221 protein-coding genes, 4 tRNA genes and 8 pseudogenes (1 of these 233 running past the window's edge) are annotated in these 225,410 nt (G+C 70.8%); 157 read left to right on the top strand and 76 right to left on the bottom strand.

The features are described 5' to 3' along the window. On the bottom strand, positions 1-159 hold the start of the coding sequence (afsR, locus tag AC3CH1_RS10335; RefSeq protein WP_488462616.1) for an SARP-family global regulator AfsR. It extends 2,799 nt beyond the left edge of the window; only the first 159 of its 2,958 coding nucleotides appear in the window; its start codon is at positions 157-159; its stop codon lies off the left edge, out of view. A gap of 312 nt (positions 160-471) precedes the next feature. Between afsR and AC3CH1_RS10330 the strand changes: the two are divergent. Then, positions 472-672 (top strand): annotated as a pseudogene (locus AC3CH1_RS10330) (amidohydrolase family protein); the annotation flags it as partial. A 137-nt stretch (positions 673-809) separates the two neighbouring features. On the opposite strand, the gene AC3CH1_RS10325 reads toward AC3CH1_RS10330, so the two are convergent. Beyond that, positions 810-1,637: a MerR family transcriptional regulator gene (locus AC3CH1_RS10325; RefSeq protein WP_488462615.1), complete on the bottom strand. Its 828-nt coding sequence runs from the start codon at positions 1,635-1,637 to the stop codon at positions 810-812. Between the two features lie 59 nt (positions 1,638-1,696). On the opposite strand from AC3CH1_RS10325, the pseudogene AC3CH1_RS10320 reads away from it, so the two are divergent. Beyond that, a pseudogene (locus AC3CH1_RS10320) lies at positions 1,697-2,007 on the top strand (ATP-binding cassette domain-containing protein); the annotation flags it as partial. 133 nt (positions 2,008-2,140) lie between these two features. On the opposite strand, the gene AC3CH1_RS10315 reads toward AC3CH1_RS10320, so the two are convergent. Next, positions 2,141-2,344 carry a cold-shock protein gene (locus AC3CH1_RS10315; protein ID WP_003984261.1) on the bottom strand — a complete coding sequence of 68 codons (204 nt, stop codon included), beginning with the start codon at positions 2,342-2,344 and terminating at the stop codon, positions 2,141-2,143. Between the two features lie 355 nt (positions 2,345-2,699). On the opposite strand from AC3CH1_RS10315, the gene AC3CH1_RS10310 reads away from it, so the two are divergent. The 8 genes from AC3CH1_RS10310 to AC3CH1_RS10275 all read left to right on the top strand — a co-directional run bounded on the left by AC3CH1_RS10310 (position 2,700) and on the right by AC3CH1_RS10275 (position 9,646). Then, a complete protein-coding gene (locus tag AC3CH1_RS10310) occupies positions 2,700-3,581 on the top strand; it encodes a menaquinone biosynthetic enzyme MqnA/MqnD family protein (protein WP_488462614.1) in 882 nt (293 codons plus the stop codon). Between the two features lie 303 nt (positions 3,582-3,884). Further along, positions 3,885-5,903: a serine/threonine-protein kinase gene (locus AC3CH1_RS10305; protein WP_488462613.1), complete on the top strand. Its 2,019-nt coding sequence runs from the start codon at positions 3,885-3,887 to the stop codon at positions 5,901-5,903. Between the two features lie 72 nt (positions 5,904-5,975). Next, positions 5,976-7,175 (top strand): cyclic dehypoxanthinyl futalosine synthase, encoded by a 1,200-nt coding sequence (gene mqnC, locus AC3CH1_RS10300; protein WP_488462612.1) that lies wholly within the window; start codon positions 5,976-5,978, stop codon positions 7,173-7,175. A 14-nt stretch (positions 7,176-7,189) separates the two neighbouring features. After that, positions 7,190-7,840 carry an imidazolonepropionase-like domain-containing protein gene (locus AC3CH1_RS10295; RefSeq protein WP_488462611.1) on the top strand — a complete coding sequence of 217 codons (651 nt, stop codon included), beginning with the start codon at positions 7,190-7,192 and terminating at the stop codon, positions 7,838-7,840. A gap of 25 nt (positions 7,841-7,865) precedes the next feature. Then, positions 7,866-8,258, top strand: coding sequence for a divalent cation tolerance protein CutA (gene cutA / locus AC3CH1_RS10290; protein WP_488462610.1), 393 nt, complete (start codon positions 7,866-7,868; stop codon positions 8,256-8,258). Between the two features lie 48 nt (positions 8,259-8,306). Continuing rightward, complete coding sequence (locus AC3CH1_RS10285; RefSeq protein WP_488462609.1) at positions 8,307-8,498, top strand: hypothetical protein; 192 nt, start codon at positions 8,307-8,309, stop codon at positions 8,496-8,498. Between the two features lie 155 nt (positions 8,499-8,653). After that, the gene (locus AC3CH1_RS10280; RefSeq protein ID WP_488462608.1) at positions 8,654-9,025 is read left to right on the top strand and encodes a hypothetical protein; all 372 of its coding nucleotides are present in this window, start codon (positions 8,654-8,656) and stop codon (positions 9,023-9,025) included. 234 nt (positions 9,026-9,259) lie between these two features. Next, positions 9,260-9,646, top strand: coding sequence for an SdpI family protein (locus AC3CH1_RS10275; RefSeq protein ID WP_488462607.1), 387 nt, complete (start codon positions 9,260-9,262; stop codon positions 9,644-9,646). Between the two features lie 194 nt (positions 9,647-9,840). Here the strand turns inward: AC3CH1_RS10275 and AC3CH1_RS10270 are convergent, their stop codons facing one another. Genes AC3CH1_RS10270 through AC3CH1_RS10260 form a run of 3 tightly spaced genes read right to left on the bottom strand, consistent with a single transcriptional unit; the run spans position 9,841 to position 12,266 of the window. Next, complete coding sequence (locus AC3CH1_RS10270; RefSeq protein ID WP_488462606.1) at positions 9,841-10,827, bottom strand: DUF3152 domain-containing protein; 987 nt, start codon at positions 10,825-10,827, stop codon at positions 9,841-9,843. Next, positions 10,824-11,747, bottom strand: coding sequence for a hypothetical protein (locus AC3CH1_RS10265; RefSeq protein ID WP_488462605.1), 924 nt, complete (start codon positions 11,745-11,747; stop codon positions 10,824-10,826). The genes AC3CH1_RS10270 and AC3CH1_RS10265 overlap by 4 nt, the downstream gene beginning before the upstream one ends. Before the next feature lie 9 nt (positions 11,748-11,756). Continuing rightward, positions 11,757-12,266, bottom strand: coding sequence for a SigE family RNA polymerase sigma factor (locus AC3CH1_RS10260; RefSeq protein WP_018960430.1), 510 nt, complete (start codon positions 12,264-12,266; stop codon positions 11,757-11,759). A gap of 207 nt (positions 12,267-12,473) precedes the next feature. Between AC3CH1_RS10260 and AC3CH1_RS10255 the strand changes: the two genes are divergently transcribed. Beyond that, a complete protein-coding gene (locus AC3CH1_RS10255) occupies positions 12,474-13,166 on the top strand; it encodes a demethylmenaquinone methyltransferase (protein WP_361878569.1) in 693 nt (230 codons plus the stop codon). A gap of 152 nt (positions 13,167-13,318) precedes the next feature. On the opposite strand, the gene AC3CH1_RS10250 is transcribed toward AC3CH1_RS10255, so the two are convergent. Further along, positions 13,319-13,846: a GNAT family N-acetyltransferase gene (locus tag AC3CH1_RS10250; RefSeq protein ID WP_488462604.1), complete on the bottom strand. Its 528-nt coding sequence runs from the start codon at positions 13,844-13,846 to the stop codon at positions 13,319-13,321. 97 nt (positions 13,847-13,943) lie between these two features. On the opposite strand from AC3CH1_RS10250, the gene AC3CH1_RS10245 reads away from it, so the two are divergent. Continuing rightward, the gene (locus AC3CH1_RS10245; RefSeq protein WP_488462603.1) at positions 13,944-15,227 is read left to right on the top strand and encodes a geranylgeranyl reductase family protein; all 1,284 of its coding nucleotides are present in this window, start codon (positions 13,944-13,946) and stop codon (positions 15,225-15,227) included. Positions 15,228-15,233: 6 nt separating this feature from the next. On the opposite strand, the gene AC3CH1_RS10240 is transcribed toward AC3CH1_RS10245, so the two are convergent. Then, complete coding sequence (locus AC3CH1_RS10240) at positions 15,234-15,818, bottom strand: CGNR zinc finger domain-containing protein (protein WP_488463462.1); 585 nt, start codon at positions 15,816-15,818, stop codon at positions 15,234-15,236. Positions 15,819-15,939: 121 nt separating this feature from the next. Between AC3CH1_RS10240 and AC3CH1_RS10235 the strand changes: the two genes are divergently transcribed. The 3 genes from AC3CH1_RS10235 (at position 15,940) to AC3CH1_RS10225 (ending at position 18,743) form a co-directional block, all read left to right on the top strand. Beyond that, on the top strand, positions 15,940-16,677 hold the full coding sequence (locus AC3CH1_RS10235; protein ID WP_488462602.1) for a metallophosphoesterase: 738 nt from the start codon (positions 15,940-15,942) through the stop codon (positions 16,675-16,677). Between the two features lie 246 nt (positions 16,678-16,923). Further along, complete coding sequence (locus AC3CH1_RS10230; protein WP_274344021.1) at positions 16,924-17,100, top strand: hypothetical protein; 177 nt, start codon at positions 16,924-16,926, stop codon at positions 17,098-17,100. A gap of 431 nt (positions 17,101-17,531) precedes the next feature. Further along, positions 17,532-18,743: a Cmx/CmrA family chloramphenicol efflux MFS transporter gene (locus AC3CH1_RS10225; protein WP_488462601.1), complete on the top strand. Its 1,212-nt coding sequence runs from the start codon at positions 17,532-17,534 to the stop codon at positions 18,741-18,743. Between the two features lies 1 nt (position 18,744). On the opposite strand, the gene AC3CH1_RS10220 is transcribed toward AC3CH1_RS10225, so the two are convergent. Then, positions 18,745-19,617: a C40 family peptidase gene (locus tag AC3CH1_RS10220; protein ID WP_488462600.1), complete on the bottom strand. Its 873-nt coding sequence runs from the start codon at positions 19,615-19,617 to the stop codon at positions 18,745-18,747. An 890-nt stretch (positions 19,618-20,507) separates the two neighbouring features. On the opposite strand from AC3CH1_RS10220, the gene AC3CH1_RS10215 reads away from it, so the two are divergent. The 15 genes from AC3CH1_RS10215 to recQ all read left to right on the top strand — a co-directional run bounded on the left by AC3CH1_RS10215 (position 20,508) and on the right by recQ (position 38,897). Continuing rightward, the gene (locus tag AC3CH1_RS10215; RefSeq protein ID WP_003967084.1) at positions 20,508-20,867 is read left to right on the top strand and encodes an NADH-quinone oxidoreductase subunit A; all 360 of its coding nucleotides are present in this window, start codon (positions 20,508-20,510) and stop codon (positions 20,865-20,867) included. An 18-nt stretch (positions 20,868-20,885) separates the two neighbouring features. After that, positions 20,886-21,440, top strand: coding sequence for a NuoB/complex I 20 kDa subunit family protein (locus AC3CH1_RS10210; protein WP_018960437.1), 555 nt, complete (start codon positions 20,886-20,888; stop codon positions 21,438-21,440). Then, positions 21,437-22,165, top strand: a complete 729-nt coding sequence (locus tag AC3CH1_RS10205; RefSeq protein WP_488462599.1) for an NADH-quinone oxidoreductase subunit C — start codon at positions 21,437-21,439, stop codon at positions 22,163-22,165. Before AC3CH1_RS10210 ends, AC3CH1_RS10205 begins: the two co-directional genes overlap by 4 nt. After that, positions 22,165-23,487 (top strand): NADH-quinone oxidoreductase subunit D, encoded by a 1,323-nt coding sequence (locus AC3CH1_RS10200; protein WP_488462598.1) that lies wholly within the window; start codon positions 22,165-22,167, stop codon positions 23,485-23,487. Before AC3CH1_RS10205 ends, AC3CH1_RS10200 begins: the two co-directional genes overlap by 1 nt. 29 nt (positions 23,488-23,516) lie before the next feature. Then, the gene (nuoE, locus tag AC3CH1_RS10195) at positions 23,517-24,371 is read left to right on the top strand and encodes an NADH-quinone oxidoreductase subunit NuoE (protein WP_488462597.1); all 855 of its coding nucleotides are present in this window, start codon (positions 23,517-23,519) and stop codon (positions 24,369-24,371) included. Continuing rightward, complete coding sequence (nuoF, locus tag AC3CH1_RS10190) at positions 24,368-25,750, top strand: NADH-quinone oxidoreductase subunit NuoF (RefSeq protein WP_199787844.1); 1,383 nt, start codon at positions 24,368-24,370, stop codon at positions 25,748-25,750. The genes nuoE and nuoF overlap by 4 nt, the downstream gene beginning before the upstream one ends. Continuing rightward, the gene (locus AC3CH1_RS10185) at positions 25,747-28,257 is read left to right on the top strand and encodes an NADH-quinone oxidoreductase subunit G (RefSeq protein ID WP_488462596.1); all 2,511 of its coding nucleotides are present in this window, start codon (positions 25,747-25,749) and stop codon (positions 28,255-28,257) included. Before nuoF ends, AC3CH1_RS10185 begins: the two co-directional genes overlap by 4 nt. Beyond that, positions 28,254-29,657 (top strand): NADH-quinone oxidoreductase subunit NuoH, encoded by a 1,404-nt coding sequence (gene nuoH, locus AC3CH1_RS10180; protein ID WP_488462595.1) that lies wholly within the window; start codon positions 28,254-28,256, stop codon positions 29,655-29,657. The genes AC3CH1_RS10185 and nuoH overlap by 4 nt, the downstream gene beginning before the upstream one ends. Beyond that, entirely contained in the window at positions 29,650-30,357 is a 708-nt protein-coding gene (nuoI, locus tag AC3CH1_RS10175; protein WP_488462594.1) for an NADH-quinone oxidoreductase subunit NuoI, read from the top strand. The genes nuoH and nuoI overlap by 8 nt, the downstream gene beginning before the upstream one ends. Continuing rightward, a complete protein-coding gene (locus tag AC3CH1_RS10170; RefSeq protein WP_488462593.1) occupies positions 30,354-31,220 on the top strand; it encodes an NADH-quinone oxidoreductase subunit J in 867 nt (288 codons plus the stop codon). Before nuoI ends, AC3CH1_RS10170 begins: the two co-directional genes overlap by 4 nt. Continuing rightward, positions 31,217-31,516: an NADH-quinone oxidoreductase subunit NuoK gene (gene nuoK / locus AC3CH1_RS10165; protein ID WP_018960446.1), complete on the top strand. Its 300-nt coding sequence runs from the start codon at positions 31,217-31,219 to the stop codon at positions 31,514-31,516. Before AC3CH1_RS10170 ends, nuoK (AC3CH1_RS10165) begins: the two co-directional genes overlap by 4 nt. A 12-nt stretch (positions 31,517-31,528) precedes the next feature. Then, on the top strand, positions 31,529-33,424 hold the full coding sequence (gene nuoL / locus AC3CH1_RS10160; RefSeq protein ID WP_215105874.1) for an NADH-quinone oxidoreductase subunit L: 1,896 nt from the start codon (positions 31,529-31,531) through the stop codon (positions 33,422-33,424). 4 nt (positions 33,425-33,428) lie between these two features. Then, entirely contained in the window at positions 33,429-35,000 is a 1,572-nt protein-coding gene (locus AC3CH1_RS10155; RefSeq protein WP_488462592.1) for an NADH-quinone oxidoreductase subunit M, read from the top strand. Then, positions 34,997-36,661, top strand: a complete 1,665-nt coding sequence (nuoN, locus tag AC3CH1_RS10150) for an NADH-quinone oxidoreductase subunit NuoN (RefSeq protein ID WP_488462591.1) — start codon at positions 34,997-34,999, stop codon at positions 36,659-36,661. Before AC3CH1_RS10155 ends, nuoN begins: the two co-directional genes overlap by 4 nt. Before the next feature lie 154 nt (positions 36,662-36,815). After that, entirely contained in the window at positions 36,816-38,897 is a 2,082-nt protein-coding gene (gene recQ, locus AC3CH1_RS10145; protein ID WP_488462590.1) for a DNA helicase RecQ, read from the top strand. Between the two features lie 38 nt (positions 38,898-38,935). Here the strand turns inward: recQ and AC3CH1_RS10140 are convergent, their stop codons facing one another. The 5 genes from AC3CH1_RS10140 to AC3CH1_RS10120 all read right to left on the bottom strand — a co-directional run bounded on the left by AC3CH1_RS10140 (position 38,936) and on the right by AC3CH1_RS10120 (position 45,453). Continuing rightward, complete coding sequence (locus AC3CH1_RS10140) at positions 38,936-39,544, bottom strand: Uma2 family endonuclease (protein WP_381902559.1); 609 nt, start codon at positions 39,542-39,544, stop codon at positions 38,936-38,938. Positions 39,545-39,837: 293 nt separating this feature from the next. Further along, positions 39,838-40,533 (bottom strand): GOLPH3/VPS74 family protein, encoded by a 696-nt coding sequence (locus AC3CH1_RS10135; RefSeq protein ID WP_488462589.1) that lies wholly within the window; start codon positions 40,531-40,533, stop codon positions 39,838-39,840. Next, positions 40,530-41,759, bottom strand: a complete 1,230-nt coding sequence (gene fahA, locus AC3CH1_RS10130) for a fumarylacetoacetase (RefSeq protein WP_488462588.1) — start codon at positions 41,757-41,759, stop codon at positions 40,530-40,532. Before fahA ends, AC3CH1_RS10135 begins: the two co-directional genes overlap by 4 nt. A gap of 160 nt (positions 41,760-41,919) precedes the next feature. Continuing rightward, positions 41,920-43,914 carry a CocE/NonD family hydrolase gene (locus AC3CH1_RS10125; protein ID WP_488462587.1) on the bottom strand — a complete coding sequence of 665 codons (1,995 nt, stop codon included), beginning with the start codon at positions 43,912-43,914 and terminating at the stop codon, positions 41,920-41,922. A gap of 39 nt (positions 43,915-43,953) precedes the next feature. After that, positions 43,954-45,453, bottom strand: a complete 1,500-nt coding sequence (locus AC3CH1_RS10120) for a peptide MFS transporter (RefSeq protein WP_488462586.1) — start codon at positions 45,451-45,453, stop codon at positions 43,954-43,956. 159 nt (positions 45,454-45,612) lie between these two features. Here AC3CH1_RS10120 and AC3CH1_RS10115 point away from each other — a divergent pair, with 159 nt between their 5' ends. The 7 genes from AC3CH1_RS10115 (at position 45,613) to AC3CH1_RS10085 (ending at position 54,440) form a co-directional block, all read left to right on the top strand. Beyond that, positions 45,613-46,623 carry a polyprenyl synthetase family protein gene (locus tag AC3CH1_RS10115; protein ID WP_361878506.1) on the top strand — a complete coding sequence of 337 codons (1,011 nt, stop codon included), beginning with the start codon at positions 45,613-45,615 and terminating at the stop codon, positions 46,621-46,623. A gap of 190 nt (positions 46,624-46,813) precedes the next feature. Beyond that, entirely contained in the window at positions 46,814-48,058 is a 1,245-nt protein-coding gene (locus tag AC3CH1_RS10110; RefSeq protein ID WP_488462585.1) for a LolA family protein, read from the top strand. Between the two features lie 126 nt (positions 48,059-48,184). After that, complete coding sequence (locus AC3CH1_RS10105) at positions 48,185-49,321, top strand: ABC transporter ATP-binding protein (protein ID WP_488462584.1); 1,137 nt, start codon at positions 48,185-48,187, stop codon at positions 49,319-49,321. After that, positions 49,308-50,327 (top strand): ABC transporter permease, encoded by a 1,020-nt coding sequence (locus tag AC3CH1_RS10100; RefSeq protein WP_488462583.1) that lies wholly within the window; start codon positions 49,308-49,310, stop codon positions 50,325-50,327. The genes AC3CH1_RS10105 and AC3CH1_RS10100 overlap by 14 nt, the downstream gene beginning before the upstream one ends. Before the next feature lie 213 nt (positions 50,328-50,540). Continuing rightward, positions 50,541-51,131, top strand: a complete 591-nt coding sequence (locus AC3CH1_RS10095) for a TetR/AcrR family transcriptional regulator (RefSeq protein WP_488462582.1) — start codon at positions 50,541-50,543, stop codon at positions 51,129-51,131. 208 nt (positions 51,132-51,339) lie between these two features. Next, positions 51,340-53,640, top strand: a complete 2,301-nt coding sequence (locus tag AC3CH1_RS10090; protein ID WP_488462581.1) for a SpoIIE family protein phosphatase — start codon at positions 51,340-51,342, stop codon at positions 53,638-53,640. Between the two features lie 50 nt (positions 53,641-53,690). Further along, a complete protein-coding gene (locus tag AC3CH1_RS10085) occupies positions 53,691-54,440 on the top strand; it encodes a DUF1838 family protein (protein WP_488462580.1) in 750 nt (249 codons plus the stop codon). A gap of 64 nt (positions 54,441-54,504) precedes the next feature. Here the strand turns inward: AC3CH1_RS10085 and AC3CH1_RS10080 are convergent, their stop codons facing one another. The 11 genes from AC3CH1_RS10080 to AC3CH1_RS10030 all read right to left on the bottom strand — a co-directional run bounded on the left by AC3CH1_RS10080 (position 54,505) and on the right by AC3CH1_RS10030 (position 61,502). Next, positions 54,505-55,278, bottom strand: coding sequence for a calcium-binding protein (locus AC3CH1_RS10080; protein ID WP_488462579.1), 774 nt, complete (start codon positions 55,276-55,278; stop codon positions 54,505-54,507). A 250-nt stretch (positions 55,279-55,528) separates the two neighbouring features. Further along, the gene (locus tag AC3CH1_RS10075; protein WP_488462578.1) at positions 55,529-56,044 is read right to left on the bottom strand and encodes a lytic polysaccharide monooxygenase auxiliary activity family 9 protein; all 516 of its coding nucleotides are present in this window, start codon (positions 56,042-56,044) and stop codon (positions 55,529-55,531) included. A gap of 124 nt (positions 56,045-56,168) precedes the next feature. Then, positions 56,169-57,059: an HAD family hydrolase gene (locus AC3CH1_RS10070; protein WP_488462577.1), complete on the bottom strand. Its 891-nt coding sequence runs from the start codon at positions 57,057-57,059 to the stop codon at positions 56,169-56,171. 69 nt (positions 57,060-57,128) lie between these two features. Then, positions 57,129-57,596: a MarR family transcriptional regulator gene (locus tag AC3CH1_RS10065; protein WP_488462576.1), complete on the bottom strand. Its 468-nt coding sequence runs from the start codon at positions 57,594-57,596 to the stop codon at positions 57,129-57,131. Positions 57,597-57,843: 247 nt separating this feature from the next. Next, positions 57,844-58,344 (bottom strand): hypothetical protein, encoded by a 501-nt coding sequence (locus tag AC3CH1_RS10060; protein ID WP_488462575.1) that lies wholly within the window; start codon positions 58,342-58,344, stop codon positions 57,844-57,846. Positions 58,345-58,420: 76 nt separating this feature from the next. After that, positions 58,421-58,645, bottom strand: coding sequence for a DUF397 domain-containing protein (locus AC3CH1_RS10055; RefSeq protein ID WP_488462574.1), 225 nt, complete (start codon positions 58,643-58,645; stop codon positions 58,421-58,423). 98 nt (positions 58,646-58,743) lie between these two features. Continuing rightward, entirely contained in the window at positions 58,744-59,577 is an 834-nt protein-coding gene (locus AC3CH1_RS10050) for a helix-turn-helix domain-containing protein (RefSeq protein ID WP_488462573.1), read from the bottom strand. Next, on the bottom strand, positions 59,574-60,089 hold the full coding sequence (locus AC3CH1_RS10045) for a DUF6879 family protein (protein WP_488462572.1): 516 nt from the start codon (positions 60,087-60,089) through the stop codon (positions 59,574-59,576). The genes AC3CH1_RS10050 and AC3CH1_RS10045 overlap by 4 nt, the downstream gene beginning before the upstream one ends. After that, a complete protein-coding gene (locus AC3CH1_RS10040) occupies positions 60,082-60,276 on the bottom strand; it encodes a hypothetical protein (RefSeq protein ID WP_488462571.1) in 195 nt (64 codons plus the stop codon). Before AC3CH1_RS10040 ends, AC3CH1_RS10045 begins: the two co-directional genes overlap by 8 nt. 183 nt (positions 60,277-60,459) lie before the next feature. Then, entirely contained in the window at positions 60,460-60,669 is a 210-nt protein-coding gene (locus AC3CH1_RS10035; protein ID WP_488462570.1) for a DUF397 domain-containing protein, read from the bottom strand. Next, positions 60,666-61,502, bottom strand: a complete 837-nt coding sequence (locus AC3CH1_RS10030) for a helix-turn-helix domain-containing protein (protein ID WP_488462569.1) — start codon at positions 61,500-61,502, stop codon at positions 60,666-60,668. The genes AC3CH1_RS10035 and AC3CH1_RS10030 overlap by 4 nt, the downstream gene beginning before the upstream one ends. 107 nt (positions 61,503-61,609) lie before the next feature. On the opposite strand from AC3CH1_RS10030, the gene AC3CH1_RS10025 reads away from it, so the two are divergent. The 3 genes from AC3CH1_RS10025 to AC3CH1_RS10015 are packed head-to-tail and all read left to right on the top strand — an operon-like array spanning position 61,610 to position 62,732. Then, positions 61,610-61,870, top strand: coding sequence for a hypothetical protein (locus tag AC3CH1_RS10025; protein ID WP_488462568.1), 261 nt, complete (start codon positions 61,610-61,612; stop codon positions 61,868-61,870). Between the two features lie 56 nt (positions 61,871-61,926). Continuing rightward, positions 61,927-62,286 carry a hypothetical protein gene (locus AC3CH1_RS10020; RefSeq protein WP_488462567.1) on the top strand — a complete coding sequence of 120 codons (360 nt, stop codon included), beginning with the start codon at positions 61,927-61,929 and terminating at the stop codon, positions 62,284-62,286. Positions 62,287-62,291: 5 nt separating this feature from the next. Further along, positions 62,292-62,732 carry a hypothetical protein gene (locus AC3CH1_RS10015; RefSeq protein ID WP_488462566.1) on the top strand — a complete coding sequence of 147 codons (441 nt, stop codon included), beginning with the start codon at positions 62,292-62,294 and terminating at the stop codon, positions 62,730-62,732. A 140-nt stretch (positions 62,733-62,872) separates the two neighbouring features. On the opposite strand, the gene AC3CH1_RS10010 is transcribed toward AC3CH1_RS10015, so the two are convergent. After that, on the bottom strand, positions 62,873-63,328 hold the full coding sequence (locus AC3CH1_RS10010) for a VOC family protein (RefSeq protein WP_488462565.1): 456 nt from the start codon (positions 63,326-63,328) through the stop codon (positions 62,873-62,875). Between the two features lie 172 nt (positions 63,329-63,500). On the opposite strand from AC3CH1_RS10010, the gene AC3CH1_RS10005 reads away from it, so the two are divergent. After that, positions 63,501-64,127: a CGNR zinc finger domain-containing protein gene (locus AC3CH1_RS10005; protein ID WP_488463461.1), complete on the top strand. Its 627-nt coding sequence runs from the start codon at positions 63,501-63,503 to the stop codon at positions 64,125-64,127. Positions 64,128-64,755: 628 nt separating this feature from the next. Beyond that, positions 64,756-65,094: a MerR family transcriptional regulator gene (locus tag AC3CH1_RS10000; protein ID WP_488462564.1), complete on the top strand. Its 339-nt coding sequence runs from the start codon at positions 64,756-64,758 to the stop codon at positions 65,092-65,094. Between the two features lie 405 nt (positions 65,095-65,499). Here AC3CH1_RS10000 and AC3CH1_RS09995 read toward each other — a convergent pair whose 3' ends face one another. The 5 genes from AC3CH1_RS09995 to AC3CH1_RS09975 form a co-directional block, all read right to left on the bottom strand. Further along, positions 65,500-65,859, bottom strand: coding sequence for a hypothetical protein (locus AC3CH1_RS09995; protein WP_488462563.1), 360 nt, complete (start codon positions 65,857-65,859; stop codon positions 65,500-65,502). A gap of 71 nt (positions 65,860-65,930) precedes the next feature. Then, the gene (locus tag AC3CH1_RS09990; RefSeq protein ID WP_488462562.1) at positions 65,931-66,479 is read right to left on the bottom strand and encodes a hypothetical protein; all 549 of its coding nucleotides are present in this window, start codon (positions 66,477-66,479) and stop codon (positions 65,931-65,933) included. Between the two features lie 19 nt (positions 66,480-66,498). Continuing rightward, positions 66,499-68,223 (bottom strand): FAD-dependent monooxygenase, encoded by a 1,725-nt coding sequence (locus AC3CH1_RS09985; RefSeq protein WP_488462561.1) that lies wholly within the window; start codon positions 68,221-68,223, stop codon positions 66,499-66,501. 78 nt (positions 68,224-68,301) lie between these two features. Next, the gene (gene rarD / locus AC3CH1_RS09980; protein ID WP_488462560.1) at positions 68,302-69,327 is read right to left on the bottom strand and encodes an EamA family transporter RarD; all 1,026 of its coding nucleotides are present in this window, start codon (positions 69,325-69,327) and stop codon (positions 68,302-68,304) included. Positions 69,328-69,532: 205 nt separating this feature from the next. Continuing rightward, positions 69,533-70,393 carry an NmrA family NAD(P)-binding protein gene (locus AC3CH1_RS09975; protein ID WP_488462559.1) on the bottom strand — a complete coding sequence of 287 codons (861 nt, stop codon included), beginning with the start codon at positions 70,391-70,393 and terminating at the stop codon, positions 69,533-69,535. Positions 70,394-70,519: 126 nt separating this feature from the next. Between AC3CH1_RS09975 and AC3CH1_RS09970 the strand changes: the two genes are divergently transcribed. Further along, positions 70,520-70,951 (top strand): winged helix-turn-helix transcriptional regulator, encoded by a 432-nt coding sequence (locus AC3CH1_RS09970; protein ID WP_488462558.1) that lies wholly within the window; start codon positions 70,520-70,522, stop codon positions 70,949-70,951. A gap of 57 nt (positions 70,952-71,008) precedes the next feature. Here AC3CH1_RS09970 and AC3CH1_RS09965 read toward each other — a convergent pair whose 3' ends face one another. The 6 genes and pseudogenes from AC3CH1_RS09965 to AC3CH1_RS09940 form a co-directional block, all read right to left on the bottom strand. Continuing rightward, positions 71,009-72,082 (bottom strand): 2-oxoacid:ferredoxin oxidoreductase subunit beta, encoded by a 1,074-nt coding sequence (locus AC3CH1_RS09965; protein ID WP_488462557.1) that lies wholly within the window; start codon positions 72,080-72,082, stop codon positions 71,009-71,011. Beyond that, positions 72,075-74,039: a 2-oxoacid:acceptor oxidoreductase subunit alpha gene (locus AC3CH1_RS09960; RefSeq protein WP_488462556.1), complete on the bottom strand. Its 1,965-nt coding sequence runs from the start codon at positions 74,037-74,039 to the stop codon at positions 72,075-72,077. Before AC3CH1_RS09960 ends, AC3CH1_RS09965 begins: the two co-directional genes overlap by 8 nt. 472 nt (positions 74,040-74,511) lie before the next feature. Continuing rightward, entirely contained in the window at positions 74,512-75,171 is a 660-nt protein-coding gene (locus AC3CH1_RS09955; protein WP_488463460.1) for a LuxR C-terminal-related transcriptional regulator, read from the bottom strand. 567 nt (positions 75,172-75,738) lie between these two features. Further along, a complete protein-coding gene (locus AC3CH1_RS09950; protein WP_488463459.1) occupies positions 75,739-76,194 on the bottom strand; it encodes a sensor histidine kinase in 456 nt (151 codons plus the stop codon). Continuing rightward, positions 76,171-76,901 (bottom strand): annotated as a pseudogene (locus AC3CH1_RS09945) (sensor histidine kinase); the annotation flags it as partial. The gene AC3CH1_RS09950 and the pseudogene AC3CH1_RS09945, both read right to left, overlap by 24 nt. Positions 76,902-77,323: 422 nt before the next feature. After that, entirely contained in the window at positions 77,324-78,511 is a 1,188-nt protein-coding gene (locus AC3CH1_RS09940; protein WP_488462555.1) for a sensor histidine kinase, read from the bottom strand. A gap of 252 nt (positions 78,512-78,763) precedes the next feature. Between AC3CH1_RS09940 and AC3CH1_RS09935 the strand changes: the two genes are divergently transcribed. From AC3CH1_RS09935 to AC3CH1_RS09870, 14 genes and pseudogenes are all read left to right on the top strand, one after another. After that, positions 78,764-79,234, top strand: a complete 471-nt coding sequence (locus tag AC3CH1_RS09935; protein ID WP_488463458.1) for an NADH-quinone oxidoreductase subunit A — start codon at positions 78,764-78,766, stop codon at positions 79,232-79,234. Then, entirely contained in the window at positions 79,225-79,938 is a 714-nt protein-coding gene (locus AC3CH1_RS09930) for an NADH-quinone oxidoreductase subunit B (RefSeq protein ID WP_488462554.1), read from the top strand. Before AC3CH1_RS09935 ends, AC3CH1_RS09930 begins: the two co-directional genes overlap by 10 nt. Next, positions 79,935-81,305, top strand: a complete 1,371-nt coding sequence (locus AC3CH1_RS09925) for an NADH-quinone oxidoreductase subunit C (RefSeq protein ID WP_488462553.1) — start codon at positions 79,935-79,937, stop codon at positions 81,303-81,305. The genes AC3CH1_RS09930 and AC3CH1_RS09925 overlap by 4 nt, the downstream gene beginning before the upstream one ends. Continuing rightward, positions 81,302-82,270, top strand: a complete 969-nt coding sequence (locus AC3CH1_RS09920; RefSeq protein WP_488462552.1) for a complex I subunit 1/NuoH family protein — start codon at positions 81,302-81,304, stop codon at positions 82,268-82,270. Before AC3CH1_RS09925 ends, AC3CH1_RS09920 begins: the two co-directional genes overlap by 4 nt. Further along, a pseudogene (locus AC3CH1_RS09915) lies at positions 82,270-82,886 on the top strand (NuoI/complex I 23 kDa subunit family protein). Before AC3CH1_RS09920 ends, AC3CH1_RS09915 begins: the two are co-directional and overlap by 1 nt. Continuing rightward, a complete protein-coding gene (locus AC3CH1_RS09910) occupies positions 82,886-83,617 on the top strand; it encodes an NADH-quinone oxidoreductase subunit J family protein (protein ID WP_488462551.1) in 732 nt (243 codons plus the stop codon). Before AC3CH1_RS09915 ends, AC3CH1_RS09910 begins: the two are co-directional and overlap by 1 nt. Further along, positions 83,617-84,072: an NADH-quinone oxidoreductase subunit NuoK gene (gene nuoK, locus AC3CH1_RS09905; protein WP_488462550.1), complete on the top strand. Its 456-nt coding sequence runs from the start codon at positions 83,617-83,619 to the stop codon at positions 84,070-84,072. The genes AC3CH1_RS09910 and nuoK (AC3CH1_RS09905) overlap by 1 nt, the downstream gene beginning before the upstream one ends. Beyond that, the gene (locus AC3CH1_RS09900; protein ID WP_488462549.1) at positions 84,069-86,069 is read left to right on the top strand and encodes an NADH-quinone oxidoreductase subunit 5 family protein; all 2,001 of its coding nucleotides are present in this window, start codon (positions 84,069-84,071) and stop codon (positions 86,067-86,069) included. Before nuoK (AC3CH1_RS09905) ends, AC3CH1_RS09900 begins: the two co-directional genes overlap by 4 nt. Further along, positions 86,066-87,817, top strand: coding sequence for a complex I subunit 4 family protein (locus tag AC3CH1_RS09895; protein ID WP_488462548.1), 1,752 nt, complete (start codon positions 86,066-86,068; stop codon positions 87,815-87,817). Before AC3CH1_RS09900 ends, AC3CH1_RS09895 begins: the two co-directional genes overlap by 4 nt. Further along, positions 87,814-89,418 carry an NADH-quinone oxidoreductase subunit N gene (locus tag AC3CH1_RS09890; RefSeq protein WP_488462547.1) on the top strand — a complete coding sequence of 535 codons (1,605 nt, stop codon included), beginning with the start codon at positions 87,814-87,816 and terminating at the stop codon, positions 89,416-89,418. Before AC3CH1_RS09895 ends, AC3CH1_RS09890 begins: the two co-directional genes overlap by 4 nt. 117 nt (positions 89,419-89,535) lie before the next feature. Next, entirely contained in the window at positions 89,536-90,003 is a 468-nt protein-coding gene (gene mscL / locus AC3CH1_RS09885) for a large conductance mechanosensitive channel protein MscL (protein ID WP_488462546.1), read from the top strand. 374 nt (positions 90,004-90,377) lie between these two features. Beyond that, on the top strand, positions 90,378-91,241 hold the full coding sequence (gene htpX, locus AC3CH1_RS09880) for a zinc metalloprotease HtpX (protein WP_488462545.1): 864 nt from the start codon (positions 90,378-90,380) through the stop codon (positions 91,239-91,241). Next, positions 91,238-91,630 (top strand): YccF domain-containing protein, encoded by a 393-nt coding sequence (locus AC3CH1_RS09875; RefSeq protein WP_488462544.1) that lies wholly within the window; start codon positions 91,238-91,240, stop codon positions 91,628-91,630. The genes htpX and AC3CH1_RS09875 overlap by 4 nt, the downstream gene beginning before the upstream one ends. A 121-nt stretch (positions 91,631-91,751) precedes the next feature. Continuing rightward, positions 91,752-92,024 carry a GlsB/YeaQ/YmgE family stress response membrane protein gene (locus tag AC3CH1_RS09870; RefSeq protein WP_488462543.1) on the top strand — a complete coding sequence of 91 codons (273 nt, stop codon included), beginning with the start codon at positions 91,752-91,754 and terminating at the stop codon, positions 92,022-92,024. Positions 92,025-92,141: 117 nt separating this feature from the next. On the opposite strand, the gene AC3CH1_RS09865 is transcribed toward AC3CH1_RS09870, so the two are convergent. The 3 genes from AC3CH1_RS09865 to AC3CH1_RS09855 form a co-directional block, all read right to left on the bottom strand. After that, complete coding sequence (locus AC3CH1_RS09865) at positions 92,142-92,783, bottom strand: alpha-ketoglutarate-dependent dioxygenase AlkB family protein (protein WP_488462542.1); 642 nt, start codon at positions 92,781-92,783, stop codon at positions 92,142-92,144. A 57-nt stretch (positions 92,784-92,840) separates the two neighbouring features. Continuing rightward, positions 92,841-93,428 carry a methylated-DNA--[protein]-cysteine S-methyltransferase gene (locus tag AC3CH1_RS09860; protein ID WP_488462541.1) on the bottom strand — a complete coding sequence of 196 codons (588 nt, stop codon included), beginning with the start codon at positions 93,426-93,428 and terminating at the stop codon, positions 92,841-92,843. A 230-nt stretch (positions 93,429-93,658) separates the two neighbouring features. After that, the gene (locus AC3CH1_RS09855) at positions 93,659-94,147 is read right to left on the bottom strand and encodes a YajQ family cyclic di-GMP-binding protein (RefSeq protein ID WP_006126857.1); all 489 of its coding nucleotides are present in this window, start codon (positions 94,145-94,147) and stop codon (positions 93,659-93,661) included. A gap of 162 nt (positions 94,148-94,309) precedes the next feature. Between AC3CH1_RS09855 and AC3CH1_RS09850 the strand changes: the two genes are divergently transcribed. Further along, a tRNA-Tyr gene (locus tag AC3CH1_RS09850) sits at positions 94,310-94,391 on the top strand. Between the two features lie 87 nt (positions 94,392-94,478). On the opposite strand, the gene AC3CH1_RS09845 is transcribed toward AC3CH1_RS09850, so the two are convergent. Together AC3CH1_RS09845 and AC3CH1_RS09840 are read right to left on the bottom strand one after the other, a co-directional pair. Beyond that, positions 94,479-95,135 (bottom strand): SDR family oxidoreductase, encoded by a 657-nt coding sequence (locus tag AC3CH1_RS09845; protein WP_488462540.1) that lies wholly within the window; start codon positions 95,133-95,135, stop codon positions 94,479-94,481. 34 nt (positions 95,136-95,169) lie between these two features. Continuing rightward, a complete protein-coding gene (locus tag AC3CH1_RS09840; RefSeq protein WP_488462539.1) occupies positions 95,170-96,465 on the bottom strand; it encodes an amidohydrolase family protein in 1,296 nt (431 codons plus the stop codon). Positions 96,466-96,720: 255 nt separating this feature from the next. Here AC3CH1_RS09840 and AC3CH1_RS09835 point away from each other — a divergent pair. The 6 genes from AC3CH1_RS09835 to AC3CH1_RS09810 all read left to right on the top strand — a co-directional run bounded on the left by AC3CH1_RS09835 (position 96,721) and on the right by AC3CH1_RS09810 (position 99,461). Beyond that, positions 96,721-96,793: transfer RNA gene (locus AC3CH1_RS09835), tRNA-Thr, on the top strand. Positions 96,794-96,838: 45 nt separating this feature from the next. Continuing rightward, positions 96,839-96,911, top strand: a tRNA-Met gene (locus AC3CH1_RS09830). Between the two features lie 88 nt (positions 96,912-96,999). After that, on the top strand, positions 97,000-97,164 hold the full coding sequence (gene rpmG / locus AC3CH1_RS09825) for a 50S ribosomal protein L33 (protein ID WP_003956487.1): 165 nt from the start codon (positions 97,000-97,002) through the stop codon (positions 97,162-97,164). A 123-nt stretch (positions 97,165-97,287) separates the two neighbouring features. Continuing rightward, a complete protein-coding gene (locus AC3CH1_RS09820; RefSeq protein WP_488462538.1) occupies positions 97,288-97,740 on the top strand; it encodes an FAS1-like dehydratase domain-containing protein in 453 nt (150 codons plus the stop codon). Further along, a complete protein-coding gene (locus AC3CH1_RS09815; protein ID WP_488462537.1) occupies positions 97,740-98,168 on the top strand; it encodes a MaoC family dehydratase in 429 nt (142 codons plus the stop codon). The genes AC3CH1_RS09820 and AC3CH1_RS09815 overlap by 1 nt, the downstream gene beginning before the upstream one ends. A 237-nt stretch (positions 98,169-98,405) precedes the next feature. After that, positions 98,406-99,461, top strand: coding sequence for a UDP-N-acetylmuramate dehydrogenase (locus AC3CH1_RS09810; protein ID WP_488462536.1), 1,056 nt, complete (start codon positions 98,406-98,408; stop codon positions 99,459-99,461). A gap of 13 nt (positions 99,462-99,474) precedes the next feature. Here the strand turns inward: AC3CH1_RS09810 and AC3CH1_RS09805 are convergent, their stop codons facing one another. Further along, entirely contained in the window at positions 99,475-100,110 is a 636-nt protein-coding gene (locus AC3CH1_RS09805; RefSeq protein ID WP_488462535.1) for an NAD(P)-dependent oxidoreductase, read from the bottom strand. A gap of 97 nt (positions 100,111-100,207) precedes the next feature. On the opposite strand from AC3CH1_RS09805, the gene AC3CH1_RS09800 reads away from it, so the two are divergent. After that, positions 100,208-100,822, top strand: coding sequence for a TetR/AcrR family transcriptional regulator (locus AC3CH1_RS09800; protein ID WP_488462534.1), 615 nt, complete (start codon positions 100,208-100,210; stop codon positions 100,820-100,822). On the opposite strand, the gene AC3CH1_RS09795 is transcribed toward AC3CH1_RS09800, so the two are convergent. Both AC3CH1_RS09795 and AC3CH1_RS09790 read right to left on the bottom strand, forming a co-directional pair. Further along, positions 100,815-101,828 carry an adenosine deaminase gene (locus tag AC3CH1_RS09795; RefSeq protein ID WP_007445930.1) on the bottom strand — a complete coding sequence of 338 codons (1,014 nt, stop codon included), beginning with the start codon at positions 101,826-101,828 and terminating at the stop codon, positions 100,815-100,817. The genes AC3CH1_RS09800 and AC3CH1_RS09795 overlap by 8 nt on opposite strands. A 140-nt stretch (positions 101,829-101,968) precedes the next feature. Next, positions 101,969-103,195, bottom strand: coding sequence for a pyridoxal phosphate-dependent aminotransferase (locus AC3CH1_RS09790; RefSeq protein ID WP_050360966.1), 1,227 nt, complete (start codon positions 103,193-103,195; stop codon positions 101,969-101,971). A 212-nt stretch (positions 103,196-103,407) separates the two neighbouring features. On the opposite strand from AC3CH1_RS09790, the gene AC3CH1_RS09785 reads away from it, so the two are divergent. The 14 genes from AC3CH1_RS09785 (at position 103,408) to tuf (ending at position 121,588) form a co-directional block, all read left to right on the top strand. Next, positions 103,408-103,480 (top strand) — tRNA-Trp (locus AC3CH1_RS09785). A 106-nt stretch (positions 103,481-103,586) separates the two neighbouring features. Next, positions 103,587-103,874: a preprotein translocase subunit SecE gene (gene secE / locus AC3CH1_RS09780; protein WP_018960177.1), complete on the top strand. Its 288-nt coding sequence runs from the start codon at positions 103,587-103,589 to the stop codon at positions 103,872-103,874. Positions 103,875-103,947: 73 nt separating this feature from the next. Beyond that, a complete protein-coding gene (nusG, locus tag AC3CH1_RS09775) occupies positions 103,948-104,844 on the top strand; it encodes a transcription termination/antitermination protein NusG (RefSeq protein ID WP_488462533.1) in 897 nt (298 codons plus the stop codon). A 176-nt stretch (positions 104,845-105,020) separates the two neighbouring features. Continuing rightward, positions 105,021-105,455 (top strand): 50S ribosomal protein L11, encoded by a 435-nt coding sequence (rplK, locus tag AC3CH1_RS09770; RefSeq protein WP_073740413.1) that lies wholly within the window; start codon positions 105,021-105,023, stop codon positions 105,453-105,455. Between the two features lie 80 nt (positions 105,456-105,535). Further along, complete coding sequence (rplA, locus tag AC3CH1_RS09765; RefSeq protein WP_007445923.1) at positions 105,536-106,258, top strand: 50S ribosomal protein L1; 723 nt, start codon at positions 105,536-105,538, stop codon at positions 106,256-106,258. Between the two features lie 171 nt (positions 106,259-106,429). Next, positions 106,430-107,347, top strand: coding sequence for an SCO4651 family lipoprotein (locus AC3CH1_RS09760; RefSeq protein WP_488462532.1), 918 nt, complete (start codon positions 106,430-106,432; stop codon positions 107,345-107,347). A 273-nt stretch (positions 107,348-107,620) separates the two neighbouring features. Beyond that, entirely contained in the window at positions 107,621-108,178 is a 558-nt protein-coding gene (gene rplJ, locus AC3CH1_RS09755; RefSeq protein WP_007445921.1) for a 50S ribosomal protein L10, read from the top strand. Positions 108,179-108,262: 84 nt separating this feature from the next. Beyond that, positions 108,263-108,646, top strand: a complete 384-nt coding sequence (gene rplL, locus AC3CH1_RS09750) for a 50S ribosomal protein L7/L12 (protein WP_265599883.1) — start codon at positions 108,263-108,265, stop codon at positions 108,644-108,646. A gap of 624 nt (positions 108,647-109,270) precedes the next feature. Beyond that, on the top strand, positions 109,271-112,756 hold the full coding sequence (gene rpoB / locus AC3CH1_RS09745; protein ID WP_488462531.1) for a DNA-directed RNA polymerase subunit beta: 3,486 nt from the start codon (positions 109,271-109,273) through the stop codon (positions 112,754-112,756). Between the two features lie 97 nt (positions 112,757-112,853). Then, positions 112,854-116,753: a DNA-directed RNA polymerase subunit beta' gene (locus AC3CH1_RS09740; RefSeq protein ID WP_007445918.1), complete on the top strand. Its 3,900-nt coding sequence runs from the start codon at positions 112,854-112,856 to the stop codon at positions 116,751-116,753. Between the two features lie 472 nt (positions 116,754-117,225). Beyond that, positions 117,226-117,597: a 30S ribosomal protein S12 gene (gene rpsL / locus AC3CH1_RS09735; protein ID WP_003948652.1), complete on the top strand. Its 372-nt coding sequence runs from the start codon at positions 117,226-117,228 to the stop codon at positions 117,595-117,597. Positions 117,598-117,599: 2 nt separating this feature from the next. Then, positions 117,600-118,070 carry a 30S ribosomal protein S7 gene (gene rpsG, locus AC3CH1_RS09730; RefSeq protein ID WP_007445917.1) on the top strand — a complete coding sequence of 157 codons (471 nt, stop codon included), beginning with the start codon at positions 117,600-117,602 and terminating at the stop codon, positions 118,068-118,070. Between the two features lie 38 nt (positions 118,071-118,108). Further along, on the top strand, positions 118,109-120,238 hold the full coding sequence (fusA, locus tag AC3CH1_RS09725; RefSeq protein WP_215105403.1) for an elongation factor G: 2,130 nt from the start codon (positions 118,109-118,111) through the stop codon (positions 120,236-120,238). 156 nt (positions 120,239-120,394) lie between these two features. Further along, the gene (gene tuf / locus AC3CH1_RS09720; protein ID WP_007445914.1) at positions 120,395-121,588 is read left to right on the top strand and encodes an elongation factor Tu; all 1,194 of its coding nucleotides are present in this window, start codon (positions 120,395-120,397) and stop codon (positions 121,586-121,588) included. A 102-nt stretch (positions 121,589-121,690) separates the two neighbouring features. On the opposite strand, the gene AC3CH1_RS09715 is transcribed toward tuf, so the two are convergent. From AC3CH1_RS09715 to AC3CH1_RS09705, 3 genes are all read right to left on the bottom strand, one after another. Continuing rightward, positions 121,691-122,005 carry a hypothetical protein gene (locus AC3CH1_RS09715; protein ID WP_488462530.1) on the bottom strand — a complete coding sequence of 105 codons (315 nt, stop codon included), beginning with the start codon at positions 122,003-122,005 and terminating at the stop codon, positions 121,691-121,693. Positions 122,006-122,278: 273 nt separating this feature from the next. Next, the gene (locus AC3CH1_RS09710) at positions 122,279-123,004 is read right to left on the bottom strand and encodes a S1 family peptidase (RefSeq protein WP_488462529.1); all 726 of its coding nucleotides are present in this window, start codon (positions 123,002-123,004) and stop codon (positions 122,279-122,281) included. Between the two features lie 148 nt (positions 123,005-123,152). Then, complete coding sequence (locus AC3CH1_RS09705) at positions 123,153-125,174, bottom strand: PIG-L family deacetylase (RefSeq protein ID WP_488463457.1); 2,022 nt, start codon at positions 125,172-125,174, stop codon at positions 123,153-123,155. A 424-nt stretch (positions 125,175-125,598) separates the two neighbouring features. Between AC3CH1_RS09705 and AC3CH1_RS09700 the strand changes: the two genes are divergently transcribed. Next, positions 125,599-126,054 carry a hypothetical protein gene (locus AC3CH1_RS09700; protein ID WP_488462528.1) on the top strand — a complete coding sequence of 152 codons (456 nt, stop codon included), beginning with the start codon at positions 125,599-125,601 and terminating at the stop codon, positions 126,052-126,054. 173 nt (positions 126,055-126,227) lie between these two features. Here AC3CH1_RS09700 and AC3CH1_RS09695 read toward each other — a convergent pair whose 3' ends face one another. Then, positions 126,228-126,464 (bottom strand): DUF6221 family protein, encoded by a 237-nt coding sequence (locus tag AC3CH1_RS09695; protein ID WP_488462527.1) that lies wholly within the window; start codon positions 126,462-126,464, stop codon positions 126,228-126,230. On the opposite strand from AC3CH1_RS09695, the gene AC3CH1_RS09690 reads away from it, so the two are divergent. The 33 genes and pseudogenes from AC3CH1_RS09690 (at position 126,398) to truA (ending at position 144,750) form a co-directional block, all read left to right on the top strand. Then, positions 126,398-126,583: a hypothetical protein gene (locus AC3CH1_RS09690; RefSeq protein ID WP_488463519.1), complete on the top strand. Its 186-nt coding sequence runs from the start codon at positions 126,398-126,400 to the stop codon at positions 126,581-126,583. The genes AC3CH1_RS09695 and AC3CH1_RS09690 overlap by 67 nt on opposite strands. A 45-nt stretch (positions 126,584-126,628) precedes the next feature. Continuing rightward, positions 126,629-126,765: pseudogene (locus tag AC3CH1_RS09685) on the top strand (IS5/IS1182 family transposase); the annotation flags it as partial. Between the two features lie 398 nt (positions 126,766-127,163). Continuing rightward, a complete protein-coding gene (gene rpsJ / locus AC3CH1_RS09680; RefSeq protein ID WP_003948644.1) occupies positions 127,164-127,472 on the top strand; it encodes a 30S ribosomal protein S10 in 309 nt (102 codons plus the stop codon). A gap of 14 nt (positions 127,473-127,486) precedes the next feature. After that, the gene (gene rplC, locus AC3CH1_RS09675) at positions 127,487-128,131 is read left to right on the top strand and encodes a 50S ribosomal protein L3 (RefSeq protein WP_015610723.1); all 645 of its coding nucleotides are present in this window, start codon (positions 127,487-127,489) and stop codon (positions 128,129-128,131) included. Positions 128,132-128,135: 4 nt separating this feature from the next. After that, entirely contained in the window at positions 128,136-128,786 is a 651-nt protein-coding gene (gene rplD / locus AC3CH1_RS09670) for a 50S ribosomal protein L4 (protein WP_003966959.1), read from the top strand. Continuing rightward, positions 128,786-129,109: a 50S ribosomal protein L23 gene (rplW, locus tag AC3CH1_RS09665; RefSeq protein ID WP_007446738.1), complete on the top strand. Its 324-nt coding sequence runs from the start codon at positions 128,786-128,788 to the stop codon at positions 129,107-129,109. Before rplD ends, rplW begins: the two co-directional genes overlap by 1 nt. A 39-nt stretch (positions 129,110-129,148) precedes the next feature. Then, complete coding sequence (gene rplB / locus AC3CH1_RS09660) at positions 129,149-129,985, top strand: 50S ribosomal protein L2 (RefSeq protein WP_015610725.1); 837 nt, start codon at positions 129,149-129,151, stop codon at positions 129,983-129,985. A gap of 12 nt (positions 129,986-129,997) precedes the next feature. Next, positions 129,998-130,279: a 30S ribosomal protein S19 gene (gene rpsS / locus AC3CH1_RS09655; RefSeq protein ID WP_015610726.1), complete on the top strand. Its 282-nt coding sequence runs from the start codon at positions 129,998-130,000 to the stop codon at positions 130,277-130,279. A gap of 42 nt (positions 130,280-130,321) precedes the next feature. Beyond that, a complete protein-coding gene (rplV, locus tag AC3CH1_RS09650) occupies positions 130,322-130,669 on the top strand; it encodes a 50S ribosomal protein L22 (RefSeq protein ID WP_026290933.1) in 348 nt (115 codons plus the stop codon). Further along, positions 130,669-131,508 (top strand): 30S ribosomal protein S3, encoded by an 840-nt coding sequence (gene rpsC / locus AC3CH1_RS09645; RefSeq protein ID WP_018510593.1) that lies wholly within the window; start codon positions 130,669-130,671, stop codon positions 131,506-131,508. Before rplV ends, rpsC begins: the two co-directional genes overlap by 1 nt. 5 nt (positions 131,509-131,513) lie before the next feature. Further along, positions 131,514-131,933 (top strand): 50S ribosomal protein L16, encoded by a 420-nt coding sequence (gene rplP, locus AC3CH1_RS09640; protein ID WP_488462526.1) that lies wholly within the window; start codon positions 131,514-131,516, stop codon positions 131,931-131,933. Next, the gene (gene rpmC, locus AC3CH1_RS09635; RefSeq protein WP_003966952.1) at positions 131,933-132,157 is read left to right on the top strand and encodes a 50S ribosomal protein L29; all 225 of its coding nucleotides are present in this window, start codon (positions 131,933-131,935) and stop codon (positions 132,155-132,157) included. The genes rplP and rpmC overlap by 1 nt, the downstream gene beginning before the upstream one ends. Beyond that, positions 132,157-132,441 carry a 30S ribosomal protein S17 gene (rpsQ, locus tag AC3CH1_RS09630; protein WP_018960204.1) on the top strand — a complete coding sequence of 95 codons (285 nt, stop codon included), beginning with the start codon at positions 132,157-132,159 and terminating at the stop codon, positions 132,439-132,441. The genes rpmC and rpsQ overlap by 1 nt, the downstream gene beginning before the upstream one ends. A gap of 107 nt (positions 132,442-132,548) precedes the next feature. Further along, the gene (rplN, locus tag AC3CH1_RS09625) at positions 132,549-132,917 is read left to right on the top strand and encodes a 50S ribosomal protein L14 (RefSeq protein ID WP_003966950.1); all 369 of its coding nucleotides are present in this window, start codon (positions 132,549-132,551) and stop codon (positions 132,915-132,917) included. 2 nt (positions 132,918-132,919) lie between these two features. Next, positions 132,920-133,243 (top strand): 50S ribosomal protein L24, encoded by a 324-nt coding sequence (gene rplX, locus AC3CH1_RS09620; protein WP_018960205.1) that lies wholly within the window; start codon positions 132,920-132,922, stop codon positions 133,241-133,243. Next, positions 133,243-133,800, top strand: coding sequence for a 50S ribosomal protein L5 (gene rplE / locus AC3CH1_RS09615; RefSeq protein ID WP_003966948.1), 558 nt, complete (start codon positions 133,243-133,245; stop codon positions 133,798-133,800). Before rplX ends, rplE begins: the two co-directional genes overlap by 1 nt. Positions 133,801-133,802: 2 nt before the next feature. Then, positions 133,803-133,988, top strand: coding sequence for a type Z 30S ribosomal protein S14 (locus tag AC3CH1_RS09610; RefSeq protein ID WP_003948630.1), 186 nt, complete (start codon positions 133,803-133,805; stop codon positions 133,986-133,988). Between the two features lie 224 nt (positions 133,989-134,212). Next, the gene (gene rpsH, locus AC3CH1_RS09605) at positions 134,213-134,611 is read left to right on the top strand and encodes a 30S ribosomal protein S8 (protein ID WP_007446728.1); all 399 of its coding nucleotides are present in this window, start codon (positions 134,213-134,215) and stop codon (positions 134,609-134,611) included. Positions 134,612-134,632: 21 nt separating this feature from the next. Further along, positions 134,633-135,172, top strand: a complete 540-nt coding sequence (rplF, locus tag AC3CH1_RS09600; RefSeq protein WP_018960206.1) for a 50S ribosomal protein L6 — start codon at positions 134,633-134,635, stop codon at positions 135,170-135,172. A gap of 2 nt (positions 135,173-135,174) precedes the next feature. After that, positions 135,175-135,558, top strand: coding sequence for a 50S ribosomal protein L18 (rplR, locus tag AC3CH1_RS09595; protein WP_015610732.1), 384 nt, complete (start codon positions 135,175-135,177; stop codon positions 135,556-135,558). A gap of 47 nt (positions 135,559-135,605) precedes the next feature. Next, complete coding sequence (gene rpsE / locus AC3CH1_RS09590) at positions 135,606-136,211, top strand: 30S ribosomal protein S5 (RefSeq protein WP_003966944.1); 606 nt, start codon at positions 135,606-135,608, stop codon at positions 136,209-136,211. Beyond that, on the top strand, positions 136,211-136,393 hold the full coding sequence (gene rpmD / locus AC3CH1_RS09585; protein ID WP_003966943.1) for a 50S ribosomal protein L30: 183 nt from the start codon (positions 136,211-136,213) through the stop codon (positions 136,391-136,393). Before rpsE ends, rpmD begins: the two co-directional genes overlap by 1 nt. Position 136,394: 1 nt before the next feature. Continuing rightward, the gene (gene rplO, locus AC3CH1_RS09580) at positions 136,395-136,850 is read left to right on the top strand and encodes a 50S ribosomal protein L15 (protein WP_003966942.1); all 456 of its coding nucleotides are present in this window, start codon (positions 136,395-136,397) and stop codon (positions 136,848-136,850) included. Between the two features lie 380 nt (positions 136,851-137,230). Then, positions 137,231-138,544, top strand: a complete 1,314-nt coding sequence (gene secY, locus AC3CH1_RS09575) for a preprotein translocase subunit SecY (protein ID WP_361873354.1) — start codon at positions 137,231-137,233, stop codon at positions 138,542-138,544. Beyond that, a complete protein-coding gene (locus tag AC3CH1_RS09570) occupies positions 138,544-139,203 on the top strand; it encodes an adenylate kinase (protein WP_488462525.1) in 660 nt (219 codons plus the stop codon). Before secY ends, AC3CH1_RS09570 begins: the two co-directional genes overlap by 1 nt. Positions 139,204-139,336: 133 nt before the next feature. Then, the gene (gene map / locus AC3CH1_RS09565; RefSeq protein WP_488462524.1) at positions 139,337-140,173 is read left to right on the top strand and encodes a type I methionyl aminopeptidase; all 837 of its coding nucleotides are present in this window, start codon (positions 139,337-139,339) and stop codon (positions 140,171-140,173) included. Between the two features lie 173 nt (positions 140,174-140,346). Then, positions 140,347-140,568, top strand: a complete 222-nt coding sequence (gene infA, locus AC3CH1_RS09560; RefSeq protein ID WP_003956442.1) for a translation initiation factor IF-1 — start codon at positions 140,347-140,349, stop codon at positions 140,566-140,568. Positions 140,569-140,627: 59 nt separating this feature from the next. Beyond that, a complete protein-coding gene (gene rpmJ, locus AC3CH1_RS09555) occupies positions 140,628-140,741 on the top strand; it encodes a 50S ribosomal protein L36 (RefSeq protein WP_003956441.1) in 114 nt (37 codons plus the stop codon). Between the two features lie 194 nt (positions 140,742-140,935). Beyond that, on the top strand, positions 140,936-141,316 hold the full coding sequence (gene rpsM / locus AC3CH1_RS09550) for a 30S ribosomal protein S13 (protein WP_007446719.1): 381 nt from the start codon (positions 140,936-140,938) through the stop codon (positions 141,314-141,316). 104 nt (positions 141,317-141,420) lie between these two features. Then, entirely contained in the window at positions 141,421-141,825 is a 405-nt protein-coding gene (gene rpsK, locus AC3CH1_RS09545; protein WP_003956432.1) for a 30S ribosomal protein S11, read from the top strand. A 137-nt stretch (positions 141,826-141,962) separates the two neighbouring features. Continuing rightward, positions 141,963-142,985 (top strand): DNA-directed RNA polymerase subunit alpha, encoded by a 1,023-nt coding sequence (locus AC3CH1_RS09540; RefSeq protein ID WP_003966937.1) that lies wholly within the window; start codon positions 141,963-141,965, stop codon positions 142,983-142,985. A gap of 313 nt (positions 142,986-143,298) precedes the next feature. Then, entirely contained in the window at positions 143,299-143,802 is a 504-nt protein-coding gene (gene rplQ / locus AC3CH1_RS09535) for a 50S ribosomal protein L17 (RefSeq protein WP_018960210.1), read from the top strand. A gap of 93 nt (positions 143,803-143,895) precedes the next feature. Continuing rightward, on the top strand, positions 143,896-144,750 hold the full coding sequence (gene truA, locus AC3CH1_RS09530; protein ID WP_398068620.1) for a tRNA pseudouridine(38-40) synthase TruA: 855 nt from the start codon (positions 143,896-143,898) through the stop codon (positions 144,748-144,750). Between the two features lie 63 nt (positions 144,751-144,813). Here the strand turns inward: truA and AC3CH1_RS09525 are convergent, their stop codons facing one another. After that, positions 144,814-145,665, bottom strand: coding sequence for a hypothetical protein (locus tag AC3CH1_RS09525; RefSeq protein WP_488462523.1), 852 nt, complete (start codon positions 145,663-145,665; stop codon positions 144,814-144,816). 67 nt (positions 145,666-145,732) lie between these two features. Here AC3CH1_RS09525 and AC3CH1_RS09520 point away from each other — a divergent pair, with 67 nt between their 5' ends. The 4 genes from AC3CH1_RS09520 to glmM all read left to right on the top strand — a co-directional run bounded on the left by AC3CH1_RS09520 (position 145,733) and on the right by glmM (position 150,735). Continuing rightward, positions 145,733-147,352, top strand: coding sequence for an ABC-F family ATP-binding cassette domain-containing protein (locus AC3CH1_RS09520; RefSeq protein WP_018960213.1), 1,620 nt, complete (start codon positions 145,733-145,735; stop codon positions 147,350-147,352). Positions 147,353-148,070: 718 nt separating this feature from the next. Next, on the top strand, positions 148,071-148,514 hold the full coding sequence (rplM, locus tag AC3CH1_RS09515) for a 50S ribosomal protein L13 (protein ID WP_007453147.1): 444 nt from the start codon (positions 148,071-148,073) through the stop codon (positions 148,512-148,514). 44 nt (positions 148,515-148,558) lie between these two features. Then, positions 148,559-149,095: a 30S ribosomal protein S9 gene (gene rpsI / locus AC3CH1_RS09510; RefSeq protein ID WP_397919916.1), complete on the top strand. Its 537-nt coding sequence runs from the start codon at positions 148,559-148,561 to the stop codon at positions 149,093-149,095. Between the two features lie 281 nt (positions 149,096-149,376). Further along, positions 149,377-150,735: a phosphoglucosamine mutase gene (glmM, locus tag AC3CH1_RS09505; protein ID WP_488462522.1), complete on the top strand. Its 1,359-nt coding sequence runs from the start codon at positions 149,377-149,379 to the stop codon at positions 150,733-150,735. Positions 150,736-150,780: 45 nt separating this feature from the next. Here glmM and AC3CH1_RS09500 read toward each other — a convergent pair whose 3' ends face one another. The 10 genes from AC3CH1_RS09500 to AC3CH1_RS09455 form a co-directional block, all read right to left on the bottom strand. Then, a complete protein-coding gene (locus tag AC3CH1_RS09500; RefSeq protein ID WP_488462521.1) occupies positions 150,781-151,749 on the bottom strand; it encodes a DUF389 domain-containing protein in 969 nt (322 codons plus the stop codon). Positions 151,750-151,796: 47 nt separating this feature from the next. Further along, complete coding sequence (coaA, locus tag AC3CH1_RS09495) at positions 151,797-152,792, bottom strand: type I pantothenate kinase (RefSeq protein WP_007453141.1); 996 nt, start codon at positions 152,790-152,792, stop codon at positions 151,797-151,799. A 157-nt stretch (positions 152,793-152,949) separates the two neighbouring features. Next, entirely contained in the window at positions 152,950-153,951 is a 1,002-nt protein-coding gene (locus AC3CH1_RS09490) for a CU044_5270 family protein (protein ID WP_488462520.1), read from the bottom strand. Next, positions 153,939-154,571, bottom strand: coding sequence for an RNA polymerase sigma factor (locus tag AC3CH1_RS09485; RefSeq protein WP_488462519.1), 633 nt, complete (start codon positions 154,569-154,571; stop codon positions 153,939-153,941). The genes AC3CH1_RS09490 and AC3CH1_RS09485 overlap by 13 nt, the downstream gene beginning before the upstream one ends. Before the next feature lie 217 nt (positions 154,572-154,788). Continuing rightward, a complete protein-coding gene (locus tag AC3CH1_RS09480; RefSeq protein ID WP_488462518.1) occupies positions 154,789-156,390 on the bottom strand; it encodes a M16 family metallopeptidase in 1,602 nt (533 codons plus the stop codon). A gap of 6 nt (positions 156,391-156,396) precedes the next feature. Further along, a complete protein-coding gene (locus AC3CH1_RS09475; protein ID WP_488462517.1) occupies positions 156,397-157,347 on the bottom strand; it encodes a hypothetical protein in 951 nt (316 codons plus the stop codon). 411 nt (positions 157,348-157,758) lie between these two features. After that, the gene (locus AC3CH1_RS09470; protein ID WP_488462516.1) at positions 157,759-158,157 is read right to left on the bottom strand and encodes a VOC family protein; all 399 of its coding nucleotides are present in this window, start codon (positions 158,155-158,157) and stop codon (positions 157,759-157,761) included. Positions 158,158-158,160: 3 nt separating this feature from the next. Next, complete coding sequence (locus AC3CH1_RS09465; protein ID WP_488462515.1) at positions 158,161-158,352, bottom strand: DUF397 domain-containing protein; 192 nt, start codon at positions 158,350-158,352, stop codon at positions 158,161-158,163. 16 nt (positions 158,353-158,368) lie between these two features. Beyond that, complete coding sequence (locus AC3CH1_RS09460; protein WP_488462514.1) at positions 158,369-158,560, bottom strand: DUF397 domain-containing protein; 192 nt, start codon at positions 158,558-158,560, stop codon at positions 158,369-158,371. Continuing rightward, the gene (locus tag AC3CH1_RS09455; protein ID WP_488462513.1) at positions 158,557-159,438 is read right to left on the bottom strand and encodes a helix-turn-helix domain-containing protein; all 882 of its coding nucleotides are present in this window, start codon (positions 159,436-159,438) and stop codon (positions 158,557-158,559) included. Before AC3CH1_RS09455 ends, AC3CH1_RS09460 begins: the two co-directional genes overlap by 4 nt. A 135-nt stretch (positions 159,439-159,573) precedes the next feature. Here AC3CH1_RS09455 and AC3CH1_RS09450 point away from each other — a divergent pair, with 135 nt between their 5' ends. Together AC3CH1_RS09450 and AC3CH1_RS09445 are read left to right on the top strand one after the other, a co-directional pair. Then, the gene (locus AC3CH1_RS09450) at positions 159,574-159,993 is read left to right on the top strand and encodes an ATP-binding protein (RefSeq protein ID WP_403903300.1); all 420 of its coding nucleotides are present in this window, start codon (positions 159,574-159,576) and stop codon (positions 159,991-159,993) included. A 359-nt stretch (positions 159,994-160,352) separates the two neighbouring features. After that, entirely contained in the window at positions 160,353-161,408 is a 1,056-nt protein-coding gene (locus AC3CH1_RS09445; RefSeq protein WP_488462512.1) for a hypothetical protein, read from the top strand. Between the two features lie 8 nt (positions 161,409-161,416). Here the strand turns inward: AC3CH1_RS09445 and AC3CH1_RS09440 are convergent, their stop codons facing one another. Further along, positions 161,417-161,941 carry a hypothetical protein gene (locus AC3CH1_RS09440; RefSeq protein ID WP_488462511.1) on the bottom strand — a complete coding sequence of 175 codons (525 nt, stop codon included), beginning with the start codon at positions 161,939-161,941 and terminating at the stop codon, positions 161,417-161,419. A gap of 163 nt (positions 161,942-162,104) precedes the next feature. After that, positions 162,105-162,559 (bottom strand): annotated as a pseudogene (locus AC3CH1_RS09435) (MarR family winged helix-turn-helix transcriptional regulator). 96 nt (positions 162,560-162,655) lie between these two features. On the opposite strand from AC3CH1_RS09435, the gene AC3CH1_RS09430 reads away from it, so the two are divergent. From AC3CH1_RS09430 to AC3CH1_RS09410, 5 genes are all read left to right on the top strand, one after another. After that, positions 162,656-163,738: an epoxide hydrolase family protein gene (locus AC3CH1_RS09430; protein WP_488462510.1), complete on the top strand. Its 1,083-nt coding sequence runs from the start codon at positions 162,656-162,658 to the stop codon at positions 163,736-163,738. 96 nt (positions 163,739-163,834) lie between these two features. After that, positions 163,835-165,193, top strand: coding sequence for a BTAD domain-containing putative transcriptional regulator (locus AC3CH1_RS09425; RefSeq protein ID WP_488462509.1), 1,359 nt, complete (start codon positions 163,835-163,837; stop codon positions 165,191-165,193). Positions 165,194-165,310: 117 nt separating this feature from the next. Further along, on the top strand, positions 165,311-165,661 hold the full coding sequence (locus AC3CH1_RS09420) for a YciI family protein (RefSeq protein WP_030084361.1): 351 nt from the start codon (positions 165,311-165,313) through the stop codon (positions 165,659-165,661). A gap of 137 nt (positions 165,662-165,798) precedes the next feature. Beyond that, complete coding sequence (locus AC3CH1_RS09415) at positions 165,799-167,034, top strand: RNA polymerase sigma factor (RefSeq protein WP_488463456.1); 1,236 nt, start codon at positions 165,799-165,801, stop codon at positions 167,032-167,034. Between the two features lie 187 nt (positions 167,035-167,221). Next, positions 167,222-168,577 carry a M14 family metallopeptidase gene (locus AC3CH1_RS09410; RefSeq protein WP_488462508.1) on the top strand — a complete coding sequence of 452 codons (1,356 nt, stop codon included), beginning with the start codon at positions 167,222-167,224 and terminating at the stop codon, positions 168,575-168,577. Positions 168,578-168,633: 56 nt separating this feature from the next. On the opposite strand, the gene AC3CH1_RS09405 is transcribed toward AC3CH1_RS09410, so the two are convergent. After that, positions 168,634-169,044 (bottom strand): PIN domain-containing protein, encoded by a 411-nt coding sequence (locus tag AC3CH1_RS09405; protein ID WP_488462507.1) that lies wholly within the window; start codon positions 169,042-169,044, stop codon positions 168,634-168,636. Beyond that, positions 169,041-169,262, bottom strand: a complete 222-nt coding sequence (locus AC3CH1_RS09400; RefSeq protein WP_403903326.1) for a type II toxin-antitoxin system VapB family antitoxin — start codon at positions 169,260-169,262, stop codon at positions 169,041-169,043. The genes AC3CH1_RS09405 and AC3CH1_RS09400 overlap by 4 nt, the downstream gene beginning before the upstream one ends. 90 nt (positions 169,263-169,352) lie before the next feature. Between AC3CH1_RS09400 and glmS the strand changes: the two genes are divergently transcribed. The 8 genes from glmS (at position 169,353) to AC3CH1_RS09360 (ending at position 177,093) form a co-directional block, all read left to right on the top strand. Further along, positions 169,353-171,200 carry a glutamine--fructose-6-phosphate transaminase (isomerizing) gene (gene glmS, locus AC3CH1_RS09395; protein ID WP_488462506.1) on the top strand — a complete coding sequence of 616 codons (1,848 nt, stop codon included), beginning with the start codon at positions 169,353-169,355 and terminating at the stop codon, positions 171,198-171,200. A 41-nt stretch (positions 171,201-171,241) separates the two neighbouring features. Then, positions 171,242-171,610 (top strand): holo-ACP synthase, encoded by a 369-nt coding sequence (locus AC3CH1_RS09390; protein ID WP_093693534.1) that lies wholly within the window; start codon positions 171,242-171,244, stop codon positions 171,608-171,610. A 179-nt stretch (positions 171,611-171,789) separates the two neighbouring features. Next, on the top strand, positions 171,790-173,238 hold the full coding sequence (locus AC3CH1_RS09385) for an NAD(P)H-hydrate dehydratase (protein ID WP_488462505.1): 1,449 nt from the start codon (positions 171,790-171,792) through the stop codon (positions 173,236-173,238). 39 nt (positions 173,239-173,277) lie between these two features. Then, positions 173,278-173,664 (top strand): DUF488 domain-containing protein, encoded by a 387-nt coding sequence (locus AC3CH1_RS09380; protein WP_488463455.1) that lies wholly within the window; start codon positions 173,278-173,280, stop codon positions 173,662-173,664. Positions 173,665-173,733: 69 nt separating this feature from the next. Then, positions 173,734-174,906: an alanine racemase gene (alr, locus tag AC3CH1_RS09375; RefSeq protein WP_488462504.1), complete on the top strand. Its 1,173-nt coding sequence runs from the start codon at positions 173,734-173,736 to the stop codon at positions 174,904-174,906. Further along, positions 174,903-176,144, top strand: coding sequence for an alpha/beta fold hydrolase (locus AC3CH1_RS09370; RefSeq protein ID WP_488462503.1), 1,242 nt, complete (start codon positions 174,903-174,905; stop codon positions 176,142-176,144). The genes alr and AC3CH1_RS09370 overlap by 4 nt, the downstream gene beginning before the upstream one ends. Continuing rightward, positions 176,113-176,682 carry a tRNA (adenosine(37)-N6)-threonylcarbamoyltransferase complex ATPase subunit type 1 TsaE gene (gene tsaE / locus AC3CH1_RS09365; protein ID WP_488462502.1) on the top strand — a complete coding sequence of 190 codons (570 nt, stop codon included), beginning with the start codon at positions 176,113-176,115 and terminating at the stop codon, positions 176,680-176,682. Before AC3CH1_RS09370 ends, tsaE begins: the two co-directional genes overlap by 32 nt. 207 nt (positions 176,683-176,889) lie before the next feature. Next, complete coding sequence (locus AC3CH1_RS09360; RefSeq protein ID WP_488462501.1) at positions 176,890-177,093, top strand: hypothetical protein; 204 nt, start codon at positions 176,890-176,892, stop codon at positions 177,091-177,093. A 15-nt stretch (positions 177,094-177,108) separates the two neighbouring features. Here AC3CH1_RS09360 and AC3CH1_RS09355 read toward each other — a convergent pair whose 3' ends face one another. Then, positions 177,109-177,711 (bottom strand): hypothetical protein, encoded by a 603-nt coding sequence (locus AC3CH1_RS09355; protein WP_488462500.1) that lies wholly within the window; start codon positions 177,709-177,711, stop codon positions 177,109-177,111. A 134-nt stretch (positions 177,712-177,845) separates the two neighbouring features. Here AC3CH1_RS09355 and tsaB point away from each other — a divergent pair, with 134 nt between their 5' ends. Genes tsaB through AC3CH1_RS09335 form a run of 4 tightly spaced genes read left to right on the top strand, consistent with a single transcriptional unit; the run spans position 177,846 to position 180,407 of the window. Further along, a complete protein-coding gene (tsaB, locus tag AC3CH1_RS09350) occupies positions 177,846-178,493 on the top strand; it encodes a tRNA (adenosine(37)-N6)-threonylcarbamoyltransferase complex dimerization subunit type 1 TsaB (protein ID WP_488463454.1) in 648 nt (215 codons plus the stop codon). A 29-nt stretch (positions 178,494-178,522) separates the two neighbouring features. Continuing rightward, complete coding sequence (rimI, locus tag AC3CH1_RS09345) at positions 178,523-179,011, top strand: ribosomal protein S18-alanine N-acetyltransferase (RefSeq protein ID WP_488463453.1); 489 nt, start codon at positions 178,523-178,525, stop codon at positions 179,009-179,011. Continuing rightward, the gene (gene tsaD / locus AC3CH1_RS09340; protein WP_488462499.1) at positions 179,011-180,141 is read left to right on the top strand and encodes a tRNA (adenosine(37)-N6)-threonylcarbamoyltransferase complex transferase subunit TsaD; all 1,131 of its coding nucleotides are present in this window, start codon (positions 179,011-179,013) and stop codon (positions 180,139-180,141) included. The genes rimI and tsaD overlap by 1 nt, the downstream gene beginning before the upstream one ends. Continuing rightward, positions 180,138-180,407, top strand: a complete 270-nt coding sequence (locus AC3CH1_RS09335; protein ID WP_488462498.1) for a hypothetical protein — start codon at positions 180,138-180,140, stop codon at positions 180,405-180,407. The genes tsaD and AC3CH1_RS09335 overlap by 4 nt, the downstream gene beginning before the upstream one ends. A gap of 236 nt (positions 180,408-180,643) precedes the next feature. On the opposite strand, the gene AC3CH1_RS09330 is transcribed toward AC3CH1_RS09335, so the two are convergent. After that, positions 180,644-181,393 (bottom strand): TetR/AcrR family transcriptional regulator, encoded by a 750-nt coding sequence (locus AC3CH1_RS09330; protein ID WP_488462497.1) that lies wholly within the window; start codon positions 181,391-181,393, stop codon positions 180,644-180,646. Between the two features lie 127 nt (positions 181,394-181,520). On the opposite strand from AC3CH1_RS09330, the gene AC3CH1_RS09325 reads away from it, so the two are divergent. Both AC3CH1_RS09325 and AC3CH1_RS09320 read left to right on the top strand, forming a co-directional pair. Further along, positions 181,521-183,065 (top strand): MFS transporter, encoded by a 1,545-nt coding sequence (locus AC3CH1_RS09325; protein WP_488462496.1) that lies wholly within the window; start codon positions 181,521-181,523, stop codon positions 183,063-183,065. A 153-nt stretch (positions 183,066-183,218) separates the two neighbouring features. Next, positions 183,219-183,683, top strand: a complete 465-nt coding sequence (locus AC3CH1_RS09320; protein WP_488462495.1) for a VOC family protein — start codon at positions 183,219-183,221, stop codon at positions 183,681-183,683. 782 nt (positions 183,684-184,465) lie between these two features. On the opposite strand, the gene AC3CH1_RS09315 is transcribed toward AC3CH1_RS09320, so the two are convergent. Next, positions 184,466-185,689 carry a THUMP-like domain-containing protein gene (locus tag AC3CH1_RS09315; protein WP_488462494.1) on the bottom strand — a complete coding sequence of 408 codons (1,224 nt, stop codon included), beginning with the start codon at positions 185,687-185,689 and terminating at the stop codon, positions 184,466-184,468. Between the two features lie 161 nt (positions 185,690-185,850). On the opposite strand from AC3CH1_RS09315, the gene AC3CH1_RS09310 reads away from it, so the two are divergent. The 3 genes from AC3CH1_RS09310 to groL all read left to right on the top strand — a co-directional run bounded on the left by AC3CH1_RS09310 (position 185,851) and on the right by groL (position 189,323). Beyond that, positions 185,851-186,774, top strand: coding sequence for a polysaccharide deacetylase family protein (locus AC3CH1_RS09310; RefSeq protein WP_488462493.1), 924 nt, complete (start codon positions 185,851-185,853; stop codon positions 186,772-186,774). 516 nt (positions 186,775-187,290) lie between these two features. Continuing rightward, positions 187,291-187,599 (top strand): co-chaperone GroES, encoded by a 309-nt coding sequence (gene groES, locus AC3CH1_RS09305; protein WP_003966899.1) that lies wholly within the window; start codon positions 187,291-187,293, stop codon positions 187,597-187,599. A gap of 98 nt (positions 187,600-187,697) precedes the next feature. Further along, complete coding sequence (gene groL / locus AC3CH1_RS09300; RefSeq protein ID WP_488462492.1) at positions 187,698-189,323, top strand: chaperonin GroEL; 1,626 nt, start codon at positions 187,698-187,700, stop codon at positions 189,321-189,323. A 258-nt stretch (positions 189,324-189,581) separates the two neighbouring features. On the opposite strand, the gene AC3CH1_RS09295 is transcribed toward groL, so the two are convergent. Together AC3CH1_RS09295 and AC3CH1_RS09290 are read right to left on the bottom strand one after the other, a co-directional pair. Beyond that, complete coding sequence (locus tag AC3CH1_RS09295) at positions 189,582-190,430, bottom strand: EamA family transporter (RefSeq protein ID WP_488462491.1); 849 nt, start codon at positions 190,428-190,430, stop codon at positions 189,582-189,584. 75 nt (positions 190,431-190,505) lie between these two features. Beyond that, the gene (locus AC3CH1_RS09290) at positions 190,506-191,345 is read right to left on the bottom strand and encodes an endonuclease/exonuclease/phosphatase family protein (protein WP_488462490.1); all 840 of its coding nucleotides are present in this window, start codon (positions 191,343-191,345) and stop codon (positions 190,506-190,508) included. 228 nt (positions 191,346-191,573) lie between these two features. On the opposite strand from AC3CH1_RS09290, the gene AC3CH1_RS09285 reads away from it, so the two are divergent. The 3 genes from AC3CH1_RS09285 (at position 191,574) to AC3CH1_RS09275 (ending at position 194,461) form a co-directional block, all read left to right on the top strand. After that, the gene (locus AC3CH1_RS09285; RefSeq protein WP_488462489.1) at positions 191,574-192,407 is read left to right on the top strand and encodes a class I SAM-dependent methyltransferase; all 834 of its coding nucleotides are present in this window, start codon (positions 191,574-191,576) and stop codon (positions 192,405-192,407) included. 157 nt (positions 192,408-192,564) lie between these two features. After that, complete coding sequence (locus AC3CH1_RS09280) at positions 192,565-193,254, top strand: tRNA-dependent cyclodipeptide synthase (RefSeq protein ID WP_488462488.1); 690 nt, start codon at positions 192,565-192,567, stop codon at positions 193,252-193,254. Further along, the gene (locus AC3CH1_RS09275; protein WP_488462487.1) at positions 193,232-194,461 is read left to right on the top strand and encodes a cytochrome P450; all 1,230 of its coding nucleotides are present in this window, start codon (positions 193,232-193,234) and stop codon (positions 194,459-194,461) included. The genes AC3CH1_RS09280 and AC3CH1_RS09275 overlap by 23 nt, the downstream gene beginning before the upstream one ends. Before the next feature lie 72 nt (positions 194,462-194,533). Here AC3CH1_RS09275 and AC3CH1_RS09270 read toward each other — a convergent pair whose 3' ends face one another. From AC3CH1_RS09270 to AC3CH1_RS09255, 4 genes are all read right to left on the bottom strand, one after another. Next, positions 194,534-195,826 (bottom strand): NsdA family TPR-like regulatory protein, encoded by a 1,293-nt coding sequence (locus tag AC3CH1_RS09270; protein ID WP_488462486.1) that lies wholly within the window; start codon positions 195,824-195,826, stop codon positions 194,534-194,536. Positions 195,827-196,481: 655 nt separating this feature from the next. After that, positions 196,482-197,255: an SDR family NAD(P)-dependent oxidoreductase gene (locus AC3CH1_RS09265; RefSeq protein ID WP_488462485.1), complete on the bottom strand. Its 774-nt coding sequence runs from the start codon at positions 197,253-197,255 to the stop codon at positions 196,482-196,484. Between the two features lie 227 nt (positions 197,256-197,482). Beyond that, positions 197,483-199,069, bottom strand: a complete 1,587-nt coding sequence (locus AC3CH1_RS09260) for an outer membrane protein assembly factor BamB family protein (protein WP_488462484.1) — start codon at positions 199,067-199,069, stop codon at positions 197,483-197,485. Between the two features lie 268 nt (positions 199,070-199,337). After that, on the bottom strand, positions 199,338-200,006 hold the full coding sequence (locus AC3CH1_RS09255) for an MOSC domain-containing protein (RefSeq protein WP_488462483.1): 669 nt from the start codon (positions 200,004-200,006) through the stop codon (positions 199,338-199,340). 80 nt (positions 200,007-200,086) lie between these two features. On the opposite strand from AC3CH1_RS09255, the gene AC3CH1_RS09250 reads away from it, so the two are divergent. Continuing rightward, a complete protein-coding gene (locus tag AC3CH1_RS09250; protein ID WP_488462482.1) occupies positions 200,087-200,977 on the top strand; it encodes a LysR family transcriptional regulator in 891 nt (296 codons plus the stop codon). Between the two features lie 139 nt (positions 200,978-201,116). On the opposite strand, the gene AC3CH1_RS09245 is transcribed toward AC3CH1_RS09250, so the two are convergent. Next, positions 201,117-201,446, bottom strand: coding sequence for a WhiB family transcriptional regulator (locus tag AC3CH1_RS09245; protein ID WP_488462481.1), 330 nt, complete (start codon positions 201,444-201,446; stop codon positions 201,117-201,119). Positions 201,447-201,899: 453 nt separating this feature from the next. On the opposite strand from AC3CH1_RS09245, the gene AC3CH1_RS09240 reads away from it, so the two are divergent. The 4 genes from AC3CH1_RS09240 (at position 201,900) to AC3CH1_RS09225 (ending at position 206,236) form a co-directional block, all read left to right on the top strand. Then, complete coding sequence (locus AC3CH1_RS09240; RefSeq protein WP_003948568.1) at positions 201,900-202,511, top strand: response regulator transcription factor; 612 nt, start codon at positions 201,900-201,902, stop codon at positions 202,509-202,511. A 280-nt stretch (positions 202,512-202,791) separates the two neighbouring features. Beyond that, positions 202,792-203,367 carry a sigma-70 family RNA polymerase sigma factor gene (locus AC3CH1_RS09235; protein ID WP_030084428.1) on the top strand — a complete coding sequence of 192 codons (576 nt, stop codon included), beginning with the start codon at positions 202,792-202,794 and terminating at the stop codon, positions 203,365-203,367. A gap of 137 nt (positions 203,368-203,504) precedes the next feature. After that, positions 203,505-205,007: an IMP dehydrogenase gene (gene guaB / locus AC3CH1_RS09230; RefSeq protein ID WP_488462480.1), complete on the top strand. Its 1,503-nt coding sequence runs from the start codon at positions 203,505-203,507 to the stop codon at positions 205,005-205,007. A 104-nt stretch (positions 205,008-205,111) separates the two neighbouring features. Further along, the gene (locus AC3CH1_RS09225; protein WP_007453079.1) at positions 205,112-206,236 is read left to right on the top strand and encodes a GuaB3 family IMP dehydrogenase-related protein; all 1,125 of its coding nucleotides are present in this window, start codon (positions 205,112-205,114) and stop codon (positions 206,234-206,236) included. Positions 206,237-206,310: 74 nt separating this feature from the next. Here AC3CH1_RS09225 and AC3CH1_RS09220 read toward each other — a convergent pair whose 3' ends face one another. Further along, positions 206,311-206,979 carry a hypothetical protein gene (locus AC3CH1_RS09220; RefSeq protein WP_488462479.1) on the bottom strand — a complete coding sequence of 223 codons (669 nt, stop codon included), beginning with the start codon at positions 206,977-206,979 and terminating at the stop codon, positions 206,311-206,313. A 129-nt stretch (positions 206,980-207,108) separates the two neighbouring features. Beyond that, positions 207,109-208,371: a nucleotide sugar dehydrogenase gene (locus AC3CH1_RS09215; RefSeq protein WP_488462478.1), complete on the bottom strand. Its 1,263-nt coding sequence runs from the start codon at positions 208,369-208,371 to the stop codon at positions 207,109-207,111. A 242-nt stretch (positions 208,372-208,613) separates the two neighbouring features. Between AC3CH1_RS09215 and AC3CH1_RS09210 the strand changes: the two genes are divergently transcribed. The 8 genes and pseudogenes from AC3CH1_RS09210 to AC3CH1_RS09175 form a co-directional block, all read left to right on the top strand. Beyond that, positions 208,614-210,320, top strand: a complete 1,707-nt coding sequence (locus tag AC3CH1_RS09210) for a glycerol-3-phosphate dehydrogenase/oxidase (protein WP_488462477.1) — start codon at positions 208,614-208,616, stop codon at positions 210,318-210,320. Between the two features lie 260 nt (positions 210,321-210,580). Then, positions 210,581-212,714: pseudogene (locus tag AC3CH1_RS09205) on the top strand (serine/threonine-protein kinase). A 301-nt stretch (positions 212,715-213,015) separates the two neighbouring features. Continuing rightward, on the top strand, positions 213,016-216,192 hold the full coding sequence (locus AC3CH1_RS09200) for a protein kinase (RefSeq protein ID WP_488462476.1): 3,177 nt from the start codon (positions 213,016-213,018) through the stop codon (positions 216,190-216,192). A gap of 195 nt (positions 216,193-216,387) precedes the next feature. Next, positions 216,388-218,142 carry a serine/threonine-protein kinase gene (locus tag AC3CH1_RS09195; RefSeq protein ID WP_488462475.1) on the top strand — a complete coding sequence of 585 codons (1,755 nt, stop codon included), beginning with the start codon at positions 216,388-216,390 and terminating at the stop codon, positions 218,140-218,142. A gap of 116 nt (positions 218,143-218,258) precedes the next feature. Beyond that, on the top strand, positions 218,259-219,917 hold the full coding sequence (locus AC3CH1_RS09190; RefSeq protein WP_488462474.1) for a serine/threonine-protein kinase: 1,659 nt from the start codon (positions 218,259-218,261) through the stop codon (positions 219,915-219,917). Between the two features lie 173 nt (positions 219,918-220,090). After that, entirely contained in the window at positions 220,091-221,707 is a 1,617-nt protein-coding gene (locus tag AC3CH1_RS09185) for a succinic semialdehyde dehydrogenase (RefSeq protein WP_488462473.1), read from the top strand. A 61-nt stretch (positions 221,708-221,768) separates the two neighbouring features. Continuing rightward, the gene (locus tag AC3CH1_RS09180) at positions 221,769-223,694 is read left to right on the top strand and encodes a GMC family oxidoreductase N-terminal domain-containing protein (protein WP_488462472.1); all 1,926 of its coding nucleotides are present in this window, start codon (positions 221,769-221,771) and stop codon (positions 223,692-223,694) included. A 101-nt stretch (positions 223,695-223,795) separates the two neighbouring features. Next, positions 223,796-225,303 (top strand): annotated as a pseudogene (locus AC3CH1_RS09175) (peptidase); the annotation flags it as partial. Between the last annotated feature and the right edge of the window lie 107 nt (positions 225,304-225,410).

The raw sequence follows: 225,410 nt of genomic DNA, 5'->3' as shown, positions 1-225,410 counted from the left end.
CAGGGCGCGCTGCTGGGGCGAGCCGGAGGAGAGCAGCTCCGAGCCCCGCCAGGCCCGTACGGGGCCGAGCACGGTGAACCTGAGGGCGTCCGCCGTAACCGGTCTCTCCGGAGCTCGCTGCTCCGGTACGCGCACGCGTGGCCCGTTGTCACGGTCCATTGATGCCCCCTGTCCTGCTCGCCTGCCGGTCCCGCTCGGCTGCGGATCCCGCCGGTGCTGCCCGCGTCCGTATGTCCGCCCGTGCGTCGAAGTGCGGTAGGCATCCGGATGGCGCGGTACCGCTGGTATCGCGCTCAACAGTCTGCCTTGTCCCGGGCGGACTCGTCAGCAGTGGGTGATGCTCTGCACAAGCCCTCGACAACGATTCGGGAACCGTGCCACGAGCCGTAGACCCGCCATGGCTCATGTCAATGCGCGCGCGATAGCTGACGACTCGTCAGATCGACGCTTCCGCGGAACGCATGGAGACCTGGCTACGACAGGGGCGAGATCAAGCTGGAGCTCATCACCTACGAGCAGATGCGGCCGGGCTCCTTCTCGGTGCCGGACCGGCTCGCCGACATGGACGTCAACCACGTGGAGTCCGCCCTCTGCTTCCCGACCTTCCCCCGCTTCTGCGGGCAGACGTTCACCGAAGCCAAGGACCGCCAACGGGGACTGCTCGGCGTGCGGACGCCGTCGACCGGATCGTGCGCGGCAACGCGATCGAGCTACTGGGGCTCACCGAGGACGGGCTCCGGGCGGGAGCGTGGGCGCGTGGCCGTAGGGGGAGGGGCGGCGCCGCCCCTCCCCCTACGCACCGGATCGGATCAGGCCTTCGCCACCGGCTCCTGGAGCTCCGTCACCCAACTTTCGCGGTCCGGTGGGCACTCCAGATTGACCTCGCGGGTGTAGCCGGTGGAGCGGTAGCCGTTGGCGTCCAGCCAGCGGGCCAGGGTGTGGGTCGTCGACAGGACGTCGTCCATCGCGCCCCGGTGCACGATCGTGGCCGCCTCGAACGGCGGCAGCTCCACCACCCGCACCTCCGTGTCCCCGACCGCGCCCACCGGGGCCGACACCGTCACCCCGGCGTGCACCGTGATCGCGCCGCCGCCCTCGGGGGCATCCTCGTAACGCGCGATCCCGGGACCGGCGGGCCGGAGGCCGGCGCCCTCCAGGAGCGGGAGGAGCCGCTCGTACAGTGGGCCGATCACCGGCCCGATGTCCTGCGGCTGGTAACTCGCGGCCGTCCCGGTCAGCTCGGCCACCCGGACCGCCGGAACGGCTTTGACCACAACGTCGTCGGCAGGCATGTGTCCCTCGCTCTCGATCGACCGGAGCCTCGCCTCGACCCGGGCCAGCCGCGCCGACGCGGCCGCCACCGCCTCCGCCAGCTCGGCCTGGCGCAGCCGCAGCATGCCGCGCAGCTCCTCCGGGCCCACCCGCTCGTCCAGGACCGCCCCCACCTGCTGGAGCGTGAAGCCGAGGTCTTTGAGCGCGAGGATCCGGTTGAGCTCGGCGAGCTGGGCCGCGCCGTAGAGGCGGTAGCCGGTGGCGGGGTCGGTGCGGTCCGGGCGCAGCAGTCCGATGGCGTCGTAATGACGCAGCATCCGGGGCGACACCCGTCCGTACCTGGCGAAGTCTCCGATGGTGAACATGATGGCTCCACTGCATGCCCTCACACGGGGTCAAGGTCAAGCGCCACAGGGCGGGAATTTCGAAACGCGCCCTGGCCGTGCCGCTTCGGGTCCAGCCGCTGTTCGCGCAGGACGGTCAGCTGCTGCGAGGAGCCGACGGCCCGGGGCCCTGCCGCACGGACCCTGCCGCCCGGGTCCTGCCGCACCGGCTCTCCGGCGGGCAACGGCAGCGCCCGGCCATCGCCCGAGCGCTCGCCGTCGACCCGAAGGTGCTGGTCCTGGACGAGGCGGTGGCGGCGCTCGACGTGCCGATCCGGGCCCGGATCCTGCACCTGCACCTGCACCTGCACCTGCTCGACGGGATCCGTCGGACACCGGGGTCGCTCTGGTCTTGGCCTGACCGGTCCGGTCGTCCACGGGTGATCCGGTCGTGCACAGGCAGGAGCCCCGTTCCTCCGCCGAAGCGGGGGAGCGGGGCTCCTTGGGCACTGCTATGTACGGCCGCGATCGACCGACCCGGGCAACTAGACCGGGGTGACGTTCTCAGCCTGCGGACCCTTGGGTCCCTGAGTGACGTCGAAGTTCACCTGCTGGTTCTCCTCGAGGGAGCGGAACCCGGAGGCATTGATCGCGGAGTAGTGAACGAAGACATCCGGGCCGCCGCCGTCCTGGGCGATGAAGCCGAAGCCCTTTTCAGCGTTGAACCACTTGACGGTTCCGGTAGCCATAAGCCCTCCTTGGGCCAAAGGGTTGCCCTGCTCCAGAACCTGCAAACAAGTCTGAAAACTACAAAAGCCTGCGGGTTACATGCTCCGCAGGCTCTGTACTGCAAGGGAAACCAAACTGCAACTTGCGGGCGAGCCTAGCACGCAGTCTCCGGCGAGCGGTAGAGGGAAAGATCACTTCACCCGAAGGTTTGACGGCCCTCGTCGGGCTCCGGCGGGAGGCCCCGGAAAGGGGGCGCGGAACGGGGTGCGGACAGGGCGTGGAACAGGGCGTGGGAGGGGGCGTGGGGCGGGGCGTGGGAAGGGGCGCGCGGGCCCCGGTGATGCTCGCGGACGGCCGCGGGTCTAGCCTCGCGATGTGGACAATTCAACCGTCTCCCCCCGTGAAGGCGACGACGACCGTCGCAGTCGGCCCCGCGTCGGCCACATCCAGTTCCTGAACTGCCTCCCGCTGTACTGGGGTCTGGCGCGGACGGGAACCCTGCTCGACCTGGAGCTCTCCAAGGACACCCCGGAGCGCCTCAGCGAGCAGCTGATCAGGGGGGACCTGGACATCGGCCCGGTCACCCTCGTGGAGTACCTGCGCAACGCGGACGACCTGGTGGCCTTCCCCGACATCGCGGTCGGCTGCGACGGGCCCGTCATGTCCTGCGTGATCGTCTCCCAGCTCCCGCTGGAGCAGCTCGACCGGGCCCGGGTGGCGCTCGGCTCGACCTCCCGCACCTCGGTGCGCCTGGCGCAACTGCTGCTGGCCGAGCGCTACGGCGTGCGCCCCGACTACTACACCTGCCCGCCCGACCTGGGCCTGATGATGCAGGAGGCGGACGCAGCCGTGCTGATCGGCGACGCCGCGCTGCGCGCCAACCTGCACGACGCCCCCCGTCTCGGGCTCCAGGTCCACGACCTGGGCCAGATGTGGAAGGAGTGGACGGGGCTGCCGTTCGTCTTCGCCGTCTGGGCGGCCCGCAAGGACTTCCTCGCCGCCCACCCCGAACAGACGGCGCAGGTCCACGAGGCGTTCCTGGCCTCCCGGGACCTCTCCCTGGAGGAAGTCGCCAAGGTCGCGGAGCAGGCGGCCCGCTGGGAGGCCTTCGACGCGGAGGTGCTGGAGCGGTACTTCACGACGCTCGACTTCCGCTTCGGCCCGGACCAGCTGGCCGGCGTCCGCGAGTTCGCCCGCCGCACGGGGCGGGACACCGGCTACCCGGCCGACGTCCACGTGGAGCTGCTCGGCGGCTGAGCGACTGGGCGACCCAGTGACTGGGCGGCCGGGCGGATGAACCGGAGAATGAAGGGAATTCCCTTTCCGTAGCCGCAAAGCGTCCGTACCCCCAAAGGGGAATGGGAGAGGCCGTGCAACAACACATTCGCGCCTTTCCCCGGGGCGAAAAGATCCCCTCCTGACCGGAGAAGGGGGAATGGTCCGGCCGTTTCCCGGTGACCGCGCCCTTGGCGCCCCCTAGGCTTCGGTCCGGGTCCGGACCGTCCACCGGGTTTACCGTCCACGGGTTCACCGTCCGCAGGGTTCACAGGGGGAGTCCATATGCAGCCGCTGGAAGCGGGCGAACCGCACACCATCGGTTCCTACCGGCTGCTCGGCAGGCTCGGTGCGGGCGGTATGGGCCGGGTCTATCTCGGCCGCAGCGCCGGCGGGCGTACGGTCGCGGTCAAGGTCGTCCACCCCCACTTCGCCCTCGACGAGCAGTTCCGCGCCCGATTCCGGCGCGAGGTGGAGTCCGCCCGGCGCATCGGCGCCCAGTGGACCGCCCCGGTCCTGGACGCCGACCCGGACGCCCCGGTGCCGTGGGTGGCCACCGGGTATGTCGCCGGGCCGCCGCTCTCGCAGGCGATCACCGAGCACGGCCCGCTGCCCGAGCACGCGGTGCGCACCCTGGGCGCGGGGCTCGCCGAGGCCCTCGCCGTCGTCCACGGGCAGGGCATCGTCCACCGTGACGTGAAGCCGTCCAACGTGCTGCTCGCCCTCGACGGGCCCCGCCTCATCGACTTCGGCATCGCACGAGCCCTCGGCGCGACCGTCTCGCTCACCTCCACCGGGGTCTCCGTCGGCTCGCCCGGCTACATGGCGCCCGAGCAGATCCGGGGCCGGGACGTCTCCGGCGCGGCCGACGTCTTCTCGCTGGGCGCGGTCCTCGCGTACGCGGCGACGGGCGCGGCTCCCTTCCCGGGCGACTCCTCCGCCGTACTCCTCTACAAGGTGGTCCACGAGGAACCCGAACTGGGCGACCTGGAGGGCGAACTGCTCGAAGTGGTCGCGGGCTGCCTCGCCAAGGACCCGGCGGCCCGCCCCGCCCCGGCCGATCTCGCCCGGGTGCTCGCTCCCGGCGGGGCGGCGGCGATGGTGGCGGGCGGCTGGCTGCCGGGCGGGCTGGTGCGCGAGGTGAGCCGGTCCGCGGTGGCGCTGCTCGACCTGGAACCGCAGGACGCGCCGGTCCAGTCGGGGCCGGTGCCGTTCAGCAGCGCCTCACTGGGGGCGCTGCCGGGAACGGCCGCACCGGGCAGGGGCGGGCAGTTCGGCCCGCCGGCCCAGGGCTCGCAGGAAGCGCCGTACGGGACACCCCGCCCGCAGGAAGCGGCGCAGCGGGAGGCCCCGTACGGGACACCGCGCCCGCAGGAAGCGCCGCAGCAGGAAGCCCCGTACGGCACACCGCGCCCCCAGGAAGCGACGCAGGACGCGCCGTACAGAACCCCGCATCCGCAGGACGACGCCTACGGCACGCCGCATCCGCAGGACGACACGTACGGCACGCCGCCCCCGCCTCCGCCCCCGACGCCTCCGCGCGCGAAACCCGCCTCCACCGTGCCCCCGCCCCCCAGGCACGCCGGGACCTACCGCCAGGGCGGCGACGGCGCGCACGGTGCGCACGGGCTGCCGGGCCGGCACGCCGGCGACCCCCGTCTCTCCCTCACCGTCAGCGCCGAGAACCGGCAGACCCCCGGGGAGCGCCGGAGCCGCCGCGTCAGCTGCACGATCGCCCTGGCGGTGGCGGGCGCGCTCGCGGCCGTCACCCTCGGCACGGGCCTGCTCGACGGCTTCTTCCCGGGCGGCGACGCCGACCGGGACCGGGGCAACGACGCCGCGGCCACCCCGTCGGACTCCGCCTCTCCGCCCGACTCCGGGAAGCCGACGCCCGCCGAGTCCGCCGACGCGAGCGGGGCCCCGGTCGGCGAGCTGCCGAAGGCGTACCTGGGCACCTGGAAGGGGCCGGTCACCGAGAAGACGACCGGCCAGCCGCACGGCACCCTCACCGCCGTCTTCACCGCGGGGAAACGCGGCGAGCAGGTCGTCCGGATGAGCACGACGATCTCCCAGCTCGGCCTCACCGTCACCTGCAACAGCGTCGGAACCCTCGCCTCCGGCACCGCGAAGGAGCTGAACATCCGCGAGCGCACCGACCCGGACCGCCCCAGCACCCCCGGCCTGTGCACCAGCACCGAGGCGGACGTGGTCTTCCGCCTCGCCGACGACGGCACCCTGGACTACCGCTCGAAGGAACGCGCCGCAGGTCTCCCGTACGGCGAGCTCACCCGGTCCGGCGGCTGACGGCGTCAAGGGCTGGCGTACGCTGGATCGGTCCGAGGAACGTCAATAAAACCGCCGAAAGGTGACAGCCCGGTGACCGAGAAGGCCGACCTCCAGCCCGTCCTCGACCGAGCCGCCGAAGGCGGTCGGATCACCCCGGAGGAGGCGCTCGACCTCTACCGGTCCGCGCCCCTGCACGCGCTGGGCGCCGCCGCCGACGCTGTACGCCGACGCCGCTACGCCGGTACGGAGCACATCGCGACGTACATCATCGAGCGCAACATCAACTACACCAACGTGTGCGTGACGGCCTGCAAGTTCTGCGCCTTCTACGCCCCGCCCAAGGACACCGCCAAGGGCTGGACCCGCGACCTCGACGACATCCTGCGCCGCTGCGCGGAGACCGTGGAGCTGGGCGGCACCCAGATCATGTTCCAGGGCGGGCACCACCCGGACTTCGGCGTCGAGTACTACGAGGAGCACTTCTCCGCGATCAAGAAGGCCTACCCGCAGCTGGTCATCCACTCGCTGGGCGCCTCCGAGATCGATCACATGGCCCGGATCTCGAAGGTCTCCGCCGAGGAGGCCATCAGCCGGATCCACGCCGCCGGGCTCGACTCCTTCGCCGGCGCCGGCGCCGAACTGCTGCCCGCCCGGCCGCGGACCGCCATCGCCCCTCTCAAGGAGTCCGGCGAGCGGTGGCTGGAGATCATGGAGATCGCGCACGGCCTCGGCGTCGAGTCCACCTCCACCATGCTGATGGGCACCGGCGAGACCAACGCCGAGCGCATCGAGCACCTGAGGATGATCCGGGACGTCCAGGACCGTACGGGCGGCTTCCGCGCCTTCATCCCGTACACCTACCAGCCGGAGAACAACAAGCTGAAGGGCCAGACGCAGGCCACGCTCTTCGAGTACCTGCGGATGATCGCCATCGCCCGGCTCTTCCTCGACAACGTCGCCCACATCCAGGGCTCCTGGCTGACCACCGGCAAGGAGGTCGGGCAGTTGTCGCTGCACTACGGCGCGGACGACCTCGGCTCGATCATGCTGGAGGAGAACGTCGTCTCCTCGGCCGGAGCCAGGCACCGCTCCAACCGGCTGGAGATCATCGACCTGATCCGCAAGGCGGACCGGGTCCCCGCGCAGCGCGCCACGACGTACGAGCACCTCGTCGTGCACGACGACCCGGCGATGGACCCGGTCGACGAGCGCGTCGTCTCGCACATCTCCTCCACGGCGATCGAGGGCGGCACGGCCCACCCGGAGCTGAAGCTCCTCAACGCCAACTAGGGCCTCGGCCTCCCGTGCTGACGATCCACGCCGCGCCCCTGGTCCTCCCGGCGGGCGCGGCGGCCGTCGTGGACGGCGCGGTCGCGGTGGACGGTGAGCGGATCGCGGCCCTCGGCCCGTACGAGGAGGTCGTCGCCGCGCACCCGACGGCCCGGGTCCGTCGCTGGCCCGGCCTCCTCACGCCCGGACTGCGCCAGGACCGGGCCCGGGAACTGCTCACCCGCTGCTACCACCCCGACCCCCGCGAGGCCGACGAGCTGGGTGAACTCCCGCTGTGGGGCGAGGAGTTCGAGCGACTGGCGGCGACGATGGACACGGCCAGGCGGGCCGGGTCCGTCCGTCGCGGGCTTCAGCGGATGCTGCGCCACGGCACGACGCACCTGGCGGGCCTCCTCGCCACGGAGGACCCCGCGCTGCGCACGGCCGTCGCCCGGTCGGGCCTGGTCCGGGTCCCGCCCTCACCCGCGCACTCGGGCCCGCCGGACCTGGACCCCTTCGCGACGGGCGGCGACCTGGCCCGCACGGCGGGCGCCCCGCTGACCGTGGGCGGCCGGGCGGACCTCGCGGCCTTCGACGTACCCGACGAGGCGGCCCTGCGCGTGGGCGGCGCGCGCGCCTGCGTGGCGACGGTCCTCGGGGGTCGACTCGTGCACCGCGCCCGCTGAGGCGCAGGCTCACGACCATGACTGGATGCGTAGATGCGTACAGGTGTCGACCGCGACAGCGCCCCGGGAGCAGGCGATCGCCCTGGCGGGCGGGGCCGTTCAGCAACGCCTGGCGGCGTGCGCCCGGATCGTGGGGCCTGTAGTCAGCGTCTTCTGGCATCTGAGCCATCCGCCTCGCCGGACGAGCCGGCATCGCCCACGCCCGCCGCGACCTACTCCACCACGGGACGCTTGCGCCGTTTACGACGTCTCATCAACCTTCATGAAACCGGGCAGAGCGGAACTACGGCGGGGCCGTTCCTGGAGAACGATGACGGCTTCGAAACCGGACTCTTCGAAATCAAGCCATCACAACGAGACTGAGATCAATCGGTTCACAGCTCTCGACGACTACTTTCGGCCCGTGATCAAGCAATGAGTACGCTTACTCATGCGCCCCATGTGAGCGTGTGGCAAAGATTCATCCATGCCATCAATTCGCTTCACTGCGTCCGTCGTCATAGCGGCTGCGGGCTCCCTCGCCCTGACCGCCTGCGGCACTCAGACAGCCTCATCCACATCCACCGCCCCGGTCGGCTCCCAGGTCTCCGCCTCACCCGCCCGGCAGCCCACCGAGAAGCAGTCCCTCGACATCCTCAACAAGTTCGCGCGCCAATGATCCCCCGACGCCCCCAGCGGCAGTGGCGCCGCACCAGATCCCAGGACACTGCCCGGTGGCATCCCCAGCGGTGTCGCCCCCCCCGCACCGAAAAGCCCGCCGGGACACCTGACGCGAACGGCGACATACCCATCCCCGTCGATGAGTCAGGTGAGATGCCCGACAAGCCCATGCGGTCCGGCCCACCACAGGAAGTCGAACTCGGCGAAATCGAAAAGTGCGCCGCCGCCAAGCACGCCGAGCGCCTGACCACCAAAGCAGCCGGAGAGCCGCACACCACCTACAGCACACTTCAGCAGACCATTACCGCGGCCGGATACCGTACCGACCGCATCCACAAGATGCCCGACCTCGGCGGCGACCCGCGCGCCCGAGTGGACCTTCGCTTCATGGGCTCCGGCTTGGCAGTGGAAGTCATCGGGACCGGAACAGGCGTGATCGCTGAACCCTTCGGCGCCCCCGAGGACGAGAGCGTGTCCGTGACTGAGGTGAGGCGGAAGCCGAATGTGGACGCACCGTCCTCCTGAACTGCGAGTGAACCGTTCCGGGTTCGGTGGAGACTCGATTCCGTGGAGGGGTTGAGCCATCGGCGCAGGATGCGGATCACGTTACTTCGCAACGCTGCAATGCCCCGATCGAGGTTCGGGCACATGCGGGGGTGGGGGGAGAATTTGACGTGTTGGCAGGTGATCTGATCCCTGCCGGTCGGGGGAGGCCTCTCCGGACGGGGAGCGCCGATCTACGCTCTTGGAGGAAAAGCAATGGATCCGGTCGCAGGATTCAGTTTCGGCGCGGGATTGATGGCGCTGGGCGCGGTGATTCATTACCTGAAGAGCCAGGTTGCGAGCGGCAGCATCCAACGCAATTCCGCGATGGGAATTCGCACCAAGGCGACGATGTCTTCCGACCGTGCATGGCAAGCAGGGCACGCCTCCGCGGCTCCGATGCTGACGGCAACTTTCCTGACCGCCTATGTCACAGGTGTCGTTTCGTTGGCCCTCGGCCTGGCGTTCGCGCTGGGCGATACCGTGAACGCGACTGTCATCATCGTTCCATCGGCCGGGCTAGTAGGGGTTCTCGTACTTCTCACCGCAGCAGCGATCAAGGCGAATTCGGCTGCACATGCAGTCGGCCATTCAGATCCCTGATTGCGTTCCTTCTCCTGCGGCGCGGATCCCGACAGGCGATTGCTGCGGCTATCAGTACGCGCCCCCGCCTCCTGATCATCCTGAAGCTCGGGATCGTCTCCTGAAGAGCAAGCCGAGAGCCTGTCAGAGGTCGCCCGACAGGCTCTCGGGCCGGAGTCGAGGCCGGAGCCGGCTCCGTACGGGGGCACCGCAGGTCACGGCACCTTCGGGCCGCCCAGATAGCGGCCCTTCGTGTCGTACGGCCAGGCGTTGGCGACGCAGCCCTTCAGCCCGTCGATCTGCTGCATCATCGCGGGAGCGGGGAGCCCCTTCCCCGGGCAGGTCTCGTGGCCGCGCCCCAGCCAGTGGCCGACCTCGTGGTTGACGATCAGCGCCCGGTACTCCGCGACGGGCCCGTCGAACTGCGGTGAACCGAGCTGCCAGCGCTTCAGGTTGACCATCACCTTCTCGCCGCCCCGGCAGTTGACCTCGCCGCGCGTCCGCAGGCCGTACTCGCCGCAGATCCGGTCCGTGGTCGCCGGGGTGGCGATCTTGATCACCAGGCCGGCCGGTCCGTCGGCGACCTGGCGGAACGTGTGCTCGCCGCCGTGGCCCCAACCGCGCGGGTGGGCGAGAACGGCGGCTATCTCCTCGGCCGCCCGGTCGGGGTCGACGCCGCTGCCGTTCTCCACCTCGACCCGGTAGGCGCTGCCCCCGCCCTTCGCGTCGACCCCCGCACGGGCCACGGTGAACGTGCCGGGGCCCGAGGCGGGGATGTCCTCGGCCCGGACATCGTCGTCCTTCTTGTCCATGTCCGAGGCCGAGGCGGAGGGCTTCGGGGACGGCGGGGGAGTGGACGGCGGAGGGTCCTCCAGCGGCTCCGACGCGTTGTCCGGTCCGCCCGCCGGGGCCGTACGGGACGAGCCCGGCGCCGCGTCCGCCGGGCCGCCCCCGTCCTGCCAGGGGCGGCCGACCAGCAGGGCCGCGCCCGCCACGACCACGAGGGCCAGCACGGCGAGCGAGGCCGCCCGGCGACGGTTGCGGCGTCTGCGGCGCACCAGGGAGCGGGCCGTCGACCGCGAGCGGCCCGGCGCGCGCCCCGGGGCCCGGGGCGGTGGCACGCGCAGCCGGAACGTGTCCTCGTCGCGGTCCGGTTCCCCGTACGCGCGCGGCAGGGTGCCCGTGGGGCGGCGGCGCGTCACGAGGCGGCCCCGCTCCGCGGCACCGGGTTCTCGTCGGCGTACGCGATCAGCTCCCGGAACCGCGGGCTCTGGACGACCCGGACCAGGTCCCCGGCCGTGACGGGAGCGCCGCCCGCCCCGGAGGGCGCGGGCGAGACGGAGAGGGCCACCGTGCTGCGGCCGGAGCGGTACTGGAGGGAGACCTCCGTACCCGTCCGCCCATCGGCGGGCTGCCGGTACACCCGGGCGGGCGTGCCGTCCTCCAGGGTGAGGCCCTCGCAGGTCAGCCCCGTCTCCGGGATGTCGCGACAGGCGGGCGCCGGGGCGCCCGGCTCCGGGCGCACCGACAGGCGGACGGCGTGCACGAGGGAGCCGCGCCGCCCCTGGTAGCTCTCCGGGCCCTCGCCGACCGGCAGGACCGTCCCGATCGACGGGGGCAGCAGGGCGTCCAGCGCCCCGGCCGCCCACTGCCGGAAGTCCGCCAGCCGCTGGGCCTTTTCGGGGCCGAGGCCGGGCGGGACCGACGGGGAGGGCGTGGCGAAGGGGGGCGCCGGGGGCACGGGCGCGGTGCCCGTCGGCACGGGGGTGGACGTGGGGCTCGGCATCTCGGGGCGTGGCTCCGTACGTTGGGGGGACGGGGTGGGAGTGGGAGCGGGCAGGGAGAGGGACGGGCCGGCGGGCGCGGCGGGCCCCGTGTCCGGCCCCGCCAGCAGCCAGGGGCCGAGCACGGCGAGGCCCAGGGTCACGGCGGTGACCGCGACGAAGGTGCCCGCGACCGCGAACGCCCGGGTCCTGGCCCGCCGCCGGCGCCCTTCCCGGACGGCGTCGGGGACGAGGTCGGGCTGGAGGGACAGCGGGCCGACGGTTTGGTGCAGGGCGTCCCGGAACAGCTCTTCGTCGTAGGTGCGGGGCGGCAGGTGCTCGTGCGGTTCAGGAATCATGGCCGGCCCTCAGCTTCCGGAGGAGTAGAGCTGGACGTCGCCCATCCGGGCGCGCAGTCGGACGAGCGAACGCGAGCACTGGCTCTTCACCGTGGACTCGCTGCACCGCAGCAGCGAGGCCACGGTCTCCACGCTCAGGTCGTCCCAGTAGCGCAGGACGACCATCGCCCGTGCCCGGGGCGGGAGTTCGGCGAGCAGGGCGAGCAGCGTGACCCGGAGGTCGGCGCCCGGTGCGGGGTTGGGCTGCGGGCGGGGCGCGTTGCGGTTGTGGGCGAGGAGATCGCGGACGGTGCGGCGGCGTTCGGCCACGAAGGTGCGGACGAGCACGGTCTTGGCGTAGGCGTCGAGGTTGTCCGCCCGGCTCGCCTTCCGCCAGTGCTGGAACAGCTTGGCGAGCGTCGTCTGCGTCAGGTCCTGCGCGCCCTCGACGTCTCCGCACAGCAGGTAGGCCGTCCGGTACAGCCGGCGCTGCCCGGTCCGGGCGTACGCCTCGAACGCGGCGCCCTCGCCGGCGGCCATGGCGGGCTCAGCCGCTGCCGGCATCCGCCCTCCCCTCTCCTCGCGCTTCCGTGCTCCCCCGAACTCCGCCCCGGGCGGAGTCCCACCCCTTACAGAGCACCGGTGTGCCGAAAAGGTTGAAGAGAAGTGAAGATCAGTTCGAGGGGGGCGCGGGACCCGGGCGACCGCCCCCGCTGATCCGTGACGCCGGGCTGCTTGAATGGCGGGGTGACCCGAGCCTCCCTGGAAAAGCAGCCGCACGAAGTCGCCTCGATGTTCGACGGTGTGGCGGCCAACTACGACCTGACCAACGACGTGATCTCGCTCGGCCAGGCCCGGCTGTGGCGCAAGGCGGTCGCCCGGGCGGTCGACGCCCGCCCCGCGCAGAAGATCCTCGACCTGGCGGCCGGCACGGCGACCTCCTCGCAGCCCTTCGTGAAGGCGGGCGCCTACGTCGTACCGTGCGACTTCTCGCTCGGCATGCTCAAGGTCGGCAAGGAGCGCCACCCCTGGATGCCGTTCACCGCGGGCGACGGGATGAAGCTGCCGTTCAAGGACGAGACGTTCGACACCGTCACGATCTCCTTCGGGCTGCGCAACATCCAGGACACCGAGGTCGCGCTGCGCGAGCTGTACCGGGTGACGAAGCCCGGCGGCCGCGTCGTGATCTGCGAGTTCTCCCAGCCGGTCTGGACCCCGTTCCGCACGGTCTACACGGAGTACCTCATGCGGGCGATCCCGCCGGCCGCCCGCGCGGTGTCCTCCAACCCGGACGCGTACGTCTACCTCGCCGAGTCCATCCGCGACTGGCCCGACCAGCCCGCCCTCGCCGCACTGCTCCAGAAGGCCGGCTGGTCGAAGGTCGCCTGGCGCAACCTGACCGGCGGCGTGGTGGCCCTGCACCGGGCCACCCGCGCCTGACGTTCCCGTAACGGTCCAGGGGCGGTCACTGCCCGGGATCGGTCACTGCCCGGGATCGGTCACGGTCCGGGGCCGGTCACGGCCCCGGACTACGGCTCCCGTGACGTGGCCCCGGAGCGCGACCGTCCACGGGCCCGGTTACGGTCCCGGGCTCACAGCTCCAGCCGGAAGCAGACGGCCTCCTGGCCGCGCGGGGTGGCGTACGACTCGGCCCGCCGCATCCCGAGCCGTTCCGCGACCGCCATCGACCGGGCGTTGCGCGAGTGGACCATCGCGACGACCTCGCCCACCCCCGCCGCCCGCACCCGCTCCAGCGTCGTGCGCGCGGCGGCGGTAGCGTACCCCCGCCCCCACGCCGGGCGCCCCAGCCGCCAGCCGATCTCGATCGCGCCGACCGGCCCGTAATGCGTGTGCGGCCACGGCTGCGCCCCGGTGAAGCCGAGGACGGTGTCCTCCTCGTCCGTGACGGTCCACAGGCAGTAGCCCAGCTCCGCGTCGTGCCGCCGCTGGCGGGCGGTGAGCTCCTCGTACGCGGACAGCTCAGCGCTCCGCCCGTCGAAGAACTCCATCACCTGCGGGTCGTCGAAGACCCGATGCCAGGCCAGGGCGTCCTCGTCGGTCGGAACACGGAGGCGTACGGCGGGGGCCGAAGCATGAGGTATGACAGGTGCTGTCGACATGAGGGAGCCCTTCGGAGGGTTGGTTCGCAGGCCCCCATAGACTGCACGGGACATGTGCCGCGCGGCACGCGAATTCGAGTCTTCGGGAGATCCGACCGTGACCGAGCCCCTCTCCGAGCACAGCGCGGACGTGATCGTCGTCGGAGCGGGCCCAGCCGGCTCCACGACCGCCTACTACCTCGCCAAGGCCGGACTCGACGTCCTGCTCCTGGAGAAGACCGCCTTCCCCCGCGAGAAGGTCTGCGGCGACGGGCTCACGCCCCGCGCCACGAAACAGCTCGTCTCCATGGGGATCGACATCTCCGAGGAGGCGGGCTGGCTGCGCAACAAGGGCCTGCGCATCATCGGCGGCGGTGTACGGCTCCAGCTGGACTGGCCCGACCTCGCCTCCTACCCGGACTACGGTCTGGTCCGCAAGCGCGACGACTTCGACGAGCAGCTGGCCCGGCAGGCGCAGAAGGCCGGCGCCCGGCTGTACGAGCGCTGCAACGTGGGCGCGCCCATCAGGGACGAGCGCACCGGCCGCATCACCGGCGTCGAGGCGAGGATCGGCGAGGAGAAGACCCCGGTCACCTTCCACGCCCCGCTCGTCGTCGCCGCCGACGGCAACTCCACCCGGCTCTCCCTGGCGATGGGCCTGCACCGCCGCGAGGACCGGCCCATGGGCGTCGCCGTGCGGACCTACTTCACCTCGCCCCGCCACGACGACGACTACCTGGAGTCCTGGCTCGAGCTGTGGGACAAGCGCGGCTCCGAGGACCGGCTGCTGCCCGGCTACGGCTGGATCTTCGGCATGGGCGACGGCACCTCCAACGTGGGCCTCGGCATCCTCAACTCCTCCTCCGCCTTCAAGGAGCTGGACTGGCGCGAGGTCCTCAAGGCCTGGTGCGCCTCGATGCCGGAGGACTGGGGCTACACCCCGGACAACATGACGATGCCGATCCGCGGCGCGGCCCTCCCGATGGCCTTCAACCGCCAGCCGCACTACACCAAGGGTCTCCTCCTCGTCGGCGACGCGGGCGGCATGGTCAACCCGTTCAACGGCGAAGGCATCGCGTACGCCATGGAGTCGGGCCAGATCGCGGCCGACGTCATCGTCCAGGCCCACGCCCGCGCCACCCCCGCCCAGCGCGAACTGGCCCTGAACAACTACCCGAAGGTGCTCAAGGAGACCTACGGCGGCTACTACACGATGGGCCGCGCCTTCGTGAAGCTGATCGGCAACCCGAAGATCATGAAGGTCGCCACCCAGCGCGGTCTGACCCACCCGCTGCTGATGAAGTTCACCCTCAAGATGCTGGCCAACCTGACCGACCCGCAGGGCGGCGACGCGATGGACCGCATCATCAACGGCCTGTCGAAGGTGGCCCCGAAGGCCTGAGGCCGCTCAGGAGGGGTCCGCCGCGCGTGTGCGCTCGTAGTGGCGGGCCACCCGGGCCCGGTTGCCGCAGGAGGGCTTGCACCACTCCTGCCGACCGTGGCTCCTGATGAAGTACCGCACGCAGCGCGGCGCGTGGCAGGCCCGTAGCCGCTCGCACTCCGGGCCGCTCAGGAAGTCGACGGCATCGCGCGCCAGCGCCGCGACCAGCCGTACGCGTGGGTCGGCCTCGGCCGACGACAGGCGGGTCGCAGGGGCCCCTCCGTCCGGCCAGTGCAGCTGGGGGGTGACGGGCTCCCGGGCCGCGGCCGCGTTGAGGTGGACCAGGGCCTCGTCGGCGGGCATCAGACGGCGGGCGTCGGCCGGGCTGGGCGGGGCCGGGCTGACCACCCGCGCGAACAGGGCCCGGACGGCCCGCCGTACACCGACGACCGCGGCCCGGAGATCCTCGTCGACGACCAGGACCCCGGCGCCGGTCGCGCCCCCCGGCAGGTCGGGCTGCCGCTGGAGCCAGCGATTCGCCCCCCGGACCGTGTCCAGGTCGTCCAGCACCCCGCCGTCCCCGTCGTGACGGATGGTGCTCACCAGCTCCATCACGGGCCGCTGCGCCACTGCCTGCTCCTCTTCGCCGCCCACCTCTTGAACGTCCGCGCCGTCCACTCTAGAGTCCTAACGGAAGAATAGAAATAAACGTTAGAACGGGGGAGTGCGGCTCATGTTGCTTGCTCAGATCAGCGATCTGCACCTGGACGGCAGCGAACGCGCGACCCGGCGGACCGCCCGCGTCATGGACCATCTGCGGGCCCTGCCACGCCCGGTCGACGCGCTGCTGGTCACCGGGGACATCGCCGATCACGCGGCCGAGGCCGAGTACGAGGAGGCGGTACGCCTTCTGGACGCACCGTTTCCCGTGTTCGCCTGCCCGGGCAACCACGACGCTCGCCCCGTCTACCGCAAGGCGTTCCTCGGGGAGCCCCCCGGCACCGCGCCCGTCAACCGGGTCCACCGCATCGCCGGGTGCGCCATCCTGATGTGCGACTCCACGATCCCCGGCCGCGACGAGGGACGCCTCGACCCGGAGACGCTGGCCTGGATCGACGCCACGCTCGCCGGGCTGCCCGACGGCGTCCCCGCGCTGATCGCCTTCCACCAGCCGCCCGTCGAACTCCACCACCCGCTGCCGGACGCCGGGATGCTCCAGGAGCCCGAGCGGCTCGCCGCCCTGCTCGCCGCCCACCCGCGGGTCGTCGCCGTCCTCACCGGACACGCCCACACGGCCGCCGCCTCGGTCTTCGGCGGCCGCCCCCTGATCGTCGGCCCCGCCGTCACCTGGACCCTGCGCCTGCCCTGGGAGGGGGACCGCCCGGCGGACCGGGACCAGCCGCCCGGCCTGGCGTTCCACGTCCTGGGCGAGGACCGACGGCTGACCACGCACTTCCGCGTCGTCCCCTGAGCACCCCGAACCCGGCGCTCCGGCCGCCCCCGGCGTTAATCCTCATCCCCCCGGGGGATCGTGTGCGATGATTTGCGCGCCCCCGGTCGTCGGCAGTACCGGACCGGACGGCGCCCGCCCGCCCCCGCCCGCAGTGGCGGCACGCGGTGCGTGCCACTCTTCTTGACGCACGCTCACATCGAACGCAGGCCAGCGGGGTACGGAACAAGCCGATACAGCGCTGCTCGACCCCAAGGACAGACAGCCATGACCACCGCCTCCCTGCCCCAGCACCACGGGCTCTTCCTGGAGCCCCGCTTCGCCGTGGACCCCACCGCGACGGACGAGGACGAGGACTTCGACGCCGCGTACGACGCGCTGCCCGCGCCCACCACCTCGGCCAAGGAGCCGGAGCGGACGACCCGCCGCCCGCGCCGCCGCTGACCCGGGGCGGCGGCGCCCTCCGGCCCGGAAAACCGCTGGAGGCCCCGCCGCCCGCACGGTAGCCTCTGCGCCATGGCCAGCCCCGAGTCCGACAGACTCCGGCCACCGGTGCGCCGGTGGCCGTGTCCGTGCTGAGCGTCGCCGGCTGACCCACGGGTCACCGGCCCCCTTCATCACGGTTCCACGCCCCCCGCGCACCGCGGGTACGGGCCGTTCCCCCTCGCGTACGCGCTGAAGCACCGCCGTACGCGGGGTCCGTGCCACCGGCCCATCGTCACCGCAGGGCACTTCTCCCTGCCACGGCCGATCGCCGCAGGGCACTTCTCCCGCACCGTCCCGCCGGACCACCGGCGGGCGTCTTCGGCGGCCCGTATCCCCGCACTCCGGTCTGTCTGTCCACCCGACGGTTCCGTCCAAGGGGCTACTCACCCATGCCATTCGCCGTCTACGTCCTGGGGCTCGCGGTCTTCGCCCAGGGCACCTCCGAGTTCATGCTGTCCGGGCTCGTCTCCGGCATCGCCGCCGACCTCGACGTCTCCCTCTCCGCCGCCGGCCTCCTCACCTCCGCCTTCGCCATCGGGATGGTCGTCGGCGCGCCCCTGATGGCGCTCGCCGGCCGCGCCTGGCCCCGCCGCCGCGCCCTGCTTCTCTTCCTCGCGGTGTTCGTCGCCGTCCATGTCGTCGGCGCACTCACCCCGAGCTACGAGGTGCTCCTGGTGACCCGCTTCGCCGGGGCGCTGGCCAACGCGGGCTTCTGGGCGGTCGCGCTGACCACGGCCATCGCGATGGTCCCGGACCAACTGAAGGGCCGGGCCACCGCCGTGGTGGTCGGCGGCGTGACGATCGCCTGCGTCGTGGGCGTACCGGCCGGCGCGGTGCTGGGGGAGCGGTGGGGGTGGCGGTCGGCCTTCTGGGCGGTCGCGATCGTCTCGCTGCCCGCCTTCCTCGCGGTCCTGCGCTCCATCCCAGGCGGCCGGGGTACGGGCACGGGCGCCGCTCCCGTGCCCGTACGGGACGAACTGCGCGCGCTGACCGGCCCCGGGCCGCGGCCGGTCCTGCTCACGATGGCCCTGGTGCAGGGGGCGACCTTCTGCGCCTTCTCCTACCTGGAACCGCTCCTCACCCGGGAGACGGGGCTGGGCGCCGGATGGGTGCCGGTGTCCCTGGCGCTGTTCGGGGCGGGTTCGTTCGCCGGGGTCACGGTGGCGGGCCGGTTCGCCGACGCCCGCCCGGTCGCCGTCATCGCCACGGGCATGACCGCCCTCACCCTCGGCTGGGCGGCCCTCGCCCTGACGGCGGGCCGCCCGGTGCTCGCCCTGGCGCTGATCCCGCTCCTCGGCATGCTCGCCTTCGGCACGGGCACCGCCCTGATCACCCGGGTCCTGGACCTCGCCTCCGGGGCCCCGACGCTGGCCGGCGCCTTCTCGACGACCGCGTTCAACCTCGGTGCGGCGGTGGGCCCGTGGGCGGGCGGCCTGGCCCTGGACGCCGGGTTCGGCTACCGGGCCCCGGTCTGGGTGAGCGCCCTGCTGATGGTTCTGGCCCTGCTCGTCGCCGCGACGACGGCGAAGGGCCGCCGCTCCCGAGCGGGGGAGCGGCGGCCCTCAGAGGCTGTCGACCTGAGCGCCGACGGGCGCTTGTGAATCAGAGAACGCGGACCGCGCCGGTCGGCCGGTCGTAGTCCATGGAGCGCTGCACCGTGCCGGTGTTGGAGTTCTGCGCACCGACGAACTCGCCGCCGCCGATGTAGATCGCGACGTGGTACGCGCTGCCCGCGCCACCCCAGTAGAGGATGTCGCCGGGCTGGAGGTTGTCCAGGGAGACCTGGGTGCCGAACGTCGACTGGGACTGCGAGACGCGCGGCAGGTCGATGCCCGCCGTGCGGTACGCGGCCTGGACCAGGCCGGAGCAGTCCCAGGAGTTGGGGCCGGTGCCGCCGGGCACGTACGCGTCGCCGACCTGGGCCTTGGCGAACGCCACGATGGAGGCGGCGGAGCCGCTCACGTTCGAGGAAGAGGAAGAGGAAGAGGAGGGTGCGGAGGCGGAGGCGGAGCTGCCGGCGTCCGAGGAACTCGACGAGCCGGAGGAGGCGCTGAGCACCGTGCGCTCGGAGGTCCGGGAGGCGCGCTCGGCGCGCTCCTCGGCCTCCGCCTCGGCCTTGGCCTTCGCGGCGGCTTCGGCCTTCTTCTCGGCCTCGGCCTTGCGGACGGCCTCGGCGTGCGCCTTCTTGGCCGTCTTGGCGGCCTTCTCGGCCGCGGCGTCCTCGTCGGCCTGCGTCTCCAGGTCGAGGGCGACCTGCTGCGTGGCCTGGGCGGAGGCGGCCACAGCGGTGGAGAAGCCGGACGTGATCGTGGGCATCTCGATCGTCTGGGTCACCGGCTCGGCCTGGGCCGGACCGGCGGCACCCGCGACCGCGATGGTGCTGAGGACGCCACCGGCAACTCCGGCTCGCAGTGCCGACTTCGAGGCGCGCTGACGGGGCTTCCGGTGGCTGGGTATGTGAGCGGTGTGGGACATGGGTACTAGCGCTATCAGGGCTGTAGGGGTCCCATCAAGAAACGTGTGTTGCGACACAGTTACGTTCGGAATCTGTGAATCCGCTTTCCGGGCACCTTTATTGACGCCGTAACGGGCAAATCGGGCGGCGGCCAACAGGCCCGTGATCATTGCCTTTCGGTAATACGCCCGAATTGCCCGTCGCCTACCACCCGTTCGCACGGATGGCCAAGCCCGGCTTTCCGGGGTGCGGGGCCGAGTGGCGCAGGTCACAGCGCGGGTCCGCCGGAACGGTCAACCCTCGCGGCCGTGATCCGCGTGGACGTCCCGGGGTGGTCCGGGGTCACCCGCGTGGACGTCCCGCGGCGGTCCGCGGTCACCCGCGGGGCCCCATGATCGCCTCGCGGTCGTCCCGCGCCGGCGGAGGCGGCGACTCCACTCGGGCGCCGGGCCGGCGCGGAGGCGCTCCCCGTGTGCTCGATCCGGAAGTTCGTGAATGCGTGCACATGTCCGCATCGATCCCCACCACCCCTCGTGCGGGCGGTCGTCGATCTCGGCCGACGCCCTTATCACCCCGAGGTATTCCACCGCCAATTTGCTTGTACGGGCCTTCGATTGATAGCGCGGCACGCCTTTGACCAGCGGTAACGCCGCCGAATGTCACGTCTCGTGATCACTCGGCCGCTTCGCGTACGAAGATCACCGCTCATAGGACTTCATGATCCTTCGTCAGGTGGTGGAGATCACAAAGACGTTGTCGTACCCCGTGTCGCAGATCACAGGGGGCCGGGCATAGGATGCGGGGCAGTCGGGCTTGTGAACTGCCTCACATGTGCACGATCTTGGTGAGGTGGCGAGCCGGTCGCCCGATGCGGTCCACAGGTCAAGGACGACTGGAAGGAGCGAGGAGCGTGAATGCCTACGCGCCCATCCTCGTGCTCGGCGCCCTCGGGGCAGGGTTTGCGATCTTCTCCGTGGTCATGGCCACGCTTATCGGCCCCAAGCGGTACAACCGGGCAAAGCTCGAAGCGTACGAGTGCGGTATCGAACCCACCCCGACTCCCGCCGGAGGCGGCCGCTTTCCGATCAAGTACTACCTGACGGCGATGCTTTTCATCGTCTTCGACATCGAGATCGTCTTCCTCTATCCCTGGGCGGTCTCCTTCGACGCCCTGGGGATCTTCGGGCTCGTGGAGATGCTGCTCTTCGTGCTCACCGTCTTCGTCGCCTATGCGTATGTATGGCGTCGGGGCGGCCTGGAATGGGACTGAGGGGCTGAGGGGCACACCATGGGACTCGAAGAGAAACTGCCGAGCGGCTTCGTTCTGACCACGGTCGAGCAGGCCGCGGGCTGGGTGCGGAAGTCGTCCGTCTTCCCGGCCACGTTCGGACTGGCCTGCTGCGCCATCGAGATGATGACGACCGGCGCGGGCCGCTACGACCTGGCCCGGTTCGGGATGGAGGTCTTCCGCGGATCGCCGCGACAGGCGGACCTGATGATCGTCGCGGGACGGGTGAGCCAGAAGATGGCCCCCGTCCTGCGGCAGGTCTACGACCAGATGCCGAATCCCAAGTGGGTCATCTCCATGGGGGTTTGTGCGTCATCGGGTGGCATGTTCAACAATTACGCCATTGTGCAGGGTGTTGATCACATTGTCCCGGTCGACATCTATTTGCCGGGTTGTCCGCCTCGCCCCGAGATGCTGCTGGACGCCATCCTCAAGCTCCACCAGAAGATCCAGAACGGCAAGCTCGGGGTCAACGCGGAGGAGGCCGCCCGCGAGGCGGAGGAAGCGGCCCTCAAGGCACTGCCCCTGATCGAGATGAAGGGGCTGCTGCGGTGACCGAGAACTCCGACGCGAACGGCGAGCGGAACGGCAACGCCGTACCCGCCCCGCGCGACACCGGCGGCGAGGTCATCCGCGTCCGCAAGGGCATGTTCGGCGCGAACAACGGCGGCGACACCTCCGGCTACGGCGGCCTCGTCCGCACCATCACCCTGCCGGGGGCCGCCTCCCGGCCGTACGGCGGCTGGTTCGACGAGGTGGCCGACGAGCTGGAAGGGGCCCTGGAGGAACAGGACCTGCTCCCCTCCAACGCCATCGAGAAGACGGTCGTCGACCGCGACGAGCTGACCTTCCACATCGCCCGCGAGCACCTGGTCCAGGTCGCCCGCACCCTGCGCGACGACCCCGCCCTGCGCTTCGAACTCTGTACGGGCGTGAGCGGCGTCCACTTCCTGGGCGACAAGGGCCGCGAACTGCACGCCGTCTACCACCTGCGGTCCCTCACCCACGGTCGGCTGATCCGGCTGGAGGTCTCCACCCCGGACAGCGACCCGCACGTCCCGTCGCTCGTCGAGATCTACCCGACCAACGACTGGCACGAGCGCGAGGCGTACGACTTCTTCGGGCTCGTCTTCGACGGCCACCCAGCCCTGACCCGGATCATGATGCCGGACGACTGGCAGGGCTTCCCGCAGCGCAAGGACTATCCGCTCGGCGGCATCGCCGTCGAGTACAAGGGCGCCCAGATCCCGGCTCCGGACCAGCGGAGGTCGTACTCCTGATGACCACTCCCCACTCGACACCCCGTGCCACGACCGAGGGGACTGTATATACAGTCACCGGCGGCGACTGGGACGAGGTCGTGGAATCCGCGGTGAAGTCCGACGACGAGCGCATCATCGTCAACATGGGTCCCCAGCACCCGTCCACGCACGGCGTGCTGCGCCTCATCCTGGAGATCGACGGCGAGACCGTCACCGAGGCCCGCTGCGGCATCGGCTACCTCCACACCGGCATCGAGAAGAACCTCGAATTCCGCAACTGGACGCAGGGCACCACCTTCGTCACGCGGATGGACTACCTGACGCCGTTCTTCAACGAGACGGCGTACTGCCTGGGCGTCGAGAAGCTCCTCGGCATCGAGGACCAGATCCCCGACCGGGCCACCGTCCTGCGCGTCCTGCTGATGGAGCTCAACCGGCTCGCCTCGCACCTGGTGTGCATCGCCACCGGCGGCATGGAGCTCGGCGCGACCACGATCATGATCTACGGCTTCCGCGATCGTGAACTGGTTCTCGACCTCTTCGAGCTCTTCACCGGCCTGCGGATGAACCACGCGTTCGTCCGCCCCGGCGGCCTCGCCCAGGACCTGCCCCCGGGCGCGGTCGACCAGCTGCGCGAGTTCATCAAGACCATGAAGAAGAACCTGCCGGAGTACGACAAGCTCGCCACCGGCAACCCGATCTTCAAGGCCCGGATGAAGGACGTCGGCTACCTCGACCTCACCGGCTGCATGGCGCTCGGCGCCACCGGCCCGGTGCTGCGCTCCGCCGGACTCCCGCACGACCTGCGCAAGAGCGACCCGTACTGCGGCTACGAGACCTACGAATTCGACGTCCCGACCGCCGACACCTGCGACTCCTACGGACGCTTCCTGATCCGCCTGGAGGAGATGCGCCAGTCGCTGCGCATCATCGAGCAGTGCATCGACCGCCTGGAGCCCGGGCCGGTCATGGTCGCCGACAAGAAGATCGCCTGGCCCGCCCAGCTCGCCCTCGGCCCGGACGGACTCGGCAACTCGCTCGACCACATCCGGAACATCATGGGCACCTCCATGGAAGCCCTGATCCACCACTTCAAGCTGGTGACCGAGGGCTTCCGGGTCCCGGCCGGTCAGGTGTACACCGCCGTCGAGTCCCCCAAGGGCGAACTCGGCGTGCACGTCGTCTCCGACGGCGGCACCCGTCCCTACCGGGTCCACTTCCGCGACCCGTCCTTCACCAACCTGCAGGCCATGGCGGCGATGTGCGAAGGCGGCCAGGTCGCCGACGTCATCGTCGCCGTCGCGTCCATCGACCCCGTGATGGGAGGCGTCGACCGGTGACCACATCACGCCAAGACGTCAGTCTGGGGATGCCGCAGCTCCCCGCCACCCCCTACCCGGCCGAGGTGCGCGCCCGGCTCGACGCGGACGCGAAGGAGGTGCTCGCCCGCTACCCCGGCAGCCGCTCCGCCCTCCTGCCGCTGCTGCACCTCGTGCAGTCCGAGGAGGGATACGTCTCCCGTACGGGCATGGCCTTCTGCGCCGAGACGCTCGACCTCACCACCGCCGAGGTCACCGCCGTCGCGACCTTCTACTCCATGTACCGGCGCAGGCCCAGCGGCGACTACCAGGTCGGCGTCTGCACCAACACCCTGTGCGCGGTCATGGGCGGCGACGCCATCTTCGACACGCTCAAGGAGCACCTCGGCGTCGGCAACAACGAGACCACCGACGACGGCAAGGTCACCCTCGAACACATCGAGTGCAACGCCGCCTGCGACTTCGCGCCCGTCGTGATGGTCAACTGGGAGTTCTTCGACAACCAGACGCCCCAGAGCGCCACGCGACTCGTCGACGACCTGATCGCCGGCCGGACCGTCGAGCCCACCCGCGGCGCGCCGATCTGCTCGTACAAGGAGACGGCCCGCATCCTGGCCGGCTTCCCCGACGAGCGGCCCGGCGCCGTCGAGGCGACCGGCGGCGCCGGCCCCGCCTCCCTCGTCGGGCTGAAGCTCGCCAAGGGCGAAGCGCTCCCGCAGGCGCGCGTGGTCTCCCCGCGCGCCGGACAGCCCCAGGACGCGCGACCGCAGGACGCGGAGCCCCAGGACGGGCAACCGCACGACCCTTCGCCGTCCGAGCACCTCAGCTCGCACGACGCACCGCAGCAGACCTCGGCCTCCGACCCGGAGCACCCGGCCGGGCCCGCAGCCGAGGAGGGGGAGTGATGACCTTGGCCGCCGAGATCGACCACAACGGGACGAGCCCCGAGAAGCTGCTCGCACCGGTCCTCTCCGCCTTCTGGGACCAGCCCGACTCCTGGACCCTGGACACCTACCGCCGCCACGAGGGCTACGAAGGGCTGCGCAAGGCACTCGCCATGGCGCCCGACGACCTCATCGCGTACGTCAAGGACTCCGGTCTGCGCGGACGCGGCGGCGCGGGCTTCCCCACCGGGATGAAGTGGCAGTTCATCCCGCAGGGCGACGGCAAACCGCACTATCTGGTGGTCAACGCCGACGAGTCGGAGCCGGGGACCTGCAAGGACATCCCGCTCCTCTTCGCGAACCCGCACAGCCTCATCGAGGGCATCGTGATCGCCTGTTACGCGATCCGTTCGTCTCACGCGTTCATCTATCTGCGCGGTGAGGTCGTCCCCGTGCTGCGACGACTGCACGAGGCCGTACGAGAGGCGTACGAGGCGGGTTATCTGGGGACGAACATCCTGGGTTCAGGACTCGATCTGGAACTCACGGTGCACGCGGGCGCCGGTGCGTACATCTGTGGTGAGGAAACCGCGCTGCTCGACTCTCTCGAAGGACGGCGTGGCCAGCCCCGGCTGCGGCCCCCCTTCCCTGCGGTCGCCGGTCTGTACGCCTGCCCCACTGTCGTGAACAACGTCGAGTCCATCGCCTCGGTTCCCGCGATCCTGAACAAGGGCAAGGACTGGTTCAAGTCGATGGGCAGCGAGAAGTCCCCGGGCTTCACGCTCTACTCGCTCAGCGGCCATGTCACCAGCCCCGGCCAGTACGAGGCCCCGCTCGGCATCACGCTGCGCCAGCTCCTCGACATGAGCGGCGGCATCCGGTCCGGCCACCGCCTGAAGTTCTGGACCCCGGGCGGCTCCTCCACCCCGATGTTCACCGAGGAGCACCTCGACGTCCCCCTCGACTACGAGGGCGTCGGCGCCGCCGGGTCCATGCTCGGCACCAAGGCGCTCCAGTGCTTCGACGAGACGACCTGCGTCGTGCGGGCCGTCACCCGCTGGACCGAGTTCTACGCCCACGAGTCCTGCGGCAAGTGCACACCCTGCCGCGAAGGGACGTACTGGCTGGTCCAGTTGCTCCGCGACATCGAGGCGGGCAAGGGCGAGATGGCCGACCTCGACAAGCTCAACGACATCGCCGACAACATCAACGGCAAGTCGTTCTGCGCGCTCGGCGACGGTGCCGCCTCGCCGATCTTCTCCTCCCTCAAGTACTTCCGCGAGGAGTACGAGCAGCACATCACCGGCAAGGGCTGCCCCTTCGACCCCGCCCGGTCCACGGCCTGGGCCGACGACAAGAACACCGACGGCAAGAACGCTCACCGGGGGGTGAACGCATGACAGTCACCACGAGTGCGCCCTCCGGGGGCGGCGAGGCGGCGATCCCGCCCGAGGACCTGGTCACGCTGACCATCGACGGCATCGAGATCAGCGTCCCCAAGGGGACCCTGGTCATCCGCGCCGCCGAGCTCCTCGGCATCGAGATCCCGCGCTTCTGCGACCACCCGCTTCTCGACCCCGCCGGCGCCTGCCGCCAGTGCATCGTCGAGGTCGAGGGCCAGCGCAAGCCGATGGCCTCCTGCACCATCACCTGCACCGACGGCATGGTCGTCAAGTCGCAGATCACCTCTCCTGTCGCCGAGAAGGCGCAGAAGGGCGTGATGGAGCTGCTGCTGATCAACCATCCGCTGGACTGCCCCGTCTGCGACAAGGGCGGCGAGTGCCCGCTCCAGAACCAGGCGATGTCGCACGGCGGCGCCGACTCCCGCTTCGAGGGCAAGAAGCGGACCTTCGAGAAGCCCGTCCCGATCTCCACCCAGGTGCTGCTGGACCGCGAGCGGTGCGTGCTCTGCGCGCGCTGCACCCGGTTCTCCAACCAGGTGGCGGGCGACCCGATGATCGAGCTGATCGAGCGCGGCGCCCTCCAGCAGGTCGGCACCGGAGAGGGCGACCCCTTCGAGTCGTACTTCTCCGGCAACACCATCCAGATCTGCCCGGTCGGCGCACTGACCTCGGCGGCGTACCGATTCCGCTCCCGCCCCTTCGACCTGGTCTCCACCCCCTCGGTGTGCGAGCAGTGCGCGGGCGGCTGCTCGACCCGGACCGACCACCGGCGCGGCAAGGTCATGCGTCGCCTCGCGGCCAACGAGCCCGAGGTCAACGAGGAGTGGCTCTGCGACAAGGGGCGGTTCGGCTTCCGTTACGCCCAGCAGCGCGACCGGCTCACCACCCCCCTGGTACGCAACGCCGAGGGCGAGCTGGAACCGGCGAGCTGGCCCGAGGCCCTGGAAGCCGCGGCGGCCGGACTCCTCGCCGCCCGAGGCCGTACCGGTGTCCTGACCGGCGGCCGGCTGACCGTCGAGGACGCCTACGCGTACAGCAAGTTCGCCCGGGTCGCCCTCGACACCAACGACGTCGACTTCCGCTCCCGGGTGCACAGCGCCGAGGAGGCCGACTTCCTGGCAGCCCGGGTCGCCGGACGCGGCCTGGACCTGGACGGCGAGGGGGTCACGTACACCGCGCTGGAGAAGGCCCCCGCGGTCCTGCTCGTCGGGTTCGAGTCCGAGGAGGAGGCGCCCGGCGTCTTCCTGCGGCTGCGCAAGGCCCACCGCAAGGGCGGCCAGAAGACCTTCGCGCTCGCCTCGCACGCCACCCGGGGCCTCGTGAAGGCGGGCGGCACGCTGCTGCCCGCCGCCCCCGGCACCGAGACCGAGTGGCTGGACGCGCTCGCGGGCGGTGTCGGCCTCGAGACCGAAGGGGCCGCCGCGGCCGAGGCGCTCCGCGCCGAGCACTCCCTGATCATCGTCGGTGAACGGCTCGCCGGAGTGCCCGGTGCGCTGTCCGCCGCCGTCCGCACCGCCACCGCCACCGGCGCACGCCTGGTGTGGATTCCGCGCCGGGCGGGCGACCGGGGCGCGGTGGAGGCGGGCGCGCTCCCCACCCTGCTGCCCGGCGGCCGCCCGGCCACCGACCCGCGGGCCCGCGAGGAGGTCGCCGAGCTGTGGCGCGTGGCCGCACTGCCCACCCGCCACGGCCGCGACACCGGCCAGATCGTCGAGGCAGCGGCCACCGGCGAACTGCGCGCGCTCCTTGTCGCCGGGGTCGGCGTCGAGGACCTGCCCGACCCGAACCGCGCCATCCAGGCGCTCAACGAGGTCGGCTTCCTGGTCTCCCTGGAACTGCGGCCGAGCGCGGTGTCCGCCCGGGCGGACGTGGTCTTCCCGGTCGCCGCCGTCGCGGAGAAGTCCGGCACCTTCCTCAACTGGGAGGGCCGGGTCCGGATGTTCCAGGCGGCGCTGAAGCCGGAGCAGCTGCCCCGGACGCTCGCGCCCACGGACTCCCGGGTGCTGCACATGCTGGCCGACGCCATGGACGTGCACTTCGCCCTGCCGGACCTGACCGCCGCCCGCCGCGAGCTGGACCGGCTCGGCGGCTGGGAGGGCGGCCACGCCCAGGACCCGCGCGAGAGCGCGCAGCCCCTGCCCCGGCCCGGCGACGGCGAGGCGGTCCTCGCGGGCCACCGCATGCTGCTCGACCTCGGCCGGCTCCAGGAGGGCGACACGGCGCTCGCCGGGACCCGGCACGCGGCCGTCGCTCGGCTCTCGGCGGTCACCGCCGCCGAGTCCGGGGTCAAGGACGGCGACCTGCTCGCCGTCACCGGCCCCGCGGGCACCGTCGAACTGCCCCTCGCGGTCACCGACATGCCGGACCGGGTGGTCTGGGTGCCGCTGAACTCGGTGGGGCGCGGCATCCCCGCCGACACCGGCGCGAACCCCGGCGGCCTGGTGCGGATCGGCCCCGCCGCCGCACCGGGTGCTCCCGTCGAACCATCGGAGGTACGAGCGTGACTGGCCTCGCCGCATTCACGAGGGCGCCCGAGAGCGTCGTCCTCGCCGCCGAGGATCTCTCGATGTTCGGCACCGACCCCTGGTGGCTCGTCGTCATCAAGGCGGTCTTCTGCTTCGCGTTCCTGATGCTGATCGTGCTGTTCTCCATCGTGTGGGAGCGCAAGGTCGTCGCCTGGATGCAGCTGCGCGTCGGCCCCAACCGGCACGGCCCCTGGGGGCTGCTCCAGTCGCTCGCCGACGGCATCAAGCTGATGCTGAAGGAAGACGTGATCGTCAAGCGCGCGGACAAGGCGGTCTACGTCCTCGCGCCGATCCTCGCCGCGATCCCGGCCTTCATGGCGATCGCGGTGATCCCCTTCGGCCCGGCGGGCAACGAGGTCTCGATCTTCGGGCAGCGCACCACGATGCAGCTCACCGACCTCCCGATCGCCGCGCTCTACATCCTCGCCGTCGGCGCGGTCGGGGTGTACGGCTTCGTCCTCGGCGGCTGGTCCTCGGGCTCGACGTACCCCCTGCTCGGCGGAATCCGGTCGTCCGCCCAGATGATCTCGTACGAGATCGCCATGGGCGCGGCCTTCGCCTCGGTCTTCCTCTACTCCGGGTCGATGTCCACGTCGACGATCGTGGAGGCGCAGGCGGACCGCTGGTACATCATGCTGCTGCCGGTCTCGTTCATCATCTACATGGTGACCATGGTCGGCGAGGCCAGTCGGGCGCCGTTCGACATGCCGGAGTCCGAGGGCGACCTGGTCGGCGGGTTCAACACCGAGTACAGCTCCATCAAGTTCGCGATGTTCATGCTCGCCGAGTACATCCACATGGTGACCGTGTCGATGATCGCGGTGACGCTGTTCCTCGGCGGCTGGAGGGCCCCGTACCCGATCTCCGCCTTCTGGGAGGGAGCGAACCACGGCTGGTGGCCGATGCTCTGGTTCTTCCTGAAGCTCCAGGTGCTGATCTTCTTCTTCATCTGGCTGCGCGGCACGCTTCCCCGCGTCCGCTACGACCAGTTGATGAAGCTGGGCTGGAAGGTCCTCATCCCGGTCTCGGTCGTCTGGCTGATGCTCGTCGCCACCGTCCGCGCCCTGCGCAACGAAGGCTACGACTTCTCCCGGATCGTGCTGTACGTCGGTGCGGCCGTGATCGCGATCCTGCTGATCTCGTTCGTCGTCGACATGTTCCGCGACCGCAGGAACCGTGCCGAGGAGGAAGCGGCCGGACCGGAGCCCGCCTTCGACCCGATGGCGGGCGGGTTCCCGGTGCCTCCGCTGCCCGGACAGACCCTGCCGCCGGTGCCCAGGCGCACCCCACGACGGGAGCGGGAGCTCGTTGTCAGTGGTGGAGCGGATACTCAGAGTGACGCAAGCGCGAGTGACGGAAAGGAGGCCGGCGGTGTCTGAGAAACCAGAGCTCACGGGCTCATCGGGATCCGCTGGGTCCTCGGGCCAGGCGGGCCAGGCAGGGGGGTCGGGGGAGAAGTTCCAGAACCCCGTGGCCGGCTTCGGCGTGACCTTCAAGGCCATGTTCAAGAAGCGGCTCACCGAGCAGTATCCGGAGACGCCGAAGGTGACGGCGCCCCGCTTCCACGGCCGCCACCAGCTCAACCGCCACCCGGACGGCCTGGAGAAGTGCGTCGGCTGCGAGCTGTGCGCCTGGGCCTGCCCGGCGGACGCGATCTACGTGGAGGGCGCGGACAACACCGAGGAGGAGCGCTACTCCCCGGGAGAGCGCTACGGCCGCGTCTACCAGATCAACTACGCGCGCTGCATCCTGTGCGGACTCTGCATCGAGGCCTGCCCCACCCGGGCACTGACGATGACGAACGAGTTCGAGCTGGCCAACACCACCCGCGAGAGCCTCATCTACACCAAGGACGAGCTGCTCGCGGGCCTGGAGGAGGGCATGGTCGACAGCCCGCACGCGATCTTCCCCGGCATGGACGAGCAGGACTACTACCGGGGCGTGGTCACCGAGGCCGCCGCCGGCACGGTCCGTCAGACGGCCGTGTCCAAGGGCGAGGGCGACAAGGCCGACGAGGACCCCATCGAGTCCACCCGGGCCGCCGACGCCACCCGGCCGGACAAGGGGGTGGGGGCGTGAACGCGCTGGCCGCAGCCACCACCACCTCGACCGGCGAGGCCGTCCAGTTCTGGATCCTGGGCACCGTCGCCGTGATCGGCGCGCTCTCCACGGTGCTGATGAAGAAGTCCGTGCACAGCGCCCTCTCGCTCGCCGGGACCATGATCGTCCTCGCGGTCTTCTACCTCGCCAACGGCGCGTATTTCCTCGGCATCGTCCAGATCGTCGTCTACACCGGCGCGATCATGATGCTGTTCCTCTTCGTCGTCATGCTCGTCGGCGTCACCGCCGCCGACTCCCTCCAGGAGACCCTCAAGGGGCAGCGCTGGCTGGCCCTCGGGTGCGCTCTCGGGTTCGCCGTGCTGCTGATCGCGGGCATCGGCAACGCCTCCCTGAGCACCTTCAACGGGCTGGGCGCGGCCAACGCGCAACACGGCGGCAACGTCGAGGGAATCGCCAACCTCATCTTCACCAAGTACGTCTTCGCCTTCGAGATCACCGGCGCCCTGCTGATCACCGCGACGGTCGGCGCGATGGTGCTCACGCACCGCGAACGCACCGAACGGGCCAAGACCCAGCGGGAGATGTCCGAGGAGCGCGTACGCGGCAAGCACCTCCCGCCGCTGCCCGCCCCCGGCGTCTACGCCCGGCACAACGCGGTGGACATCCCCGGCCTGCTCCCCGACGGCACGCCGTCCGAGCTCACGGTCATGCAGACGCTGCGGCAGCGCGGTCAGATCCGTGACGTCTCGCGGCAGTCCCTCGCCGATCTCAAGGCCCTGGAGCAGCGCTCCGGGGAGCGGCTCGGACGTGAGGACGCGGACGCCGTGGCGCGCGGCGCCAATCCCCCGTCCGCGGCGGAGAATTCGGAGGCCGCCAAGTGAACCCGGTCAACTACCTCTACCTCGCGGCCCTGCTGTTCGCGATCGGCGCCTCCGGGGTGCTGATCAGGCGGAACACGATCGTGCTGTTCATGTGCGTCGAGCTGATGCTCAACGCCTGCAATCTGGCGCTCGTCACGTTCTCCCGGATGCACGGCAACCTCGACGGGCAGATCGTCGCGTTCTTCACGATGGTCGTCGCCGCCGCGGAAGTCGTCGTCGGACTCGCGATCATCGTGTCGCTGTTCCGCTCCCGCCACTCGGCCTCGGTCGACGACGCCAGCCTGATGAAGCTGTAAGGGGTCGGAAACGTGGAGAACCTGATTGCGCTGCTCGTCGCGGCGCCCCTGCTCGGAGCGGCGGTCCTGCTCTGCGGCGGACGCCGCCTGGACAAGACCGGCCACTGGCTCGGCACCGTCCTGGCCGGCGCCTCGTTCGTCGTCGGACTGATCCTGTTCACCGACATGCTGGGGAAGGACGCCGAGGACCGGGCCCTGCACCAGCACCTGTTCAGCTGGATTCCGGTGGAGGGCTTCCAGGCCGACATCGCCTTCCAGCTCGACCAGCTGTCGATGACGTTCGTCCTGCTCATCACCGGTGTGGGCACGCTGATCCACATCTACTCCATCGGTTACATGGAGCACGACGAGCGCAGGCGCCGCTTCTTCGGCTATCTCAACCTGTTCCTCGCGGCGATGCTCATCCTGGTCATCGCCGACAACTACCTGCTGCTGTACGTCGGATGGGAGGGCGTCGGTCTGGCGTCGTTCCTGCTCATCGGCTTCTGGCAGCACAAGCCCACCGCGGCCACCGCCGCGAAGAAGGCCTTCCTGGTCAACCGGGTCGGCGACATGGGCCTGTCGATCGCCATCATGCTGATGTTCACCACCTTCGGCACCTTCGCCTTCGGGCCGGTGCTGGAGTCGGCGGGCGAGACGAGCCAGGGCAAGCTGACCGCCATCGGGCTGATGCTGCTGCTGGCCGCCTGTGGCAAGTCGGCCCAGGTGCCGCTGCAGTCCTGGCTCGGCGACGCGATGGAGGGCCCGACCCCGGTCTCCGCCCTCATCCACGCCGCGACCATGGTCACCGCCGGCGTCTATCTGATCGTCCGCTCCGGCGCGATCTTCAACGCCGCCCCGGACGCCCAGATGGTCGTCGTCATCGTCGGCGCGGTCACGCTGATCTTCGGTGCGATCGTCGGTTGCGCGAAGGACGACATCAAGAAGGCCCTCGCCGGCTCCACGATGTCGCAGATCGGCTACATGATCCTGGCCGCGGGCCTCGGCCCCATCGGCTACATCTTCGCGATCATGCACCTGGTGACGCACGGCTTCTTCAAGGCCGGACTCTTCCTCGGCGCGGGATCCGTCATGCACGGCATGAACGACGAGGTCGACATGCGCAAGTACGGCGGCCTGCGGAAGTACATGCCGGTCACCTTCGTCACCTTCGGCCTCGGCTATCTGGCCATCATCGGCTTCCCCGGCCTGTCCGGCTTCTTCTCCAAGGACAAGATCATCGAGGCGGCCTTCGCCAAGGGCGGCACCGAGGGCTGGATCCTCGGCTCCGTGGCCCTGCTGGGCGCCGCGATCACCGCGTTCTACATGACGCGCGTGATGCTGATGACCTTCTTCGGCGAGAAGCGCTGGCAGCCGGACGCGGAGGGCCACGAGCCGCACCCGCACGAGTCCCCGAAGTCCATGACGATCCCGATGATCGTGCTGGCCTTCGGCTCGGTCTTCGCCGGCGGGTTCTTCGCCATCGGTGACCGGTTCATCAACTGGCTGGAGCCCGTGACCGGTTACGACCACGGGCACGCCCCGCTGAGCGCGGCCACGGTCACCGGAGCCACCGTGGTGGCCCTGGTCATCGGCGTCGGGATCGCCTGGGCGATGTACGGGCGCAAGCCCGTGCCCGTCGTCGCCCCGCGCGGTTCGGTCCTCACCCGGGCCGCCCGCCGCGATCTCCTCCAGGACGACTTCAACCACGTGGTCCTGGTCCGCGGCGGCGAGCACCTCACCCGCTCGCTGGTCTACGTGGACCACTCCCTGGTCGACGGCGTCGTCAACGGCACGGCCGCCTCGGTCGGCGGGCTCTCCGGCCGGCTGCGCAAGCTGCAGAACGGCTACGCCCGCACCTACGCGGTCTCGATGTTCGGCGGTACGGCGGTCGTCATCGCCGCGACCCTGCTGATGAGGGCGGTCTGATCACATGTCCTTTCCCCTCCTGACCGCGACGGCGGCGCTCCCGGCGATCGGCGCCATCGCCACCGCCGCGGTCCCCGCCGCGCGGCGCACCGCGGCCAAATGGCTCGCGCTGCTCTTCTCGCTCGGCACGCTCGTCCTGGCGGCCGTCGTCTTCCTCCGCTTCGAACCGGGCGGCGACCGCTACCAGCTCACCGAGTCCCGGTCCTGGATCGCCGACTTCGGCGTCCGCTACGAACTGGGCGTGGACGGCATCGGGGTGGCGCTCCTCGGCCTCACCGCGCTGCTGATCCCCTTCGTCATCGCCGCCGGCTGGAACGACGCCGACCCCCTGGAGACGAAGTCCTCGCGCTGGCGTCCGACGCAGGGCTTCTTCGCCCTGATCCTCATGGTCGAGGCCATGGTGATCCTGTCGTTCGTCGCCACCGACGTCTTCCTCTTCTACATCCTGTTCGAAGCCATGCTCATCCCGATGTACTTCCTCATCGGCGGCTTCGGCGACCGGGCCCACGCGGGCACCGACGAGAACGCCGCGACCCAGCGGTCGTACGCGGCGGTCAAGTTCCTCCTCTACAACCTGGCCGGCGGCCTGATCATGCTGGCCGCCGTCATCGGGCTGTACGTGGTCGCGGGCAGCTTCTCGCTCTCCGAGATCACCGAGGCCCGGGCCAACGGCTCCCTGGAGATGGCGACCAGCACCGAGCGGTGGCTCTTCCTCGGCTTCTTCCTCGCCTTCGCGATCAAGGCGCCGCTCTGGCCCCTGCACACCTGGCTGCCCAACGCGATGGGCGAGGCCACCGCCCCGGTCGCCGTGCTGATCACCGCGATCGTCGACAAGGTCGGCACCTTCGCGATGCTCCGCTTCTGCCTCGGACTCTTCCCGGAAGCCAGCAAGTGGGCGACGCCGGTGGTCATCACCCTGGCGCTCGTCTCCATCGTGTACGGGGCGCTGCTCGCGGTCGGCCAGCGCGACATCAAGCGGCTCATCGCCTACGCCTCGATCTCGCACTTCGGCTTCATCATCCTGGGCATCTTCGCGATGACGAGCCAGGGCCAGTCGGGCGCCACCCTCTACATGGTCAACCACGGGATCTCGACGGCCGCGCTGCTGCTGGTCGCCGGATTCCTCATCACCCGGCGCGGGTCACGGCTCATCGCCGACTACGGCGGGGTCCAGAAGGTCGCCCCGGTTCTGGCCGGGACGTTCCTCATCGGCGGGCTCGCCACCCTGTCGCTGCCCGGACTCGCCCCGTTCGTCAGTGAGTTCCTGGTCCTCGTCGGCACGTTCAGCGCGTATCCGGTGGCCGGCGTCATCGCCACCTCCGGCATCGTGCTCGCCGCGCTCTACGTCCTGGTCCTCTACCAGCGCACGATGACCGGCCCGGTGAAGGAATCGGTCCGGTCCATGCCGGACCTCAGGGCCCGGGAGCTGGCGGTCGCGCTTCCGCTGATCGCCGTGCTGATCTTCCTCGGCGTCTTCCCGAAGCCGCTCACCGAGGTCGTCAACCCGGCGGTGGAGCACACCATGTCCGACGTACAGAAGAAGGACCCCCAGCCCGAGGTGGAGGCCGCCAAGTGAGCGCAACAGCTGTCCACAGTCTGTGGACGACGGCGAGCGGGGTGACATCGGCGGCACCGGGCAGCACGTTCACGGCGCCGAAGATCGAGTACACCCAGCTGATGCCGGTCCTGATCATCGTGGTCGCCGCCGTCCTGGGCATCCTGGTGGAGGCCTTCGTGCCGCGCCGGGCCCGCTACCACGCGCAGCTCTTCCTGACCGTGGTGGCGGTCGCCGGCTCGTTCGCCGCGATCGTCGGCCTCGCGGCCGGCGGATACGGCACCACGGACGCCGGGATCGTGGCCATGGGCGCCATCGCGATCGACGGCCCCACCCTGTTCCTCCAGGGCACCATTCTCCTGGTCGCCATGGTGGCGGTGTTCACCTTCGCCGAGCGCCGACTGGACCCCACCGCCCACGGAAACCGGGTCGACTCCTTCGCCGCCCAGGCCGGGGCCGTACCCGGCGGTGAAGGCGAGAAGGCCGCCGTCCGGGCCGGCTTCGCCACCACCGAGGTCTTCCCGCTCCTCCTCTTCTCGGTGGCGGGGCTGCTGGTCTTCCCGGCCGCCAACGACCTGCTGACCCTGTTCATCGCGCTGGAGGTCTTCTCCCTCCCGCTCTACCTCCTGTGCGCCGTGGCCCGCCGCAAGCGGCTGCTGTCGCAGGAGGCCGCCGTGAAGTACTTCCTGCTCGGCGCGTTCTCCTCGGCGTTCTTCCTCTTCGGGATCGCCCTCCTCTACGGCTACGCGGGCTCCCTCTCGTACGCCGACATCGCCAATGTCGTCGACGGGTCGGTCCTGGAGATCGACCCGGCCCTCGCCGACACCATGGGCAACGACGCACTGCTGCTCATCGGCGGCGCGATGGTCCTGGTCGGCCTGCTCTTCAAGGTCGGTGCGATCCCGTTCCACATGTGGACCCCGGACGTCTACCAGGGCGCCCCCACCCCGGTGACCGGCTTCATGGCCGCCGCCACGAAGGTCGCGGCGTTCGGCGCGATGCTGCGCCTGCTGTACGTGGCCCTGCCGGGCCTCGCCTGGGACCTGCGGCCGGTCATGTGGGCGGTGGCCATCATCACGATGCTGGGCGGCGCGATCGTCGCGATCACCCAGACCGACATCAAGCGGCTGCTGGCCTACTCCTCGATCGCGCACGCGGGCTTCATCCTCGCGGGCGTCATCGCGGCCAGCCCGGAGGGCATCTCCTCGGTCCTCTTCTACCTGCTGGCCTACTCCTTCGTGACGGTCGGCGCGTTCGCCGTCGTCACCCTGGTGCGGGACGCGGGCGGCGAGGCCACCCACCTGTCGAAGTGGGCCGGGCTCGGCCGACGCTCGCCGCTGGTCGCCGCGGTCTTCGCGGTGTTCCTGCTGGCCTTCGCGGGCATCCCGCTGACCTCCGGGTTCTCCGGGAAGTTCGCGGTGTTCAAGGCGGCCGCCGAGGGCGGGGCCGGCGGGCTGGTCGTCGTCGGTGTGCTCTCCTCGGCCGTCGCCGCGTTCTTCTACATCCGCGTGATCGTCCTGATGTTCTTCAGCGAGCCGAAGGCGGACGGCCCCACGGTCGCCGTCCCGTCCCCGCTGACCATGACGACGATCGCGGTCGGCGTCGCCGTCACCCTGGTGCTGGGCCTGGCCCCGCAGTACTTCCTGGACCTGGCGAGCCAGGCGGGAGTGTTCGTGCGGTAGCCCGCGCGGTAGGCAGGAGAGCAGCGCCGGACGGTCGGTTATCCACAGACCGTCCGGCGTTGTCGTCGCCGCCGCCTATCGTGGACGGGGACGAGAGCAGGACGGACAGGGCCGGGCGTGCGGACCCTCGGGGGACAGAGCATTGGGTGTGACCATGGATGTGACCGGGACGGTGACCGACACCGACACGGGCGGCGAGAGCGGCACGGGCGGTGAGAGCGGCACGGGCGGTGAGAGCGAGGCGCGGCGGACGCTGCACCGCGTCTTCGGGTACGAGTCGTTCCGCGGCGAGCAGGGCGCGGTCATCGAGCATGTGGTGGCGGGCGGCGACGCGGTCGTGCTCATGCCCACCGGCGGTGGAAAGTCCCTCTGCTACCAGATCCCGTCCCTGGTCAGGCGGGGCACCGGCGTCGTCGTCTCCCCGCTGATCGCCCTCATGCAGGACCAGGTCGACGCCCTGCGGGCGCTCGGCGTCCGGGCCGGCTTCATGAACTCCACGCAGGACTTCGACGAGCGCCGCTCGATGGAGGCGCAGTTCCTCGCGGGCGAGCTGGACGTGCTCTACCTCGCGCCGGAGCGGCTGCGGCTGGACTCCACCCTCTCCTTGCTGGCCCGGGGCGAGATCTCCGTCTTCGCGATCGACGAGGCGCACTGCGTCGCCCAGTGGGGCCACGACTTCCGCCCCGACTACCTGGCCCTGTCCGTGCTCGGCGAGCGCTGGCCGGACGTTCCGCGCATCGCCCTGACGGCGACCGCGACCCACGCCACGCACGAGGAGATCACCCGCCGCCTCGGCATGCCGGACGCGAAGCACTTCGTCGCGAGCTTCGACCGGCCGAACATCCAGTACCGGATCGTGCCGAAGTCCGAGCCCAAGAAGCAGCTCCTCACCTTCCTGAAGGAGGAGCACGCCGGGGACGCGGGCATCGTCTACTGCCTCTCGCGCAACTCCACCGAGAAGATCGCGGAGTACCTCTGCCGCAACGGCGTGGAGGCCGTGCCCTACCACGCGGGCCTGGACGCCGGGACGCGCGCCACCCACCAGGCGCGCTTCCTCCGCGAGGAGGGGCTCGTCGTCGTCGCGACGATCGCGTTCGGCATGGGCATCGACAAGCCGGACGTCCGCTTCGTCGCCCACGTCGACCTCCCCAAGTCCGTCGAGGGGTATTACCAGGAGACCGGTCGCGCGGGCCGTGACGGGGAGCCGTCGACGGCCTGGATGGCGTACGGACTCCAGGACGTCGTCCAGCAGCGCAAGCTCATCCAGGGTGGCGAGGGCGACGAGGCGTTCCGCCGCCGGGCCGCCTCCCATCTGGACTCGATGCTGGCCCTGTGCGAGACGGTCCAGTGCCGCCGGGCCCAGCTGCTGACCTACTTCGGCCAGGAACCCACGGCCCCCGCCTGCGGCAACTGCGACACCTGCCTCGCCCCGCCCGAGACCTGGGACGGCACGGTCGTCTCGCAGAAGCTGCTCTCGACGGTCGTGCGGCTGAAGCGCGAACGGAACCAGAAGTTCGGCGCCGGCCAGATCATCGACATCCTGCTGGGCCGCAAGACCGCCAAGGTCATCCAGTTCGACCACGACCAGCTCTCCGTCTTCGGCATCGGCGAGGAGCTGGCGGAGGCGGAGTGGCGCGGTGTGGTGCGCCAGCTGCTGGCCCAGGGGCTGCTCGCGGTCGAGGGGGAGTACGGCACGCTGGTCCTGACCGACGAGAGCGCGACGGTCCTGGGGCGGGAGCGGGACGTGCTGCTCCGCAAGGAGCCGAAGAAGCCGACGTCCCGGTCGTCGTCCTCCGCCGGCGGCGCCAAGGGCAAGGCGGCCCCCGCCGATCTCCCGGAGTCCGCGGTCCCGGTCTTCGAGGCGCTGCGCGCCTGGCGCGGGGCGACGGCGAAGGAGCAGGGCGTCCCGGCGTACGTCATCTTCCACGACGCCACGCTGCGCGAGATCGCGACGCTGCACCCGAGCTCCCTGGCGGAGCTGGGTGGCGTCAGCGGTCTGGGCGAGAAGAAGCTCGCGACGTACGGGGAGGGCGTGCTGGAGGTCCTGGCGCAGACGCCCCCGGGTGCGGCGACGGAAGCTCCCGCCCCGGCGGCCGCGGCTCCCGCAGCGGCTCCCGTGCCCGCGTCGCGCCCGTCGGCGGCTCCGGCCCGTACACAGTCCCCGGCCGCGGTCCAGGCCCCGCAGCACGGCGACCCCGAGTTCGGCTGGGACGAGGAACCGCCCGAGTACGAGTGATGCGTACCGGGCGGCGGGGGAGGGAGGGGCGGCGGGACCTATCCCAGGTCCGCCGCCCGGCGGCGGGGCGTGATCGCCGTGAGGTCGAGGTCGACGGTGAAGGGCACCGACACCTTCATCCGGTCGTGGAAGATCCCCGTCGAGGTGTACGCACCGGTGGCCGGCTCCCGCTCGAATACGTACACCACGGCACGCCCGTCGTGGTTCTCCACCCGCCAGTAGTGGGGGATCGCCGCCCGGGCGTACTTCACGGGCTTGGTCTCCCGGTCGCGGGACCGGGACTCGGGCGAGACGACCTCGATGGCCAGGCGCACCGACTCGGCGGGGAACCGGGTCTGGTTCGGGTCCTGGATGATGTCACCGTCGATGACGATCACATCGGGCTCGGGCCGGTTGTAGCGGTCGATGTCGATGGTGAATTCGCGCACGACCTCCAGCTCGGGCGGAGCCAAAGACTGCAACTGCCACTCGAAGAAGCTGACCGCTCGCGAATGGAAAAGGGTCTGCGGACTCACGAAAACGAGGCTCCCGTCGATCAGCTCCGTGTGCGGAGGCAGATTCGGGAGTGTGTCCAGGTCATCGGCGGTCCAGCCGCCCTCGGGCGGGACCGCCCACCGCGGCTCGGAGGCCTCGGGTTCGATGCTCATCATTGCTCCCATGGGAGGAGTCTCGCGGGCCTGACCAGCGTATCCGCCGGGAACAGGATGAGGCTCCCCCGAATGTGTGAACGCCTCGCGCACCGATGACCGGGCCCGCCCTCACGGCCTAGGCCCTGTCGTCGAACTCCCGTCGTCGCCCGGAGGGCGGCCCTACGGGGTCAGGTGCGTGCTCTCGGCGTGCCGGGCTCACGTCCTCGTACTGGACGTACTCGGGCGTGGGCCCGGTGCGGCGAGAGTGCGTGCATGGCGCCGCGGGGCAGACGGGAGTTTGACGACAGGGCCTAGTCCCCGCCGCCCCCTCCGCAGCCGCCGCTCTCTCCGCCCCCGCTGCCGCCGCTCCAGCCGTTGCCGGAATCGTTCTGCTTCACGTTGTAGTGGACCGCTGCGGCGGTCCACTCGGAGCGGCGCATGACCTTCATGACCGTCCGGCCCGTGCGGCCGAGGCGGGTCAGGTCGCCGGCCAGGCCGATGGCGGAGGCCAGGGCGGCCAGCACCCGGTCGCGGTGGTCGGGATATCCCGCCGCCTCGGCGGCCGCGAACCGGTCGAGGACGCCCGGGGCGAGGTCCGGCACGCCCGGGTAGTGGCGGTGGTAGGGGAAGACGCCGAGAAAGCGGTGGGTCTTCCGGGACAGGACGGAGCGCTCGACCAGGGAGTCCAGGTACTTCTCCTGCACGTACCGGTCGTACTCGCCCACCCAGCGCCGGGCGCGGATCCCCCGGCGGCGGCCCTTGGCCGGCGGATCCAGGGTCCGGAGCAGGGCGGCGAGGAGCGGGTCGGCCGGGTCCAGCGGGTTCACCACCTGGATCCGGCCGCCCTCCTCCCGTATCCGGCCCTGGATCTCCAGCTCCGCGAGGGCCGCCCCGGCGGTCCCGTAAGCCAGGTCGCGGGCCCCGCACGTCGGCTTGCCCCGGTCCGGGTCCAGGGCGAGCAGGATCAGCTCCTCGGGCAGCGTCAGCGCGGGGGCGTCGTGCGTCATGGCGCGGTGACGACCCTTCCGGTCACGTCGCCGAGGCCCACCCGGGTGCCGTGCGGGCCGGGGGCCCAGGCGGTCAGCGTGACCGTGTCGCCGTCCTCCAGGAACGTCCGCTTGCCCTCGGGGAGTTCGAGCGCGTCGCGGCCGTTCCAGGTCAGCTCCAGGAGCGAGCCGCGCTGGGCGGGCTCGGGGCCGCTGACGGTTCCGGAGCCGTACAGGTCGCCGGTGCGCAGCGACGCGCCGTTCACCGTCATGTGGGCGAGCTGCTGGGCGGCCGTCCAGTACATCGAGGCGAACGGAGGCTCGGCGACCACCTGCCCGTTGATCTCGACGCTGATGCGGATGTCGAAGCCGCCCGGATCCTCGTCCGTCGCGTCGTCGAGGTAGGGGAGCAGGGGGACGTCGCGGGCCGGGGGCGCGGTGCGGGCGGCGTCCAGGGCCTCCAGCGGGGTGACCCAGGCGGAGACGGAGGTGGCGAAGGACTTGCCGAGGAACGGGCCGAGCGGCACGTACTCCCAGGCCTGGAGGTCGCGGGCGGACCAGTCGTTGAGGAGCGAGAGGCCGAAGACGTGCTCGCGGAAGTCGACCAACGGCACCGGGGCGCCGTGCGCGGAGGGGACGCCGACGACGAAGCCGACCTCGGCCTCGATGTCGAGCTTCACCGAGGGCCCGAAGACGGGGGCCGGGTCGGCGGGGGCCTTGCGCTGGCCGCTGGGGCGCACCACGTCGGTGCCGGAGACCACGACGGTGCCGGAGCGGCCGTGGTAACCGATCGGCAGGTGCTTCCAGTTGGGGGTGAGCGCGTCGCCGTCCGGCCGGAAGATCCGTCCGACGTTGGTGGCGTGGTGCTCGCTGGCGTAGAAGTCGACGTAGTCCGCGACCTCGTACGGCAGGTGCAGGGTCACCGCGTCCACCGGGTGCAGCAGCGGCTCGATGTCCGCGCGGTGGGCGGGGACCGTCAGCCAGGCGGTGAGCGCGCGGCGCACGTCCCGCCAGGCGGTGCGGCCCGCCGCGAGCAGCGGTGTCAGGCTCGGCTGCGCGAGCAGCCCCGCGTAGGGGGAGCCGAGCGCGTGGGCGGCGGCCCCGGCGTCCAGGACGTGGTTGCCGATGCGGACGCCGACCCGGCGGTCGTCGGGGTGGTCGGGGGTGGAGAACACACCGTACGGAAGGTTGTGCGGGCCGAAGGGGTCGCCCTCGGCCAGATCGAGCGGGCTGCTCTGCTCGGGCATGTGGTGCTGCCTCGCTTTCCAGGTCGCGTTGGGGACACGTTACGTCGGTGCTCCTACCCAGCGGCAGTGCCCCGACTATCCCCAACTGTGCGCATTGCCCGGAAAGTTCATCGGGTCCCCCGGAAAACCGGGGGACCCGAACAGGAGAACCGCGCGCCGCTCAGCCCGCCGTGCGCGGGACGCGCTTCTCCCAGGTGCGGTGGAAGACGACCTCCTCGCCGTCCTTGCAGATCACCTCGTTGGAGGTGATGAAGTCCCGGTCGTCCGCGGCGATCTCGGAGCGGGTCTCGATCTCCACGTCCCAGGCCGTCTCCGGGCGGTGCAGCCGGATCCGCCAGTCGGAGCGTGTCCGCGCGGAGAGCGGGTCGTCCTGCTGGATCGTGTACGTCTCCAGGGCGTCCTCGGTGAATTCGAGGCCGTCGGGGTAGACGCGCGTACCGCCGTAGCGGGGGTCGACCTCCAGGCGCCATTCGCCCTTGGCGACATCCCGGACGACGAGGCGTTCGGGGCGTGGCTCCTCCAGGGTGACCGGGTGGACCACGCCGAGCGGTTCGGACTGCTCGGGCTCCCCGAAGGTGATCGCCGGGTCCTCGGTGTGGCGGCGCACCGGCAGTTCGACGAAGCTGCCGTCCGCGTCCAGGGTGAAGCCCGCCGAGCCGGCCTGCGGCCAGATCCAGGGCCAGTAGGAGGAGGAGACGGCGAGCCGGATGCGGTGGCCGGGCGGGAAGGTGTGCCCGATGCCGTTGAGGTCGAAGACCACGTCCTCGGTCTCGCCCGGGGTCCAGTCGTCGGTGCGGTCGCGGCCGTGCCGGGCCGCGAGGTTGAGCACGCCCCGGGTGACCAGGGTGGAGGAGCCGTCGGGCGCGACGTCGCAGAGGCGGGCGATGGCCTGGCCGCGTGGGACGTCCATCCGGAGGCGGAGCTTCACCCGGGGGCGGCCGAGGATCTCGATCGGCGCGTCCGCGACGGGGAATTCGAAGGACACCGACTTCGCGTCCTCGTCCCGCTGGTCCGGCGGCAGGTCCGCGTCGTTGCCGAACGGGAAGAAGCGGCCCGCGTCCAGGCCGGTCTGCTGCGGCGAGGCGACGATCCGCTCGCCGCCCTGGAGGGCGTACGCCACCGGGGAGACGTTCTCCGAGGGCCAGCTCGCGTCCCCGACCCAGCGGCCCGGCAGCGTCTCGTACACCGTGGCGGGCGGGTGCGAGCCGCTGATCCAGGACCGCAGCAGCGGCTCCCGCATCACGCCCGTCTCCTGGCCCTTGAGGTGCTGGTCCCACCAGCGCAGCGTCTCCTGGAGGAAGCCGATCGCGGGCCCCGGCGGCAGCCCCCGGTCGGGGTACTGGTGCGACCAGGGGCCGATCACCCCGCGCACCTGCTCGGGGTCCAGGTGCTCCACGAGCCGCAGGACGGTGTCCCGGTACGGGTCGTGCCAGCCGCCGACCGCGAGGACCTTCGCCTTGATCGCGCCGTAGTCCTCGCAGACGCTGCCGTGCTTCCAGTAGTCGTCGCGGCTCTGGTGGGCCAGCCAGGTGTGGATGAAGGGGTCGACGGCCTCCAGCCGCTTCAGCCACATCTCCTTCCACTCGTCGCCGACCTGCGCCGGGTCCGGCGGGCGGCAGACGAAGGCGAGCATGGTGGCGGCCCAGGCGTGCATGTCCACGGCGAGGACGGAGCCGCCCATGTAGTGGACGTCGTTGTCGTAGCGGTCGTCGGCCGAGCAGACGGTGACGATCGCCTTCAGCGGCTCGGGGGCGAGCGCGGCGATCTGGAGCGAGTTGAAGCCGCCCCAGGAGATGCCGAACATCCCGACCCGGCCGGAGCACCACTCCTGCTGGGCCAGCCAGTGGATGACGGCGACCCCGTCCTCCAGCTCCCGCGCGTCGTACTCGTCGCCCGGCAGCCCCTCGCTGTTGCCGTGGCCGCGGACGTCGACCCGTACGGAGGCGTAGCCGTGGCCCGCGTACCAGGGGTGGCGCTGCCAGTCGCGGGGCGCGGTCCAGTCGCCGAGCCGGTAGGGCAGGTACTCCAGCAGGGCCGGGACCGGTTCGTCGGTCAGCGGCCGCCAGATCCGGGCGTAGAGCCGGGCGCCGTCGGGGAGCGGGATGTACACGTCCTCGCGGGTGGTCTCGTACGGGAACTCGGTCGTGATGTTCATGGGTCACCTCGATGTACGACGACGGGTGCGAAGGCGCGCTCAGTGGACGGGGTGCATGGTGCGTTTCAGCCACGGGGCCGCGGCGATCATCGCCACGCCCGCGGCCACGGCGATCGCGCCGTTGACGCCGAAGTAGGCGGGGTTGGAGACCTCGCCGTACAACTTCACGACCTGGGCCTGGATGCCGTTGGCCAGGGCGAGCGAGAGGAACCACAGGGCCATCGTCTGGCTCGCGAACGCCTTGGGGGCGAGTTTGGTGGTGGCGGACATGCCGGAGGTCTCCAGCAGGATGTCGCCGAGCCCGAGCAGCAGGTACGAGCCGACGATCCACCAGGCCGCCATGCGGTAGGTGTCGTCGGCGTGCCCGGAGGTGGGCAGGACCATCAGCAGGAAGGAGAGCCCGCCGAGGATCACCCCGAAGGCGATCTTGTTGGAGGCGTGCGGCTGGCGGGGGCCCATCCTCGCCCAGACCGCGGCGACGACCGGGGCGAGCGCGACCTCGAAGGCGCCGAGCGCGGAGGCGTACCAGCTGGCCGGGAAGGTGAAGCCGAGGATCTCGGTCCGGGCGTTCGTCGACGCGAGCAGCATCATCGTGGAGTACGCCTGGAAGAGGATGAAGTTGAAGACGACGGACCCGAGGAAGAGGACGATGTACGGGCGGAGCCTGCCGCGTTCCTCGGCGGTGACCCGGGGGGACCGGAACATCACCACGAAGTAGACGATCGGCGCGATCACCGAGATGACGGTGAGGACGTCGACGAACCGGTCCATCGTCAGCCGGCCCGCCAGGGCCAGCGCGGTGGCCACCGCGGCGACGACGACGGCCCCGCCGATGATCAGCCGGACCGCGCGGCGCATGGCGTCGGGGGCCAGCGCGAACTCGGCGGCGTGCTTACGCCCGGCCAGGTGACGGCGGCCCGCCACGTACTGGATCAGACCGAAGGTCATGCCGACCGCGGCGGCCGAGAAGCCCCAGTGCCAGCTGACGTGGTCGCCGAGCCAGCCGGTGATCAGCGGTCCGGCGAACGCGCCGATGTTGATGCCCATGTAGTAGAGGGCGAAGCCGGCGTCGCGCCGCTCGTCGTCGGTGCGGTAGAGCTTGCCGACCATGGAGGCCACATTGGGCTTGAGCAGGCCGGTTCCGGCGCTGATCAGGCCGAGGCCCACCCAGGTCATGGCGTCGGTGGGGACGGCCATGCTGTAGTGGCCGCACGCGATGAGGATGCCGCCGTAGAGCACGGCCCGGTACGAGCCGAGGATCCGGTCGGCCAGCCAGCCGCCCGCCACGGAGACCAGGTAGACCAGCGTCCCGTAGGCGGCGGAGACGGAGGCGGCGGTTCCGGGGTCCATGTCCATGCCGCCGTTAGCCACCGTGTCGGCGAAGAACAGCACCAGGATGGCCTGCATGCCCAGGAACGAGAACCGCTCCCAGACCTCCAGGCCGGACAGGGTCATCAGACCCCGTGGCTGCCCGAAGAAGGCGTGGTCGTCCTCGGGAGGGGGCTTGGCCGGCTCGGTGCCGGAGGTGCTGTGCGACAAAACGGGGACTCCTGATCGTATGAGCTGATCCCGAACATACCGGCGGTCATGGGAAGCCGCCCACGGTGATCCATTGCGGACCGGATACGCTGAAGTTGCTAAGAGAGACAGCGACACATCGACATTGCGTGTGATCGTCAGCAGACAGGAGATGCCCTCGTGACCGTCGTCGGGCCGTTCGGACTGCACGTGCGGGACCAGGCTCTTGAGGCCGATGTCCAGTCGGGCCTGGCCGCTGTCGAGGCGGGGCTGCTCGAAGCCACCAAGAGCGATGTCCCCTTCATCACGGATGCCGCCCAGCATCTGGTGCGGGCCGGGGGCAAGCGGTTCCGCCCCTTGCTGGTCATGCTCGCGTCACAATTCGGTGATCCGGGCGCGCCGGGCGTCGTCCCCGCCGCCGTCGTCGTCGAACTGACCCACCTGGCCACGCTGTACCACGACGACGTGATGGACGAGGCCGACGTGCGGCGCGGGGTGCCCAGCGCCAACACCCGCTGGGGCAACTCCGTCGCCGTCCTCACCGGCGACTTCCTCTTCGCCCGCGCCTCCCACATCCTGGCCGACCTCGGCCCCGAGGCCGTCCGCATCCAGGCGGAGGCCTTCGAGCGGCTCGTCACCGGCCAGATCCTGGAGACCGCGGGCCCGCGCGACGGCCGCGACCCGGTCGACCACTACCTGGACGTCCTCAGCGGCAAGACCGGCTCGCTGGTCGCCGTGTCCGGCCGCTTCGGCGCGATGATGTCCGGCGCCGACGAGCGGACCGTGGACGTCCTCACCCAGTACGGGGAACGGCTCGGCATCGCCTTCCAGCTCGCCGACGACGTCCTCGACATCGCCTCCGACTCCCACGAGTCCGGCAAGACCCCGGGCACCGACCTGCGCGAGGGCATCCCGACCCTCCCGGTCCTGCGGCTGCGCGCCCAGGCGGCGGCCGACGGCAAGCCCGACGACCTGGAGCTCGTCGAGCTGCTCGACGGCGACCTCGGCGACGACGCCGCCCTGGACGAGGTGCTGCGCCGGCTGCGCGCCCACCCGGCGCTGGAGCAGGCCCGCCAGGACACCGTGCGCTACGCCCAGGCGGCGCGCGCCACGCTCGCACCGCTGCCCGAGGGGTACGCGAAGTCCGCGCTGGAAGAGCTGTGCGACGCCGTGGTGCACCGCGCGGGCTGAGCCCGCGCCGCCGCCGCGGTTGACGCGGCGTCACCGGGCCCCCTACCCCTACTGGATGGCGCACACGCCCCGCCCCGGTGTCATACCGGAGCAGTAGGCGGAGTTGATCCCCGGGTCTGACGCTTCAGGCCGTCCGATTTGGTCAGATGGATACCAACGGAAGCCGCCGACCACGGAGGTAGGGCACACCATGGCACCGAACGACAGCGCAGAGACCACCGGCGAGGCCACGAGCACTGTCGTGGGCCGCCGGAAGACGGCGCGCTACATCGTCCCCGTCGCGGTCGCGGGGGTGGCGGCCGCGACCATCGGGCTCGTCCCGGCGCTCGCCAGCACCGGCGACCCGGACCTGCCGAAGATCACCGCACAGCAGCTCATCGAGAAGATCGCCGCTTCCGACGAGGAGCAGCTCTCCGGCACGTTCAAGATCAGCACCGACCTGGGCCTCCCCCTCGACGGCCTCGCGGGCTCGCTCGTACCGGGCGGCGCGGGCGGGGACGAGGACGGCGGCGCGGCGGCCCCGCAGGACAAGCTCATGGAGCTGACGTCCGGCACGCACACGCTGCGCGTGGCCGCCGACGGCCCGGAGCGGCAGAAGCTCTCCATCCTCGGGGACGCGTCCGAGTACAGCCTCATCCACAACCAGGGCGAGGTCTGGGCGTACGACAGCGAGTCCGACGAGGTCTACCACGCCGAGGCTCCCGAGGGCCGGGACGGCGGCAAGCACGCGGAGAAGGCGCCGAAGGCCCCCAAGGGCGCTCCGGCCACCCCGAAGGACTTCGCCGAGAAGGCGCTCGCGGCGGCCGGGGACACCACCTCGGTCACCGTGGACGGCACGGCGCAGGTCGCCGGGCGGGACGCGTACCAGCTGCTGATCAAGCCGAAGCAGTCCGGTTCGACGATCGGCTCGGTCCGTATCGCCGTGGACGCCGAGAACGGCGTACCGCTGAAGTTCACCCTGTCGGCGGCGAGCGGCGGCAAGGCCGTGGTCGACGCCGGGTTCACCAAGGTCGACTTCTCCGAGCCCGCCGCGTCCACCTTCGACTTCACCCCGCCCAAGGGGGCCGAGGTGACCGAGGCCGACGAGCTGGAGACCGGCAAGGACGAGCGCGGCGCGGCGCAGCAGGCGCTCCCCGGGCAGCTGGCCGAGCTGGACGGCTTCGAGGGCCTCAACGTCATCGGCAAGGGCTGGACCTCGATCGCCGAGATCAGGACCCCCGGCGGCACGGGCCTCCCCGCGGCCGGCTCGGGCGACGTCCCGGCCGAGGCCCAGGGCTTCCTCGACGCGCTCGGCGACAAGGTCACCGGAAAGTTCGGTTCGGGCACGGTCTTCAAGACGCGCCTGGTCAACGCCCTGCTGACGGACGACGGCAGGGTGTACGTCGGAGCGGTGACGAAGGACGCGCTGGTCCGCGCCGCCGACGCCGCCAAGTAGGACACCCCGGCGCCCGCCCTGCCGGACGACCGGCGCCGGACACCCCGCCCCGTCGCACACCGTGCGGCGGGGCGGCAGTGCCGCGGGGGCGCTGCCAGCCGCGCGGACGGGAGAGGTGCGACCGGGATGACGAGGACGGGGACCGCCGGAGCGACCGGAGCGACCGGATCGGCCCGATCGCCCGGGTCTGCCGAGGCGGGCGCGCGAGCCGCGTCGGGCGGTGCGGGCGTGTCGGGCGGTGCGGGCGGTGCGGATACGGCGGGTGCGGTGCGCGCGTCGGACACGGTGAGCGCCGGCGCTGCGGGTACGGCGGGTGCGGAGGAGACCGGTCCGGTCATCCGCACCCGTGGTCTGACCAAGCGCTACCGCGGTGGGCAGCTCGCCGTGGACGGCCTCGACCTGACCGTGCCCGGCGGCAGCGTCTTCGGCTTCCTCGGCCCCAACGGGTCGGGGAAGACCACCACGATCCGGATGCTGATGGGCCTCATCGACCCGACGTCCGGCACCGCCGAGGTGCTCGGCCGCCCGATGCCCGGCGCCGCCCGCACGGTGCTGCCGGAGGTCGGCGCGCTGATCGAGGGGCCCGCGCTGTACGGCTTCCTGAGCGGCCGGGACAACCTCCTGCGCTACGACCGGGCCGATCCCACCGCCGACCCGCGTACCCGCCGGACCCGCGTCGACGAGGCCCTGGCGCGGGTCGGGCTCGCCGCCGCCTCCGGGAAGAAGGCCAAGGCGTACTCCCTCGGCATGAAGCAGCGCCTCGGGCTCGCCGCCGCCCTGCTCCGGCCGCGTCGGCTGTTGGTCCTGGACGAGCCGACCAACGGCCTCGACCCGCAGGGCATGCGCGAGATCCGTTCCCTGGTCCGGGAGCTGGCCGCCGAGGGCACCACGGTGTTCCTCTCCTCCCATCTGCTGGACGAGATCGAGCAGATCTGCACGCACGCCGCGGTGATGGCCCGCGGCCGGCTGATCGTCCAGGGCCCGGTCGCCGACCTCGCCGCGGGCGCCCGGGGCCGGCTCGCCGTCACCACCCCGGACCCCGGGGACGCGGCCCGCATACTCGAGGAGCACGGGCTCACCGGCCTGAGCGCCGACGGCGACCGGCTGTCCGCCGACGCCCCGCCCGCCGCCGTGGATCTCGCCGACCTCAACGCGGCGCTGGTGTCCGGCGGGGTGCGGGTGCGGTTCTTCGGCGTCGAGCGGGGCTCGCTGGAGGACGCCTTCGTCGCACTCACGGGAGAGGGATTCGATGTCGCAGGCTGAGACGCCGCCGGAGGCCGGGACGCCGTCGCGGGCTGAGACGCCGCCGCAGGTCGGGACAGCACCCCAGGCCGGGGCGGAGGGAGTCGGCGATCCGGCGGGCCCCCGTGATCCGGCGGGCCCCCGTGATCCGGCGGGTTCCCGTGCTCCGGTGCGTTCCCGCAACCCGTTGTGGACGCTGGGTCTCCTCCGGTCCGAGATCATCACGCTGCTCCGCCGCCACCGGACCTTCGCCCTGCTCGGCGTGCTCGCCGCCGTACCCGTACTCATCGGGATCGCGGTCCGGATCGAGACGGGCGGCGGCGGTGGCGGGGCGGGGGGCCCGGACGGCGGGGCGGGCCCGGCGTTCCTCGCCCAGGTCACCAACAACGGTCTGTTCCTCGTCTTCGCCGCCCTCGCCGCGACCCTGCCGGTCTTCCTGCCGATGGCCGTCGGCGTCGTCGCGGGCGACGCGATCGCGGGCGAGGCGAGCAGCGGCACCCTGCGCTATCTGCTGGTCGCGCCGGCCGGCCGGACCAGGCTGCTGCTGGTGAAGTACGCCTCCGTCCTCGCCTTCTGCCTGGTCGCGACCCTGGTCGTGGCGGCCTCGGCGCTGGCGGTGGGTGCGCTGCTGTTCCCGGTGGGCGAGGTCACCACGATCTCCGGGACCCGGATCAGTTTCGGCGAGGGGCTGGTGCGGGCGGCATTGACGGCGCTCGTCGTCGCGGTCTCCCTGACCGGGTTCGCCGCGCTCGGGCTGTTCGTCTCGACGCTGACCGGCAGCGGGATCGGGGCGATGGCGGCCACGGTCGGGCTGCTGATCACGGTGCAGATCCTCGACAGCATTCCGCAGCTGAGCGGCGTGCACCCGTACCTGTTCGCGCACCACTGGATGTCCTTCGTGGACGTCCTGCGCGAACCCGTCCACTGGGACGACCTGATCAAGAACTTCCAACTGCAGGGGCTGTACGTCGCGGTGTTCGGCTCGGCGGCCTGGGCACGCTTCACGGCCAAGGACATCACGGCCTGAGGAACCTGGCTGGATCGGATCGTCGGGAGGCCGTCCGCGCCGTCGGCCGGGCGAGCCGTCCCCCGATCGGCTCGTCGCGGCACGAACGGCACGAACGGTGCGGACACCGGGAACGAAGCGACACGGTACGTTCCGTTTCCGCCTGGGTATGGTGCGGTCTTTGGCGACGAGATGTCAACAAGAGATTGGCCGGAACCCCCCTAAGCTCACCGAATGATCACATCGCCGAGCAGTGTGCGCCGCAGCGAACGGTCACGCCGCGCGATCCTGCGGTCCGCTCTCGATCTCTGTACGGAGCGGGGGTACGGGCACGTCACGATAGAGGCCATCGCCGCCGGTGCCGGGGTCAGCAAGAAGACGATCTACCGCTGGTGGCCCTCGAAGGGCGCGGTGCTGCTGGAGGCGTTCGCGGACGCCCTGATCGACGCCACGCCGTTCGTGGACACCGGCGACATCGGCGCCGACCTGCGCGCCCACGTCGCCGGCGCGGTGAGACTGCTCTCGGTCCCGCCGTTCGGCCCCGCCTACGCGGGCATCCTCTCCGAGCTGCACCACGACGACCTGCTGGCCCAGCGGCTGCGGGAGGAGCTGGTCGACCCGCGCGTCGAGGAAGCGATCGGCCGGCTGCGCAGCGCCCAGGAACAGGGCCAGATCCCGCCAGGTGCGGACCTCCCGCTCGCCGTGGAGATGCTGTACGGCCCGGTCTACTACCGCCATGTGCTGCGCAAGCCCGTCCAGGACGAGGAGACGATCGCCACCCTGGTGAACCACGTACTGCGCTCGCTGCGCGCGCCGGGGTACTGAGGCCGGTGGGGCATCGGGCCGCGCCCCCGGAAGCGTGGATGTCACCTTCATCACGAGAGGGACCGGCCGGACCCGGACCCGCCGCCGTCCCCGTCGTTCACGCCTCTGCCCGCCACCGGTGGCCGGACCCGGTGCGGCGGGTGATGCTGGTCCGGCGCGTACCGGCTCCGGTGCACCGGTGCGCCGGAGCCGGAGGGCAGGTGGAGCCGTGGCGGACGCCGAGACCCCGGCCGGGCGCGGAACGCCCCGGGGCGTTCCGGACCAGCTGGACGAGGCACTGCTGGCGACCCTGTTCACCCAGTCCGCCGTCGGCCTGGTCGTGCTCGACCCGCAGCTCCGTCTCGTACGGGCCAACTCACTCGTCGACGGTGTGGAGACCGAGGAGTACATCGGCCACCGGTTCACCGAGGCCTTCCGGCTCGACGACCCGGGCGGCGCCGAGCAGATCATGAAGCGGGTGCTCGCCGGCGAAGGCCCGGTACGCGACCGTCTCGTGCGCGGCCGGCTGCGCGAGGTCCCCGGCGACCGGGAGTTCCTGGTCTCCTCCTACCGCCTCGACGGCCCCGGCGGCCCCGACGCACCCGCCCTCGGCCTGCTGACCGCGATCGTCGACGTCACCGAGCGCCAACGGGCCCGCGCCCGGGACGCCGCGCTCGCCGCCGTGCGGGACGCCGTCGGCGGCTCCCTCGACGTCGCCGCCACCTGCCGCGCCTTCGCCGACGCCCTGGTGTCCGGATTCGCCGACCTCGCCGTCGTCGAGGTGGTGGACGACGTCCTGCGCGGCGCCGACCCGCCGGCGGGCCCGCTGCCGCCCGGCACCCCGCTGCGCCGCGCCGCGAGCGGCCGGTGCGACGCGGTCCGGGACACGGCGGAGGGCGAGGGGGAGGTCGGGGACCGGGAGCGCTCGACGGGGGTGACCCGCCGCCTCCCCGCCCGTACGCCGTACGCGCTCGCCACCACCGACCTGCGGGCCCGGCTCGTCCCGCTCGGGTCCGGCACCCCGTGGCCGGACACCGACCCGGACGGGGCGCGCACCGTCGCGGAGACCGGCGCGAACTCCCTGATCGTGGTGCCCCTGACCCTGCGGGGAGCGGTCCTCGGGCTGGTCAGCCTCTACCGCTGCGGAGCGGCCGAGCCCTTCGACGACGACGACCTCTCCCTCGCCGTCGCGGCGGCCACCCGGGCGGCCCTCGGCATCGACAACGCCCGCCGCTACGAGCGCGAGCACGTCATCGCCGCGACCGTCCAGCGGCGGCTGCTCCCGCAGGCCGAACGGCAGCAGGCAGCCGTCGACACCGCGCACGTCCTGCTGCCCGGCCGGGACAGCGGCTGCTGGTTCGACACCATCGCCCTCTCCGGCGCCCGCACCGCGCTCGTCGTGGGCGGCGTCGCGGGCGAGGGCCTCCAGTCGGCCATCGCCATGGGCCAGTTGCGTACGGTCATCCAGGCGCTGGCGGGTCTCGACCTGGAGCCGGAGGAGGTCCTCGCCCGGCTCAAGGACACCGCCGACCGCCTCGCCCACGAACGCGCCACCCTGCCCCCGGCCGACGCCCTCCGGAGCGAACCCCTGAGCGCGGGCTGCGTGTACGGGGTCTACGACCCGTTCACCCGCACCTGCACCGTCGCGCGCGCCGGGCACCCCGCGCCGTTGATCGTCGGCCCCGACGGACGGGCGGTTGCCCTCGACGTGCCGGAGGGACCCGGGCTCTTCTCCACCGACAGCGCTCTCTTCGCCCCCGCCACCGTCCCCCTGGAGGAGGGCAGCCTCCTCGCGTTCTGCACCGCCGACCTGCTCTCCGGCGACCACGCCGCCGAACGCATCACAAAGACCCTCGCCCGGCCGGGCCGGAGCCTCCAGCAACTGGGCGACGACATCGTGTACGCGCTGCCGGACGGCACCCGCTCCACCGGTGCGGCCCTGCTCCTGGCCCGTACGGGTACGGTCTCCGACCATTTGGTCGCCACCTGGGACCTGGCCCAGGACCCCACGACGCCCGCCACCGCCCGGGGGCTCGTACACGACCGGCTCCAGGGCTGGGGGCTGGACGAGGACACCGTCGAGGCGACGGAGCTGATCGTCAGCGAACTGGTCACCAACGCCGTCCGCTACGGCACCCCGCCCCTGCGGCTGCGGCTCCTGCTGGACTCCACGCTGACCTGCGAGGTCCACGACGGCTCCACGGCCTCCCCGCACCTGCGGCACGCCCGGACCGTCGACGAGGGCGGCCGGGGCCTGTTCATCGTCTCCCGGCTCGCCTCCCACTGGGGAGCCCGCCACGGGCCGGACGGCAAGGTGCTGTGGACCGAGCAGGATCTGCCGAGCGGCGATTCGGATTCGGATCCCGATCCCGATCCCGATCCCGATCCCGATCCCGAATCCGATCCTGATCCCGAATCCGATCCCGATCCCGAATCCGATCCCGAATCCGAATCCGAAGCCGCTTCGGGACCGCTCCCGCTCCCGCCCTCGTCCTCGCCCTCGTCCTCGTCCTCGCTCCCGCCGAGCTGAATCCGCCCGGAGACGCACGGTGTTCGCGCCGATCGCGCAGAGTGGTCCGTATGACGAATCCCGCGGAGCTGCTGCGCTCCTTCGCCCGTACCCGTGCTTCCCTCGACGGCGAGGAGGTCACGTACTGGTGGTCCGGAGACGTGTACGCCTGGGCCCCCGACGAGCCCTACCGCCGGATCTTCGGTTTCGAGGGCCTCAACGTCTCGCGGCTGGTCCAGGACCCGGAGGCCGGGCCGGACACGTACCAACTGCTCACCCGGGAGGCCGCGTTCTATCTGGATCCCGTCAGCCGCGAGATCCTGGAGACCTGGCAGGACCTGCCGGTGGTGCACGTCTGGAACGACCCGGCGAACCAGAAGTGGCGTCCCTTTCCGATCCCGACGACCGACCTCGGGGACCAGGTCTGCTTCAGCCTGGAGATCCCGCTCGCCTACCCGTCGCCGCTGCCGGTGGCCGAGTACCCGGTGCACTCGGCGGGGGACACGTACAAGGCGCTGGAGCTCTTCCAGTTCTTCGCCGACCGGGCCGACCTGGCGGGCCCGTCGCCCAGTGTCCCGGCCACCATGTCGTGGAGCCGGATGTCCCCGTGGCTCCCGTGGATGGCCCGGGGGCAGCGGCCCGGCGGCCTCACCTTCCACTGCCGGGGCCGCAAGCTCGGCGGGTATGCCGAGGTCCCCGAGCGCACCCGCGCGTACATCGCCGCCCACCATCCGGAGTTCGCCCACGCACCGGAGGAGTGGAGCGAGCCGAACGAGACCAGCTGGACCTACTTCCGCAAGCTCAACCCGCCCCAGGGCTGAGGGCCACGGGGGCCGGGCCCCGGCCGACACGGTTGGCAGCAGGCGCCCCGGCTCCCCGTCTCGCCTACCGGAGGACGATGTTCCGGCCGGGACCGCCGTCGACGCTGTCCTTGCCGGAGCCGCCGACGACCAGGTCGTCGCCGTCCTCGCCGTGCACCATGTCGTCGCCGGAGCCGCCGAACAGGAGGTCGTCGCCCTCCCCGCCCATGACGTGGTCGTCGCCCGGGCCCGCGTACACGAGGTCCTTGCCGTCGTACGCCTCGATCATGTCGTCACCCCGGCCGCCCCACAGCCGCTGGTCGCCGTCGACGGCCATCAGGTGGTCCATGCCGTCCCCGCCGTCCAGGACCACCCGGCCCATGACCATGTCGTTACCCGCGTCGCCCCGCACCGTGTGCGCGGTGTGGGCGTGCAGCATGTCGTCGCCGGAGCCGCCGCTGACGGTGGCGACCCCGGGGTCGCTGGTGGCGATCTCGTCGTCGCCGTCGCCGAGGAAGACGTCGATCCGGTCCGGCCGGGAGCTGTCGGTGGGCAGTTCGCAGACGACGTAGGTCTCGTCCCCGGGGGTGAGGTAGGTGCAGTGGTCGCCGGGTACGAGCGGGACCGCGTCGCGGAAGCCGATCCGCCGGACTCCGTCGCCCCGGTCCATGGGAACCACGTGCAGGTCGTTCACCTGTCCCGCGCCTGCGGTGAAGGTGATCGACTGCTTCGCCCAGTCGGCGCCCACGCGGGCCTTCGCCCCGGTGCCGGTGGGGGCGGCGAGCGCCGGGGAAGCGGCGAGGCCGGTGGCGAGCAGGGCCACGACGGCCGCGCGGGCGGTGAGTCGGTGTCGGTTCATGGGACCTCATCTCGATGGGGCGGCCGGTGGGCCGGCCGGTCGGCGGGGGCCTGCCCGGGGTACCGGCGACCGGGTCGCGAGGGCGGCGTCCTCACGACCGCGACCGGCGCGCTCCGGTGCCCCGGACAGGCTCTGTTCGACCCGGCGGAGGCCGGGCGGGTGCGGTACCGCGTCAGCTCACGTTCACGCGGTACCGCGTGAACTCACGTACACGCGGCACCGCTTCAGTTCACGTACACGCGGTGCCGCGTCAGCTCACGTTCACGTCCACGCAGGCGTAGAACGCGTTGGTGGTGTCGGCGATGTTCCACACGGCCAGCACCTTCTGCTTGCCGGACAGGCTGCCGAAGCTGACCTGGTGGGTGACGGTCTCGCCGGGTCGGGCCCCGCCGTCGTTGAACTCGGCGATCTTGCGGCCGCCCGCGTAGTACTGCCAGGTGCTGGTGGCGTGCCGTGCCGTCAGCCGCCAGTTGAAGCTGGTCGTCCGGCCGACCGGGGTGACCTTCCAGCCCTTGTTGTCGTTGTTGAGCTCGGCGAAGCCGGCGTTGCCTCCGCTGCAGCTCATCAGGCCCTTGGGGCCCTCGACGCTCTGCGGCTCGTACTGGATGGCGCCGCAGGGGATCGTGCGCGCCGCGCACTGTGCCTGCCGACTGGGGGGCGATGAGATGTAGCCGTGCGCGCTCGCGCTGCTCGCCGGCAGGCTGACGGCCAGGAGCGGGGCGATTCCCGCGCCGATGGCGACGGCTAAGAGCCTCTTGCTTTTCATGACAACTCCTCTGTGGGGGTCCGTGCCCGCCTGCGCGACAGCAGATCGGGCATGAGCATGTCAAGCAGCCATGCCGTGACGGTGGGGCTGTCACGGGTAGCGACGGAAGCGTACCGCGCTTGGTCTAGACCAAGCTAGTGCCAGGGGTGGCCCCTGTGCCCGGCTGCCGGGCTTCGGCCGCGCCGAACAGGCGCTCCAGGACCACCGCGACCCCGTCCTCCGCGTTCGACAGGGTCACCTCGTCGGCCGCCGCGCGCAGCTCCGGATGTGCGTTGCCCATGGCGACCCGGTGGCCCGAACCGGCGAACAACGGCAGGTCGTTGGGCATGTCCCCGAACGCGACGATCCGCTCCGCCCCGACCCCCAGCAGCTCGGCGGCCACCGCGAGACCCGTGCCCTTGTCCACCCCGCGCGGGGCCAGCTCCACCGTGCCGGGGCCCGCCATGGTCACCGACGCCAGATCACCCACCGCCCCGCGCGCGGCAGCGGCCAGCGCGTCGTCGCCCAGGTCGGGGTGGCGCACCAGCACCTTGATCACGGGTCGCTCCCACAACGCGGCCCGGGAGCCGACCCGTTGGGCGGGAAGCGTCGGGTTCGGCATCCGGTACCCGGCCTCGATCAGGGTCACCCCGTCCACGCCGTCCTGGTCCACGGCGGCGAACACGGCCCCCACCTCCGCCTCGATCTTGCCGAGCGCGGTGTCGGCGGCCTCCCGGTCCAGGGCGACGGACCGCAGCAGCCGCCCGCCGCCCGCCTCGGCCTCGTAGAGCTGGGTGCCCTGCCCGCAGACGACGAGCCCGGTGTACGCCAGGTCCGCGAGCAACGCCCGAATTCCGGGCACGGGTCGCCCGGTGACGACCAGGTGCCGGGCGCCGGCGGAGGCGGCGAGGGCGAGCGCGGCCCGGGACCGGGCGCTCACGGTGTCGTCCGGACGCAGCAGGGTGCCGTCCAGATCCGTGGCGACGAGGGCGTATGCGGGGGTGATGCCGGGGGCGTATGCGGATGGCGTGGGCATGGGCCCCAGCCTAGAAGGGCCCGAACGGCCGCTTGCGCGCCAGGGGCGGATCGGGTAGGCGAGCCGCCGTCAGGCGGCTGCGCCGGTGGCGTTGCGGATGAGCTGCCGGAGCACCTTCACCGTGGTGACGTAATCCGCGTCGGAAATGCCCTCGTGAAGCGCGGCGCGGATCGCGGGAGCATTGCGCCCGAGGTCGAGACGCGCCTGTTCCCCCGCCTCCGTGATCCACAACCGGCCACCCGCGTCCCGCGCGAGCCATCCGCGCTCTACGAGCTCCTCGGCCGCGACCGCCAGGTCGTCCTCGGGCCGGATGTACGAGGCCATGGCCTGCTGAAGCTCCGGCAGGGTCATTCCCGCGCCGTCGGGCGAGATGTCGTCGGCCGACAGATTGCGCAGGAGCCAGAACTGGGGCTGGGTGTAACCCTTCTCGGCCTGCCGTTCCCGGGTGTACGCGATCAGGGCCTCGTAGGCGACGCCGGTCCAGTAGGCGGCGGGCTGTCCGGCGAGTTCGGTGTCGCTGAGCTGCTGATCAGGCATGACGCGTGCTCCCTGGGTGCTTGCGGTCGGGGGCCCGTACGGTGGTGCGGGCGGCGAAGCCCTTGCGGGCGTTGCGGCGACCGTAGGACCTCAAGTTCAGTGAAGGTCAAGGGGGTTGGGTGGCGGTACGCGGCCGTTCCCCACTGAAGGCCGACCGACCGATCTCCACTGCCTCTGCATCCGGGGCGGGTGGCGGCCCGGCAGCCTATGAGGCTCCGGTCATGACGCCTCGATCATGACTCCTCGGTCATGACTCAACCGTCAAGGCAGGTGGGCAGGTGGGCAGGTGGGCAGGACAGGGCAGCCCGGGGGCGGATCGGTTCGGTGAGCAGGTGACGAGGGCGACCGAGTGGAAGACCGTGCCGCGCAGGTAGTGACCGAGGGACACGTCGTCGCCCTCCGCGAGTCGCTCGACGGCTGCCTTCACGAGCAGCAGCAGCCTGGTGGCTTCACGTTCCTGCGGCGAGGCGAACCGCGTGGCGCATTCCGCGAGTTGCCGGCCCAGCCACGCTCCGGCCTCCTTGGGCTCCTCCCACGTCCCTCGAATCGTCGAAGAAGGCTTCATGAGCCAGTGGGCTGTCTGGATCGGCGGTACGTCGGAGGACGGGAACGCGGCTACGGCTTCCCGGTACCGGTGGTGCACCTCCTGCTCGCTGGTCACCGTCGGGGCCTCGCCGGGCGGCCTGCGGATGCTCTCCTTGTCGAACATCGCCTTCTCACCGACCCAGGCGTAACCGTGGTGGTGCACGTTTCTCCGTTCACGGGTGCGGGGCTGTGCGGCCCCGCACCGGTGCGGGGCCGCACAGGGCCAGGGCGGTGCCGAGTCAGGCGGAGAGATCGAAGCGGGCGGGATCGATGCCCGCCGCGTCCAGTTCGGCGGTCGTGAACCGCAACGGCTCGGCCTCGGGTCGCTTGCTGTCGCCCACGGCCCAGGCGTCCGGCCCGATCCGCGCGAGGGTCACGCAGGACTCGCCGTCGGGGTGGGTGTTGCCGCCGCATGCCTTGGAGAACGCGACTCCGTCGATGGGGAGCCTGTACAGGTCGGTCATTTCCTGTTCCCTTTCCGGTCCATGGCGGGCCCTGGACGGGCCGCTCCCGCCCCTGTGGGGCGTCCGATGGAAATGATGTCCGGTGAGGGAAATGGTTTCTAGCAGCTTTCCTGTTTCCGCAAGAACTCGTCCCGAATCTCTGCGAGGAGAGTCCTCATGTCGTCGCCGGAAATAGCGGAACTGCTGAAGCCTTCGAATTTTTCGATGTACTGGGCGACGTCCTGAGGGTCGGTCACAATGATCTCCGCGTGCACGGTCTCGACCGTTACGGCGCGGTCGTCCCGGATGACGAAAGAATGGTTCGGGATATCGTGCTTCTGTCCGCTGAGCGGCACGACGCGCATGTCTACGTTCGGCAGGCGAGAGGCTGACGCCAGCCGGTCGAGCTGGCTGGCCATGAGTGCAGGGGGAACAATCAACCAGCGCAATACAGGTTCGGTGATAGTGAACTGGAGCGTCTTGGTCTCGTCGTACAGCACCTCTTGTCGATCGATGCGGATACTCGCTGTGCGGCGGACTGTCTCCTCGCTCAGATCCCTGTAGCGGGACAGGACGGCCTTGATGTACTCCGGCGTCTGAAGCAATCCGGGTACGAGAGCGGGCTGGAACAGACGCAGCAGACTCATTCGAGCCTCCACGTCCCGGAGATGCTGCTGGGCCTTATGAAGGCCGGCGCGCTGGATCAGTCGCCACGCCGTGGCTTCTGTCGCTGCGGCCCGGGCGGCATCCATGTACTCCGCTTTGACGTCCGCTGAGACACCGATCGCTGTCATGATGCGATCGACGTCTCCCGCGCTCGGAGAGATCTTTCCCGTTTCGATCCTGCTGAGCTTGCTCGGCGACATGACGGCGCTGCGGGCAACTACTTTGGCCTCCATACCGGAGGCGTTCCGCAGCAGCCGCAGCGCGACGCCAAGCTCAGACCTGTTCACTGGCCGTGTTCAGCCCACCAGTCGGAGAACGGCACGGCGTGGGCGAGCGCCGTGTCCCTGATGGCGACGTACTTGCCGGCTTGCTCCGGGGGAAGCACGTCGGCTCCGGCGAATTTCCCGTCCTCGGTGTAGTGCATAGGTGCGGCAGTGACGGAGTCGAACAGCCAGAAATCTCCCGCATCACCGAGAGGGCTCGGTCGCTCGGTCACGTCCAGGATGAAGAACTCCTCGCCGGCCGCGCTGTTCGTGGTGTAGCCCCAGCCCAGTTCGTACTGGAGGTAGGGCGTGAGCGGGCGCGATACCACGTGCACGCGGTACATCCTCTGCCCGGCGTCGACGTGCTTGCGTACTTCGTCGCCCCAGTCAGAGTTATAGCCTTCCGGCTTCGGTTGCCCATCGAGGAACAGCCGGTAGGCATCCGTGTTGCCCGAGCGGCCGTAGTCGTCGAGGGTTTCCAGTCGGAACGCCTCGTGCGTGAAGTCGTCGAACAGATCACCCAAAGTCTTAGACACTGAGCTGCTCTCCGAACGCCTCGCGGACCAGTTCGAGAGGAATCTCGACGAGGGTTTCATGGGCCGGAATGGTGAGTCCATGACCTGTCGGAGTCTCGCCCTGAACGAGGATGGTGCCCCGATCCGTCTTGTAGATCGTCGGACAGTTCGTCTTCTCGCACGTTGTTGCCAGCACGCTCACCTTCACGGACGTTCCTCTCGACCTGTGGTGATGTTCCTCCTGATGATTCCGGTCTGTGGTGCCCTGATCAAGGCCTCTTGGTTTCGAGAACGGGAAACCGGAGTGCTGCTCTTCCGGGCGACGACGGCAAGCCCCACCGTGCGGGAACGGTGGGGCTGTTGCTCTGCCGGCTCGGGTGGCTCGGGTGGTTCAGACGGTGCCGAGGTCTCCGGCCCGGACGCCCGTGACGAAGGCGGTGAACGCGGTCGCGGGGATGTCGAGGACCGGGCCGCTCACGTTCTTGGAGTCGCGGACGGGGACGATGCCGTGCGGAGTGGCGAGGTTGGTGGCGACCTCGACGCACTGGCCGCCGTTTTCGCTGTACGAGGACGTGAACCAACGGGGAGTCTCGGTTGTCACGGGGTGCCCTTTCGCAACTGCCTGAACATGTCTACGGACGCCGCCTGGGAGGGCGCTACCGCCTGCATCTGATGGTAGGCCGTCAGATGCGGGACCACCGAGCCACTTTCGCGCTCCAAATAGCCCTGCTGCGCGGACTCCGCGTACGACATGAGCGAGCGGTCGGGCATCGTCAGGATGGTGATCGGCAGACTGAACGGGCGGTGCTCTCCCATGGTGAATGGCACCACCTGAAGCACCGTATTGGGCTGTTCGGCGAACTCGATGAGCCGGTCCATCTGTGCCTTCATGACCTCCGGCCTGCCGACCGGCCTGCGGAGACAGCTCTCGTCCAACATCGCGAAGACCAGTGGCGGCTTCTCCCGGACCAGGGCCGCCTGACGCTCCGCGACCAGCGCGACGCGCTCCTGTGCCTGGTCAGCGGTGATCCCTTGTCGCCTGACGACACTGTCCGCCAGAACCGTCGCGTACTCCGGCGTCTGAAGCAGGCCCGGGATAACCCCGACCTCGTACAGCCGGATCTCCGCCGCCCGGCGCTCGTAACCGAGGAACTCCGGGAAGCCCTCCAGCAGGCTGCCGTGCTTGATCTGGCCCAGTTCGCGCTCGAACGAAGCCTCGGTCCCGGTGAGCCCCAGCACCCGGTCCGTACTGCGCGAAAAGCGCAAGGTCGCGAGTTTACGGCCAGTTTCCACCGACGAGATGTGCGTGCTGGAGTAGCCGTTGTGGTTTCCCAGCACCTCCTGTGTCCAGCACCGCTGCTCCCGTAACCCGCGCAGACGTGCACCGTACGCCGCCTGCGCGGAGCTTTCCGGGTTCAACTCCTTGATGTTCACGGACCCCGCCCCGATCTTCCATGCCGAATAGGCAAGTTGAATGCCCCCTCACGGTAGGTCACGCTGAATCGCCCCGGTAGTCATTCGGCTACAGAGAGGAGCGATAGGTGTATGGCGAGAACGTTTGCCCGAATGCGCAGCAGCCTCCTGACCCTCCGGTCCCCGGCACGCTCGTGGTGGACACCGGTCGTGGTGACCGGGTGGGGGAGTTCCGTGGGGTCGCAGGCCCCTACTGGTCGCTGCGGCCGGTGGGCGGCGGGGTCGAGTGGGAGGCGGAGCCGCACCGGGTCCGGCCCGCGCTCCTCATGGAGCAGCTCCGGGCCAGGACCGCACGGCTGAACGCCCGCAGCCGGGGCGAGGTGCTGTGAACGGGGCCCGGGCGCAGGGGTGTTGGTACGTTGCCGAGAGCCGTGGCGGTGACGCGGTGCGGTCCGTCCGGCTCGGCGGGATTCTCGCGCCGACGCGGCGGCTGGCCCTGCGCTGGCTGCTGAGGCAGGCCCGGCGTTTCGCGGACGCGCTCGATCCGGACCCGTACGTTCCTTGGGTTCCGGCTCGTGCGCTGTATCCGATGTCCGTGTCCGCGGGAGGCCGGCGTGACGCGCCGGCCGAACTCCGGTCCTGGACGAAGAGTTTCCGTGAGCACGACTACGCGCTGGGGCGGCTCGCGGAGGGGTTGCCGTACGAGTTCGTCGCCCGGGACGCCGCTGCCTGGTACGGGCTGGTCATGCGCCCCCTGGCCCCCGCCCGTGGCTCTGTCCCTCTCTCCTCTCACTGGCAAGGATGAGCGTCATGTTGCAGTGCACCGCCTTCACCGAACTCCCCGAGATGGGTGCGCGGGTCGCGCTCATGGGCCTGGCGGACGGGCCGAAGCAGGCATTGGAAGCGCCCGATCTGGACGAGTTCCTGCTCTGCGAACTCGGCGAGCACGAGGAGGGGGGCGAGCACGCGGCCCAGCTCTGGTCGGCCTCGGCCCCGGCCGGGCGGGATCTGTGGATGTTCTGGAGCGATGGTGGTGGGCGGCGGAAGTTCCGTTTCGCGGAACTGCTGCCGTGCCCGGCCGTCATCCACCGGTTGTCCGTCAAGGACGGGGACGCCTGTGTGCTGTACGACCGGCACCCGGCCGCGCACTCCTGGGACGTGACGGATCCGCTCGCCGATCTGATGGCGGAGCGGATCCGGGAGGACGTACGACGCGACCGCGAAGGAGGCGGCAGGCCGGACGTGACCTAGCGGTGCTTGCGGCCGACGGCGTTCCGCAGACCGCCGGTCAGCGTGCCGACGCCGGTGCGCAGGGCGATGGGGTCAAGGGCGCTGCCCGCACCGCGTCACGGGTGGGCGTCAGCCTGCCCGCCCGCAATGCCCGCCGCAGGTCAGTTGAGGCAGAACTCGTTGTCCTCGGGGTCCGTCATGAGGACCCAGCTCCCGCCCTGCTCGTCGTACGTGCGCAGCACCCGCGCACCCAGCCCCACCAGCCGTTCCTCCTCCGCGTCCCGCTGCCCCGGCGCGGAGTGCACATCGATGTGGAGTCGGTTCTTCACCGTCTTCGGCTCCGGTACCCGCTGGAAGAGCAGCCGCCGCCCCTGCCCCGTACCGCTGACCTCGTCGTACGGGTCGTCCGGATGCCGGGCCGCCGCGAGGTCGAGCCAGGCGCGGCGGCCGTGGGTGTGGGTCGTGATGGCCTCCGGTACGGCTCCGGCGGCGAGCAGTCGCTCGACCAGCGGGCTGTTGTCCTCGACGAGATAGCCCAGGGCCGCCGCCCAGAATCCGGCCTGTGCGTGCGGGTCGGCGCTGTCGATCACGAGCTTCCAGGACAGTGTCTGTGTCATGGAAACCGTTTATAGTGGTTACATGAGTGAAAGGGCAATGGACGCGCCGGAGTGGACTCAGCAGACCCAGCAGACTCAGCGGCCCGAGCAGTCTGAGCAGTCCGAACTGCCCGAGCGGCCCGAAGGGCCTCACCAGTCCGTACGGTCTGGGCGGCAGGAGCCGTCCGGGCTGTTGCTGCGGCATCCGGACGGCACTTCGTTCCGGTTCGATCCGGGCGCGCTCTGTCTGGAGCTCCTGCCGACCGGGGGGCCAGGCGCTCTGGCGTACTTCGAGGTGCTGCACGAGCCGGCCGACCTGGTGCGCTGGGCGGAGGAGAGCCGACTGCCGGGCGGGCTCGGTCCGGGCGTGGGGCTCGGTCCGGGTCCCGGTCTCGGTCCGGGCCCGTCGCTCGTCGTGAGCGCGGGGGAGGTGGCAGACGCGCGTGTTCTGCGCGATGCGCTGTGGCGGCTGGCGGAGGGCCATGTGGACGGAGGGTCGCCCGACCCGGACGACCTCGCCACCCTCAACGGCGCGGCGGCGCACCCGCCCCTGGCGGCCCGGCTCACCCCGGGCGGGGGCCGGGAGTGGGCTCCCGGGGGCACCGGGGCCGGGCTGCTGTCCACCGTCGCCCGCGATGCGGTCGAGCTGTTCACCGGGGCGTTCGCCCACCGGATCCGTACGTGCGGCGCGCACGACTGCCGCCTGCTCTTCGTCGATACCTCCCGGCCCGGCAGGCGTCGCTGGTGCTCCATGGAGCGCTGCGGCAACCGTCACAAGGTCAGGGCCCACCGCGCCCGGCTCACCGCCGCCGACGAGTGAAGAGCGCTCTGCGTCCGCCCCGTGGTCGCAGCTGACTGTCTCTGCGCTGCCGACTGTCTCGGTGCATGGGTCACGAAAATCTGTGTTCGTCAGAGTAGACATTGGGCCGTGTCGTGGTTATGGTTTCTCTTGTAGCCCACAGAGACAGCAGGGCCCGGCAGAGACGAACTGCCGGGCAGCAGTACAGCAGTTGCCGTTCGAAGGACGGTGCGGTGGCGGAGTTCCGAAGCCAGGGTTGTCGCAGGACGGCGACGGGGCTGGCGACCGCACCGGGTGGCCCGCGGTGATCAGGGGCCCCCGCTAGCAGTACCGCGATTCACGCAGGAGCAGTACCAGCAGTAGGCAAGTGATTCACCCAGAGGAAGACCAGAGGAAGAACGGAGGAGCGAGGCGCCATCGGGATCGCCCGGGCGGAGTGATGAGCCCGGGTACCGCAGGACATCGATAGTGAGGTGGTCTCCGGTCAAGCAACCGCGATCCCCGCGACCCCGGCGACGTTCAGGCCGGGTCAGCGGAAACAGAAGGCCGGCGCAGTGACCAGGGCCGGCAGATGGTGTTAGCAGTTCCTTCGGGGCCCGAGTGCCGTACGGCACTCGGGCCCCTCCACGCGTTCCACGGAGAGGTGCAAATGACAGCAGGCGACTCGTTCGGCCGTCTCGACGACGACGACTATCCCGCCTACACGATGGGCCGGGCCGCCGAGATGCTCGGTACCACGCAGGGCTTTCTCCGGGCTATCGGAGAAGCCCGTCTCATCACCCCGCTGCGTTCCGAGGGCGGGCACCGCCGCTACTCGCGCTACCAGCTGCGCATGGCCGCACGTGCTCGGGAACTCGTCGACCAGGGCACCCCCATCGAGGCCGCCTGCCGCATCGTCATCCTCGAGGACCAGCTCGAAGAAGCCCAGCGCATCAACGCCGAATACCGCAAGACCGCCGCATCGGAGAACCCGCCGACCGCAGGCTGAGGCGGCGCCGCCCCCCTGCCCGGCCCTGATCCGTGTAGGGGCGGGCCGCGGTGGGCGTGGACCGGTACCGGCCTGCCGCCCGAGCGATACCGGCGGGCCGGCTCCCTCATGAACTCGGCCCGCCGGGCCCCGGACCGCACCGTGTCGCCCGCAACGACGAGCAGGGCGCCGGTCGAGCCCTCACCGCCGGCAGAGCTCCCTCGACCCGCAGCGGTGTGTTCCGACAGGGCCTAGGCCCTGTCGTCGAACTCCCGTCTGCCCCGCGGCGCCATGCACGCACTCTCGCCGCACCGGGCCCACGCCCGAGTACGTCCAGTACGAGGACGTGAGCCCGGCACGCCGAGAGCACGCACCTGACCCCGCAGGGCCGCCCTCCGGGCGACGACGGGAGTTCGACGACAGGGCCTAGTGGTCGGAGTAGCTGAAGTCGCCCATGGTCCAGGCGCTGACGTCCTCGATCGCCACGCGGTACATCCCGCCCGTGTCCGGGATCCCCACCGTTCCCTGCAGAATCCGTGCCACATGGAAGTGCAGATGCGTGGGCGCTTTCTCCACGGGCGTCGGGGCGGTGAAGACGGCGGAGAATTCGCTCAGGCGGGCCGAGTCGGCCAGGACCTCCGACACCCGCTGCCTCCAGACCGCTTCGGGAGCCAGTCGCCCCGTGATGACAGCACCGCCGGCGACCACGGTAAGAGTCATCTGATTGCTGTGCCCGGACTCCACCAGGGCAGCGATACCAACAAGCAGTTCGTCAGGCTTCGACATGGGGCCAACTCTATGCACCGCCGTCCGGCCGGTTCGAGCGGTGTGCCATTACTGGCTTCGAAAGTGCCGGATCAGTGCACCCGGGCCTCGCGCGCGGGGAGACCGGCGCAGGCGGGGCAGGTGTGCCGGTCGATCGCGGTCAGCAGGCGGGCGGCAGCCGTGCGCACGGCCCGCGTCGGGGAAGAGCCCTCGGCCTCGGGCACGCCGGGCACGCCGGGCGGGCCGGGGGCGGCGGGCACGCCGGGCGGGCCGGGGGCGGCGTCCAGCCGGGCGGCCGTGGAGCGGCCCGCCGCCACCGCGTCGTGCGCGGCGCGGGTCCAGGCGGGATGCTCGGGGTTCCCGGCAGCCAGGATCGTGGCGAGCAGGTCCAGGACGCCCGCCCTGTCCCTGACCGTGTCCGTCGCCGCCAGCTCCCAGAGGAACGGCACCGCCGCCGCCGTCGAGTCGAAGACGGGCGGGGTGCCGATCCAGCGCTCCAGATCGCTCAGCGCCTCGTCCGAGGTCGGCGCGTCACCCCAGGCGATCCGCGACAGCACCCCGGGAACCTGGGACGCGGAGCCGTACGCGTGTTGCAGCTCGTGCCACCGCACGTTCCTCATGGCCCCCAGGACAGTCCCCATCCGGGCACTCAATCAGCCTTTACCGCACGGCGTCCACCATGCCGGGGGACCGTTCCGCGGACCGGCCCGTTCCGTGGAGCCGACGCAGATACTCCCGTACGGAGCGGGCGTCGTCCGCCGGGGCGACCAGGCCCACGTGGTGGTCGGGGCGGACGACCACGACGGTGCCCGTGCCGGTACGACCGGAGGCTTCCGTTCCGTACGCGGCGACCGCATGGCCCCCGTCGTCGACCACCGCTCCCGGCCCCGCCCCTGCCCGGTCCTCGTGCGCCGCGTACACCCGGCAGACTTGCACCCCGGCGTCGCCGTACGCGTCCGCCGTCCCGCGCAGGACCGTCGCGCTCCCCGCGCCGAAACCGAGGACCGTGGTGCGGGGGCCCGCGAAGACGCGGTGCAGCCGGGTCCGTACCCCGGTCGTGGCGTCGGCACAGGGGGCGTCCGGGGCGCGGTCCCCGGCACGCGGGCCGGGCCGGTTGGCCTCCGCCTCCGCCTCCGGGCCGGGCCGGTCGGTCTGCGCCTCCCGGCCCCCGGCGGCCAGGGAACTCCAGCGGTAACCGACACCCAGGCCGGTGGTGTCGGCGGTGAACGCCGCGTCCAGGCCGCCGCCGGGGCGACGGATGGCCTCTAGGGTGGCCCGCAGCCGCTCCGACGTGAGGTCCAGGGTCCGGGCGGCCACCGGAAGCCGCTCCTCCTCATAGGTGTCCAGCAGCCGCGCGTCCGCGTGACCGGCGAGCACCAGCCCCAGCTTCCAGCCCAGGTTGAACGCGTCCTGGATGCCGGTGTTCATCCCGAGGCCGCCCGCGATGGCGTGCACGTGCGCCGCGTCGCCCGCGAGGAGGACCCGCCCGGCGCGGAACCGGTCCGCCATCCGCACGTTGACCCGGTACGTCGACAGCAGCTCCGCCCGCGTCAGGGCCGGGCCGGGCAGGGCGGTGTGGTGGGCGAGCAGCCGCCGGAACCCGTCGGCGGTGGGCGCGAGCGGCCGTCCCCGACCGTCCCGCTCCGGCCCGGCCTGGAACCACCAGCCCGTCCGCGTGCCGGGAATCGGGCAGAGCATCACCGCGCCGTCCTCGTCGAACCACTGGTGCCAGCGTGTCCGGTCAAGGGCGCCCTCGGTCAGGTCGACATCGCCGCAGACCATCACCTGGTCCTCGTCGGTGGTCCCCTCGAACCCGATCCCGAGCAGCTTCCGTACGGAGCTGTGGGCGCCGTCGCAGCCGACGACGTACCGGGCCCGCCCGGCCGGCCCATCGGCGTACGTGACGTCGACATGGCCCCCGCCGCCCCTGTCGTCCCCGCCGCCCTCGTCCCCACCGTCGTCGTCGTGACGTGCCTGCGTCAGCCCCACGACCTCGCGGCCCGGCTCGACGCGGACGCCGTACCCGGCCAGCCGGTCGCGGAGGATGCCCTCCAACCGCCACTGGGCGATCAGCCACCCCCGGTCGTAGGGCGCGTCGGGCGACGGCGCGGAGTCCGCCCACGGATCGGCCTCCGCCACCGGGAGACGGTCGCGGTACTTGAGCATCGGCAGCGGGGCCGAACCGGGGGCGAGCACCTCCTCGACCACTCCCAGATCGTCCAGGATCTCCAGCGACCGGGGGTTGGGGCCCTTGGCACGCGAGGTGCGCGGCGGGGCGGCGGACCGGTCCACGATCCGTACGACCGCGCCGCGCCGGGCCAGGTCGCAGGCCAGCACCAGCCCGGTGGGCCCCGCTCCCACGATGAGTACGTCGGTCATGCCCATGCTTCTCCTTCGGTCACGCGCCCGGTCCATCCAGGACAGGGAAACGTAACCGAGTAAGAAAAGCAACTAAGTAACGTTTTACTGGGTGGGGCTGCCCTGCGGTGTGGGCGCGGGGTTTGGGTTCGTGGCTGCGGGGTCCTGGGTCGGGGGCGCGGGGTCCGGGGGCATGGTCGCGGGTGCGGCGGCCGCCGTCGCCAACAGCTTCAGGGCGAGCGCCCGGTTGCGTCGGGCGGTCCGCAGCGCGTCCCAGGTCAGCAGCGACAGTGCCAGCCAGACCAGGGCGAACCCGGCCCACCGCTCGGGCGGCATCGACTCGTTGAAGTACAGGACGCCCAGCCCGAACTGGAAGACCGGGGCCAGGTACTGGAGCAGCCCCAGCGTGGACAGCGGCACCCGGACCGCCGCCGCCCCGAAGCAGATCAGCGGCACCGCCGTGACGATGCCCGTCGCGGCGAGCAGGAACCCGTGCCCCGCGCCCCCGGTCGTGAACGTCGACCCGCCGGTGGCGGCGAGCCAGAGCAGGAAGCCGAGTGCGGGCACGAAGAGTACGGCGGTCTCGGCGGCCAGCGACTCCAGGCCACCCATGTTGACCTTCTTCTTCACCAGGCCGTACGTGGCGAACGAGAACGCCAGCACCAGCGAGACCCAGGGCGGCTTGCCGTAGCCGATCGCCAGGACGAGGACGGCTACCAGCCCTGTGGCGACCGCGGCCCACTGGACCGGCCGCAGCCGTTCGCCCAGCAGCAGGACGCCCATGGCGATGGTGACCAGCGGATTGATGAAGTAGCCGAGCGAGGCCTCGACCACCTGGCCGTTGTTCACGGCCCAGATGTAGAGACCCCAGTTGACGGTGATGGTCGCCGCGGCGACCGATATCAGGCCCAGCTTGCGCCGGTCGCGGACCAGTTCGCCGATCCAGGCCCAGCGGCGTACGACCAGCAGGGCGACGGCGACGACGCCGAGCGACCAGACCATCCGGTGTGCGAGGATCTCGATCGCCCCGGACGGCTTGAGCAGCGGCCAGAACAGCGGGACCAGGCCCCACATCCCGTACGCGCCGACTCCGTACAGCAGGCCTGCCCGCTGTTCGTTCTTCCCCTCCACGTGCCCTCCCGGCCCTGCCCCGACGGCGGATCCGCCGACGGCACGACGGTAGCGCCGGAAGGGCTTCGTGTCATAGCCGTCTCACGGAAACACTCATGACACGCAGGGTGCATGGCAGGGGACAGGGCGCAGGGCGCGGGGTCGCGCTCGGCACGGCCGGCCGGGGACGTCGAGAGTCGGACGGTGCGCAGGGGCGCGGGGAGGGTCAGGCGGCGGGCAGGGCGGCGCGCACGGTTTCGGCGAGGGGCGTCGTCGGGCGGCCGATGAGCCGCGCCAGGTCGCCGCTCGTCCCCGCGAGCCGCCCCCGTCCGATCGCCTCGTCCACGTCGACGAGGATCGCGGCGAAGGCCTCGGGCAGTCCCGCGCCGATCAGGACCTCCTGGTGCGCGGCGGCCGGCACGTTCTGGTACGTGATCTCCTCGCCGGTCAGCTCGGACAGCAGCGCGGCGTACGAGGCGAGCGACCAGGCGGTGTCGCCGCTCAGCTCGTAGGCGGTGTTCAGGTGGCCGTCGCCGGTCAGTACGGCGGCCGCCGCGGCGGCGTAGTCGGCCCGGGAGGCGGAGGCGACGCGGCCCTCGCCCGCGTTGGCGAGCACCGTGCGGTGCTCCAGGACCGGGGCCAGGTTGGCGGTGTAGTTCTCGGTGTACCAGCCGTTGCGCAGGAACGTGTACGGCAACCCGGAGTCGAGGATCAGCTGCTCGGTGGCCCTGTGCTCGTCGGCCAGTGTGAAGTCCGCGTCCGGCCCGCCGAGCACACCGGTGTACGCGAGCTGGGCGACGCCCGCCGCCTTCGCCGCGTCGACGACCGCGGCGTGCTGCGGCACCCGCTTGCCCACCTCGCTGCCGGAGATCAGCAGGACCCGGTCGCCGGACCGGAAGACTCCGGCGAGGGACTCGGGGCGGTCGTAGTCCGCTATACGCAGCTCCACGCCCCGGGCGGCGAGCGCGGCGGCCTTGTCCTTGTCGCGCACGACCGCGACGACCTCGCCGGCCGGGACCTCGGCCAGCAGGGCGTCGACGACGAGGCGGCCGAGCGCGCCAGTGGCTCCGGTGACAACGATGCTCATGAGGGTCTCCGATTCGGTGGTTCAGTGATGCGGTTTCGGTGGTTCGGTCCGTTTCTGTGCTTCGGTTACGACCTTACGGGTTGCGCTAACTGTGGGAAAGTACCCACTTTGAAGTAAGGTACTGGCATGGCGGAGAGTGCGGAGATTTCACGACCGAACGGTCCGGACGCAGGCCGTAGTGCGGCCCTGTCCTCTTTCCTGGCCTGGGACGTCAACCAGCCCATGTGCCCGTCCCGGCTGATCCTGGAACACGTGACGAGCCGTTGGGGCGTCCTCGTACTGGCGGCGCTGCTGGAGCGTTCGTACCGCTTCAGCGAACTGCGCCGCGCGGTCGGCGGGGTCAGCGAGAAGATGCTGGCCCAGACGCTCCGGACGCTGGAGCGCGACGGCTTCGTCCACCGGGACGCGAAGCCGGTGATCCCGCCGCGGGTCGACTACACGCTCACCCCGCTCGGCATCGAGGCCGCCGAGCAGGTCTGGGCGCTCGCCCGCTGGACCGAACGCCAGGTGGGCGCGGTGGAGGCGGCACGCGAGGCATACGACGGGGCCCGGGCCTGACCCCTTGGGGGATCGGGCCCGGGCCCCGGGTGGTGCGCGAACGGTCCTCGCCCGGCCTCAGCCGACGACGGTCCAGGTGTCGTTGCCGGCGAGGAGCGAGCCGAGGTCGCCCTTGCCGTTCTGCTCGACGGCGGCGTCGAGCTGGTCGGACATCAGCGTGTCGTAGACGGGCCGTTCGACGCTGCGCAGCACCCCGATGGGGGTGTGGTGCAGGGTGTCCGCGTCGGCGATCCGGGACAGCGCGAACGCTGTCGTCGGCGACTCCGCGTGGGCGTCGTGGACGAGGACCTGGGAGCGGTTCTCCTCCGTGACGGCCACGACCAACAGGTCGCCGGTGGCCGGATCGCGCACGATGCCCTTGGGCTCCTGGGAGCCGAACAGGATCGGCTGACCGTGTTCGAGGCGGATGACGGCCTCGGCGGCCTGTTCCTTGTCCTTGAGGACCTCGAACGCGCCGTCGTTGAAGATGTTGCAGTTCTGGTAGATCTCCACCAGCGCCGTGCCCGAGTGCTCGGCGGCCGCGCGCAGCACGCTGGTGAGGTGCTTGCGGTCGGAGTCGACCGTGCGCGCCACGAACGTCGCCTCCGCGCCGATGGCGAGGGACACCGGATTGAACGGCGCGTCGAGCGACCCCATCGGTGTCGACTTGGTGATCTTGCCCAGCTCGGACGTGGGGCTGTACTGGCCCTTCGTCAGCCCGTAGATCCGGTTGTTGAAGAGCAGGATCTTGAGGTTGACGTTGCGGCGCAGGGCGTGGATGAGGTGGTTGCCGCCGATGGAGAGTGCGTCGCCGTCGCCGGTGACGACCCAGACCGACAGGTCACGCCGCGAGGTGGCGAGCCCGGTCGCGATGGAGGGGGCGCGGCCGTGGATGGAGTGCATCCCGTAGGTGTTCATGTAGTACGGGAAGCGGGAGGAGCAGCCGATTCCGGAGACGAAGGTGATGTTCTCCTTCGCGAGGCCCAGCTCCGGCATGAACCCCTGGACGGCGGCGAGCACCGCGTAGTCGCCGCAGCCGGGGCACCAGCGGACCTCCTGGTCGGACTTGAAGTCCTTCATGGACTGCTTCGCCTCGGCCTTGGGCACCAGCTGCAGCAGGTCGTTGTGGTGCAGTTCCTCGGTCTCAGGCATCGATGGCCTCCTTGAGGGCCGTGGCGAGCTGCTCGGCCTTGAACGGCATTCCGTTGACCTGGTTGAAACTGTGGGCGTCCACCAGGTACTTCGCCCTGAGCAGCATGGCGAGCTGACCGAGGTTCATCTCCGGGACGACGACCTTGTCGTAGCCCTTCAGCACCTCGCCGAGGTTCTTCGGGAAGGGGTTGAGATGGCGGAGGTGGGCCTGGGCGATGGATTCCCCCGCGGCCCGCAGCCGTCGCACCGCCGCGGTGATCGGCCCGTACGTCGACCCCCAGCCGAGCACCAGGGTGCGGGCCCCGGCGGGGTCGTCGACCTGGAGGTCGGGGACCTCGATGCCGTCGATCTTGGCCTGGCGGGTGCGGACCATGAAGTCGTGGTTGGCCGGGTCGTAGGAGATGTTGCCCGTGCCGTCCTGCTTCTCGATCCCGCCGATACGGTGCTCCAGGCCGGCCGTCCCGGGAACCGCCCACGGACGGGCCAGGGTCCCCGGGTCGCGCTTGTAGGGCCAGAAGACCTCCGTCCCGTCCGCCAGCGTGTGGTTCGGTCCGGTGGCGAAGGGGGTCTTCAGATCGGGCAGGGTCGACGTCTCCGGGATCCGCCACGGCTCGGAACCGTTGGCGAGGTAACCGTCGGAGAGCAGGAAGACCGGGGTGCGGTAGGCCAGGGCGATCCGGGCCGCTTCGATCGCGGCGTCGAAGCAGTCGGCCGGAGTCCGGGGAGCCACGATCGGAACCGGGGCCTCACCGTTCCTGCCGAACATCGCCTGCAACAGATCGGCCTGCTCGGTCTTGGTCGGCAGCCCGGTCGACGGCCCGCCCCGCTGGATGTCGATGATCAGCAACGGCAGCTCCAGGGAGACCGCGAGACCGATCGTCTCGGACTTCAGCGCCACCCCCGGGCCGGACGTCGTCGTGACGCCCAGCGCCCCGCCGAAGGCCGCGCCCAGCGCCGCACCGATTCCGGCGATCTCGTCCTCCGCCTGGAACGTCCGCACGCCGAAGTTCTTGTGCCGCGACAGCTCGTGCAGGATGTCCGAGGCCGGAGTGATCGGATACGACCCCAGATACAACGGCAGCTCCGCCAGCTGCCCGGCCGCGATCAGCCCGTAGGACAAGGCGAGGTTCCCCGAAATGTTGCGGTAGGTGCCGGTGGGGAAGGCATGCGAGGCCGGGGCCACCTCGTAGGAGACCGCGAAGTCCTCGGTCGTCTCACCGAAATTCCACCCCGCCCGGAAGGCCGCCACGTTCGCCTCGGCGATCTGCGGCTTCTTCGCGAACTTCTGCCGCAGGAACTTTTCCGTCCCCTCGGTCGGCCGGTGATACATCCACGACAGCAGGCCCAGCGCGAACATGTTCTTCGACCGCTCCGCCTCCTTGCGAGGCAGCCCGAACTCCTTCAACGCCTCCAGCGTCAACGTCGTCAACGGCACCGGATGGACGTTGTAGGCCTCCAGCGAACCGTCCTCCAGCGGACTGGTCGCGTACCCCACCTTCGCCATCGGCCGCTTCGTGAACTCGTCGGTGTTCACAATGATCTCCGCGCCGCGCGGAACGTCGTCGATGTTCGCCTTCAACGCGGCCGGGTTCATCGCGACCAGGACGTTGGGAGCGTCGCCCGGGGTCAGAATGTCATGATCGGCAAAGTGCAGCTGGAAGGAAGAAACCCCCGGCAGGGTGCCTGCGGGGGCGCGGATCTCGGCCGGGAAGTTCGGCAACGTGGAGAGATCGTTGCCGAAGGAAGCGGTCTCCGAGGTGAACCGGTCACCCGTGAGCTGCATACCGTCACCCGAGTCGCCCGCGAAACGGATGATCACCCGGTCCAGGCGACGGATCTCCTTCCCGTCGCCGCCCGTGGTTCCCGTCGTACCTGACAGGGGGGCTCGCTGACCCCCGAGGACGGCGTCGTTGGCCTCTTCGGCCTTCTCTGCCGCGCTACTGACCTGGCTCGTCACTGAACTGGACCTCCCTTGGGCGGCGGTTCGGAACCGTCCGGCCAGCCGGCGATCCCAGAGGCCACCCTACGTCCGCGTAGGTGACCTCCCAGGGACCGATCATATGGTGGACGCTGTTTTGAGACACCCTTTGAGTAAGGTTTGTCACGTTTTGCAAGCCCCCTGATCGCGAGAAGAAGACGACCGCTCCCTGAGTCTTTTGTCTTAAGCCTCCTTGGGTTCCCCCTGGGCCGCTTGGGCTTCGGTCGACTCCTTCTTGGTCAGAGGTGCCCGTCCGGCGCCCGCCGGACACCCTCGGACCCGTGCGATGCCCGCAATGCGCCCGGGGCGCTCCCGGGGTGCTCCGGGAGCGCCCCGGGTGTGGCCTCGGAATACCAGTCGGCACAAGGCCGCCTGCGGCTCTCGGTCCGCCCCCCCGTAAAAACCTGACGAGGCGTCAGGCATCCGGAGTGTGCACAAGGGTGTCAGATCTCTAGGAATTCAGGTAGGTCAGCACGGCGAGGACGCGCCGGTGGTCGCCGTCGCTGGGCGAGAGCCCCAGCTTCTGGAAGATGTTGCTGACGTGCTTCTCGACTGCCCCGTCGCTCACCACGAGCTGGCGGGCGACCGCGGAGTTCGTCCGGCCCTCGGCCATCAGCCCCAGGACCTCCCGCTCGCGCGGTGTCAGCCCGGCCAGGACGTCCTGCTTGCGGCTGCGGCCCAGCAGCTGCGCCACCACTTCCGGGTCCAGTGCCGTCCCGCCCTGCGCCACCCGGACGACGGCGTCCACGAACTCCCGGACCTCGGCCACCCGGTCCTTCAGCAGATACCCCACCCCGCGGCTGCTTCCCGCCAGCAGCTCGGTGGCGTACTGCTCCTCCACGTACTGGGAGAGGACCAGCACCCCGATGTTCGGGTAGTCCTTCCGCAGCCGCACCGCCGCGCGCACGCCCTCGTCGGTGTGCGTCGGCGGCATCCGCACATCGGCGACCACCACATCGGGGAGCGACTGCTGGGCGTCGAGGTCCGCCACGGTCTTGAGCAGCGCCTCCGCATCCCCGACCCCTGCCACCACGTCGTGCCCGAGATCGGTGAGCAGACGGGTGAGCCCCTCCCGGAGCAGGACCGAATCCTCGGCGATGACCACGCGCACCCTGTTCTCCACGTTCTCCACGACTGCGAGTCCCCCACTGTTCCGAATATGCCGCGTTCCCCGCGACCCCGCACGCACCACGCCCGACCACCACGCACCGCGCCCCGACCGCACAAGCATCCCAGGACCCGGACACGGATGGGGCCCCTGTGGATAACCCACGCGGACCGGCAGCACGGCCGGAAGGACCCCGCACGCTCCGGGCACGGACGGCCGCATGCCCCGGGCACGGACAGCTGAATGTCCCGGGCACGGACAGCTGAATGTCCCGGGCGATCACTGCTGCGCGTGCCTGACGATCACGGTCCTAGCCCTGACCGTCGCGGTCGTATGCCCCGTCACCGGACCGGGAGGCCGGGCGAAGGGGCGTACGACCGCAGGGAGGGGGCGAGGGGGAGTGAGGGGGCCGGGTGGCAGGGGAGCAAGGAGGAACAGGGAGGTGGCGGAGCAAGCAGGAGCAGGGAGGCGGCGGAGCAAGCAGGAGCAGGGAGGAGCAAGTGAGAGGTGCGGGAGACCGGAGGCGCGGAGACCGGGGGGAGGAGGAGGCGCGAGACGCCGTGCTCGGGGTCAGCCGCGCCAGGGCAGCTCGGCCGTGACCGTCGTCGGACCGCCGGCCGGGGAGTCGACCACGAGGACCCCGTCCACGGCGTCCAACCGCTCCGTCAGCCCCGCCAGACCGCCGCCCGAGGCCGGTGACGCCCCGCCCCGGCCGTTGTCGGTGACCTGGAGCATCAGCCGGTCCGCCGTCCGCCACACGTCGACCGTGGCCCGGGTCGCACGGGCGTGCTTGCTGATGTTCTGGAGCAGCTCGGAGACGGTGAAGTACGCGATGCCCTCGATCGCCTGCGCGGGCCGCGAGTCCAGGTCCACCTCGACCGTCACGGGCACGGTGCAGCGCGAGGCTATCGCGGAGAGCGCGGCGTCCAGGCCCCGGTCGGTGAGGACGGCGGGGTGGATCCCCCGGGCCAGATCGCGCAGTTCCTGAAGGGCCACCTTCACCTCGCCGTGGGCCTCGTCGACCATGCGGGCCGCGGCCTCGGGGTCGTCGGTGAGCTTCTCCTTCGCCAGACCCAGATCCATGGCGAGGGCGACCAGGCGGGCCTGGGCGCCGTCGTGCAGGTCTCGCTCGATGCGGCGGAGGTCGGCGGCGGCGGTGTCGACGACCACGCCCCGGTCCGACTCCAGCTCGGACACCCGGGTGGCCAGCCGGGACGGCCCCAGCAGGCCGGTGACCATCAGCCGGTCCACCGACAGCAGCCCCCGCACGATCCACGGCGCGGCCAGCACGAGCGCCAGGCCCACCGCCCCGGTCACCGCCAGCTCGCCCGGCGAGTCCAGATACTCCTGGTGGGTGCGGTCCCCGTACAGCTGGAGACCGTCCTGCCCCCCGAACACCGGGAAGAGCCAGAACCACAGCGGGTACGTCAGCGCCGCCAGGCCGTACGTCCAGAACGTGATCGCGACGACGAACGTGAACGTCGCCCACGGGAAGTGGAGCAGCGTGTACAGCAGGTGCCGCCAGGACACCCCGCTCTTGAGGACCGCGCCCATCCAGGACAACGGGCCGCCGGTCTCCCCCGCACCCGCTCCGGATCCGCGACCTCCACCCGCAGCAGCCCGCGCGCCCGGTGCCGCTCCAGTGCACCGAAGCCCCGGCAGACGGCGAGACCGGCGGCGAGGACCGGTATCCCGATGAAGGTGACCAGCAGGCCCGCGCTCAGCGACGTCATGGTGACCGCGAAGACGAACGCGGTCGTGGCGAGAGGGAAGCTCAGCAGCGCGTAGAGCAGCTCGCGCCAGGCACGGGCCTCCAGCGGCGCACGCAGCGGAGCCGGGAGGAAATGCTTCGCCTCGGACTTCGCTGGGGTCTTCGCCCCGAAGCCGGGGCCGGAACCCTGATGCTGCCGGTCCCGCGTGTCCGGTCCGTATGCCGTGGCCATGAGTCCCGTCCGTTCCGTCTCTGTCTGAAGTCTCTCAGTGGGCTGTGCGTGGGGCAGTGGGCTTGTGCGTGGGGCCTGCGCCGTGATGGCGCCGGAGGCGGCCCGCCACCCCGGACCGTTCTCCCTCAAGGGTCCTGGCCGGCGGCCTTCCCCGCCATGAGGTCCCTCTCCGTATTCACCCGGGGGTTTTCCCCACCCCGGGCGCCGGGCTGTCAGGCGGCCGGCCGCGCTGCGGCCCGGTCGCGCCAGGGCAGCTCGGCGGTGACGGTCGTCGGCCCGCCCTCCGGGGAGTCCAGGACGAAGACCCCGTCGACGGCGTCGAGCCGCTCGGCGAGCCCCGCGAGACCCGTACCGCCGCCCATCCGGGCCCCGCCCCCGCCGTCGTCCGTGACCTGGAGCGTCAGCCGGTCCGCCGAACGCCACACGTCGACGGTGGCCGACCGCGCACCGCTGTGCTTGCTGACGTTCTGCAGCAGCTCCGAGACGGTGAAATACGCGATGCCCTCGATGGCCTCCGCCGGCCGCCCCCGCAGCCCCACCGACACCTTGACCGGAACCGTGCACCGGGAAGCGATGGCGGAGAGCGCGGCGTCCAGGCCCCGGTCGGTGAGGACGGCGGGGTGGATCCCGCGAGCAAGGTCGCGCAGCTCCTGGAGGGCGACCTTGATCTCGCCGTGGGCCTCGTCGACCATGCGGGCCGCGGCCTCGGGGTCGTCGGTGAGCTTCTCCTTCGCCAGGCCGAGCCCCATGGCGAGGGCGACCAGGCGGGCCTGGGCGCCGTCGTGGAGGTCACGCTCGATGCGGCGGAGGTCGGCGGCGGCGGTGTCGACGACCACGCCCCGGTCCGACTCCAGCTCGGCGATGCGCCGCTCCAACTCGTCCGAGGGCGACAGCAGCCCGCGTGCCATCGCCCGGTCCACCGTCGTCAACCCCCGCGTGATGAAAGGCAGCACCGGCCATAGGACGAACAGGCTCGCCAGCGTCACCGCGAAGGTCAGCACCCCCCACGGCAGTCGAATGAACCCGTACAACAACGCCCGCCAGCCCACCGGGTCCTTGAGTCCCGCCCACAGCCGGACGAAGAACCCCTGCCCCTGGTGCCCGCGCGCCAGCGGACTCGGCTCCTCGACCCGCACGCCGAGCATCCGCCGCGCCCGCCACCGCTCCATCCGGCCCAGCAGCCGCGCCCCCTGGAGCCCGCCGACCAGCAGCGGCAGCCCGATCACGGTGACGGAGAGCCCGGCGCCGACAGCGATCACGACCACCGTGTAGACGAAACCGACGACGGCCAGCGGCAGATTGGCGAGCAGATACGCGACCTCCCGCCAGGTCCACCGGTCGAGGGCGAAGCGGGCGGGCGGCAGCCGGTCGGGATCCGGCACGGGAGGGCTCATGGTCATACACACAGCCTGCCGGGCCCCACCCGCGCACACCATGGGGCTCATGGGTGGGGGTGAAGTAGGGATAACCCCACCTGATGCCCGACGCGGCTGCTTACGCTCCATTTATCAGGCCCTAGACTCCCGTGCGTACAGAACGGAAACAGGTACACGGGACAGATGCGGACGACGAGGGAGCGAGGGGCGGACGTGACCGACGTTACGGACGTGACCGGCGTGGCGGACGTGACCGGTGTGGCGGACGCGGTGGGCATGACCGGGGTATCCGGCGCGTCCGGGGTATCCGGGGTATCCGGAGTTTCGGTGGACGGGCCCCCCGGCCCTACCGGACCCATCGGATCCACCGCACTCGCCTCGGAGTACTTCCAGAGCTATTCGGTCATCGGCCTGCTCGCCCTGGTCGGCGTCCTCTTCGTGGTCGTGGCCTTCGGCGCCGGACGACTGCTGCGCCCGGTGGTCCCCACCCCGGAGAAACTCCTCACCTACGAATGCGGCGTCGACCCCGTAGGCGAGGGCTGGGCGCACACCCAGGTCCGCTACTACGTCTACGCGTTTTTGTACGTGATCTTCGCCGTCGACTCCATCTTCCTGTTCCCGTGGGCCACGGTGTTCGCGGCGCCCGGATACGGCGCGACGACCCTGGTCGAAATGTTCATCTTCCTCGGCTTCCTCGCCGTGGGACTGCTCTACGCATGGAAGAAGGACGTCCTCGCATGGGCCTGACGAGCCGGCCGACCCCCGCGTCGCAGCAGCCCGCGCCCCCGCCCCCGACCTCGTCCCACCCGGTTCTCCTCCCCGAGCCGAAGCGCCTCGGCGTGCTCTCCCGGCTCGCACCGGAGCCGATGAAGGTCGTCCTCAACTGGGGCCGCCGCTACAGCCTCTGGGTCTTCAACTTCGGACTCGCCTGCTGCGCCATCGAGTTCATCGCCGCGTCCATGGCGCGCCACGACTTCATCCGGCTCGGCGTGATCCCGTTCGCCCCCGGCCCCCGCCAGGCCGACCTCATGATCGTGTCCGGCACGGTGACGGACAAGATGGCCCCGGCCGTGAAGCGGCTCTACGAGCAGATGCCCGAACCGAAGTACGTCATCTCCTTCGGCGCCTGCTCCAACTGCGGCGGCCCCTACTGGGACTCGTACTCCGTGACCAAGGGCGTCGACCAGATCATCCCCGTCGATGTGTACGTACCCGGCTGCCCGCCCCGGCCAGAGGCGCTGCTCCAGGGCATTCTCAAGCTCCAGGAGAAGATCGCGCGCGAATCCCTCGCCGAGCGGTACGCCACCGGGACCACGGGCGGGGGCCCGTCCACCGATGCCCTGCGCAGCGGCCTGGTGGCCGCGCCGACGGCACCGGCCCCGACGACACCGGCCTCGACGGCACCGGCCCCGACGACACCGGCCTCGACACGGGACGAGGAGCGGCGATGAGCGACAGCGACCAGCACACGGGCTCCGCGGCCGACGCCTACGACCGGCTGCCGGACGGGGTCACCGACCTGTTCGGCGACGAGGCCACGGCGGAGTCCGCGTACGACCTGCTGACCGTCGACGTCCCCGCCGCCGCCTGGCTCACCGCGCTGCGGACGGCCCGCGACGAACTCGGGTGCAGCTACTTCGACTGGCTCAGCGCCGTGGACGAACCGGGCACGGGCTTCCGTGTCTGCGCCCATGTCGCGGCCCTGGGCACGGGTACGGTGCGGCGGCTGATGGTCCGCACGACCGTGCCGCACGACGCGGCGGTCCTGCCCAGCGCCATCGACGTCTACGCGGGCGCCGCGTGGCACGAGCGCGAGACGCACGAGATGTTCGGCGTCGCGTTCGACGGTCACCCCCACCTCGTACCGCTCCTCCTGCCGGAAGGCTTCGAGGGTCATCCGCTGCGCAAGGACTTCGTCCTGGCCGCGCGCGTCGCCAAGGCCTGGCCCGGGGCGAAGGAACCGGGGGAGCCGGCGGAGGGCCACACCGGACCCAAGCGTCGCGCGATGCTCCCGCCCGGAGTGCCCGACCCGAATGAATGGGGCCCCCTGAAGGGCCAGCTCCCCCCGGCCGCCGCCCGCCCGGGCCGAGCGGCCCGCCCCGCGACCGACCGCCCGCCCCGCCGCACCCGCACCGCGGGCGAGGGCTCGGCGGCACAACGCCCCGCGGCGAGCGCGACGCAGACACCTGCGGTGACCGGCGCGGAGGCCACCCCTGCAGCAACCGACGCGGAGAGCCCTGCAGCCACCGGCGCGGAGAGCCCTGCAGCCACCGGCGCGGAGAGCCCTGCGGCGACTGGCGCGGAGGCTCCCGTAACGCCGGAGGCGTCCGCACCCCCGCAGGCGCCGTCGACCCGCCCGCGCCGCTCCCGGTCGGCTTCGGAAGGTTCGGCCAGTCAGAGTTCGGAGCAGGGCGCGCCGACGACGCCACCGGCCCGGCCCGCACGTCGCGCCCGGTCCGCCTCGGACGGCTCGGCCGGCCAGCGTCCGGCGTCGGACGCGCCCGGGGACGCCCCGGAGCCGCCACCCCGGGTACGCAGCACAGACGCACCGTGGCACGACGCCCAGCCGGCCTTCGCCGACGAGCCCTCCACCACCGGCGCGACCGCCGAGTCCGAGTCCGAGGGCGAGCCCGCACCCCCGGACGAGCCCACGCACACTCCCGACAGAGCCACCCCCGACAGAGCCACCCCCGACAAGCCGGCCCGCGCCCCGGAGCGCCCCGCCCCAGACCACCCCGCCCCGGAGCGCCCCGCCCCGGAGCGCCCCGCCCCGGAGCGGCCCGCCCCAGACCACCCCGCCGGAGGCGATCCCGAGTGAACGACGCGTTCGACGTCGCCCTCCGTCTGGCCATCGTCTTCGTCGTCTTCCTGGTCGCCCCCCTCCTCGTGGGCCAGGCGGAACACAAGGTGATGGCCCACATGCAGGGCCGCCTGGGCCCCATGTACGCAGGCGGCTTCCACGGCTGGGCCCAGCTCGTCGCGGACGGCGTGAAGTTCGCGCAGAAGGAGGACGTGGTCCCGGCCGCCGCCGACCGCCGCGTCTTCCAGCTCGCCCCCGCCGTCGCCCTCCTCCCGTACCTCCTCGTCCTCGTGGTCATCCCCGTCGGCCCCGGCGACGGCGCGGTCGGCCAGGCCGTCGACGCGGGCATCTTCTTCGTGCTCGCCGTCATGGGCATCGGCGTCCTCGGCTCGCTCATGGCGGGCTGGGCCTCCGCCAACAAGTTCTCCCTCCTCGGCGGCCTCCGTACCGCCGCGCAGCTCCTCTCCTACGAGCTGCCGATGCTCCTGACCGCCGCCTCCGTGGCCATGGCGGCGGGGACGGTCTCGCTCACCGGCATCCTCGACGCCTTCGAGTGGTGGTGGCTGCCCTGGCAGATCGTCGGCGCGCTGGTCTTCTTCGTGGCCGGTCTCGCCGAACTCCAGCGCCCGCCGTTCGACATGCCGGTGGCCGACTCCGAGATCATCTTCGGCGCGTACACCGAGTACACCGGTCTGCGCTTCGCGCTGTTCCTCCTCGCCGAGTACGCGGGCATCGTCGTCCTGTGCGCGCTGACCACCGTCCTGTTCCTCGGCGGCTGGCACGGCCCGTTCGGCGCCGACGAACTCGGCTGGATCTGGACCATCCTCAAGACCGCCCTTCTCGCGTTCGTCGTCATCTGGCTGCGCGTCAGCTACCCGCGTATGCGTGAGGACCAGTTGCAGAAGCTCGCCTGGACCACCCTCGTCCCGCTCGCCCTCGCGCAGATCGCGCTCACCGGCATCGTGAAGGTGGCGATCAACTGATGCCCCCGATCCCCGGATCCGGCCTGGCCAAGGGCCTTGCCGTCACCCTGCGCACGATGACGAGGAAGACCGTCACCGCGCAGTACCCGGACACCCAGCCCGAACTCCCTCCCGCTCCCGCGGCGTCATCGGGCTGTTCGAGGAGAACTGCACGGTCTGCATGCTCTGCGCCCGTGAGTGCCCCGACTGGTGCATCTACATCGACTCCCACAAGGAGACGTCGCCGCCCGCAGCCCCCGGCGGGCGTGAGCGCAGCCGGAACGTCCTCGACCGCTTCGCCATCGACTTCTCCCTCTGCATGTACTGCGGTATCTGCATCGAGGTGTGCCCCTTCGACGCACTGTTCTGGTCGCCCGAGTTCGAGTACGCGGAGACGGACATCCACGAACTCACCCACGAGCGCGACAAGCTCCGCGAGTGGATGTGGACCGTGCCGGAGCCGCCCGCCCTCGACCCCGGGGCCGAGGAACCGAAGGAGATCGCCGCAGCCCGCAAGGCAGCGGACAAGCTCGCCGCACAACGCGCACAGGAGCAGCGAGAGCAGCAGGAGCAGCTGAACCAGCAGGAGCAGCCGAACCAGCAGGAACAGACAGACGAGAAGGGAGGAACCCCGTGATGCTGCTCAACGCCACGGCCACCACGACCGTGGGCGCCACCGCCACCACTGCGGGCGTCCACCCCGGCTTCCTCTCCCCGTCCGGCGTCGAGATCGCGTTCCTCCTCGTCGGCCTCGCCACCCTCGGCGCCGCCGTCATCACCGTCACGACCAAGCAACTGGTGCATGCCGCGCTCTGGCTCGTCGTGGCGCTCGGCGGACTGGCCGTCGAGTACCTCCTGCTCACCGCGGAGTTCATCGCCTGGGTCCAGGTGCTGATCTACGTCGGTTCCGTCGTCGTCCTCCTCCTCTTCGGCCTGATGCTCACCCGGGCCCCCATCGGCCGCTCCCCGGACGCCGATTCGGGCAATCGGTGGGTCGCCCTCGGGGTGGCCGCCACGGCGGCGGCGGCCCTCGTCTGGGTCGTGGTCGACGCCTTCCGCACCACCTGGATCGACCTCGACGGGCCGGCCCAGGGCTCCACCGAGGTCACCGGCGCCTTCCTGTTCCGGAACTGGGTGCTGCCCTTCGAGGCGCTCTCCGTCCTGCTGCTCGCCGCCCTCGTCGGCGCGATCGTCCTGTCCCGCAAACGCGACACGGACACCACCGTCCGCCCCGGCACCAACAGGACGGCCAAGCCCAGGACCGTGCGGCCGGGCCCGTCAGCCTCGCCCGGCACCCAGGCCTCCTCGCCCGGCACACCTGGCACCCCCGCCTCGCCCGGCACACCCGGCCACGAGGAGCAGAGCTGATGCACCTCGCCTATCCAGCCGTTCTCGCCGCCCTCCTCTTCTGCATCGGCCTCTACGGCGTCCTCGCCCGCCGCAACGCGATCCTGGTCCTGATGTCCGTCGAGCTGATGCTCAACGCGGTCAACCTCAACCTCGTCGCCTTCGACGTCTGGCTCCGCGACACCCTCCACTCCGGCCAGGCGCTCACGCTCTTCACCATCGCCATCGCCGCCGCCGAGATCGGCATCGGCCTCGCGATCGTCCTGGCCGTCTACCGCAACCGGGGCACCTCCGACATCGACCGGCTCCGCGACACCGCCGAGACCGACGCCGCCGAGACGCTCCCCGACACCGCTGAGACCGACAGCGCCGAAACCACCGGCACCGGCACCGGCACCGACGACGGCGGCGAGCCGACCTCCGGCCGGGCCGACGGGGGAACAGGGAAGACGAAGAAGGCAGAGGCCACCACGTGACCACCACGACCCTCGCCGCCCTCGTTCCCCTCCTCCCCTTCCTCGGGGCCGTCGCAGGGCTGGCCGTCGGCCGCACCGCCCCCGGATTCGTCCGCCCGCTGGCGATCCTCCCGACCCTCACCGCCGCCGTGCTCGCCGTGATCGTCGCCGTCCGCCAGGGCGGCGGCCGGGCCATCGACGCCGCGACCCAGCTCACGCCCACCGGCTCGGTCCCGATTGACCTGGCACTGCACCTCGACGGCTTCGCCGTTCTGGTCGCCGTTCTCGTCACCGTCGTCGCCACCTGCGTACAGCTCTACTCCACGGCCTACCTCCGCGACGACGCCCGCTACCCCTCCTACGCGGCCCTCGTCTCCCTCTTCACCGCCGCGATGCTCCTGGTCGTCTACTCCGGCGACCTGATGGTGCTCCTGGTCGGCTGGGAGATCATGGGCATCTGCTCGTACTTCCTCGTCGGCCACTACTGGGAGACCCCCGAGGCCCGGGCCGCCTCCCTCAAGGCCTTCCTGGTCACCAAGCTCGGCGACGTCCCGTTCCTGATCGGTCTGTTCGCGCTCGCCGCCGACACCGGCAGCTTCCGCATCACCAAGATCCTCGCCGCCGTCGGCAACGGTGGGCTCGATCACCCCACCGTCATCGCCCTGCTGCTCCTCGCGGGCGTCGCCGGCAAGTCGGCCCAATTCCCCCTCCACACCTGGCTGCCCGACGCGATGGCCGGCCCCACCCCCGTCTCCGCGCTCATCCACGCCGCGACGATGGTCGCCGCCGGCATCTACTTCGTGGCCCGTCTGCTGCCCGTCTTCGCGGCGTCCGGCGCGGCGCTCGTCGTGCTCGCCGTGATGGCCGCCGTCACGATGATCGGGTCCGGGCTCGCCGCCCTCGCCCAGGACGACATCAAACGCGTCCTCGCCTACTCGACCATCGGTCAGCTCGGCTACATGTCGGGCGCCCTGGCCGTAGGCGACCGGGGCGCGGCCGTCTTCCACCTGATCTCGCACGGTGCGTTCAAAGCGGTCCTCTTCCTCGCCGCGGGCGTCGTCATCCACGCCGCGGGCACCAACTCGCTCGCCGCCATGTCCCGGATGGGAGGCCTCGCCCGCCGCATCCCGGACGCCTTCTGGACGATGACCGTCGCGCTCCTCGCGCTGGCCGCCATCCCGCCGTTCGCCGGCTTCTTCTCCAAGGAAGCCGTCCTCGTCGCCGCCGAGCACACCGCCCTCGGGGACCGGAGCGTCGCCCCGGCCGCGGCCGGCTGGACGATCCTGGTCGCCGGGCTCCTCGCCGCCGTACTCACCGCCGCCTACGCCGTACGCCTCTGGCTCCTCGCCTTCCGCGGGCGCGGGGCGGAACTCCCCGACCACGGCAAGCAGCCCGCCGCCATGACCTCCGTCCTGTGGATCCTGGCCGTCCCCACCATCGCCTTCGGCCTCACCGTCGGCATGATCGGCGACTGGTTCGACGGGCACGGCCTCACGCCGTCCCTCACCACCGCCGTCCTCTCCACCGGCGTCACGCTCGTCGGCGGTCTTGTGACCTACGGCGCGTGGCGGCACACCGCCGCCCTCGCCGCCCGCACCCCCATCGGCGCCGTCGCCGCCCACCCCGGTGTCGAACCCGCCCTCGTCGAAGCCGAGGCCATGACGTCCCACACCGCCGTCTACGGCACCATCGCGGACGCCCCCGACCCGGCCGACCCCGGCAGGCTCCTCCTCGGGCGGCTGCACCGCCACGCGGTCACCGGCTTCCACCTCGACGCCCTGTACACGGTGCTGTTCGTCCGGCCCGTCCAGGGAGCCGCCCGCCTCGTCCGCTTCCTGGACCGCGAGGTCGTCGACACCTACGTCAACGGATCGGGCGCCGTCACCCGCCTCCTCGGCACCGCCGTCCGTCGGACCCAGACCGGCAACGTGCAGACCTACGCCGGCGCCCTGCTCGCCGGGTCCCTCGTCCTGGCGATCGCCGCCGTCGTCTTCGCCAACGTCAACGCGGGGTCGTGACCGTGATCGATATGAGTGCGTCCGTGATGCAGTTCCTTCTGGCGTTCGTCGTCGTCGCCCCGCTCCTCGGCGCCGTCGCGGCCCTGCTCCCGGCTCCGCCCGGACTCAAGGGGAAGAACCCTGACCAGGCCGTGCTCCGCCACGGCGTGACCATCACCGGTGCCGTCCTCATCGCCGCGATCGTCCTGGCCGTCGGCTTCGACCATGACCACGCCGCCACGATGCAGGCGACCACCGACATCAGCTGGATCCCGGCGCTCGACGTCCGCATCCACCTCGGCATCGACGGCATCTCGCTCCCCCTCCTGCTCCTGACCGCGCTGTTGACCTTCCTCTGCGCGCTGTACAGCTACTTCAAGCTGCCCGCGGGCCCCTCACCGAAGGCCTTCGTCGCCCTCGTCCTCGTCCTGGAGTCCGGCACCCTCGCCACCTTCGCCGTCCTCGACCTGTTGCTCTTCTTCCTCGCCTTCGAGATGGTCCTCATCCCGATGTACTTCCTCATCGCCCGCTGGGGCGGCGGCCAACGGCAGGCGGCCGCCTGGAAGTTCATCCTCTACACCCTGCTCGGCTCGGTCGTCATGCTGCTCGGCATCCTCCTCATCGGGCTGAAGAGCGGCACCTTCGACATGGTGGCACTCGCCACTGACAACGGCCGGGGCCTCACCACATCAGTGCAGGTCATCGCCGTACTCGCGATCGGCCTCGGCCTCGCCGTGAAGACCCCGATGTGGCCACTGCACAGCTGGCTCCCCGACGCCCACACCGCCGCCCCCACCGTCGGGTCGGTGCTCCTCGCCGGCGTGATGCTGAAGATGGGAACGTACGGATTCGTCCGGATCCTGCTCCCCATCGCGCCCGACGGCATGCGGACCTTCGCGCCCTACCTCGCCGCGTTCGCCGTCGTCGGCATCGTCTACGGCTCCCTCGCCTGCCTGGCCCTGGCCCGTACCGGCGCCAAGGGCGACCTCAAGCGGCTCATCGCGTACTCGTCCGTCGGCCACATGGGCTTCGTCCTGCTCGGCATCGCCACCATGACCCCCACCGGAGTCAATGGCGCACTCTTCGCCAACATCGCGCACGGCCTCATCACCGGCCTGCTGTTCTTCCTGGTCGGAGCCGTCAAGGACCGCTACGGCACCGCCGACCTCGACACCCTCGCCGGAGCGACCGGGGCCGCCCTCTACGGGCGGGCGCCCCGCCTCGGCGCCCTGCTCGCCTTCGCCGCCATCGCCTCGCTCGGCCTCCCCGGACTGGCCGGATTCTGGGGCGAGATGCTCACCCTGTTCGGCGCGTACAGCCCCGCCGAAGGCCTCAGCCGCCCCGCGTTCCGCACCTTCATGGCTATCGGGGCGTTCGGGACCCTGCTCACCGCCGCGTACATGCTCATCGTCGTCCGCCGCGTCTGCATGGGCGAACACCCGCCCCACTCTCGACTGTCACCCGACGGCCGGGCCCCGCAGGCGGCGGACGGCCCGCAGACGGCGGACAGCCCGCAAGCAGCGTCTCGCCCCCAGCCGTCCGGCTCCCAGCCGTCAGGCCCCAAGCCGTCCGGCCCCCAGCCGTCCGAGCCCTCCGGCACCCGGCCCGCGGCATCGACCACCCCGCAGCTCGCCGACATCCAGACGTACGAAGCCGCCACCTGGACCCCGCTCGCCGCGCTCACCGTCCTCGCCGGCCTCTGGCCCGCCGTCCTCCTCGGCCTCACCGACCCGGCCGTGCAGCAGCTCCTCGCAGGAGGCAAGTCGTGACCGCGGCCCTCAGCACCACCCCCCGCCCGACCCCCGGCACCGGCGACGCCGCCGGCATCCTCGTCGCGGCCGACGCCCCCAGCCTCGTCCAGTCCATCGACTGGCTCGCCATCGCACCCCCCACCCTCACCGCGCTGGCCGCCCTGGTCGTCCTGGTCGCCGACCTGTTCCTGCCCGCGCACCGCAAGCGGCTCCTCGGCTACGGCGCCCTCACCGCCCTCGCCGCCGCCCTGGCGCTCCTGATCCCCCTGCGCGCCGGGGACCGGGCCACCTTCTGCGTCACCACCGGCACCCAGGCCTGCAGCTACACCGCCGACCACTTCACCCTCGTCATCCAGGCCCTCGTCCTCGGCGGCGCGTTCCTCACCGTCCTGCTCTCGCTCGACGACACCCGGAAGCTGCCGGCGGGGGAGTACTGGTTCCTGCTCCTGGCCTCCGCCGCCGGGGCCGCCCTGCTGCCCGCCTCGCGCGACCTCGCCACGCTCGTCGTCGCCCTCGAAGTCGCCTCGCTGCCCGCGTTCGCCCTCGTCGGCATCGTGCGCGGAGACCGGCGCTCCTCCGAGGCGGCCTGGAAGTTCTTCCTCTCCTCCGTCGTCGCCACCGCCGTCATGCTGCTCGGCGTCAGTTTCGTGTACGCGACCACCGGCACCCTGCACCTCACCGAGATCGCCACCCGCCTCGACGACGTGCCTCCGGTGCTCGACACCCTCGCCAAGACCGGCGTCGCCCTCACCCTCGTCGGCTTCGCCTTCAAGACCGCCGCCGCGCCCTTCCACTTCTGGGTCCCCGACACCTACGTCGGCGCGCCCCTCCCGATCGCCGCGTATCTCTCCGTCGTGGGGAAGGCCGTCGGGTTCTCGGGGCTCATTCTGGTCACCGTCGTCGCGTTCCCCTCCTACGCCGACGTCTGGGGCCCCGCACTCGCCGTCCTCGCCGCCCTCACCATGACCGTCGGCAACGTCGCGGCCCTCCGCCAGAACGCCGCCCGCGCCCGCAGCGCCGTCCGCCTCCTCGCCTGGTCCTCGGTCGCCCAGGCCGGCTACCTCCTGGTCCCGATCGCCGCCGCCGCGTACTCCAGCGACGACCAGATCGGCTCCACCGTGGCGTACGCCCTCATGTACGCCGTCGTGAACCTGGGCGCGTTCGCGGTCGCCGCCCTCGTCGCCCGTACCCACCCCGGCAACCGGCTCTCCGACTACCGGGGCCTGTACGCCACCCGTCCGCTCGCGGCCCTGGCCCTCGGGTTCTTCCTGCTCTGCCTGGCCGGACTGCCGCCCGGCATCATCGGGCTCTTCGCGAAGGTCACCGTCTTCTCCGCGGCCGTCGACGCGGGCCTCGGCTGGCTCGCCGTCGTCATGGCCGTCAACGTGGTGATCGCTCTCTTCTACTACCTTCAGTGGACCGCGATTCTCTTCCGGGAGCCCGAGGGCGCCCCGGAAACCACCGGGACCGCCACCGGATCCACGGCCTCCGTCCCGCCACGCCGCCACCGGGCCCCCACCCCGCTCACCACGGCGATCGTGCTCACCGCCACCGCCGGAATCCTGCTCTCCGGGGCCCCGCAGGCCGTCCTGCGCTTCGCCTCCGTCAGCCTCTTCTGAGCCCTCCCGACCCCGAAAGATCGGTTTGCCCGGGGCCCTCGCCGCAGGGCATGGTCTTGGCTGCATACGTCACGTAATCGGCGTGGACGTATCGGGAGCAAAAGGAAAGAGAGAGCAGTGCTGAACGGGTTCAAGGACTTCATCCTGCGCGGGAACGTCATCTCGATGGCGATCGGTCTCGCTGTCGGGGCGGCCTTCACCGCCGTCGTCACGGGCTTCAGCAATGCCTTCATCACGCCGCTGATCGGCCTCGCCACGCGCGGCACGGGAGACTTCAGCAAGGCCACCTACGAAGTCGACGGCGTCGTGTTCCCGTACGGCCTCTTCATCGCCGCCGCGATCGCCTTCCTGATCACCGCCGCGGTGCTGTACTTCTGCGTCGTGGTCCCCATGGCCAAGGTGCAGAACCGCTTCACCAAGGAAGAAGAGGAGGAGGCCGTCAACATCAAGGCCGCCCTCCGCGACTGCCCGCGCTGCTTCAGCGAGATCCCCGCCGTCGCCTCCCGCTGCGGCCACTGCACCAGCGAGGTCGAGCCCGACCCCGAGGCGCTCTCCCTCGCCAAGCTCCCCGCGCAGCAGCACTGACCCGCACAGCAGCACTGACCCGCACACTGGCACCGGCCACACGGCGGCTACCGAACGCACGAAGGCACCGACCGCCGCACAGCAACACCGGAACACCGGCCGCACGGCGGCGGCCGCTGACCGCACAGCGGCGCACGAACACGTCTAGGACCGTCGCCCTCCGAGGACCCCGCCACCCGTACGGCCCAGCGCCACTCCGTACGGGACCGGGCGCCCCACCGGCGCGAACACGCGGTACAGCCCCCGCCCTCCGGCCGCACGCACAAGGGAACTAGCTCCTCTCGCCTGGCGTTGACCAGTACAGGAGGCTCCACTGGGGAGTGGAGCACCACCATGCAAAGGGTTCCCCTGCTGCACCACTTGGAGGGCGTACCGTGCACCGCCGGCACAACGGGCTGAAGACCGCCGTACTCCTCGGGGGACTGTCCGCACTCATCATCGCCATCGGCAGTTTCTTCGGACGTACGGGCCTCGTCGTCGCGCTCCTGGTAGCCGTCGGCACCAACGCCTACGCCTACTGGAACAGCGACAAGCTCGCCCTGCGGGCCATGCGCGCCCGACCCGTCAGCGAGTTCGAGGCGCCGCAGCTCTACCGCATCGTCCGCGAGCTGTCCACGGCGGCCCGTCAGCCCATGCCGCGCCTCTACATCTCCCCGACGCAGGCGCCCAACGCGTTCGCCACCGGCCGGAACCCGCGCAACGCCGCCGTCTGCTGCACCGAGGGCATCCTCCAGATCCTCGACGAGCGCGAGCTGCGCGGCGTCCTCGGCCACGAGCTGAGCCATGTCTACAACCGGGACATCCTCATCTCGTCCGTCGCCGGGGCCCTCGCCTCCGTCGTGATGTTCCTGGTCAACTTCGCCTGGCTCATCCCGGTGGGCCGCTCCAACGACGACGAGGGGCCCGGTCTCCTCGGCATGCTCCTGATCATGATCCTGGGACCGCTCGCCGCCTCCGTCATCCAGCTCGCCGTCAGCCGCTCCCGGGAGTACGAGGCCGACGCCTCCGGAGCCCAGCTCACGGGCGACCCCCTGGCTCTCGCCAGTGCCCTGCGCAAGCTCGACGCGGGGACGAAGCAGCTCCCGCTGCCGCCCGAGCCCAGGCTCGAGACCGCGAGCCACATGATGATCGCGAACCCGTTCCGTCCCGGCCAGGGGATGGCGAAGATGTTCTCCACCCACCCGCCGATGGCGGAGCGAATCGCCCGACTAGAACAGATGGCAGGTCATCGCCCGTGAAAACCATCCTGAACGTCATCTGGCTGATCCTCTGCGGATTCTGGATGTTCCTCGGCTACCTGCTCGCGGGACTCCTGCTCTGCATCAGCATCATCGGCATCCCCTTCGGGCTCGCCGCCTTCAGGATCGGCGTCTACGCCCTCTGGCCGTTCGGCTACACCGTCGTCGACCGCCGGGACGCGGGCTCGCCCTCCTGCGTGGGGAACGTCCTCTGGCTGATCCTCGCCGGATGGTGGCTCGCCCTCGGCCACATCGCCACCGGCATCGCGCTGTGCATCACGATCATCGGCATTCCCCTGGGCATCGCCAACTTCAAGCTGATCCCCGTCTCTCTCATGCCCTTCGGCAAGGAGATCGTCCGCACGGACCAGCCCTTCGCCGCCCGGTAGCCCGGCGAGACCCTTGCTCGACGGCCCGGTCCGACTCCGTCCCGGTCCGACCCCGGGGCAACCGAACACCTGTCCGCGACGTCTTGGATTCCAGGACGAAGCAAGGGGTAGGTGCGGCGACATGGGCATTATCAGTTGGATCATTCTCGGGCTGCTCGCCGGAGTCATAGCGAAAATCCTCCTCCCGGGACGCGACCCGGGCGGCATCATCGGCACCACCCTGATCGGCGTCGCCGGGGCCTTCGTCGGAGGCTGGCTCTCCAGCAAATTCCTCGACCGCCCCATCAGCAACGACTTCTACGACACCGCGACCTGGATCGCCGCCGTCGCCGGTTCACTGGTCCTGCTCATCGCCTACCGGCTGCTGTTCGGCAACTCCCGCGAACGCCGCTGACCCGGGGCGTACGCAGGGACCCGTGAACGCCGCTGACCCGGGGCGAACGCAGGGACCCGCGAACGCCGCTGACCCAGGGCGAACGCAGGGACCCGCGAACGGCAGGCGCACCGCGCCCTACCGCACGTCCCGTGATGCCATCCCGGTCTCCCGCAACGTCAGGTTCAACCGGCCGGACCGCAGCCCCGCTGCCGGGTCGGCCGGCCCCGCGTACACCTTCGGCACCCCGTGGAACGCGAAACGCGACGGCCCGCCGAAGACGAACAGATCCCCGGACGCCAACTCCACATCCGTGTACGGCTGCCCGCGCCCCTCCGTGTTCCCGAAGCGGAACACACACCTCGCCCCGATGCTCAACGACACCACAGGAGCGCTCGACCGCTCCTCCTTGTCCTGATGCATCCCCATCCGCGCGGTGTCGTCGTAGAAGTTGATCAGCGCGGTATCCGGTGCGAACGCCTCCGCCGCATCCTCGTCCCCGTACGCCTCGGCCACCGCCGCCCGCCCCAGGTCGCCCAGCCAGTCCGGGAAGGCGGCCACCCGGGCGCCGTTCACGTCGTCAGCCGTACGGGCGTACCGGTACGGCTGCCAGTGCCATCCCAGGCACACCGTCCGCACCGACATCACCCCACCGCCCGGCAGCACCGTGTGCCGCAACGGGACCGGCCCCGACGCCCACTGACGGCACGCCGCGACCAACTCCGCCCGCCGCTCCACCGACAGCCACTCCGGAACATGGACGGCACCCGGCGCGACCACCCTCCGGTCCCGCCGGAACAGGCCGTCCGAGGACGGCGGAAGCCCTGGCACCACGGCTCAGCCCGCCCCGCCTTCGATGCCCAGCAGCAGCTTCTTCCGCTCCAGCCCGCCCGCGTACCCCCGCAGCGCCCCGTCCGCCCCGATCACGCGGTGACACGGCCGCACGACCAGCAACGGATTGCGCCCGATCGCCGTGCCCACCGCCCGCACCCCCGCACCCGATGCCCCGACCAGCGCCGCGACCTCCCCGTACGACACCGTGTTCCCGTACGGGATCGACTCCAGCGCCGACCAGACCCGCCGCTGGAACTCCGTGCCCGCACTCTCCGCCAACGGCACGTCGAACCGCGTCGAGCGCCCCGCGAAGTACGCCTCCAACTGCCGGGCGACCTCCGTGAACGCCTCGGGAGTGTGCAGCCAGCCGTCCTGGACGACCGCGGCGCCCTTCTGACCGGGCATCGACACCGATCGCAGCCGGACACCGGCCACACCGGCCGCCACGGCCACACCGGCCGCCACGGCCACACCGGCCGCGACGGCCACCTCGGCCGTCCCGGCCGCATCCGGCCCGTCCGCCGCCGTCTCGCCGACCAGCAGCAGCTCGCCCAGCGGGCTCTCCACCCGCGTGTACACCGTCGTCGTCATGCCTTCTCACTTCCCCGGTCGATACGGCCAGTCTGCGCCCGCTCGCCGTGCCCCACTGGCGGTATTCGGACATCACGCCCGCCCTCCCGGTGCCGACACACGAAGAGGCACGCCGTCGAGGTCGGCCTCGGCGGTGTGCCCCCGTTGTGATCAGCTCAGCTCAGCTCAACTCGGTTCGGCTCAAGCGATGCAAGCGATCCGGCCACGCCCGTACGGATCGAAGCGATTGATCACCGGTAGTTCACGAACTGCACCGCGAAGTCGAAGTCCTGCCCCTTCAGCAGCGCCTGCACGGCCTGCAGGTCGTCCCGGCTCTTCGAGCTGACCCGCAGCTCGTCACCCTGGACCTGCGCCTTGACGCCCTTGGGCCCCTCGTCGCGGATGATCTTCGCCACCTTCTTGGCGTTGTCCTGGGAGATGCCCTCCTCGATCGTGGCGAAGATCTTGTACTCCTTGCCGGAGAGCTGCGGCTCACCGGCGTCCAGCGACTTCAGCGAGATACCGCGCTTGATCAGCTTGGACTGGAAGATGTCGAGGATGGCCTTGACGCGCTCCTCGCCGTTCGCCTCCATCAGGATCTTCTCGCCCGACCACGAGATCGAGGCGCCCGTGCCCTTGAAGTCGTAACGCTGGGAGATCTCCTTGGCGGCCTGGTTGAGGGCGTTGTCGACCTCCTGCCGCTCGACCTTCGAGACGATGTCGAAACTGGAGTCGGCCATGACGTGTGGCTCCTTGCGTCGAATGCTGTGGATACAGCGCAAGCCTAGCCACCGCCGTCCCCTCCGGCCGCTGATCAATCAGGTGGCGGAGCACCCCTGACCATCAGGTATCGTTTACGTCGTCGCCAAGGAACTCACCACGAGATCCAACGCGTCGTTCGAGGCGGTGTGCCCGAGTGGCCAAAGGGAGCAGACTGTAAATCTGCCGGCTCAGCCTACCCAGGTTCGAACCCTGGCGCCGCCACGCGAACGAAGCCCCCGACCGGTTCTTCCGGTCGGGGGCTTCCTCGTTGTCCGGGCGGGGAGTTCCCGCTCGGAGTCCCTCCGCTGATCAGTTGCCCGCGACGTCCTTCACGGCCACCGTCACCGGCACGTTCCCGGAGATCGCCTCAAGGGTGAGGCCCGCCGTCGCCGGGGTGTCCAGCAGCTCCAGCAGCGTGGCCGCCACGTCGTCGCGAGGGATCGGGCCGCGGCCCGTCGAGGCGGCCAGGACGACCTGCCCGGTGCCCACGTCGTTGGTCAGCATGCCGGGGCGCAGAATCGTCCAGTCCAGCGCGGTGCGGGAGCGTACGTCGGCGTCGGCGGCGCCCTTGGCCCGCAGATACACGTCGAAGACCTCGTCGCCGGGGTGGTCCGGGTCGGCGCCCATCGAGGAGACGACGAGATAGCGGCGGACGCCCGCCGCCTCGGCCGCGTCGGCGAACAGCACGGCCGCGTCGCGGTCGACGGTGTCCTTCCGGGCGACACCGCTGTTCGGCCCCGCGCCCGCGGCGAAGACGGCCGCGTCCGCGCCGCGCAGCACCTTGGCGGTCTCTTCCACGGTGGCCGATTCGAGGTCCAGCACGGCGGGTTGCGCGCCGGCTTCGGTCAGGTCCTGACTCTGTTGGGGGTCACGGATGATTCCTACGGCCTCATCCCCGCGTGCGGCCAGGAGCCGCTCCAGCCGCAGTGCGATCTGTCCGTGTCCACCTGCGATGACAATGCGCATACCACCGACCGTACGCCCGCGAACCTGGTCGCGCTCAGTTCCTCGGGCCGGCGCCGGAGTCGGGCCGCCCCTGCCGCGGGAGTCCGCCGAGCCCCGTGGCGGCGTCCCCATCGGAGTCGCAGTACTCGCGCACGGCGCTCGTGCGGGCGACAACCCGGCCGCCGTGGACGACGATGCGGCTGTAGGCGAGGGAGAGCACCGCGGAGAGCCGTTCCCCGCGTACGGCGAGGAGTTCGGCGGGGAAGCCCGCCTCGACGCGCACGTCGGGCAGGCCGAGGGCCGCGCGGGCGGCCGTGGAGACCAGCGCGTACGCCTGTTCGGCGCGGAGCCCCGCCTGTGAGGCGAGGAGGTAGGCGGCTTCGAGCGGATCGCCGCGACCGACCGGGTTGGCCGTGTCCCGCAGCGCACCGCTGCCCGCCGCGACGCGCACGCCTGCGGAGCGCAGCAGGCGTACGGGGGCGGTCGTACGGCGCTCCGTGCCGGCGCAGCCGCCCTGGGGCAGGCAGACCACGGTGATCCCGGCGGCGGCGAGCTGGTCGGCGGCCCGGGAAGCGGCTTCCAGGGGCAGGTGGGCCAGGCCGCCGCAGGGGCCGAGGGTGACGCCGGGACGCAGGCCGGCGGCCATCGCGGCGAGCCGGGCCAGACGGGCGGGGTCGTCGCCGTCGGTGTGCAGGTCCACGGGACAGCCGTGCTCGGCCGCGATCTCCAGGACGGCCTCGGTGTAGCCCGTGGGGTCCGGGTCGAGGTCGGGGCAGCCGCCGACGACGGCCGCGCCCATTTTCACCGCGTCCCGGAGCATCGCCAGGCTGTCCGCCCCGGCGACGCCGGTGAGGAGCCGGGGGACCGCGACGGGCATGACGTCGGCGAGGCCGCGCAGGGCGCGCCGGGTCCCCAGGACGGCTTCGAGCGGGGCGAGGCCCTGGACGTCGCCGACGCGGACGTGGGTGCGCAGGGCGGTGGCGCCGTGGCCGAGCTGGAGGAGGGCGGCCTCGGTGGCGCGGCGCTGGATGTCCTCGGCGCGGTGGGAGGCCGGGCCGGGGCTGTCGGGGCCCGCGCCGGGGGCGGTGAGGGCGGTGTCGCTGTGGGTGTGGGGTTCGGCAGGGGCGGGGAGCAGGAGATATCCGCGGAGGTCGATGCGGGGGCCGCGGGCGGTGAGGCTGCCCGCGGTGCCGACGGCCTCGATCCGGCTGCCGCTCAGGCGTACGTCGACGAGTCGGCCGTCGGCGAGACGAGCGCCGCCGAGGACGAGGGCGGGGCTGTCTGCGGTGGTGGCCGCGTCGGCGCTGTCGGGCGCGTTGTCGTCGGGCCGCCGTGGCTGGCTGTCAGGCATCGCGCTCCTGGGAGGGGTGCAAGATCACACGGAGTGACCACACCCTAGGGGCGTGCGGGGGCGGCGTCCGGGAGGAGCGGAATAGTCGTACCGGTGCGCCTGCGCCGGCTGTCGGCCTGGCCCGTTCCCGAGGTGGACGCGGCCTGGATCAAGGCCTGATCAGGGGGTGTGGGCGGCCCCGGACGGAGGGCCGGAGAGGGCGGCACAAACGGATTTGGGCAACCGGCGGGGGACCGTGTAATGTCTTCATCGCTCGCCCCAATAGCTCAGTCGGTAGAGCGTCTCCATGGTAAGGAGAAGGTCTGCGGTTCGATTCCGCATTGGGGCTCTGGTGATCGGGAACCCCCGCTTCGGCGGGGGGACTCATCATCAAAGCGGTGTAGCTCAGTCGGTAGAGCAAGCGGCTCATAATCGCTGTGTCACCGGTTCAAGTCCGGTCACCGCTACTAACGGTAGCCGATTGCTGGGTCGGTCCTTCGATCGGCTACCCTTTTATGCGTTCATCCGTCCACCGTCCGTCCAAGGAGCACTCACGTGGCTGCCACCGACGTCCGCCCGAAGATCACGCTGGCCTGCGTGGAGTGCAAGGAGCGGAACTACATCACCAAGAAGAACCGGCGTAACAACCCGGACCGTCTTGAGATGAAGAAGCACTGCCCGCGCTGCAACTCGCACACCGCGCACCGCGAAACGCGCTGAATCAGGCTCGTACACGAGGCCGTCCCCTCTGGGGGCGGCCTCGTGTCGTTGTAGGGGGTCGTTCCCGCGCGGGGGCGTGCCCTTATTCGTCTTTCACCAGGTTTCTCAGGAGGTAGCGAGCTCATGGCGCTCGACCAGTCCTTCGTGGGGCGGACCTATCCGCCCACCCCGGCGTACGAGGTCGGCCGGGAGAAGATCCGCGAGTTCGCCGAGGCGGTGGGTGACACCCATCCGGCGTACGTCGACGCGGAGGCCGCTCGTGCGCTCGGTCACGCCGATGTGATCGCGCCGCCCACGTTCGCCTTCTCGATCACCTACCGGGCCGCCGGAGAGGTGGTGCGGGACCCGCAGCTGGGCCTGGACTACAGCCGGGTCGTCCACGGCGACCAGAAGTTCCGTTACGTGCGTCCGGTACGGGCCGGGGACCGGCTGACGGTCACGTCCACGATCGAGGCCATCAAGTCCCTCGCCGGCAACGACGTCCTGGACGTCCGCGGGGATGTGCACGACGAGGCCGGTGAACTGGTGGTCACGACGGTGATGAAGCTGGTGGCACGCGCCGCCGAGGAGGCGTGATGACGGCGAAGGTCTCTTACGGATCGGTCGAGGTCGGTACGGAGCTGCCGGCGCGGTCGTTCCCGGTGACGCGGGCCACGCTCGTGCAGTACGCGGGCGCCTCGGGCGACTTCAACCCGATCCACTGGAACGAGAAGTTCGCGCGCGAGGTCGGGCTGCCGGACGTGATCGCGCACGGCATGTTCACGATGGCCGAGGCGATCCGGGTGGTCACGGACTGGGTCGGCGACCCGGGCGCGGTCGTCGAGTACGGGGTGCGTTTCACGAAGCCGGTCGTCGTGCCCAACGACGACAAGGGAGCGCTGATCGAGGTCAGCGGCAAGGTCGCGGCGAAGCTGGACGACAACCTGGTCCGGGTGGACCTGGTCGCCCTGTGCGACGGCAAGAAGGTGCTGGGGATGTCCCGGGCCGTGGTCCGGCTCGCCTGAGACGTACCGGCGCGGTGGCCGGAGGCGAGGGGCGTCCCTCCTGCGGAGGGACGCCCCTCGCTCGTGCTCGTCGAGCCGGTGGCCGCCCGGCTGCGCCCGGCTGCGCCCGGCCCCGCCCGGCCGTGTCCGGCGGATCCTGACCGGATCCTCACCGGCTCCTGCGGAGGCGCCCCGACCCCCGGGTACGGTCCGTGGCCCCGCACGAGCGGCGGGGGCGCGGACCGTACTCTTGTCCCCGTGCAGGAACTCCACGACGCCCCCCTCGCCCCCCTGACCACCTTCCGGCTCGGCGGCCCCGCCGCCCGGCTGCTGACCGCCACGACCGACGCGGAGGTGATCGCCGCCGTGCGCGAGGCCGACGCGAGCGGCACGCCGCTGCTGGTGATCGGCGGCGGCTCCAACCTGGTCATCGGGGACAAGGGCTTCGACGGCACCGCCCTGCGGATCGCCACGGCGGGCTTCGCGCTCTCGGGTACGTCCCTGGAGCTGGCGGCCGGCGAGGTGTGGACCGACGCGGTCGCCCGGACCGTCGAGGCGGGCCTCGCGGGCATCGAGTGCCTGGCCGGCATCCCCGGATCCGCGGGCGCGACGCCCATCCAGAACGTCGGCGCGTACGGACAGGAGGTGTCCACCACCATCACGGAGGTCGTCGCCTACGACCGGCGCACCGAGGAGACGGTGACGATTCCGAACGCCGAGTGCGCGTTCTCGTACCGTCACAGCCGCTTCAAGGCCGAACCCGACCGCTTCGTGGTGCTGCGTGTCCGATTCGAGCTGGAAGAGGCGGCCGGGCTCTCCGCACCCCTGAAGTACCCCGAAACGGCCAGGGCCATGGGCGTCGAGCAGGGCGAACGCGTCCCGCTGACGGCCGCTCGCGAGACCGTGCTGCGACTGCGCGCCGGCAAGGGCATGGTGCTGGACCCGGAGGACCACGACACCTGGTCGGCGGGGTCCTTCTTCACCAACCCGATCCTCGAACCGGCCGCGTTCCAGGACTTCCTCGCCCGGGTCGGCGAGCGCCTCGGCCCGGACGTGACACCTCCGGCCTTCTCCGCCGAGGACGGACGCACCAAGACCTCGGCGGCCTGGCTGATCGACCGGGCCGGATTCACCAAGGGCTACGGCAGCGGCCCCGCCCGGATCTCCACCAAGCACACCCTCGCCCTCACCAACCGGGGCGCGGCCACCACCGAGGACCTGCTCGCCCTGGCCCGCGAGGTCGTCGCCGGGGTGCACGCGGCCTTCGGCGTCACCCTGGTCAACGAGCCGGTGACCGTCGGCGTCAGCCTGTAGGAGGCGTACGGGGTCAGTACGCGACGCCCACGCCCTGCCGCACGGCCGCCGGATCCTTGGCCAACGCGAGCATCGCGTGGGCCACATCGGCCCGGGAGAGGGACCGGCTGCCGCGCGGCGTACCGCCCACGACCTGCCGGTAGACGCCCGTGAGCGGCCCGTCCGTCAGCCTCGGCGGCCGTACCGCGGTCCAGTCCGTCGCACTGCGGGCCAACGCCGCCTCCATCCGGGCGAGATCGGCGTACAGCTCCGCCAGGACCGCGCCGACCGCCTTGCGCATCAGCCGGTCCACCAGCGGGTCGCCCGCCGGCTCCGGACCCACGGGCACCGCGCTCACCACCAGCAGCCGCCGGGCGCCCTCGGCCTCCATCGCCGTCAGGATCTGCCCGGTCAGCCGTTCGGCGACGCCGTTCGCCTTCCGGCCGCGCGAGCCCAGCCCCGACAGGACCGCGTCCCGCCCCGCCACCGCCGCCCGCACCGCCGCCGGATCGTCCAGCCGGACGACAGCGTGCGGCGCCGCGCGGTCCAGCCGCTCCGGGATCCGGTCCGGGTCGCGGACCACGGCCGTCACCTCGTGGCCCGCCGCGCGTGCCTGCCCGACGATCTCCTGACCGACGCCGCCGGTCGCTCCGAACACGGTGATTCTCATAGCGCCCCCTGGGTGGGTGAGTGTTCACTAACCTCTAGGGTGGGTGGCTCCCCACCCGGACGTCAAGATCTCCGGGTCACGGCCTGTTGGAGCACGTATGGACCAGAAGCCCGCCCGCGTCCGGATCGTCGACGCGGCGCACGAGCTGATGCTCTCCATCGGCCTCGCCCGGACCACCACCAAGGAGATCGCCCGGGCGGCCGGCTGCTCGGAGGCGGCGCTCTACAAGTACTTCTCCAGCAAGGAGGAGCTGTTCGTCACCGTGCTCGCGGAGCGGCTGCCCCGGCTCGGGAACCTCCTCGGAGACCTGCGCGCGGGCGAGGGCAGCGTCGAGGACAACCTCACCGAGATCGCCCGGGTGGCCGCGCTGTTCTACGAGCAGACCTTCCCCATGGCCGCGTCCCTGTACGCCGAACCTCAGCTCAAGCGCCGTCACGAGGAGGGCGTGGGAGGGCTCGAAGCCGGGCCCCACCTGCCGATCCGGCAGCTCGACGCCTATCTGCGCGCCGAACAGGGCGCGGGCCGGGTCCGGGCCGAAGCGGACACCTACGCCGCCGCCTCGCTGCTGCTGGGCGCCTGCGCGCAGCGGGCCTTCGCCTACGCCGCGCTCCCCGGCGGCAGGCCCCCGCAGCCCCTGGATGAGTTCGCCGCCTCCCTGGCCCGCACGCTGCTGGGCGGGATCGGCCCCCAGGGCCTGTCCGGGATCAGCTAGCCAGCCAGTCGTCGATCCCGGAGAGCAGCTTCTCCCGTACGTCCACGGGGGCCGCCGATCCGCGCACCGACTGGCGGGCCAGCTCGGCCAGCTCCTCGTCGGTGAAGCCGTGGTGGCGGCGCACCAGCTCGTACTGGGCGGCCAGCCGGGAGCCGAACAGCAGCGGGTCGTCCGCACCCAGCGCCATCGGCACGCCCGCGTCGAACAGAGTGCGCAGGGGGACGTCGGCGGGCTTCTCGTAGACGCCGAGCGCCACATTCGACGACGGGCAGACCTCGCAGGTGACCCCGCGCTCGGCGAGCTTGCGCAGCAGCCGGGGGTCCTCGGCGGCCCGGACCCCGTGCCCGATGCGCGAGGCGTCCAGATCGTCGAGGCAGTCGCGCACGCTGGAGGGCCCGGCGAGCTCCCCGCCGTGCGGAGCCGCCAGCAGGCCGCCCTCGCGGGCGATCGCGAAGGCCCGGTCGAAATCGCGGGCCATTCCGCGCCGCTCGTCGTTGGAGAGCCCGAAGCCGACGACACCCCGGTCCGCGTAACGGACGGCGAGCCGGGCCAGGGTACGGGCGTCCAGCGGGTGCTTCATCCGGTTGGCGGCGATCACCACGCGCATGCCCAGACCGGTGTCCCGGGCGGCGCTGTCCACGGCGTCGAGGATGATCTCGATGGCCGGGATCAGCCCGCCGAGCAGCGGGGCGTACGACGTGGGGTCGACCTGGATCTCCAGCCAGCCGGATCCGTCCGCGACATCCTCCTGGGCGCTCTCGCGCACCAGGCGGTGAATGTCCTCGGGGGACCGCAGACACGACCGGGCGATGTCGTAGAGCCGCTGGAAACGGAACCAGCCGCGCTCGTCGGTCGCCCGCAGCTTGGGCGGTTCGCCGCCGGTCAGGGCGTCGGGGAGATGGACCCCGTACTTGTCGGCGAGTTCGAGCAGGGTGGTTGGCCGCATCGACCCGGTGAAGTGCAGGTGCAGGTGGGCCTTGGGCAACAGACGTACATCACGCTCCATTGGAAGATCCTGCCGCACGGGCGGGCCGGAGCGGTAGCCGCTTTCCTTTTTAGGGGGGCCGCTCGAACAAAAAGCGCCCCCGGCCGGTGGAGGATTCCAGCGGCCGGGGGCGCCTTCTGTTCGAGCGGTTACGGGACCGGTCAGGCCTTGGCCTCGCCCAGCAGCTTCTGGATCCGCGAGACGCCCTCGATCAGGTCCTCGTCGCCCAGGGCGTAGGACAGGCGCAGGTAACCCGGGGTTCCGAAGGCCTCGCCGGGCACGACGGCGACCTCGGCCTCGTCCAGGATGAGCGCGGCCAGCTCGACGGTGGTGGCCGGACGCTTGCCGCGGATCTCCTTGCCGAGCAGGTCCTTCACCGCCGGGTAGGCGTAGAAGGCGCCCTCGGGCTCCGGGCAGAACACGCCGTCGATCTCGTTGAGCATCCGTACGACGATCCCCCGGCGGCGGTCGAAGGCGGTGCGCATCTCGGCGACGGCGTCCAGCGGGCCGGAGACGGCCGCGAGCGCGGCGATCTGGGCGACGTTGGAGACGTTGGAGGTGGCGTGCGACTGAAGGTTGGTGGCGGCCTTGACAACATCCTTCGGGCCGATGATCCAGCCCACGCGCCAGCCGGTCATCGCGTACGTCTTGGCGACGCCGTTGACGACGATGCACTTGTCGCGCAGCTCGGGGACGATCGCCGGGAGCGAGGTGAAGGTGGCGTCGCCGTAGACGAGGTGCTCGTAGATCTCGTCGGTCATGACCCACAGGCCGTGCTCGACGGCCCAGCGGCCGATGGCCTCGGCGTCGGCCTCGCTGTAGACGGCGCCGGTGGGGTTGGACGGCGAGACGAACAGGACGACCTTGGTCTTCTCGGTGCGCGCGGCCTCCAGCTGCTCGACGGAGACCCGGTAGCCGGTGGTCTCGTCGGCGACGACCTCGACCGGCACACCGCCGGCGAGCCGGATCGACTCGGGGTAGGTGGTCCAGTACGGGGCGGGGACGATGACCTCGTCGCCCGGGTCGAGGATCGCGGCGAAGGCCTCGTAGATGGCCTGCTTGCCGCCGTTGGTCACCAGGATCTGGCTGGCGTCGACCTCGTAGCCGGAGTCGCGCAGGGTCTTCTCCGCGATGGCGGCCTTGAGCTCGGGGAGCCCGCCGGCCGGGGTGTAGCGGTGGTACTTCGGGTTGCGACAGGCCTCGACCGCGGCGTCGACGATGTAGTCGGGCGTCGGGAAGTCGGGCTCGCCGGCCCCGAAGCCGATCACCGGACGCCCGGCGGCCTTGAGGGCCTTGGCCTTGGCGTCGACGGCGAGGGTCGCGGACTCGGAGATCGCGCCGATGCGGGCCGAAACCCGGCGCTCGGACGGTGAAGTTGCAGCGCTCATGGCCCCATGCTCCCAGACCGCGAAAGCCGTCGGCACAGGGGTTTCAGGGACCGGACAGGACCCGGACGCCCTGCGGACAGGACCGGTCGGTTGCTCTCTGTTCGACGCGGCGGCCCTGAACACGTACACTCACCTGTCGTTGGCCTTCACCAGCCGCACCGTTCCTGCACCCGGTCACCGGGAAAGATGCGGTAGGTTGGTGGAAACCACCAAGGGTCGTAGCTCAATTGGTAGAGCACTGGTCTCCAAAACCAGCGGTTGGGGGTTCAAGTCCCTCCGGCCCTGCTACACACTCCTTCGCCAGGATGTGTGCGCATGTACGTACTTCATTGCACAGCCGTGCGGCTCCACCGGGCGCGGCACGGCCACGACCCGGAATCAGGTGAGTAGCGTGACGGACGCCGTGGGCTCCATCGACATGCCTGATGCTGAGGATGAAGCTCCCGAGTCGAAGAAGAAGACTCGGAAGGGCGGCAAGCGCGGCAAGAAGGGCCCTCTGGGTCGGCTCGCGCTGTTCTACCGCCAGATCGTCGCGGAACTCCGTAAGGTTGTCTGGCCGACCCGTAGCCAGCTGACGACGTACACCTCCGTGGTGATCGTGTTCGTCGTCGTCATGATCGGTCTTGTTACCGTTCTCGACATGGGCTTCGCCCGGGTCATCAAGTACGTCTTCGGCTGATCTCGCGGAAGGCGTCCGACCCGGCGCCCCTTTCGCACGTTCCACCCTTTGTATCCAGGAAGAAGCAGCCATCGTGTCTGACCCGAACCTGAACGACGCCGTCGAGCCCGAGGCTGGCGCCTTCGAGTCCGCCAAGGACGAGCTCGACATCGTTGAGGCTGCTGACTCCGTGGACCCGGACCAGGCCGAGGCCGCCGACCTCGCCGCGGGCGAGGCCGCCGAGAACGTGGAAGAGCCGGAGTCCGACGAGGACGACGCCGCCGAGGCGGTCGAGTCCGTCGAGGACGAGGCCGCTGAGGACGAGGCCGACGACGAGAGCGCCGACGAGGAAGAGGCCGAGCCGGCCGCCCCCGTCGACCCCGTCGCCGCCCTGCGTGAAGAGCTCCGCACGCTCCCCGGCGAGTGGTACGTCATCCACACGTACGCCGGTTACGAGAAGCGCGTGAAGGCCAACCTGGAGCAGCGCGCCGTCTCGCTGAACGTGGAGGAGTTCGTCTATCAGGCCGAGGTGCCTGAGGAGGAAATCGTCCAGATCAAGAACGGCGAGCGCAAGAACGTCCGGCAGAACAAGCTCCCCGGCTATGTGCTGGTGCGCATGGACCTGACGAACGAGTCCTGGGGCGTCGTGCGGAACACGCCGGGCGTCACCGGCTTCGTGGGCAACGCCTACGACCCGTACCCGCTGACCCTGGACGAGATCGTCAAGATGCTCGCCCCGGAGGCCGAGGAGAAGGCCGCCCGCGAGGCCGCCGAGGCCGAGGGCAAGCCGGCTCCGTCCCGCAAGGTCGAGGTCCAGGTGCTGGACTTCGAGGTCGGCGACTCGGTCACCGTCACGGACGGCCCGTTCGCCACGCTGCAGGCCACGATCAACGAGATCAACGCCGACTCGAAGAAGGTCAAGGGTCTCGTCGAGATCTTCGGCCGCGAGACCCCGGTCGAGCTCAGCTTCGACCAGATCCAGAAGAACTAGCTCTTACCGCCGGTTTCTGGACACATGCCTACCCAGCAGGTCAGAGGGGCTTCGCAGCCGCTCTGACCTGCTTGGTTTTTGGTCGCGCAGCTATACCCGTTATCGTTGTGCGGTATGCCTCCATCCGGATGACCGGAATCGGCGGCGAAACACTCTCATAGGACCCGGAGAGAGCAATGCCTCCCAAGAAGAAGAAGATCACGGGGCTTATCAAGCTTCAGATCAACGCCGGTGCGGCGAACCCGGCCCCGCCGGTCGGCCCCGCGCTCGGTCAGCACGGCGTCAACATCATGGAGTTCTGCAAGGCCTACAACGCCGCGACCGAGTCGCAGCGTGGCATGGTCGTGCCGGTGGAGATCACGGTCTACGACGACCGTTCCTTCACCTTCATCACGAAGACTCCGCCGGCCGCCAAGCTGATCCTCAAGGCCGCGGGTGTGGACAAGGGCTCCGGCGAGCCGCACAAGACCAAGGTTGCCAAGCTGACGGCCGCCCAGGTCCGCGAGATCGCCACGACGAAGCTCCCCGACCTGAACGCCAATGACCTCGACGCCGCGTCGAAGATCATTGCCGGCACCGCCCGTTCCATGGGCATCACGGTCGAAGGCTGATTCAGCCCCGTAACCCCCAGTGGTAGGACCAAGCGCTGGTCCGCACCACGACTCCACACTCTGAAACCACAGGAGTAGAAGTGAAGCGCAGCAAGAACCTCCGCGCTGCGGACGCCAAGATCGACCGGGAGCGCAACTACGCCCCGCTCGAGGCCGTCCGTATCGCCAAGGACACCGCCTCCACGAAGTTCGACAGCACCGTCGAGGTCGCCTTTGCCCTGGGTGTCGACCCGCGCAAGGCCGACCAGATGGTCCGTGGCACCGTGAACCTCCCGCACGGCACCGGCAAGACCGCCCGGGTCCTGGTCTTCGCGACCGGTGACCGTGCTGCGGCCGCGGAAGCCGCTGGAGCCGACATCGTCGGCGCCGACGAGCTCATCGACGAGGTGGCGAAGGGCCGTCTGGACTTCGACGCCGTCGTCGCGACCCCGGACCTCATGGGCAAGGTCGGCCGCCTGGGCCGCGTGCTCGGTCCGCGTGGTCTGATGCCGAACCCGAAGACCGGCACCGTCACCCCCGACGTCGTGAAGGCTGTCAACGACATCAAGGGCGGCAAGATCGAGTTCCGCGTCGACAAGCACTCGAACCTGCACTTCATCATCGGCAAGACCTCGTTCGACGAGACCAAGCTGGTGGAGAACTACGCAGCGGCGCTGGACGAGATCCTCCGTCTGAAGCCGTCCGCCGCCAAGGGCCGCTACATCAAGAAGGCCACCCTGGCCACCACGATGGGCCCCGGCATCCCGCTGGACGCCAACCGCACCCGCAACCTCCTCGTCGAGGAGGACCCGGCCTCCGTCTGAGCTTCCATGCTCACCCGGTAGCCGCGTCGTACGCGTGCACTGTGTGAACGGGCCCCGCAACCTTTCGAGGTGCGGGGCCCGTCCTCGTATCCGTACGGAGTCATGTCTGTCAGTGCCCTGTGCCAGTGTTGTGCGGGGAACGAACGGACGATACGAGGGGTGGACGGGTACATGAGGACGAGCACGGCACGACGCATGGGCACGGCTCTGGCCGCCGCGGCGGCACTGACGTCGATAGCGGCCTGCAGTGGCTCCGACGGCTCGAAGGGCTCTGGCGGCGGGGGAGAGGGCAAGGCCGGCGCCGTCTCCAAGGCGAGCCCCGTGGCCGCGCTGAAGCAGGTGCAGCAGAAGACCGGAGGCGCCCAGTCGGCGAAGGTCGAGGGCACCACCGAGATGGGCACCGCCATGTCCATGAAGCAGTCCGGGTCCATCGGCTGGGCCGACGGCCTCTCCGGCGCGCTGACCATCACGTACACCGGCGGCACCATGGGCGACGCCCTGAAGCAGGCCGGCGGCGACGGATCGGTCGAGGCGCGCTATTTCAAGGACGAGTACTACGCCAACATGGGCGACGCCATGGCGGCCAACACCGGCGGCAAGCACTGGATCCGGTATTCCTACAAGGACCTCGCCGAGCTGGGCGGGGCCTCCGGCGACTTGATGAAGGACCAGATCCAGAACAGCACGCCCGAGCAGGGCGTGAAGGCGCTCCTGGCCTCCGGCGACGTGAAGAAGGTCGGCCAGGAGGACGTCCGCGGGGTCCCCGCGACGCACTACTCCGGCACGGTCGACGTGGCCGCCCTGACCGCGAAGAACAGCAACCTGGACGCGAAGCAGCTGGCCGCGTTCAAGGAACAGCTCGCCCTGGCCGGGGTGACCACCCAGACCGTCGACATCTGGGTCGACAAGAACGACCTGCTGGTGAAGAAGACCGAGCGCGGCGAGATGAAGACCGGCGCGTTCAACTCGACGCTCTTCTACAGCGACTACGGCACCGAGGTCCCCTCCGAGAAGCCGGCGGCCTCGGACACCGTGGACTTCAAGGAGATGCTGAAGCAGGGCGGCGCTACCCCGGGCGGCGCCTCCTGACACCTCCCGCACGGGACGAACGGGGACGGATTTGCTCGTCCCGCATCCGGTCGCGTACTCTCACCAAGAAGCCAAAGACCGCTGGTCGTCGCTGTGCCTCGTCAGAGGGACGGTGACCGAAGGTTCCGCTAGATCGGACGACCTGCGCAGGTGACTGTGGAACGCTCCCGGACTCTGTTCGGTCGAGCCGCGCCCTGGCACTTGTGCTGGGGCGTTTCGTCTTTCCCGGCCCCTTCTGAGCGGTCCTCATCACCCGGAAGGAGGCCGACGCTCATGGCAAGGCCCGACAAGGCTGCCGCGGTAGCCGAGCTGACGGACCAGTTCCGCAGCTCGAACGCCGCCGTGCTGACCGAGTACCGGGGTCTCACCGTGGCACAGCTCAAGGAGCTGCGCCGTTCGCTCGGTGAGAACGCCCAGTACGCCGTGGTGAAGAACACGCTGACCAAGATTGCGGCCAACGAGGCCGGGATCGACACGCTGGACGACCTGTTCTCGGGTCCGACGGCGGTTGCCTTCGTCACCGGTGACCCGGTGGAGTCGGCGAAGGGTCTTCGTGACTTCGCCAAGGACAACCCCAACCTCATCATCAAGGGCGGTGTCCTTGACGGTAAGGCGCTGTCCGCCGATGAGATCAAGAAGCTCGCGGACCTCGAGTCCCGCGAGGTTCTGCTCTCCAAGCTGGCCGGTGCCTTCAAGGGCAAGCAGACTCAGGCTGCGCAGCTCTTCCAGGCACTGCCGTCGAAGTTCGTCCGCACCGCGGAAGCGCTTCGCGCCAAGAAGGAAGAGCAGGGCGGTGCCGGTACTCCGGCTCCCGCCGAGGCCGCCGAGTAATTTCGCTCAGCGGTCCAGCGGGCTCCACGTACGCCCGCCGACATATACATCCGGCACCTGCCGAATAGTGGAAGGACGCCTATCATGGCGAAGCTGTCCCAGGACGACCTGCTCGCGCAGTTCGAAGGCATGACCCTCATCGAGCTCTCCGAGTTCGTCAAGGCCTTCGAGGAGAAGTTCGACGTCACCGCCGCCGCGGCCGTCGCCGTCGCCGGCCCCGCCGCTGGTGGCGCCCCGGCCGAGGCCGAGGCCGAGCAGGACGAGTTCGACGTCATCCTCACCGGTGCCGGCGAGAAGAAGATCCAGGTCATCAAGACCGTCCGTGAGCTGACCTCGCTCGGTCTCAAGGAGGCCAAGGACCTCGTCGACGGCACCCCGAAGCCGGTCCTCGAGAAGGTCGCCAAGGACGTCGCGGAGAAGGCTGCCGAGTCCCTCAAGGCCGCCGGCGCCTCCGTCGAGGTCAAGTAACACCTCGGGAGTCCTCCGGACTCCCTGGGCACCTCAGGTGCCCGCGCCAAGGGCGATCACCCATCCGGGTGGTCGCCCTTCGGCGTGCCCGTGGCGGGTGCCTTGCTCTTCCGCCGACGACGAGTAGGGTGATCTTCGCCGTGCGCCTCTCGCGGGCCCCTCAGGGGCGTCCTGCGGGCATCCCGGGGGTGGCCAGTGAAGGCGCCCGGAGGCCCGATCGGACCGGTGGGCCTTGACGAACCGGACGCGGCGCGCAATTCTCAGGACGCGTCATCACTTCGATCCGTATCCGAGGCATGGATCGAGAGTGAAGAGGGCAGTAAAGAAGAGCGCACCCCGCGCGAGGGTCAGGGCTAGACATAGGTGTTGAGAACAGCTGTTGAGAGCAACGTGGGTCTCTGAGAACCCCGACTGGACATCAGTGTGCCGCTTGGCTACACTGACCCTTTGCGCTGCCTGTTAGCTGCCTCCTGCCCGTCACCAGGGGCATGCCCACGCTGAAGCACCGATGGCCGACCCCCTCCGACCTGGTCGTTTTACGACCGATTCGGAACGGTCTGTCTCTGTGGCCAGAGTGGGACCGGTACGCGCGTAGTGAGTCCGAGCCCTCGGAAGGACCCCCTCTTGGCCGCCTCGCGCAACGCCTCGACCGCGAATACGAACCACGGTGCCAGCACCGCCCCGCTGCGCATCTCTTTTGCAAAGATCAAGGAGCCCCTCGAGGTTCCGAACCTCCTCGCGCTGCAGACCGAGAGCTTTGACTGGCTCCTGGGCAACGCCGCCTGGAAGGCTCGCGTCGAGGCTGCTCTGGACAGTGGACAAGACGTCCCCACCAAGTCCGGCCTGGAGGAGATCTTCGAGGAGATCTCACCGATCGAGGACTTCTCCGGGTCGATGTCGCTTACGTTCCGCGACCACCGCTTCGAGCCCCCGAAGAACTCGATCGACGAGTGCAAGGAGCGCGACTTCACGTTCGCCGCGCCGCTCTTCGTCACGGCCGAGTTCACCAACAACGAGACCGGCGAGATCAAGTCCCAGACGGTCTTCATGGGCGACTTCCCGCTCATGACCAACAAGGGCACCTTCGTCATCAACGGCACCGAGCGTGTCGTCGTGTCGCAGCTGGTCCGCTCGCCGGGTGTCTACTTCGACTCCTCCATCGACAAGACGTCCGACAAGGACATCTTCTCCGCCAAGATCATCCCTTCCCGGGGTGCCTGGCTGGAGATGGAGATCGACAAGCGCGACATGGTCGGTGTCCGCATCGACCGCAAGCGCAAGCAGTCCGTCACCGTCCTCCTGAAGGCGCTCGGCTGGAGCACCGAGCAGATCCTGGAGGAGTTCGGCGAGTACGAGTCGATGCGCGCCACCCTGGAGAAGGACCACACCCAGGGCCAGGACGACGCACTGCTCGACATCTACCGCAAGCTGCGTCCGGGCGAGCCGCCGACGCGCGAGGCCGCTCAGACGCTGCTCGAGAACCTCTACTTCAACCCGAAGCGCTACGACCTCGCGAAGGTCGGCCGCTACAAGGTGAACAAGAAGCTCGGCGCCGATGAGCCGCTGGACGCCGGGGTTCTCACCTCGGACGACGTCATCGCGACCATCAAGTACCTGGTCAAGCTGCACGCCGGTGAGACCGAGACGACCGGTGAGTCCGGCCGGGAGATCGTCGTCGAGACCGACGACATCGACCACTTCGGCAACCGCCGTCTGCGCAACGTCGGCGAGCTCATCCAGAACCAGGTCCGTACGGGCCTGGCGCGGATGGAGCGCGTCGTCCGCGAGCGCATGACCACGCAGGACGTCGAGGCGATCACGCCGCAGACCCTGATCAACATCCGGCCGGTCGTCGCCTCCATCAAGGAGTTCTTCGGCACCAGCCAGCTGTCGCAGTTCATGGACCAGAACAACCCGCTGTCGGGTCTCACCCACAAGCGCCGCCTGTCGGCTCTTGGCCCGGGTGGTCTCTCCCGTGAGCGGGCCGGCTTCGAGGTCCGAGACGTGCACCCGTCCCACTACGGACGCATGTGCCCGATCGAGACCCCCGAAGGCCCGAACATCGGTCTGATCGGTTCGCTCGCCTCGTACGGCCGCGTCAACGCGTTCGGCTTCATCGAGACGCCGTACCGCAAGGTCGTCGACGGTCAGGTCACCGATGACGTCGACTACATCACGGCCGACGAGGAGGACCGCTACGTCATCGCCCAGGCGAACGCGACCCTCTCCGAGGAGCTGCGCTTCACCGAGCCCCGCGTCCTGGTCCGTCGCCGTGGCGGGGAGGTCGACTACGTGCCCGGCACGGAGGTCGACTACATGGACGTCTCGCCGCGCCAGATGGTGTCCGTCGCCACCGCGATGATCCCCTTCCTGGAGCACGACGACGCCAACCGTGCCCTCATGGGCGCGAACATGATGCGTCAGGCGGTGCCGCTCATCAAGTCGGAGGCGCCGCTCGTCGGCACCGGCATGGAGTACCGCTGCGCCACCGACGCCGGCGACGTCCTCAAGGCGGAGAAGGACGGTGTGGTCCAGGAGGTCTCCGCGGACTACATCACCGTCACGAACGACGACGGCACGTACACCACGTACCGCATCGCCAAGTTCATGCGCTCCAACCAGGGCACCTCGGTCAACCAGAAGGTCGTCGTCTCCGAGGGCGACCGGATCGTGGCCGACCAGGTGCTCGCCGACGGACCGGCCACCGAGAACGGTGAGATGGCCCTCGGCAAGAACCTGCTCGTGGCGTTCATGCCGTGGGAGGGTCACAACTACGAGGACGCGATCATCCTGTCGCAGCGCCTCGTACAGGACGACGTCCTCTCCTCGATCCACATCGAGGAGCACGAGGTCGACGCCCGTGACACCAAGCTCGGCCCGGAGGAGATCACCCGGGACATCCCGAACGTCTCCGAAGAGGTCCTCGCCGACCTCGACGAGCGCGGCATCATCCGCATCGGTGCCGAGGTCGTCGCCGGTGACATCCTCGTCGGCAAGGTCACGCCCAAGGGCGAGACCGAGCTGACCCCCGAGGAGCGCCTGCTCCGCGCGATCTTCGGTGAGAAGGCGCGCGAGGTGCGCGACACCTCGCTGAAGGTGCCGCACGGTGAGATCGGCAAGGTCATCGGCGTCCGCGTCTTCGACCGCGAAGAGGGCGACGAGCTGCCGCCGGGCGTGAACCAGCTGGTCCGCGTCTACGTCGCGCAGAAGCGCAAGATCACCGATGGTGACAAGCTCGCCGGCCGTCACGGCAACAAGGGCGTCATCTCCAAGATCCTGCCGATCGAGGACATGCCGTTCCTGGAGGACGGCACCCCGGTCGACATCATCCTCAACCCGCTGGGTGTCCCGTCCCGAATGAACCCGGGACAGGTCCTGGAGATCCACCTCGGCTGGCTCGCCAGCCGCGGCTGGGACGTCTCCGGCCTCGGTGACGAGTGGGCCCAGCGCCTGCAGGCCATCGGCGCCGACCAGGTCGCCCCCGGCACCAACGTCGCCACGCCCGTCTTCGACGGTGCGCGCGAGGACGAGATCACCGGCCTCTTCCAGGCCACGATCCCCAACCGCGACGGCGACCGCCTGGTCCAGCCCTCCGGCAAGGCCCAGCTCTACGACGGCCGCTCCGGCGAGCCGTTCCCGGAGCCGGTCTCGGTCGGGTTCATGTACATCCTCAAGCTGCACCACCTGGTCGACGACAAGCTGCACGCGCGTTCGACCGGCCCGTACTCCATGATCACCCAGCAGCCGCTGGGTGGTAAGGCACAGTTCGGTGGTCAGCGCTTCGGTGAGATGGAGGTGTGGGCCCTTGAGGCTTACGGCGCCGCATACGCCCTCCAGGAGCTCCTGACGATCAAGTCCGACGACGTGACCGGCCGCGTGAAGGTCTACGAGGCCATCGTCAAGGGCGAGAACATCCCCGAGCCCGGCATTCCCGAGTCCTTCAAGGTGCTCATCAAGGAAATGCAGTCGCTCTGCCTCAACGTGGAGGTGCTGTCCTCGGACGGCATGTCCATCGAGATGCGCGACACGGACGAGGACGTCTTCCGCGCGGCGGAGGAACTCGGTATCGACCTGTCCCGGCGCGAGCCGAGCAGCGTCGAAGAGGTCTGACGGCCGGCCGGCCGCCTCATCCCGAGGTGGCCGGCCCTCCCCGGACCCGTTCAGACCATTGATTTTGACGAGACCCCGAAAGAGGGATTGACGACAAGTGCTCGACGTCAACTTCTTCGACGAGCTGCGGATCGGCCTTGCCACCGCGGACGACATCCGGACCTGGTCGCACGGCGAAGTGAAGAAGCCGGAGACCATCAACTACCGCACGCTCAAGCCCGAGAAGGACGGACTCTTCTGCGAGAAGATCTTCGGTCCGACCCGGGACTGGGAGTGCTACTGCGGCAAGTACAAGCGTGTCCGCTTCAAGGGCATCATCTGTGAGCGCTGCGGCGTCGAGGTCACTCGCGCCAAGGTGCGTCGTGAGCGGATGGGCCACATCGAGCTTGCCGCTCCCGTCACCCACATCTGGTACTTCAAGGGCGTTCCCTCGCGCCTCGGATACCTGCTGGACCTCGCGCCGAAGGACCTGGAAAAGGTCATCTACTTCGCCGCGTACATGATCACGTTCGTGGACGAGGAGCGTCGTACCCGCGACCTGCCGTCCCTGGAGGCACACGTCTCCGTCGAGCGCCAGCAGACCGAGAACCGCCGCGACTCCGACCTGGAGGCCCGCGCCAAGAAGCTCGAGACCGACCTGGCCGAGCTGGAGGCCGAGGGCGCCAAGGCGGACGTGCGCCGCAAGGTGCGCGAAGGCGCCGAGCGCGAGATGAAGCAGCTGCGCGACCGTGCGCAGCGCGAGATCGACCGCCTCGACGAGGTGTGGAGCCGCTTCAAGAACCTCAAGGTCCAGGACCTGGAGGGCGACGAGCTGCTCTACCGCGAGCTGCGTGACCGCTTCGGCACGTACTTCGACGGCTGCATGGGCGCCGCGGCGCTCCAGAAGCGCCTGGAGTCCTTCGACCTCGACGAGGAGGCCGAGCGCCTCCGCGAGATCATCCGCACCGGCAAGGGCCAGAAGAAGACCCGTGCGCTCAAGCGCCTCAAGGTCGTCTCCGCGTTCCTGCAGACCAGCAACAAGCCCAAGGGCATGGTGCTCGACTGCGTGCCGGTCATCCCGCCGGACCTGCGTCCGATGGTGCAGCTGGACGGTGGCCGCTTCGCGACCTCCGACCTGAACGACCTGTACCGCCGTGTGATCAACCGCAACAACCGCCTCAAGCGTCTCCTTGACCTCGGCGCCCCCGAGATCATCGTGAACAACGAGAAGCGGATGCTGCAGGAGGCCGTCGACGCGCTGTTCGACAACGGCCGCCGCGGTCGCCCGGTCACCGGTCCCGGCAACCGCCCCCTGAAGTCCCTGAGCGACATGCTCAAGGGCAAGCAGGGTCGTTTCCGTCAGAACCTCCTCGGCAAGCGCGTGGACTACTCCGCGCGTTCCGTGATCGTCGTCGGCCCGCAGCTCAAGCTGCACCAGTGCGGTCTGCCGAAGGCGATGGCGCTGGAGCTCTTCAAGCCGTTCGTGATGAAGCGCCTGGTGGACCTGAACCACGCGCAGAACATCAAGTCGGCCAAGCGCATGGTCGAGCGTGGCCGCACCGTCGTGTACGACGTCCTCGAAGAGGTCATCGCCGAGCACCCGGTGCTGCTGAACCGTGCGCCCACCCTGCACCGCCTGGGCATCCAGGCCTTCGAGCCGCAGCTGGTCGAGGGCAAGGCCATCCAGATCCACCCGCTCGTCTGCACCGCGTTCAACGCGGACTTCGACGGTGACCAGATGGCCGTGCACCTGCCGCTCTCCGCGGAGGCGCAGGCCGAGGCCCGCATCCTGATGCTGTCCTCGAACAACATCCTGAAGCCGGCCGACGGTCGTCCCGTCACCATGCCGACCCAGGACATGGTGCTGGGTCTCTTCTTCCTCACCACGGACGAAGAGGGCCGCAACGTCAAGGGCACGGACCGCGCGTTCGGCTCCACGGCCGAGGCCACCATGGCCTTCGACGCCCGCGAGCTGTCGCTCCAGGCGAAGGTCGACATCCGCTTCCCGGTCGGCACCATGCCGCCGCGTGGCTGGGTGCCGCCGGTCGCCGAGGAGGGTGAGCCGGAGTACCAGCCCGGCGACACCTTCCGGCTGCGGACCAGCCTGGGCCGTGCGCTCTTCAACGAGCTGCTGCCCGAGGACTACCCGTTCGTCGACTACTCGGTGGGCAAGAAGCAGCTCTCCGAGATCGTCAACGACCTGGCCGAGCGCTACCCCAAGGTCATCGTGGCGGCGACGCTCGACAACCTGAAGGCGGCGGGCTTCCACTGGGCGACCCGTTCGGGCGTCACCGTGGCCGTCTCCGACATCGTCGTGCCCGAGGCCAAGAAGGCCATCGTCAAGGGCTACGAGGAGCAGGACGAGAAGGTCCAGAAGCAGTACGAGCGCGGTCTCATCACCAAGGACGAGCGCACGCAGGAGCTCATCGCGATCTGGACCAAGGCGACCAACGAGGTTGCCGAGGCGATGAACGCGAACTTCCCGAAGACGAACCCCATCTTCATGATGGTCGACTCGGGCGCCCGAGGAAACATGATGCAGATGCGTCAGATCGCGGGTATGCGTGGTCTGGTGTCGAACGCCAAGAACGAGACGATTCCCCGTCCCATCAAGGCGTCCTTCCGTGAGGGCCTCACCGTTCTGGAGTACTTCATCTCCACGCACGGTGCCCGTAAGGGTCTGGCGGACACCGCCCTGCGTACCGCCGACTCGGGTTACCTGACCCGTCGTCTGGTGGACGTCTCGCAGGACGTGATCATTCGCGAGGAGGACTGCGGCACCGACCGCGGCCTCAAGCTGAAGATCGCGGTCAAGGGCGCCGACGGCGTGCTCCGCAAGACGGAGGACGTCGAGACCTCGGTCTACGCCCGCATGCTCGCCGAGGACGTCGTGGTGGACGGCAAGGTCATCGCGCCCGCCAACGTCGACCTCGGTGACGTCCTGATCGACGCCCTGGTGGGCGCCGGCGTCGAGGAGGTCAAGACCCGCTCGGTCCTGACCTGTGAGTCCGCGGTCGGCACCTGTGCCTTCTGCTACGGACGCTCGCTCGCCACCGGCAAGCTGGTCGACATCGGTGAGGCGGTCGGCATCATCGCCGCCCAGTCCATCGGTGAGCCCGGCACCCAGCTGACGATGCGTACCTTCCACACCGGTGGTGTGGCCGGTGACGACATCACCCAGGGTCTGCCCCGAGTCGTCGAGCTCTTCGAAGCCCGTACGCCCAAGGGTGTCGCCCCGATCTCCGAGGCCAAGGGCCGCGTGCGGATCGAGGAGACCGAGAAGACCAAGAAGCTCGTCGTCACCCCGGACGACGGCAGCGACGAGACGGCGTTCCCGATCTCGAAGCGTGCCCGTCTGCTCGTGGGCGAGGGCGACCCGGTCGAGGTGGGCCAGAAGCTCACCGTCGGTGCGACCAACCCGCACGACGTGCTGCGCATCCTCGGCCAGCGTGCGGTCCAGGTCCACCTGGTCGGCGAAGTCCAGAAGGTCTACAACTCGCAGGGCGTGTCGATCCACGACAAGCACATCGAGATCATCATCCGGCAGATGCTCCGCCGCGTGACGATCATCGAGTCCGGCGACGCGGAGCTGCTTCCGGGCGAGCTGGTCGAGCGGTCGAAGTTCGAGACCGAGAACCGTCGTGTGGTCACCGAGGGCGGTCACCCCGCCTCCGGCCGTCCGCAGCTGATGGGTATCACCAAGGCCTCGCTCGCCACCGAGTCGTGGCTGTCGGCGGCGTCCTTCCAGGAGACGACCAGGGTCCTCACCGACGCGGCGATCAACGCCAAGTCGGACTCCCTGATCGGCCTCAAGGAGAACGTCATCATCGGTAAGCTCATCCCGGCCGGTACGGGCCTGTCCCGCTACCGCAACATCCGGGTCGAGCCGACCGAGGAGGCCAAGGCCGCGATGTACTCGGCCGTCGGCTACGACGACATCGACTACTCGCCGTTCGGCACCGGCTCCGGCCAGGCCGTCCCGCTGGAGGACTACGACTACGGTCCGTACAACCAGTAAGCGAGTGCTTGCCGATTGAACGACCGGAGGGCGGTCACCCCGTACGTCATGGGGTGGCCGCCCTCCGGCGTGTGCGGGGGCGGGGGCTTGCCGGGCCCTGAGTGGCCCTGTGGGGCCCGGACACGGCCGGGCGGCGGGCGGCGGGCCTTCCGGGGCGCGGACCTGCGCGTACGGGCGGACGCGGGTGGTCGTCGCCTTCGGCCGGAGGGCTCCCACGCCCCGGCGTGTCGGCGTGCACAGCATTTGTTTTGACCCAGCTCCGTGAGGTAGGTACGCTCAAGCCTTGTGCCTGGGGTGTGCCTGGGCTCGGGTGCGTGTCCTCAACCGCATCGCGAGTCCGTCAGTAGCCACCGCAATCTGTGCCGACCAACGCCCTTGGGGCGGAAGTCCGCAGTATTCGACACACCCGACCGCGTGGGTCGGCGATGTTCCAGGTTAGTTTCACGAACGGCACACAGAAACCGGAGAAGTAGTGCCTACGATCCAGCAGCTGGTCCGGAAGGGCCGGCAGGACAAGGTCGAGAAGAACAAGACGCCCGCGCTCGAGGGTTCGCCCCAGCGGCGTGGCGTCTGCACGCGTGTGTTCACGACCACCCCGAAGAAGCCGAACTCGGCGCTCCGTAAGGTCGCGCGTGTGCGTCTGACCTCCGGCATCGAGGTCACGGCCTACATCCCGGGTGAGGGACACAACCTGCAGGAGCACTCCATCGTGCTCGTGCGTGGTGGCCGTGTGAAGGACCTGCCGGGTGTTCGTTACAAGATCATCCGCGGCTCCCTTGACACCCAGGGTGTCAAGAACCGCAAGCAGGCCCGCAGCCGCTACGGCGCCAAGAAGGAGAAGTAAGAATGCCTCGTAAGGGCCCCGCCCCGAAGCGCCCGGTCATCATCGACCCGGTCTACAGCTCTCCTCTTGTCACCTCGCTGATCAACAAGATCCTCCTCGACGGCAAGCGTTCCACCGCCGAGCGGATCGTGTACGGCGCCATGGAAGGCCTCCGCGAGAAGACCGGCAACGACCCGGTCATCACGCTGAAGCGCGCGCTTGAGAACGTCAAGCCCTCGCTCGAGGTCAAGTCCCGCCGTGTCGGTGGCGCCACCTACCAGGTGCCGATCGAGGTCAAGCCCGGTCGCGCCTCCACCCTCGCTCTGCGCTGGCTCGTCGGCTACTCCCGCGCCCGCCGCGAGAAGACCATGACCGAGCGCCTCATGAACGAGCTGCTCGACGCCTCCAACGGCCTCGGCGCTGCGGTCAAGAAGCGTGAGGACACCCACAAGATGGCCGAGTCCAACAAGGCCTTCGCGCACTACCGCTGGTAGTCGCTACCCCCATCGAGACCGAGAGAAGATTGAGCCTTATGGCCACCACTTCGCTTGACCTGGCCAAGGTCCGCAACATTGGGATCATGGCCCACATCGACGCGGGGAAGACGACCACCACTGAGCGGATCCTCTTCTACACCGGTGTGAGCTACAAGATCGGTGAAGTCCACGACGGCGCTGCCACGATGGACTGGATGGAGCAGGAGCAGGAGCGCGGCATCACGATTACGTCCGCCGCGACGACCTGCCACTGGCCGCTCAACGATGTTGACCACACCATCAACATCATCGACACCCCGGGTCACGTCGACTTCACCGTCGAGGTGGAGCGTTCGCTCCGCGTCCTCGACGGCGCCGTCACCGTGTTCGACGGTGTGGCCGGCGTCGAGCCGCAGTCCGAGACCGTCTGGCGTCAGGCGGACCGCTACGGCGTGCCGCGTATCTGCTTCGTCAACAAGCTCGACCGCACCGGTGCCGACTTCTTCCGTTGCGTCCAGATGATCGTGGACCGCCTCGGCGCGACCCCGATCGTCATGCAGCTCCCCATTGGCGCCGAAGCGGACTTCACCGGCGTCGTCGACCTCGTGTCGATGAAGGCCTTCGTGTACCCCGAAGAGGCCGCCAAGGGCGAGATGTACAACACCGTCGAGATCCCGGACAACCTCAAGGAGTCGGCCGCCGAATGGCGCGGCAAGCTCCTGGAGGCCGTGGCCGAGAACGACGACGACATGATGGAGCTGTACCTGGAGGGCACCGAGCCCACCCAGGAGCAGCTGCACGAGGCGATCCGCCGCATCACGCTGGCCTCGAAGGGCACCGCCGACTCCGTCACCGTCACCCCGGTGTTCTGTGGCACCGCGTTCAAGAACAAGGGCGTCCAGCCCCTGCTCGACGCGGTCGTGCGCTACCTGCCTTCCCCCCTGGACGTCGAGGCCATCGAGGGCCACGACGTGAAGGACCCGGAGAAGGTCATCCAGCGCAAGCCCTCGGACGACGAGCCGTTCTCCGGCCTGGCGTTCAAGATCGCGAGCGACCCGCACCTCGGCAAGCTCACCTTCGTCCGGATCTACTCCGGTCGCCTGGAGGCCGGCACCGCGGTGCTGAACTCCGTCAAGGGCAAGAAGGAGCGCATCGGCAAGATCTACCGCATGCACGCGAACAAGCGTGAGGAGATCGCATCGGTGGGCGCCGGCGACATCATCGCCGTCATGGGTCTCAAGCAGACCACCACCGGTGAGACGCTGTGCGACGACAAGAACCCGGTCATCCTGGAGTCCATGGACTTCCCGGCGCCGGTCATTCAGGTCGCCATCGAGCCGAAGTCCAAGGGTGACCAGGAGAAGCTGGGTGTCGCCATCCAGCGCCTCTCGGAGGAGGACCCCTCCTTCCAGGTGCACTCCGACGAGGAGACCGGCCAGACCATCATCGGTGGTATGGGCGAGCTTCACCTCGAGGTGCTCGTCGACCGCATGAAGCGCGAGTTCCGCGTCGAGGCGAACGTCGGCAAGCCCCAGGTCGCGTACCGCGAGACGATCCGCAAGGCCGTCGAGCGCATCGACTTCACCCACAAGAAGCAGACTGGTGGTACCGGCCAGTTCGCGAAGGTGCAGATCGCCCTCGAGCCCATCGAGGGTGGCGACGCCTCCTACGAGTTCGTCAACAAGGTCACCGGTGGCCGCATCCCCCGTGAGTACATCCCCTCGGTGGACGCGGGTGCCCAGGAAGCCATGCAGTTCGGCATCCTGGCCGGTTACGAGATGGTCGGCGTCCGCGTCACCCTTCTCGACGGTGGTTACCACGAGGTCGACTCCTCGGAGCTCGCCTTCAAGATCGCCGGTTCGCAGGCGTTCAAGGAGGGTGCCCGCAAGGCCTCTCCCGTGCTCCTCGAGCCGATGATGGCCGTCGAGGTCACCACGCCCGAGGACTACATGGGCGATGTCATCGGCGACCTCAACTCCCGCCGTGGCCAGATCCAGGCCATGGAGGAGCGCAGCGGCGCTCGCGTCGTGAAGGGCCTCGTGCCCCTCTCGGAGATGTTCGGCTACGTCGGAGACCTCCGCAGCAAGACCTCGGGTCGCGCAAGCTACTCGATGCAGTTCGACTCCTACGCCGAGGTTCCGCGGAACGTCGCCGAGGAGATCATCGCGAAGGCCAAGGGCGAGTAACTCTCCCGAGCTCACGCTTTAGGCTTGTCACCGGAGCCGGGCGGGCATTCCGCACAGCGCGTCAGCACTGTGCGGAATGCCCCCGGCGCCGGCACCCAGCAAAGATCACCTGGCGCCGATGAAGCAAGGCGTACAGAACCACTCAGGAGGACCCCAGTGGCGAAGGCAAAGTTCGAGCGGACTAAGCCGCACGTCAACATCGGCACCATCGGTCACATCGACCACGGTAAGACGACCCTCACGGCCGCCATTACCAAGGTGCTGCACGACGCGTACCCGGACCTGAACGAGGCCTCGGCCTTCGACCAGATCGACAAGGCTCCCGAAGAGCGCCAGCGCGGTATCACCATCTCCATCGCGCACGTCGAGTACCAGACGGAGTCGCGTCACTACGCGCACGTCGACTGCCCCGGTCACGCGGACTACATCAAGAACATGATCACGGGTGCGGCGCAGATGGACGGCGCCATCCTCGTGGTCGCGGCCACCGACGGCCCGATGCCGCAGACGAAGGAGCACGTCCTCCTGGCCCGCCAGGTCGGCGTCCCCTACATCGTCGTCGCCCTGAACAAGGCCGACATGGTGGACGACGAGGAGATCCTGGAGCTCGTCGAGCTCGAGGTCCGTGAGCTCCTCTCCGAGTACGAGTTCCCGGGCGACGACCTTCCGGTCGTCAAGGTCTCGGCGCTCAAGGCCCTTGAGGGCGACAAGGAGTGGGGCCAGACCGTCCTCGACCTGATGAAGGCCGTCGACGAGTCCATCCCGCAGCCCGAGCGTGACGTCGAGAAGCCGTTCCTCATGCCCATCGAGGACGTCTTCACGATCACCGGTCGCGGTACGGTCGTCACCGGCCGCATCGAGCGTGGTGTCCTGAAGGTCAACGAGACCGTCGACATCGTCGGTATCAAGACCGAGAAGACCACCACCACGGTCACCGGCATCGAGATGTTCCGCAAGCTGCTCGACGAGGGCCAGGCCGGTGAGAACGTCGGTCTGCTCCTCCGTGGCATCAAGCGCGAGGACGTCGAGCGCGGCCAGGTCATCATCAAGCCCGGCTCGGTCACGCCGCACACCGAGTTCCAGGCGCAGTCCTACATCCTGTCGAAGGACGAGGGTGGCCGTCACACCCCGTTCTTCAACAACTACCGCCCGCAGTTCTACTTCCGTACCACGGACGTGACGGGCGTTGTGACCCTTCCCGAGGGCACCGAGATGGTCATGCCGGGTGACAACACCCTCATGGACGTCTCGCTGATCCAGCCCGTCGCCATGGAAGAGGGCCTGAAGTTCGCCATCCGTGAGGGTGGCCGGACCGTGGGCGCCGGCCAGGTCACCAAGATCATCAAGTAGTTTCTGCTTGGTCCTTGGACCTGGTGGCTCACTGAGCTGCAAGAAGGGCCCCGCACCTCGAAAGAGGTGCGGGGCCCTTCGCCGTGTGCGGGGCCGCCGGGGTCAAGGGCCCGGGGCCCGGCCCCCCGTGCGCGAGGGGCGGTCCGCCGCCGACGTGGCCGGCACCGCGGCCGTCAGGGCGAACGCCCCGTCCTCGGACGCGGTGGTGAACGTTCCGCCCAGCGCGAGGACCTGAAGGTCACCGAGGACGCCACCGGCTCCACCGTCTCGCGCGTCCACACGCGCGACAGTGACGGAAGCACCGTCCTCATCGACCGGGTCGGCGAGTCCGTGCACGGGCAGGTCGCCGGTCACCAGGGCCGTTCCGGCCAGAGCTACCGCTACGACCGTGTGGGCCGGCTGGCCGGATCCGGCCACACCTACGACGCCGTTGGTCGCACCACCGCCCTGCCGGGCAGCACCGTCGACAACGCGCCGGCGCCGAGCTCGACTACTACGACAGCGACGGCGAGAACCCGCGCCGGATCGTGGAGGACACCGAAAACCCGGGCTTTCGTCCCCGGTGTCGGAGCGGTGGCCCGGGATGGGTGTAGGGCCCCGGTACCTCAGGGCGATGAGGTAAGGGGGCCCTACGGTTCACGGGGGGCGACGGGTCCGTCAGGTGTCCGCCGCCCCGGGTGGCCGGGTCGGTCAGACGCCCGCGATCGACTGGATCCAGGACCGGTACGCGGTGACGTTCGTGTACGCGGTGGTGGTCTGCCGGTCGCTGGTGGAGGCGACGCCGACCTGGATGCCGTTCGCCGTCATCGGGCCGCCGGAGTCGCCTCCGGCGGTGATGCCGTCGCCGCGGCGGGCGCAGATCGCCGAGCCGCCGTACGCGTCACCGCAGCCGCCGGTGACCGTCACGTTGGCGACCTTCAGGTAGCGGGACTGGCAGTTGGCCTCGGAGCCGCACTGGGAGGTGGCGCCCCAGCCCCAGACCTGCACGCCCTGCCCGACCCGCACCGAGCCGGGCTGGCCGAGGCGGGAGTAGGTGGCCTGCACCGAGCGGTCCAGCCGGACGAGGGCCAGGTCCGAGCTGTGGGTGTAGGTCTGGGCGCCGTTCGCGACCACACCGCCGCTGTGCTGGTCGAGGCTGCCGATGCGGAACGACAGGCCGCCGCCGGTGACGCAGTGCTTGGCGGTGAGGATCCAGGTCGGCGCGATGATCGTCGCCGAACAGGTCTCTCTGCCGTTCGAGAAGAGGCGGGCGGCCCAGGGCGCGTTCTGGGCGTAGCCGCCGCCGATGATCTGGGTGGTCGGGGGCGGGGAGTCCTGGAGCGGGGCCTCGGGGGCGGCCGAGGCGGACGGTGCGAAGAGGGCGAGGACACAGGCCGCTGCGGCGGCGGCAGCGGGCACGAGCCTGGATATACGCATGATTCCTCGTTTCGCGCGACACGCTGGGGTGTGCGTGTCCGTGGGGGATGGTGGGCAACAGGGTGCCGGAGCGCGACGAGGCCGGGGTACTAACGTTTGGGCATAACATCGCGTTATGGGGCGGGAGTTGGGCCGAAGGCCTCCGCTGCTAGGGACGCCACACCCAGGGCGCCGCGTCCGGCCCGAACCCCACGACGGCGGGCCGTCCGCCCGCCGCGCCGAGGTGGAGGGCGACACCGTCCAGGGCGACCGGCCCCCGGGACCGTACGGCGGTGCCCCCGGCGGTACGCAGCTGGATCCGGCCCGCCGCGGAACGGCCGAGCAGGACCGGGCCGCCCGGCGAGGCGGCGGCGGTCACCGGGCCGTACCCGCCGAAGCGGGGCGCGGGTGCGCGGTCGGCCCGCACGGCGACGAGCCGCTCCCGTGCGGCCGGCCGGTAGTACAGCTCCACGGACCCGTCGGGCGCGGGGAGTGCGCCGGGCGCGTGCGCGGGAACGGGGGAGTCGGTGAGCTGGGTGCGGGCGGTGACGTCCGTGTCCGGGGCGTCCTGGGTCCAGTGGTGCACGGCGTGGTGCCCGGCCGCGTACACGTGGACACGCCCAACCGTGTCCACGACCGCCGTCAGACCGTCCTGCACCTCGCCGCCGCCCAGGTCCCGCCACCCGCTCCAGCGTCCGGTGTCCGCGTCCCGGACCCGGGTGCTCAGCCCCTTCTCCGCGTTCCGTACGAAGAGGTGGACGCGGCCGTCGGGGGCGGCGACGGCGACGGGCACGCCGACGCGGCGGCCGTGGTCGCTGCCGGTGGCCGGGTTGCCGAGCCCCCGCCAGGCGCGGAAGGGGCCGCCCGGCGAGCGCTGCTCCAGCAGCACGATCTCGCGGTCGTTGTCCGAGCCGTGCCCGGCGAGCGCCGCGAACCGCAGCCCGAACAACAGGTGCCGTCCGTCCGCCGTCGCCGCCGAACCCAGCACCGGGGCGAGCGGACCGCCGCCGAGGTCGTCGGGCGCGTCCAGGACCCCGCTGCCGGGCGCGCTCTCCCGCCACCGGACGGCGCGCAGCCCCAGCACCCCGTAGACGGTGAGCCGGCCGTCCGTCCGGGAGGCGACCTGGGCCCGGGGGCCCGGGTAGCGGTGGTGGGTGGAGCGCACCCAGCCCTTCCGGTTGGCCAGCGGCCGGTCGCCGCCGATGTTGTAGTCGCCGCAGCCCGAGGGGTTGCCGCACTCCCAGTCGGGCGCGCCGCCGTACGGGACGAGGTGGGCGGCCTTGCGCTCCAGCACCTCCGGGGGCAGGTTCTTGGGCCAGTGGTGGTTGTAGTACCCCCGGAACGCCGCGACGACGAACCCGGGCACCGGCTCCCCGCGCCCCGTCGTCGCCGCCACCCAGCGGATCAGGGCCGCCCAGGCGAAGCAGCCGGCCGGGGTGTGGTCCGGGTGGTCGGAGTACCCGTGCTGTTCGCTGTCCCGGCGGCGCTCGTACTCGCTGCTGAACTGGAGGTCGGGGTCCGGGTCGAGGGTGTGCACGAGGGTCGGCCGGTACTCCTCCAGCAGCCCGACGAGGACATCGATCAGGGACTCGTACGTATACGAACCGGCCTTCTGCAAGGGGGAGTCGTCGGCGACGACGGTACGCAGCACGAGGCGCCGGTCCTCCCAGAGGCCGGGCAGTCCGAGGCGGCCGCGCCCGGTGTGCATCGCGGTGTTGAGGAAGACCAGCTCGACCCGGCGGGCCCCGTCGACCAGGACGTCCCGCTCGGCCCGGTGGCCGCCGCGCAGGGTGAGCACCGACCTCTGCCAGGGGGCGAAGCGGTCGAGCCCGAGCAGCTCGGCGTACGCCTGGCGCAGCCCCTGGTGGCGGGAGCAGACGTAGGCGGCGCGGTCGGGCTCCGGACGCGGGGCGCCCGGGACCTTGTTGAGGCCGTCGGCCTCGCCCGCGGTGAGGTAGACGCAGACCACGGGGGTCCCGGCGTCGAGGGCCTCACGGGTGTCCGGGTTCATGAAGTACAGGTCGTCGTCCGGGTGGGCCAGCAACTGCATGGCCAGCGCCCGCCGACCGCGCGCTATGGCCAGCCCCGGGGCCGGGTCCGGCACCGGACCGTGCCGCCGCGGAGCCGGTACGGCGCATCCGGCGGTGGCGGCGGTCGCGGTGGCCGCGAGGAGGAGGGTGCGCCGGGGCATCCGTATCCGGGACGTCACAGATCGATCCACCACGCCACGCACCCCGTCCGTCCCGCTTCCCCCGCAGCGGGCGAACGGCCGCCCTGTCCTGCGTACTACCGACACTCACATCAGGCCGCCTACCGGGTGGTCCGCGCCTGCGGAGGTGTAGACGGGCGAGCGAGCGGACAGGTTGCCCGGCGCGCGCGGACGGTCTGCCGACAGGGCCGGCACGTGCTCCTGCCCCTCCGAAGAAGTCGGGGTATTGCATCTTTTGGGTCGCCTGTCCCTGACAGGGGCTGAATGGCGGAAGGGTATGAATGTTACGCATTTTCCGTTGGTATCGGCTGTTTACTCTCCGGGTGGGAGAGGCTACGGTTGCCTCGTCCTGAATTGTTCGTTCGGGATTTCCATGTTTCAGGAGAGGGTAATTAAGGTGTCAGTGGTGAAGAAGCGCATCGTGGCGATGCTTTCTATCTGTGCGGCAGTTCTCGGGTTTTCATTCGTCTCAGCGCCTGCGGCGAGTGCTGCCGGTTACGGTTGCAGCGGTTCGCTCATTGCTACCTATCCCATCAAGAACGGATCGGCGACCTGGGGTAATCTTTACGTTTACTACGACTCCTCGAACGGCAACAACTGTGGCGCCGCAGTGAAGAACAGTGCTGGCTACGCCGGGACCGCCACGGCCACCTCCGTTTATGTGCAGCGATGCAATTCGACTACCCCGGGAGTGTGTAACGGAATCCTGGCAAGTGATGACGACAGCGGAAACTATAGCTCTTACGCGGGCCCCGCGTCGGTCTATGCTGCCGGTAAGTGCATTCAGGTGCAGGCGTCGATCTGGAACCCCGCGCACACATCCGTAGCCACTGTGGTGAAGTCCGGAGTGCATTGCGGATGATTTGAGGAATCGTCACGGCCCGTCGTTCCATCGGCGGGCCGTTTCTCTATTTCCGCTTCGCCCTGACCCATTGACTTTCTGGAGAGAGGGGCTGTCCCGTAATGATCTTTCGAGGGCGGCGTGACGCCCGGTCCCGCGGCTTTGCCGGGGCTCTGCTCAGGTGCTGCGCTGCTTCAGGGCCTTGCGGGGAAGTCAGGATGGTCGGTGTAGGGCGAGGCCAGGTCACGCAGGTCGTGGCACGGCCAGGGGTCGTGGGCGTGACGGGCCAGGATGCGCCGCTTGGCCTCGATCTCGCGCATGACGCGGGCCGGGTCGTGCAGAGCCACGTGCGAGCAATCGTGGGGTGGAAGCCAGTGAGGTCGACCTGGCAGAAGTCGACCGTGTGACCTTGGGCCGACCACTGCCCGCATCCGTCGCCGTCGCAGCGCCGAGCCAAGTCGGCCGACTCGTCCAGCCGCGCCTCGATGAACCTCACCAGTTCCTCAGCCATGTGGACATTTTCGATGCTGTGCCGGGCATCATGGAATGATCTTGTGGTGTCCGGTGTGATCGCGGCGTCGGAACCGTCCTGGCCGACTGCAAGGCGTGGGAAGAGTCCGGCGCGAAGGCCGCCCCGTCGGCAAGACCATGACGATCGCCGACGGCAGCTATCCGGGCATCGGGCTCGTGATGAGTTCCGGCAGGTCCGCGAGGGCCCCGGCACCGCCGGATGCGCGCCTGCGTTTGAGCACTCGCTCGCTCGGGGTAGGATTCCCGACTCGATTGGCCAGGCCCGCGCCCCGTATGGCACACTGACCAGGTTGCTCGGTTGAGTGTCAATGCTGCGCGCCTCCCGCCGGGAGGACCGGAAGCGAGTCCCACAGTACTCGTCGGCCCCCAGGGCCGGACGTACGGGAATCTTTCGGGAAGCAACGCAGGGCGCCGGCCAGGCACCCGGTGGGTGTTCCGCCCCCGGTTCCGCGGTCTAGGGTCCGCACCCCCTTGGTTGGGATCTCCTTCGGGAGATTTTCGTAGAGGGGATGCGACACGCCCGACCGCGTGGGTCGGAGGGGGAGTCCAGAGAACCCCCGGGTTCCAGAGCGTTACGAGAGACAGGACTACTAGTAGCCATGGCGGGACAGAAGATCCGCATCCGGCTCAAGGCCTACGACCACGAGGTCATCGACTCCTCGGCGAAGAAGATCGTCGAGACGGTGACCCGCACTGGTGCGTCGGTCGCGGGCCCGGTGCCGCTGCCCACTGAGAAGAACGTGTACTGCGTCATCAAGTCGCCGCACAAGTACAAGGACTCTCGCGAGCACTTCGAGATGCGCACCCACAAGCGCCTCATCGACATTCTCGACCCCACGCCGAAGACGGTTGACTCGCTGATGCGCCTCGACCTTCCGGCGGGCGTCGACATCGAGATCAAGCTCTGAGGGGACGGGCCGAGATGAGCAAGAACATCAAGGGCGTCCTGGGCGAGAAGCTCGGCATGACCCAGGTCTGGGACGAGAACAACCGGGTCGTCCCGGTGACCGTCGTCAAGGCCGGGCCGTGCGTCGTGACGCAGGTTCGCACCAACGACAGCGACGGCTACGAAGCGGTCCAGATCGCCTTCGGCGAGATCGACCCGCGCAAGGTGAACAAGCCCCTCAAGGGTCACTTCGCCAAGGCCGACGTCACCCCGCGCCGCCACCTGGTGGAGCTCCGCACCCCTGACGCCAGCGAGTACACGCTGGGCCAGGAGGTCACTGCCGAGGTGTTCGAGTCCGGCGTCAAGGTCGACGTCACGGGCAAGAGCAAGGGCAAGGGCTTCGCCGGTGTCATGAAGCGTCACAACTTCAAGGGCCTCGGCGCCGGCCACGGCGTCCAGCGCAAGCACCGTTCCCCCGGTTCCATCGGTGGCTGCGCCACCCCTGGGCGTGTCTTCAAGGGCATGCGCATGGCGGGCCGTATGGGTAACGAGCGCGTCACCACCCAGAACCTGACCATCCACGCGGTTGACGCGGAGAAGGGTCTGCTCCTCATCAAGGGCGCGGTCCCCGGTCCGAACGGCGGCCTCGTCCTGGTCCGTACCGCGGCCAAGGGGGCTTGAGGTAATGAGCACCATTGACATCCTTTCGCCGGCAGGCGACAAGGCCGGTACCGTCGACCTCCCCGCGGAGATCTTCGACGCCAAGACCAGCGTTCCGCTGATCCACCAGGTCGTTGTCGCTCAGCTGGCAGCTGCCCGTCAGGGCACGCACAAGACCAAGCGCCGCGGCGAAGTCCGCGGTGGTGGCAAGAAGCCTTACCGCCAGAAGGGCACCGGCCGCGCCCGTCAGGGTTCGACCCGCGCCCCGCAGTTCGCCGGTGGTGGCGTCGTCCACGGCCCGCAGCCGCGTGACTACTCGCAGCGGACCCCGAAGAAGATGAAGGCCGCCGCCCTGCGCGGTGCCCTCTCGGACCGGGCCCGTCACTCCCGTATCCACGTCGTCACCGGCGTGGTCGAGGGTGCCGCCTCCACGAAGGCCGCCAAGACGCTGCTCGGCAAGATCTCGGAGCGCCAGAACCTGCTCCTGGTCGTCGACCGCGCCGACGAGGCCGCGTGGCTGTCCGCACGCAACCTGCCCCAGGTGCACATCCTGGAGCCGGGCCAGCTGAACACGTACGACGTGATCGTCTCTGACGACGTGGTCTTCACCCAGGCCGCTTTCGAGTCCTTCGTGTCTGGCCCCCAGACCGCTGAGACCGAAGGGAGCGACGCCTGATGAGCGAGGCGACCGTTACCAGCAAGACGTACTCGGACCCGCGTGACGTTCTCGTCAAGCCCGTGGTCTCCGAGAAGAGCTACGCGTTGCTCGACGAGAACAAGTACACGTTCATCGTCGCGCCCGGCTCCAACAAGACCCAGATCAAGCAGGCTGTGGAAGCGGTCTTCTCGGTCAAGGTCACCGGGGTCAACACGATCAACCGGCAGGGTAAGCGCAAGCGCACCAAGACCGGTTTCGGCAAGCGCTCCGACACGAAGCGCGCCATCGTGACCCTCGCTGAGGGCGACCGAATCGACATCTTCGGCGGCCCGACCTCCTAGCGGAGGTCGAGTCGTCCGGAATCGGACGAGGACTGAGAAATGGGTATCCGCAAGTACAAGCCGACGACCCCGGGCCGTCGTGGCTCCAGCGTCGCCGACTTTGTCGAGATCACGCGGTCCACGCCGGAGAAGTCGCTGGTCCGCCCCCTGCACAGCAAGGGCGGCCGTAACAACACCGGCCGGATCACCGTTCGCCACCAGGGTGGCGGACACAAGCGCGCCTACCGCGTGATCGACTTCCGTCGTCACGACAAGGACGGCGTGCCGGCCAAGGTCGCGCACATCGAGTACGACCCGAACCGCACCGCGCGCATCGCGCTGCTCCACTACGCGGACGGCGAGAAGCGTTACATCGTCGCCCCGCGTGGCCTGGCGCAGGGTGACCGCGTCGAGAACGGTCCGGCCGCAGACATCAAGCCGGGCAACAACCTGGCGCTGCGCAACATCCCGGTCGGTACGACCATCCACGCCATCGAGCTGCGGCCCGGCGGCGGCGCGAAGTTCGCCCGTTCCGCGGGTGCCTCCGTGCAGCTGCTGGCGAAGGAGGGCACCATGGCCCACCTTCGTATGCCGTCCGGTGAGATCCGGCTGGTCGACGCCCGCTGCCGCGCCACCATTGGTGAGGTCGGCAACGCCGAGCAGTCGAACATCAACTGGGGCAAGGCCGGTCGCATGCGCTGGAAGGGCGTTCGCCCGTCCGTCCGCGGTGTTGCGATGAACCCGGTCGACCACCCGCACGGTGGTGGTGAAGGCAAGACCTCCGGTGGACGTCACCCGGTCTCGCCGTGGGGTCAGAAGGAGGGTCGTACTCGCTCGCCGAAGAAGGCTTCGAGCAAGTACATCGTCCGCCGCCGCAAGACGAACAAGAAGCGCTAGGAGCGGGTTTAGATGCCGCGCAGTCTCAAGAAGGGGCCCTTCGTCGACGGCCACCTCGTCAAGAAGGTGGACGTCCAGAACGAAGCTGGCACCAAGAACGTCATCAAGACCTGGTCCCGTCGCTCGATGATCATCCCGGCCATGCTGGGGCACACCATCGCGGTGCACAACGGCAAGATCCACGTCCCGGTGTTCGTCACCGAGTCGATGGTCGGCCACAAGCTCGGCGAGTTCTCGCCGACTCGCACCTTCCGCGGCCACGTCAAGGACGACCGGAAGTCGAAGCGCCGCTAGCGCGGGGTGGAAACGACTATGACTCACACCGAAGGGACAACCATGGAAGCCAGGGCCCAGGCGCGGTACATCCGCGTCACGCCCATGAAGGCCCGCCGAGTGGTGGACCTCATCCGTGGCATGGATGCCACGGAGGCTCAGGCGGTCCTGCGTTTCGCCCCGCAGGCCGCGAGCGTGCCGGTTGGCAAGGTGCTGGACAGCGCCATCGCCAACGCTGCACACAACTACGACCACCCCGACGCCTCTTCGCTGGTCATCAGCGAGGCGTACGTGGACGAGGGCCCGACCCTGAAGCGGTTCCGTCCGCGTGCTCAGGGCCGTGCCTACCGGATCCGTAAGCGGACCAGCCACATCACCGTGGTCGTCAGCAGCAAGGAAGGAACCCGGTAATGGGCCAGAAGGTAAACCCGCACGGGTTCCGGCTCGGCATCACCACGGACTTCAAGTCCCGCTGGTACGCCGACAAGCTGTACAAGGACTACGTCAAGGAAGACGTCGCCATTCGTCGCATGATGACGAAGGGCATGGAGCGGGCCGGCATCTCGAAGGTCGAGATCGAGCGCACCCGCGACCGCGTCCGCGTTGACATCCACACCGCCCGTCCGGGCATCGTCATCGGTCGCCGCGGCGCCGAGGCCGATCGCATCCGCGGCGAGCTGGAGAAGCTGACCGGCAAGCAGGTCCAGCTGAACATCCTCGAGGTCAAGAACCCCGAGGTGGACGCTCAGCTGGTGGCCCAGGCCGTCGCCGAGCAGCTCTCCTCCCGCGTCTCCTTCCGTCGTGCCATGCGCAAGAGCATGCAGAGCTCGATGAAGGCCGGCGCCAAGGGCATCAAGATCCAGTGCGGCGGTCGCCTCGGCGGCGCCGAGATGTCCCGCTCGGAGTTCTACCGCGAGGGCCGCGTGCCCCTGCACACCCTCCGGGCCAACGTGGACTACGGCTTCTTCGAGGCCAAGACGACCTTCGGCCGCATCGGCGTGAAGGTCTGGATCTACAAGGGCGACGTCAAGAACATCGCCGAGGTTCGCGCCGAGAACGCCGCGGCCCGCGCCGGCAACCGTCCGGCTCGTGGCGGCACCGACCGCCCGGCCGGCCGTGGTGGCGGCCGTGGTGGCGAGCGTGGCGGTCGCGGCCGTAAGCCGCAGCAGTCGCCGGCAGCCGAGGCCCCCAAGGCCGACGCCCCCGCCGCCGCTGCTCCGGCTGCTGAGAGCACCGGAACGGAGGCCTGACCGAAATGCTGATCCCCCGTAGGGTCAAGCACCGCAAGCAGCACCACCCGAAGCGCAACGGTATGTCCAAGGGTGGCACGCAGGTTGCGTTCGGCGAGTACGGCATCCAGGCGCTGACCCCGGCGTACGTGACGAACCGTCAGATCGAGTCCGCTCGTATCGCGATGACCCGTCACATCAAGCGTGGCGGCAAGGTCTGGATCAACATCTACCCGGACCGTCCCCTGACGAAGAAGCCTGCCGAGACCCGCATGGGTTCCGGTAAGGGTTCTCCCGAGTGGTGGATCGCGAACGTCAAGCCGGGTCGGGTGATGTTCGAGCTGTCCTACCCGAACGAGAAGATTGCTCGTGAGGCGCTCACCCGCGCTGCTCACAAGCTTCCGATGAAGTGCCGGATCGTTCGGCGCGAGGCAGGTGAGTCGTGATGTCGGCCGGTACCAAGGCGTCCGAGCTGCGCGAGCTGGGCGACGAGGAGCTCCTCAACAAGCTCCGCGAAGCCAAGGAAGAGCTGTTCAACCTCCGCTTCCAGGCGGCGACGGGCCAGCTCGAGAACCACGGTCGGCTCAAGTCCGTCCGTAAGGACATCGCCCGGATCTACACCCTGATGCGTGAGCGCGAGCTGGGCATCGAGACGGTGGAGAGCGCCTGATGAGCGAGAAGACTGTGACTGAGACGAACACCGACCGCGGTTTCCGCAAGACCCGTGAGGGTCTGGTCGTCAGCGACAAGATGGACAAGACCGTCGTCGTCGCTGTCGAGGACCGCGTGAAGCACGCGCTGTACGGCAAGGTCATCCGCCGTACGAACAAGCTCAAGGCCCACGACGAGCAGAACAGTGCCGGCGTCGGCGACCGCGTCATCATCATGGAGACGCGTCCGCTGTCCGCCTCGAAGCGCTGGCGCATCGTCGAGATCCTCGAGAAGGCCAAGTAATTCCTGAGGGATTCTCCCCTCAGGTCAGTTCCGCCAGGCTCGGTGGGGTGCCTCTCCCGTAACGGAGAGGCACCCGCCGGGAACCGGCAGACGATCAGGAGATAGACGTGATCCAGCAGGAGTCGCGACTGCGCGTCGCCGACAACACGGGTGCGAAGGAAATTCTCACCATTCGTGTTCTCGGTGGCTCGGGTCGCCGCTACGCGGGTATCGGTGACGTCATCGTCGCCACCGTCAAGGACGCGATCCCCGGTGGCAACGTGAAGAAGGGTGACGTCGTCAAGGCCGTCATCGTTCGCACCGTCAAGGAGCGTCGTCGTCAGGATGGCTCGTACATCCGCTTCGACGAGAACGCCGCCGTCATTCTGAAGAACGACGGCGACCCCCGCGGCACCCGCATCTTCGGCCCGGTGGGCCGGGAGCTGCGCGAGAAGAAGTTCATGAAGATCATCTCGCTCGCGCCGGAGGTGCTGTAAGCATGAAGATCAAGAAGGGCGACCTGGTTCAGGTCATCACCGGTAAGGACAAGGGCAAGCAGGGCAAGGTCATCGTGGCCTATCCCACGCAGGACCGCGTCCTCGTCGAGGGTGTCAACCGGGTCAAGAAGCACACCAAGGCCGGTCAGACGGCTCGCGGTTCGCAGACGGGTGGCATTGTCACCACCGAGGCCCCGATCCACATCAGCAACGTGCAGCTGGTCGTGGAGAAGGACGGCAACAAGGTTGTCACCCGCGTCGGCTACCGCTTTGACGACGAGGGCAACAAGATCCGCGTTGCCAAGCGGACCGGTGAGGACATCTGATGACTGCCACCACTGCGCCGCGTCTCAAGACGCGCTACCGCGAGGAAATCGCCGGCAAGCTGCGTGAGGAGTTCTCGTACGAGAACGTCATGCAGGTTCCCGGTCTGGTCAAGATCGTGGTCAACATGGGTGTGGGCGACGCCGCCCGCGACTCCAAGCTGATCGACGGTGCCGTCAAGGACCTCACCACGATCACCGGCCAGAAGCCGGCCGTCACGAAGGCCCGCAAGTCCATCGCGCAGTTCAAGCTGCGCGAGGGCCAGCCGATCGGCTGCCACGTCACCCTCCGTGGTGACCGGATGTGGGAGTTCCTGGACCGTACGCTGTCGCTCGCGCTTCCGCGTATCCGTGACTTCCGTGGCCTGTCGCCGAAGCAGTTCGACGGCCGTGGCAACTACACCTTCGGTCTCACGGAGCAGGTCATGTTCCACGAGATCGACCAGGACAAGATCGACCGGGTCCGGGGCATGGACATCACCGTGGTCACCACGGCGACCAACGACGACGAGGGTCGTGCCCTCCTTCGTCACCTCGGCTTCCCGTTCAAGGAGAACTGACCGTGGCGAAGAAGGCTCTGATCGCTAAGGCCGCCCGTAAGCCGAAGTTCGGCGTGCGCGGGTACACCCGCTGCCAGCGCTGCGGCCGGCCCCACTCCGTCTACCGCAAGTTCGGCCTGTGCCGCGTGTGCCTTCGTGAGATGGCCCACCGTGGCGAGCTGCCGGGCGTGACCAAGAGCTCCTGGTAACTCCCCTCTGCCCTCGGGCAAAGGGAAGTTCCGGAGACTCTCGGTAAGCATCTGGGTCGGCAGGAGCCCGTCCTTTCATGCCGTAGGCTTGAAGGGTTGGGCGCCTGCCGCCCAAGACCGACTTACTACGCCGTAGGTCCCCGCACCGCACCCGTCCCGCCACTGAGTGGGGAGAGGGATGGCGCATACAGGAAACCCCGGCGAGAGAGGCCGAAGGCCAACTCATGACCATGACTGATCCCATCGCAGACATGCTCACGCGTCTGCGTAACGCGAACTCGGCATATCACGACGATGTCTCGATGCCGCACAGCAAGATCAAGTCGCACATCGCGGAGATCCTCCAGCAGGAGGGCTTCATCACCGGCTGGAAGGTCGAGGACGCCGAGGTCGGCAAGAACCTCGTCCTCGAGCTGAAGTTCGGCCCGAACCGCGAGCGCTCGATCGCCGGCATCAAGCGGATTTCGAAGCCGGGTCTGCGTGTATACGCAAAGTCCACCAACCTGCCGAAGGTTCTCGGCGGCCTGGGCGTGGCGATCATCTCCACGTCCCACGGTCTCCTGACCGGCCAGCAGGCAGGCAAGAAGGGCGTAGGTGGGGAAGTCCTCGCCTACGTCTGGTAGTCGGGAAAGGAAGGAAAGCTCATGTCGCGAATCGGCAAGCTCCCCATCCAGGTTCCCGCCGGTGTGGACGTCACCATCGATGGCCGTACGGTCGCCGTGAAGGGCCCCAAGGGTTCCCTCACGCACACCGTCGCCGCGCCGATCGAGGTCTCCAAGGGTGAGGACGGCGTGCTCAACGTCTCCCGCCCGAACGACGAGCGTCAGAACAAGGCCCTCCACGGCCTGTCCCGCACGCTGGTGGCGAACATGATCACCGGCGTGACCGCGGGTTACTCCAAGGCGCTCGAGATCAGCGGTGTCGGTTACCGCGTCCAGGCGAAGGGCTCCAACCTGGAGTTCGCCCTGGGCTACAGCCACCCGATCCTCATCGAGGCTCCGGATGGCATCACCTTCAAGGTCGAGTCGCCCACGAAGCTCAGCGTCGAGGGCATCGACAAGCAGAAGGTCGGCGAGGTAGCCGCCAACATCCGCAAGCTGCGGAAGCCCGACCCGTACAAGGCCAAGGGCGTCAAGTACGCGGGCGAGGTCATCCGCCGCAAGGTCGGAAAGGCTGGTAAGTAGCCATGGCATACGGTGTGAAGATCGCCAAGGGCGACGCGTACAAGCGTGCCGCTCTCAAGCGCCGCCACATCCGCGTCCGCAAGCACATCTCCGGTTCGCCGGAGCGTCCTCGCTTGGTCGTGACGCGTTCCAACCGCCACATCGTGGCCCAGGTCATCGACGACATCGCGGGCCACACGCTCGCGTCGGCGTCGACCCTGGACACCTCGATCCGTGGCGGCGAGGGTGACAAGAGCGCCCAGGCCCAGCAGGTCGGCGCCCTGGTCGCCGAGCGTGCCAAGGCCGCAGGCGTCGAGGCCGTCGTGTTCGACCGCGGTGGTAACCAGTACGCCGGGCGGATTGCCGCTCTGGCTGACGCCGCCCGTGAAGCCGGGCTGAAGTTCTAAGCCCCGGTTCCTACGCACAGCGTCCGTAACAGAGAGAGGTAATTCCAATGGCTGGACCCCAGCGCCGCGGAAGCGGTGCCGGTGGCGGCGAGCGGCGGGACCGGAAGGGCCGTGACGGTGGCGCCAGCGCCGCCGAGAAGACCGCGTACGTCGAGCGCGTCGTCGCGATCAACCGCGTCGCCAAGGTTGTGAAGGGTGGTCGTCGCTTCAGCTTCACCGCGCTGGTCGTGGTGGGCGATGGTGACGGCACCGTCGGTGTCGGATACGGCAAGGCCAAGGAAGTTCCCGCGGCCATCGCCAAGGGTGTCGAAGAGGCCAAGAAGAACTTCTTCAAGGTCCCGCGCATCCAGGGCACCATCCCTCACCCGATCACGGGCGAGAAGGCCGCGGGCGTCGTCCTGCTCAAGCCGGCGTCCCCCGGTACCGGCGTTATCGCCGGTGGCCCGGTGCGCGCCGTGCTCGAGTGCGCCGGCGTTCACGACATCCTGTCGAAGTCGCTTGGCTCGTCCAACGCGATCAACATCGTGCACGCGACCGTGGCGGCCCTCCAGGGCCTGCAGCGTCCCGAGGAGATCGCGGCCCGCCGCGGTCTGCCCCTCGAGGACGTCGCCCCCGCGGCTCTGCTTCGTGCACGTGCGGGAGCGGGTGCGTAATGGCTCGCCTCAAGATCACGCAGACGAAGTCGTACATCGGCAGCAAGCAGAACCACCGCGACACCCTGCGTTCGCTCGGGCTCAAGCGCCTGAACGACTCGGTTGTCAAGGAGGACCGCCCCGAGTTCCGCGGAATGGTTCACACCGTCCGCCACCTCGTGACGGTTGAGGAGGTTGACTGACATGGCGGAGAACAGCCCGCTGAAGGCCCACAACCTCCGGCCTGCCCCGGGCGCCAAGACCGCCAAGACCCGTGTGGGTCGTGGTGAGGCGTCCAAGGGTAAGACCGCAGGCCGTGGTACCAAGGGTACGAAGGCTCGTTACCAGGTTCCGGAGCGCTTCGAGGGTGGCCAGATGCCCCTCCACATGCGTCTCCCGAAGCTCAAGGGCTTCAAGAACCCGTTCCGCACGGAGTACCAGGTCGTGAACCTGGACAAGCTCGCGACGCTCTACCCCGAGGGTGGAGAGGTCACGGTGGCCGACCTGGTCGCCAAGGGCGCTGTGCGCAACAACCACCTCGTCAAGGTCCTCGGACAGGGCGAGATCTCCGTGGCACTGCAGGTTTCGGTTGACGCCGTCTCCGGCTCCGCCAAGGAGAAGATCACCGCCGCCGGCGGTACGGTCACCGAGCTCGTCTGAGCCGCGGGACAGAACTGAGCCTGGCCGACCGCCTCTTCGGAGGTGGCCGGCCAGGCTTTTCTGCGTTTGTGCCGCTGTACGGGAACCGTAAAGGCTCGGGAAAGGTTGAACGGGTGTCCACCGCACCGGCGGTGGGGGAGCGGAGGGGCGTTCACGTCCCAAATGGTGCGGCTTGGCCGGTCTTTCGCGGCGCGGGCCGGGAAGCGGACCGTACACCGGTGTGCGGCGCGTGTTTCCCGCTCAGTCCTGGGCCGGGTAGGGTGGCGCCGTTAATCTTTTGTGGCCTCCTTACGATGTAGGGCTGCCTTGTACCCGATCCCATCCAGTCCCATCCAGACCCGTCGCCTCTGACGCATAGCGCGGGGGTCGCAGGAGGCACCGTGTTCACCGCGTTCGCCCGAGCGTTCAAGACGCCCGACCTGCGCAAGAAGCTGCTCTTCACGCTCGGCATCATCGTGATCTATCGGCTCGGGGCGCACGTCCCGGCCCCTGGAGTCGACTACTCGAAGGTGCAGCAGTGCATCGACCAGGCCGACTCGGGTGGCCTCCTCGGTCTGATGCAGATGTTCAGCGGTGGCGCCCTGCTGCAGATCACCATCTTCGCGCTCGGCATCATGCCGTACATCACGGCGAGCATCATTCTCCAGCTGCTGACCGTCGTGATCCCGCGCCTGGAAGCCCTGAAGAAGGAGGGGCAGTCCGGCACGGCGAAGATCACGCAGTACACGCGTTATCTGACGGTCGCGCTGGCCATCCTCCAGGGCACCGGCCTGGTCGCCACCGCCCGTAGCGGTGCGCTCTTCCAGAACTGTTCCGTGGGCAGCCAGATCGTCGCGGACAAGTCGATCTTCACCACGATCATCATGGTCCTCACGATGACCGCCGGTACGGCCGCCGTCATGTGGCTCGGTGAGCTGATCACCGACCGCGGCATCGGCAACGGCATGTCGATCCTCATGTTCATCTCGATCGCGGCCACGTTCCCCGGCGCCCTGTGGGCCATCAAGGAGAGCGGCAAGCTGGCCGACGGCTGGATCGAGTTCGGCACGGTCATCCTCATCGGCTTCGTGATGGTCGGCCTCGTCGTCTTCGTCGAGCAGGCCCAGCGCCGCATTCCGGTGCAGTACGCGAAGCGCATGATCGGACGCCGGTCCTACGGCGGTACGTCCACGTACATCCCGCTGAAGGTGAACCAGGCGGGTGTGATTCCGGTCATCTTCGCCTCGTCGCTGCTCTACATCCCGGCGCTGATCGTCCAGTTCTCGAACTCGCAGGCCGGCTGGGCGACCTGGATCACGGACAACTTCGTGACCGGTGACCACCCGTACTACATCGCGACGTACTTCGTACTCATCGTGTTCTTCGCCTTCTTCTATGTGGCCATTTCGTTCAACCCCGACGAAGTCGCGGACAACATGAAGAAGTATGGTGGCTTCATCCCGGGTATCCGGGCAGGTCGACCTACTGCCGAGTATCTGAGCTACGTGCTCAACAGGATCACTTGGCCGGGCTCGCTGTATCTGGGCCTGATCGCTCTGGTGCCGACGATGGCGTTGGCAGGCTTCGGCGGGGCTAACCAGAACTTCCCCTTCGGCGGGACGAGCATCCTCATCATCGTGGGTGTGGGTCTGGAAACCGTGAAGCAGATCGAGAGTCAGCTCCAGCAGCGCAATTACGAAGGGTTCCTCCGCTGATGCGAATCGTCCTCGTCGGGCCTCCGGGTGCCGGCAAGGGAACGCAGGCTGCGTACCTTGCTCAGAACCTCTCGATTCCGCACATCGCCACGGGCGACCTCTTCCGCGCCAACATCAGCCAGGGCACCGACCTTGGCAAGCAGGCCCGCGCCTACATGGACGAAGGCCAGCTGGTGCCGGACGAGGTCACCATCGGGATGGCCAAGGACCGTATGGCCCAGTCGGACGCCGTCGACGGCTTCCTGCTGGACGGCTTCCCGCGGAACGTCGGACAGGCCGAAGCCCTTGACGTGATGCTCAAGGACGAGGGCGTAAAGCTGGACGCGGTCCTCGATCTCGAGGTCCCCGAGGACGAGGTCGTGAAGCGGATCGCGGGTCGCCGCGTCTGCCGCAACGACAGCGCGCACGTCTTCCACCTGACGTACAACCCGCCGAAGACCCAGGGCGTCTGCGACGCCTGCGGCGGCGAGCTGTACCAGCGGGACGACGACAGCGAGGAGACGGTCCGTACCCGGCTCGAGGTCTACCACACGCAGACCGAGCCGATCATCGACTACTACCGGGCCCAGGGCCTCGTGGTGACCATCTCCGCGCTGGGCAAGGTCGCGGACGTGACCGCCCGCGCCATGGAGGCGCTGAAGACCTCCGAAGAGGGCTGAGCGTCCACCACCGCACCACCCGTAGTGCAAGCCGGCCGCGGCGCCTGAGGGCGCCGCGGCCGACTGCTTGCCCCCGTATCGTTGAACACGCCGAGCCGTACCCGTCACCGTCGATGCAGAGAGGCGCCGAGCAATGGTGCAGATCAAGACCCCCGAGCAGATCGCGAAGATGCGCGAGGCGGGCCTGGTGGTCGCTGCCATTCACGCCGCCACCCGTGAGGCCGCCGTGCCCGGGGCGACCACGCACGACCTGGACCAGGTCGCCCGCAAGGTGATCGCCGACCACGGCGCCAAGTCGAACTTCCTCGGTTACGGCGGGTTCCCCGCGACCATCTGCACCTCGGTCAACGAGGTCGTCGTCCACGGGATCCCGGACCAGAAGACGGTCCTGAAGGACGGCGACATCATCTCGATCGACGCCGGCGCGATCGTCGACGGCTGGCACGGAGACGCGGCCTACACCGCCTTCGTGGGCACCGGTCACGCTCCGGAGCTGATCGAGCTCTCCCGGGTGACCGAGGAGTCCATGTGGGCCGGGATCGCCGCGATGAAGGTGAACAACCGCCTCGTCGACGTCTCCCGGGCGATCGAGTCCTACATCCGCCGCCAGCCCCGCCCTGCGACCGGCAAGTACGGGATCATCGAGGACTTCGGCGGCCATGGCATCGGCACCGAGATGCACATGGACCCGCACCTGCTGAACTACGTCTCCCGCAAGCGCGGCAAGGGCATCAAGCTGGTCCCGGGCGTGTGCCTGGCGATCGAGCCCATGGTCTCGCTCGGCACGGCACGGACGGAGACCCTGAGCGACGACTGGACGGTCATCACGACGGACGGCACCTGGTCCTCGCACTGGGAGCACTCCATCGCGCTCACCGAGCAGGGCCCGCTGGTCCTGACCGCCCCGGACTGCGGCAGGGCGAAGCTCGCGGAGTACGGCGTGGAAGCGGCTCCCGACCCTCTCGGGTGACATGACCTCCCGGGGAGGTCTAACGATCACCCCGGCTGGGCAAACTTGACGGATTCGTCTTTTGGAGTCCGCTGACGTAGACTGACTCGTCGGCTCTCGTGCATCAGTGTGCCCGCATATCAGCACACCGATAAGCAAGAGCCGATCAAGGTAGCCGATTCGAAAGGCGAAGCGTGGCCAAGAAGCAAGGTGCCATCGAGATTGAGGGCACCGTGATCGAGTCCCTCCCGAACGCAATGTTCAAGGTGGAGCTCCAGAACGGTCACAAGGTCCTGGCGCACATCAGCGGCAAGATGCGGATGCACTACATCCGCATCCTCCCGGATGACCGGGTCGTGGTGGAGCTCTCTCCGTACGACCTGACGCGTGGCCGGATCGTCTACCGCTACAAGTAGATCTTGCCGGCATCCCGTTTCGGCGGGTGGTGGCACTGACCCGGAGAACCTGACATCCCATGAAGGTCAAGCCGAGCGTCAAGAAGATCTGCGACAAGTGCAAGGTGATCCGCCGTCACGGTCGGGTCATGGTCATCTGCGACAACCTGCGCCACAAGCAGCGCCAGGGCTGACGCACGACCGCCTGCATCTCGCAGTTCTTCGCGCGACGCACGTAATACGTACATACGCAGAGCCCGTCCAAGCCACGGCTGACGACACCTCCGGCGGGGGCCGGGGACCCGGACGTACCATCGCTCCACGAGAGCGGTCGGCGGTCGGGAGTGGCACTGCGGAAGACCCCCGATCTAACAACTGGAGCCATTGAATGGCACGCGTTTCAGGTGTTGACATCCCGCGCGAAAAGCGCGTGGAGGTTGCCCTCACCTACGTCTTCGGTATCGGGCGCACCCGGTCCAAGGAGATCCTCGCCTCCACCGGCGTGAACCCGGACGCCCGCGTCCGCGACCTTGCCGAGGAAGACCTCGTCAAGATCCGCGAGTACGTGGACGCCAACCTCCGCACCGAGGGTGACCTCCGCCGCGAGGTCCAGGGCGACATTCGCCGCAAGATCGAGATCGGCTGCTACCAGGGCATTCGTCACCGCCGTGGTCTGCCGGTCCACGGTCAGCGCACCAGCACGAACGCGCGTACCCGCAAGGGCCCGCGTCGCGCCATCGCCGGTAAGAAGAAGCCGGGCAAGAAGTAGTCCTCAGCGGACGCACTGCGGACCTCCGGTTCTCCGGAACCCGCAGCAACCAGCGGTCTTCGCTGTAGGACCGATCACCTCCCCTCTCCATCTGGAGTCAAGACATGCCCCCCAAGGGTCGTCAGGGCGCAGCCAAGAAGGTGCGTCGCAAGGAAAAGAAGAACGTCGCTCACGGCCACGCGCACATCAAGAGCACGTTCAACAACACCATCGTCTCGATCACGGACCCCTCGGGCAACGTGATCTCCTGGGCCTCCGCCGGCCACGTCGGCTTCAAGGGCTCGCGCAAGTCCACCCCCTTCGCCGCGCAGATGGCCGCCGAGTCGGCCGCCCGCCGCGCGCAGGAGCACGGCATGCGCAAGGTCGACGTTTTCGTCAAGGGTCCCGGCTCCGGCCGTGAGACCGCGATCCGTTCCCTCCAGGCCACGGGCCTCGAGGTCGGTTCGATCCAGGACGTCACCCCGACGCCGCACAACGGCTGCCGTCCGCCGAAGCGTCGCCGCGTCTGATGCGTCGCGGCCGGTGACGGCCGTGCGTCAGTAGCGTCAGGTCCGGGCGGTACACCTCTTACGGGGCGTACCGCCCGTACCCTTGTTACATCTGTCGGGCATCAAATAGTGGGTGCCCACGACTGAAGGATCACCGCATGCTTATCGCTCAGCGTCCGTCGCTGACCGAAGAGGTCGTCGACGAGTTCCGCTCCCGGTTCGTGATCGAGCCGCTGGAGCCGGGCTTCGGTTACACCCTCGGCAACTCCCTCCGCCGCACCCTCCTCTCCTCGATCCCCGGTGCCGCTGTCACCAGCATCCGGATCGACGGGGTCCTGCACGAGTTCACCACCGTGCCGGGCGTCAAGGAGGACGTCACCGACCTCATCCTCAACATCAAGCAGCTGGTCGTCTCCTCGGAGCACGACGAGCCCGTCGTGATGTACCTGCGCAAGCAGGGCCCGGGTCTGGTCACCGCCGCCGACATCGCGCCCCCGGCCGGTGTCGAGGTGCACAACCCCGACCTCGTTCTCGCCACGCTCAACGGCAAGGGCAAGCTGGAGATGGAGCTGACCGTCGAGCGCGGTCGCGGCTACGTCTCCGCCGTCCAGAACAAGCAGGTCGGCCAGGAGATCGGCCGCATCCCGGTCGACTCCATCTACTCGCCGGTGCTCAAGGTCACGTACAAGGTCGAGGCGACCCGTGTCGAGCAGCGCACCGACTTCGACAAGCTGATCGTCGACGTCGAGACCAAGCAGGCCATGCGTCCCCGTGACGCCATGGCGTCGGCCGGTAAGACCCTGGTCGAGCTGTTCGGTCTGGCGCGCGAGCTCAACATCGACGCCGAGGGCATCGACATGGGCCCGTCCCCGACGGACGCCGCGCTCGCCGCCGATCTCGCCCTGCCGATCGAGGAGCTGGAGCTCACCGTTCGGTCGTACAACTGCCTCAAGCGCGAGGGCATCCACTCCGTGGGTGAGCTCGTGGCCCGTTCCGAGGCGGACCTGCTCGACATCCGCAACTTCGGCGCCAAGTCGATCGACGAGGTCAAGGCGAAGCTGGCCGGTATGGGCCTCGCGCTCAAGGACTCGCCTCCCGGCTTCGACCCGACCGCCGCCGCTGACGCCTTCGGCGCCGACGACGACGCGGACGCCGGTTTCGTGGAGACCGAGCAGTACTGATCGCCTCCGGCGGGGGGTGCCCGGTTTTGAGGGTGCCCCGGGCCGGGGCTGAGGCTTTGTCCTCAATCGCCGGACGGGCTTGATTTTGGCTGATGTCCGGCGGGTGTCGGACGGGCTGGATTTTGGCTGATGTCCGGCGGGTGTCGGACGGGCTTGATTTTGGCTGATGTCCGGCGAACGTCGGACGGGTCGGAGTGTGGCTGATGCCGGACTCCGAGCCCGCACGGCAGCTATGACTTCCGGGAGGCGTCCGCCTCGCGGGAACTGACACCGGTACCTGATACGGCCGGTGCAGCACACAAGGAGAATCACCATGCCGCGTCCCGCAAAGGGTGCCCGTCTGGGCGGCAGCGCCGCGCACGAGCGTCTGCTCCTCGCCAACCTGGCGAAGTCGCTGTTCGAGCACGGCCGCATCACGACGACCGAGGCGAAGGCCCGTCGCCTGCGTCCGGTCGCCGAGCGCCTCGTCACCAAGGCGAAGAAGGGCGACATCCACAACCGTCGCCTGGTGCTCCAGACGATCACGGACAAGAGCATCGTCCACACGCTCTTCACCGAGATCGCTCCCCGATACGAGAACCGCCCCGGTGGTTACACCCGTATCACCAAGATCGGCAACCGTCGTGGCGACAACGCCCCGATGGCGGTCATCGAGCTGGTCGAGGCGCTGACCGTGGCCCAGCAGGCCACCGGTGAGGCCGAGGCCGCGACGAAGCGTGCGGTCAAGGAAGACGCCCTCAAGAAGGACGAGGCCCCCGCGGCCGAGTCCGTCGAGGACGCCAAGCCGGCCGACGACGCGGAGTCGAAGGACGCCTGAGCGTTCTGAGACGGACCACGGGACGGGCCCGCATCTCCCTTCGGGGCGGTGCGGGCCCGTTCTGCTGACCAGGGGAGTCGAGAGGATGACGCGGTGAGTGACGAGGCGGAGCCCGGTTTCGTACGGGTGCGGCTGGACCTGGCCTACGACGGCAAGGACTTCTCCGGCTGGGCGAAGCAGACCAGCCGGCGCACGGTGCAGGGCGAGATCGAGGACGCGCTGCGTACCGTGACCCGCTCCGCGGTGACGTACGACCTGACGGTGGCCGGCCGGACGGACGCCGGGGTGCACGCGCGCGGCCAGGTGGCCCACGTGGACCTGCCCGAGGCGGTCTGGGCCGAGCATGAGGAGAAGCTGCTGCGACGGCTGGCGGGCCGGCTGCCGCTGGACGTACGGATCTGGCGCGCGGCCCCCGCACCCGCCGGGTTCAACGCCCGGTTCTCCGCGCTGTGGCGGCGGTACGCGTACCGGGTGGGGGACCGGCCCGGCGGCGTCGATCCGCTGACCCGGGGCCATGTGCTGTGGCACGACCGGCCGTTGGACGTGGACGCGATGAACGAGGCGGCCGCGTTGATGGTGGGGGAGCACGACTTCGCCGCGTACTGCAAGAAGCGTGAGGGCGCGACGACCATTCGTACGCTCCAGAAGCTGAGCTGGGTACGGGACCCGGCGTCCGGGGTGCTGACCGCGACCGTGCAGGCGGACGCGTTCTGCCACAACATGGTGCGGGCGCTGATCGGGGCGGCGCTGTTCGTCGGCGACGGGCGGCGGCCGGCCGGCTGGCCCGCCGAGGTGCTCGCCGCGAAGGTGCGCGACCCCGGGGTGCACGTGGTGCGCCCGCACGGGCTGACGCTGGAGGAAGTGGCCTACCCGGCCGACGCGTTGCTGGCGGCCCGTGCCGTGGAGGCGCGGAACGTACGGACGTTGCCGGGGGCCGGGTGCTGCTGAGCGTCGCCCCGGTGTGACTCCCGTTCGCCGGAACGGGAGTTCGGCGCCGAGGGTGTCGGCCCGTCAGCCGTTGGGGGCCGCGGCGGCCTGGGAGGCCTGGAGCTGGCCCCGGCGGTGGATCTGGCGGAAGGTGAAGTTCGTCAGGTCCTTGTTGACCGCGTATACGCCCTTGTCGGCGGTGGTGACCCGCTTGCCGTTCACGAAGCCCCCGACGGTGAAGTAGGCGTAGCGCCCGTAGGAGTTGGCGGTGCGCAGGCAGACCGTGCCGCCCCGGCAGAAGGTGTCGACGCCGCCGCCGCTGAGGGAGGCCAGGCCGCCCGAGCTCTGGTCGACGGCCTTCTTCGCGCGGGCCTCCGTCGCGAAGACGGCGATGCCGACGGTGACCGCCACCCCGTCCTTGCGGTAGGTGGCCCGGATGAGCTGGTCGCAACCGTTGTTCGTGAGGACCGAGCCGAGGGCGCCCTGGGTGCCCGCCGTGCACGTCCCGGAGGTGCTCGTCGCGCCCTTGAGGTGGACGCGGTCGCCCATGGTGAGCCTCTTGCCGGGGAAGAACCCCTCCACGGTGATCGGCGCCCTGTCCTTCTCGGCGCTGGAGATGTAGTCCTTGGGGTCCGGCGGGGGCGGCGGTGCGACCGAGGAGAACGAGGGCGCGGGCGCGGAGGTGTCCTCGGGGAGTTCGGCGGGCGCGGGCAACTGGCTCGCGTTCTTGTCCGCCTTGTCCGTGCCGCCGCCGTTCGACGTGACCACGGCCGTGGTCACGATCGCGCCTATCGCCACGGTGGCCAGCGCGCCACCGCCGATCATCATCAGCCTCTTCCGGCGGGCGCGCGCCGCGGATTCCTCCGCCAGCGCCGCCCAGTCCGGAGTCCCGTCGCCCCCGGGCCCCCAGGAGGCCCCCCCTTGCCCAAAGCTCATGCGCGCAGTTTAGAGGGAGACGTAAACCGGTTGGGACAACCGTTCGCGGACCGTGACAATGCTCTGTATGGGACATCTCGAAGCAGGCCACCTGGAGTACTACCTACCGGACGGGCGGGTGCTGCTCGGCGACGCCTCGTTCCGGGTGGCCGACGGGGCCGTCGTCGCGCTCGTCGGGGCGAACGGGGCGGGCAAGACGACCTTGCTGCGGCTGCTCGCCGGTGAGCTCCAGCCGCACGGCGGCACGGTGTCGGTGAGCGGCGGGCTCGGCGTGATGCCGCAGTTCGTGGGCTCGGTGCGGGACGAGCGGACGGTGCGGGACCTGTTGGTCTCCGTGGCCCAGCCGCGCATCCGGGAGGCGGCCAAGGCCGTCGACGCGGCCGAGGAACGCATCCTCACCGTCGACGACGAGGCCGCGCAGATGGCGTACGCGCAGGCGCTGAGCGACTGGGCGGAGGCGCGGGGCTACGAGGCCGAGACGGTCTGGGACATGTGCACCATGGCCGCGCTGGGCGTCCCGTACGAGAAGGCGCAGTGGCGCGAGGTCCGCACGCTCAGCGGTGGTGAGCAGAAGCGACTGGTCCTCGAGGCGCTGCTGCGCGGCCCCGACGAGGTCCTGCTGCTGGACGAGCCGGACAACTATCTGGACGTGCCGGGCAAGCGGTGGCTGGAGGGGAAGCTGAAGGAGACCCGTAAGACGGTTCTCTTCGTCTCCCACGACCGGGAGCTGCTGTCCCGAGCCGCCGAGAAGATCGTCAGCGTCGAGCCGAGTCCGGCGGGCAGCGACGTATGGGTGCACGGAGGCGGCTTCGCCACCTACCACGACGCGCGCAAGGAGCGTTTCGCCCGGTTCGAGGAGCTGCTGCGGCGCTGGCAGGAGGAGCACGCCCGGCTGAAGGCGCTCGTCCTGCGGATGCGGCAGCAGGCGGCGAACAGCCCCGACATGGCGAACCGCTACCACGCGATGCAGACGCGCTTCAAGAAGTTCGAGGAGGCCGGCCCGCCGCCGGAGCCGCCGCGCGAGCAGGACATCAGGATGCGGCTGCGCGGCGGGCGGACCGGGGTGCGGGCGGTGACTTGCAAGGGCCTGGAGCTGACCGGGCTGATGAAGCCGTTCGACCTGGAGATCTACTACGGGGAGCGGGTCGCGGTCCTCGGCTCCAACGGGTCGGGCAAGTCGCACTTCCTGCGGCTGCTGGCCGGTGAGCCGGTGGCGCACACGGGGGAGTGGAAGCTCGGGGCACGGGTCGTGCCCGGGCACTTCGCCCAGACCCACGCGCATCCGGAGCTGCTCGGCAAGACGCTGGTGGAGATCCTCTGGTCCGAGCACGCCAAGGACCGGGGCGGGGCGATGTCGGTGCTGCGGCGCTATGAGCTGGAGCGGCAGGGGGACCAGCCGTTCGAGAAGCTGTCCGGCGGGCAGCAGGCGCGGTTCCAGATCCTGCTCCTGGAGCTGGCCGGCACGACGGCGCTGCTGCTGGACGAGCCCACGGACAACCTGGACCTGGAGTCGGCGGAGGCGTTGCAGGACGGGTTGGAGGTGTACGACGGCACGGTGATGGCCGTCACGCACGACCGGTGGTTCGCGAAGTCCTTCGACCGGTATCTGGTCTTCGGGTCGGACGGGGTCGTGCGGGAGACTTCGGAGCCGGTGTGGGACGAGCGGAGGGTTCAGCGGGTGCGGTGACCTTGGGCGGTCGGCGGCGGGGTGGGGTGCGCGGGGGGTGGGTGCGGTGCGGGGTGCCGTGCGGCGCCGTTGCGGGGGCGCTGCCCCCGGGCCCCCGCGCCTCAAGCGCCGGCGGGGCTGGAAAGGTCGCCTTAAGCGCGGGCGGGGCTGGAAAGGATCGCCTCAAGCGCCGGCGGGGCTAGAAAGGTCGCCTTAAGCGTCGGCGGGGCTGGGTGGTGTGGCGGGGCTGGAAGGGATCGCCTCAAGCGCGGGCGGGGCTGGGATGGTGCTGCAGGGCTGGGAAGGGTGGCCGCAAGCGCCGGCTGGGGTGGTGTGGCGGGGCTGGGAAGGTCGCCTCGAACGCCGGCGGGGCTGGAAAGGTCGCCTTAAGCGTCGGCGGGGCTGGAAGGGATCGCCGCAAGCGCCGGCGGGGGTGGTGTGGCGGGGCTGGGAAGGTCGCCTCGAACGACGGCGGGGCTGGAAGCGCCGGAGTGGTGGGGACGGGGGCGGTGTGACGGGGGCGTTTTGACCCGTGCGGGGGGTCCCGGGTAGGCTCTCGGTTTGTTATACGTATTGGCTTCGTCGTTCTCACGCGAAGGGCCTTACGTAGGTTCCCTGGAGCAGTTACCAGTGGCTCGCATACGGGCAGCGTCCCCGGCGGTTGTGAGCCCCAGCTGCATATCGCTTCAGAGGTGCCGTGTGTCTGGATCCCATCCACTGAAGAAGCGAAGGCTGCGAAGTGCGTACGTACAGCCCCAAGCCCGGCGATGTCACGCGCCAGTGGCACATCATTGACGCTCAGGACATCGTCCTGGGCCGTCTGGCCACCACGGCTGCGAACCTCCTCCGAGGCAAGCACAAGGCGATCTACGCCCCCCACATGGACATGGGCGACTTCGTCATCATCATCAACGCCGACAAGGTTCACCTGTCCGGCAACAAGAAGACCCAGAAGATGGCGTACCGCCACTCCGGCTTCCCGGGCGGTCTCCGTTCGGTGCGCTACGACGAGCTTCTCGCGAAGAACCCCGAGAAGGCCGTCGAGAAGGCCATCAAGGGCATGATCCCCAAGAACACCCTGGGCCGCCAGATGATCTCGAAGCTCAAGGTCTACGCGGGCGACCAGCACCCGCACGCTGCTCAGCAGCCGGTCCCGTTCGAGATCACCCAGGTCGCGCAGTAGTACCGGCCACCCCCTAAGACATACAGAAAGATCTGAGGAGAATCGTGGCCGAGACCACTGTTGAGACGACCGCCGACGACACGGCGGGCACCGAGGGCGAGGAGACCTTCGCCGAGGTGACCACCTTCGAGTCGGAGGTCCCCGTCGAGGGTGAGTACACCTCCGAGTCGCTCGCGGGCCGCTTCGGCGACCCGCAGCCCGCGGCCGGCCTTGGCCGTCGCAAGAACGCCATCGCCCGCGTCCGGATCATCCCGGGCACCGGCAAGTGGAAGATCAACGGTCGCACCCTTGAGGACTACTTCCCCAACAAGGTGCACCAGCAGGAAGTCAACGAGCCCTTCAAGGTTCTCGAGCTCGACGGTCGCTACGACGTCGTGGCCCGCATCTCGGGTGGCGGTGTCTCCGGTCAGGCCGGCGCCCTGCGCCTCGGTGTGGCCCGCTCGCTGAACGAGGCGGACGTGGACAACAACCGCGCCATCCTGAAGAAGAACGGCTTCCTCTCCCGCGACGACCGTGCGGTCGAGCGCAAGAAGGCCGGTCTTAAGAAGGCCCGTAAGGCCCCGCAGTACAGCAAGCGCTAAATATCGCCTGCTCGACTGTCACGTTCGCCCCGGCGGCACACTCTGTGCTGCTGGGGCGTTCGTTTATCAGCGCTCGCGGGCGTATATCGGCATAAGACGTTCATCGGACCAGATGGGATCGCGGCCCGGTGGGCGCCGTCGCGCATCCGGCAGGTCGGTCGCGCCATGCCGTCCGACGCGCCTTTTGCGCTTCTTCCTCGCTTTCGTTGTTTGGTTGCTCAGTTCGTTTCGTTTGCTGTGCAGTGGTTGTTTGTGGTTTCGGAGCACTTCGGAGGACACCAGTGGGACGACTCTTCGGTACGGACGGAGTACGCGGTGTCGCCAACGCCGATCTGACGGCCGAGCTCGCGCTCGGCCTCTCGGTCGCGGCGGCGCACGTACTCGCCGAGGCCGGCACCTTCGCGGGCCATCGCCCGACCGCCGTGGTCGGACGGGATCCGCGAGCCTCCGGAGAGTTCCTGGAGGCCGCCGTCGTGGCGGGACTGGCCAGCGCCGGTGTGGACGTGCTGCGCGTCGGTGTCCTTCCGACGCCTGCCGTGGCGTATCTGACCGGCTCGCTCGGCGCGGACATCGGCGTGATGCTCTCCGCCAGTCACAACGCGATGCCCGACAACGGCGTCAAGTTCTTCGCGCGCGGCGGCCACAAGCTCGCCGACGAGCTGGAGGACCGGATCGAGACGGTCTACGAGCAGCACCGCACCGGTGAGCCGTGGAGCCGCCCGACCGGCGCCGGCGTCGGCCGGGTCACCGACTACACGGAGGGCTTCGACCGGTACGTCGCCCACCTCATCGGCGTCCTGCCCAACCGGCTCGACGGGCTCAAGGTCGTCCTGGACGAGGCGCACGGCGCCGCCGCCCGGGTCTCGCCCGAGGCGTTCGCGCGGGCCGGGGCCGAGGTCGTCACCATCGGGGCGGACCCGGACGGCCTGAACATCAACGACGGCTGCGGCTCCACCCACCTGGAGCTGCTGCGCGCCGCCGTCGTCGAGCACGGGGCCGACCTCGGTATCGCGCACGACGGCGACGCCGACCGCTGCCTCGCCGTGGACGCGGCGGGCGCGGAGGTCGACGGCGACCAGATCCTGGCCGTGCTGGCCCTCGCGATGCGGGACGCCGGTCAGCTGCGCAAGGACACCGTCGTCGGCACCGTGATGTCGAACCTCGGCTTCAAGCTGGCCATGGAGCGCGAAGGCATCCGGCTCGTCCAGACGGCGGTCGGCGACCGGTACGTCCTGGAGTCGATGAAGGCCGAGGGCTTCGCGCTCGGCGGTGAGCAGTCCGGGCACGTCATCGTCCTGGACCACGCCACGACCGGCGACGGCACGCTGACCGGCCTGATGCTGGCGGCCCGCGTCGCCGCCACGGGCCGGGGTCTCGCGGAGCTGGCCGGGGTCATGCAGCGCCTGCCGCAGGTCCTGATCAACGTCCCCGATGTCGACAAGACCCGGGTCGACACCTCGTCCGAGCTGGCCACCGCGGTCGCCGAGGCGGAGCGCGAGCTGGGCGAGACCGGGCGCGTACTGCTGCGCCAGTCGGGCACGGAGCCGCTGGTGCGGGTCATGGTCGAGGCCGCCGACATCGAGCAGGCGCGGGCCGTCGCGGGCCGCCTGGCCGATGTGGTGAAGTCCGCGCTGGGCTGAGCACCCCTTCACCGACCGGCGTACGGGTCCGGCCCGGCGTACGGGTCACGTGCGTACGGAAGCCTCTGGCGGTGTACCTGCCAGGGGCTTCCGCGCGCGCCGGAACCTCAGCAGGGCCTTCTGGAGCAGCAGCGTGAGCATGCCCGCGAGGATGATCCCGCCGAGGTTGGCGAGCAGCTGCTGCCCGGAGCCGATGGTCTGCTGGTAGTCGGAGTAGCTGAACGCGACGGCCGCGTTGGCGGCGGCCGGGACGGTCGTCACCGAGATCGCCACCCCGATCAGCGCCCCGGACTTCGCGGAGGTGAGCGAGAGCGTCCCGGCGACGCCCGCGAGGAACGCCACCACGAACGACATCCAGTCCGGGTGCCAGATGAACCCGGTGTTGGGCCGGGGCTTGTCGATCATCCCGCTGTTGAAGAGGCCGAAGGCGTCCATCAGCCAGGCGAAGCCCGCGGTGATCAGCATCGCCAGCGCGAACCCGCCGATCAGCGCCCACAGCGACCGCGCGACCAGGCGCGGGGCGCGTTGCACCACGGCCGTGGAGATCCCGGCCAGGGGCCCGAACTCCGGGCCGACCGCCATCGCGCCCACGATCAGCACCGCGTTGTCGAGCATCACCCCGCAGGCGGCGAGCATCGTGGCGAGGGCGAGGAAGGAGACGTAGGTGATGGAGAACGTCGACTCCTCGTGCGTCGCCTCCGTCAGCTCCTCCCACAGCACCGCGTCGGCGCCGTCGCCCGGGGCCTCCTCCTCCGCCCGGTCGGCGTGGTCGGAGAGCGTCAGCTCCATGTTCTCCATGGTGATCGACCCGGACCTGTCGATGCCGAGCCGGCGCAGCGCACCGATCAGCTCGTCACCGGCCTCGCGCGCCACGTCGCACATCACCACGTCACCGGCGGGGGAGCGGGCGACGCCCGGCAGGACCACCAGGTGGGCGGTGCCGACGGTCGACTCCAGCAGGGCGGCGACCTCGTCCGTGGTGTCGGCGGGCACGATCAGACGCAGGTGCAGCACGTGGTGGCCGCCCTTCCGGGTGGGAGTGGTCAGCGAGGGCGGAGCGGTCAGAGCTTGCGCAGGGACAGCTTCTGGACCTTGTGGTCCGGCCCCTTGCGGAGCACCAGGGTGGCACGGCCGCGCGTCGGAGCCACGTTCTCCAGCAGATTGGGCTTGTTGATGGTCCGCCACATGGTGCGCGCGTAGTCCAGCGCCTCCTCCTCGGAGACCTGGGTGTACTTGCGGAAGTACGAGGACGGGTCCTGGAACGCGGTGGCGCGCAGCTTGCGGAAACGGTTCAGGTACCAGGTCTCGATGTCCTCGGCGCGCGCGTCCACGTACACGCTGAAGTCGAAGTAGTCGGCGAGCCCGACCCTGGTGCGGCCGTCGCTGCCGGGCAGTGCGGGCTGGAGGACGTTGAGGCCCTCGACGATGAGGATGTCGGGACGGCGCACGGTGAGCCGTTCGCCGGGAACGATGTCGTAGATCAGGTGCGAGTAGACGGGTGCGGTCACCTCGTCCTTGCCCGCCTTGATGTCGGCGACGAAGCGGGTCAGGGCGCGCCGGTCGTAGGACTCCGGGAACCCCTTGCGAGAGGTCAGCCCGCGCGCCTTGAGCTCCTTCATCGGCAGCAGGAACCCGTCCGTGGTCACCAGCTCGACGCGCGGGTGCTCGGGCCAGCGGGCCAGCAGCGCCTGGAGGATACGGGCGCTGGTGGACTTCCCGACGGCGACGCTGCCCGCGACCCCTATGACGAACGGGGTGCCCCGCTGCGCCCCGTGCCCGTTCCCGGCGTCCCCGAGGAAGGTGTTCAGCGCACCGCGCAGCCCGGAGGTGGCCTGGACGTACAGGTTGAGCAGCCGGGAGAGCGGCAGATAGACGTCCCGCACCTCGTCCAGGTCGATGACGTCCCCGAGCCCCCGCAGCCGCTCCACCTCGTCGGCGGTCAGCGGCAGCGGGGTCTTGTCCCGCAGTGCGCTCCACTCGTCGCGCGAGAGGTCGACGTAGGGGGTCGGCGCGTGCTCGGTGCGACGGTGGGGGCTCCGTGCGGGTGAGGTGATCACCTGTTCATTGTTGCGGGAGTTTGAACGGAGTGGGGGGTGGGGTCGGTCACGTGGGTGTGCTGGTGGCGTGGCGGGGCGGGGGAAGGCCGCGGGCCCGGTGTCCGCTCCCCTGTGCCGGACACCGGGCCCGCGCCCGGGTTCTGTACGAGCCGTACGGTCAGGGCTTCTGGCCCTTGGCGTCGACGACGGCGGCCTTGGTCCTCGCAACGTCGATCAGCATGTCTCCACGCTGGTAGACCATGAGTTCACGCCCGCTGGAACTGGGGAATTCGTATGTCCTGGTGACCACGTCGCGCCTTCCCGCGTAGCTGTAGTCGACCGGGTCGATGAGGATCTCGCTCCGGATGTCCTGCCCGTCGTGCTGGCGGGTCACGGCGATGACCCGGCGGCCGGAGGCGTCCCGGATCAGGTGGTCGGTCACCTCGACGCCGTCGACCGTGGCCATCGCCCGGTAGATGCGGGCCAGAGCGCCGGGCGGGATGGGGTACGACTCCAGCAGGACGGACAGGGCGCGGAAGCTGTGCTCGTCCTTGGCTTCGGGGGGGCCGTCGGGCCCGCTGCCGGTGGGGAAGACCTTCCGCAGTTCCGCGAGGAGCGCCTCGGGGGCCTCCGGGAGATCCGCGGCGATCTTGTAGGACTCGCGGGCGGTCCGGTAGTCGGTGTCGGACGCGTCGTTCTCTGCGGCCTTGTCGTCGTACGGGATCCAGGAGGGCCCGGGATCCGGCACTTCCAGGGTGCCCGTCACCTCGGGGTCCGACCCGTCCTTCCTGGTCGGCTGGGCCGGTACTCCGCCTACCTCCCAGAGGTAGATCCACTGGTCCGCCCGCGGCTCCGGGGGCACCTCCTGCCGGTCCAGGAAGTCGGCGGCCCGCCCCAGGGCGGCGGCCGGGCTGGACAGGTCGAGGTCACCCGCCACGGTCGCCGGGGCCGACGGCCGTGGCGCGGGGGTGTCCACGATCTGGGTGATGAACAACGCCGCCGCCGTGATCGCCACCACCGCGCCGAGCGAGGCGATCCGCCAGTCGGCCCGTAGCCTGCGGGAGCTGCGGTTCCTGCCCGCGATGGCGTCGGTCAGGAGTGCGCGGCCGGGGGCGAGGGCGGCGCGGTCGGGGGCGGGGGCGTCGGCGCGCAGCTCCCGCAGTCGGGTCAGTTCGTCCATGACGGGTTCAGCTCCTGTTCGGCCGAGGTGAACGAGGGGTCGGTGCTCAGTGCCTCGCGGACCTTGCGGCGGGCCCGGTTCAGGCGGGATCTGACCGTGCCCAGCGGTATCCGCAGCGCGTCGGCCACCTCCTGGTAGCCGAGGTCCGCCCAGGCGACGAGCAGCAGGACGTGCCGGTCGCCGGGGGAGAGTGAGGCCAGCGCGCCCGCCAGCGGGGCCTGGACGGCCAGCCGGTCGTCCGAGCGGTCGCTCCAGGACGCGGCCACCGGGTCGTGGCCCGTCCGGGCCAGCGCCTTCAGCGCGCGGACCTCGGTACGGCGGTGCTTGCCGATCAGGTTGGCGGCGATGCCGTACAGCCAGGGCCGGGCCAGCCGGTGGGCGGTGTCGTAGCGGCCCCGTGTGCGGAACGCGATGAGGAACGTCTCCGCCGTGATGTCGTCCGCCGCGCCCTCCCCGAGGCGGCGGGCGGCGTAGCGGTGGATGTCCGGGGCGTGCCGGTCGTACAGCCCGGCGAACAGTTCGGGTTCGTCGAGGGACTGCGCGATGACGTCCGCGTCGTCTCTCGCCCGGCCCTCGCCCTCGTGCTCGGTGTCGGGGCGGGCCGGAGGTGGTCCGGTCACTGCGCCTCCAGGGGTGCGTCGGTCGGTGTGACTGTCACCCCTGTTGTCCGCAGCGGCCGGAAAGGTTCACGGCCGGAAAGGTTCACGGGCCGAAGGATTCATGGGCCGAAGGATGCACGGGTACGGCCACGGGCCGCAGTCGGGCGGCGGCGGGCCTGCCGACATGGGCCCGCCGCCGCACTTCCGTGTTCCGCCCTTCCGTGTTCCGTGCGGCCCGTCAGCCGCGTCCCGGCCGCAGGGAACGCAGCATCCCCAGCGCCCGGCCCTTCAGCCCGCCGCGTCGCGCGGCAGGCTGCGGGATCTCGTCCGGGTCGCGTGCGGGCATGGGGACGACGGCCCCGGCCGGGACCTCCGCGTCGATGAGCGCGATCCGGTCCGGGGTGAGCTTCGCGTACAGCGTCGGCTCCACCTCCACCACGAACGCGTCGAAGCCGATGAGGTGCCGGGCCCCGTCCGGGAAGGCGCGCATCGCGGCGCACGCGTCGTACCGCACGGTGATCTGCCCGTCGGGTGTGACCAGGGTGACGGCCTCCGGCCCGACGGCCAGGCTCACGGTGTGGTCGCCCCGTGACCGGTGAACGGTGCTCGCCGGGGCGGGGTCCACCGGGGCCGACCACTGCGGGGCCTCGGTGAAGCCCGCCCAGTCCACGGGCCGCCCCGGTACCTGGATCAGGGCGGAGGCGCGCAGTTCGCGGGCCACGTCGCGCAGGTCCTCGACGGTGACGGCGGCCAGTTCGGCGCGATGTTCGTCGGGGGTGAGGTTGGCGTGTCCCGTCAGTACGTTCAGCGCGTGCGAGGGCAGTGAGGCCGCGCCGAGGTCCGGGGTCTCGTACTGCTTGAGGCGTTTCGCCCGGGCCGAGTCCAGCTCGGCCTGCCCGATCGTTCCGGCACACAGCCGTGCCAGTACGTCGATGAAGCCGCCCACCACCGCGTCCTGCTTCTGGGGGAGCGCGTCCGCGTAGGCGGTGATGGTCGCGTGGTCGTTGTCGCGCGGGTGGTAGCCGCAGTCGGCGGCGTAGGAGTAGCCGCCCTTCTGCCGCAGGTCCGTGTAGAGCGCCCGGCCCAGCACGTCCGCGAAGAGGGACGCCGCCGAACTGCGCCGCACGATGCCGTCCAGCACCACTCCGCCGCTGCCGCCCGTGATGTAGGCAGGAGTGACGGGCAGGGCCGAGGACGGTGCGGGCAGCGGCTGCCTCCGGCCCGCCGGCAGGGTCAGGTCCAGCCCCTCGGGCACGGTGTCGCCGGTGATCCACAGAGTCGCGTTGTCCCGGGTGAACCAGGTCCTGGCCCAGTCGCGCACCGCGTCGGCCGTCAGGTGCAGCGTGCCGTACTCCGGGTAGCTGACGAGCCCGTAGCCCCGGGCCCCGTAACGCCACAGTGGCAGGGAGTGGTTGGGGCCCCGGCTGCGGCCCGCCTGCTCGGTCCGCAGGATCTCCCGCTCGGTGGCGAGTCGTTCGACCGGCAGGTCCCGCAGGGAGGCGCAGACTCCGTTGAGGTAGGTGACGACCTCCTCGGTGGTCCCGGACACCACGAAATGGGTGTGGGTGGCGGCGGTGGAGCCGTTGTAGTGCAGGTCCGAGACGCCGTGCCGGTGCAGTGCCAGGTGCTCCACGAGGTGGGTGAGGCCGGCCGTGGCCAGCGTCTCGTCCGCCGCCCCGACCCGGAAGTACAGCCCGGCGGTGACCGGGCCGCCGGACGTGGGAGCCAGCAGGGTCGGGATGTGGTCGACCTCGGTGGCGGTGATGAGCCCGCGTTCCGGGGGAGCGGGGACGCTCGCGGGCCGCGCGGTGGCGGTGGGCCCGTCGGTCTGCTGTGTCATCGTCGGTCAGCCCTTCGCCATGGCGCGTCTGCGGTGCTTGAGGAACTGCACTTCCCGGTCGCCCCAGTAACCCCACGGGGTCTCGGTCGCCTTGTCCCCGAGCGTGCGGAAGTACGGGGCCGCCTCCCGGTAGTGACCGCCCAGGCTCAGGGCCCCGGCGAAGTCGTTGTGGTCGCCCACCCAGTGGAAGCCCGGCCGGTAGTCCGGGTGCCGTACGGAACGGTCGGCGGCCGCCAGGATGTCGTCGCGCACCTCGGCCGGGCGCAGGTAGTCGCCCGGCCCGCCGTCACTGGCGTCCAGCCAGCGTTCCAGATGGGCCTGCGCCACCAGCCGTCCCGCGTGGCTTCCGGCGGGAGCCGCGTCCATGCACGCCCGCGCGAAGCCGAACGCGTCCTCCCACCGGCCGCCCCACTTGGGGCACAGCTGCTGGAGCAGCAGAATCTGCCCCTGGATGTGGTGCGGGTGATGCTCCGCCAGCCGGTCGTACCGCCGTCGCGCCTCGCTCGCCCCGAGTTCCAGCCCCCGGGCGGTCGTCAGCCGGGACGTCCAGGCGAGGGCGTACGCCGGCTCGTCGGCGCACACGCCGATCAGCAGCTGTTCGGCACGCCGCAGCCAGGCGTGGAACGTCTGGAACTGATCCCGCGACACGTGCTCCGCCGTGTACGAGCTGCGGATGTCCCAGCCCACGACGATGTAGCGCGCGGCGAGCAGCGTCCGGGCCAGGGGGGACCCGTGGTCGGCCACGACGCGTTCAAGGAAGCGTTCGGAGGAACTGAGGTCGGCGACGAGGTTCGCGGCCACGGCACGCTCGTCCTCGTCGTCCAGGAAGTCGAAGTACGCCTCCACGGTGTCCCAGTCGTTCCCGCGTACGGCGGTGCGGAGGTCCACGAGGGAGGGGATCTGGCGGCAGAGATCGAACTCCGCGCGTATCAGGTCGGGGGCGGGGGTCGAAGACACGTCGGTCCTTGGGTTCTGGCAGCGGACGCGACCGGTGGGGGGCCGGGCGCACGAAGCGCGCGGCGTGTCGGCGAACGGACAGGTGACGGCGCTGGGCGCGGTCGAGGCGGTGGAGGTGATCGTGGTGATCGAGGTGATCGAGGTGGGGGTGATCGGAACGGGAGGCTAGCACCCGGCGCGCCGACTGCGCCGGGGAGTTTCCCGCAGCCGCCGGGCCTTCCGCAGGCCCGGCGTCCGCGTCGTGGCGGTCTTGCCGGGACCCGAAAGGCAGGGCTCGCGTCGTGGCGGTCTTGCCGGGACCCGAGGGGCAGGACCGCCCCCGGTCCCGGCCGACCAGTACCTCCTTCTCCACCGACTCCTTGTCCAGGGCGCGTGAGGCGGCCGGACAGGGGCGAACGGGGAGCGTCCTGATCACGCGTCCTGCGGATACCAGCGCAGCTCGACCGTGTTGCCGTCCGGGTCGAGCACGTAGACCGAGGTGGCCGAGCCCCGCGCCCCGAAGCGGGGGACCGGGCCCTCCTTCACCGTGAACACCCCGGAGTCGATGACCTCCTGCCAGTCGAGCGGGTCGACGACGAGGCAGATGTGGTCCACGTTCGACTCGCCGCGCGGACGGTCGAGCAGGTCGATGATCGTGGTCGGGCTGACCCGGACCGAGGGGAACGGCACCTTGCCCGCCCGCCACTCCTCGACCCGTACGGGCTCCAGCCCCAGCGGCCCGCAGTAGAACGCGATGGCCCGCTCTACGTCCCCGACGTTGAGGACGAGGTGGTCGAAGGCCTTGACCCGCACGGTCGGCGGTATGGACATGGCTCAGGCCTCCGACGCGTACGTGACGAAGTCGGCCCAGGCGGCCGGGGTGAAGCCGAGGTGCGGGCCGTGGGTGGGGAGTTGCTTGGAGTCGCGTACGTGGATGGTGGTGGGGGCGGCGGCGACCTCGACGCAATCAGGGCCGTCGTTGGTGCTGTAGCTGCTCTTGAACCAGGTCAGATCGGTGCTGTTCACGTCTCTCCCGGTGGGCTCAGGTCTGTGAGGTGTACGTGACGAAGTCGGCCCAGGCGGCCGGGGTGAAGCCGAGGTGCGGCCCACCGGCGGGGAGTTGCTTGGAGTCGCGTACGTGGATGGTGGTGGGGGCGGCGGCGACCTCGACGCACTGAGGGCCGTCGTTGGTGCTGTAGCTGCTCTTGAACCAGGTCAGCTCGGTGCTGTTCATGTCTCTCCCAGCAGTTTCTCGATGAATTCTCGTGACAGCCGAGGAGTGAGGGCCTGTGACCGGATCAGGTTGTACCGCATCTCCAGGATCTGCACCTCGCGCGGGTTGGTGATCAGCCCGCTGATGAGCTGAACCTCGTTGTGCCCGACCGTCTTTCCGTCCTTGAGCTTAATCACCTCGTGCGAACCGCCCAGGCCCGCGTGCTCCTCCGCCTCCATCGGCATGACCTGGATCTCGACATGCCGCAACTGGCTCAGCTCAAGCAGGTGTTCGAGCTGGCGGCGTAGGACCATTCTGCCTCCGGTCCGCCTGCGCAGGGTCGACTCCTCCTGGACGAAGGTCAGCAGCGGCGCGGGCCGTCGGTCGAAGACCACCTGTCGGGCCATGCGGGCCGTCACCAGACGCTCGATGTCTTCCTCGCTGTACGCGGGGCGCCGCTCGCGGTACAGGGCACGTGCGTACTCCTCGGTCTGGAGCAGACCGTCGATCACCCCATTCGCGTACGAGCCGATCTCGACAGCCTCCGCTTCCAGCTTCGCCAGGTCGCGTACCTTCCTCGGGTAGCGGGCCTCCGCGACGTCCTGCTTCATCGCCGCGATCTTGCCGCCCGCGCCCACGGCGTCATCGGTGCGGTCCAGGAACTCCGGCTTCGGGATGCGTCGGCCGCCCTCGACCTTGAAGACCAGGTTCTCGCTGTACCCGATGGCCGTTCCCAGCTCGGCGGCCCGCAGTCCGGCCGACTCCCGCCAGAGCTTGATCTGCCGGCCGACCGCCGCGATGACCGCCCCGGAGTCGTCCTCCAGGCCGAAGTCCCGGTCCTCGTCGTCCCCGTCGAGCGCCGTGCGGTCCTCGCGGTCCTGGTTGTTCACGTCAGTCATGCGGCAGAAGCCTCCACCCGTGTCCGTGTGCCGGACGTGTACGGCGGGGACGGGGCCCGGTACACCGGGGACAGTCACTGTCCGTACGCGCGTCAGTGCTTCTCAGAGTAGATACGTCCGGCCACTCTGAGTGACATGAACCAAAGAATCACCCAACCGAGGGCTCGCACCGGACAGTTCACCGTCCAGCTCTCCGCCACCCGCCGTGGCGCCCGGCTCGCCCGGCTGCTCGCCACCGAACAACTGCGCTCCTGGGGTCTGCCGCTGGAGGACGCGGGGCTCGTCATCGGCGAGCTGGCGACCAACGCGGCGCTGCACGGGTACGTCCCGGGGCGGGACTTCCGGATCCTGCTCAGCGTCTACGACGACATCCTGCGGATCGAGGTCGTCGACACCCGGGGTGACCGGGACCCGGTGAAACGGGACCCGGCCGCCGACTCGGAGAGCGGGCGCGGGCTGTTGCTCGTCGAGGCGTTGTCGGTGCGGTGGGGCACGGAGCACGGGCCGTTCCCGCGCAAGACGGTGTGGGCGGAGGTGGCTCTCACCGGATCGTGACTACCGCGACCCGGTGAGCCGCGATCCGGTGAGCCGGGATGCGGGTGGCCGCGACGCGGCGGACCGCGTCGCGGCCACCCGCGACGTAAAAGCTTTTCAGTACGTGGCTTTGAGTACGGGGGAAATAACCCAACCAAACCCGACCCTGAGCGGGCCAGTGGCTACCCCCGGGCGCGCGGGCGCATGAGCGCGCGTACGCGTCGTCACTCACATGGGTGAAGTGTGCCAACCGGGCTGGATTTATGACCTGTTGGCGGGCATATGCTCACGCTGACCACCACCCCAGACATGAGACGGCCCCCGGCCGGGACTGGCATCCCGATCGAGGACCTGACCACCGAGGAAGTAGGAGCTTCCCGATGGATACCCAGCAGGTTAGCGCGCCCCCGCGCGCCCCGTCCGCCGGTGTCGTACACATCAACATCCGGCTCACCGACGGCTTCTCGATCATCTCCAACCGGCTCTCCCAGCACCGGGGCATGTCCCTGCTGGCCATCGGCCTCGGCACCCACATCCAGTCGCTGCCCGCCGGGAGGCGCATCGGCGTCAAGGCGCTCGCCGCGATCTTCCCGGAGAGCGAGTCGCGCATCGCCGCCGCGCTGCGGGAGTTGGAGCACCACGGGTTCCTGCGCCGCATCCGCGAGCGCGTCCAGGGCGGGCGGATGACCACGCGTACGGAGTCGTACAACCACCCGGAGGCGGCTGCCGGGCGGGCGGGGGCCGAGGCTGAGGAGACCTCAGCGGCGGCTCCTGCCCCTGCTCCCGCTCACCCCGCCCCCGCTCCCGCGCCGGAGCCGCCCGTACGGGAGGCGGTGCCCGATCCCGCGCCCGCACCGTCACCGGAACGCGAATTCGCGCCCGAGCCAGAGCCAGAGCCCGCGCCCGAGCCCGCGCCAGCGCCCGAGCCCGCACCCGAGCCCGCACCCGCACCGGAACGTGAATTCGCACCCGCACCCGCACCCGAGCCCCGGCTCGTGCCGGTGCCCGCCGCGCCCAAGCCGCCGCCCCCGCCGTTGCCCTTCCCCCGCAGGCCCAGCGCCGCGCTGTTCGACGAGGCCGCCCGCCTCCTCGCGGGGCTCCAGGTCTCCGCGCCCCTGTTCGTCCTCTCCGAGGTGGACGTGGAGCGGCTCACCCCCGGCGTCGCCGCCTGGCTGGAGCGGGGCGTGCGGCCGGACGTCGTGCGGGGCGCGCTCACCGACGATCCGCCCGTGCCCCTCCGGCACCCGGCGAAGCTGCTGCGGCACCGGCTCATCGCCCTCCTTCCGCCGCCCCCGCCCGCCGCCGTGCCCGTCGTGCCGCTCCAGAACTGCGACGCCTGCGACCGGGCCTTCCGGTCGTCCGTGCCGGGGTGCTGCGGAGAGTGCCGCGACGTCCGCGCGTACGCCGATGACTTGCCGTGCCTGCTCGACGCGTGATCACGTGATCAGCCGATGCGGTCGCAGATGCTGTCCGTCGCGACGACCGGGCCCGTCACGGTCTTGGCTCCCGTCGGGCTGATGCGGATCGTGTAGACGCCGTCGACGACGTACATCCCCCGTGCGAGGTTGCCGTTCCCGACGCCCAACAGCACCGGGCCCGCCACGCGCCAGAACTGGGCCCCGGAGGCGTACACGTCGACCACGGCGGAGCCGCTCACGTCGGCGTCGTAGTGGGCCCCGGTCTCCTTGTTCGTCACCCGGACCACGAGGTCGCCCTTGTACGCGCTCCGCGTCACGCCCTCGGCGGGCGGCGGCAGTTCGCGCCGTACGACCTCGTCCACGACCGGCTCGCCGTGGATGGCGAACGCGCACCGCTCGCCCGCCGCGACGTCCCAGGGGGCCGAGGGGGCCGGTTCCCAGCCGGATCGTTGCGGAGGGGCGGTGGCCGGGGCAGCCGCCGCAGGGACCGTGCCGAGTGTCACCAGGGCCGCGCAGGCCGTGCCGAGAGCGCCGAGAGTGGTACCGCGCATGAGAACTCCCCATGAGTCAGAGGTCGGGATCGCCGGAGCCCCGAGCATGTCCCTGGCCGCTGACCAAAAGCTCACCACGACGCGGCCGAGCCGAGAGCCTGGGGGCGAAGGCGGTCCGTGCGTTCCCCTGCTTTTTCCCCGCGCGCGGTGCGTTGCCCCGCGTTCAGCCGTGGTCGCCGCGGTGATGGTCCACGAGGCGGGTGAGCAGGTCGATCAGATCCCGTCGGTCGGCTGCGGGCAGGGGGGCGAGGAACTCGTCCTGTGCGGCGGCGAGCAGCCCGTCGAGGTGGGTGAGTTCCCTCCGTCCCGCCGGGGTGAGGGTGATGACGTTGCGCCGGCGGTCCTCCGGGTCGGGTGCGCGCTCCAGGAGCCCCCTTTCGGCCAGGTCGTTGACCGTCGCCACCATGTCGCTGCGGTCGATGCCCGTGCGGCGGCCGAGGTCGGCCTGGCTCGACGGGCCGTACTCCTCCGCCGCCGCCAGCAGGGCGTAGTGGTAGCGCCGGGCGCCGGCCGGGTCAGCTCCCGGTCCACGATCCGGTTCGCGGCCAGTGCCGCCTGGTTGACCAGCCTGCTCGACAGCGCGCGCAGCCGCTGCGGCGTCCCATGTTCCGTGTCCACCGACGCAATGTAACAACTCGTTGGCCGAACCCACGATCAGGCGTACGGTGGGTCAAGCCAACGTTGGTTCCACCAATGAATATCGAAGGTGCCACCATGATCAAGCCGTTCCGCATCGACGTTCCCCAGGCCGACCTGGACGACCTGAACGACCGGCTCCTCCGCACCCGCTGGCCCAACGAGATCGCCGACGCGGGGTGGGACTACGGCTTCCCGCTGGCGCGGCTCAAGGAACTGGCCGACCACTGGCGCACCGGGTACGACTGGCGTGAGCACGAGGCCGCGCTCAACGAACTTCCGCACTTCACCACCGAGATCGACGGCCAGAACGTCCACTTCGTCCACGTCCGGTCCCCGAGACCGGACGCACTCGCGCTGATACTCACCCACGGCTGGCCCGGGTCCTTCCTGGAGTTCCTCGACGTGATCGGGCCGCTGGCGCGCGACTTCCACCTGGTGATCCCGTCCATCCCGGGCTACGGCTTCTCCGGACCGACCCACGAGCGCGGCTGGGACATGGTCCGGATCGCACGGGCCTGGGCGGAGCTCATGCGGCGGCTCGGGTACGAGCACTACGGCGCGCAGGGCGGTGACTTCGGTTCGGGCATCTCCATGGCGCTCGGAGCGGTGGCGCCCGAGCAGGTGGTCGGCGTGCACGTGAACTACCTGCCGACCCGGCCGGACCCGGACGCCGGCGTCGACCTGTCCGATGAGGACGAGGCCCGGCTGGACAAGGTCAGGCGCATGATGGCGCACCGTCCGCCCTACCAGGCCCTCCAGTCCGCCACCCCGCAGACCATCGGCTACGCGCTGACCGACTCGCCGGTCGGCCAACTGGCCTGGATCGCCGAGCGCTTCGCCCAGTGGGCCGACCCCCGTACGCCGATCAGCGACGAGCGGATGCTCACCGACGTATCGCTGTACTGGCTGACCGCCACCGCGGCCTCCTCGGCGCGGCTGCACCGGGAGGCGGCGCGGCGGACCGAGCCGTGCCCGGTGCCGGTCGGCGTGGCGGTGTTCGCCCACGACATCACGCAGTCGGTGCGACCGTTGGCCGAGCGGCTGTACGACATCAGGCACTGGTCGGAGTTCGACCGCGGCGGTCACTTCGCCGCGATGGAGGTGCCGGAGCTGTTCGCCGAGGACGTCCGGGACTTCTTCCTCAACCGCCTCGCGTAGCGACCGGACTTCTTCCTCGCTCGTCTCACGCGGTGATCGTCGGGGCGTCGGATCGGAGGGGTGGCCCCGGGGCCGGGGCGGCTGGATGCTTTCCCGATGGAATTCCAGTTGCTCGGGCCCTTCGTCGTCCTCCACCGGGGGCGGACCGTACTCGCGGGCCTGCGCCGTCAGGAGCGGTGCCTGCTGGCCGTCCTCGCGCTGGAGGCGGGCCGGGCCGTTCCGACCGGCAGGCTCATCGACCTGCTCTGGAACGGCGAGGCCCCGGCCGGGGCCCGGTCCACCGTGCACACGTACGTCGGCAGGCTGCGCGCCGCCCTCGGGCCCGACGGCGTACGGCTGGAGACGCGGAACGACGGCTACGTCCTGCGCCCCGACGGTCACGAGATCGACGCCCGCGCCTTCGAGGACGCCGTGCGCGACGCCTCGGCGGCCGTGGACGACGAGGAGCGGGTGCTCCGCTACGACCGGGCGCTGGAGCTGTGGCGGGGGGAACCGCTCGCGGACGTCGCGGACGAGGCCCTGCGCGACCGGATCGGCCGGCCGCTCGCCGCGCTGCGGCTGTCGGCGGCGGAGGAGCGCGCCCGGCTCCTCCTCTCGCTGGGGCGGCACGAGCGCGTGGCCGCCGAGCTGCCCGCGCTCGCCGAGGAGCACCCCGAGCGGGAACGCCTCGTCGCGGACAGCATGGTCGCCCTGCACCGCAGCGGACGCTCGGCGGACGCGCTCGGGCTGTACAGGGCCACGTGCGACACCCTGCGGTCCGCCTTCGGCGCCGAGCCGGGGCGGGACCTGCGGACCCTGTACGACCGGGTACGCCGGGACGACCCCGACCTGCGGCGGCCCGCGCCACCCAGGTACGCCGTACGGGTGCGGGGGGTGTGGCTCCCGTGGAACACCAGCGGGGACCCCGCCCTGGAGTTCTGCAACACCTACGCCGGGTGGGGCGGCGCGCGGCTGCCCGGCTCCGAGTGGCTCCCCGGCTACCGCTCGCTCGCGATCTGGGCCGGGCACCTGGACCTCCTCGACGACCGTACGGTCACCCGGCTGCTGCGGAGGGCGGAGGAGCGGCCCGAGGAGGCGAGCGCCGCACTCGCCGGCGCGCGGGAGTTCCGGAGCGCGTTGTACGGCTGTCTCACGGAGGAGCGGGGCCAGGGCGACGACGGGGCGTTCGCCCGGGTCGCCGAGGTGGCCCAGGAGGCCATGCGCCACGCGGTCTTCGTCCGGGGCGACGACGGCCTCGGGCGCTGGAGCCCGCACCCTGATTCCGGGCCCCGGCTCCCGCTGTACGCCGTGGCCCAGCGCGCCGCGGACCTGCTCGCCGCCCCCCGCCGCCTCACCGTCCGCGTCTGCCCGGGGAAGGGCTGCGGGTGGCTCTTCCTCGACGCGGGCGGGCGACGCCGCTGGTGCAACATGGGCGTCTGCGGGCGGGCGGGGGCGGGCGCGGAGGGCCCGTCGTGAAAAAGACGCGGGCGGTGTGTCGATCCGGGCCGGTCCCGATCGTCGTCATGGTGTAAGCAGCCCTGAGGCTGGGACCACACAGGCGACACAGGCGACACAGGCGAGAAGGAGCCGACCATGAAGTACATGCTGCTGATCCACAGCGGGGCCGTCGACGAGCAGGGCGGTGCGCCCGAGTGCACCGTCGAGGACTGGATGGCCTACGACAAGGCCGTACGCGACGCCGGAATCCACGTGTCCGGGGAGTCGCTGGCCGACCTGGTGACCGCGACCACCGTGCGGGTCTCGCCGACGGGGGAGCGGACCGTGACGGACGGGCCGTTCGCCGAGACGCGGGAGCTGCTGGGCGGGTTCCTCGTGATCGACGTGCCCGACCTCGACGCCGCCCTCGACTGGGCCGCGCGCTGTCCCGGCTCGCGGGACGGCGGCTCGGTCGTCGTCCGGCCGGTCGCGGACTTCGGGGCCTGAGAGCCGTGGCGGGCGAGGGCGTGCCCCCGGGGGAGGGCGAGTCCCCACGGGAGGAGTCCCCACGGGAGGAGCCCCCGGGCGAGGAGCCGTCGGGGGAGGGGCTCTCGGGGGAGGGCGTTTCCCCGCGCGAGGGCCGGGTGGTGGCCGAAGCCGTCGAGGCGGTGTTCCGCGAGGAGCGCGGGCTGCTGCTCGCCTCCCTCGTCCGCCGGTTCGGCGACCTCGACCTGGCCGAGGAGGTGACGTCCGAGGCGATCGAGGCCGCCCTGCGGCACTGGCCCGCCGAGGGCGTCCCCGCCCGCCCCGGGGCCTGGCTGCTGACGACGGCGCGGCGGCGGGCGGTGGACCGGCTGCGGCGCGACCAGGCGTACGCGGCCCGGCTCGCCGTCCTCCAGGCCGACGCGGAACGGGCCGAGGCCGTCGCCCCCGTGACCGACACCGCAGCGATCGGCGAACTCCCCGACGACCGGCTCCAGTTGTTCTTCACCTGCGCCCACCCCGCCCTCGCCGCCGAGGACCGCACCGCACTGACCCTGCGCTGCCTCGCCGGGCTCACCACACCGGAGGTGGCGCGAGCGTTCCTCGTGCCGACGGCGACCATGGCCCAGCGCATCGTGCGGGCCAAGAAGAAGATCCGCGAGGCCCGGATCCCGTTCCGGGTGCCCGGCCCCGACGAACTGCCCGAGCGGCTGCCCGGCGTCCTCCAGGTCCTCTACTCGGTCTTCACGGAGGGGTACGCGGCCAGCTCGGGGCCACGTCTCCAGCGGCTCGACCTGGCCGAGGAGGCGCTCCGGCTGGCCCGGATACTGCACCGGCTGCTGCCCGCCGAGCGGGAGAGCGCCGGGCTCCTCGCGCTGCTGCTCCTCGTCCACGCCCGGCGCGACGCGCGGACCGGACCGGAGGGCGAGCCGGTGCTCCTGGCGGACCAGGACCGGGGCCGCTGGGACCGGCCGATGATCGAGGAGGGCCGCGCCCTCGTCGTCCGGGCGCTGACCGGCGGGCCGGCCGGGCCCTACGGGGTGCAGGCCGCCATCGCCGCCCTGCACGACGAGGCGGCGGACGTGGCGGCCACGGACTGGCCGCAGATCGTGGCCCTGTACGACGTGCTCCTCACGCTCACCCCGTCCCCCGTGGTGGCGTTGAACCGCGCCGTGGCGGTGGCGATGCGGGACGGGCCGGGCGCCGGTCTCGCGCTGCTCGACGCGTTGGCGGGGGAGCCCCGGCTGCGGGGGTACCCGCCGTACGTCGTGGCGCGGGGGGACCTGCTCGGCCGGCTGGGGCGGGACGTGGAGGCCGCCGAGGCGTACCGGGAGGCGCTGGCGCTCGCGGGGACCGAGCCGGAGCGGGCCGCGTTGCGCCGGAAGCTGGGGGAGTAGCTGGGGGAGTAGGGGAGCCCGCTGTCCGCGGAACGGCGGGCCGCCCTTCGCGTACCCGTAGCAGCACCACCGCGCCCACCGATGGCCGGAACCATCGTCTTGACCCGCTCATGACATGCGTCCATTCTGTGCCCGTCGCACACGCACAGCTCCACCCCCCACCCCGACGGACCCAGGAGACGCCAGCATGCGACTCGTCACCGCACGGAGATCCCGGCCGACGAAGGCCCGGCGCAACGCCGCCCTGACCATCCTGCTCGCCCTCGCCCTCGCGGCCCCCGCCACCACCGTGGCGACCGCCGGGAACGCGGCCCCGAACGCGGCCGTCGCCGCGGACGAGCGGACGCTCCAGTACGAGATCACCGGGCGGACCACCCCTGCCGCCCGCACCGACATCGCCCGCGTGGGCGTCTCGATCGACGAGGTCCACGACCACGGCGTCGTCGTCACCGCGGACGCCGCCCAGGCCCGGAAGCTCCGGGCGCGCGGCCACGTACTGGCGGCCCTGCCCGCCCCGGACGCCCCGCCGCGCGCGGCGGACGGCGTGAGCGTCCTCGACTTCCCGCCCGCCGACTCCCGCTACCACAACTACGCCGAGATGAACGCGGCGATCGACGCCCGCATCGCCGCGAACCCCTCGATCATGAGCAAGCGCGTCATCGGCAAGACCTACCAGGGCCGCGACGTCATCGCGGTCAAGGTCAGCGACAACGTCGCCACCGACGAGGCCGAGCCCGAGGTCCTGTTCACCGCCCACCAGCACGCCCGCGAGCACCTGACCGTCGAGATGGCGCTCTACCTGCTCCGTGAACTGGGCCAGGGCTACGGGGCCGACTCCCGGATCAAGCAGGCGGTCGACGGCCGCGAGCTGTGGATCGTGCCGGACATGAACCCGGACGGCGGCGAGTACGACATCGCCTCCGGCTCGTACCGCAGCTGGCGCAAGAACCGGCAGCCCAACTCCGGCTCCAGCGCGGTCGGCACCGACCTCAACCGCAACTGGGCCTACAAGTGGGGCTGCTGCGGCGGCTCCTCCTCCAGCACCTCGTCCGACACCTACCGGGGGGCGGCCGCCGAGTCCGCGCCCGAGACGAGGATCGTGGCGGACTTCGTGCGCAGCCGGGTGATCGGCGGGAAGCAGCAGATCACGGCGGCCATCGACTTCCACACGTACAGCGAACTGGTGCTGTGGCCCTTCGGCTACACGTACAACGACACCGCCCCCGGCATGACCGCCGACGACCGCAACGCGTTCGCGGCCGTGGGCCGGAAGATGGCGGCGAGCAACGGGTACACCGCCGAGCAGTCCAGCGACCTCTACATCACCGACGGGTCCATCGACGACTGGCTGTGGGGCTCGCAGAAGATCTTCGGCTACACCTTCGAGATGTACCCGCGCTCGGCGTCCGGCGGCGGCTTCTACCCGCCCGACGAGGTCATCGAGCGCGAGACGTCGCGCAACCGGGACGCGGTGCTCCAGCTGATCGAGAACGCGGACTGCATGTACCGGTCGATCGGCAAGGAGGCGCAGTACTGCTCCTGACGGACCACTGAACCCGCTCCGGTGCGGAACTCTTCGCACGGGCCCGCACCGGAGAGTCAGGCCACGTCATGGACGCTGTGTTCGCCCAGGTCGGGAGCGTGCCGGGCGACCGTGCGGTAGTCGAGGTCGTCATGAAGGACCGTCAGGCCGTGATGGGCTGCCGTGGCGGCGATGACGAGATCCACGGCGGAGGCGCTGCGGTGCTGCCCGGCGCGTGCCATGCGGTGCTGGACCGAGGCGACCCAGCGTCCCGCGCTCTTCGGCACGGAGACGTCCGGGTAGAGGTCGGTGAACATCTCCACGATCTCGTCGTACTCGCGCGCGCTCCGGGCGCCGTACAGGAACTCCGCTCGCTGGGGATAGCAGGAGGCGATCGTCCCGGCCTCGATGGCTTCGGACCACGCCGACTGCAGAGAGGCGTCGGAGAGCAGCCGGACGAGGCCCGAAGTGTCGAGCAGGCAGATCACCGGCCGTCCTTCTCCGCCCGATGCCGCCGCTCGGCGTCCTCGACCGCGCCCCATCCGCGCGCGCGCTCGAAGTGGCGGCCGATCCGCGCCGCACGCTCCTGCTGCTCCGCGTAGAAGCGCAGGGCGAGGTTGACGGTCTCCTTCTTCGTCCGGGCCTTGGACAGGGCCATCGCCCGCTCCAAGGCTTCATCGTCTATGTCGATCTGGGTCACTGACATGTCCGACCGCCCTTCGTGTGGGTCATGTACAAGGAATTGTATGCGACCAACATTCCTCCTGCGAGGCGCTAGCGGCCTTAGGGTGCCGCTATGTGCGGAATCGTGGGTTATGTCGGAATGCAGTCGGCGCAGGACGTCGTCGTAGCAGGACTCAAGCGCCTCGAGTACCGGGGCTACGACTCGGCGGGCGTCGCCGTTCTCGCGGACGGCGGGCTCGCCGCCGCGAAGAAGGCGGGCAAGCTCGTCAATCTGGAGAAGGAGCTCGCCGCCCGGCCGCTGCCGGCCGGGCGGACCGGGATCGGGCACACCCGGTGGGCGACGCACGGAGCGCCCACCGACGCCAACGCCCACCCGCATCTGGACAACGCGGGCCGGGTCGCCGTCGTGCACAACGGGATCATCGAGAACTTCGCGGCCCTGCGCCGCGAGCTGACCGGACGCGGCCACGCCCTGGAGTCGGAGACGGACACCGAGGTCGTCTCGCACCTGCTGGCCGAGGCGTTCTCGGCCGGCGGGGACCTCGCGGAGGCGATGCGCCAGGTGTGCCGGCGGCTGGAGGGGGCCTTCACCCTGGTCGCCGTGCACGCGGACCAGCCGGACGTGGTGGTCGGCGCCCGGCGCAACTCACCGCTCGTCGTGGGCGTGGGGCAGGACGAGTGGTTCCTCGCCTCGGACGTCGCCGCCTTCATCGCGCACACCCGGTCCGCCGTCGAGCTGGGCCAGGACCAGGTCGTCGAGCTGAGCCGCGAGGGCGTCGTCGTCACCGGGTTCGACGGGGAGATCGCCGCGGTGCGCGAGTACCACGTCGACTGGGACGCGTCCGCCGCCGAGAAGGGCGGTTACGCCTCCTTCATGCTCAAGGAGATCGCCGACCAGCCCCGGGCCGTCGCCGACACCCTCCTCGGCCGCGTCGACGGGGAGGGCGCGCTCCACCTCGACGAGGTGCGCATCCCGGCCGCCGATCTGCGGGAGGTCGACAAGGTCGTCATCGTCGCCTGCGGGACCGCCTTCCACGCCGGGATGATCGCCAAGTACGCCATCGAGCACTGGACCCGGCTGCCCTGCGAGACCGAACTCGCCAGCGAGTTCCGCTACCGGGACCCGATCCTGGACCAGCGCACCCTCGTCGTCGCCATCTCCCAGTCCGGCGAGACCATGGACACCCTGATGGCGCTGCGGCACGCCCGCGAACAGGGCGCGAAGGTGCTCGCCATCTGCAACACCAACGGCTCGACGATCCCGCGCGAGTCCGACGCCGTCCTCTACACGCACGCCGGGCCCGAGGTCGCCGTCGCCTCCACCAAGGCCTTCCTCACCCAGCTCGTCGCCTGCTACCTCGTGGCGCTCTACCTCGGCCAGGTGCGCGGCACCAAATGGGGCGACGAGATCCGTACGGTGGTGCGCCAGCTCTCCGCGATCTCCGGCGAGGTCGACCGGGTCCTGGGGACGATGGAGCCCGTGCGCGAGCTGGCCCGGTCCCTCGCCCACCACGACACCGTGCTGTTCGTCGGCCGGCACGTCGGCTACCCGGTCGCCCTCGAAGGGGCGCTCAAGCTCAAGGAACTCGCCTACATGCACGCCGAGGGCTTCGCGGCCGGCGAGCTGAAGCACGGGCCGATCGCGCTCATCGAGGAGGGCCTCCCGGTCGTCGTCATCGTGCCGTCGCCGCGCGGCCGTTCGGTCCTCCACGACAAGATCGTCTCCAACATCCAGGAGATCCGGGCCCGGGGCGCGCGCACCATCGTCGTCGCCGAGGAGGGCGACGAGGCCGTCGTCCCGTACGCCGACCACCTCATCACGGTCCCCGCAACGCCTACGCTGCTTCAGCCGCTGGTCGCCACCGTGCCCCTCCAGGTCTTCGCCTGCGAGCTCGCGACGGCCCGCGGCAACGAAGTGGACCAGCCGCGCAACCTGGCGAAGTCCGTGACCGTGGAGTGACCCGGGACGCGCCCGGGCGACGAGGTGACAGGGGTGGGTTCGTGATCATCGGGGTCGGCATCGACGTGGCCGAGATCGAGCGCTTCGGCGCGGCGCTGGAGCGTACGCCCCAGCTGGCCGACCGGCTCTTCGTCGCGAGCGAGTTGACGCTGCCCAGCGGCGAGCGGCGCGGAATCGCCTCGCTCGCCGCCCGGTTCGCCGCGAAGGAGGCCCTGGCCAAGGCGCTCGGCGCACCCGGCGGGCTGCTCTGGAGCGACGCGGAGGTCTGGGTCGAGGAGAGCGGGCAGCCCCGGCTGCGGGTACGCGGCACGGTCGCCGCCCGCGCCGCCGAACTGGGCGTACGGGGCTGGCACGTCTCGCTCAGCCACGACGCGGGGGTGGCGTCGGCGGTGGTCATCGCCGAGGGGTGAGCCTCGTGGTCCCAGGGAGGCCGTCGCGTACGGGTGGCTCCCGCGAGGTGGGCGTGGGGCGTACGGATGGCTCCCGCGAGCCCGCAAGGTGGGCGTACGGCGTACGAGTCGCTCCCGCGCGGCGGGCGTACGGCGTACGGGGGTGGCGTCGGGCCGCGTGATCGCGGAGGGTTGGACCCATGCGACGTGCCTACAGCGTGGAGACCGTACGGGCCGCCGAGGCCGCCCTCATGCAACGGTTGCCGGAGGGCGCCCTGATGCAGCGCGCCGCCGCCGGGCTCGCCGTGGCCTGCGGCGACCTGCTGCGGCGCAACGGCCGGGTGTACGGGTCCCGGGTCCTGCTCCTGGTCGGCAGCGGCGACAACGGCGGCGACGCGCTGTACGCGGGCGCCCGTCTGGCCCGCCGGGGCGCGGGCGTCCGGGCCCTGCTGCTCGCCCCCGACCGGGCCCACCCCGGCGGCCTCGCGGCCCTGCTGGCGGCCGGGGGACGGGTCGTCGACGGGCCTGACGGGCTCGGCGTGCTCGACCTCGTCGTGGACGGCATCACCGGTATCGGCGGGCGCGGCGGGCTGCGCGAGGACGCCACCGGGCTGCTGCACACGGTGACCGGGGACCGTACCCCGGTCCTCTCCGTCGACCTGCCGAGCGGGGTGGAGGCCGACACCGGGGAGGTGCACGGGGACGCGGTCCGCGCGGACGCGACGGTCACCTTCGGCACCTACAAGCCCGGCCTCCTGATCGACCCGGCCGCCGAACACGCCGGGGCCCTGCGGCTGGTGGACATCGGGCTCGGCCCGGAACTGCCCGAGCCGCCGGACCTGGAGGCCCTCCAGTACGCGGACGTCGCCGCGCTGCTGCCCGCGCCGGGCCCGGAGAGCGACAAGTACCGGCGCGGCGTCGTCGGCGTCGTCGCCGGGTCCGAGCGCTACCCGGGCGCGGCCGTCCTCGCGGTCGCGGGCGCGCTGCGCGGCGGGGCCGGGGCCGTGCGGTACGTCGGGCCGGGCGCGGACGCGGTGATCGCCCGCTTCCCCGAGGCGCTGGTGCACGCCGGGCCGCCGTCGGAGGCCGGACGCGTGCAGGCCTGGGTGGTCGGGCCCGGGCTCGGCGACGGGCGGAGCGCGGAGGCGGCCGTCGCCGACGTGCTGGCCGCCGACGTCCCCGTGCTCGTCGACGCGGACGGGCTGCGGCTGCTGGACCCGGCGACCGTGCGGACCCGGACCGCGCCGACCGTCCTCACCCCGCACGCGGGCGAGGCCGCCGCGCTCCTCGGCACGGCCCGCGAGGATGTCGAGGCCGGGCGGCTGGCCGCGGTGCGCGAACTGGCCGCCCGCTACCGGGCCACCGTGCTCCTCAAGGGCTCCACGACCCTGATCGCGGAGGCCCGCGACACCCCCGTACGGGTCAACCCGACCGGCACGTCCTGGCTCGCCACGGCGGGCAGCGGCGACGTGCTCTCCGGGCTGACGGGGTCCCTGCTCGCGGCCGGACTCGCCCCGCGCGACGCCGCGTCCGTGGGCGCGTATCTGCACGGGCTCGCCGCCCGGCACGGCTCCGACGGGGCCCCCGTCTCCGCGCAGGACGTCGCGGACGGCATCCAGGCCGCCTGGCGCGACGTGCGGGCGGGGTGAGGAGGGGGCCATGCTGGAAGCCCCGGCGGAAGGGCGGTCCTGGCAGTGAGCGAACCCGTACGCGTACGCAGGGTCTACGACCCGCCGGAGGACGGCGACGGCACCCGGGTCCTCGTCGACCGGCTCTGGCCCCGGGGCGTCTCCAAGGAGCGGGCCGCGATCGACGTATGGCTGAAGGACGTCACCCCCTCGGACGAGCTGCGCTCCTGGTACCACCAGGGCGGCTCCGGGGCGCGCCACGACGGCTTCGTCGAGCGCTACCGCACCGAACTGGACGACCCGGCGCACACGGAGGCCGTCGAGCGGCTCGTCGGCCTGGTGCGCGAGGGCGGACCCGTCACGCTGATCACCGCCGTGAAGGACGTGGACGACAGCCATGTCCCGGTCCTGGTCGACCACCTGACCCAGGTGATGAAACGTACGTAACGTACATACGGTTGGAAATCGGCGTGCACCGCCGGGGAGGCGACCGACGCCTCTGAGAGACTGGGCGCGATGAACGAGACAGCGTCCCTGAGAGCCCGTGCCGAGATCGACCTCGCCGCGCTGCGCGCCAACGTGCGCGTCCTGCGCGAGCGTGCGGCCGGGGCGCAGCTCATGGCCGTGGTGAAGTCCGACGGTTACGGGCACGGGGCCGTGCCCTGCGCGCGGGCCGCCCGCGAGGCCGGGGCGACCTGGCTGGGAACCGCGACCCCGCAGGAGGCCCTCGCCCTGCGCGCGGCCGGACTCGACGGCCGGATCATGTGCTGGCTGTGGACGCCCGGGGGCCCCTGGCGCGAGGCGATCGAGGCCGGCATCGACGTGTCGGTCAGCGGCATGTGGGCGTTGCGCGAGGTCGTCGCGGCCGCCGACGCGGCCGGCCGGCCGGCCAGGATCCAGCTCAAGGCCGACACCGGCCTCGGCCGCGGCGGCTGTCAGCCCGCCGACTGGCCCGAGCTGGTCACCGGGGCGCTGGCCGCCGAGCGGGCCGGACGGGTGGAGGTCACCGGCCTCTGGTCCCACTTCGCCTGCGCCGACGAGCCCGGCCACCCCTCGATCGCCGCCCAGCTCGGCGTCTACCGCGACATGGTGGCGTACGCCGAGAAGGAGGGCGTGGAGCCCGAGGTGCGGCACCTGGCCAACTCCCCGGCCACGCTCACGATCCCCGAGGCGCACTTCGACCTCGTGCGGACCGGCATCGCGATGTACGGCATCTCGCCCGCCCCCGAGCTGGGCACGCCCGCCGACTTCGGGCTGCGGCCCGTGATGACGCTCGCCGCCTCCGTCGCCCTGGTCAAGGACGCCCCGGCCGGACACGGCGTCAGCTACGGCCACCACTACACGACGACCGCCGAGACGACCCTCGGCCTGATCCCCGTCGGCTACGCGGACGGCGTCCCGCGCCACGCGTCGGGCACGGGGCCCGTCCTGGTCGGCGGGAAGGTGCGCACGGTCGCGGGCCGGGTCGCCATGGACCAGTTCGTCGTCGACCTCGGCGGCGACCGGCCGGAGCCGGGCGCGGAAGCGGTGCTGTTCGGGCCGGGCGACCGGGGCGAGCCGACCGCGCAGGACTGGGCGGAGGCCGCCGGCACCATCGCGTACGAGATCGTCACCCGCATCGGCTCCCGGGTGCCCCGGGTGTACGTGAACGGGACGGCCGGCGAACCGACCGGGGGTGTGCCGCGGTGAGCGAAAGCGACGCGGGGGCCGTGGTGGCCGCGACCGCCGCCGCCGGCGCGGCAGGCTGGCGCCGGGCCGGGATCGCCGGAGCCGCCATAGGGGTGCTCGCCGCCGGCGCGGCCGCCGGGGTCGCCGTGGAGCGGCTCACCGTCGGGCGCGGCATGCGCAAGAAGGCCCGTCTCGCGCTGGACGCCACCGGGCCCTACGGCTCGCTGCGCGGCACGCCGGGCCGGGCCGTCGCCGACGACGGCACCGAGCTGTACTACGAGATCGACGAGGTGGAGGACGAGGCGCCCGAGGTTTCCGAGGGAGACGCCACCGGCACCCGCCGCCGCAGGCTCTTCGGGCGCAAGGCCCCCGCCCCGGTCACCGTCGTCTTCAGCCACGGCTACTGCCTCGGCCAGGACTCCTGGCACTTCCAGCGGGCCGCCCTGCGCGGCCTCGTACGCGCCGTCTACTGGGACCAGCGCAGCCACGGCCGCTCCGGGCGGGGCCGGGCCCAGGCGGACGGGGTGCCGCTCGGCATCGACCAGCTCGGCCGCGACCTGGAGGCGGTCATCGACGCGGCGGCGCCCGAGGGCCCGCTGGTGCTGGTCGGGCACTCCATGGGCGGCATGACGATGATGGCGCTGGCCGACCAGTGCCCGGCCCTGGTCCGCGACCGGGTCGCCGCCGTCGCCCTGGTCGGCACCTCCAGCGGCAAGCTCGGCGAGGTCAACTTCGGGCTGCCGGTGGCGGGCGTGAACGCGGTGCGCCGGGTGCTGCCCGGGGTGCTGAAGGCGCTCGGCTCGCAGACGGAGCTGGTGGAGAAGGGGAGGCGGGCCACCGCGGACCTCTTCGCCGGACTGATCAAGCGGTATTCGTTCGGCTCGCGGGACGTGGACCCGGCGGTCGCCCGGTTCGCGGAACGGCTGATCGAGTCCACCCCGATCGATGTGGTCGCCGAGTTCTACCCGGCCTTCACCGAGCACGACAAGAGCGGTGCGCTGCCCGCGTTCCGGGACGTGCCCGTGCTGATCCTGGCCGGGGAGAAGGACCTGGTCACCCCCAGCTCCCACAGCGAGGCCATCGCCGACGTCCTGCCCGACGCCGAGCTGGTGATCGTGCCGGACGCCGGGCACCTGGTGATGCTGGAGCACCCGGAGACGGTCACCGACCGGCTGGCCGACCTGCTCGTACGCAGCGGCACCGTGCCGGGCGCTAACGTTGGCGGACATGGAAGCACCGCACGGCGGCCCGGCCGCTGAGACCGTTCCGGAGACAGCGGGGACGACCGCTCCCGAGCCCGCCGGGGCCGTACCCGAGGCGGTGACCGTGACGCTCACCGTCACCTCGCCCGAACAGATGCAGGACCTGGGCCGCCGGCTCGCCCGGGTGCTGGCCCCCGGCGACCTGGTCATGCTCACCGGGGAGCTGGGCGCCGGGAAGACGACGCTGACCCGGGGCCTGGGCGAGGGCCTCGGCGTGCGCGGCGCGGTCACCTCGCCCACGTTCGTCATCGCCCGCGTCCACCCCTCGCTGACCGGGGGTCCCGCCCTGGTCCACGTCGACGCGTACCGCCTGGGCGGCGGGCTCGACGAGATGGAGGACCTGGACCTGGACGTGTCGCTGCCGGAGTCCGTGGTGGTCGTGGAGTGGGGCGACGGCAAGGTCGAGGAGCTGGCCGACGACCGGTTGCGGGTCCTCATCGACCGTGCGACGGGCGACACCGACGACGAGCGGCGCGAGGTGACCCTGGTCGGTATCGGGACGCGCTGGGCGGGGCTGCGGGCGGACCTGGCGTAACGCGCGGCCGGCCCTCCGGGGCCGCCCGTCCTCCGGGGCCGCCCTCCTCCGCAGCCGTCCGCTCTCCGCTGCCGTCCTTCACGAGACCTTCCCGACAGTCCGTCGGTAAACTGTTGCGCGGGGGGCCGTGGTCGTGGTCACATGGGTACGAGACGTGGTTAGGTCTACCTAACCACGCCCTCCATCGGAGCACCAAGGAGGCAATCCATGCCGACGCCCGAGCGCGCGGCGCAGCCGCGACCCACTCCGTCCGCCCTGTCGATGAGGGACCTGCTGGCCTCGTGCGCCGCGGCCACCGCGGTCTCCACCCCGCCGAGCGAGGCGCCGGATCCGTCCGACGCGGCGGACCGGGACCGCGACCGGGACGAGGAGAGCGTCCACGGGAACGCCGTCCGGGAGCGGGCGGCGTAAGCCTGCCGGGCCGCCCTACGGGACGACGACGACCTTCGCGCCGACCGTCGCGAAGGTCCACATCGCGCTGCCGTCCGCGCGCTTCATCCGGACACCGCCGGTCTTCGACGTCGGGTCCGGGCTGGCCATCGAGCCGTCCTGCGCCGCGCTGAAACCGATCGCCACCTCGTCCACGTTGGCGAAGCGGACCACGTGCTCGATCGGGATGCCGTCCGAACCCTGGACCGTGCCCGAGCGCGAGGTGACCTTGTGGACCCCGGGGGGCGGGCTGACGGGGCTCGGCATCACGGTGAAGGTGCGGATCGCCTCGCCGGACTCGTCGACCAGCCACACCCGGCGGTCCTTCAGCGCGTACACGACGCGCTCGCCCGTGCCGGACGCCGCCGGGACCGCCAGCGGGTCGGCCGTGGGCTTCGGCTTGGCGGAGGGCTGCGCCGAGGCCGAGGCCGAGGCAGTGGGCTTCGGGCCGGACGTGGACGCCACCGAGGCGGGGGCGTTCGCCGAGGCCTGGTAGGCGAGGAAGGCGACCGCGGCGACCGCCGCCGCAGTGAGCCCGGCCACGATTCCCGAGCTTCCCCTAGCCACCGTGAAATCCCCTTTCGACTGCCGTTGCCGCATGTCGTACAAGCGTTTACGTCGTACCCGCGGATACCCGGTGACGGTAGCAGCAGGGAGCGGGCGGGCCGGGACGCCGTACGGACGCCGTAACGCCGTCGGCGGAGCCGTAGGCTGTTTGCGTGCTCTTGCTCGCCATGGATACCGCCACGCCCGCCGTCACCGTCGCCCTGCACGACGGCACGTCCGTCATCGCCTCCTCGGGACAGGTCGACGCCCGCAGGCACGGGGAGCTGCTGCTCCCCGCCGTCGACCGGGTCCTCGCCGAGGCCGGGACGGCCCTCGACGCCGTGACGGCCGTGGTCGTGGGCGTCGGCCCCGGCCCGTACACCGGCCTGCGGGTCGGCCTGGTCACCGCCGCCACCTTCGGCTCCGTCCTCTCCGTGCCGGTCCACGGCCTGTGCACCCTGGACGGCCTCGCCCACGCCGCCGGACTGGAGGGCCTGGAAGGGCCGTTCGCCGTGGCGACCGACGCGCGCCGCAAGGAGGTCTACTGGGCGCGGTACGAGGACGCCCGCACCCGTTCGGGCGAACCCGCCGTCGACCGGCCCGCCGACATCGCCGGGGCGCTGGCCGGGCTCCCCGTGGTCGGCGCGGGCGCGGTGCTCTACCCGGACGCCTTCCCGGACGCGCGCGGCCCCGAGCACGTCGCCGCCGGGGCGCTCGCCGGGCTCGCCGCCGAGCGCCTCGCCGCCGGACAGGAGCTCCTGGAGCCCCGGCCGCTCTATCTGCGCAGGCCCGACGCGCAGGTCCCGAAGAACTACAAGGTGGTCACCCCCACGTGAGCACCGCCACCGCCGCCGTACTGCGCGAGATGCGCTGGTGGGACATCGCGCCGGTGCTCGACCTCGAACACGCGCTGTTCCCGGACGACGCCTGGTCGCCCGGCATGTTCTGGTCCGAGCTGGCGCACGCCCGCGGCCCCGGCGCCACCCGCCACTACGTCGTCGCCGAGGACCCCGCCACCGGGCGGATCACCGGCTACGCCGGGCTCGCCGCCCTCGGCGACCTGGCCGACGTCCAGACGATCGCGGTCAGCCGCGAGGCGTGGGGCACCGGCCTCGGCTCCGAACTCCTCGCCGACCTGCTGAAGGCCGCCACCGACTTCGAGTGCGCCACGGTCCTCCTGGAGGTCCGGGTCGACAACACCCGGGCACAGAAGCTGTACGAGCGCTTCGGCTTCGAGCCGATCGGCTTCCGGCGCGGCTACTACCAGCCGGGGAACATCGACGCCCTGGTCATGCGCCTGACCATGCAAGAGCAAGCAGTGCACGAGCACGCACCAGAGACCGGGACTGAATGATGGCTGTCGACGAACCCCTCGTACTCGGCATCGAGACCTCCTGCGACGAGACCGGCGTGGGCATCGTGCGCGGTACGACCCTGCTCGCGGACGCCGTCGCCTCCAGCGTCGACACCCACGCCCGTTTCGGCGGCGTCGTCCCGGAGATCGCGTCCCGCGCCCACCTGGAGGCGATGGTCCCCACCATCGAACGGGCCCTGAAGGAGGCCGGGATCAGCGCCCGTGACCTCGACGGGATCGCCGTCACCTCGGGCCCCGGCCTCGCCGGAGCCCTGCTCGTCGGCGTCTCGGCCGCGAAGGCGTACGCGTACGCGCTCGGCAAGCCGCTCTACGGGGTCAACCACCTCGCCTCGCACATCTGCGTCGACCAGCTGGAGCACGGCCCGCTGCCCGAGCCGACGATGGCCCTGCTGGTCAGCGGCGGCCACTCCTCGCTCCTGCTGGCCCCCGACATCACCAGCGACGTCCGGCCGCTCGGCGCGACGATCGACGACGCGGCGGGCGAGGCGTTCGACAAGATCGCCCGCGTGCTGAACCTCGGCTTCCCCGGCGGCCCGGTCATCGACCGGCTCGCGAAGGAGGGCGACCCGGCCTCGATCGCGTTCCCGCGCGGTCTGACCGGCCCGCGCGACGCCCCCTACGACTTCTCCTTCTCCGGGCTCAAGACCTCCGTCGCCCGCTGGATCGAGGCGAAGCGCGCGGCGGGCGAGGCGGTGCCGGTCCGGGACGTGGCGGCGTCCTTCCAGGAGGCCGTGGTGGACGTGCTCACGCGAAAGGCCGTGCGGGCCTGCAAGGACGAGGGCGTCGACCACCTGATGATCGGGGGCGGTGTCGCGGCCAACTCCCGGCTGCGCGCCCTGGCCCAGGAACGCTGCGAGCGGGCCGGCATCCGGCTGCGGGTGCCGCGCCCCGGGCTCTGCACCGACAACGGGGCGATGGTCGCCGCGCTCGGCGCGGAGATGGTCGCCCGCAACCGCCGCCCCTCCGACCTGGAGCTGTCCGCCGACTCCTCGCTGCCGGTCACGGAGCCGCATGTGCCGGGGGCCCACCATGAGCACACGCATGAGCACACGCATGAGCACACGCATGACCACGTGCACGAGATCAGCAAGGACAACCTGTACTCATGAGCGCCCCGACCATCGTCCTGATGTGGGAGGCCCGCGCCGCCGAGGGACGCGGCGGCGAACTCCTGGAGTGGGCGCGGGCACGGGCCGCCGAGCTGGCCCGCGAACCCCACCGCAGCGAACTGCTGCGCGCCCCGCAGGACCGGGTGCTGGTGATGACGTGGTGGCAGGGCGCCTCGTACGGCGACGACCTCCCCGAACTCCCCGAGCCCGACGCCGCTCTGATCACCCGTCCGGTGCACCGCTGGCGCTTCGAGACGGTGGGCTGAACGCGCGGGGCCGGGCGGGGGACACGCGACACCCGTGCGTCCCGGCGGCCCGGTCCTGGGCTTTCGGCGTCCCGGCGGCCCGGTCCGTGAGGCCTTCGCGCCCGGCGGCCCGGTTCGTGAGGCTTTCCGTGTTCCGGCGGCTCGGTCCGTGAGGCCTTCGCGCCCGGCGGCCCGGTTCGTGAGGCCTTCGCGCCCGGCGGCTCGGTCCGTGAGGCTTTCGCGCCCCGGTGGACCGGTCAGGCCTTCGCGCCCCGCGTCCCGCGCCTGAGCAGACCGTCCACGATCGCGTCGAGCTCCTCGACGGTCTCGTAGTCGGCGGCGTACTCCCGCCAGCGGTCCTTGACCTCGGTGAGCCGGGGCAGCTCCGCCGCGTCCTGCTCGGTGACCATCTCCGGGAAGAACTCGCGGCGCGACGGGTTCTCCGCCCGGCGGGCCGCCGCCCTGCGGAAGACCAGGTCCCCGTAGACGTAACTCCAGATCGTCCGGTACGCCCGCACCGAGCGGGCCGGGGAGAGGCCGCAGGCGAGCGCGCAGTCGATGATCTCCTCCACCATCCACAGCGCGTTGCGGTCGGTCAGCTCGCCCAGCGCCAGGATGTCCAGCACCCAGGGGATCCGGCCGATGACGTCGTGCATGTGCGCGGCCACCGCCACCAGCCGCTCGCGCGGGTCCTCGGGCAGCTCCGGGCGCGGGAACGCCGCCGCCGTGCCGGACAGGGTGAGCATCAGCAGCTCGTCCTTGTCCTGCACGTAGTGGTAGAGCGCCATGGGCGTGCTGCCCAGCTCCTTCGCCACCCGCCGCATGGACAGGGCGGCCACGCCCTCCTCCTCGACGATGCGACGCGCGGTGGCGACCATCACCTCCGGGTCCAGCCGGCGGGGACGTCCCACGGGCCGTCCCACGGGCCGTCCGGACGCGTCCGGTTTGCCGCCCGTCACCGGATTTTTCATCTTCTCTGTCTTCTTTGTCTTCTCGGTGCCTGACACCTGGGCATTCTCTCCTTCCGGGGCTCTGTTCCGGTCCGCCGCGGGACCCTCCCGAACCATCGGCGCCTAATTTTTATACGTGTATGGTAATTCCCGGTCGAGGGAAGCGCGAAGCGAAGGGGGCGTCATGGACGGCGCGGGGAAGAGCGGGACGGGGAGAGCCCCCGAGGGAGGGGCGGCGGGCGCGAGGGCTGCGCAGGGCGCGGGGGAGCGGCACGCGTGGTGGCTGCTGGTGGTGGCGCTCACGGTGCAGTTCCTGGTGTCGCTGGACATGTCCGTGGTGAACGTCGCGCTGCCCGACATCCGCAGCGACCTCGGCTTCGGCGGGGAAGGGCTGCTGTGGGTCGTGAACGCCTACGCCCTCGCCTTCGGCGGGCTCCTCATGCTCGGCGGCCGGCTCGCCGATCTGGCCGGTCCGCGCCGGGTCCTGACGGCGGGTCTGGGGCTCTTCGGTCTGGCCAGCCTGGCCGGCGGGTTCGCCTGGTCGCCCGGGTCGCTGGTGGCGGCGCGGGCCGTCCAGGGCGTCGGCGCGGCGGCCCTCGCCCCGGTGGCGTTCGCCCTGATCACTCTCGCCTTCCCGGCCGGGCCCGCCCGGTCCCGGGCGCTCGGGCTGTGGGGCATGGCGGGCGTGGCGGGCGGCGCGGTCGGGGTGCTGGCGGGCGGGGTGCTCACCGACGCGACGGGCTGGCGGTCCGTGATGCTGGTCAACGTGCCGATCGTCGCCTTCGCGCTGGCCGCCGCCGCGCGCACCGGACCCGTCGGCGGGGGGCGGCGGCCCGGGGCGCGGCTGGACGTGGCCGGGGCGCTGCTGGTCACGGCCGGGACGACGCTGCTGGTCCTCGGTCTGGTGCGGACCTCGGACCACGGCTGGGGCTCTGCGGTCACGCTCGCCTCCCTCGGCGCCGCGGTGATCCTGCTGGCCGCCTTCGTCGCCGTCGAACTGCGGACCGCGTCCCCGCTGCTCCGGCCCGGCCTGCTGAGGGGGCGGCCGGTGCTGACGGCGAACCTGTTCTGTCTGCTGCTGGCCTCGGCCCAGTTCGGCGCGTTCTACTTCGTCTCGCTCTACATGCAGCTGGTCCTCGGGTTCGGGCCGACGGCCGCCGGGTTCGCGTTCCTGCCGTTCTGCGTGGGCGTCGTCGCCGGCTCGATCCTCGCCACCCGGGCGGTCGCCGCGCTCGGCATCCGTCGGCTGATGACGGTGGGCGCGACGCTGGCCGCGCTCGGCATGGCCTGGTACGCGGTCACCGCCACGGTCGACGGAGGCTTCCTCGTCTCCATCCTCGGCCCGTCGCTGCTCTGCGCCTTCGGCATCGGGCTCTGTTTCGTCCCGCTCGGCACGGCCGCGACGACCGACGTGGCCACGGGCGAGACCGGCATGGCCTCCGGGCTGCTCAACAGCTCGCGCCAGGTCGGCGGCTCGCTCGGCCTCGCGGTCCTGGTCACCGTCGCCGCCCGGGTCACCGGCGGCTCCACCGGGCGCACCGAGCTGGCCTCGGGGTACGCGGCCGCGTTCTGGGCCGCCGCGGGACTCCTGGCGGCGGCCGCGCTGGCGGCGTACGTCCTGCTGCCGACGGGGCGGAAGGCACTCGACGGGCCGACGCGCGCCGGGCGAGACCGGGGAGCCGGGCGGGACCGGGGAGCCGAGCGGGAGGGCGACGCCGCTTCCCGCTGAGCCGGTGCCGCCGTCGCTTCCCGCTGAGCCCGCGCGGGTGGGGGCGGCGGGGCCGGGGCGTGTCCGATGAGTTCGGGCGGCGGACCGGGTCTACCTTCCACGACGTCCGGACTTGCGGTCCGGACGTGTGGACGGGCCGACGAGGAGAAGACCATGCAGAAGATCACCCCCTGTCTCTGGTACGACGGCAAGGCCGAGGAGGCGGCCGAACACTACGTCGGTATCTTCGGCGGGGACTCCCGCATCCTGGACGTCACCCACTACGGAGAGTCCGCCCCGGGCGAGACGGGGTCCGTGCTTGCCGTCGAGTTCCGGCTCGCGGGCCAGGACTACACGGGGCTCAACGGAGGGCCGCAGTTCCCCTTCACCGAGGCGATCTCGCTCTCCGTGGACTGCGCCGACCAGGCCGAGGTGGACCGGCTCTGGGACGCGCTCTCCGAAGGCGGCGAAGAAGGCCAGTGCGGCTGGCTCAAGGACAAGTACGGGGTCTCCTGGCAGATCGTGCCGAACGAGCTGCCGCGCCTGCTGGCCGACCCGGACCCGGCGAAGGCGGACCGGACCATGAAGGCGATGCTCGGCATGGGCAAGCTGGACATCCAGGCGCTGCGCGACGCCTGAACGGACGCGAGGCCGCCGGAGCTTGATGCGGTGGGCGGCAGGCGGCAGGCGGCAGGCGGTCGCAGGGGCTTGGGCCGGCGCGCGGCCGTGTGGGCCCGGACGAACGCGCGCGGACCCTCGTGGCCCGGTCGATAGTGTTCTGCGCATGCCACGCCGTGCCCCTCTCCCGCCGCCTCCGCCGCCTGCCGGGATCCGCTCCTGGCCCGACCGTGAGGCGCTGCTCGCCGACCGGGCGGTGGTCCTGGGCGAGCTGGTGAGGATGCACGTGGGTCCCGGGCGGCTCGGACTGCTGTGGATGTGGGCGGGGCTCGTCGCGATCGGCTGGGCCCTGGTGGGCTCCGGGATCGTCCTGTTCGAGCAGGCGGTCGACCTGGTTGACTTCACCAGTGTCATCGGCGGAATCGTCAGCCTGGTCAGCGGCGCGACGGTGCTGATCCCGGCCGTCATCTTCTTCTGCCTCGGCGTCGCGCGGGACCGGAAGGTCCGTTCGCTGCTCGCCGCCTGGGGCGCGCTGGACCGGGACCCGGAGCGCGACCGGCGGCTGCGGATGCCCGGGACGAGCCTCGCCTGGCTGCTCCTGTCGTTCGTCCTGGGCGCGGTGGGGCTCGCCCTCTGTGTGCTCGGACCCGCGAGCGCGCGGCCCGGCCGGGAGACGTACGGGCTGGTCGCCCTGGTGATGGGCGTCGGCATGGTCGCCTGGCTGACCGCGCTGACCGGCGCGGTCACGGCCCTGGCGCACCGCCGCTGGGTGGTGGGCGTCCTGATGGGACCCGCCGGGCGGGTCAGCCCAGCGGATGGCCGATCAGCATCGTCGGAGCCCCCGCCACCCGGGTCAGGAACACCGTCGCCGCGTGCGGACCGCTCAGCTTCATCCGGCGACGCAGCTCCTCCGGCTCGACCGCCGAGCCGCGCTTCTTGACGGTCAGTACACCGACCTCCCGCTCCCGCAGCAGCGCCTTCAGCTTCTTCATGTTGAACGGCAGCCGGTCGGTGATCTCGTACCCGGAGACGTACGGGGAGGAGTACCGCGTGTCGCTCGTGACGTACGCGATCGTCTCGTCCACCAGCCGCCCGCCGCACCGCTCGACGATGTCGGCGACCAGATGCGCCCGGATTACCGCGCCGTCCGGCTCGTACAGATAGCGCCCGACCGGGCCCACGGGCGGGGCGGGCAGGGGGGCCGGGGCGGTCAGGGTCGCCCCGGAGGGCAGCAGCGTGGCCCGGAACGCGCCGGGCGCGAAGCCCTCCCCGTACCAGAGCACCGCCTCCTTCACGTCGCCGCCGTCCGAGATCCACTCGGCCTCCGCCTCCGGGCCGATCGCCTCGTGCGGCACGCCCGGGGCGATCTTCAGCGCCGCCCTCGGGGCTTTCAGCGCGGCGGCCGAGGCCCAGGACAGCGGCGGTGAGTACGCCTCCGGATCGAAGATGCGGCCGCGTCCGCCGCGCCGGGCCGGGTCCACGAACACCGCGTCGTACGGGGCGGTGTCGACCTCCGTGACATCGGCGCACCGCACCTCGATCAGCCCCTCCAGACCGAGCGCCTCCGCGTTGGCGCGGGCCACCTCGGCGGTCAACGGGTCGCGGTCCACGGCCAGGACGGAGATCCCGGCGCGGGCCAGGGCGAGGGCGTCGCCGCCGATGCCGCAGCACAGGTCGGCCACGCTCCGCACGCCGAGCCCGGCGAACCGGGCGGCGCGGTGGGCGGCGACCGAGGTGCGGGTGGCCTGCTCGACCCCGTTGGGCGTGAAGTACATCCGGTAGGCGTCCTCGGCCCCGAACTTGGCCACCGCCCGCTGCCGCAGCCGGGCCTGGCCCAGGGCCGCCGAGACCAGCTCCGCCGGGTGCGTGCGGCGCAGCCGGGTCGCGGCGGCCAGCTCGTCGGCGGGGTCGTGGTCGCGCAGCTCGGCCAGCAGCTGCTCGCCCCCGGGGGTGCGCAGCGCCGCGAAGGCGGCGCGGGCGGGGTCGTCGTCCGGGGCGGAGGGGGTCGTTGCGTTCACCCGGTCCATTGTGGCCGCTGCGCCGGGTGCCGCTGCCCGCGCCGCCGGAGGTCGCTGTGGGCCGGCCGGGGGACGGCGCCGGCCCGCTCGCGGTGTCGGGGTGGGAGGCGGGCCGGCGGCTGGCAGGATGCGGCGCCATGCAGCTAGTACGACAAAACGAAAAAGCAGCCATGAAGTGGCACAGGTCGGGCACCGTCGTGCTGGCGGCCCTGCTGGCCGCCGCCGTCGCCTCCGGGTGCGCGGCGGAGACGGGCGGCGGCGGCCCGGGAACTCCCGGCGGACCCGCGAAGCCCGCCGCCGGCCAACCGGGCGGGGCCGCTCCGAAGGCCGGGCCCGCCCGCGCCCTGGACACCTACGCCGAGGCGCTCAGGAAGAAGCAGGTGGCGCGGGCCGTCGCCGCGAAGAAGTGGGGACTGGCCAGGACTCCGCTCGCGGCCCCCGAGCCGCCGAAGGTGAAGCCGCGCATCACCACCCGCAAGGGCTTCGAGGTCCGGGACGACGCCGGGCTGCCGCCCGTCTTCACCACCGTCCCGACCAAGGAGAAGATCGTCTTCCTGACGATGGACGACGGGGCGGAGAAGGACCCCGAGCTGCTGCGGATGATGACCGAACTGGATATCCCGTACAGCGCGTTCGTCAGCGACTACGTCATCAACGACGACTACGGCTACTTCAAGAAGATGCAGAAGCGCGGGGTGACGATCAGTAACCACACGCTCAACCACCGCTATCTGCCCGGCCTCTCCGCCGGCGAGCAGAAGCGGGAGATCTGCGGCCAGCAGGAGAAGATCCTCAAGCACTACGGGAAGCGGCCCACCCTCTTCCGCCCGCCCTACGGCAACTACAACCGCGACACCCTCGTCGTCGCCCAGTCCTGCGGCATCACCGCCGTGCCCCTGTGGTCCTCCGAGGCCTTCCCCGACCACATGGAGTGGCGCGAGTGGGACCGGGACCTGCACCCCGGCGACATCGTCCTCACCCACTTCCGGGGCAAGGAGGACTGGAAGGGGTCGATGCCCGACATGATCCGCCAGGTCATGAAGACCATCACCCACAAGGGATACGCGGTGGCGAAGCTGGAGGACTACGTCTGACGCGCGTCCTTCCCCGCACCCGGCCCGCGAATGCGCGCTCAGCCCCCGCTGCGCGCGCATTCGCTGTTGTCGCCCCCGCTGGGGCAGGGTTGTCGCGCCCGCTGCGGCAGGGCGGGAAGGTCCAGGTCGGAGCGGGTTCCGGAGAATTCCGGGAGCCCTCTTCGACGACGGAGGCCAGGACCGCCACGCCCAGCCCCACCGCGACGACCGCCCGCATCCCGCTCCGGGGGCGCGTCATCTCCGTACCGTCGTACGGAACGAGGGTCGCCACCCCGACGTTGTCCGGACGGCGACCAGACAGAGCCCCGATCGAGACGGCGCGAGGGTGGTGAATTGGCACTCCGCTTGACCGAGTGCTAATCGCGGTCATAGTCTCGGTGCTGGCACTCCCCCCTGGAGAGTGCCAGCAGCACTCTGCGCGACAGGGCAGGTCCGGCACCCGCGACGACGGGCCGGTCAGGTCGCCGCCCACAGACTGTTAAACCCCGTGAGATCTCCGAAGGGGGAGACCGGATCGTGTCGACCACCAGCTCCAAGGTTGCGATCAAGCCGCTCGAGGACCGCATTGTGGTCCAGCCGCTCGACGCCGAGCAGACCACGGCTTCCGGCCTGGTCATTCCGGACACCGCGAAGGAGAAGCCCCAGGAGGGCGTCGTCCTCGCCGTGGGCCCGGGCCGCTTCGAGAACGGCGAGCGGCTTCCGCTCGACGTCAAGACCGGCGACGTCGTCCTGTACAGCAAGTACGGCGGCACCGAGGTGAAGTACAACGGCGAGGAGTACCTCGTCCTCTCGGCCCGCGACGTTCTCGCGATCGTCGAGAAGTAATTCACCCACGTTTGCCTGTGTTCTGCGCCCCTGGCCCCCTGCGAAATAACTAGCCGGGCGGCGAGGGGCGCAGTTCATTTTGAGAGGGAACACAGCCCATGGCGAAGATTCTGAAGTTCGACGAGGACGCCCGTCGCGCCCTTGAGCGCGGCGTCAACAAGCTTGCCGACACGGTCAAGGTGACGATCGGCCCCAAGGGCCGCAACGTCGTCATCGACAAGAAGTTCGGCGCTCCCACCATCACCAACGACGGTGTCACCATCGCGCGCGAGGTCGAGCTCGACGACCCGTACGAGAACCTCGGCGCCCAGCTCGTCAAGGAGGTGGCGACCAAGACCAACGACGTAGCGGGTGACGGCACCACCACCGCGACCGTCCTGGCTCAGGCGCTCGTCCGCGAGGGCCTGCGCAACGTCGCCGCCGGCGCCTCCCCGGCCGCCCTGAAGAAGGGCATCGACGCCGCGGTCAAGGCCGTGTCCGAGGAGCTCCTCGCGACCGCCCGCCCGATCGACGACAAGTCCGACATCGCCGCCGTGGCCGCGCTCTCCGCGCAGGACACCCAGGTCGGCGACCTCATCGCGGACGCGATGGACAAGGTCGGCAAGGACGGTGTCATCACCGTCGAGGAGTCCAACACCTTCGGTCTGGACCTGGAGTTCACCGAGGGCATGGCCTTCGACAAGGGCTACCTGTCCCCGTACATGGTCTCCGACCAGGAGCGTATGGAGGCCGTCCTCGACGACCCGTACATCCTGATCCACCAGGGCAAGATCGGCTCCATCCAGGAGCTGCTCCCGCTCCTGGAGAAGGTCATCCAGGCCGGCGCCTCCAAGCCGCTCCTGATCATCGCCGAGGACGTCGAGGGCGAGGCGCTCTCCACCCTCGTCGTCAACAAGATCCGTGGCACCTTCAACGCCGTCGCGGTGAAGGCCCCGGGCTTCGGCGACCGCCGCAAGGCCATGCTCGGTGACATCGCCACCCTCACCGGTGCGACCGTCATCGCCGAGGAGGTCGGCCTCAAGCTCGACGGCGCCGGTCTCGACGTGCTGGGCACCGCCCGCCGCGTCACCGTCTCCAAGGACGACACGACCATCGTCGACGGCGGGGGCAACTCCGAGGACGTCAAGGGCCGCGTCAACCAGATCAAGGCCGAGATCGAGTCCACGGACTCCGACTGGGACCGCGAGAAGCTCCAGGAGCGCCTCGCGAAGCTGGCCGGCGGCGTGTGCGTCATCCGTGTCGGCGCCGCCACCGAGGTGGAGCTCAAGGAGAAGAAGCACCGCCTCGAGGACGCCATCTCGGCGACCCGCGCCGCCGTCGAGGAGGGCATCGTCTCCGGCGGTGGCTCCGCCCTCGTCCACGCGGTGAAGGTCCTGGAGGGCAACCTCGGCAAGACCGGCGACGAGGCCACCGGTGTCGCGGTCGTCCGCCGCGCCGCCGTCGAGCCGCTGCGCTGGATCGCCGAGAACGCCGGCCTGGAGGGTTACGTCATCACCTCCAAGGTCTCCGAGCTCGACAAGGGCCAGGGCTTCAACGCCGCCACCGGCGAGTACGGCGACCTGGTCAAGGCCGGCGTCATCGACCCGGTCAAGGTCACCCGCTCCGCCCTGGAGAACGCCGCGTCCATCGCGTCGCTGCTGCTCACGACCGAGACCCTGGTCGTCGAGAAGCCGGCCGAGGACGAGGGCGACGCCGGTCACGGCGGCCACGGCCACTCCCACTAGTACGACCCGCACCGTTCGGCACGCCGTTCGGTACGCCCGAGGCCCGGCACCCCCGTCGAGGGGGCGCCGGGCCTCGGTGCGTTCCGGCTGGACAACCCCTGCGCCAAGTCCTCCCGCGTCACCGGGCAGGCGAACGCCAACCCGCTCGCGGACCGCGCCACCCCGCCCAGCCCGGCGTCGGTGATCGCCGTTCCCCGCCGACTCGGCCCGGCCGGTCGGGCGGGCAGGCTGTGCCCGAGTCAGCAGCCCTCGCAGGACTCATCCCAGGGACAGCAGGATGATCGCGACCCCTGCGGCGAGCAGGCCCGCCACCTGTTTTCGAGAGACCTTCTCGTGGAGGGCCACCAAGCCCAGAACGGTGGGAATGGCCGGGTACAGGGATGCCAGTACGACGGCGACGGCAAGCATCTGCTGGTGAGCCGCCAGAAGGTAGAGCGACAGGCCCAGCGCCGCTCCGCCCCCGATCGCAGCTGCTTGGGTCAGCGTCTGCGGCCGTTGCCGGAAGTGACGGGCATGGCGCCAGGCGTTCGGCAGCAGCAGGAGGACCGCGGCGAGGCGGCCGGCCGCGACGGGCCACAGACCGGCGGCCGGGTCGGCCTGGGCGAGCCCGATGTACTGGACCGCCACCCCCAGGCTGGCGATGAGCCCGTCCACAGTCGCCCGCCCCTCAGCCCCGCGGCCGCCAGGGCGGGCACGGAAACCACCGCCGGAGACCAGCCACAGCGCGGGAACCGTCACGCAGATACCCGTCCACACCATCGAGGAGGGCCGCTCGCCCAGGAACCACACGCCACAGAGCACCGACAGCGCCACTCCGGTGACCGCACGCACCGGGACCACGACGCTCATCGGTCCACGGCTCAGCCCGCGGTTGAGGAAGTGCATACCCATCGCGCTTCCCGCACCCGACAGCGCGCCCCACAGCACATCCGCCGTCCGCACGTCACCGGCAGGCATCGCCACCGCTATCACCAGGGCGAAGAGAAGACCTCCCACCTGCCCGACGAAGGTCACCACGACAAAGTGCACCCGGCGCGACAGCAGCCCGCCGAAGAAGTCCACCAAGCCGTAGCAGGCGGCGGATGCCAGTGCGAGAAGAGGTCCCATCCACTGCTACTGCCCGCCGAGCGGTCTGTCACATTCGGTCGTGGAGGTGAGCAGGCCCCCTTTGCGGTCAACCCCTCAGCCGGAGGCGGTCGCCGCGGGGCGCGACCGATCGGGAGGAGGGAGTTCGTAGTCCACAGCGAGGCCGTAGTGGTCGCTGATGGTGTCCGGACCGAGGTCGAACACCCGCGTGCACGACGCCGTGAGCAGCGTCGGCCCCGAGTCGGCGCATCGGACCATGACGTGGTCGATTCCGCGGAACGGCCAGTCCGGAGCCTCCTGGTAGGGGTTCGACGGCGAGTACGTCGTCAGCGGCTGATGAGGATGGACCGCTTCCCATGCGTCGCGGTAGCAGACACTGAAATCGTCGATGACGTGTCGGCCGGTGAGAAAGCGGATGCAGTCCGCTTGGGCGTCGGCGTCCATGTCCCCTGCGATGACGACGTGACCGGGCCGAGCCGTCACGAGCTCCTCCAGCTCGCGTGCCACGGCTGCTGTCTGGAGGCGTCGTTCCCGTTCATGGTCGAGTTGGTAGTCGGGGAAGTGGTTCGCCACCCAGATCCTGCCGAGCGGCTCGGGCGCGAGGATCTCGGTGACGAGGCAGGTGCAGGCGAAATCGCCGGTACGTTCGGTGACGTTCAGGTCGACCTCGAGCACCCTCCCGTAGGGCCAACGGGAAGCGGTGGTGATCCCCTGCCCAGGGGGTGCGCCTGCCCGCCCCAGCTCCCGTTCCCGCCCCTCGGCGAGATGGAAGCCGTCGCCCAGCAACCGCCGCGCCTGGTGTGAGCCGGGTGCGCGCACCGTCTCCTGCAGCGTCATGATGTCCGGTCCGAGCTGCTCGACGCGATCACGCAACCGAGCCTCACGCTCCCTCCAGTCGCCGCGCATGCCCCAGGTGTTCAGCGTCAGGAACCTCATCCACCCATGGTGCCCCGGCGCGCGCCGGGGATCAGCAGACCGCCACCCATGGTCCTCACCATCGCATCAGCATTCAACGCGTTCACGCCTGCGACGGCTTGCGGACTCTTATCGCGCCGCGTCGCGGCGACACGACAGGAACAGCACACGACGAAGAACGACACACCCGTGTCCCTGCCGGGCGTCCTCAGCGGCCGACCGCGCACAACGACACGTAGGAGCGAGGAGATGACGATGGATTCCCAGTTCGACACAGCGGTAGCGGCCTACGAGAGCAGCATGGAGGAGATGCCGTTCCGGGAGCACGTGGAGGCGTACAGCTTCCTGAACGCGGTCGGTGACGTCGTCGGGCGGGACGTGCTCGACATCGGGTGCGGCAGCGGGCTGTACGCCCGCCGGCTGCGGCGTGCCGGGGCGGCCCGCGCGGTGGGGATGGACGAGTCGGTCGCCATGGTGGAGCACGCACGGCGGCGAGAGGAGCGCGAGGGGCTGGGTGTGGAGTATCTGGCCGCTGACGCCGCCGACCCCGCCGCCGCCGACGACCTGCCGGACATCACCGGATCATTCGACGTGGTAACGGCCGTGTACGTGCTGCCCTACGCGTCCAGCCCGCAGGCGCTGGAGGGGTTCTGCGTGACGGCGCGGCGAGCGCTGCGCGCGACGGGCGGACGGTTCGTCGCCGCGGTCCTCAACCCTGAATTCTCCGAGGATCCGCAGTGGTACCGGCACTACGGCATGCACCTGAGCTCGCAGCGGTCACCGGCGGAGGGCACGCCGGGGCACCTGCGGGCCTGGGTCGGTCCGGAGGTGCTGGACCTGGACTTCTTCCGCTGGTCCGCGGCAGCGCACGAGCAGGCCATCGAGGCCGCCGGATTCGACCGTGTCTCGTGGATCCGCCCGACCGTCTCCGAAGAGGGCCGGGCGAAGTACGGGGAGGCGTTCTGGGCGAACTACCTCGAATGTCCCCACGCGCTGATCATCGACGCGCAGGTCGGCCCCGCGGCTGTACCCGACAGCCCCGCCCGACCGGCCGCGAGCACCGCGGCGGCCCAGCCGAAGTGAACGCCCTTCCCGCCCCGCGCACCGCTCCGCCCCGACCGACGAGAGAAGCGAGGTCACTTTCATGAACCGAGTCCGTACAGCCTCACCATCCAGCAACGACACGGACGGCCCCCCGGGCACGACGGAACAGAACCCCTCAGGACCCAGCGGGTTCAAGGTGGAGGGACTCGATCTCCACAGCCGCGGCCTGGCCGAGCGGTACGGCACCATGGTGCTGGGCCTGTCACCGTTCAACTCCTTCTACTCCACGCAGACCGTGACCGCTCTGTGCCAGAGCGCCGCCGCGTCCTTCTCCGACGTACACGTGGTCCTCCCGGGAGCGCCCGAATCCGCGCTGCGCTACATAACCGCCGGCAAGGAGCCACGCCACGCGGTCCAGCGCTCCAAGCGCGTCATCCACAACATGCGCAACGTCGCGCGTCGCACCCTGGCCGACTGCGGGGTGCCCGACACGGACGAGCGGGTCCACGTGATGACCCGATTCGCCTCCCACCCGCGCTACCAGAAGAGCAGGGCCCGCGTCGAGAGCGCCTACCGCACCCAGGCTCCGCTGCGGGAGGCGGTGCACACGATGACCCGTACAGCCCTGGCCACTTCCACCGACACCGATCCCACACCGGCCCAGGTCGAGCTCAACACCCGCTACATCTTCGCCGAGGCTCCGCTGCTGCTGGACGCGGCCGGAATGCTCGCGCGACCCAGCACCCTGTTCGTCTACCACCGCAGGGTGCCCCTCTACGACGTAGTGGCCGCCGGCCAGGTCCCCGGCCTCACCGTCGGGACGGGCCACACCCTGTCCGTGCTCACCGATGAGAGGAACGACCGTGACAACGACGATTCCCGATGAACTGACCTGGCCCGACTCCTTCCCCACCCGTGGACACGGCCTGCCCCCCGAGATGTTCGACCTTCTGCGGCGCGAACGGCCGGTGGCCCCGGTGACCTTCCCCTCGGGCCACCGCGCCTGGCTGGTGACCCGCCGCGATGACATCACCGCGATCGGATCAAGCCGCAGTTTCTCCCGCGACCTCACCTGCCCCGGCGGACAGCGCATCGCCGGAGACGACTTCAACAGCGTGCCCGGCGGCATCTTCAACCTCGACCCGCCCGAGCACACCACCGTACGGCGGATCGTCCAGCCGTTCTTCGGCCCGGCCGCCGCGACGGCCCTCCAACCGGCCATCGCCCTGGCCGCCTCCGACCTGGCGACCACACTGCGCGACGGCCCCAATCCCGCCGACCTGCACCGCGCCTACGCACATCCTCTCGCGGCGACCCTGGCCTGCGACCTCATGCGGGTGGCCCCACGCCAGCGCCGCAAGATCGTGCCCCGGCTGCGCTCACAGGTCGACTACGCGACACCAGCCGCGAAAATCGACACCTCCACCCAGTGGATGCTCGACTTCGCCGAGGAGGTCATCGAAGCCAAGAGGGCCGACTACCAGGACGAACGCGAACCGCGCGACCCGATCGAGGCGCTGATCCGCTCCCACCACCGCGGGGCCATCACCTCGGAGCATCTGCACGCCACGGTGATGTACCTGTTCGTCACCTCCGCGGAACCCGTGACCGGTCCGGTCACCACCGGCGTCTACACCCTGCTGCGGCACGGTGACCAACTCGCCCGCATCCTGCGCGACCCCAGCCTGTGGCCCACCGCAGTGGCCGAACTGCTGCGACTGCACCACAACGGCATGACATCCATGCCTCGCCTGGCCCTGACCGACACCGAACTGCACGGGGTGCGCATCCGGGCAGGCGACGCCGTCGTCACCCCCTGGGTCGCCGCGACCTGGGACCCCGAGCACTACAAACAGCCGGAGCGATTCCGCCTCGACCGCAGCGCACGGGAGGATCCGGCCATCACTTTCGGCACCGGCCCCCACTTCTGCCTCGGTGTCAACATCGCCCGCACGTACCTGCGGACGGCGCTCTCGACCCTCTTCGCCCACCTGCCCGACCTGGCACTGGCGGCCAAGCACGAGGACATCGCCTGGGAACCGGACACCTACCTGTTCACCCGGCCGACGGAGTTGCCCGTCACCTGGTCCTGAGAGCCCCGGGACCGCACACTCCGCACGACGAGCCTCGCCCGCAGGCGTCGCAGGCGCTCGGCGCGCTCGTCCTCACGGGTCGGGGCCGGCTCCCATGCGGCGGCGGAAGGCTGCCATGGACCGGCGCAGTTCCGCCACGTTCGTGTGGGCGGGCACGGAGGAGACCGCCCGTGCGTGGGCGAAGGCCTCCCGGGCGTGGGGGAGCGCTTGGTCCCACTGCCCTGTGTGAAGCAGAACAAGCGCGATCCGGCTGTGCGTGATGGCCAGGGCCTTGTGATGGTCGCCGGGTCGTGTCCTCAGGGATTCGAGGAGAGCTTGAAGGTGGTCGGGGCCTGCGCCCAGGGCCCTGAGAACGAGGGCGCGCTGGTACTGGAGGGAAGCCAGGGAGTAGGTCTCGAAGGGGCTTGTCGCCTGATGGCCCTCCGGGTGTATGCGTACGGCGGTGGAGAGGGCGCGGAGCGCCGCGGGGCGGTCGCCGGCCCGGGCCAGGGCGAGGGCGCGACCGGAGTGAAGGAAGCTCCGGACGGCAGGGGCAGCGTTCGGGCCTGCGATCTCGATGGCGCGTCCGGTGAGCCTCAGACCGAGGGCACCTTCGCCGACACTGTCCGCGAGGCCGGCCAGAGCGCGCAGAGTGATGGCGTAGTCGGCCCGGGATCCGGCCCGTCGGGCAAGACTCAGCGCGTGCTGGTAGTAGCCCTGGGCGAGCCCCGGACGGCCGCTGTCGCCGGCTATGGCGGCTTGGACGTAGCTGAGCCGGGCGAGGGCGGTGAGGACTTCCGGCCTGTCGGTCTCGGTGCTGCGTACGAGGAGGAGGCGAGGTGTTTCATCGGCTATGTAGCGTGACAGGGTGCTTCCGAGCGTGAGACCCCCATAGCGCTGGACGTGCTCGAAGAAGAAGCTGCTGAGGTGTTCGAGGCGCTGTGCGGTGGGCGAGCGGAGGCTTTCGGAGCTCCGCAGCCGGAGCCCTGCCGCTGTGCTGAGTTCGGCTTCGATCTCTTGGCCGGAAAAGAGACGTTCAGAGCCGCCTTGTCGGCCGAAGTCGACGTGCGTGACGGCGAATTCGGCGAGCGCGAGGATCGGGTGCGTGCTGGAGGCGGGGGTCACGCGTTGGCGGGGGGCCAATCCCGTCCATTCGGAAGTCACCAGCCGGCCCAGGCGACGGCTGAGGACTTCGGCCACCAGCGCGGGTACGGGAGGACGCGGGCGCGACCCGGAGAGCCAGTGCGCGACCGCTGTCCGGTCGTACGTCAGGTGCAGGCCGTGGAGAGTGCCGAGCCGGTTGACTTCCCGGGCCAGCTCCCCGTTGGTCCACCGTGCCTCCCGCTGAAGAGCGGCCAGGCGAAGGTTACGCGTCCCCTTGGGCACGGCTTCCCCTGTCCGCCGGCCCCGGCGCGGCCCTGAGGGGGTGGAACAGCGGCCATGACGCCGGGTCCTTCCACCCTAGGACCGTCCGCGATACACGTCCCACCGAATTCCGGACAGCTCCGTGGAGGAGTTCGGGAGGACTTGGTCCTGCCCCCTCCTCAGGATTCTGAGCAGCTGAATAGATTCAGGTCTGTCACCAGTCCTCCCCGCCCCAGCTCCTGACCGGGCGGCTCAACTTGACCGGTGACCGCTTCCCGGGCCTCGCGGCGGCGGGGAGCAGACGAAGAAGGCGAAAGCACCGGCGATCCGCAAGGCACCGGGAGGGGGCAGAACGCGAAAGGGTCTGTCATGGTCTATCGCTATCGCGTTCGTCCACGGTGACAAGCTTTCTCAGCACGCGACGCGAGCCGCGACACGCAAGGGAACGATTCTCTACTCCCCAACGGCCGACTGCGAACAAGGGTCACCGCCACAGCCGTTGCCCCGACGCCGAGTGGATCACAGCGACCCCCGGGTCACCTCACGACGACCAAGCCCTCTGCGCTTGCTGTGGGCGTGACCGCCCGCGTGGGTCCCGGACGACCGGTCACGCCCGGACGACCGGTCACGCCCGGACGGCCGGCTCGGCCGCTGGGTTCCTGCTGCCGCGAACCGCCTACTGCGGTCCGTACTTGCGCCCCGTGCGCGAGGTGACCCCGCCGAGCAGTCCCCGGGGGGCGACCTTCACCAGCCCCATCAGCGCCTTGTAGCGCGGATCCGGGATCGACACCGTCTTCCCCCGGGCCAGATCCGTCAGCGCGGACGCCACCAGCTTGTCCGCGTCGAGCCACATCCAGTTCGGGATGTTGTCCGTGCCCATCCCGGCTCGCTCGTGGAACTCCGTCCGCACGAACCCGGGGCACAGCACCATCAGCCGCACCCCCGACCCGGCCAGATCCCGCGCCGCGCCCTGCGTGAACTGCACGACCCACGCCTTGGACGCCCCGTACGTACCGCGCGGCACGAAAGCCGCGACCGACGCCACGTTGACTACCCCGCCCCGGCCCCGCTCCCTCATCCCGGCGACAGCCGCCGAGGTCAGCCGCAGCACCGCCTCGCAGTGCACCTTCAGCATCGTCAGCTCGTCGGCCATGGACACCTCCAGGAAGCGCCCCTTGTTGCCGAACCCGGCGTTGTTGACCAGCAGGTCGACCGGGTGCGTGCGGTCCGCGAGACGCTTCTCCACCGCCTCGATCCCGCCCTCCGTGGACAGGTCGGCGCTCAGCACCTCGGCCTCGATGCCGTGCCGGTCGTGCAGTTCGGTGGCCTGCTCGCGCAGCCGCGCGATGTCCCGTGCCACCAGCACCAGGTTGTGCCCCTGGGCCGCGAGCCGCCGCGCGAACGCGGCCCCGATGCCCGCCGTCGCGCCCGTGATCAGTGCAGTCGTCATACGCGGCACGTTAGTGCCCCTCCTGGCCGAGCGGCGTACCCGCCCGCTGCGTCCAGGCCCTGTCGTCGAACTCCCGTCTGCCCCGCGGCGCCATGCACGCACTCTCGCCGCACCGGGCCCACGCCCGAGTACGTCCAGTACGAGGACGTACGCCCGGCACGCCGAGAGCACGCACCTGACCCCTCAGGGCCGCCCTCCGGGCGACGACGGGAGTTTGACGACAGGGCTTAGGGCGCGGCGGGGGCGAAGGACAGCATGCGGGCCTCGCGCACGGGCTTCCGGTCCTCGTCGCCGCTCACGTGCGTCGACGTCAGGACGAGCCGTCCGTCGACGTAGGCGGTGTGTCCCATGGACATCTCGTACTCCCACGGCGCCGTCGCCACCGGGTGCTTCACGACGTTCGTCTCCGTGCCGGCGCCGCGCGGGCCCATGAGGAAGGTCCGGCCGGGGCGGCTCGACGTGGCCGCCTCGTAGATCAGCATCGACCTGCCGTCCTCCGCGCGCAGCGGGTACAGCCTGCGCAGCTCATCGGATTTGATGCCCCACAGGAACGTGCCGGTCTTCACGTCGTACGCGCCGACCTGTTCGGTGCCGCCCAGCATGATGAGACCCTTGCCCACCCCGGCGCCCCGACAGGGCTGGATGTCCCCGCCGGCCCCCTCTCCGCCGCAGTGCTCGAAACCCTTGGCCCGGGCGTCGAAGGTGGTGCGGTGCTTGCCCTTGGGGTCCAGGACCGTGATCCGCCAGTCCCTCGCGGTGTCCTCGTTGTTGTAGGCGGTGAAGACGACCGGGTCCATGGAGATCAGACTGCCGAAGCTCCAGCCGGTCTTCAGCCGGTAACGCCACAGGACCTTGCCGGTACGCGGGTCGAGCTCGCGGACCTGGCCGTAGTTCTTGCTCCGGTCGATGGCGATCATGCAGTTCGAGGTCACCAGGAGCCGGGCGGCGCCGCCCGCCACGTCGTCGGGGACGCACTTGTTCCCGTTCTCCCGGGGGATCTCGTGGAGCTTGCTCCCGTCCTCCATCCGGTAGGTGATGGCCTGCATGTTCCGGGCGACGGACAGGACGTCGCCGCTGATGGCGCTGTGGACGATGAAGGTGTTGTCCCGGTCACCGGGCTCGTCCAGCTCCTTGTGCCAGCCCTGTTTCCCGGTCTTCAGATCGATCATCCGCATCCGGTTGCACTGGTTGCCCCGCTCGTTGTCCGGCCTCTCGTGATGGAAGACCACGACCTTGCCGTCGGGCGTCGGGTTGGCCGGTGTCTCGCAGACGGAGGAGGGCAGGTCGACGTTCCAGACCTCGGCGCCGTCCGAGAGCCGGTAGGCCGTGACCTTCCGGTGCAGGGCCTGGACCGCGGTGTCGCCGACGATCCACAGATCGTGGACCTTGTTGATCTGCTTCGGCAGGTCGGTCCTGTCGTCGACGATCCACGCCGCCGACTCGTCCGGCTTCCGGTCGGCGGCGACCTCCTTCGTCGTCGGAATGCGGCTCAGCTCCGGGCCGCCCGCCGCGGGGGTTCCGGACGGGGACCCCGGTCCGGAGGGCCCGGGCGACTCCTTCGCCACGGGCTTGGCGGGCTCGTCCCGCCACTGGTCGGAGAGCGCGTACGCCCCTCCCGCCACGACCACCAGCACCAGCGCGACGGCCGCGGCGACGACCGGCCCCCGGCCGAACCGGCGACGCGGCGGCGGCGGTGTCGGCGCGGTCGGCGGCCCGAACCCCTGGGGCGCGCCGCCCTCCGCGGCGTACGGGTTGCCGGGAACGGGCTGCTGCGGCGGGCCCGGGGAGTACCAGGGCTGCTGCGGGTCGGGCATGGTCTTCCCCCTGGGACGCCACTCGGCTCGAGGACTTCTCCTCGGGCACAGGTCACTGGTGGTGGACGCGCCGCACAACGATCCAGTTCCCGCCGCAACACCGGAACACCGCAACACCGCAACGTCGGCGGAGCACGCGGCGGATGACGCCACGTCACCGGCCCGGACGGCCGCTTCCCGCACCGGACGGCCGGTCCCTCCGTACCGGACCGCCGTTTTCCCCGCACCGGACGGCCGGTCCCTCCGTGCGGGACCGCCCGCCCGGCCCTCAGTCCTGCCGCGCGGCGTACTCCCGCGCCTTGCGCAGCGCTTCCGGGTGCAGCGCCTTCCCGGCGGCCAGCAGCGCGGGCAGCAGGGTGCGTTCGGTCGTCACCGCCCGGAACTGAAGCGCTGCGGTGACCTCGTGGTCCGGCCGGTGCACGATCTCGATGGGGTCCCCGGCGCGGACGGCCCCCGGTTCGATCACCCGCAGATACGCGCCCGTGGCGGCGTGACGGGTGAACCGCCGGACCCACCCCTTCTCCCCGAGGTGGTGGGCGAAGGTCCGGCACGGGATGCGGCCCGAGGTCACCTCCAGCACCAGGTCCGCGCCCACCCGCCAGCGCTCGCCGATCCGCGCGCCGCTGACGTCGAGGCCCAAGGTCGTGAAGTTCTCGCCGAACGCCCCGTTGACCAGCTTCCGGCCGCCCAGCTCCCGCTCCCAGGCGTCCAGCTCCTCCCTGGCGAAGGCGTACACCGCCTGGTCGCTGCCGCCGTGATGACGCAGGTCGCACACCGCGTCCCCGGCCAGTCCGCTGCCGCCGTCGCCCCTGGGGCCGGGGTCGAGGACCTCGACCGGGCCCTCCACCGGTCGCTTGTCGATCCCGGTGAGACCGCCCGGGCCGTCGGTGTGCGCGGAGGGGCGAGGTCGCCCGATGTTCACGGTCAGCAGCTTCATGGGGTCACGCTAACCGCCGTGATCCCAAAGGGTCCTCTCGTTAATTCGCCCAGGCTCCAAGATTTCCTTATGCTGGCTGGGTGATCGAAGCTCGCCACCTCCGTGTCCTGCGCGCCGTGTCCACCACCGGCTCGTTCTCCGCCGCAGCCCGCGAACTCGGCTGCACCCAGCCCGCCGTCAGCCAGCAGATGAAGGCCCTGGAGTCCTCCGCCGGCACCACGCTGCTGATCCGTACCGGACGCGAGATGCGCCTCACCCAGGCCGGCGAGGCGCTGGTACGGCACGCCTCCGGCATCCTCGCGGGACTGACCGCCGCCGAGGAGGAGGTCGCCGCCATCGCCGGCCTGCGCGCCGGCCGGGTCCGGCTGGTCTCCTTTCCCAGCGGCAGCTCCACCCTGGTCCCGGGGGCGCTGGCCGCCCTGCGCGCCGAACACCCCGGCACCCGCGTGTCGCTCGTCGAGGCCGAGCCGCCGCGCTCGGTGGACCTGCTGCGCGAGGGCGACTGCGACATCGCGCTGGCGTTCCGTTACGGGAGCACCGGCGGCGAATGGGAGGACCTGGTGGTCCGGCCGTTGCTCACCGACCGGCTGATCGGGCTGGTCCCGGAGGGGCACCGGCTGGCGGAGGCGTCGAGCGTGTCCATCGGCGAGCTGGCCGACGAGTCGTGGATCGCGGGCTGTCCGCGTTGCCGCCGACAGCTGGTCGAGGTCTGCGAGGAGTCCGGCTTCACCCCGCGCATCGACTTCGCCACGGACGACTACCCGGCGGTGATGGGGCTCGTCGGGGCCGGGCTCGGGGTGGCGGTGCTGCCGGAGCTGGCCGTCGAGTCGGTACGCCCCAAGGGGGCCAGGGCCGTGCCGGTCGAGCCCGCGATCGAGCGGGAGATCGTCGCGCTCACCCTGCCGGACCTGGCCCGGGTCCCGGCGGTGGCGGCCACCCTGGACCAGCTGGCGCGCACGGCCGCCCGCTGAGACCGCGCTGGGCCACGGCGCCCGCCGGGCCCCGCGGCCCACGGACGGTGAGGGGTCCGGCCCCGCTGCGGCTGGTCGCGGGCCGGATGGCTGAAGGTGTCGAAGAAACGTTTCTGCGCTCGGTTGCCGCGTACGGGTGTCAGGTGGTGCCCGGGCCCTGTCCGGCAGCGGGCGCCGCGGTGATCAGCCGGGTTCTGGCCCGGCCCATCAGCTCTTCGCGCTCGTCCTCCGTCAGGCCGCCCCACACTCCGTAGGGCTCGCGCACGGCCAGGGCGTGGGCCGCGCACTCGGCACGTACCGGGCAGCGCATGCAGACCTCCTTGGCGGAGGTCTCGCGGGCGCTCCGGGCCGCACCGCGCTCACCCTCGGGGTGGAAGAACAGGGAGCTGTCCACGCCTCGGCAGGCGGCGAGCAGCTGCCAGTCCCACAGGTCGGCATTGGGTCCGGGAAGGCGGGAGAAATCTGCCATTGCTTGTCCCCTCGGAGCTGTGCTGCGTCGGAAGCGGCATCCTCGACCGTCTGTGATCGACGGCCTCTGACGCTCGGACCGTCGGTGATCGGTGTGACCGAAGTCTCGACCGTACATCTGCGGTGCTAGTAGATGTAAATATGACTGATTGCGAATCTAGCCACAGACACCCTCAAAAGGGAAGAAATGGTGCCAAATAGGGCATGCCAACGAGTGAAGATTCGGTTGACGGGTGAATCACCCGCGCCGCTCTCCTCCGTATACGGCCCTTCACGTAGAGTGCCGAACCCGGCCGCCCGACCCGTAACTCTTTCGAGTGACCGTCGTTAAGGGAACGGATGCGGTTGACGGATATCCGGCTCGGGCACATGTCCGAGGGGGTCAACCGCACAGGTGACGACATGTATCAGCCTGGAGGCTCAAGGTGACGCGCATCAGCTGCGGAGGACGGTCATGACATCCGTCCTCGTCTGCGACGACTCCCCGCTTGCCCGAGAAGCGCTCCGTCGCGCGGTGGCCACCGTGCCCGGCGTCGAGCGCGTGACGACGGCGGCCAACGGCGAGGAAGTCCTCCGCCGCTGGGGCGCCGATCGTTCGGATCTGATTCTGATGGACGTACGCATGCCCGGTCTGGGAGGTGTGGAGACCGTCCGGCGACTGCTCTCCGCCGACCCCGGGGCCCGGATCATCATGCTGACCGTCGCCGAGGACCTGGACGGCGTCGCGCTCGCGGTCGCCGCCGGGGCCCGCGGGTATCTGCACAAGGACGCCTCGCGCGCCGAGCTGCGGGCCACCGTCACCCAGGCGCTGGCCGATCCGACGTGGCGGCTCGCCCCGCGTCGGCTGCGGTCCGCCGAGATGGGGGCGGCCCCCACGCTCACCGCGCGGGAGATCCAGGTCCTCGAGGGGATGAGCCACGGCCGCTCCAACGCGGAGATCGGCCGCGAGCTGTTCCTCTCCGAGGACACGGTCAAGACCCACGCCCGACGCCTGTTCAAGAAGCTCGGGGCCTCGGACCGCGCCCATGCGGTGGCCCTTGGATTCCGCTGGGGTCTGGTCCGCTGACGACCGGCCCGGGCCGCGCCCCGTCCGCAGACCGGCGGACGGGGTCACGGAGCGGGCCATCGGCTCCACACCCCCGTATCCGGGCGCCCGCTCATCGGCGCCATGTGACGCTTCCCGGCCGATGACGCATCCTTGAGTCGTGGAGTTCCTCAGGAACGATTCGGTCGAGCGGAAGGGGAGGGCGCAGGACATGACATCCGGCGCACCCGCTCATAACGCTTCGGTGCACAACTCGGGACGCGGTGGAGCGGACCCGGTGGCCTCAGGGCACCATGGTCCGATGCGCGATGACGAAACCACGGTGATCGGTGCCCTCGTGCACCGGGCCGTCGACGGTGACGCGCAGGCCACCCATGATCTGCTGGCCCATGTACACCCCCTCGCCCTGCGCTACTGCCGCTCCCGGCTGAACCGCCTTCCCGGTGATGCTCGCCACTTCGTGGAGGACCTGGCGCAGGAGGTCTGCGTCGCGGTGCTGATGGCGCTGCCGCGCTACAAGGACACCGGCAGGCCCTTCGAGGCCTTCGTCTTCGCGATCGCCGGGCACAAGGTCGCCGACCTCCAGCGCGCCGCGATGCGCCACCCGGGGTCGACCGCGGTCCCCTCCGACGAGATGCCGGAGCGGCCCGACGACTCTCTCGGCCCGGAGGAGCGCGCCCTGCTCAGCAGCGACGCCGCCTGGGCCAAGAAGCTCCTCGCCAACCTCCCGGAGAACCAGCGCGAGCTGCTGGTCCTGCGCGTCGCGGTCGGGCTGACCGCGGAGGAGACCGGCCAGATGCTGGGGATGTCCCCGGGCGCGGTCCGGGTCGCCCAGCACCGCGCGCTCAGCAGGCTCCGGGCGCTCGCCGAGCAGTAGGCACCCTCACCGCCCCCCGCCGGAGGCGCTGTAGGAAGCTACAGATCAGCCAAGTGATCTTGATCGTGGAATGAGACGCCCGTGGAGCCCGTTAGCATGGACATCCGCACCGATCAAGGCCATTTGGGGAAGGTGTCATGACTGCAAACGTCGACGGAGTGCCCGAGAAGTTCGCGACGCTCGGGCTGACCTACGACGACGTGCTGCTGTTGCCCGGCGCGTCCGAGGTCCTGCCCAACGCGGTCGACACCTCGTCGCTCATCTCGCGCAACGTACGGGTGAACATCCCCCTGTTGTCGGCCGCCATGGACAAGGTGACCGAGGCACGGATGGCCATCGCCATGGCCCGTCAGGGCGGCGTCGGCGTGCTGCACCGCAATCTCTCGGTCGAGGACCAGGTCAACCAGGTCGACCTGGTCAAGCGCTCCGAGTCGGGCATGGTCACCGACCCGATCACCGTGCACCCCGACGCCACGCTCGGCGAGGCGGACGCGCTCTGCGCGAAGTTCCGCATCAGCGGCGTGCCGGTCACCGACCCGGCGGGCAAGCTCCTCGGCATCGTCACCAACCGCGACATGGCCTTCGAGTCGGACCGGTCGCGCCAGGTGCGCGAGGTCATGACGCCGATGCCGCTCGTCACCGGGCGGGTCGGGATCTCCGGTGTGGAGGCCATGGAGCTGCTGCGCCGCCACAAGATCGAGAAGCTGCCGCTGGTCGACGAGGCGGGCATCCTCAAGGGCCTCATCACGGTCAAGGACTTCAAGAAGGCCGAGCAGTACCCGAACGCCGCCAAGGACGCCGAAGGCCGTCTGCTGGTCGGCGCGGCCGTCGGCGCCAGCCCCGAGGCGCTGGACCGCGCGCAGGCCCTCGCGTCCGCCGGGGTCGACTTCCTGATCGTCGACACCTCGCACGGACACAACAGCAACGCCCTCGACTGGATGGCGAAGATCAAGTCGAGCGTCGGCGTCGACGTCATCGGCGGCAACGTCGCCACCCGGGACGGAGCCCAGGCCCTGATCGACGCCGGAGTCGACGGCGTGAAGGTCGGCGTCGGGCCGGGCTCGATCTGTACGACCCGCGTGGTCGCCGGCATCGGCGTCCCGCAGGTCACCGCGATCTACGAGGCCGCGCTCGCCGCCCGTGCCGCGGGCGTCCCGGTGATCGGCGACGGCGGCCTCCAGTACAGCGGCGACATCGGCAAGGCGCTGGCCGCCGGCGCGGACAGCGTGATGCTGGGCAGCCTCCTCGCGGGCTGCGAGGAGTCCCCGGGCGAGCTGATGTTCATCAACGGCAAGCAGTTCAAGTCGTACCGCGGCATGGGCTCGCTGGGTGCGATGCAGTCCCGCGGACAGGGCCGGTCCTACTCCAAGGACCGCTACTTCCAGGGCGAGGTGTCCTCGGACGACAAGCTCGTCCCCGAGGGCATCGAGGGCCAGGTGCCCTACCGCGGCCCGCTGGCCAACGTCCTCCACCAGCTCGTCGGCGGCCTCCGCCAGACCATGGGCTACGTCGGCGCCGCGTCCGTCGACCAGATGGAGAGCAAGGGCCGGTTCGTCCGGATCACCTCGGCGGGGCTCAAGGAGAGCCACCCGCACGACATCCAGATGACGGTCGAAGCACCGAACTACAGCAGGAAGTAACGCGTCAACGCAGGTGAGGGGCGGTGCCGGGAACTCCGGTCCGCCCCTCACCTGCGTGTCGGGGATACTGGTCAGCGCAGACGTAGAGGGAAAGGCCACACATCGTGACTGAGATCGAGATCGGGCGCGGCAAGCGCGGCCGCCGGGCTTACGCATTCGACGACATCGCTGTCGTTCCGAGCCGTCGCACCCGGGACCCGAAGGAGGTCTCGATCGCCTGGCAGATCGATGCCTACCGCTTCGAGCTGCCGTTCCTGGCCGCTCCCATGGACTCCGTGGTCTCCCCGCAGCACGCCATCCGGATCGGCGAGCTCGGCGGTCTGGGCGTGCTGAACCTGGAAGGCCTGTGGACCCGGCACGCCGACCCGCAGCCGCTGCTGGACGAGATCGCCGAGATGCCGGTCGAGTCCGCGACCCGCCGGCTCCAGGAGATCTACTCCGCCCCCATCCAGGAGGAGCTGATCGGGCAGCGCATCAAGGAGGTGCGCGACTCCGGCGTCGTCACCGCCGCCGCGCTCTCCCCGCAGCGCACCGCCCAGTTCTCCAAGGCGGTCGTCGACGCGGGCGTCGACATCTTCGTCATCCGCGGTACGACGGTCTCCGCCGAGCACGTCTCGGGCGCGGCCGAGCCGCTGAACCTGAAGCAGTTCATCTACGAGCTGGACGTCCCGGTCATCGTCGGCGGCTGCGCCACGTACACCGCCGCCCTGCACCTGATGCGGACCGGTGCCGCCGGTGTCCTCGTCGGCTTCGGCGGCGGCGCGGCGCACACCACGCGCAACGTCTTCGGCATTCAGGTCCCGATGGCCACCGCCGTCGCGGACGTCGCCGGGGCCCGCCGCGACTACATGGACGAGTCCGGCGGCCGGTACGTGCACGTCATCGCCGACGGCGGCGTCGGCTGGTCCGGCGACCTGCCGAAGGCCATCGCCTGCGGCGCGGACGCCGTGATGATGGGCTCCCCGCTGGCCCGCGCGACGGACGCTCCCGGCCGCGGCCGACACTGGGGCATGGAGGCCGTCCACGAGGACGTGCCGCGCGGCAAGCTGGTCGACCTCGGCTCGGTCGGGACGACGGAGGAGGTCCTCACCGGTCCTTCGCACACCCCGGACGGTTCGATGAACATCTTCGGCGCCCTGCGCCGCGCGATGGCCACCACCGGCTACAGCGACCTCAAGGAGTTCCAGCGCGTCGAGGTGACGGTGGCGGACTCGCAGCACCGCCGCTGACCCCCCCCGTACGTACGCGGAAGGGCCCGGATCGTTCGATCGATCCGGGCCCTTCCGTATGCTGCCGCGGGGCGTCAGCCGGCCTTCTTGGCGCCACCGACGGCGGCGGCCGCGCCGAGGGCGAGGAAGAGGTAGGTCATGAAGTCGGCCTCCTGCGACCAGGCGTCCGTCACGGTGCCGAAGTGGTCGCCGACGACCTCGGAGAAGGGGATCTGCGCCAGGTCGGAGAGGACCATCGAGATGCCGACGAGCTGCCCGAGGTAGACGGCGCCGATCGAGAAGACGGCCGCGGCGCCGATGATCGCGGGGTTGGAGCCGCCGACCTTGCTCGACGCGAAGCCCACCAGGAAGCCGACGCCGACCGCCGCGTAGCCGACCTCGCGCTCGATCGAGCCCGCGATCACGCCGTACAGGATGCCCGCGACGACGGCCGCGCCCAGGGCGACCAGCACGCCGAGCAGGATGTTTTCGCGGGCCCGGGGTGCCGGGGCGAACGGCGCGCCGCCGCCGAACGGGGCGCTCTGGCCGGGCTGCTGACCCGCGAACGGGTTGCCGGTCGAGGCCGGGGGCTGCTGGCCGTAGGGGTGGCCGGTCGGGGCGGAGGGAGCGGGCTGCCCGTAGGGGTTGCCGGTCGGGGCAGAGGGGGCGGGCTGGCCCGGCTGGCCGGCGTACGGGTTGCCGTCGACGGGCTGCCCGCCGTAGGGCTGCTGGGGCTGGTTCGGCGGCTGCACGGGCTGACTCACGGTGGGGCTCCCCCTGGATGGCTGCGCACGAGTGTGCGATTGCGCACAACTGTGCGCGCTGTGACGCCGCAGGGTAGCAGTACGTACCGGAATCGGTCACCGGTAATCCTTTTCGGCCTCCGTTAGTCATCAAAGCCGGTGTGCCGCCCCCGCCGGGGTGGCTCCCCGGGTGTCCAGGAGCAGTTGGGCCTTGACCGCGAGGCCCTGGAGGTCGTAGGTGCGGTGCTGCTGGAGCAGTACGGTCAGGTCGGCCGCGGCCGCCGCCTCGTACAGCGAGTCGGCGCGCGGGACGGGGCGTTCGCGCACCCGCCAGTCCAGGACGTGCGGGTCGTGATAGCCGATCTGGGCGCCCATGTCCATCAGCCGGGTGGCGATCTCGCGGGCGGGGGCGGCCTCCTGGTCGGCGCTGTCCGGCTTGTAGGTGACGCCGAGCAGCAGGACGCGCGCGCCCCGGACGGACTTGCCGTGCTCGTTCAGGAGGGTCGCGCAGCGCTGGATGACGTAACTGGGCATCCGGTCGTTGATCTCCTGCGCCAGCGAGACCATCCGCAGCGGGTGCCCGGGGGTGCGGGTGCTGTAAGGCAGGAAGCCCGGGTCCACCGGGACGCCGTGCCCGCCGACGCCGGGTCCCGGCCGGAAGGGCTGGAAGCCGAACGGCTTGGTCTCGGCGCACCGGATGACGTCCCAGAGGTCGACGCCGAGGTCGTGGCAGAGCACCGCCATCTCGTTGACCAGTGCGATGTTGACGTGCCGGAAGTTGGTCTCCAGCACCTTCGTCATCTCCGCCTCGCGCGGTCCGCGGGCCCGGACGACCTTGTCGGTGAGCCGTCCGTAGAAGGCGGCCGCCGACTCGGTGCAGGCGGGAGTGAGGCCGCCGATGACCTTGGGGGTGTTGGCCAGGACGTGGGTGCGGTTGCCGGGGTCGAGCCGGCTCGGCGAGCAGGCGAGGTGGAAGTCGCGTCCGGCGACGAGCCCGGATCCCTCCTCCAGCAGGGGGCGCAGGACGTTCTCGGTGGTGCCGGGCGGCACGGCGGACTCCAGCAGCACGGTGGTGTGCGGGCGCAGCCGGGCCGCCAGTGCGCGGGCGGCGTCGCGGAGCGCGGTGAGGTCGATCCCCCGGTCGGGGTCGAGCGGGGTGGGGGAGCAGATCACGGCGGTACGGACCCGGCCCAGCTCGGTGGCGTCGGTGGTGGGCCGGAAGCCGCGGGAGAGCATGCGGCGGATCTCGGACGCGGTGAGGGTGCCCTCGACCGGGCTGCGGCCCGCTCCGAGTTCCGCGTAGGGGCGTGGGTCGGGGTCGTAGCCGACGGTGTCGATCCCGGCGGTCACGGCGGCCTGGGCGAGGGGCAGGCCGAGGTGACCGAGTCCGATGACGGCGAGGTCTGCGGGCATACAGGAAGACCCCCTAAGTGCGGAGAGCGAAGATCGCAACTGCTGTGGACAGTGCAATGTCAGACTAGGCGTAAATATGACCTATATCTCGCATTGTGTGGCTCCGGTCGCCCGGGTGTTGTCCACAGGCGGTGGCTGAACTCGGGGAGCGCGGACAGAATCGAGGAGTGGACACGGGCGGCCGGCCCCTCGGCCGGGTGGCACTCCCGTGTCCGACCACCCCGATCCACCGGGAGGCAGCAGTGAGGACAGCGACACTGGGACCCGCCGAGCGCACCGTCGCGCTCGCCGCCATGGCCGAGCGCGAACTGGACGTGCTGGTCGTGGGGGCGGGCGTGGTCGGCGCGGGGACGGCGCTGGACGCCGCCACCAGAGGCCTCTCGACCGGGCTGGTCGAGGCGCGCGACTGGGCGTCCGGCACATCGAGCAGGTCGAGCAAGCTGATCCACGGCGGGCTGCGCTATCTGGAGATGCTCGACTTCGCCCTGGTCCGGGAGGCGCTCAAGGAGCGCGGGCTGCTCCTGGAGCGGCTGGCCCCGCACCTGGTGAAGCCCGTGCCCTTCCTCTACCCCTTGCGGCACAAGGGCTGGGAGCGGCTCTACGCCGGCTCCGGCGTCGCGCTGTACGACGCGATGTCGGTCTCCTCCGGCCACGGCCGCGGCCTCCCCGTCCACCGCCACCTCTCCCGCAAGCACGCCCTGCGGGTCGCCCCCGCGCTGAAGAAGGACGCCCTGGTCGGCGCCCTCCAGTACTACGACGCGCAGATGGACGACGCTCGCTTCGTCACCGAGCTGGTGCGCACCGCCGCGTCCTACGGGGCCCAGGTGGCGAACGCGGCCCGGGTGATCGGCTTCCTCCGCGAGGGCGAGCGGGTCGTGGGCGCGCTCGTGCGGGACGTCGAGGGCGGCACGGAGTACGAGATCCGGGCCAAGCAGGTGGTCAACGCGACCGGCGTGTGGACCGACGACACCCAGGGGCTCATCGGCGAGCGCGGACAGTTTCACGTCCGGGCCTCCAAGGGCATCCACCTGGTCGTCCCCAAGGACCGCATCCACTCCTCCACCGGCCTCATCCTGCGCACCGAGAAGTCCGTCCTCTTCGTCATCCCCTGGGGTCGGCACTGGATCGTCGGCACCACGGACACCGACTGGGACCTGGACAAGGCCCACCCGGCCGCCTCCAGCGCCGATATCGACTACCTCCTCCAGCACGTCAACTCCGTCCTGAACACCCCGCTGACCAGGGACGACGTCCAGGGCGTCTACGCCGGACTGCGACCGCTGCTGGCCGGCGAGTCGGACGCCACCAGCAAGCTGTCGCGCGAGCACACGGTGGCCCACCCCGCGCCCGGCCTCGTCGTCGTGGCGGGCGGCAAGTACACGACGTACCGGGTCATGGCCAAGGACGCGGTGGACGAGGCGGTGCACGGACTCGACCAGCGGGTCGCCGCCTGCGTCACGGAGGACACCCCGCTCCTGGGGGCCGAGGGATACAAGGCCCTGTGGAACGCGCGCGCCCGGATCGCGGCCCGGACCGGACTCCATGTCGCCCGGGTGGAGCATCTGCTCAACCGGTACGGCTCAATGACCGAGGAGATTCTGGAACTGATCCTCGCCGACCCCACCCTGGGCGAACCCCTGCCCGCCGCCGACGACTATCTGCGCGCCGAGATCGTCTACGCGGCCTCCCACGAGGGCGCCCGCCATCTGGACGACGTGCTGACCCGGCGCACCCGGATCTCCATCGAGACCTTCGACCGGGGCACCCGCAGCGCCCGGCTCTGCGCGGAGCTGGTGGCGCCCGTGCTGGGCTGGGACGAGGGGCGGATCGACCGGGAGGTCGAGCACTACGAGAAGCGGGTGGAGGCCGAACGCGAATCACAGCGGCAGCCCGACGACCTCACGGCGGACGCGGCCCGGCTCGGCGCACCGGACATTGTGCCGATCTAGGACACGCCCTCCCGGAGTCCGCGCGTCTCTGTGGAGCGGTCACCGCCCGCCTTCACCGGGCCAGTTGGGCTCCGCCGACCCGCTGCAGCGGCGGCGGCGCGTCGGACCGGCCTGGACGGGGAGGCCGGGTTGGTAGCAGGCTGTGGGGGCTTCCCTCTTCGAGCCGCGGCGCGGCGGACCCCGGACCCGGCACCAGGACCGGTCCCGGGGTGAGGGACAATGAACGCTCTGCCAGGGCGGGTTGATCGCAGAGGGGACGCATGTCGGAGGCGGAGCAGGCACGGGAGCCCCAACGGGACAAGAACGGTCGTCTCCTCGCGGGGCGCTACCGGCTCGGTGAGGTGCTCGGCCGAGGCGGCATGGGTACGGTCTGGCGCGCCGACGACGAGACGCTCGGCCGCACGGTCGCGGTCAAGGAACTGCGGTTCCCCGGGGCGATCGACGAGGACGAGAAGCGCCGGCTGATCACGCGCACCCTGCGTGAGGCCAAGGCGATCGCACGGATTCGCAACAACAGCGCCGTGACCGTCTACGACGTGGTCGACGAGGACGACCGCCCGTGGATCGTCATGGAGCTGATCGAGGGCAAGTCGCTCGCCGAGGCGATCCGCGAGGACGGCACGCTGACACCGAGGCGGGCCGCCGAGGTCGGGCTCGCCATCCTCGACGTGCTGCGCTCGGCGCACCGCGAGGGCATCCTGCACCGCGACGTGAAGCCGTCCAACGTGCTGATCGCCGAGGACGGGCGCGTCGTGCTCACCGACTTCGGCATCGCCCAGGTCGAGGGGGACCCGTCGGTCACCTCCACCGGCATGCTCGTCGGCGCACCCTCGGTACATCTCGCCGGAGCGCGCCCGCGGTCACAAGCCGGGTCCGCCCGCGGACCTGTGGTCCCTCGGCGGACTGCTGTACGCGAGCGTCGAGGGCTGTCCGCCGTACGACAAGGGCTCGGCCATCGCCACCCTGACGGCCGTGATGACCGAACCGCTCGATCCGCCGAAGAACGCCGGCCCGCTCACCGAGGTCATCTACGGGCTGCTCGCCCGGGACCCCGACCAGCGCCTCGACGACGCCGGAGCGCGGGCGTTGCTCAACGACGTCATCAACGCCCCCGACGTTCCCGCCCCGGCCCCCGCGGACTCCACCCAGATCATGGCGTTGCCGCCGGCGCCCGCCGCCGACCCCCTCGTCAAGAGGACGCCGAAGCAGCCCAAGGCCCCGAAGCCGCCGAAGCAGCCCACCGGGTCGGGCGAGTCCGGCGGCGGCTCCCGCGACCGGCTGCGCGGAGCCCTGCGCTCCGTGCGCAACGCGAAGACCCCCGCGGCGGCCGCGGGAGCGGCGGCGGGTGCGGCCGCCGCGTCGGCGGGCTCTCCGGCCGCGACGGCCGGCGGTCCGTCCGTCACCCCGCCCAAGCCTCCGTCGCCGCCCGGGACTTCCGCCTCGGGCGCGAAGCCCGCCGCGTCCGCCCGGGCGACCGCCAAGGGAGCCGTCGCGGCGCCCGTCGGCGCCTCGGAGTCCGCGGCGGCGAGCGGGTCCGTACCCGGGCAGCGCCCGCCGGCCTCGGTCGCGTCCACGCGTGCCTCGATCACCGACGTGGTGCCCCGCCGCACCCTCGCGATCATCGCGGCCCTCGTCGCCCTGGCCGTTCTCGGGACGGTCCTCGCGCTCACGCTCGGCGACGACAACGCGGACAAGGGCGGCGACACGGCCGCCTCGGCCGGAGCCTCGGCCGGCGGCGCCGACGACAAGGGCGGCGACACCGGCGGCGGTTCGGCCGGCGAGAAGGGCGGCGGTCAGAAGGAGGGCCAGGGCACGGACGACGGCCGAGCCTCCGCCGATCCGTCCGCCGACCCGTCCGCCGACGGCTCCGACGACGCCGACGACTCCGGTTCCGACGATGGCGAGGACGACGGGGCGGCCCCGGGCGACGCCCTGCCCGCCGGGTACGAGAAGGTCACCGACACCCGGTTCCACTTCACCATGGCGATGCCCGAGGGCTTCAAGCGCACCGCCATCGCGGGCAGCAACTCCGGCGGCATCTACAACGACAAGCGGGGCGGCTTCCCCCGCGTCCAGGTCGACTTCAACAGCTCGCCCAAGGGCGACGCGGCGGCCGCCTGGCGCGGAGCCGTCGGGAGCGTCAAGGTCCTCAGCGACGGCTACAAGCACGGCGGCATCAAGAAGGTCGAGTACAACGGGTATCCGACCGTCGCGGACTGGACGTTCGAACGCAGCCACAACGGCGTCCGGGTCAAGGTGCTCAACCGGGGGTTCAAGGTGGACGCCAAGCGCGGCTACTCGATCATGATCAGCTGCAAGGCGGGCGAGTGGGAGGACGACGAGTGCCGGACGCTGCGCGAAACGGCGTTCGCCACGTTCACGCCCACTGACTGACCGCTGGGCACGTGCCGACCGACCGCCTGGGCACATGCCGACCGACCGCCCGGGCGCGTGCCGACTGTGCGCCTGGGCATGCCCGTCGACCGGTCGGGAACGTCCTGGACCGGTCGGTGGGAAACGTTTGTGCGGTCCAGGTTGGCGCGACCCCGCCCGGCGGCCCGTGTTGCCACGTATCGTAAGAGGCCGGGGACCGTACGCAGCCGGAACAGCGGGTCAATTGTCCGCCGAATGACCGTGACCGACGGATAAGTGCGCCTCCGGTGACCGGGGGAAGAGCGCGCTCTGGGGAGGCGTCGTGGACGACTACGCGGGTCGGGTGCTTGCCGACCGCTACCGCCTTCCGCTGCCCCCGTCCGATGGGTACGAACTGGCCGAGACCCGGGCGTTCGACACCTACAGCGGACAGGAAGTCCTGGTCCGCCAGGTGCCGTTGCCGGAGATCGTGGACGCGGAGGTGCTCGACGCCGACGGCCGGCCCTCCGCATCATCCGGACGCGCCCCCGGGCGAGCGGTCCGCCGCAGCACGGACCCGGCGGTCCGCCGGGCGATCGAGGCCGCGCAGGCCGCCGCCCAGGTGCCCGATCATCCCCGGCTCGACCAGGTCTTCGACGTGTTCGCCGAAGCGGGCTCGTTGTGGATAGTGAGTGAGCTCGTCGCGGCCCGTCCGCTCGCCGCCCTCCTCGCCGAACGCCCCCTCAACCCCTACCGGGCGGCCGAGATCGGCTCCGACGTGCTCACCGCCCTGCGGGTGCTGCACGCCCACGGCTGGACCCATCGCAACATCACCGTGCGCACGGTCCTGGTGTGCGACGACGGCCGCGTCGTGCTCACCGGTCTCGCGGCGGGCGCGGCCGAGGAGGCGCTCTGCGGATACGCCCCCGGACCGGTGCCCGACACCGACCCGGTGGCCGGCCCCGCGACGTACGGCATCCCGGCCGTCGAGGCGGCCCCGCCGCGAGAGCTCGACGGGGCCTACGCGCTCCCGTCGGCCAGGAGCGAAACGGAATACGCGCCGGTCGAGGGCTACGGATCCGTCGACGACGGCCAGGGGGGCTACGCGGCCGCCGAGGAGCACACGGAGTACGCGGACGTCCAGGAGTACACGGACGTACAGGAGTACGCGGAGTACGTGGACGAGGCCGAGGACGTCCAGGAGTACGGCGGTGATGGCGGCCGGGCGGACCGGCCGCACCGAGGCGGCCAGGGGCTCCCCGTTCCGTCGCTGCCGCAGGGTTACGCACCGCGCCAGGACGACGAGACGGACGAGGACCGGTACGACGACCGGTACGAGGACCGATACGACGACCGGGACCGCGACCGGGACACCGACCGGGCCGAGGACCGGTCCGGCGACCGGCACGACCTGCCGCCGGGCGGCCCGGAAGCCGAGCCCTTCGCGTCGCACGCCGGGCAGGAGATCGTCCCGCGTCCCGCCGCCCCCACCGTCCCGTACACCGCCGTGCCGCCCCCCGCCGAGCCGGGTGCCGCGAGCGCCGCCCAGTTGCGGGCCGCGCGCGCCGGAGCCATCGCCGCCTACCGGGCGGGCGCACGGGCCGCCGCCCGGGTCACCGAGGACCGGCAGCAGGCCGACCGCGCCCCGGCCGACCTCACGAAGTCGCCGCCGGGAGGGCGCGCGCCCGCCCCGCGCACCAGCGGAGTCGGAGCCGACGAGGACGCCGACACCGGCATCCTCCCGCCGCAGCGCCCGGCGCCCGGCGCCCCGGCCCCGGGCGCCCCCGCGGCCCCCGGACCGACCTCCCCCTGGGGCATCCCCGCCGAGGACCCCTACGACGACGAGGACGACGAGGACGACGAGGACGGCCCCCGACCGCCGGGCCGCCGCGTGCACCTCGCCGGGACCTGGGACGACGGACCCGGTGCGCGGCCCGTCTCCGCGGGCGGCTCCGGCGAGGACGCGCTGCGCGCCGACTCCCGGCGGCCCGGCCCGGCGGCCCCGGCCCCCAGGCAGCTCGCCCGCACGGCCTCGCCCCGGGACGGGCGGACCGCCCCCGGCGCCTGGGAGGAGGCCGTCGCGGGCGGCGACGAGCCCGCCGTCTACCGGGGCCCCGCCACCCCGCTCGCCGCCGAACGCGCCCGCCAGGCGCGCATCGCCGTCGTCGGAGCCGTCACCGAGCGCTGGGCCCCCGAGCAGGCGGGTCCCGTCCACGAGAACTGGCAGCTCGCGCCCCCGATCGGCCCCTCCACCGACCTGTGGGCGCTCGGCGCACTGCTCTACCGCGCCGTCCAGGGCCACGCCCCCTACCCCGAGGAGAACGCGGCCGAGCTCGTCCAGATGGTGTGCGGGGAGCCGCCCGCCTTCGCGGAGGAGTGCGGCCCGCTGCGGCCCGTCGTCGAGTCGCTGCTGCGCCAGGACCCCACGGAGCGGCCGGACTTCGAGGAGCTGCGCGGCTGGCTGCGCTCGCTGGTGCGCTCCGCGCCGGAGCCCGAGGCGGGCACCGACGTCGTCACCCTGCCCGCGCCCGACGCCACCCGGCTCCCCGTCGTACGCCGCCGGGGCGAGCTGGTCCGCCGGCGCTGGGGTCGTTTCGGCGGCGGCTCGGCGCACGGCAGGCACCGCCAGGGGAAGCGCCGGCAGCCGCCGCAGCAGCACGGCGGCGGCGAGCAGCGGGACCGGCAGGAGTCGCTGCTGCCGCCCGACCGGTCCGTGCGGATGCCCGTGGAGACCTGGGAGGAGGAGCGCCCGGCCCGCGCACCCCGTGCGCCCAAGGGGCCCCGGGTGCTGCGGGAACCGCCGCGCAGGGGCGAGGAGTCCTCATCGCCGCGCAGCCTGGGCCGGCTGCTGCTCGTCCTCATCCTGCTGCTGATGGCGGCCGCCGTCGCGTACGCCGTGATGTTCCTGCCGAAGCAGGAGGCGGGCAGGGACAGCGGAGCGCCGACGTCGCCCGCCGGCTCCGCCGCCCCGCCCGCCGCCTCGGGGGAGCCCGAGCCGTCCGCCTCGGCGGGCGGGTCCGCCGATCCCGGCTCCCAGCAGCCGCAGACCAGCCGGTCGGCCGTGGCGCTCGCCCCCGGCTACGCGCTCCGCGAGGACGCGGAGGGCTTCGAGGTCGGCGTACCGAAGGACTGGCAGCGCAGCCCTGCCAACGCGGACCGGCAGATCCGCTACGGCAGCGACGGGTTCACCCTGCTCGTGGTGCCGGGCAGGGACACGGTGAAGGCGGGGGGCGCCGATCCGCTGGACTACCAGCGGGAAAAGGAGCCCGAGCTCCAGCCGTTCCGAGACTCCACCTGGTCCTCCTCGTCCGGACTGCGCCGGGTCGACGTCGGCCGGCAGGCCATGGCCGAGGGGCAGTTCACCTGGCAGGAGAGCGGCGGACGCGAGGTGTACGTCCGTAATCTCGCCATGATCGTCGACGGCAGATACCACGTCATCCAGGTCATCGGGCCCGAGAGCGAGCGGGACAAGGTCACCGAGATCTACGAGCAGGCCATCGCCTCGTACCGGGTCACCTGACCGCCGGCCACGCCCGACCGCGCGCACGCGACCGTCCGCGCCCGGGCCTGATCACACGTCATCGCCACTGCTGCGTCACGGGTGTTGTGCGGTGCCGACAACCATCACAGTGCGGTCTCGTGGGCGATCCCCGGTTCCGCCCCACCGCCGCGCCTCCGTAATCTGGCCATTCGAGGAACGGGGCGGGGACATCACGTGGATCGATCACAGAGCACGGACGCGGGACTGGTGCTGGCGGGGCGCTACCGGCTGGGCGACGTCCTCGGCCGGGGCGGCATGGGCAAGGTCTGGCGCGCCCACGACGAGGTGCTGCACCGCACGGTCGCCGTCAAGGAGTTGACCGCCGGGCTGTACGTCGCCGAGGCCGACCGGCTCGTCCTGCACGCCAGGACGCAGAAGGAGGCACGGGCGGCGGCGCGCATCACGCACCCCGGCGTCGTCACCGTCCACGATGTGATCGAGTACGACAACCGCCCCTGGATCGTCATGCAGTACGTCGACGGGCCCTCGCTCGCCGACTCGGCCAAGGAGAGCGGCGAGGTCGCCCCGCGCGAGGCGGCCCGCATCGGGCTGCACGTGCTGAGCGCCCTGCGCGCCGCGCACGCGGCAGGGGTGCTGCACCGCGACGTCAAGCCCGGCAACGTGCTGCTGGCGCGCGACGGTCAGGTGCTGCTGACCGACTTCGGGATCGCCGCGATCGAGGGCGACTCCACCATCACCCGGACCGGCGAACTGGTCGGCTCCATCGACTACCTCGCCCCGGAGCGGGTACGCGGCGGCGACCCCGGACCGGCCTCCGACCTCTGGTCCTTGGGCGCGACGCTGTACACGGCGGTCGAGGGGACCTCCCCGTTCCGCCGTACGTCCCCGATCTCCACCATGCAGGCCGTCGTCACCGAGGAGCCGCCCGCCCCGGTCAACGCCGGCCCGCTCGGCGCCGTGATCACCGCGCTGCTCCGCAAGGATCCGGACGACCGGCCCACCGCCGCCCAGACCGAGCAGATGCTGCTGGACGCGATGGACGGCCGCGAGCCCCGTGCCGCGCAGGCGCACGTGCCGACCCAGCGCTTCCCCGAGGACGCCCGGTACGCCTACCGGGACGCGAACGGCCCCGGCGGCCCGAACGTTTCCGGCGGCCCGAACGGCGCCGGCGGTTTTGACGGCGCCACCGCCCGGCTGCCCGGAGCGACCCCCGCCACGACGACGCCCGCCCCCGGCCCGGACGCCGCCGCCCCGGTCACCGGCCCCGCCTCCGCCGCGGTGACCCGGCGCGCCGGATCCCGGTGGCGCACGGTGCTCGTCGTGGTCGTCGCCGCGGCCGTCCTGGGGGGCGCGGCCGGGCTGTTCGCGATGAAGTACGGGGAAGGTTCGGACGCCCCCGAGGGAACGAGCGGCGCTGCGGCCGCGGCCGGCGCACCGTCCCCGGGGCCCACTTCCACGGAGCGGACCTCCCCGGATCCGGCCGCGTCGTCGGAGGGGACACCGGAGATACCCGACGGCTGGCGCCGGGTCGACGACCCGGCGGGGTTCAGCCTGGTCGTGCCGGTGGACTGGACCCGGCAGGTCCAGGACGGGCAGATCGACTACACGCCGGACGACGGGGCCCACCGGATCCGCATCAGCGTCGACCCGGACCCGGACTTCGAGCATCCGTATCTGCACATGGAGAACATGGAGGAGCAGCTCTCCGAGCGGCTGCCGGGGTATCAGCGGATCGGGATGGAGAAGAACACCTTCCGCGACCGGCCGGGCGCCCTCTGGGAGTTCACCTGGAACGAGACCAAGGACCACCCGGGGCCCCGGCACGGCATCGACCAGATGTACTACGGCGGTCCCGGCGGCCCCGAGTACGCGCTGTATCTGACGGCCCCGCAGGAGGGCTGGGAGGCCAGCCGCGAGAAGTTCGACATCATGCTGCGCAGTTGGAGCGCCCCGAAACCCCAGCAGTGAGCACGGCGTCCGGCGGGCGCCCGATGCTCCGGCCGGGTCGCGGGACGGTCACGGCTGCGCATCCGGTGTCCATCCCCGGTGGTGCCCGGCCCGGCCCGTGATCCAGGATGGGGTACATGACAGATCACGGGGGATGGGCGAACCAGCCCACCAGCTACGGACTCCAGCCGCCGCGGACACCGGGCGGCTTCGGCGCGCCGCATCCCGCGCCGCATCCCTCACCCCCGGCGCACCTTCCGTCCCCGACCGTCCACGCGAGCGCCCCGGACAACGCGGTGAACCGGCTGATCGGCGGGCGCTACCGGCTGCTCGCCCGGCTCGGGCACGGCGGTATGGGCACGGTGTGGCGGGCCCACGACGAGGTCGTGGACCGGGAGGTGGCCGTCAAGGAACCGCGCGTACCGGAACACCTCGGCGAGCGCGAGCACAGCATGGTGCACCAGCGCATGCAGCGCGAGGCGCGGGCCGCCGCCCGGATCGACCACCCCTCCGTCGTGACCGTCCACGACGTGGCCGTCGAGGACGGCAAGCCGTGGATCGTCATGGAGCTGGTGCGCGGCCCTTCGCTCGGCGACCGCCTCCAGGAAGGCACCCTGGACCCCCGCGAGGCGGCCAGGATAGGCCTCGCCGTCCTCGACGCGCTGATGGCCGCCCACGCGATCGGCATTCTGCACCGGGACGTCAAGCCGGACAACGTCATGCTCGGCACCGGCGACCGGGTCGTCCTCACCGACTTCGGGATCGCCCAGGTCGAGGGCGAGCAGCAGCTCACCGAGACCGGAGCGTTCGTCGGTTCGCCCGAGTACATCTCACCGGAGCGGGTCCTCGGGCAGCGCCCCGGACCGGAGTCGGACCTGTGGTCGCTGGGCGTCGTGCTGTACGCGGCGGTCGAGGGGATGTCCCCGTACCGCCGCTCGCACACCCCGGCCACCCTCCAGGCCGTGCTGTCCGCCGAGCCGCAGGTGCCCGCCCGTGGCACGGGCGCGTTCGGCGCGCTCGTCATGCAGCTGCTCCGCAAGGACCCCGCGGCCCGTCCGCCGGCCGCCGAGGTCCGCCGGGTGCTCCAGCAGCTGGCGTCCCCGGCCCCGGCGCAGGCGTACGGGACGGCCCCCGTGGGCGGAAGCGGAGGCGGTGGCAGCAAGTGGGTGCCGCCCGTGCTGCACCGCAACCGCGTCGCGCAGTTCGCGCTCGGCGGTGGGGCGCTGGCGGTGGCGGTCTCGTTCGTCCTGCTCCTGCTGAACCCGTTCGCGGGCGACGGACCGCCCGAGGGCTGGCAGGTCCGGCCGGAGAACGAGGTCCTGTCGGCGGACGTCGCCGTGCCGGAGGAGTACAAGCGGGTCCAGGAGGACGGCGAGGACGAGCTGGTCTGGTACGCGGATCCCAGCGGCGTCTTCGAGATCACCTTCTGGCACCGCTCCCCGAAGAGCGAGGACACCATGGACGACAATCCCGGCGTCGACCCGAAGGCCCGCAAGGAGTACTACGAGGAGGGCTCGTCGAGCTCCACGGACATGGAGGAAGCCTCCGTCACGTACGAGGACGCCACGCACGAGGGGCGCAAGGCGTTCGAGATGACCACCGAGTTCGTCCCCTACCCCTCGTCCGGCGACGATCCGGTGCGCTACCGCCTCCGGGAGCTGCTGATCCCGGGCGAGAAGGAGAACGACCCCTACTGGCACGTGCGGGTGAGGATGCCCGCCAAGGGGGACGCGGCGAAGGACGGCGACGCGATCTTCACCGAGGTCACCGAGGGGCTGAAGATTCACGCTTCCTGAGTGCCGCGGGCCGACCGCCGCGGGGCGGTCGGCCGCATAGCCACTGATCAGCGATTATGTCGCCAGCGATCACTGGCTCATTCGAGGAGGGCGCCCGGCGGAGGCGGCGGGTCCTGTGAAAAACTGTTACCCACGGGTACCCAAAGGCTGCGGCTGGACATACTCTCGGCCTCATGACGGACTCCCAGGCCCCTGACGCCCCTGTCGGTACGAACCCCGTGGCGGCCACCCCCGCCGGTGTGCGTACCGCCGCCGACGTGGTCACCCCCGAGGTGATCGCCCAGCTGACCCGTGGCGTCGTCGGGTCGGGCCGCACGGCCAACCACACCCCCTTCACCGGGGAGAAGCTGGCCGACCTGCCCGAGTCCACCCCCGAGGACGTCGCCACCGCCTTCGACCGGGCCCGCGCCGCCCAGCCCGTCTGGGCCGCCGTCCCCGTACGGCAGCGGGCCGCCGTCTTGCTGCGCTTCCACGACCTCGTCCTCAGCCGCCAGTCCGAGGTCCTCGACCTCATCCAGCTGGAGACCGGCAAGGCCCGCCTGCACGCCCACGAGGAGGTGCAGGCCGTCGCCGTCGCCGCCCGCCACTACGGGCGCAAGGCCGCCGCCTACCTCAAGCCCCGCCGCCACACCGGCGTCGTCCCGATCCTCACCAAGGTCACCGAAGCGCGTCAGCCGCGCGGCGTCGTCGGCCAGATCGCCCCCTGGAACTACCCGCTCGAACTCTCCGTGGGCGACGCGCTGCCCGCGTTCGTCTCTGGCAACGCCGTCGTGATGAAGCCCGACACGGAGACCGCGCTCACCGCCCTGTGGGGCCGCGACCTGCTGATCGAGGCCGGACTGCCCGCCGAGGTCTTCCAGGTCGTCCTCGGCGAGGGACCCGTCGTGGGACCCGAGGTCGTCAGCCGCGCCGACTACGTCTCCTTCACCGGCTCCACCCGCACCGGCCGCGAGGTCGCCGTCGGCGCCGCGTCCCGACTGGTCGGCGTCTCCCTGGAGCTCGGCGGCAAGAACGCCATGCTCGTACTGAAGGACGCCGACGTCGAGAAGGCCGCCGCGGGAGCCGTCCGCGCCTGTTTCTCCTCCGCCGGACAGCTCTGCATCGCCATCGAGCGGCTGTACGTCCACGAGTCCGTCGCCGACGACTTCGTGGAGCGCTTCGCCACCCGGACGAAGGCCATGCGGCTCGGCAGCGCCCTGGCCTACGGGGCCGACATGGGCTCCCTCGTCGGCGAACGCCAGCTGGAGACCGTCAAGCGCCACGTCGACGAGGCTGTCGAGAAGGGCGCGAAGCTCGTCGCCGGCGGCGTCGCCCGCCCCGACATCGGCCCGCTGTTCTACGAGCCGACCATCCTCGACGGGGTGGAGGCCCCGATGACCGTCTGCACCGAGGAGACCTTCGGACCGGTCGTCTCGATCTACCGCTTCAGCGACGAGGACGAGGTGATCGCGCTGGCCAACGCCACCCCGTACGGCCTCAACGCCAGCGTCTGGACCACCGACTCCCGGCGCGGTCACCAGGTCGCGGCCCGGCTGCGCACCGGCACCGTCAACATCAACGAGGGGTTCGCCCCCGCCTACGGCAGCGTCCAGGCCCCGATGGGCGGCATGAAGGACTCCGGCCTCGGCCGACGGCACGGCTCCGAGGGCATCCTCAAGTACACCGAGGCCCAGACCGTCGCCCAGCAGCGAGTGATGCCGCTCGCGCCCTCCTTCGGGCTGGACGACGAGAGGTACGCCGCGCTCATGACCAGCGGCCTCAAGGCGATGAAGGCGTTCCGGCTGCGCTGAACACCCCGGGGTCCGCAGCGACTTCCGCCCTTTTCGTACCGATTCCGTTCCGAGGAGTGCCATGTCCCAGGACAGCCCTGCCCAGAAACAGGCCATGAGCCCCGCGCCGACGGCCCCTGTCCAGGCGAGCCCTGTGCCGGCGAGCCCTGTGCCGGCCGAGGACGACGCCGCGTACGACTACGACGTCCTGGTCGTCGGATCGGGCTTCGGGGGCGCGGTGTCGGCGCTGCGGCTGACCGAGAAGGGGTACCGGGTCGGGATCCTGGAGGCGGGCCGCCGCTTCACCCCCGGCACCCTCCCGAAGACCTCCTGGGACCTGAAGAACTACCTCTGGGCCCCCGCGCTGGGCCTCTTCGGCATCCAGCGCGTCCACCTCCTCGGCAACGTCATGGTGCTCGCGGGGGCCGGGGTCGGCGGCGGATCCCTCAACTACGCCAACACGCTGTACGTCCCGCCCGCCCCGTTCTTCGAGGACCGGCAGTGGGCCTCGATCACCGACTGGCAGGACGAGCTGAAGCCGTACTACGACCAGGCCCGCCGCATGCTCGGGGTCCGCGTCAACCCGACGATGACCCCCTCCGACATCCACCTCAAGGCCGCCGCGGAGGCCATGGGCGTCGGCGACACCTTCCACCTGGCCCCGGTCGGCGTCTTCTTCGGCGACGGCAAGGACGCCGACGGCACCGCGAGGGCCAGGCCCGGCTCCGCCGTCCCCGACCCGTACTTCGGCGGCGCGGGCCCCGCCCGCAAGGCCTGCACCGAGTGCGGCGAGTGCATGACGGGCTGCCGCCACGGAGCCAAGAACACCCTCAACGAGAACTACCTCCACCTCGCCGAGCGGGCCGGGGCGGTCATCCACCCGATGACCTCCGTCGTCGCGGTCACCGACGACGCCGGGGGCGGCTACCGGGTCCTCACCGTCCCCACCGACCGCCGCCGCAGGGCGAAGCCCACGAGGCTGCGCGCCCGACAGGTCGTCGTCGCCGCGGGCACGTACGGCACCCAGACCCTGCTGCACACCATGAAGGACCGGGGGCTGCTGCCCCGGCTCTCCGCGCGGCTCGGCGAACTGACCCGCACCAACTCCGAGGCGCTGGTCGGCTCCCAGACCAGCGACCGCCGCTACCGCAAGAAGCACGGCACCGCGAAGGCCGACTTCTCGCAGGGCGTCGCGATCACCTCCTCGATCCACCCGGACGACCACACCCACATCGAGCCCGTCCGCTACGGCAAGGGCTCCAACGCCATGGGCGCGATGTCGATACTCCAGGTCCCCTACGGGGCCCACCGGGTGCGCGGCTGGCTCGCCAACATGGTCAAGCACCCCACCCTCGCCGCCCGTTCGCTCTCCAACCACCGCTGGTCCGAGCGCACCATCATCGGCCTCGTCATGCAGTCGCTGGACAACTCCCTGACGACGTACCGCAAACCGGGCGGCATCGGCAAGGGCCTGCTCACCGCCCGCCAGGGCCACGGCGCGCCCAACCCGACCCAGATACCGGAGGCCACCCACAGCGCCACCCTGCTCGCCGAGGAGATCAACGGCTTCGCCGGCTCCAACGTCGGCGAACTGATGGGCACCCCGCTCACCGCCCACTTCCTCGGCGGCTGCCCGATCGGCGCGAACGCCGACGAGGGCGTCATCGACCCGTACCACCGCCTCTACGGCCACCCCGGCATCAGCGTCGTCGACGGTTCCGCGGTCTCCGCCAACCTCGGCGTCAACCCCTCGCTGACCATCACCGCCCAGGCCGAGCGCGCGATGTCGTTGTGGCCCAACAAGGGCGAGGCGGACCCGCGTCCGGAGCAGGGCGAGGCCTACGAGCGGATCGCTCCCGTCGAGCCGCTCGCGCCGACCGTGCCGAAGGAGGCGTTCGGCGCGCTGAAGCTGCCGTTCCTGGGCATCCCGGTGGTGCCGCCGAAGGGGACGGCGGAGGCCGGGGCGGACGTGAAGGGCGTCGGGAACACTCCCGTACCCAATCCGTGATCTTCCTCCGGGCAACTCTTCGGCGGGCTGCGCGGTCGAACCCGTACCGCGATGACCGTCACAGCGGTCACACAGCTCCTGCCGAGTCCCAGAGGTCCCCGATGACACCCTTCACCCCGAGCACCGCGCTGCGCCGCGCGGCGGGCTCCCTCGCCGCCGCGGGTCTCCTGGCCGCGGCCTCGCTCGCCGGGGCCGCCGCCCCGGCGGGCGCCGCCGACGTACCGGTCTTCGCCCTCGGCGGCCCCGCCGAGACGGGGCTGAACCCGTACCCGGAGAGCGGCGAGCCGCGGCACTCCACGGTCGGGATCACCGTCAACAACCCGAGCCAGGACGAGGAGGACGGCGGTTACGGAGGCGACTTCACCCTCACGTTCGACCTCAGCGACATCGACGGCGTCGCCGAGGTGGCGTTCGACGGCGAGTCCGGCAGCGCGGAGTGCGAGGTCACCGGTGCGAAGGCGGTCTGCCGCGACTGGGGCATCTGGCCGGGCAACCAGGGCGCCGCCGATCTCCTGGTCACCGCCGCTGAGGGCAGCGAGGCCGGGGACACGGGCACGATCAGGGTGACCGGGGAGGCGGAGGGCGCCACCTTCACCCCGTTCACCACCCGGCTCACGGTCGGCGGCCCCGACCTGGTCATGGAGCAGCTCCCCTTCGACCAGGAGCTGAACCCGGGCGACGAGCAGCAGGCCCCGATCACCTTCACCAACCGGGGCAGCCGGGACGTCGACGGCGTACTGCTCACCCTCATGTACACCCGGGGCCTCGACATTCCGCAGCGCTACGCCAACTGCGAGTACACCGTGGACGACCCGGACGTCCCGGGCATCGGCTGGACCACGGCCCTCTGCTCCGTCGAGGGGGCCTTCGAGGCGGGCGCGACGTACACCCTGGAGACCCCGCTGACCATCGAGGCCACCACCCGCGCCTACTACGACACCTTCGTCTACCGCATCCACGAGGACGGCGCCGCCCAGCGCACGGCCCAGCGTGCGGGCGCCCCTTCGCGCGGGGCGCGGGCTCCGTGCTGACGGCGGTCCCGGTGAAGGCCTCCCAGAAGGGCGCGGCCGCCCGGGGCAGTGACCTCAACCCGCAGGACAACCAGCAGGAGGCCGACTTCCGTACGAAGAACACGGCCGACTTCGTCGCGTACGGCGACGAGGCGTCCGGAGCCGCCGGGACCACGGTGAAGGCCGACATCGGCTTCCGCAACGAGGGCCCCGCCTGGATCGGCCACCTCCGCTCCGGCGAGCCGGTCGCCACGCTCGACTTCACCGTCCCGCAGGGCGCGTCGGTCACCGCGAAGCCGGACCGCTGCCGTGCGGTGACCGCCGACGGGAAGTACCGCGAGGACCAGAACAGCCCCGCACCGCGTTACGTATGCGACACCTCGATGACCGTGCGGGACGGGGCCGACCTCGGACTGCCCTTCGAGCTGAGGATCGACAGGGCCCTGATCGGCGCGAGCGGAGAGGTGACCGTCCGCAGCACGTGGACCCAGAACCCGGCGCTGCCGTTCGACCCCGAGCCCGCCAACAACACCGCGCACCTGATCCTCAACGGTGAGGGCGGCGGCTCTGAATCCGGCGGCTCGACGGGCGGCCCCGGATGAAGCGGCGCACGAAAAAAAGCGTTTCACGATAATGCGAAAACGACTACTTTCTGCCTTTGCGAGAAGGTTAATATCGGGTGCTCGATTTCGAACGAAGTACAGGG

This window comes from Streptomyces sp. MGP-P1 (assembly GCF_057766565.1).
The sequence above is the reverse complement of the archived record's forward strand: the minus strand, read 5'-3'. Positions and strand labels throughout refer to the sequence as shown.

Excerpts from the sequence above, each read along its gene's own strand:
- AC3CH1_RS10325 (WP_488462615.1), bottom strand. The coding sequence starts at position 1,637 with ATGTTCACCATCGGAGACTTCGCCAGGTACGGACGGGTGTCGCCCCGG.
- AC3CH1_RS10315 (WP_003984261.1), bottom strand. The coding sequence starts at position 2,344 with ATGGCTACCGGAACCGTCAAGTGGTTCAACGCTGAAAAGGGCTTCGGC.
- AC3CH1_RS10305 (WP_488462613.1), top strand. The coding sequence starts at position 3,885 with ATGCAGCCGCTGGAAGCGGGCGAACCGCACACCATCGGTTCCTACCGG.
- cutA (WP_488462610.1), top strand. The coding sequence starts at position 7,866 with ATGCGTAGATGCGTACAGGTGTCGACCGCGACAGCGCCCCGGGAGCAG.
- AC3CH1_RS10285 (WP_488462609.1), top strand. The coding sequence starts at position 8,307 with ATGCCATCAATTCGCTTCACTGCGTCCGTCGTCATAGCGGCTGCGGGC.
- AC3CH1_RS10280 (WP_488462608.1), top strand. The coding sequence starts at position 8,654 with ATGCCCGACAAGCCCATGCGGTCCGGCCCACCACAGGAAGTCGAACTC.
- AC3CH1_RS10275 (WP_488462607.1), top strand. The coding sequence starts at position 9,260 with ATGGATCCGGTCGCAGGATTCAGTTTCGGCGCGGGATTGATGGCGCTG.
- AC3CH1_RS10265 (WP_488462605.1), bottom strand. The coding sequence starts at position 11,747 with ATGATTCCTGAACCGCACGAGCACCTGCCGCCCCGCACCTACGACGAA.
- AC3CH1_RS10260 (WP_018960430.1), bottom strand. The coding sequence starts at position 12,266 with ATGGCCGCCGGCGAGGGCGCCGCGTTCGAGGCGTACGCCCGGACCGGG.
- AC3CH1_RS10250 (WP_488462604.1), bottom strand. The coding sequence starts at position 13,846 with ATGTCGACAGCACCTGTCATACCTCATGCTTCGGCCCCCGCCGTACGC.
- AC3CH1_RS10240 (WP_488463462.1), bottom strand. The coding sequence starts at position 15,818 with ATGGAGCTGGTGAGCACCATCCGTCACGACGGGGACGGCGGGGTGCTG.
- AC3CH1_RS10235 (WP_488462602.1), top strand. The coding sequence starts at position 15,940 with ATGTTGCTTGCTCAGATCAGCGATCTGCACCTGGACGGCAGCGAACGC.
- AC3CH1_RS10230 (WP_274344021.1), top strand. The coding sequence starts at position 16,924 with ATGACCACCGCCTCCCTGCCCCAGCACCACGGGCTCTTCCTGGAGCCC.
- AC3CH1_RS10225 (WP_488462601.1), top strand. The coding sequence starts at position 17,532 with ATGCCATTCGCCGTCTACGTCCTGGGGCTCGCGGTCTTCGCCCAGGGC.
- AC3CH1_RS10220 (WP_488462600.1), bottom strand. The coding sequence starts at position 19,617 with ATGTCCCACACCGCTCACATACCCAGCCACCGGAAGCCCCGTCAGCGC.
- AC3CH1_RS10210 (WP_018960437.1), top strand. The coding sequence starts at position 20,886 with ATGGGACTCGAAGAGAAACTGCCGAGCGGCTTCGTTCTGACCACGGTC.
- AC3CH1_RS10200 (WP_488462598.1), top strand. The coding sequence starts at position 22,165 with ATGACCACTCCCCACTCGACACCCCGTGCCACGACCGAGGGGACTGTA.
- nuoE (WP_488462597.1), top strand. The coding sequence starts at position 23,517 with ATGCCGCAGCTCCCCGCCACCCCCTACCCGGCCGAGGTGCGCGCCCGG.
- AC3CH1_RS10185 (WP_488462596.1), top strand. The coding sequence starts at position 25,747 with ATGACAGTCACCACGAGTGCGCCCTCCGGGGGCGGCGAGGCGGCGATC.
- AC3CH1_RS10155 (WP_488462592.1), top strand. The coding sequence starts at position 33,429 with ATGTCCTTTCCCCTCCTGACCGCGACGGCGGCGCTCCCGGCGATCGGC.
- recQ (WP_488462590.1), top strand. The coding sequence starts at position 36,816 with ATGGATGTGACCGGGACGGTGACCGACACCGACACGGGCGGCGAGAGC.
- AC3CH1_RS10140 (WP_381902559.1), bottom strand. The coding sequence starts at position 39,544 with ATGAGCATCGAACCCGAGGCCTCCGAGCCGCGGTGGGCGGTCCCGCCC.
- AC3CH1_RS10135 (WP_488462589.1), bottom strand. The coding sequence starts at position 40,533 with ATGACGCACGACGCCCCCGCGCTGACGCTGCCCGAGGAGCTGATCCTG.
- fahA (WP_488462588.1), bottom strand. The coding sequence starts at position 41,759 with ATGCCCGAGCAGAGCAGCCCGCTCGATCTGGCCGAGGGCGACCCCTTC.
- AC3CH1_RS10125 (WP_488462587.1), bottom strand. The coding sequence starts at position 43,914 with ATGAACATCACGACCGAGTTCCCGTACGAGACCACCCGCGAGGACGTG.
- AC3CH1_RS10110 (WP_488462585.1), top strand. The coding sequence starts at position 46,814 with ATGGCACCGAACGACAGCGCAGAGACCACCGGCGAGGCCACGAGCACT.
- AC3CH1_RS10105 (WP_488462584.1), top strand. The coding sequence starts at position 48,185 with ATGACGAGGACGGGGACCGCCGGAGCGACCGGAGCGACCGGATCGGCC.
- AC3CH1_RS10100 (WP_488462583.1), top strand. The coding sequence starts at position 49,308 with ATGTCGCAGGCTGAGACGCCGCCGGAGGCCGGGACGCCGTCGCGGGCT.
- AC3CH1_RS10095 (WP_488462582.1), top strand. The coding sequence starts at position 50,541 with ATGATCACATCGCCGAGCAGTGTGCGCCGCAGCGAACGGTCACGCCGC.
- AC3CH1_RS10085 (WP_488462580.1), top strand. The coding sequence starts at position 53,691 with ATGACGAATCCCGCGGAGCTGCTGCGCTCCTTCGCCCGTACCCGTGCT.
- AC3CH1_RS10080 (WP_488462579.1), bottom strand. The coding sequence starts at position 55,278 with ATGAACCGACACCGACTCACCGCCCGCGCGGCCGTCGTGGCCCTGCTC.
- AC3CH1_RS10075 (WP_488462578.1), bottom strand. The coding sequence starts at position 56,044 with ATGAAAAGCAAGAGGCTCTTAGCCGTCGCCATCGGCGCGGGAATCGCC.
- AC3CH1_RS10070 (WP_488462577.1), bottom strand. The coding sequence starts at position 57,059 with ATGCCCACGCCATCCGCATACGCCCCCGGCATCACCCCCGCATACGCC.
- AC3CH1_RS10065 (WP_488462576.1), bottom strand. The coding sequence starts at position 57,596 with ATGCCTGATCAGCAGCTCAGCGACACCGAACTCGCCGGACAGCCCGCC.
- AC3CH1_RS10055 (WP_488462574.1), bottom strand. The coding sequence starts at position 58,645 with ATGACCGACCTGTACAGGCTCCCCATCGACGGAGTCGCGTTCTCCAAG.
- AC3CH1_RS10015 (WP_488462566.1), top strand. The coding sequence starts at position 62,292 with ATGTTGCAGTGCACCGCCTTCACCGAACTCCCCGAGATGGGTGCGCGG.
- AC3CH1_RS10010 (WP_488462565.1), bottom strand. The coding sequence starts at position 63,328 with ATGACACAGACACTGTCCTGGAAGCTCGTGATCGACAGCGCCGACCCG.
- AC3CH1_RS10000 (WP_488462564.1), top strand. The coding sequence starts at position 64,756 with ATGACAGCAGGCGACTCGTTCGGCCGTCTCGACGACGACGACTATCCC.
- AC3CH1_RS09995 (WP_488462563.1), bottom strand. The coding sequence starts at position 65,859 with ATGTCGAAGCCTGACGAACTGCTTGTTGGTATCGCTGCCCTGGTGGAG.
- AC3CH1_RS09990 (WP_488462562.1), bottom strand. The coding sequence starts at position 66,479 with ATGGGGACTGTCCTGGGGGCCATGAGGAACGTGCGGTGGCACGAGCTG.
- AC3CH1_RS09985 (WP_488462561.1), bottom strand. The coding sequence starts at position 68,223 with ATGGGCATGACCGACGTACTCATCGTGGGAGCGGGGCCCACCGGGCTG.
- AC3CH1_RS09975 (WP_488462559.1), bottom strand. The coding sequence starts at position 70,393 with ATGAGCATCGTTGTCACCGGAGCCACTGGCGCGCTCGGCCGCCTCGTC.
- AC3CH1_RS09970 (WP_488462558.1), top strand. The coding sequence starts at position 70,520 with ATGGCGGAGAGTGCGGAGATTTCACGACCGAACGGTCCGGACGCAGGC.
- AC3CH1_RS09965 (WP_488462557.1), bottom strand. The coding sequence starts at position 72,082 with ATGCCTGAGACCGAGGAACTGCACCACAACGACCTGCTGCAGCTGGTG.
- AC3CH1_RS09950 (WP_488463459.1), bottom strand. The coding sequence starts at position 76,194 with ATGGTCGACGAGGCCCACGGCGAGGTGAAGGTGGCCCTTCAGGAACTG.
- AC3CH1_RS09940 (WP_488462555.1), bottom strand. The coding sequence starts at position 78,511 with ATGACCATGAGCCCTCCCGTGCCGGATCCCGACCGGCTGCCGCCCGCC.
- AC3CH1_RS09935 (WP_488463458.1), top strand. The coding sequence starts at position 78,764 with ATGACCGGGGTATCCGGCGCGTCCGGGGTATCCGGGGTATCCGGAGTT.
- AC3CH1_RS09930 (WP_488462554.1), top strand. The coding sequence starts at position 79,225 with ATGGGCCTGACGAGCCGGCCGACCCCCGCGTCGCAGCAGCCCGCGCCC.
- AC3CH1_RS09925 (WP_488462553.1), top strand. The coding sequence starts at position 79,935 with ATGAGCGACAGCGACCAGCACACGGGCTCCGCGGCCGACGCCTACGAC.
- AC3CH1_RS09910 (WP_488462551.1), top strand. The coding sequence starts at position 82,886 with ATGCTGCTCAACGCCACGGCCACCACGACCGTGGGCGCCACCGCCACC.
- nuoK (WP_488462550.1), top strand. The coding sequence starts at position 83,617 with ATGCACCTCGCCTATCCAGCCGTTCTCGCCGCCCTCCTCTTCTGCATC.
- AC3CH1_RS09870 (WP_488462543.1), top strand. The coding sequence starts at position 91,752 with ATGGGCATTATCAGTTGGATCATTCTCGGGCTGCTCGCCGGAGTCATA.
- AC3CH1_RS09860 (WP_488462541.1), bottom strand. The coding sequence starts at position 93,428 with ATGACGACGACGGTGTACACGCGGGTGGAGAGCCCGCTGGGCGAGCTG.
- AC3CH1_RS09855 (WP_006126857.1), bottom strand. The coding sequence starts at position 94,147 with ATGGCCGACTCCAGTTTCGACATCGTCTCGAAGGTCGAGCGGCAGGAG.
- AC3CH1_RS09845 (WP_488462540.1), bottom strand. The coding sequence starts at position 95,135 with ATGCGCATTGTCATCGCAGGTGGACACGGACAGATCGCACTGCGGCTG.
- AC3CH1_RS09840 (WP_488462539.1), bottom strand. The coding sequence starts at position 96,465 with ATGCCTGACAGCCAGCCACGGCGGCCCGACGACAACGCGCCCGACAGC.
- AC3CH1_RS09820 (WP_488462538.1), top strand. The coding sequence starts at position 97,288 with ATGGCGCTCGACCAGTCCTTCGTGGGGCGGACCTATCCGCCCACCCCG.
- AC3CH1_RS09815 (WP_488462537.1), top strand. The coding sequence starts at position 97,740 with ATGACGGCGAAGGTCTCTTACGGATCGGTCGAGGTCGGTACGGAGCTG.
- AC3CH1_RS09805 (WP_488462535.1), bottom strand. The coding sequence starts at position 100,110 with ATGAGAATCACCGTGTTCGGAGCGACCGGCGGCGTCGGTCAGGAGATC.
- AC3CH1_RS09800 (WP_488462534.1), top strand. The coding sequence starts at position 100,208 with ATGGACCAGAAGCCCGCCCGCGTCCGGATCGTCGACGCGGCGCACGAG.
- AC3CH1_RS09795 (WP_007445930.1), bottom strand. The coding sequence starts at position 101,828 with ATGGAGCGTGATGTACGTCTGTTGCCCAAGGCCCACCTGCACCTGCAC.
- AC3CH1_RS09790 (WP_050360966.1), bottom strand. The coding sequence starts at position 103,195 with ATGAGCGCTGCAACTTCACCGTCCGAGCGCCGGGTTTCGGCCCGCATC.
- rplK (WP_073740413.1), top strand. The coding sequence starts at position 105,021 with ATGCCTCCCAAGAAGAAGAAGATCACGGGGCTTATCAAGCTTCAGATC.
- AC3CH1_RS09760 (WP_488462532.1), top strand. The coding sequence starts at position 106,430 with ATGAGGACGAGCACGGCACGACGCATGGGCACGGCTCTGGCCGCCGCG.
- rplJ (WP_007445921.1), top strand. The coding sequence starts at position 107,621 with ATGGCAAGGCCCGACAAGGCTGCCGCGGTAGCCGAGCTGACGGACCAG.
- rplL (WP_265599883.1), top strand. The coding sequence starts at position 108,263 with ATGGCGAAGCTGTCCCAGGACGACCTGCTCGCGCAGTTCGAAGGCATG.
- rpsG (WP_007445917.1), top strand. The coding sequence starts at position 117,600 with ATGCCTCGTAAGGGCCCCGCCCCGAAGCGCCCGGTCATCATCGACCCG.
- fusA (WP_215105403.1), top strand. The coding sequence starts at position 118,109 with ATGGCCACCACTTCGCTTGACCTGGCCAAGGTCCGCAACATTGGGATC.
- AC3CH1_RS09710 (WP_488462529.1), bottom strand. The coding sequence starts at position 123,004 with ATGCGTATATCCAGGCTCGTGCCCGCTGCCGCCGCCGCAGCGGCCTGT.
- AC3CH1_RS09705 (WP_488463457.1), bottom strand. The coding sequence starts at position 125,174 with ATGCCCCGGCGCACCCTCCTCCTCGCGGCCACCGCGACCGCCGCCACC.
- AC3CH1_RS09695 (WP_488462527.1), bottom strand. The coding sequence starts at position 126,464 with ATGCGGGCAGTGGTCGGCCCAAGGTCACACGGTCGACTTCTGCCAGGT.
- rpsJ (WP_003948644.1), top strand. The coding sequence starts at position 127,164 with ATGGCGGGACAGAAGATCCGCATCCGGCTCAAGGCCTACGACCACGAG.
- rplC (WP_015610723.1), top strand. The coding sequence starts at position 127,487 with ATGAGCAAGAACATCAAGGGCGTCCTGGGCGAGAAGCTCGGCATGACC.
- rplD (WP_003966959.1), top strand. The coding sequence starts at position 128,136 with ATGAGCACCATTGACATCCTTTCGCCGGCAGGCGACAAGGCCGGTACC.
- rplW (WP_007446738.1), top strand. The coding sequence starts at position 128,786 with ATGAGCGAGGCGACCGTTACCAGCAAGACGTACTCGGACCCGCGTGAC.
- rplB (WP_015610725.1), top strand. The coding sequence starts at position 129,149 with ATGGGTATCCGCAAGTACAAGCCGACGACCCCGGGCCGTCGTGGCTCC.
- rpsS (WP_015610726.1), top strand. The coding sequence starts at position 129,998 with ATGCCGCGCAGTCTCAAGAAGGGGCCCTTCGTCGACGGCCACCTCGTC.
- rplV (WP_026290933.1), top strand. The coding sequence starts at position 130,322 with ATGGAAGCCAGGGCCCAGGCGCGGTACATCCGCGTCACGCCCATGAAG.
- rpsC (WP_018510593.1), top strand. The coding sequence starts at position 130,669 with ATGGGCCAGAAGGTAAACCCGCACGGGTTCCGGCTCGGCATCACCACG.
- rplP (WP_488462526.1), top strand. The coding sequence starts at position 131,514 with ATGCTGATCCCCCGTAGGGTCAAGCACCGCAAGCAGCACCACCCGAAG.
- rpmC (WP_003966952.1), top strand. The coding sequence starts at position 131,933 with ATGTCGGCCGGTACCAAGGCGTCCGAGCTGCGCGAGCTGGGCGACGAG.
- rpsQ (WP_018960204.1), top strand. The coding sequence starts at position 132,157 with ATGAGCGAGAAGACTGTGACTGAGACGAACACCGACCGCGGTTTCCGC.
- rplX (WP_018960205.1), top strand. The coding sequence starts at position 132,920 with ATGAAGATCAAGAAGGGCGACCTGGTTCAGGTCATCACCGGTAAGGAC.
- rplE (WP_003966948.1), top strand. The coding sequence starts at position 133,243 with ATGACTGCCACCACTGCGCCGCGTCTCAAGACGCGCTACCGCGAGGAA.
- rpsH (WP_007446728.1), top strand. The coding sequence starts at position 134,213 with ATGACCATGACTGATCCCATCGCAGACATGCTCACGCGTCTGCGTAAC.
- rplF (WP_018960206.1), top strand. The coding sequence starts at position 134,633 with ATGTCGCGAATCGGCAAGCTCCCCATCCAGGTTCCCGCCGGTGTGGAC.
- rplR (WP_015610732.1), top strand. The coding sequence starts at position 135,175 with ATGGCATACGGTGTGAAGATCGCCAAGGGCGACGCGTACAAGCGTGCC.
- rpsE (WP_003966944.1), top strand. The coding sequence starts at position 135,606 with ATGGCTGGACCCCAGCGCCGCGGAAGCGGTGCCGGTGGCGGCGAGCGG.
- rpmD (WP_003966943.1), top strand. The coding sequence starts at position 136,211 with ATGGCTCGCCTCAAGATCACGCAGACGAAGTCGTACATCGGCAGCAAG.
- rplO (WP_003966942.1), top strand. The coding sequence starts at position 136,395 with ATGGCGGAGAACAGCCCGCTGAAGGCCCACAACCTCCGGCCTGCCCCG.
- AC3CH1_RS09570 (WP_488462525.1), top strand. The coding sequence starts at position 138,544 with ATGCGAATCGTCCTCGTCGGGCCTCCGGGTGCCGGCAAGGGAACGCAG.
- map (WP_488462524.1), top strand. The coding sequence starts at position 139,337 with ATGGTGCAGATCAAGACCCCCGAGCAGATCGCGAAGATGCGCGAGGCG.
- rpmJ (WP_003956441.1), top strand. The coding sequence starts at position 140,628 with ATGAAGGTCAAGCCGAGCGTCAAGAAGATCTGCGACAAGTGCAAGGTG.
- rpsM (WP_007446719.1), top strand. The coding sequence starts at position 140,936 with ATGGCACGCGTTTCAGGTGTTGACATCCCGCGCGAAAAGCGCGTGGAG.
- rpsK (WP_003956432.1), top strand. The coding sequence starts at position 141,421 with ATGCCCCCCAAGGGTCGTCAGGGCGCAGCCAAGAAGGTGCGTCGCAAG.
- AC3CH1_RS09540 (WP_003966937.1), top strand. The coding sequence starts at position 141,963 with ATGCTTATCGCTCAGCGTCCGTCGCTGACCGAAGAGGTCGTCGACGAG.
- rplQ (WP_018960210.1), top strand. The coding sequence starts at position 143,299 with ATGCCGCGTCCCGCAAAGGGTGCCCGTCTGGGCGGCAGCGCCGCGCAC.
- AC3CH1_RS09525 (WP_488462523.1), bottom strand. The coding sequence starts at position 145,665 with ATGAGCTTTGGGCAAGGGGGGGCCTCCTGGGGGCCCGGGGGCGACGGG.
- AC3CH1_RS09520 (WP_018960213.1), top strand. The coding sequence starts at position 145,733 with ATGGGACATCTCGAAGCAGGCCACCTGGAGTACTACCTACCGGACGGG.
- AC3CH1_RS09490 (WP_488462520.1), bottom strand. The coding sequence starts at position 153,951 with ATGGACGAACTGACCCGACTGCGGGAGCTGCGCGCCGACGCCCCCGCC.
- AC3CH1_RS09480 (WP_488462518.1), bottom strand. The coding sequence starts at position 156,390 with ATGACACAGCAGACCGACGGGCCCACCGCCACCGCGCGGCCCGCGAGC.
- AC3CH1_RS09470 (WP_488462516.1), bottom strand. The coding sequence starts at position 158,157 with ATGTCCATACCGCCGACCGTGCGGGTCAAGGCCTTCGACCACCTCGTC.
- AC3CH1_RS09460 (WP_488462514.1), bottom strand. The coding sequence starts at position 158,560 with ATGAACAGCACCGAGCTGACCTGGTTCAAGAGCAGCTACAGCACCAAC.
- AC3CH1_RS09455 (WP_488462513.1), bottom strand. The coding sequence starts at position 159,438 with ATGACTGACGTGAACAACCAGGACCGCGAGGACCGCACGGCGCTCGAC.
- AC3CH1_RS09450 (WP_403903300.1), top strand. The coding sequence starts at position 159,574 with ATGAACCAAAGAATCACCCAACCGAGGGCTCGCACCGGACAGTTCACC.
- AC3CH1_RS09445 (WP_488462512.1), top strand. The coding sequence starts at position 160,353 with ATGGATACCCAGCAGGTTAGCGCGCCCCCGCGCGCCCCGTCCGCCGGT.
- AC3CH1_RS09440 (WP_488462511.1), bottom strand. The coding sequence starts at position 161,941 with ATGCGCGGTACCACTCTCGGCGCTCTCGGCACGGCCTGCGCGGCCCTG.
- AC3CH1_RS09430 (WP_488462510.1), top strand. The coding sequence starts at position 162,656 with ATGATCAAGCCGTTCCGCATCGACGTTCCCCAGGCCGACCTGGACGAC.
- AC3CH1_RS09425 (WP_488462509.1), top strand. The coding sequence starts at position 163,835 with ATGGAATTCCAGTTGCTCGGGCCCTTCGTCGTCCTCCACCGGGGGCGG.
- AC3CH1_RS09420 (WP_030084361.1), top strand. The coding sequence starts at position 165,311 with ATGAAGTACATGCTGCTGATCCACAGCGGGGCCGTCGACGAGCAGGGC.
- AC3CH1_RS09410 (WP_488462508.1), top strand. The coding sequence starts at position 167,222 with ATGCGACTCGTCACCGCACGGAGATCCCGGCCGACGAAGGCCCGGCGC.
- AC3CH1_RS09400 (WP_403903326.1), bottom strand. The coding sequence starts at position 169,262 with ATGTCAGTGACCCAGATCGACATAGACGATGAAGCCTTGGAGCGGGCG.
- glmS (WP_488462506.1), top strand. The coding sequence starts at position 169,353 with ATGTGCGGAATCGTGGGTTATGTCGGAATGCAGTCGGCGCAGGACGTC.
- AC3CH1_RS09385 (WP_488462505.1), top strand. The coding sequence starts at position 171,790 with ATGCGACGTGCCTACAGCGTGGAGACCGTACGGGCCGCCGAGGCCGCC.
- alr (WP_488462504.1), top strand. The coding sequence starts at position 173,734 with ATGAACGAGACAGCGTCCCTGAGAGCCCGTGCCGAGATCGACCTCGCC.
- tsaE (WP_488462502.1), top strand. The coding sequence starts at position 176,113 with ATGGAAGCACCGCACGGCGGCCCGGCCGCTGAGACCGTTCCGGAGACA.
- AC3CH1_RS09360 (WP_488462501.1), top strand. The coding sequence starts at position 176,890 with ATGCCGACGCCCGAGCGCGCGGCGCAGCCGCGACCCACTCCGTCCGCC.
- AC3CH1_RS09355 (WP_488462500.1), bottom strand. The coding sequence starts at position 177,711 with ATGCGGCAACGGCAGTCGAAAGGGGATTTCACGGTGGCTAGGGGAAGC.
- tsaB (WP_488463454.1), top strand. The coding sequence starts at position 177,846 with ATGGATACCGCCACGCCCGCCGTCACCGTCGCCCTGCACGACGGCACG.
- rimI (WP_488463453.1), top strand. The coding sequence starts at position 178,523 with ATGCGCTGGTGGGACATCGCGCCGGTGCTCGACCTCGAACACGCGCTG.
- tsaD (WP_488462499.1), top strand. The coding sequence starts at position 179,011 with ATGGCTGTCGACGAACCCCTCGTACTCGGCATCGAGACCTCCTGCGAC.
- AC3CH1_RS09335 (WP_488462498.1), top strand. The coding sequence starts at position 180,138 with ATGAGCGCCCCGACCATCGTCCTGATGTGGGAGGCCCGCGCCGCCGAG.
- AC3CH1_RS09325 (WP_488462496.1), top strand. The coding sequence starts at position 181,521 with ATGGACGGCGCGGGGAAGAGCGGGACGGGGAGAGCCCCCGAGGGAGGG.
- AC3CH1_RS09320 (WP_488462495.1), top strand. The coding sequence starts at position 183,219 with ATGCAGAAGATCACCCCCTGTCTCTGGTACGACGGCAAGGCCGAGGAG.
- AC3CH1_RS09315 (WP_488462494.1), bottom strand. The coding sequence starts at position 185,689 with ATGGACCGGGTGAACGCAACGACCCCCTCCGCCCCGGACGACGACCCC.
- AC3CH1_RS09310 (WP_488462493.1), top strand. The coding sequence starts at position 185,851 with ATGAAGTGGCACAGGTCGGGCACCGTCGTGCTGGCGGCCCTGCTGGCC.
- groL (WP_488462492.1), top strand. The coding sequence starts at position 187,698 with ATGGCGAAGATTCTGAAGTTCGACGAGGACGCCCGTCGCGCCCTTGAG.
- AC3CH1_RS09295 (WP_488462491.1), bottom strand. The coding sequence starts at position 190,430 with ATGGGACCTCTTCTCGCACTGGCATCCGCCGCCTGCTACGGCTTGGTG.
- AC3CH1_RS09290 (WP_488462490.1), bottom strand. The coding sequence starts at position 191,345 with ATGAGGTTCCTGACGCTGAACACCTGGGGCATGCGCGGCGACTGGAGG.
- AC3CH1_RS09285 (WP_488462489.1), top strand. The coding sequence starts at position 191,574 with ATGACGATGGATTCCCAGTTCGACACAGCGGTAGCGGCCTACGAGAGC.
- AC3CH1_RS09265 (WP_488462485.1), bottom strand. The coding sequence starts at position 197,255 with ATGACGACTGCACTGATCACGGGCGCGACGGCGGGCATCGGGGCCGCG.
- AC3CH1_RS09260 (WP_488462484.1), bottom strand. The coding sequence starts at position 199,069 with ATGCCCGACCCGCAGCAGCCCTGGTACTCCCCGGGCCCGCCGCAGCAG.
- AC3CH1_RS09255 (WP_488462483.1), bottom strand. The coding sequence starts at position 200,006 with ATGAAGCTGCTGACCGTGAACATCGGGCGACCTCGCCCCTCCGCGCAC.
- AC3CH1_RS09245 (WP_488462481.1), bottom strand. The coding sequence starts at position 201,446 with ATGGCAGATTTCTCCCGCCTTCCCGGACCCAATGCCGACCTGTGGGAC.
- AC3CH1_RS09240 (WP_003948568.1), top strand. The coding sequence starts at position 201,900 with ATGACATCCGTCCTCGTCTGCGACGACTCCCCGCTTGCCCGAGAAGCG.
- AC3CH1_RS09235 (WP_030084428.1), top strand. The coding sequence starts at position 202,792 with ATGCGCGATGACGAAACCACGGTGATCGGTGCCCTCGTGCACCGGGCC.
- guaB (WP_488462480.1), top strand. The coding sequence starts at position 203,505 with ATGACTGCAAACGTCGACGGAGTGCCCGAGAAGTTCGCGACGCTCGGG.
- AC3CH1_RS09215 (WP_488462478.1), bottom strand. The coding sequence starts at position 208,371 with ATGCCCGCAGACCTCGCCGTCATCGGACTCGGTCACCTCGGCCTGCCC.
- AC3CH1_RS09190 (WP_488462474.1), top strand. The coding sequence starts at position 218,259 with ATGACAGATCACGGGGGATGGGCGAACCAGCCCACCAGCTACGGACTC.
- AC3CH1_RS09185 (WP_488462473.1), top strand. The coding sequence starts at position 220,091 with ATGACGGACTCCCAGGCCCCTGACGCCCCTGTCGGTACGAACCCCGTG.
- AC3CH1_RS09180 (WP_488462472.1), top strand. The coding sequence starts at position 221,769 with ATGTCCCAGGACAGCCCTGCCCAGAAACAGGCCATGAGCCCCGCGCCG.